Annotated in this window: 176 protein-coding genes (2 of these 176 only partly in view); 98 read left to right on the top strand and 78 right to left on the bottom strand. The window is 71.1% G+C overall.

Annotated features, from left to right (window positions below; all coding sequences use genetic code 11):
* Both WMF12_RS40935 and WMF12_RS40930 read right to left on the bottom strand, forming a co-directional pair.
* A protein-coding gene (locus WMF12_RS40935; RefSeq protein ID WP_437854015.1) for a DUF7481 family protein crosses the window boundary here: on the bottom strand, positions 1 to 581 show its 5' portion. It extends 241 nt beyond the left edge of the window; 581 of the gene's 822 nt are visible here — the first part of the coding sequence; it begins with the start codon at positions 579 to 581; its stop codon lies off the left edge, out of view.
* Positions 582 to 1,096: 515 nt separating this feature from the next.
* Positions 1,097 to 1,480, bottom strand: coding sequence for a hypothetical protein (locus tag WMF12_RS40930; protein ID WP_437854014.1), 384 nt, complete (start codon positions 1,478 to 1,480; stop codon positions 1,097 to 1,099).
* 825 nt (positions 1,481 to 2,305) lie between these two features.
* Here WMF12_RS40930 and WMF12_RS40925 point away from each other — a divergent pair.
* The 3 genes from WMF12_RS40925 (at position 2,306) to WMF12_RS40915 (ending at position 3,648) form a co-directional block, all read left to right on the top strand.
* Complete coding sequence (locus WMF12_RS40925) at positions 2,306 to 2,563, top strand: hypothetical protein (protein WP_437854013.1); 258 nt, start codon at positions 2,306 to 2,308, stop codon at positions 2,561 to 2,563.
* Between the two features lie 416 nt (positions 2,564 to 2,979).
* Positions 2,980 to 3,171: a hypothetical protein gene (locus WMF12_RS40920; RefSeq protein WP_437854011.1), complete on the top strand. Its 192-nt coding sequence runs from the start codon at positions 2,980 to 2,982 to the stop codon at positions 3,169 to 3,171.
* A 114-nt stretch (positions 3,172 to 3,285) separates the two neighbouring features.
* Complete coding sequence (locus WMF12_RS40915) at positions 3,286 to 3,648, top strand: hypothetical protein (protein WP_437854009.1); 363 nt, start codon at positions 3,286 to 3,288, stop codon at positions 3,646 to 3,648.
* Between the two features lie 118 nt (positions 3,649 to 3,766).
* On the opposite strand, the gene WMF12_RS40910 is transcribed toward WMF12_RS40915, so the two are convergent.
* The 5 genes from WMF12_RS40910 to WMF12_RS40890 form a co-directional block, all read right to left on the bottom strand.
* Entirely contained in the window at positions 3,767 to 4,102 is a 336-nt protein-coding gene (locus tag WMF12_RS40910) for a hypothetical protein (RefSeq protein WP_437854007.1), read from the bottom strand.
* A gap of 279 nt (positions 4,103 to 4,381) precedes the next feature.
* Positions 4,382 to 4,864, bottom strand: coding sequence for an RICIN domain-containing protein (locus WMF12_RS40905; RefSeq protein ID WP_437854005.1), 483 nt, complete (start codon positions 4,862 to 4,864; stop codon positions 4,382 to 4,384).
* A gap of 432 nt (positions 4,865 to 5,296) precedes the next feature.
* The gene (locus WMF12_RS40900; protein ID WP_437854003.1) at positions 5,297 to 6,460 is read right to left on the bottom strand and encodes a hypothetical protein; all 1,164 of its coding nucleotides are present in this window, start codon (positions 6,458 to 6,460) and stop codon (positions 5,297 to 5,299) included.
* Complete coding sequence (locus WMF12_RS40895; RefSeq protein WP_437854001.1) at positions 6,454 to 6,789, bottom strand: hypothetical protein; 336 nt, start codon at positions 6,787 to 6,789, stop codon at positions 6,454 to 6,456. Before WMF12_RS40895 ends, WMF12_RS40900 begins: the two co-directional genes overlap by 7 nt.
* Before the next feature lie 226 nt (positions 6,790 to 7,015).
* Positions 7,016 to 7,429 carry a hypothetical protein gene (locus tag WMF12_RS40890; RefSeq protein ID WP_437853999.1) on the bottom strand — a complete coding sequence of 138 codons (414 nt, stop codon included), beginning with the start codon at positions 7,427 to 7,429 and terminating at the stop codon, positions 7,016 to 7,018.
* 350 nt (positions 7,430 to 7,779) lie between these two features.
* On the opposite strand from WMF12_RS40890, the gene WMF12_RS40885 reads away from it, so the two are divergent.
* Positions 7,780 to 12,177: an RHS repeat-associated core domain-containing protein gene (locus WMF12_RS40885; protein ID WP_437853997.1), complete on the top strand. Its 4,398-nt coding sequence runs from the start codon at positions 7,780 to 7,782 to the stop codon at positions 12,175 to 12,177.
* Between the two features lie 115 nt (positions 12,178 to 12,292).
* Here WMF12_RS40885 and WMF12_RS40880 read toward each other — a convergent pair whose 3' ends face one another.
* A complete protein-coding gene (locus WMF12_RS40880) occupies positions 12,293 to 12,577 on the bottom strand; it encodes a hypothetical protein (protein WP_437853995.1) in 285 nt (94 codons plus the stop codon).
* Positions 12,578 to 12,868: 291 nt separating this feature from the next.
* Here WMF12_RS40880 and WMF12_RS40875 point away from each other — a divergent pair, with 291 nt between their 5' ends.
* The 4 genes from WMF12_RS40875 to WMF12_RS40860 all read left to right on the top strand — a co-directional run bounded on the left by WMF12_RS40875 (position 12,869) and on the right by WMF12_RS40860 (position 17,267).
* On the top strand, positions 12,869 to 13,126 hold the full coding sequence (locus WMF12_RS40875) for a hypothetical protein (RefSeq protein WP_437742167.1): 258 nt from the start codon (positions 12,869 to 12,871) through the stop codon (positions 13,124 to 13,126).
* 284 nt (positions 13,127 to 13,410) lie between these two features.
* Positions 13,411 to 13,812, top strand: a complete 402-nt coding sequence (locus WMF12_RS40870; RefSeq protein WP_437853993.1) for a hypothetical protein — start codon at positions 13,411 to 13,413, stop codon at positions 13,810 to 13,812.
* 151 nt (positions 13,813 to 13,963) lie between these two features.
* Positions 13,964 to 14,488: a DUF6334 family protein gene (locus WMF12_RS40865; protein WP_437853991.1), complete on the top strand. Its 525-nt coding sequence runs from the start codon at positions 13,964 to 13,966 to the stop codon at positions 14,486 to 14,488.
* 1,081 nt (positions 14,489 to 15,569) lie between these two features.
* A complete protein-coding gene (locus tag WMF12_RS40860) occupies positions 15,570 to 17,267 on the top strand; it encodes an FG-GAP-like repeat-containing protein (RefSeq protein WP_437853990.1) in 1,698 nt (565 codons plus the stop codon).
* A gap of 38 nt (positions 17,268 to 17,305) precedes the next feature.
* Here WMF12_RS40860 and WMF12_RS40855 read toward each other — a convergent pair whose 3' ends face one another.
* The 3 genes from WMF12_RS40855 to WMF12_RS40845 form a co-directional block, all read right to left on the bottom strand.
* Positions 17,306 to 18,469, bottom strand: coding sequence for a UDP-N-acetylmuramate dehydrogenase (locus WMF12_RS40855; RefSeq protein WP_437853988.1), 1,164 nt, complete (start codon positions 18,467 to 18,469; stop codon positions 17,306 to 17,308).
* Positions 18,466 to 22,566, bottom strand: a complete 4,101-nt coding sequence (locus WMF12_RS40850) for a hypothetical protein (RefSeq protein ID WP_437853986.1) — start codon at positions 22,564 to 22,566, stop codon at positions 18,466 to 18,468. The genes WMF12_RS40855 and WMF12_RS40850 overlap by 4 nt, the downstream gene beginning before the upstream one ends.
* 138 nt (positions 22,567 to 22,704) lie before the next feature.
* Positions 22,705 to 23,895: a PAS domain-containing protein gene (locus WMF12_RS40845; RefSeq protein ID WP_437853984.1), complete on the bottom strand. Its 1,191-nt coding sequence runs from the start codon at positions 23,893 to 23,895 to the stop codon at positions 22,705 to 22,707.
* A 326-nt stretch (positions 23,896 to 24,221) separates the two neighbouring features.
* Here WMF12_RS40845 and WMF12_RS40840 point away from each other — a divergent pair, with 326 nt between their 5' ends.
* The 6 genes from WMF12_RS40840 (at position 24,222) to WMF12_RS40815 (ending at position 28,306) form a co-directional block, all read left to right on the top strand.
* The gene (locus WMF12_RS40840; RefSeq protein ID WP_437853982.1) at positions 24,222 to 24,695 is read left to right on the top strand and encodes a macro domain-containing protein; all 474 of its coding nucleotides are present in this window, start codon (positions 24,222 to 24,224) and stop codon (positions 24,693 to 24,695) included.
* The gene (locus tag WMF12_RS40835) at positions 24,685 to 25,215 is read left to right on the top strand and encodes a GNAT family N-acetyltransferase (protein WP_437853980.1); all 531 of its coding nucleotides are present in this window, start codon (positions 24,685 to 24,687) and stop codon (positions 25,213 to 25,215) included. Before WMF12_RS40840 ends, WMF12_RS40835 begins: the two co-directional genes overlap by 11 nt.
* Before the next feature lie 495 nt (positions 25,216 to 25,710).
* Positions 25,711 to 26,145, top strand: a complete 435-nt coding sequence (locus WMF12_RS40830) for a MafI family immunity protein (RefSeq protein ID WP_437853978.1) — start codon at positions 25,711 to 25,713, stop codon at positions 26,143 to 26,145.
* 51 nt (positions 26,146 to 26,196) lie between these two features.
* Positions 26,197 to 26,688: an N-acetyltransferase family protein gene (locus WMF12_RS40825; RefSeq protein WP_437853976.1), complete on the top strand. Its 492-nt coding sequence runs from the start codon at positions 26,197 to 26,199 to the stop codon at positions 26,686 to 26,688.
* A gap of 119 nt (positions 26,689 to 26,807) precedes the next feature.
* Positions 26,808 to 27,602 carry a glutathione S-transferase family protein gene (locus WMF12_RS40820; RefSeq protein WP_437853974.1) on the top strand — a complete coding sequence of 265 codons (795 nt, stop codon included), beginning with the start codon at positions 26,808 to 26,810 and terminating at the stop codon, positions 27,600 to 27,602.
* A 146-nt stretch (positions 27,603 to 27,748) separates the two neighbouring features.
* Positions 27,749 to 28,306 carry a flavin reductase family protein gene (locus tag WMF12_RS40815; RefSeq protein WP_437853972.1) on the top strand — a complete coding sequence of 186 codons (558 nt, stop codon included), beginning with the start codon at positions 27,749 to 27,751 and terminating at the stop codon, positions 28,304 to 28,306.
* A 13-nt stretch (positions 28,307 to 28,319) separates the two neighbouring features.
* On the opposite strand, the gene WMF12_RS40810 is transcribed toward WMF12_RS40815, so the two are convergent.
* Positions 28,320 to 29,456: a DUF4419 domain-containing protein gene (locus tag WMF12_RS40810; RefSeq protein ID WP_437853970.1), complete on the bottom strand. Its 1,137-nt coding sequence runs from the start codon at positions 29,454 to 29,456 to the stop codon at positions 28,320 to 28,322.
* Positions 29,457 to 29,927: 471 nt separating this feature from the next.
* Here WMF12_RS40810 and parA point away from each other — a divergent pair, with 471 nt between their 5' ends.
* The 3 genes from parA (at position 29,928) to WMF12_RS40795 (ending at position 31,758) form a co-directional block, all read left to right on the top strand.
* Entirely contained in the window at positions 29,928 to 30,611 is a 684-nt protein-coding gene (gene parA / locus WMF12_RS40805) for a ParA family partition ATPase (RefSeq protein WP_437527358.1), read from the top strand.
* On the top strand, positions 30,562 to 31,230 hold the full coding sequence (locus tag WMF12_RS40800) for a hypothetical protein (RefSeq protein ID WP_437853968.1): 669 nt from the start codon (positions 30,562 to 30,564) through the stop codon (positions 31,228 to 31,230). Before parA ends, WMF12_RS40800 begins: the two co-directional genes overlap by 50 nt.
* 105 nt (positions 31,231 to 31,335) lie before the next feature.
* Positions 31,336 to 31,758, top strand: a complete 423-nt coding sequence (locus tag WMF12_RS40795) for a response regulator (RefSeq protein WP_437853966.1) — start codon at positions 31,336 to 31,338, stop codon at positions 31,756 to 31,758.
* Between the two features lie 217 nt (positions 31,759 to 31,975).
* On the opposite strand, the gene WMF12_RS40790 is transcribed toward WMF12_RS40795, so the two are convergent.
* Together WMF12_RS40790 and WMF12_RS40785 are read right to left on the bottom strand one after the other, a co-directional pair.
* Complete coding sequence (locus WMF12_RS40790; RefSeq protein ID WP_437853965.1) at positions 31,976 to 34,915, bottom strand: HEAT repeat domain-containing protein; 2,940 nt, start codon at positions 34,913 to 34,915, stop codon at positions 31,976 to 31,978.
* A 192-nt stretch (positions 34,916 to 35,107) separates the two neighbouring features.
* Entirely contained in the window at positions 35,108 to 36,238 is a 1,131-nt protein-coding gene (locus WMF12_RS40785) for an alkene reductase (protein ID WP_437853963.1), read from the bottom strand.
* A 142-nt stretch (positions 36,239 to 36,380) separates the two neighbouring features.
* Here WMF12_RS40785 and WMF12_RS40780 point away from each other — a divergent pair, with 142 nt between their 5' ends.
* The 5 genes from WMF12_RS40780 to WMF12_RS40760 all read left to right on the top strand — a co-directional run bounded on the left by WMF12_RS40780 (position 36,381) and on the right by WMF12_RS40760 (position 45,839).
* Positions 36,381 to 36,785, top strand: a complete 405-nt coding sequence (locus WMF12_RS40780) for a winged helix-turn-helix transcriptional regulator (RefSeq protein WP_437853961.1) — start codon at positions 36,381 to 36,383, stop codon at positions 36,783 to 36,785.
* Positions 36,786 to 37,160: 375 nt separating this feature from the next.
* On the top strand, positions 37,161 to 38,747 hold the full coding sequence (locus WMF12_RS40775) for an ATP-binding protein (RefSeq protein WP_437853959.1): 1,587 nt from the start codon (positions 37,161 to 37,163) through the stop codon (positions 38,745 to 38,747).
* Positions 38,744 to 39,184, top strand: coding sequence for a response regulator (locus WMF12_RS40770; RefSeq protein ID WP_437853957.1), 441 nt, complete (start codon positions 38,744 to 38,746; stop codon positions 39,182 to 39,184). The genes WMF12_RS40775 and WMF12_RS40770 overlap by 4 nt, the downstream gene beginning before the upstream one ends.
* Before the next feature lie 114 nt (positions 39,185 to 39,298).
* On the top strand, positions 39,299 to 43,633 hold the full coding sequence (locus WMF12_RS40765; protein WP_437853955.1) for a HAMP domain-containing protein: 4,335 nt from the start codon (positions 39,299 to 39,301) through the stop codon (positions 43,631 to 43,633).
* Positions 43,634 to 43,649: 16 nt separating this feature from the next.
* Positions 43,650 to 45,839 carry an ATP-binding protein gene (locus WMF12_RS40760; RefSeq protein WP_437853950.1) on the top strand — a complete coding sequence of 730 codons (2,190 nt, stop codon included), beginning with the start codon at positions 43,650 to 43,652 and terminating at the stop codon, positions 45,837 to 45,839.
* Positions 45,840 to 46,691: 852 nt separating this feature from the next.
* Here the strand turns inward: WMF12_RS40760 and WMF12_RS40755 are convergent.
* The 6 genes from WMF12_RS40755 to WMF12_RS40730 all read right to left on the bottom strand — a co-directional run bounded on the left by WMF12_RS40755 (position 46,692) and on the right by WMF12_RS40730 (position 51,094).
* Positions 46,692 to 47,933 carry a VWA domain-containing protein gene (locus WMF12_RS40755; RefSeq protein WP_437853948.1) on the bottom strand — a complete coding sequence of 414 codons (1,242 nt, stop codon included), beginning with the start codon at positions 47,931 to 47,933 and terminating at the stop codon, positions 46,692 to 46,694.
* 210 nt (positions 47,934 to 48,143) lie between these two features.
* On the bottom strand, positions 48,144 to 48,530 hold the full coding sequence (locus WMF12_RS40750) for an AgmX/PglI C-terminal domain-containing protein (RefSeq protein WP_437742140.1): 387 nt from the start codon (positions 48,528 to 48,530) through the stop codon (positions 48,144 to 48,146).
* Between the two features lie 50 nt (positions 48,531 to 48,580).
* The gene (locus tag WMF12_RS40745; RefSeq protein ID WP_437853946.1) at positions 48,581 to 49,222 is read right to left on the bottom strand and encodes an OmpA family protein; all 642 of its coding nucleotides are present in this window, start codon (positions 49,220 to 49,222) and stop codon (positions 48,581 to 48,583) included.
* A gap of 23 nt (positions 49,223 to 49,245) precedes the next feature.
* Positions 49,246 to 49,785 carry a UPF0158 family protein gene (locus tag WMF12_RS40740; protein ID WP_437853944.1) on the bottom strand — a complete coding sequence of 180 codons (540 nt, stop codon included), beginning with the start codon at positions 49,783 to 49,785 and terminating at the stop codon, positions 49,246 to 49,248.
* An 83-nt stretch (positions 49,786 to 49,868) separates the two neighbouring features.
* Positions 49,869 to 50,141 (bottom strand): hypothetical protein, encoded by a 273-nt coding sequence (locus WMF12_RS40735; protein ID WP_437853942.1) that lies wholly within the window; start codon positions 50,139 to 50,141, stop codon positions 49,869 to 49,871.
* Positions 50,142 to 50,773: 632 nt separating this feature from the next.
* Positions 50,774 to 51,094: a putative quinol monooxygenase gene (locus WMF12_RS40730; RefSeq protein ID WP_437742137.1), complete on the bottom strand. Its 321-nt coding sequence runs from the start codon at positions 51,092 to 51,094 to the stop codon at positions 50,774 to 50,776.
* 156 nt (positions 51,095 to 51,250) lie between these two features.
* Here WMF12_RS40730 and WMF12_RS40725 point away from each other — a divergent pair, with 156 nt between their 5' ends.
* Both WMF12_RS40725 and WMF12_RS40720 read left to right on the top strand, forming a co-directional pair.
* The gene (locus WMF12_RS40725) at positions 51,251 to 52,180 is read left to right on the top strand and encodes a LysR family transcriptional regulator (protein ID WP_437853940.1); all 930 of its coding nucleotides are present in this window, start codon (positions 51,251 to 51,253) and stop codon (positions 52,178 to 52,180) included.
* A 171-nt stretch (positions 52,181 to 52,351) separates the two neighbouring features.
* The gene (locus WMF12_RS40720; RefSeq protein ID WP_437853938.1) at positions 52,352 to 53,308 is read left to right on the top strand and encodes a hypothetical protein; all 957 of its coding nucleotides are present in this window, start codon (positions 52,352 to 52,354) and stop codon (positions 53,306 to 53,308) included.
* 74 nt (positions 53,309 to 53,382) lie between these two features.
* Here WMF12_RS40720 and WMF12_RS40715 read toward each other — a convergent pair whose 3' ends face one another.
* From WMF12_RS40715 to WMF12_RS40705, 3 genes are read right to left on the bottom strand one after another with little or no spacing between them, the layout of a single operon-like run.
* The gene (locus WMF12_RS40715; protein ID WP_437853936.1) at positions 53,383 to 55,872 is read right to left on the bottom strand and encodes a DUF5682 family protein; all 2,490 of its coding nucleotides are present in this window, start codon (positions 55,870 to 55,872) and stop codon (positions 53,383 to 53,385) included.
* 9 nt (positions 55,873 to 55,881) lie between these two features.
* The gene (locus WMF12_RS40710) at positions 55,882 to 56,967 is read right to left on the bottom strand and encodes an ATP-binding protein (protein ID WP_437546245.1); all 1,086 of its coding nucleotides are present in this window, start codon (positions 56,965 to 56,967) and stop codon (positions 55,882 to 55,884) included.
* A 15-nt stretch (positions 56,968 to 56,982) separates the two neighbouring features.
* Positions 56,983 to 57,396, bottom strand: coding sequence for a hypothetical protein (locus WMF12_RS40705; protein ID WP_437853934.1), 414 nt, complete (start codon positions 57,394 to 57,396; stop codon positions 56,983 to 56,985).
* A 512-nt stretch (positions 57,397 to 57,908) separates the two neighbouring features.
* Here WMF12_RS40705 and WMF12_RS40700 point away from each other — a divergent pair.
* Positions 57,909 to 58,103: a hypothetical protein gene (locus WMF12_RS40700; RefSeq protein WP_437853933.1), complete on the top strand. Its 195-nt coding sequence runs from the start codon at positions 57,909 to 57,911 to the stop codon at positions 58,101 to 58,103.
* An 85-nt stretch (positions 58,104 to 58,188) separates the two neighbouring features.
* Complete coding sequence (locus WMF12_RS40695) at positions 58,189 to 64,254, top strand: AAA family ATPase (protein ID WP_437853931.1); 6,066 nt, start codon at positions 58,189 to 58,191, stop codon at positions 64,252 to 64,254.
* 312 nt (positions 64,255 to 64,566) lie between these two features.
* Here WMF12_RS40695 and WMF12_RS40690 read toward each other — a convergent pair whose 3' ends face one another.
* The 3 genes from WMF12_RS40690 to WMF12_RS40680 all read right to left on the bottom strand — a co-directional run bounded on the left by WMF12_RS40690 (position 64,567) and on the right by WMF12_RS40680 (position 67,676).
* Positions 64,567 to 66,114, bottom strand: a complete 1,548-nt coding sequence (locus tag WMF12_RS40690) for an Eco57I restriction-modification methylase domain-containing protein (protein ID WP_437853928.1) — start codon at positions 66,112 to 66,114, stop codon at positions 64,567 to 64,569.
* A 102-nt stretch (positions 66,115 to 66,216) separates the two neighbouring features.
* A complete protein-coding gene (locus WMF12_RS40685) occupies positions 66,217 to 67,200 on the bottom strand; it encodes a hypothetical protein (protein ID WP_437853926.1) in 984 nt (327 codons plus the stop codon).
* A gap of 53 nt (positions 67,201 to 67,253) precedes the next feature.
* Complete coding sequence (locus WMF12_RS40680; RefSeq protein ID WP_437853925.1) at positions 67,254 to 67,676, bottom strand: MarR family winged helix-turn-helix transcriptional regulator; 423 nt, start codon at positions 67,674 to 67,676, stop codon at positions 67,254 to 67,256.
* Positions 67,677 to 68,009: 333 nt separating this feature from the next.
* Between WMF12_RS40680 and WMF12_RS40675 the strand changes: the two genes are divergently transcribed.
* Positions 68,010 to 69,149, top strand: coding sequence for a formylglycine-generating enzyme family protein (locus WMF12_RS40675; RefSeq protein ID WP_437853922.1), 1,140 nt, complete (start codon positions 68,010 to 68,012; stop codon positions 69,147 to 69,149).
* A 59-nt stretch (positions 69,150 to 69,208) separates the two neighbouring features.
* On the opposite strand, the gene WMF12_RS40670 is transcribed toward WMF12_RS40675, so the two are convergent.
* Entirely contained in the window at positions 69,209 to 71,521 is a 2,313-nt protein-coding gene (locus WMF12_RS40670; RefSeq protein WP_437853920.1) for a sulfatase-like hydrolase/transferase, read from the bottom strand.
* Positions 71,518 to 72,648: a tyrosine-type recombinase/integrase gene (locus WMF12_RS40665; protein ID WP_437873944.1), complete on the bottom strand. Its 1,131-nt coding sequence runs from the start codon at positions 72,646 to 72,648 to the stop codon at positions 71,518 to 71,520. Before WMF12_RS40665 ends, WMF12_RS40670 begins: the two co-directional genes overlap by 4 nt.
* 435 nt (positions 72,649 to 73,083) lie before the next feature.
* Between WMF12_RS40665 and WMF12_RS40660 the strand changes: the two genes are divergently transcribed.
* The gene (locus tag WMF12_RS40660) at positions 73,084 to 74,682 is read left to right on the top strand and encodes an MFS transporter (RefSeq protein WP_437853918.1); all 1,599 of its coding nucleotides are present in this window, start codon (positions 73,084 to 73,086) and stop codon (positions 74,680 to 74,682) included.
* A 75-nt stretch (positions 74,683 to 74,757) separates the two neighbouring features.
* Here WMF12_RS40660 and WMF12_RS40655 read toward each other — a convergent pair whose 3' ends face one another.
* The 4 genes from WMF12_RS40655 to WMF12_RS40640 form a co-directional block, all read right to left on the bottom strand.
* Positions 74,758 to 75,372, bottom strand: coding sequence for a hypothetical protein (locus WMF12_RS40655; RefSeq protein ID WP_437853916.1), 615 nt, complete (start codon positions 75,370 to 75,372; stop codon positions 74,758 to 74,760).
* Positions 75,372 to 78,545: a hypothetical protein gene (locus WMF12_RS40650; RefSeq protein WP_437853915.1), complete on the bottom strand. Its 3,174-nt coding sequence runs from the start codon at positions 78,543 to 78,545 to the stop codon at positions 75,372 to 75,374. The genes WMF12_RS40655 and WMF12_RS40650 overlap by 1 nt, the downstream gene beginning before the upstream one ends.
* Complete coding sequence (locus WMF12_RS40645; RefSeq protein ID WP_437853913.1) at positions 78,542 to 82,204, bottom strand: protein kinase domain-containing protein; 3,663 nt, start codon at positions 82,202 to 82,204, stop codon at positions 78,542 to 78,544. Before WMF12_RS40645 ends, WMF12_RS40650 begins: the two co-directional genes overlap by 4 nt.
* Positions 82,205 to 82,502: 298 nt before the next feature.
* Complete coding sequence (locus tag WMF12_RS40640) at positions 82,503 to 86,036, bottom strand: AAA-like domain-containing protein (protein WP_437853911.1); 3,534 nt, start codon at positions 86,034 to 86,036, stop codon at positions 82,503 to 82,505.
* Between the two features lie 598 nt (positions 86,037 to 86,634).
* Here WMF12_RS40640 and WMF12_RS40635 point away from each other — a divergent pair.
* From WMF12_RS40635 to WMF12_RS40610, 6 genes are all read left to right on the top strand, one after another.
* Positions 86,635 to 88,596, top strand: coding sequence for an alpha-amylase family glycosyl hydrolase (locus WMF12_RS40635; protein WP_437853909.1), 1,962 nt, complete (start codon positions 86,635 to 86,637; stop codon positions 88,594 to 88,596).
* Positions 88,597 to 88,635: 39 nt separating this feature from the next.
* On the top strand, positions 88,636 to 89,715 hold the full coding sequence (locus WMF12_RS40630; RefSeq protein ID WP_437853907.1) for an ABC transporter ATP-binding protein: 1,080 nt from the start codon (positions 88,636 to 88,638) through the stop codon (positions 89,713 to 89,715).
* A 7-nt stretch (positions 89,716 to 89,722) separates the two neighbouring features.
* A complete protein-coding gene (locus tag WMF12_RS40625; RefSeq protein ID WP_437853904.1) occupies positions 89,723 to 92,026 on the top strand; it encodes an extracellular solute-binding protein in 2,304 nt (767 codons plus the stop codon).
* Positions 92,023 to 92,883: a sugar ABC transporter permease gene (locus WMF12_RS40620; protein WP_437712264.1), complete on the top strand. Its 861-nt coding sequence runs from the start codon at positions 92,023 to 92,025 to the stop codon at positions 92,881 to 92,883. The genes WMF12_RS40625 and WMF12_RS40620 overlap by 4 nt, the downstream gene beginning before the upstream one ends.
* A gap of 238 nt (positions 92,884 to 93,121) precedes the next feature.
* Positions 93,122 to 96,019, top strand: a complete 2,898-nt coding sequence (locus WMF12_RS40615) for a response regulator (protein ID WP_437853902.1) — start codon at positions 93,122 to 93,124, stop codon at positions 96,017 to 96,019.
* A complete protein-coding gene (locus tag WMF12_RS40610; protein ID WP_437742109.1) occupies positions 96,013 to 96,936 on the top strand; it encodes a response regulator in 924 nt (307 codons plus the stop codon). Before WMF12_RS40615 ends, WMF12_RS40610 begins: the two co-directional genes overlap by 7 nt.
* A 28-nt stretch (positions 96,937 to 96,964) precedes the next feature.
* On the opposite strand, the gene WMF12_RS40605 is transcribed toward WMF12_RS40610, so the two are convergent.
* Entirely contained in the window at positions 96,965 to 97,705 is a 741-nt protein-coding gene (locus WMF12_RS40605) for a 3-oxoacyl-ACP reductase family protein (protein ID WP_437853900.1), read from the bottom strand.
* Positions 97,706 to 97,798: 93 nt separating this feature from the next.
* Between WMF12_RS40605 and WMF12_RS40600 the strand changes: the two genes are divergently transcribed.
* Positions 97,799 to 98,437 (top strand): TetR/AcrR family transcriptional regulator, encoded by a 639-nt coding sequence (locus WMF12_RS40600; RefSeq protein ID WP_437853898.1) that lies wholly within the window; start codon positions 97,799 to 97,801, stop codon positions 98,435 to 98,437.
* A gap of 518 nt (positions 98,438 to 98,955) precedes the next feature.
* The gene (locus WMF12_RS40595; protein WP_437853896.1) at positions 98,956 to 101,067 is read left to right on the top strand and encodes a substrate-binding domain-containing protein; all 2,112 of its coding nucleotides are present in this window, start codon (positions 98,956 to 98,958) and stop codon (positions 101,065 to 101,067) included.
* Between the two features lie 160 nt (positions 101,068 to 101,227).
* Here the strand turns inward: WMF12_RS40595 and WMF12_RS40590 are convergent, their stop codons facing one another.
* Positions 101,228 to 101,437: a hypothetical protein gene (locus WMF12_RS40590; RefSeq protein ID WP_437853894.1), complete on the bottom strand. Its 210-nt coding sequence runs from the start codon at positions 101,435 to 101,437 to the stop codon at positions 101,228 to 101,230.
* 289 nt (positions 101,438 to 101,726) lie between these two features.
* Between WMF12_RS40590 and WMF12_RS40585 the strand changes: the two genes are divergently transcribed.
* From WMF12_RS40585 to WMF12_RS40575, 3 genes are all read left to right on the top strand, one after another.
* Positions 101,727 to 102,410: a hypothetical protein gene (locus WMF12_RS40585; protein WP_437853892.1), complete on the top strand. Its 684-nt coding sequence runs from the start codon at positions 101,727 to 101,729 to the stop codon at positions 102,408 to 102,410.
* 35 nt (positions 102,411 to 102,445) lie between these two features.
* Positions 102,446 to 102,634 (top strand): hypothetical protein, encoded by a 189-nt coding sequence (locus tag WMF12_RS40580; protein ID WP_437742104.1) that lies wholly within the window; start codon positions 102,446 to 102,448, stop codon positions 102,632 to 102,634.
* Positions 102,635 to 103,027: 393 nt separating this feature from the next.
* A complete protein-coding gene (locus WMF12_RS40575; protein ID WP_437853891.1) occupies positions 103,028 to 103,507 on the top strand; it encodes a DUF4382 domain-containing protein in 480 nt (159 codons plus the stop codon).
* Positions 103,508 to 103,636: 129 nt separating this feature from the next.
* Here the strand turns inward: WMF12_RS40575 and WMF12_RS40570 are convergent, their stop codons facing one another.
* Complete coding sequence (locus tag WMF12_RS40570; protein ID WP_437853888.1) at positions 103,637 to 104,803, bottom strand: serine hydrolase domain-containing protein; 1,167 nt, start codon at positions 104,801 to 104,803, stop codon at positions 103,637 to 103,639.
* 190 nt (positions 104,804 to 104,993) lie between these two features.
* Between WMF12_RS40570 and WMF12_RS40565 the strand changes: the two genes are divergently transcribed.
* Positions 104,994 to 105,467: a MarR family winged helix-turn-helix transcriptional regulator gene (locus WMF12_RS40565; protein WP_437853886.1), complete on the top strand. Its 474-nt coding sequence runs from the start codon at positions 104,994 to 104,996 to the stop codon at positions 105,465 to 105,467.
* A 70-nt stretch (positions 105,468 to 105,537) separates the two neighbouring features.
* Here WMF12_RS40565 and WMF12_RS40560 read toward each other — a convergent pair whose 3' ends face one another.
* From WMF12_RS40560 to WMF12_RS40550, 3 genes are all read right to left on the bottom strand, one after another.
* Positions 105,538 to 107,067, bottom strand: coding sequence for a hypothetical protein (locus WMF12_RS40560; RefSeq protein ID WP_437853885.1), 1,530 nt, complete (start codon positions 107,065 to 107,067; stop codon positions 105,538 to 105,540).
* A 278-nt stretch (positions 107,068 to 107,345) separates the two neighbouring features.
* Positions 107,346 to 108,884 (bottom strand): hypothetical protein, encoded by a 1,539-nt coding sequence (locus tag WMF12_RS40555; RefSeq protein WP_437853883.1) that lies wholly within the window; start codon positions 108,882 to 108,884, stop codon positions 107,346 to 107,348.
* A 183-nt stretch (positions 108,885 to 109,067) separates the two neighbouring features.
* Entirely contained in the window at positions 109,068 to 109,838 is a 771-nt protein-coding gene (locus WMF12_RS40550; RefSeq protein WP_437853881.1) for an SDR family NAD(P)-dependent oxidoreductase, read from the bottom strand.
* 141 nt (positions 109,839 to 109,979) lie between these two features.
* Here WMF12_RS40550 and WMF12_RS40545 point away from each other — a divergent pair, with 141 nt between their 5' ends.
* Complete coding sequence (locus WMF12_RS40545; RefSeq protein ID WP_437853879.1) at positions 109,980 to 110,891, top strand: LysR family transcriptional regulator; 912 nt, start codon at positions 109,980 to 109,982, stop codon at positions 110,889 to 110,891.
* 48 nt (positions 110,892 to 110,939) lie between these two features.
* On the opposite strand, the gene WMF12_RS40540 is transcribed toward WMF12_RS40545, so the two are convergent.
* The 5 genes from WMF12_RS40540 to WMF12_RS40520 form a co-directional block, all read right to left on the bottom strand.
* Positions 110,940 to 111,560, bottom strand: a complete 621-nt coding sequence (locus WMF12_RS40540; RefSeq protein WP_437853877.1) for a DUF1349 domain-containing protein — start codon at positions 111,558 to 111,560, stop codon at positions 110,940 to 110,942.
* Positions 111,561 to 111,698: 138 nt separating this feature from the next.
* Positions 111,699 to 112,073, bottom strand: a complete 375-nt coding sequence (locus tag WMF12_RS40535) for a response regulator (protein WP_437742095.1) — start codon at positions 112,071 to 112,073, stop codon at positions 111,699 to 111,701.
* A 14-nt stretch (positions 112,074 to 112,087) separates the two neighbouring features.
* Positions 112,088 to 113,518, bottom strand: coding sequence for a sensor histidine kinase (locus WMF12_RS40530; protein WP_437853875.1), 1,431 nt, complete (start codon positions 113,516 to 113,518; stop codon positions 112,088 to 112,090).
* A 198-nt stretch (positions 113,519 to 113,716) separates the two neighbouring features.
* A complete protein-coding gene (locus WMF12_RS40525; RefSeq protein ID WP_437853872.1) occupies positions 113,717 to 115,012 on the bottom strand; it encodes a c-type cytochrome in 1,296 nt (431 codons plus the stop codon).
* A gap of 5 nt (positions 115,013 to 115,017) precedes the next feature.
* A complete protein-coding gene (locus WMF12_RS40520; protein WP_437853869.1) occupies positions 115,018 to 115,596 on the bottom strand; it encodes a hypothetical protein in 579 nt (192 codons plus the stop codon).
* A 362-nt stretch (positions 115,597 to 115,958) separates the two neighbouring features.
* Between WMF12_RS40520 and WMF12_RS40515 the strand changes: the two genes are divergently transcribed.
* The 6 genes from WMF12_RS40515 to WMF12_RS40490 all read left to right on the top strand — a co-directional run bounded on the left by WMF12_RS40515 (position 115,959) and on the right by WMF12_RS40490 (position 123,572).
* Entirely contained in the window at positions 115,959 to 116,993 is a 1,035-nt protein-coding gene (locus tag WMF12_RS40515) for a BMP family lipoprotein (protein WP_437853866.1), read from the top strand.
* Positions 116,994 to 117,012: 19 nt separating this feature from the next.
* On the top strand, positions 117,013 to 118,131 hold the full coding sequence (locus WMF12_RS40510) for an ABC transporter permease (RefSeq protein WP_437742091.1): 1,119 nt from the start codon (positions 117,013 to 117,015) through the stop codon (positions 118,129 to 118,131).
* A gap of 62 nt (positions 118,132 to 118,193) precedes the next feature.
* The gene (locus WMF12_RS40505; RefSeq protein WP_437853864.1) at positions 118,194 to 119,276 is read left to right on the top strand and encodes an ABC transporter permease; all 1,083 of its coding nucleotides are present in this window, start codon (positions 118,194 to 118,196) and stop codon (positions 119,274 to 119,276) included.
* Positions 119,273 to 120,829 carry an ABC transporter ATP-binding protein gene (locus tag WMF12_RS40500; protein ID WP_437853863.1) on the top strand — a complete coding sequence of 519 codons (1,557 nt, stop codon included), beginning with the start codon at positions 119,273 to 119,275 and terminating at the stop codon, positions 120,827 to 120,829. Before WMF12_RS40505 ends, WMF12_RS40500 begins: the two co-directional genes overlap by 4 nt.
* On the top strand, positions 120,826 to 122,838 hold the full coding sequence (locus WMF12_RS40495; RefSeq protein WP_437853861.1) for a DUF1585 domain-containing protein: 2,013 nt from the start codon (positions 120,826 to 120,828) through the stop codon (positions 122,836 to 122,838). Before WMF12_RS40500 ends, WMF12_RS40495 begins: the two co-directional genes overlap by 4 nt.
* Positions 122,838 to 123,572, top strand: coding sequence for a hypothetical protein (locus WMF12_RS40490; protein WP_437853859.1), 735 nt, complete (start codon positions 122,838 to 122,840; stop codon positions 123,570 to 123,572). The genes WMF12_RS40495 and WMF12_RS40490 overlap by 1 nt, the downstream gene beginning before the upstream one ends.
* A 66-nt stretch (positions 123,573 to 123,638) precedes the next feature.
* Here the strand turns inward: WMF12_RS40490 and WMF12_RS40485 are convergent, their stop codons facing one another.
* The 4 genes from WMF12_RS40485 to WMF12_RS40470 all read right to left on the bottom strand — a co-directional run bounded on the left by WMF12_RS40485 (position 123,639) and on the right by WMF12_RS40470 (position 126,087).
* Entirely contained in the window at positions 123,639 to 124,124 is a 486-nt protein-coding gene (locus WMF12_RS40485) for a hypothetical protein (RefSeq protein WP_437853857.1), read from the bottom strand.
* A gap of 11 nt (positions 124,125 to 124,135) precedes the next feature.
* A complete protein-coding gene (locus WMF12_RS40480) occupies positions 124,136 to 125,026 on the bottom strand; it encodes a hypothetical protein (RefSeq protein ID WP_437853855.1) in 891 nt (296 codons plus the stop codon).
* 67 nt (positions 125,027 to 125,093) lie between these two features.
* Positions 125,094 to 125,366 (bottom strand): hypothetical protein, encoded by a 273-nt coding sequence (locus tag WMF12_RS40475; RefSeq protein WP_437853853.1) that lies wholly within the window; start codon positions 125,364 to 125,366, stop codon positions 125,094 to 125,096.
* A 241-nt stretch (positions 125,367 to 125,607) separates the two neighbouring features.
* Positions 125,608 to 126,087: a tetratricopeptide repeat protein gene (locus WMF12_RS40470; RefSeq protein WP_437853851.1), complete on the bottom strand. Its 480-nt coding sequence runs from the start codon at positions 126,085 to 126,087 to the stop codon at positions 125,608 to 125,610.
* Between the two features lie 356 nt (positions 126,088 to 126,443).
* On the opposite strand from WMF12_RS40470, the gene WMF12_RS40465 reads away from it, so the two are divergent.
* The 11 genes from WMF12_RS40465 to WMF12_RS40415 all read left to right on the top strand — a co-directional run bounded on the left by WMF12_RS40465 (position 126,444) and on the right by WMF12_RS40415 (position 138,010).
* The gene (locus tag WMF12_RS40465) at positions 126,444 to 126,647 is read left to right on the top strand and encodes a hypothetical protein (protein ID WP_437853849.1); all 204 of its coding nucleotides are present in this window, start codon (positions 126,444 to 126,446) and stop codon (positions 126,645 to 126,647) included.
* Positions 126,648 to 126,867: 220 nt separating this feature from the next.
* Positions 126,868 to 127,140 (top strand): hypothetical protein, encoded by a 273-nt coding sequence (locus WMF12_RS40460; protein ID WP_437742082.1) that lies wholly within the window; start codon positions 126,868 to 126,870, stop codon positions 127,138 to 127,140.
* The gene (locus WMF12_RS40455) at positions 127,137 to 127,532 is read left to right on the top strand and encodes a type II toxin-antitoxin system VapC family toxin (protein WP_437742081.1); all 396 of its coding nucleotides are present in this window, start codon (positions 127,137 to 127,139) and stop codon (positions 127,530 to 127,532) included. The genes WMF12_RS40460 and WMF12_RS40455 overlap by 4 nt, the downstream gene beginning before the upstream one ends.
* 352 nt (positions 127,533 to 127,884) lie before the next feature.
* Entirely contained in the window at positions 127,885 to 129,276 is a 1,392-nt protein-coding gene (locus WMF12_RS40450; protein WP_437853847.1) for a DUF1501 domain-containing protein, read from the top strand.
* Positions 129,273 to 130,547, top strand: coding sequence for a c-type cytochrome (locus WMF12_RS40445; protein ID WP_437853845.1), 1,275 nt, complete (start codon positions 129,273 to 129,275; stop codon positions 130,545 to 130,547). Before WMF12_RS40450 ends, WMF12_RS40445 begins: the two co-directional genes overlap by 4 nt.
* 122 nt (positions 130,548 to 130,669) lie before the next feature.
* Entirely contained in the window at positions 130,670 to 132,358 is a 1,689-nt protein-coding gene (locus tag WMF12_RS40440) for a metallophosphoesterase (protein WP_437853843.1), read from the top strand.
* 6 nt (positions 132,359 to 132,364) lie between these two features.
* Positions 132,365 to 132,805: a hypothetical protein gene (locus WMF12_RS40435; protein WP_437853841.1), complete on the top strand. Its 441-nt coding sequence runs from the start codon at positions 132,365 to 132,367 to the stop codon at positions 132,803 to 132,805.
* A gap of 61 nt (positions 132,806 to 132,866) precedes the next feature.
* A complete protein-coding gene (locus WMF12_RS40430) occupies positions 132,867 to 133,622 on the top strand; it encodes a hypothetical protein (RefSeq protein ID WP_437853839.1) in 756 nt (251 codons plus the stop codon).
* A gap of 183 nt (positions 133,623 to 133,805) precedes the next feature.
* Positions 133,806 to 134,600, top strand: coding sequence for a BPTI/Kunitz domain-containing protein (locus WMF12_RS40425; RefSeq protein ID WP_437853837.1), 795 nt, complete (start codon positions 133,806 to 133,808; stop codon positions 134,598 to 134,600).
* 297 nt (positions 134,601 to 134,897) lie between these two features.
* On the top strand, positions 134,898 to 136,607 hold the full coding sequence (locus WMF12_RS40420) for a DUF1592 domain-containing protein (protein ID WP_437853835.1): 1,710 nt from the start codon (positions 134,898 to 134,900) through the stop codon (positions 136,605 to 136,607).
* Entirely contained in the window at positions 136,604 to 138,010 is a 1,407-nt protein-coding gene (locus WMF12_RS40415) for a DUF1552 domain-containing protein (RefSeq protein ID WP_437853833.1), read from the top strand. Before WMF12_RS40420 ends, WMF12_RS40415 begins: the two co-directional genes overlap by 4 nt.
* A 62-nt stretch (positions 138,011 to 138,072) precedes the next feature.
* On the opposite strand, the gene metH is transcribed toward WMF12_RS40415, so the two are convergent.
* A complete protein-coding gene (gene metH / locus WMF12_RS40410) occupies positions 138,073 to 141,912 on the bottom strand; it encodes a methionine synthase (RefSeq protein ID WP_437853831.1) in 3,840 nt (1,279 codons plus the stop codon).
* Between the two features lie 2 nt (positions 141,913 to 141,914).
* On the bottom strand, positions 141,915 to 142,868 hold the full coding sequence (locus WMF12_RS40405) for an ArsR/SmtB family transcription factor (RefSeq protein WP_437742072.1): 954 nt from the start codon (positions 142,866 to 142,868) through the stop codon (positions 141,915 to 141,917).
* Between the two features lie 565 nt (positions 142,869 to 143,433).
* On the opposite strand from WMF12_RS40405, the gene WMF12_RS40400 reads away from it, so the two are divergent.
* The 3 genes from WMF12_RS40400 (at position 143,434) to WMF12_RS40390 (ending at position 149,064) form a co-directional block, all read left to right on the top strand.
* On the top strand, positions 143,434 to 145,455 hold the full coding sequence (locus WMF12_RS40400; RefSeq protein ID WP_437853829.1) for an arylsulfatase: 2,022 nt from the start codon (positions 143,434 to 143,436) through the stop codon (positions 145,453 to 145,455).
* Between the two features lie 80 nt (positions 145,456 to 145,535).
* Positions 145,536 to 147,854 carry a multiheme c-type cytochrome gene (locus tag WMF12_RS40395; RefSeq protein ID WP_437853827.1) on the top strand — a complete coding sequence of 773 codons (2,319 nt, stop codon included), beginning with the start codon at positions 145,536 to 145,538 and terminating at the stop codon, positions 147,852 to 147,854.
* A 109-nt stretch (positions 147,855 to 147,963) separates the two neighbouring features.
* Positions 147,964 to 149,064, top strand: coding sequence for an aldo/keto reductase (locus WMF12_RS40390; protein ID WP_437853825.1), 1,101 nt, complete (start codon positions 147,964 to 147,966; stop codon positions 149,062 to 149,064).
* Positions 149,065 to 149,627: 563 nt separating this feature from the next.
* Here WMF12_RS40390 and WMF12_RS40385 read toward each other — a convergent pair.
* Positions 149,628 to 149,969: a hypothetical protein gene (locus WMF12_RS40385; protein ID WP_437853823.1), complete on the bottom strand. Its 342-nt coding sequence runs from the start codon at positions 149,967 to 149,969 to the stop codon at positions 149,628 to 149,630.
* Between the two features lie 324 nt (positions 149,970 to 150,293).
* Here WMF12_RS40385 and WMF12_RS40380 point away from each other — a divergent pair, with 324 nt between their 5' ends.
* Complete coding sequence (locus WMF12_RS40380) at positions 150,294 to 150,989, top strand: nitroreductase family protein (RefSeq protein ID WP_437853821.1); 696 nt, start codon at positions 150,294 to 150,296, stop codon at positions 150,987 to 150,989.
* Here WMF12_RS40380 and WMF12_RS40375 read toward each other — a convergent pair.
* Complete coding sequence (locus WMF12_RS40375; protein ID WP_437853819.1) at positions 150,986 to 152,638, bottom strand: protein kinase domain-containing protein; 1,653 nt, start codon at positions 152,636 to 152,638, stop codon at positions 150,986 to 150,988. The two genes, WMF12_RS40380 and WMF12_RS40375, sit on opposite strands and share 4 nt — an antisense overlap.
* A gap of 747 nt (positions 152,639 to 153,385) precedes the next feature.
* Here WMF12_RS40375 and WMF12_RS40370 point away from each other — a divergent pair.
* Positions 153,386 to 154,348, top strand: a complete 963-nt coding sequence (locus tag WMF12_RS40370; RefSeq protein WP_437853817.1) for a hypothetical protein — start codon at positions 153,386 to 153,388, stop codon at positions 154,346 to 154,348.
* 345 nt (positions 154,349 to 154,693) lie between these two features.
* A complete protein-coding gene (locus WMF12_RS40365; RefSeq protein ID WP_437853815.1) occupies positions 154,694 to 157,012 on the top strand; it encodes a helicase-related protein in 2,319 nt (772 codons plus the stop codon).
* 327 nt (positions 157,013 to 157,339) lie between these two features.
* On the opposite strand, the gene WMF12_RS40360 is transcribed toward WMF12_RS40365, so the two are convergent.
* Positions 157,340 to 158,404: a TIR domain-containing protein gene (locus WMF12_RS40360; RefSeq protein ID WP_437853814.1), complete on the bottom strand. Its 1,065-nt coding sequence runs from the start codon at positions 158,402 to 158,404 to the stop codon at positions 157,340 to 157,342.
* A gap of 264 nt (positions 158,405 to 158,668) precedes the next feature.
* On the opposite strand from WMF12_RS40360, the gene WMF12_RS40355 reads away from it, so the two are divergent.
* Positions 158,669 to 159,355, top strand: a complete 687-nt coding sequence (locus tag WMF12_RS40355; RefSeq protein ID WP_437853812.1) for a queuosine precursor transporter — start codon at positions 158,669 to 158,671, stop codon at positions 159,353 to 159,355.
* Between the two features lie 8 nt (positions 159,356 to 159,363).
* On the opposite strand, the gene WMF12_RS40350 is transcribed toward WMF12_RS40355, so the two are convergent.
* Positions 159,364 to 160,278 (bottom strand): hypothetical protein, encoded by a 915-nt coding sequence (locus tag WMF12_RS40350; protein WP_437853810.1) that lies wholly within the window; start codon positions 160,276 to 160,278, stop codon positions 159,364 to 159,366.
* A 271-nt stretch (positions 160,279 to 160,549) separates the two neighbouring features.
* Between WMF12_RS40350 and WMF12_RS40345 the strand changes: the two genes are divergently transcribed.
* Entirely contained in the window at positions 160,550 to 161,722 is a 1,173-nt protein-coding gene (locus WMF12_RS40345) for a hypothetical protein (protein ID WP_437853808.1), read from the top strand.
* Positions 161,719 to 162,822, top strand: a complete 1,104-nt coding sequence (locus WMF12_RS40340) for a metallophosphoesterase family protein (protein WP_437853806.1) — start codon at positions 161,719 to 161,721, stop codon at positions 162,820 to 162,822. The genes WMF12_RS40345 and WMF12_RS40340 overlap by 4 nt, the downstream gene beginning before the upstream one ends.
* 30 nt (positions 162,823 to 162,852) lie before the next feature.
* Here the strand turns inward: WMF12_RS40340 and WMF12_RS40335 are convergent, their stop codons facing one another.
* Positions 162,853 to 164,010, bottom strand: a complete 1,158-nt coding sequence (locus WMF12_RS40335) for a pyridoxamine 5'-phosphate oxidase family protein (RefSeq protein WP_437853802.1) — start codon at positions 164,008 to 164,010, stop codon at positions 162,853 to 162,855.
* 363 nt (positions 164,011 to 164,373) lie between these two features.
* On the opposite strand from WMF12_RS40335, the gene WMF12_RS40330 reads away from it, so the two are divergent.
* Entirely contained in the window at positions 164,374 to 165,207 is an 834-nt protein-coding gene (locus WMF12_RS40330; protein ID WP_437873943.1) for an AraC family transcriptional regulator, read from the top strand.
* Here WMF12_RS40330 and WMF12_RS40325 read toward each other — a convergent pair.
* Positions 165,178 to 166,230 carry a hypothetical protein gene (locus tag WMF12_RS40325; protein ID WP_437853799.1) on the bottom strand — a complete coding sequence of 351 codons (1,053 nt, stop codon included), beginning with the start codon at positions 166,228 to 166,230 and terminating at the stop codon, positions 165,178 to 165,180. The two genes, WMF12_RS40330 and WMF12_RS40325, sit on opposite strands and share 30 nt — an antisense overlap.
* A 293-nt stretch (positions 166,231 to 166,523) precedes the next feature.
* Here WMF12_RS40325 and WMF12_RS40320 point away from each other — a divergent pair, with 293 nt between their 5' ends.
* The 4 genes from WMF12_RS40320 to cysW all read left to right on the top strand — a co-directional run bounded on the left by WMF12_RS40320 (position 166,524) and on the right by cysW (position 170,365).
* The gene (locus tag WMF12_RS40320; protein ID WP_437853797.1) at positions 166,524 to 167,141 is read left to right on the top strand and encodes a helix-turn-helix domain-containing protein; all 618 of its coding nucleotides are present in this window, start codon (positions 166,524 to 166,526) and stop codon (positions 167,139 to 167,141) included.
* A 311-nt stretch (positions 167,142 to 167,452) separates the two neighbouring features.
* On the top strand, positions 167,453 to 168,511 hold the full coding sequence (locus WMF12_RS40315; protein ID WP_437853795.1) for a sulfate ABC transporter substrate-binding protein: 1,059 nt from the start codon (positions 167,453 to 167,455) through the stop codon (positions 168,509 to 168,511).
* A complete protein-coding gene (locus WMF12_RS40310) occupies positions 168,511 to 169,431 on the top strand; it encodes an ABC transporter permease subunit (protein ID WP_437853793.1) in 921 nt (306 codons plus the stop codon). The genes WMF12_RS40315 and WMF12_RS40310 overlap by 1 nt, the downstream gene beginning before the upstream one ends.
* A 31-nt stretch (positions 169,432 to 169,462) precedes the next feature.
* A complete protein-coding gene (gene cysW / locus WMF12_RS40305) occupies positions 169,463 to 170,365 on the top strand; it encodes a sulfate ABC transporter permease subunit CysW (protein WP_437853791.1) in 903 nt (300 codons plus the stop codon).
* Here cysW and WMF12_RS40300 read toward each other — a convergent pair.
* From WMF12_RS40300 to WMF12_RS40285, 4 genes are all read right to left on the bottom strand, one after another.
* Entirely contained in the window at positions 170,331 to 171,317 is a 987-nt protein-coding gene (locus WMF12_RS40300) for an HvfC/BufC N-terminal domain-containing protein (RefSeq protein ID WP_437853786.1), read from the bottom strand. The genes cysW and WMF12_RS40300 overlap by 35 nt on opposite strands.
* On the bottom strand, positions 171,314 to 172,174 hold the full coding sequence (locus WMF12_RS40295; RefSeq protein WP_437853784.1) for a DUF692 domain-containing protein: 861 nt from the start codon (positions 172,172 to 172,174) through the stop codon (positions 171,314 to 171,316). The genes WMF12_RS40300 and WMF12_RS40295 overlap by 4 nt, the downstream gene beginning before the upstream one ends.
* A gap of 7 nt (positions 172,175 to 172,181) precedes the next feature.
* Positions 172,182 to 173,168 (bottom strand): c-type cytochrome, encoded by a 987-nt coding sequence (locus WMF12_RS40290; RefSeq protein WP_437853782.1) that lies wholly within the window; start codon positions 173,166 to 173,168, stop codon positions 172,182 to 172,184.
* A gap of 196 nt (positions 173,169 to 173,364) precedes the next feature.
* Entirely contained in the window at positions 173,365 to 174,018 is a 654-nt protein-coding gene (locus WMF12_RS40285) for a TetR/AcrR family transcriptional regulator (protein WP_437853780.1), read from the bottom strand.
* 55 nt (positions 174,019 to 174,073) lie between these two features.
* On the opposite strand from WMF12_RS40285, the gene WMF12_RS40280 reads away from it, so the two are divergent.
* From WMF12_RS40280 to WMF12_RS40270, 3 genes are all read left to right on the top strand, one after another.
* Positions 174,074 to 174,538: a methyltransferase family protein gene (locus WMF12_RS40280; protein WP_437853778.1), complete on the top strand. Its 465-nt coding sequence runs from the start codon at positions 174,074 to 174,076 to the stop codon at positions 174,536 to 174,538.
* Between the two features lie 129 nt (positions 174,539 to 174,667).
* Positions 174,668 to 175,459, top strand: coding sequence for a hypothetical protein (locus tag WMF12_RS40275; RefSeq protein ID WP_437853776.1), 792 nt, complete (start codon positions 174,668 to 174,670; stop codon positions 175,457 to 175,459).
* A gap of 75 nt (positions 175,460 to 175,534) precedes the next feature.
* Complete coding sequence (locus WMF12_RS40270) at positions 175,535 to 176,524, top strand: DsbA family protein (protein WP_437853766.1); 990 nt, start codon at positions 175,535 to 175,537, stop codon at positions 176,522 to 176,524.
* 127 nt (positions 176,525 to 176,651) lie between these two features.
* Here WMF12_RS40270 and WMF12_RS40265 read toward each other — a convergent pair whose 3' ends face one another.
* From WMF12_RS40265 to WMF12_RS40245, 5 genes are all read right to left on the bottom strand, one after another.
* Positions 176,652 to 177,380: an Hsp20/alpha crystallin family protein gene (locus WMF12_RS40265; protein ID WP_437853764.1), complete on the bottom strand. Its 729-nt coding sequence runs from the start codon at positions 177,378 to 177,380 to the stop codon at positions 176,652 to 176,654.
* A gap of 237 nt (positions 177,381 to 177,617) precedes the next feature.
* Positions 177,618 to 177,926 (bottom strand): response regulator, encoded by a 309-nt coding sequence (locus WMF12_RS40260; protein ID WP_437742046.1) that lies wholly within the window; start codon positions 177,924 to 177,926, stop codon positions 177,618 to 177,620.
* A gap of 65 nt (positions 177,927 to 177,991) precedes the next feature.
* On the bottom strand, positions 177,992 to 183,430 hold the full coding sequence (locus WMF12_RS40255; RefSeq protein WP_437853762.1) for an AAA family ATPase: 5,439 nt from the start codon (positions 183,428 to 183,430) through the stop codon (positions 177,992 to 177,994).
* Positions 183,431 to 183,584: 154 nt separating this feature from the next.
* On the bottom strand, positions 183,585 to 184,679 hold the full coding sequence (locus WMF12_RS40250) for a type VI secretion system protein (protein ID WP_437853760.1): 1,095 nt from the start codon (positions 184,677 to 184,679) through the stop codon (positions 183,585 to 183,587).
* Positions 184,676 to 185,317 carry a DotU family type IV/VI secretion system protein gene (locus WMF12_RS40245; RefSeq protein ID WP_437742043.1) on the bottom strand — a complete coding sequence of 214 codons (642 nt, stop codon included), beginning with the start codon at positions 185,315 to 185,317 and terminating at the stop codon, positions 184,676 to 184,678. Before WMF12_RS40245 ends, WMF12_RS40250 begins: the two co-directional genes overlap by 4 nt.
* A gap of 238 nt (positions 185,318 to 185,555) precedes the next feature.
* Here WMF12_RS40245 and eno point away from each other — a divergent pair, with 238 nt between their 5' ends.
* Positions 185,556 to 186,851, top strand: a complete 1,296-nt coding sequence (eno, locus tag WMF12_RS40240) for a phosphopyruvate hydratase (RefSeq protein WP_437295560.1) — start codon at positions 185,556 to 185,558, stop codon at positions 186,849 to 186,851.
* Positions 186,852 to 187,043: 192 nt separating this feature from the next.
* Here the strand turns inward: eno and WMF12_RS40235 are convergent, their stop codons facing one another.
* Both WMF12_RS40235 and WMF12_RS40230 read right to left on the bottom strand, forming a co-directional pair.
* On the bottom strand, positions 187,044 to 187,421 hold the full coding sequence (locus tag WMF12_RS40235; RefSeq protein ID WP_437853758.1) for an RNA recognition motif domain-containing protein: 378 nt from the start codon (positions 187,419 to 187,421) through the stop codon (positions 187,044 to 187,046).
* 601 nt (positions 187,422 to 188,022) lie between these two features.
* Complete coding sequence (locus tag WMF12_RS40230) at positions 188,023 to 189,150, bottom strand: S8 family serine peptidase (RefSeq protein ID WP_437853756.1); 1,128 nt, start codon at positions 189,148 to 189,150, stop codon at positions 188,023 to 188,025.
* 131 nt (positions 189,151 to 189,281) lie between these two features.
* Between WMF12_RS40230 and WMF12_RS40225 the strand changes: the two genes are divergently transcribed.
* The 3 genes from WMF12_RS40225 to WMF12_RS40215 all read left to right on the top strand — a co-directional run bounded on the left by WMF12_RS40225 (position 189,282) and on the right by WMF12_RS40215 (position 190,174).
* Entirely contained in the window at positions 189,282 to 189,614 is a 333-nt protein-coding gene (locus WMF12_RS40225) for a hypothetical protein (protein WP_437853754.1), read from the top strand.
* A 72-nt stretch (positions 189,615 to 189,686) separates the two neighbouring features.
* Positions 189,687 to 189,920, top strand: a complete 234-nt coding sequence (locus WMF12_RS40220; RefSeq protein WP_437742039.1) for a hypothetical protein — start codon at positions 189,687 to 189,689, stop codon at positions 189,918 to 189,920.
* Positions 189,921 to 189,931: 11 nt separating this feature from the next.
* Positions 189,932 to 190,174: a hypothetical protein gene (locus WMF12_RS40215; RefSeq protein WP_437853752.1), complete on the top strand. Its 243-nt coding sequence runs from the start codon at positions 189,932 to 189,934 to the stop codon at positions 190,172 to 190,174.
* 90 nt (positions 190,175 to 190,264) lie between these two features.
* Here the strand turns inward: WMF12_RS40215 and WMF12_RS40210 are convergent, their stop codons facing one another.
* Complete coding sequence (locus WMF12_RS40210) at positions 190,265 to 191,161, bottom strand: fibro-slime domain-containing protein (protein WP_437853750.1); 897 nt, start codon at positions 191,159 to 191,161, stop codon at positions 190,265 to 190,267.
* Between the two features lie 522 nt (positions 191,162 to 191,683).
* On the opposite strand from WMF12_RS40210, the gene WMF12_RS40205 reads away from it, so the two are divergent.
* The 8 genes from WMF12_RS40205 to WMF12_RS40170 all read left to right on the top strand — a co-directional run bounded on the left by WMF12_RS40205 (position 191,684) and on the right by WMF12_RS40170 (position 207,248).
* Positions 191,684 to 193,231 carry a YncE family protein gene (locus WMF12_RS40205; RefSeq protein ID WP_437853748.1) on the top strand — a complete coding sequence of 516 codons (1,548 nt, stop codon included), beginning with the start codon at positions 191,684 to 191,686 and terminating at the stop codon, positions 193,229 to 193,231.
* Positions 193,228 to 194,643, top strand: a complete 1,416-nt coding sequence (locus WMF12_RS40200; protein WP_437853746.1) for a hypothetical protein — start codon at positions 193,228 to 193,230, stop codon at positions 194,641 to 194,643. Before WMF12_RS40205 ends, WMF12_RS40200 begins: the two co-directional genes overlap by 4 nt.
* A gap of 287 nt (positions 194,644 to 194,930) precedes the next feature.
* Complete coding sequence (locus WMF12_RS40195; RefSeq protein ID WP_437853744.1) at positions 194,931 to 195,899, top strand: hypothetical protein; 969 nt, start codon at positions 194,931 to 194,933, stop codon at positions 195,897 to 195,899.
* A gap of 359 nt (positions 195,900 to 196,258) precedes the next feature.
* Complete coding sequence (locus WMF12_RS40190; protein ID WP_437853742.1) at positions 196,259 to 202,045, top strand: sensor histidine kinase; 5,787 nt, start codon at positions 196,259 to 196,261, stop codon at positions 202,043 to 202,045.
* Positions 202,046 to 202,480: 435 nt separating this feature from the next.
* Positions 202,481 to 203,629: a hypothetical protein gene (locus WMF12_RS40185; protein WP_437853740.1), complete on the top strand. Its 1,149-nt coding sequence runs from the start codon at positions 202,481 to 202,483 to the stop codon at positions 203,627 to 203,629.
* Positions 203,630 to 203,686: 57 nt separating this feature from the next.
* The gene (locus WMF12_RS40180; protein WP_437853738.1) at positions 203,687 to 204,712 is read left to right on the top strand and encodes an expansin EXLX1 family cellulose-binding protein; all 1,026 of its coding nucleotides are present in this window, start codon (positions 203,687 to 203,689) and stop codon (positions 204,710 to 204,712) included.
* A 214-nt stretch (positions 204,713 to 204,926) separates the two neighbouring features.
* On the top strand, positions 204,927 to 206,030 hold the full coding sequence (locus WMF12_RS40175) for an alpha-hydroxy acid oxidase (RefSeq protein WP_437853736.1): 1,104 nt from the start codon (positions 204,927 to 204,929) through the stop codon (positions 206,028 to 206,030).
* Positions 206,031 to 206,330: 300 nt separating this feature from the next.
* On the top strand, positions 206,331 to 207,248 hold the full coding sequence (locus tag WMF12_RS40170; protein WP_437742028.1) for a metallophosphoesterase: 918 nt from the start codon (positions 206,331 to 206,333) through the stop codon (positions 207,246 to 207,248).
* Between the two features lie 117 nt (positions 207,249 to 207,365).
* On the opposite strand, the gene WMF12_RS40165 is transcribed toward WMF12_RS40170, so the two are convergent.
* Both WMF12_RS40165 and WMF12_RS40160 read right to left on the bottom strand, forming a co-directional pair.
* Positions 207,366 to 208,022, bottom strand: coding sequence for a hypothetical protein (locus WMF12_RS40165; RefSeq protein ID WP_437853734.1), 657 nt, complete (start codon positions 208,020 to 208,022; stop codon positions 207,366 to 207,368).
* Positions 208,019 to 208,360, bottom strand: coding sequence for a hypothetical protein (locus WMF12_RS40160; RefSeq protein ID WP_437853732.1), 342 nt, complete (start codon positions 208,358 to 208,360; stop codon positions 208,019 to 208,021). Before WMF12_RS40160 ends, WMF12_RS40165 begins: the two co-directional genes overlap by 4 nt.
* A 333-nt stretch (positions 208,361 to 208,693) precedes the next feature.
* Here WMF12_RS40160 and WMF12_RS40155 point away from each other — a divergent pair, with 333 nt between their 5' ends.
* Positions 208,694 to 209,455, top strand: a complete 762-nt coding sequence (locus tag WMF12_RS40155) for a hypothetical protein (protein WP_437853731.1) — start codon at positions 208,694 to 208,696, stop codon at positions 209,453 to 209,455.
* 59 nt (positions 209,456 to 209,514) lie between these two features.
* Here the strand turns inward: WMF12_RS40155 and WMF12_RS40150 are convergent, their stop codons facing one another.
* Positions 209,515 to 210,210: a Kazal-type serine protease inhibitor family protein gene (locus WMF12_RS40150; RefSeq protein ID WP_437853729.1), complete on the bottom strand. Its 696-nt coding sequence runs from the start codon at positions 210,208 to 210,210 to the stop codon at positions 209,515 to 209,517.
* Between the two features lie 786 nt (positions 210,211 to 210,996).
* On the opposite strand from WMF12_RS40150, the gene WMF12_RS40145 reads away from it, so the two are divergent.
* On the top strand, positions 210,997 to 212,223 hold the full coding sequence (locus WMF12_RS40145; RefSeq protein WP_437853727.1) for an ROK family protein: 1,227 nt from the start codon (positions 210,997 to 210,999) through the stop codon (positions 212,221 to 212,223).
* A gap of 11 nt (positions 212,224 to 212,234) precedes the next feature.
* Here WMF12_RS40145 and WMF12_RS40140 read toward each other — a convergent pair whose 3' ends face one another.
* Positions 212,235 to 212,588: a membrane spanning transport protein gene (locus WMF12_RS40140; protein ID WP_437853725.1), complete on the bottom strand. Its 354-nt coding sequence runs from the start codon at positions 212,586 to 212,588 to the stop codon at positions 212,235 to 212,237.
* Between the two features lie 89 nt (positions 212,589 to 212,677).
* Positions 212,678 to 213,457: a helix-turn-helix domain-containing protein gene (locus WMF12_RS40135; RefSeq protein ID WP_437853723.1), complete on the bottom strand. Its 780-nt coding sequence runs from the start codon at positions 213,455 to 213,457 to the stop codon at positions 212,678 to 212,680.
* A gap of 94 nt (positions 213,458 to 213,551) precedes the next feature.
* Here WMF12_RS40135 and WMF12_RS40130 point away from each other — a divergent pair, with 94 nt between their 5' ends.
* Entirely contained in the window at positions 213,552 to 213,755 is a 204-nt protein-coding gene (locus WMF12_RS40130; RefSeq protein WP_437742020.1) for a CopZ family metallochaperone, read from the top strand.
* Positions 213,756 to 213,802: 47 nt separating this feature from the next.
* Positions 213,803 to 215,182 carry a GH1 family beta-glucosidase gene (locus tag WMF12_RS40125; RefSeq protein WP_437742019.1) on the top strand — a complete coding sequence of 460 codons (1,380 nt, stop codon included), beginning with the start codon at positions 213,803 to 213,805 and terminating at the stop codon, positions 215,180 to 215,182.
* 366 nt (positions 215,183 to 215,548) lie between these two features.
* On the opposite strand, the gene WMF12_RS40120 is transcribed toward WMF12_RS40125, so the two are convergent.
* Positions 215,549 to 215,869, bottom strand: a complete 321-nt coding sequence (locus WMF12_RS40120; RefSeq protein WP_437853720.1) for a hypothetical protein — start codon at positions 215,867 to 215,869, stop codon at positions 215,549 to 215,551.
* Between the two features lie 161 nt (positions 215,870 to 216,030).
* Positions 216,031 to 218,193: a serine/threonine-protein kinase gene (locus tag WMF12_RS40115; protein ID WP_437853718.1), complete on the bottom strand. Its 2,163-nt coding sequence runs from the start codon at positions 218,191 to 218,193 to the stop codon at positions 216,031 to 216,033.
* 114 nt (positions 218,194 to 218,307) lie between these two features.
* Here WMF12_RS40115 and argS point away from each other — a divergent pair, with 114 nt between their 5' ends.
* A complete protein-coding gene (gene argS, locus WMF12_RS40110; RefSeq protein WP_437853716.1) occupies positions 218,308 to 220,041 on the top strand; it encodes an arginine--tRNA ligase in 1,734 nt (577 codons plus the stop codon).
* A 170-nt stretch (positions 220,042 to 220,211) separates the two neighbouring features.
* The gene (locus tag WMF12_RS40105) at positions 220,212 to 221,444 is read left to right on the top strand and encodes a choice-of-anchor L domain-containing protein (protein ID WP_437853714.1); all 1,233 of its coding nucleotides are present in this window, start codon (positions 220,212 to 220,214) and stop codon (positions 221,442 to 221,444) included.
* Between the two features lie 80 nt (positions 221,445 to 221,524).
* Here the strand turns inward: WMF12_RS40105 and WMF12_RS40100 are convergent, their stop codons facing one another.
* The gene (locus WMF12_RS40100) at positions 221,525 to 222,037 is read right to left on the bottom strand and encodes a hypothetical protein (RefSeq protein WP_437742015.1); all 513 of its coding nucleotides are present in this window, start codon (positions 222,035 to 222,037) and stop codon (positions 221,525 to 221,527) included.
* Between the two features lie 481 nt (positions 222,038 to 222,518).
* Positions 222,519 to 222,896 (bottom strand): hypothetical protein, encoded by a 378-nt coding sequence (locus tag WMF12_RS40095; protein ID WP_437853713.1) that lies wholly within the window; start codon positions 222,894 to 222,896, stop codon positions 222,519 to 222,521.
* 185 nt (positions 222,897 to 223,081) lie between these two features.
* Here WMF12_RS40095 and WMF12_RS40090 point away from each other — a divergent pair, with 185 nt between their 5' ends.
* The 3 genes from WMF12_RS40090 (at position 223,082) to WMF12_RS40080 (ending at position 227,055) form a co-directional block, all read left to right on the top strand.
* Entirely contained in the window at positions 223,082 to 224,893 is a 1,812-nt protein-coding gene (locus WMF12_RS40090; protein ID WP_437742013.1) for an ABC transporter ATP-binding protein, read from the top strand.
* Between the two features lie 109 nt (positions 224,894 to 225,002).
* On the top strand, positions 225,003 to 225,458 hold the full coding sequence (locus tag WMF12_RS40085) for a helix-turn-helix domain-containing protein (RefSeq protein ID WP_437742012.1): 456 nt from the start codon (positions 225,003 to 225,005) through the stop codon (positions 225,456 to 225,458).
* Between the two features lie 283 nt (positions 225,459 to 225,741).
* Complete coding sequence (locus WMF12_RS40080) at positions 225,742 to 227,055, top strand: serine/threonine protein kinase (protein WP_437853711.1); 1,314 nt, start codon at positions 225,742 to 225,744, stop codon at positions 227,053 to 227,055.
* A gap of 563 nt (positions 227,056 to 227,618) precedes the next feature.
* Here WMF12_RS40080 and orn read toward each other — a convergent pair.
* A complete protein-coding gene (gene orn / locus WMF12_RS40075) occupies positions 227,619 to 228,182 on the bottom strand; it encodes an oligoribonuclease (RefSeq protein WP_012240261.1) in 564 nt (187 codons plus the stop codon).
* Positions 228,183 to 228,302: 120 nt separating this feature from the next.
* On the opposite strand from orn, the gene WMF12_RS40070 reads away from it, so the two are divergent.
* Together WMF12_RS40070 and WMF12_RS40065 are read left to right on the top strand one after the other, a co-directional pair.
* Entirely contained in the window at positions 228,303 to 229,535 is a 1,233-nt protein-coding gene (locus WMF12_RS40070) for an acetyl-CoA C-acetyltransferase (protein ID WP_437742010.1), read from the top strand.
* Entirely contained in the window at positions 229,532 to 230,644 is a 1,113-nt protein-coding gene (locus WMF12_RS40065) for a cation diffusion facilitator family transporter (RefSeq protein WP_437853709.1), read from the top strand. The genes WMF12_RS40070 and WMF12_RS40065 overlap by 4 nt, the downstream gene beginning before the upstream one ends.
* A gap of 30 nt (positions 230,645 to 230,674) precedes the next feature.
* On the opposite strand, the gene WMF12_RS40060 is transcribed toward WMF12_RS40065, so the two are convergent.
* On the bottom strand, positions 230,675 to 230,686 hold the final stretch of the coding sequence (locus WMF12_RS40060) for a hypothetical protein (protein ID WP_437853707.1). The gene runs 1,524 nt beyond the window's last position; only the last 12 of its 1,536 coding nucleotides appear in the window; the start codon falls outside the window, past its right edge; the stop codon is at positions 230,675 to 230,677.

The raw sequence follows: 230,686 nt of genomic DNA, 5'->3' as shown, positions 1-230,686 counted from the left end.
GTAAGGGAAAACGCAACTGCCTGGGTGCAGCTTGAATCCGCGAAGACGTTGTCTTGGTAGATGGCCGCCCCATCCCCAAAGCCTGGAATACATCGTTCCTGGCCATCTGTAGCGATAAAGAAAGAGCAGGTTTCTCGTCTCTCGGAGTCAAACCAGCGAGATGGGTCATACACCTTAGCACCATCCGCCGTGGTTCGATACCGCGCCTTCAGCCGAGACCCGCTCACCGGGTCTGCTGAGGCGTCCGGTACGGGGTCCATAAAGCCGCCAAATCCGCCGTTGCCCCCGTTGCCGTGGGCGCCGGCGCTCGCGGCGGTCTGCTGCGCGTGGGCGCCGCCCTCTGCGCCCTGCCCGGAACCTCCTCCGGTCTGCTGCGCGGTGGCGCCGCCCTCTGCGCCCTGCCCGGAACCTCCCCCAGTCTGCTGCGCGGTGGCGCCGCCTTCCGCGCCCTGCCCGGAACCTCCCCCGGTCTGCTGCGCTGGGTGACCGGACGAACCCTTCTCGGAGGCCGCGCAGGCCGCCATCGCCAGATAGATTGCGCCACCGCCGAGCAGCGCCGAGACCACATCACGCATCCGCATCGAAAAACCTCCCGCCCCGGCGCTCGTCCGGGAGCGCTGCCCAGGCTACACGACCGGCGAACTCGTCGCGCGCCGCGGCACCGAGGTCCGCGGCGCGGCCGCCCGCGCGGGCAGGACGAGCGCAGCGAGCTCGCGGAGCTCGGGCGTTCTGGCGAGCCGGGCCGGGCCTCTTGACGCGCGAGGAGCACAGCGGCCGCGAAGCCGGCGCGAGCCATCCACGAGCCAGGTACGGGCGAGCTGTGGAGCGCCGTCCGGAACAGTCGGTAGTGGGGGAATTGCCGAGGGCGGCGGTGGTGCAGGCGACGGCGGCACGGCGTGCGACCCCGGCCCGGAGGTGTGGGAGGGGATCCCGGGCATCGGCTGTGCGGCCCCAGACGGCTGTGGCGGCCAGGTCGTCTGCCACGCAGCGTGCGGAATTCTCGATTTCATGCACTGTATCGACGGCGAAGTCGATACGATGCCGTTGTACTGCTGCCCTTGGCCAAAGAACTATCCGCCGCCACTTTGAGCACCCACTACCAGCAGCCCCGATAGGTCAGCGCGTCCGCGCGCATCCATCCGCTGCTGTGTCCAGGCACCGTGTGGACCCGAACCTTGCTCCAATAATGGCCGTTGCCCCACTCGCTTTCGAATCCGTCGGGTCCGGTGACGTCTTGGCCCAAATACTTGTCCGTGAGCTTGGTGGAGCTCTGGCTTTTCGCCACGTAAACACCTGCGCGATCCCAACGGACCTTGTACCGGGCATAGCACAGCGCACCCTTCGCCTCGCCTACCTCCTCGGCGGAGTCCTCCTGCAGAACCGCCGTCTCGTCGTCGACCTGGGCGACGCAGCCCAGCTGAGCGACGCCGGCGACGACGGCCAAGGCCGCCGCGAGTCCCCCTCTTAGAAACCGGTTCATGTGACGTTGTCTCCTGCGGCCGTCTCGAGATCCCCCGTGAGCGCAATCCCCCGAAGCGAACGAACGACCGCGGGCGCGGACGCTAGCACGGAGGGCGGTTCGCGAGGACGGGCGATCGGGCGGGCTCATCGCCAAGAGGCAAAGCGGCCGACCTCCGCCTGCGGGCGGTGCGGGCTCGCAAACCGCCTCCGCGCGGTCGACGACGCGTCGCTATTGCGGACACCCCAGGTGAAGCGGAGGATCGAGGAGATCGGCCGTGGAGGAATCTTGCGCGGGCCGGCGGAGCGTCAAGCGGGGCCCGGCCGGGCTGCAGGGTCGTGGGGGCGGCGCCAGGAGCGCCGGCGCCATGGAGCACTCGAGCGGGGGCCGTCGCCGAGGGGGAGGGCGGGGAAGTGGCGGGCTTACCTACATTCGCCGCGCATGCGGGATAGGACCGCGCCTTTCCCGCGCGATGCTCGATAACGCTTTCTTTATCACGCACCAAAGCTCGTTCTCCTCTGGAGCGGGCAGACGCCGTGCCAGCGGCGGGGAGCGCGCTGTTGCCGCGCGGCGCTCCGGCGGGAGCTCGGGGCTACGCCGCTTCGCCCCGCGAGCTCGTCCTGCGCCGCCCGTGCCTGCCAGCGGAACGGCGCGGGGACCTCGTCGACCGAGAGCCGGCCGATCGGCGCGCGGGGTATCAGGTCCGTGCGATCGGCACCTGCGGAGCGGCCTGGCGTGCGGTCGCGGCGGCGGGCGGGCGCGACGCCGCACCTTCAGGATGTCAATGCGGCGCTTCACCAGACTCACCAATGGCCATTCGAAGAAGCTCTATAATCACTCGATGCAATGGCACTCCACGTCATGCACTACAACTTCGTCCGAACGCAGCGTCAAACGGGCCCAGTACCGCTGAACCCGATGGACCACGTGTGGCGGTCGGTGAAGCCGGACGTCTGCGCGAACCACCAGGACACGATCGTCGATCTGACGGTGGCGAGGTTCCTCCGCTATCTGCGCCAGCTGACGCCGCGCGCGGCGCTCGTCAAGGCAGGGACCCGCTCCGCGCGGTTCTGGCTGCGCCGCGCTCTGTCAAATCGGCGGTGAGGACCGACTTGGCCTCCACCGGATGAACGCGGATCGTGGCCACTGGCGACAGGGATCCGGGCGAGGGTGCCGGGCCGTGTTCGATCCACGATCCCGGAATTGTTGCAAGAGGCGCAAAGCATGGAGCGATGGCGCCACCCGCTTTGCTTCTTGCTCGATCGCGCCACCGATCACGCGAAGGTTTGCGCGCCTCCGCCCCGTACCCGCGGCGTTTCCGGCCTCGTGCACCTGGCACCGGGGTTGCTCTGTAGCCACCTCGGGCGATGTCCCGGCGGGACCGGGGCGCCGCTCGGGCAACCTTCCACAGAGGAGTACGTGATCAGGCATCTGCTACAGAAGACGATGTCCGCGCTGGCCCTCGCGGCCACGGCAGTGCTCGTCGCGGGGAGCGCCGCCGCGAGCGAAAGCCGGAGGCCGTGCTGAACAAGGAGGCGGCGCGCGTCGTGCGCTTCGCGGACCTTGACGAGCAACTCGGCAAGCCCGAGCTGATCTTGGCCGGCTGGGGCCATGGTCACGGCCATGGCGGCGGCAGCGGCAACACCACCGTCAATGGTGGCATCCACAACAGCGGCAACGCCAACGGCGGCACCATCAACATCGGCCACTGATAGCTCGCTCGCGAGCGTCGGAGGGACGCCGTATGGCTTCCTCGACATGATTTCATTGTCGGACGACTGACGGTCCGGCGGAGCTCACTGCAGTCCTGAGCGCGCCTCGACTCCGTGATTTACCGCGACTGCATCCGAGGAGACAGCATGACATATCGATCGGTGATCGCAGCGCTTTTCGCCATTTCGGCTTCTCTGGGGTTCGCCGGCGTCGCGAGTGCGAAGGACCCGGTAGAGGGTGGCGGCAAGGAGAGGGACTGCGAAGGCCGGCGATGCCCGAGCGAGCCGAGCTACGGGCCGCCGCTGGTGCACGGCCCAAGCGCCGAACAGGCGCTGTCCTGCGGAGGGATCGCGGTCTGGGAGACCGCGTGCTACGCAACCTGTTACGCAGCGAGCGGCCCCCTCGGGCTCTTCATCTGCGGTCCCGGCTGCAAGCACCCGGCCGACCAGGCGCGCCACAACATCGGCGGCTGCTGACGACGAGCTACACCGCCCGGGTGCGGGCATGGCATCCGACGGCACTCGCGACACCCGGCGGTGTCTGGGCGGGGGCGGTCCGGGTCACACGCCCTCGTCGGCCGGCGGGAGCTCGGGTTTAGACAGCCTCGTCGACCGGCAGCAGCCGCGCGGTGAACATCCCTCTGTCGAACGACCATCCCAGGTGGTGCGGACGGCCCTCGTGCAGAAGGACGCCGCCGGCGTCGAGCGTGCCGGCGCGGAGCGCCACCCAGACCTCGCGCGAGAACGGAACCGAGCCCAGGCCGGGGGGCCCCGAACGTCCCTTGATCGCCGCGTCGGTGGCCGGGCGCGGGAAGGCCGGGAACTCCAGGCCTGTCCATCGCGCCTGCCCCGGCTCGGGGCCATCGACGACCGCCGAGGCGACGCTCAGGTCTCCGTTGGGCGCCCGATATGGTCCCCGACCTGGATGCACCCCCGACGCCGGTCCTTAGCGACGGCTTTTGTCCCGGTGCTATCGGGACCCCTATTTCTGGCGCTGCTGCCGCTTCTACGGGGCTTCGCGTTGTATTCTGGTCCGTTGTTATCGGGGCCCATCGTTACCTCGCTCCTCGGCAGTACGCTCGTCGAGGTAGCCGCGACGGCGCAGCCACCTCAGCGCGTGATCACGAACACGCCGCGCGACCTCGACTAGATCTCTTGAGGTGTCTACAGCCCGTGGTCCGTTCGATGATACTCGCTCTTCGTGGCGCTTTCACGGAACGTACCAGCGTGTGGCGGCGCCGCCCCAGCAGTCCCACATGCCGACCGGCGCTCGGTTCGCGGCGTTGGAGTTCACGACCTCCAGGCACTTGTTGTTCAGATCGCTTCGGAGTAAACGTCCGTCCCAGTACCAGCGTTGGTTGTCGCCCCCATGGCAGTCCCACACGCTGACCACCGCTCCGTTCGCGCGGTTCCAGTCCAGGATCTCCAAGCACTTGTTGTTCAGATCGCTTCGGAGTAAACGTCCGTCCCAGTACCAGCGTTGGTTGGCGGTCCCCGCACAGTCCCACATGCCGACCGGCGCTCCGTTCTCGCCACTCAACGTCAGGATCTCCAGGCACTTGTTGTTCAACTCGCTTCGGATCTCGAACCCCGGATTCGCTACGACGATTCCGGATGGAGCCAGCACCGCGGCGAAGGCGAGCGCCCCGATCGTGATGCCGATAGCGCTGTACGTGCGTGCATTCCTTTTCATATGGACTCCATCGTTAGGATGCCTGGGCACCCTCCCCTCAGCTCCTCCGGACTTCGGTATCCTGGTCCTGCGCGCCGATGGCCACCCGGACGTGACCCACCATGCGGTCATTCTCGGAGATCCGCGTGCAGCATTGACCGCCCGGCCGTCTTCGTCGCCACATAGCGGCATGCTCAAGAGAGCTCGCGCCGACGTCACACACTCCTTGACACAAACATAGGATCAGTTCCTTCGTTGTAAACGGTTGGAGGGGGACACGCGTGGCCTTCTCGGCGGCACCATACGGAGGCCTCGGTAGCCTTCTCCTTCCGCCGCTTTCTAGGGAAAAGCCGGATATGCCAGTTGGCACGGGTGCTCCTTCCGCTTCCGCGGACGCCGCCCCAGCACCCGCTCGGCCTCTTCTCTCCAGCGCGTCCCGGCGGGAGCTCGGGTTTAGACGGCCTCGTCGACCGGCAGCAGCCGCGCGGCAAAGAAGCGCCCGTTAAACCACCATGCCACGTCGTGGCGGCGACGAGGGCGCCGCCGGCGTCGAGCGTGCCGGCGCGGAGCGCCGCCCAGACCTCGCGCGAAAACATCACCGGCCCCAGGCCAGGAGGCCCCTGGCGGGCCCTCAGCGCCTCGTAGGTGGCCGGGCGCGGGGTGCTCGGCAGCTCCAAGGGCCGTCCACCGCGCCTGACCCGGCCCGGGGCCCTCGACGACGGACAGAGCGACGCTCAGGTCTCCATCGGGAGCGAACGTCCCCCACGCCGAGCCGCCGATCGGCCGGTAGTCAAGCCGCGCGGCCACAGCGAGCAGATCCCGCTCGAGCAGCGGTCGGGGCGGCGCGAGCTCGGGCCGCGTGGTTGGTTCGGCCGGCGCGCTGTCCGGCGGAGCAGGGGAGGGGCGGGGGGCGTCCTGGGGCAGCACCGTAACCACGCGAAAGCCGCCGCGGCCCGCGAAGCCATCGCCATGCACGCCCCGCCGCGGGTGGAGCCAGTCGCCGTCGAGCGCGACGTGGGCGAGGCCGAGCGCACCGGACGCGTCCTGCGCGCCAGAGACCTGCTCGCGGAGCGGGGCGGGGATCTCGCTCGGCGAGAGCCGGCCGAGCGGCGTGCGCGGCATCGGACGGGTGATCGCGTCGGGGCTGCGCGCGGTCGCAGGGCCGGTGCTCGGGCACCGCTCGGAGGCAGCGCTGCCCGGCGTGGATGTCGCGACGGCCGGGCCGACGTCCACAAGCGCCGCGTGGCAGCACTCGCCGACGTACCAGAGGGCGAGCTCGTAGCGGTAGCCGTCGAAGACCAGCGCGCCGGACGTGTCGAGCGTGGCGGAGCGCAGGACGTCCCAGGTGCTGCGCCGGAACATGAGCGGCCCCACGCCGGGCGGCATGGGCTCGACCTCAGGGAAGGGGCCGCCGGCGTGCGCGCGCGCTCGCTCAATAATGGCCCAGCGCATCCGGCCCGGTGTCGCGCCTTGGACGATGGCGAGGAACCACGTTCTGTCGTCCGCCGCGGCAAAACTGCCCAAGCCCTCGAACAGCCCCGAGAACGGCTGGAAGTCGAGCCGGGCGACAAGGTCGAGGACCGACCGCGCGAGGCGAGGCCGCGCCGGCGTCAGCACGTGGCCCTCTTGCGGAGCACGGCCGCGGCGGCGCCGCCGTGCGCGGCGAGGCGCGCGGCACTCGAGCGCGGGATGGTGACGGCCTGTCCCGTCGCGTGGGGTCGCGTCGCGTCCGGTGCCACGGGCTGCGGCGTGGGGAAGCCCTCCGCGATCGTGACGAGGCGCAGCGCCCACTCGATGACGGCGCCGGGATCGGCCGCGAGCTCGTCCCGCTCGCTCTCGGAGAGCTCGGGCGAGTAGGCAGCGAGGCAGGCGCGGAAGCGCTCGCGCACGTCGTTGAGGATCTCCGCGTGTTGATCCACCCAGGGAATCGAGGAACGGGACGTCATAAATACAAAATCTCCTTTAATCCGGCGCTTCGGGCCGGGCTCGTGGTCATGCAGTGGACGTGGGGTGTTGCCGGACCGGCCAGCGCCAGACCGGACAGGGCCGCGGCCCTTTCGAACGTCCCCCGGTCGGTGCTCGGCTCCGCTCAGGGCGAGCTCTCCACGCCGAAGCGCTCAGCCCGGAGCGCCTAGCGCGCGCGGCCTACTCCAGGGGCTCAGCAGGGGGCGGTCAGCCCCGCAGCTCGCGACGCGCCTTCTCCAGCTCCTCCAGGTGCCTGGGGTCCGGCTGCGGAAACCCGGGGGGCATGCGCGGGCTGCGCTCGCCGACGATGATCGCGGGGCCGGTCTTGTGGAGCGCCGCAGTCTCGCGCCCGTCGAGCCGCCGCAACTCGGGTTCTTTGCCTGGCGCGGTGAAGCGGAGGGCGAAGCCCGGGACCATGCTGACCTCGGACCCCTTGACCATCGGCAACCAGACGAGGTCCACGACGCGCGCCGCTTCCGGGTCGACGGTGCTCACGGCCGCCGGAGGGTCGGCGAACTGGACGGAGCCGACCAGGCGCAGCGCCCACTCGAGGACGGAGCCGTCATCGGCGACGTGAGTTTCGACGGCCTGGAGGGGCCGATCGGGCGCAAAGAGCCGCATCGCCGCGCGGTAGCGCGCGCGGCCTAGAACAGGGTCTTTCGTTGTTGGGACCAGGAGCACGAGAATTGATGGGATGCTGGATTGGATGAGGGCATGAATGGACTCCTCTGTCAGGTCGGCGGTTGTTGATGATCCCGACCCCCCCCGGCGGGCCGAGCGTTCCGCCGGGGGGAGCAGCTGGACGGAGGAGCCGAGGAGGGAGCGGGGCGCTCGCACCTGCATCGACACCACGCATCCACGCTTTGACTACATCCTACGCCTGACGCCCGAGAACTCCCCCTACCAGGCGTGTCTCCCACATCCCCAAGACGCGCCAAATCCGCCGCTCCGATCGGACGCAGCGCGCCCACGTGAGGAGCTTCAAGGTCGAGGTCTGCTACTTCGTGTGCGTCGGCGGGTCGGTGTTCTACTCGGAAGGCGCCGGCTCATCGCACCTCGCGTTCGAGGACATCGACGGTGATGGGCTTCAGGATCACGTGCTCAAGCGGGACGGCGATGCGACGGTGTACGCGCGGGTGAACGCGCTCGGCAAGACGAACCTCTTGCGGCGGGTGAGCCGGCCGCTCGGCGGGAGCATCGAGCTGGAGTACCAGCGCGAGGGCAACCTGGTCGTGCCGAGCGAAGGGGCGCTCGGGGAGATGGATAGGGCGCCTCAGGTCGACATGCCGTCGAGCCAGTGGGTGCTGAGCGAGGTGACGGTGCACGACGGCGTGGAGGGCGCGCCGGGGGTGTACGGGGTGCATGCGTACCGGACGAGCATCGCGACGCACGCGGATGGGGTCTACGACCGGGAGGAGCGGGTCGAGCTCGGGTACGGGCTCGTGACGACGACGGCGCTCGGCGAGGATGGCGTCACGGCGATGTCGAGCGAGGACGTCGAGCACCTGAACCACGACGTCTACCGCCGCGGCTTTGTCGCGCGCTCGACGCTGCGCGACGGCGACGGGCTGCTCACCACGGTGAACGAGGTCGACTACGCGCCACCGCCCGAGGGGCTGGAGCCCAGGGCGGGCTGGTTCTTCCCCAAGGAGACGGAGCGGCGGAGCGCGTTCTACGAGGGGACGACCGACGACCCGAGCGCGCCGCACAAGAGCACGCGCGAGACGCGGGTCTTCGACGAGCTCGGCAACCTGATCGAGCTGCACGCCGACGGCGAGGCCGATACGCCGGACGACAATGTGCATCAGAGGGTGGGCTACACGGAGCCTGGATCGGCCTACATCGTGAAGCCGGAGCTCGTCGAGACAACGGACGAGCAGGGTCGCGTGCTGCGCCGGCGAACGGCGACGTACTGGCCGGGGACGGGCGCGCTGCGGACCGTCACGAACGTCATCTCCGGCGGCAAGCGAGCGGATGGGACGACTTACGCGAACGCGGAGGCCACGTGGAGCTATGGGTTCGATGACTTCGGCAACCTCGAGACGTCGACCGACCCGAACAGCTACAAGTTGACCTACAGCTACGATGAGGTGACGCACAGCTACCGCACGTGCGCGAGCGATAGCTTCGGGTACCATTCGAACAGCGTGCCGAATCTGCTGTATGGCACGGCGGCGCAGGAGACCGATGTCAACGGGCACACGATGGTGCACCGGGTGGACGACTTCGGGCGGCTCACCGAGGTCTGGGGGCCGAGCGATCTGGCGCAGGACGGCGAGGACGCCGTTCCTGTCGGGTGCGAGCCGAGCAAGGTCTGGAGCGCGGAGGAGCTGGCGGGAGAAGGGGAGCCGACGATCGGGTTCGAGTACGCGCTCCAGCCCGATCAGACCGCCGCGCTGCCGGCGTGGGCGAAGACGAGCCACAAGGACGTGGAGCACCCGGGCGACCCGATCGTGACGGTGACGCTCGCGGATGGGCTGGGGCGCGTGCTGCAGACCAAGAAGGACCACGAGCGTGACACGGGCACGGGCACGGAAGTGGGAATGACGGTCAGCGGGGCGGTAGCGTTCGACGCGCTCGGCCGCGTGGTGGAGCAGGGGCAGCCGGGCTTCAGCGTGGAGGCGGATACGGCTTTCGTGAGCCTGGAGCTGCTGCGGCCGACGCTCACGCGTTACGACGCGGTCTCGCGTGTGCGGGAGGTCGCCATGCCGGACACGAGCGCGCCGGGCGGCTACGCGCGGACGGCGATCGAGCACGACCTGGTGGCGCTGGAAGGACAGCTGCTGTTCCAGGAGATGGTGATCGACGCCAACGCGAAGATGCGGAACACGTACCGGGACGTCGGGGGGCGGATCGCGGCAGTGGAGGAGTTCAACCGGATCAAGGGAGCGGAGACGCGGATCGTGACGCGTTACCAGCACAGTCCCCTCGGCGAGCTCGTGCGGGTGACGGACGCGCGGAACAATGCGACGACGGCGACGTACGACTCGGTGGGCCGGATGGTGACGCTGGTCAGCCCCGACGCGGGCCGCACGGAGTGGCGGTACGATCTGGTCGGGAACCTTCGAGCGAAGCAGACGGCGGAGCTCGCGGCGCGGGGGCAGCTGATCCGGTATGAGTACGACTTCAACCGGCTGCGGAAGATCGACTATCCGATGACGCAGGACGTGGTCTACACGTACGGCGAGCCGGACGACGCCGGGGACGAGGAAGGCAACCGAGCGGCGCGGCTGGTGGAGGAGACGAGCGCGGCGGGCAGGCGGAGCTTCCGTTACGATCGGTTCGGCAACACGGCGGAGCTGACCTCGGAGTTCCCGAGGCTGCGGGAGCCGCACCGTGGGCCGTACCAGGCGACGATGAAGTACGTGTTCGACGCGCTGGGAAGGATGCAGGAGATCCACTTCCCGGGTTCGGGCGAGGAGATCGTGCGCTACGGGTACGACCGAGGCGGCTCGGTGGTGTCGGTGATCGGGGAGAACCAGCGGGTCAATCCGCAGCACCCGAGCGAGCCGAGGACGACGGAGTACCTGAGGCACATCGGGTACGACGAGTTCGGGCAGCGGGTGCGCGTGGTGGCGGGCAACGGGATCGAGACGAAGTACCGGTACGACGAGTCGACGCGGCGGATGGCGGAGGTCAACGCGGACCACCAGAGCGCGCAGATGCGGTCGATGGGACGGCCGCCGAGGCCGTTCCAGCGGCTGCGCTACCGGTACGACCTCGTCGGCAACATCCGAGAGCTGAACAACGAGGTGCCGTTCGACGAGTCGCTGGGCGGGGCGGTGATGGTGGCGCGGACGCAGCAGCGGTTCGCGTACGACGACCTGAACCAGCTGACCGAGGCTTCGGGGATCTACCAGGAGCGGGGAAACGAGCAGCAGCGGTACACGCTGGGCATCGACTACGACGTCCTCGGGAACGCGACGGCGAAGCGGCAGGAGGTCGCCCAGTACGGGCGGGTCGGGCCGGACAACTGGCAGCTGCAGTATCCGATCCGGGAGAGGACGTACCGAAACGAGTACCGCTACACCGGGCCGAGGCCGCACGCGGCGAACCAGGTGGACGAGTACGTGCCGGCGGAGTCGCAGCCGCGGTTGAGAGAGCTGTTCTACGACGCGAACGGCAACCACAAGCAGTGGAAGTACCGGGGCAGCCTGCAGCGCACGCTGAGCTGGGACGAGGACAACCGGTTGGTGTCGGTGAGCGAGAACGGGCAGGAGATGTCGCGGGCGCTGTACGACGGCGCCGGGGAGCGGCGGGTGCACCTGCACCGGGTCGCCGGCGAGGAGGAGACGGCGTACGTCGACCAGCACCTCGTGGTGCGCAACGGGGTGATCGCGACGAAGCACCTGTTCGCGGGCGAGACGCGGATCGCGAGCAAGATCGACGCGGACTACTACCAGAGGCCGCCGGTCTTGTACTACCACCCGGACCACCTCGGGAGCACGCAGTACGTCACCGACCAGGACCAGGCGCTGAGCCAGCACGTGGAGTACCTGCCGAGCGGGGAGCTGTGGGCGGACCAGACGGACTCGCGGTACCAGAACCGGCAGCCGTACCTGTTCACCGGGAAGGAACTCGACCTGTCGACGGCGCTCTACCACTACGGGGCGCGGAGCTATGAGCCGCGGCTCGGGGTGTGGATGAGCCCGGATCCGATCCTCGACCAGTACATGTGGGGCGCGGTGAACGGCGGGGTGTACGAGCCGGCGAACCTCGGGCTATACAGCTACGCGCGGAACAATCCTGTCGTCTACGTCGACCCGGACGGTCGGTCGTGGTGGACCAAAGCGCTCAAGGTCGGCCGCAAGCTGCTGAAGGGTGCGGACGCAGCCGATGCCTTCGCGGACAACATTCAGGACGCCAAGACGATCATTGAGCCGAATGCGTCGTTGACCGATAAGCTCATCGCAGGAGCTTCGCTGGCGAGCGAGTTCCTGCCGGTCAGCGCCGGCGATCTTAAGGACGTCAAGCGCGCCATCGACGGAGCGGATGCCGTACGGGATGCCGCGAAGAAGGTCGAGAAGGCAGATGAACGACTGGATGCGGCAAGAGCCGCACGCGACGCGAGGGCTGCCGAGCTGGGTCCCCTCAGACCGCCGGAGCGACCTGCAGCGGTTGCGGGTGGATACCATAAGGAAACAGGTAAACCCGTCACCGGATGCTCTGGTGGAGGTAAGTGTGCCGAGGATCGCGTTGTCGAGGCCCTTGGTGGTGACCCGAGCAAAGTCAAGTTCACAGAGGCGGTTCGTCCGAGACGTCATGGTCCGCCGTTCAAAGAGGTAGACGTGTGTGAGAGACGCGAGGGAAAATACGGACGAGAACCGTTCCCCAAGGGAACGAAATTCGAGTCCGACAAGAGGAGGTAAGATGGATTGGGAAGTTCTTCGGCATGATTGGTCTTCCCTGCGCGCCGCGGGGGGGGCAAGTCACATCCCTCGGGCGCTTCAGGACCTTGAATCGGCATCGACAGACGAAAGCGCGTCACACGCATACTGGCAGATCGATAATTGTGTGGTTGTGCAGGGGCATGTGCACCAGGCCGCCATTGCTACAGCGTCGTGCCTTCTGGGAACGTTGCTTCGCTGCACTGATGTTGCTCGTCGTCATGTGCTTGAGCTGCTCGTCCAAATCGGCGGAGGCGAGCCTGCGCCACCTGAGTTTGAGCTCGGTGAGGCCGACGTGGTCGCTCGATGTCTGAAGGAGATTGCTCGCGGATTTCCGATTTATATCAATATCTTGGAGCGCACCACGGATGATGATGAGCAAGGGTTCTGTGTCGACCTTCTCGGGCTGTCATGCAGGGCGGACGATAGACTGCGAGAACGTGTCCGGTGGTACTATCGGAGGCTGCTTTTGCGGCCTGTTTGTAAGGGAACTCCAGAGCTGGTATCTAGCTGGTTAGAAGAGATTGGTGGTTCTGCTGATCGGCCGAAAATAGGATAGTATGTTCCTGGCTATTGCGAGTGTTTGTCGCGCTGACTCGGGTTTTTGTTCACGGTACGCCAGGAAACCCGTTATGAGGCAGGATCTGATGAAGGCAGCGACCAGGATCCTCCGATGAAGGCAACAATGAGCAATCCAAATGATAAGCCGAATGTGCATGGGACCCTCTCCGTTACGAATAGCAACGATGATGCGCTGCTTCTTACCTTGGAGCCATGGGCCGAGGAAGTCGTGCTCTCACCAGGTCAAAGTGTGCAGGTCGCCTTCTCAGGTCCGCAAGGCGGGCAAATGGAACTAGAGCTTAAGTCGGGAGCGGTCATCCTGTATGGATGGGAGGGTTCCGTCCTCACCATCAAAAGCGAGGAACCTTGAGCCGTGGGGAGGCCGCCGTTGCTCCGAAGGGGTGTGCGCTGAGGCCCTCGGGCAGCGACCGAACATCCAGTTTACGCCGACAGGTCGCCCTCGTGTTGATGCGGTCGATAATCTCTGTCCGAACTGCGAGGCGAAGCATGGACGCGACCCATTGTTCCCGAGGCTGCGGGAGCCGTATTGCGTGCCATACGAGGCGACGCTGAAATACGTGTTCGACGCGCTGGGACGGATGCAGGAGATCCACTTCCCGGGCGCGGACGCAGCAGCGGTTTGAGGTGAAAAATATGTCGGACGTGGCGGATTCGAGGCGCAGTCGTCAGCCAATCGAAAATGTGTCAGCCGTGCTCGCCATCCGATTGGACGAGCCGTCGGCGACATGGGTTATGGATCTTCTGTGCTTGGATCGATTGCTAAGATTTGTTCCGCTTGGTCTCGTCTATCTGAGCTGCTCGCACGATTCCATCGAGCGCGACGAGACGCGGTATGATGTCGTTGAGACAACGACAGAGCGCCGGGTGATGAGCGGCGAGGAGCTCCGTCGGTATCAATACATTGGAAATGGGGACGCCGCTCGTTCATGTTGGATCGTCGGCATCCATGGAAGTGGCATGGTGATCACTGTTGTGTGCGACGACTTCTCGCTCGAGTGGCTCGATCTCGCAGGGCATTACCCGCATCTGGCATGACGCCGTCTGCTGTGAAAGCATCTCCGCGGCCGCAACGGCGAGACCTTGTTTGCTCTGCGGTCGGTGGGTTCCTGTGAGCGAGACGGCGATGCGAATGTGTACGCGCGCGTGAAGGCGATCGGCACGGCGAGTCGAGTTCGGGTACGGGCTCGTGACGACGACGTTCGCGTATGCGCTCCAGCCGGACCAGATCGCCGCGCTGCCGGCGTGGGCGAAGACGAGCCCCAAGTACGCGGAGCACCCGGCGGCAAGAATTGTGGTCAGTAAACTGAGGCGAATAATGAGCGTGCTTGATACGATAAAGCCATTCGTCGACGAAGGTGGCTCGTTGGCCATGGTTGGGTTGTACGTCGACGAGGACCTCGGTGGACAATGTGTTGGTGCGCACCTCGCGTTCCCTGAGAAAGAGCTGTATGTTTATGCAGAAGGAGCGGATGATTCCATAGGCGCCTCCGAGGCTTTCCCCGCTGCTCTTTCGGATGGGGCGATTCGTATGGTATTGGCGCCTGTTGAGTGGACCTCGGCGATCGGTCACCCCATTCTATGGGCGTGGGCAATGACCAATACCCAAGGAAGAATCGATGGGTTACAGATCGAGTTTGGTACTGTTGACGGTCCTTTAATTACGTTGCAGATCGTGGTTCGCGCCTCGACGCTTGTGCTGCGCACGCTTTAAATCGATTTCGTGGGCTTTGGCGAAAGGAGAGCTGCGACGGAAGCTTCGAGGTGCAAGTCTGCTTCTTTGTCTGTATCGGAGGATCGGTGTACTACTCCGAGGGAAGCGGGGGTTGCATCTCGGTTTCGAGGACATCGACGGCGACCGGCTGGCCGACCATGTGCTGAAGCAAGCGTGCAGCGCACGCTGAACTGCGACGAGGACGACCGCCTGGTGTCGGTGAGCGAGAATCGCGCCCCGGCCGAGGCCATCGATCACCTCGAACCGGCCGAGCCTCGCGCCCGGACGCAGATCGGACGGCGCCTCGACGCTGGGCAGCGCCGGCGCGGCGAGCGCCCTCCGGTCCGGGCAGGTGATCACGCTCGCGGACGGCTCGGCCGCGAAGCCCGGGGTCGCGCCCCGGGGGTCGCGCCCCCGCCGATAGACGAGTGATCCAGATTGCTCGCGGCTGGCGCCTCCGGCTCCTCCGAGAGCGGCGCCCCGCAGCGGGCGCAGCGCGGGTTGAACGGGGAGCTGTCCGCGCTGCAGCGCCGGCAGGCAAACGACCGCGCGCTCCCCCGCGATCACGGGGCGCTCGTACCACGCCCTGGCGCCGGCCCCCCTCGGCGTGGCGACCTGAGGTCCCGATCCGAACCCCGCCTCCGCGTGGGCGCGTCCGCGCTGGAAGAGCAGGGATCCGTCGCGCTGGAGCTCCGGACCCTGGCGTGATGCCTCACTCGCCCTGTCTCTGTGGAGGAGACACCTGTCCTCCCGGGGCGACAGTTCGATCGAGACGACGGGCTCGCGAGGGGGCCGGAAAAAGCGCTCCTCCCGCTCATGCGCATAGGCGATCCGCGGGGGCGAGCGCCGTCCCGACCCGGCACGTGCGTTGCTGAAGCCTGAAGAGCGACGCGTTGCTGAAGAGGCCCGCTGAACGCCCTCCAACGACGGAGGGCGCGAGCGCGCGCCAGAGCAACCGATGCGTGTCCCCTTCGCGCGCCACCACGGCGGGCGAAGCGAAAAGGAGGGTAGCGATATGACGATTGAACCGATGACTCAAAAGCATGTTCGTCGACGGCGCTGGCTGTGTCCCTTGCTGGCGATGCCGCTCGTCGCCTGCGCGGCCGACCCCGGTGGGGCGGGCGACTTCGAGGAGACGGCCCAGGTCGCATCGCCGATCGTCGACCCGACGCCGGCGGGGCCCAGCGATCTGCTCGCGATGGTGAAGGTGTCGACCTCGCAGGGGAGCTGCTCGGGCATGGTCATCGCCGCGGACACGGTCCTCACCGCCGCGCATTGCTTCTGCGAGGACGGCTACGTCGGCGACAACGGCTGCTCCACGGACGCGACGGTGACCTTTCGCCCCGACCCGGCGACGCCGGGCGCGCGCCCGCGCGTGCTGAGCGGCGTGGCCGAGATCCAGCCGGACTACAACCCGTCCTGGACCGAGAGGCAGATCGAGCATGACATCGCGGTCATCAAGCTGAATGGCGTCGCGCCGGCGCACGTGAAGCCCTTCGTCGTGGCCAACGATTACCCCGCAGAGGGCTCGAGGGTCACGATCGCCGGCTTCGGGCGCACGGGCGCCGATTGCAGCACCCCCTTCGGCACCCTGAACTTCGACGCCGCCGTGGTCGGCGGGTACGAGGACGGCCACGACATCCTGCGCTTCAACGACCAGGTCTTTTGCGGCGGCGACTCGGGCGGGGCCGTCTTGAACGTCGAGGCGAGCCGGCTCTACGCCGTCCACTCGATGCACACGTGGACGGTGACCCATGACTGGGTCAGCAAGGGGGTCACGACGGGCTCCGAGTTCGACTGGATCAAATCGCACATGTGCCCGTCGTCACCCTCGAACCAGTGCAGCGGCCACGGCGACACGTGCTCCTGCTCGGCCAGCACCAACTTGCTGTGGCGGCACACCAATGGCCAGGTGGCCATCTGGTTCATGGACGGCGGCGACATCGTCGGCGAGGCCTACCCCGGCGGCCAGGACCCGAGCCTCTCCTGGAAGATCCAGGGCTCCGGAGACTTCGACGGCGACGGTCAGAGCGACGTGCTCTGGCGACACACCACGGGTCAGGTCGCCATCTGGTTCATGGATGACGGAGCCGTCGTCGGTCAGGCCTACCCCGGCGGCCAGGACCCGAGCCTCTTCTGGAAGGTGGCTGGCGTCGGCGATTTCGACGGCGACGGGCGCTCGGACGTCCTGTGGCGCGACGCCAACGGCCAGCTCGCCATCTGGTTCAAGGGCGACGCCGCTCAGGCCGCGTATCCCGGCTACAACAACCAGCCGGCGCCGGTCGACAACGCGTGGAAGGTGCAGGGCGTCGGCGACTTCGACGGCGATGCGCGCTCGGACATCCTGTGGCGAAACACGAACGGCCAGGTCGCCCTCTGGTTCATGTCGGGCGGGGTGCGGGTGGGCGAGGCCTACCCCGGCGGCCAGGACCCGAGCCTCTTCTGGAAGGTGCAGGCCATCGGCGACTTCGACGGCAACCTGCGCTCGGACATCCTGTGGCGGGACGCCAATGGTCAGCTCGCCATCTGGTTCGGCGGCGAGCAGGGCTTCGACTCACCCTCGTACAACAACGCGCACGGGCCCGGCGACCTCGCATGGCAGGTGCAGGGCGTCGGCGACTTCGATCACGATCGCCGCGACGACATCGTCTGGCGGCACACGAACGGCCAGGTCGGCATCTGGCTGATGCACGGCGCGCACTTCGTCGGCGACCTGTACCCGCGCCAGGTCGACAGCGGCTGGGCGATCAAGGGCATGCTCCACGACGCCGGGCGGTGAGCTGTCGAGGAGGGGTCCTCGGTCGCCCGGGGCCCCTCTTACAGGTGGGCGCCGCTGACGAGATCGTCGATCTCGCCGGGCGCAAACCCCACCAGATCCGGCTCGGCCGAGAGCGCCACGCCGAACCGGTCGAGCACCCCGCGCCGCACGCGCCGCGCCAGGCCGAGCAGCTCCTCCGCCGTGGCGCCGCCGCGGTTCACCAGCGCGAGCGTGTGGCGCGTCGAGATGCCCGCGGCGCCGTGGCGCGTCCCCTTCGCGAAGCCGGCGCGCTCGATCAGCCAGGCGGCGGACAGCTTCACCCGGCCGCCGTCCGCCGGATACCGCGGGATCGCCTCGCCGGGCGCGAGCACGCCCGCCGCCTCGATGCGCGCGATGACGGCCGCGGCGGCGCCGGGGGCGAGCGTCGGGTTCATGAAGAACGACCCCGCGCTCCGGCGGTTCTCGTCCGCCGGATCGAGCACCATCGACTTGCCGCGGCGCAGCGCGATCACCGCGCTGCGCACCTCGCCGAGCGGCGGCGCGGCGCCCCCCGCAGGCGCGGCGAGCGCCCGCTGGAGCTCGGGGTAGCGCGCCGTCGCGGCGCCCCCCGGGCGCAGCGCGAACGTTACGGCCGTGATGACGTACCGCCCGCGCCACGCGCGCTTGAACCGGCTGTCGCGGTAGCCGAAGCCGCAGTCCGCACCGGAGAGGACCACGGCCGCCCCCGTCGCGCGGTCGATCGCCCGGACCTCGACGATCGTCTCCGCGACCTCCTGGCCGTACGCGCCCACGTTCTGGATCGGCGTCGCGCCGACGTCGCCCGGGATGCCCGACAGGCACTCGACGCCCGCCCAGCCCTCGGCGACCGAGCGCGCCACGAGGTCGTCCCACGCCTCACCCGCCCCCGCGCGCACGAGGGCGCGCCCGGCCTCGCCGCCGCCGCCGCCGCCAGTCTCCGCGCCGCCGTCCTCCTCGCGCCCGCGCAGCAGCTCGATCCCGCGCACGCGCACGCGCAGCACCAGCGCGTCGACGCCGCGGTCGGCGACCAGCAGGTTCGATCCGCCGCCCAGCACGAAGAGCGGCACGCCGCGGGCCTCGGCGAAGCGGAACGCCTCGACCACCGCGGCCTCGCCGTCGACCTCGGCGAAATAGCGCGCCGGCCCGCCCACGCCGAGCGTCGTGAGCGGGGCCAGCGGGACCGACTCGCGGACGTCGAGGCTCACGGCTTCTTCTCCGGCGCCTGCGGCCGCGCCCCGCCGCGGACAGCGCCCGGCCCCTGTGCGGCGCCGGTTTGCCGCGCCGGCGTCGCCGGCCGCGCCACCCGGATGCCCGCCATGAAGCCGCTGTCGACCGCCTGCACCCGCTCGACGAACGCCTTGTACTCGTCGATCGACACCGTCCCCGTCGGCAAGCTCAGCGCGAAGTCCTCCTCGATCGCCGCGCCGTAGCTGCCCTTGCGCGACGCCGCGAGGCCCGCGTGCTCAACGCGCACGCCCTCGGGCGCGCGCGCGACCGCGTAGCCCTCGGGCAGCTCGATCCTGCGGCGCACGTGGTACTGGAGCGCGGTCTCGATCGCGAGCGCGCTCTTGCGGGCCCCCCGCGAGGCGTAGGAGGCGCCGAGCGTGCTCGTGTACGCGCGCGGGAACACGAGGTGCACCGGCTCGAGCCCCGGCAGCGTCCACGCCGCGGCGTCCTTGCCCGCAGGCTGCGCGAAGCCGTGGATCGTCACGGTGGCGCGGAGCGCGACCTCCCACGAGCCCTCCGTCGACGAGACGACCACGTCCTCGACGTCGGCCCACGGGAGCCAGCCGAGCACGACGCCCCGGAGCATCTCGCGCCGCGCCGTGCCCACCACGGTCTCGAACGCCTCCGAGAGCGCCTGCGCCGCCCGCCCGTGCAGCAAAATCGTGAACGTTCCCGTGGCGTTACCCTGCACGTCGACCGTCAGCCGGAGGTCGACCTCGTCGCCGGTCTCGCCGCTCGTTCCGGCCACGGTGACGAGCTCGCCGCTCGGCAGCATGGCGGCGCGGCCGCGCAGCTCGGGGCTGATGCGGCCGGGGGGCAGCGGCGGGCCCTCGACGTCGGCGTCGATCCACACGTCGCCGCCCGGAAGGCGGGCGATCACGAGCGGGTGGCGGAAGCGCCCCGCGTGCGGCGGGAAGTCCGCCGACGAGCTGAACGGCTCGGTCTCGGCGATCGCGAGATCGGCGCGCACGCCGAGCTCGCGCAGCGCGCGGTAGACGACCCACGATCGGCTGCCCTGGCCGAGCTCGATCATCGCGCGCGCCGTCGTGCGCTGCGGGCCGCCGCCGAGGAGCGCCGCCATGTCCGAGAGCTCGGCGCCGCCGGCGACCTTCACCGCCTTGCCCGCGGCCGCGACGACGCGCTCGAGCAGCGCGGGCGACGGCGTCCGGTCGGCGCCCGCGGCCTCCCGCGCCCAGCGGGTCATGGTGGGATCGCGGTCCTCGAGCGCGCGGATGTTCTCGTCGAGCGCCGCGGCCACGTGGCCCCAGGTCTGCGTCCCCAGGCTGACGCCGACGCCCATCTCCACGCGAGGCACGCCGTCCTCCATGCGCCGCGGCGGCTGGTCCTTGATGCGCCAGACGCTGACCGTGGAGGCGCCCTGGGCGCGCTGCTCCGCGGCGCCGAGCAGCGGGTGCGACCAGAGCGCGAGCGGGAGCGACGTCGGGCGGCTGACCTCGATCGTCGCCTCGCGGACGCTCGTGCGCTCGGGGAGCAGGTCCCACGTGTCGATGACGAGCTGGCCGCCGTCGCCCGGCAGCGCGTAGCCCTCGGTGACCTGCTCGACGTAGTCGCCCTGCTCGAGCTGGGAGAGGTCGCTCTGGTCCTGCGCGGCGTTCGACGCCGCGTCGGGCGCGAGGATGCGGCCGTCGCGCTTGTGGATGCGGCGGCGCAAGAGGCGCGGCATGGCGCGGCCCTCGATGAGCGGGCCGTAGGTGGCCGCGCCCTGGGCCACGTCCGTGGTGCCGGAGACGCGGCGGAGGTCGTACGTGACGTAGTGGACGAGCCCGTCGGGCGAGATCGTGAACCGCTCGACGTGGCGGAGCACCGCGGTCGCGGCGCCGGGGAGGAACGCCTTCTGCTGGTCCTCCAGCACGAGCTTGCGGCCCTCGGCCTCGAGCGCCGGCGCCGGATCCGGCGCGAGGCCGAGGGCGCGGGTGATGGGGCCGAGCCCGGCGGGGGTGTCGCGCGCCGTCGTGCGGTCGCGGGCGAGGCGGCCCCGCACGGCGCGGGCGTCGCCGCGGCCGGCGGCGAGGCCGAGCGCCTCGAGCATCGCCCGCTGCCCCGGCGGCATCGCGTCGTACACGGCGAGCGCGCCGCGCAGGTCGCCGCGGGCGACGCGCTCGCGGAGCTCGACCTCGCGCAGGGCGTCCGGCGCGCGGCGGAGCCGGCGCAGCCGCTTGATCTCGGCGAGGACCGCGTCGCGGTCGCTCGCGTCGAGGAGCGCGCCGAGGCAGGCGGCGCTCGAGCGATCGAGCCCGCCCTCGCAGGCGGCCTTCACCGCGTCGACGCCGACGCGGCCGTGGATGCGGTCGTCGACGACGGCGAGCAGCGTCGAGCCGGGCGCCGCGGCGGCGAGCTTCGCGTAGGCGGCCTCGGCGACGTCGGTGACGTTCGCGCGGCGGGCGACCACCGCGAGCTCCGCGAGGACCATGCGATCGGCGTCGGCGACGGCGGGCGCGCTCGGGCCGGCCAGCCCGGGGGGCGCGACCCGGACGCCGAGCTCGCGGAGCGCGTCCATGGTGCCCTCGCCCCGGCCGCCGCGGCGCTCGGCGAGCTCCGCCTTGTAGAGGCGCGCCTCCCAGGACGCGGGCCACGCGGCGAGCACGCGCTCGATGGCGGCGCGGGTGCGCTCGACGACCTCGGCCTCGGGAAGATCGCCCACGCGGCGGATGGCCCTCGCGTAGAGCAGGTCGAGGCGCGGCGAGCGCGGCGCGGCGGTGGCCGGAGGCGGCGCGGACGCCGGCGGGCGCGGCGCGGAGGCGGCCGGGGGCGGCGCGGATGCCGGCGAGCGCGCGTCGCTCTGGCGGAGGCGGCCGTCGCCGTCCGGATCGAGGAGGTGCTCGGCCGCGCGCGCGTCGCCGAGCGCGAGCAGGGCCGCGGCCGCGACCTCGACGTCCGCCGCGCCGGGGCGCTGGCCGGCGGCGCCGCGCGACGCCGGGGCCGGCGCCAGGCTGACGGCGGCGGGCCGGGACGCGGACGCGGTCGCGGCGGCGCCGGGGCGCGGCGCGCGGGCGCGGAGCGGCAGGCCGTTCTCGCCCCACGCGGTGAGCTCGATGGCGTCGCCGTCGCCCTTCTGCGCCACGCGCACGACGACGCGCAGCGTCCCCGGCTGGGCCTCGACCGTCGCGAAGCGCGTGACCTGCGCGCCGCCGGCCGCGTAGTCGCGGTGGAGGGCGGGAACGCCGCCCACCTCGAGCACGGCGGCGGACGACGAGGCGAGCGCGAGGCTCACCCGCTGGGCGATCGGGTTGTGGAGGTCGACGACCACGGCGCGCGTCCCCTGGAGGGCGCTCACCGCGTCGATGTCGATGGCGCACGCGTCGGCGCGGACGACGATGGGCGAGGCGCTCTGCGCGAACGGCGCGAGCCCGGGGTAGGCCCTGGCGAGCGGCGCGCCCGGCGCGGAGCTCACGGGGGACGGCCGGGCGAGGCCGTGGAGGGGCGCCGCGTCGAGCGGGCCGACGAGGGCGGCCTCACCCGCGCAGCCGCGGCGCGCGCTCCAGGTCGCCGCCGCGGCCTCGTCGCCGACGAACAGGGCGATGCGGTGGAGGGCGCTCGCGAGCGCGCCGCGCACGAACGGCATCTCCGGCGCGCCGCGGCCGTCGACGTCCGCGAACGCCCAGGCGCGCTGGAGCCGGCGGGCGACCTCGGGGAGCGCCTCGCGCGAGCGGAAGGCGATGGCCGCGGCGTCGGGATCGGGGCCGCCCGCGGTGCCGGCGCCGAAGACGAGCGCGTCGAGCGACGCGATCACGGTGGCGAGGGCGCCGTCGTCGCTCGGCGCGTCGACGGCGCGGTCGAGGGCGTCGAGGTACGGCGCGGCGGCGGCCGAGCTCGTGATCTCGGCCTCCAGCGCGGCCGAGAACGCGGCGGGGAGCGGCGCGTCGGCGGGGAGCGGCGATGCGGCGCCCCGAGGGGCGCACGCGGCGGGCGCGGCGGCGGCGAGCGCGAGGGTGAGCGCCAGGGCGGCGCGGCGAGCGACGAGGAGGGGGCGGCGAGCGACGTGGGGGCGCTCGGCGAGGCGAGGGCTCCCGGGGCGCTGGCCGCCGCTCCTGGGGCTGCGGGGGTGGGTGGTCACGATCGGCGTCTCCACGGCGCCGCGCGCGCGGTGCCTGTCCGCCGTTCCTTACGGGCCTGGGATTGCCGACGCAAAGGTGAACTTCCGCAGGCCACCGCGATCTACCCGACCTCCGAGGCCAGCCTCGTGTCCTGGACCTCAGCGCCCGCCGCTTCCCGGGAGCCTCGGCGCTGCGCCCCCGGGGGCGCGCGGCGGCGCGCCGTTCGGCGCCGCGCCGCCCGCTGCCACGCGCTGCATGCAGAGCTTCAGGCCCGCGCGGAGGTTTCCGACGGTCGCGATGCCCGACAGATCGAGCCCGAGGGAGACCATCGTCTGCGCCACGTTGGGCCGGATGCCCGTGATGACCCCCTCGGCGCCCAGGAGCCGGATGGCGCGGATGAGCTCGAAGAGATAACTCGCTGTCTTCGTGTCGACGACCTCGACGCCGGTGAGGTCCAGGATCGCGAAGCGGGCCCGCTTGTCCACGATGGCGGCCAGGAGGTCGTCCATCACGTCGGCGGCCCTCCTGCTGTCGACGACGCCCACCATCGGGAGGGTCAGCACGCTGTCCCAGACCTCGATGATGGGCGTCGACAGATCGCGGATCACCTGCTGCTGGCGCTCGATGAGGTCGAGCCGCGCCTTCAGCTCGTCTTCCCTCAGCTTCGCCTCCGTGGCGTCGAGCGTGAAGCTGACCGCGCCGTTGCGCTCCCCGCGCTCGTCGGTCAGCGGGACGAGCCACGTCTCCCAGGCGCACCCGAACGCCTCGACGCGGGTGCGGACGAGCTCGCCCCGGACCGCCCTTCGCATCGGCTCCATGTCCATCGGCGCGGGGGGTTCGTCGAACACGTTCAATCCGACGAACTGGCCCGATCGGAGGCCGAGGGACTGGAGCGTCTTGCCCTCGTGAAAGGTGCAGAATCCATCCCGATCCATCCGGGTCACGGCCGCATCCACGGTGCCGAGGATGGCCCGGAGGATCATGTCGCCCTCCTTGAACTTCTCGACGGCCTTGACCTCTTCCGTGACATCCTGCCCGAAGCAGAGCAGCCGAATCGGCTCGCCGCCGTCGTCGAGCACGGGCGCATACCGCCACTCGCACACGACGGCGCGCCCGTCCTTGCGGGTGTGGGTGTAGCGGTGCGGGGCGCTCTCCTGCCCGAGCGAACGCCCGAAGGTCCTGGCGTCCGGCTCGCTCACGATCGTGTCCGCGAGGCGGCGGCCCACCGCTTCGTCAGCAGTATATCCAAAGACGCGTTCTGCCTCGCCGTTCCACTCGGCGACCACGAGATCGTCGAGGTTCCCCGCGCACTCGATCACCGCGAAAGGCGCGCTGCGGACAGCCCTCATATAACTCGCGGCGAGGCCCGGGGATCCGGGAGCAGTCCCTGTGCTCATCATCTTTCGTCCAAGGTAAACTGGGCCGGCTGTCGGTGTCGAGGACGACCGACCGGAGGCCGGCAGCGAGGACGAGGGGTAAGCCGAGCTTGTGAGATGAACTTCGTCAGGCCGCCCTGCGGGGTCGAGCCCTTCGAGGCAAGGCCCCTTTCCATCGGATGAGGTCGGGGACGAGGAGCCGCTCCACGTCCATCCCTCCGTCCTCATCGCGAAACCAGCCTGGCGTGCTCATCCGTGAACGGTTACATTCAACAGGACGAGGAGGCGCTGCGTCTACAATGAACGCGATCGACTACCGCACGGGTGATGCGACCGATCCCGTCGGAGAGGGGGCGAGGATCATCTGCCACGTCTGCAACGACATCGGCGGCTGGGGGCGTGGGTTCGTGGTCGCGCTCTCGAAGAAGTGGCCCGAACCCGAGGCGCAGTACCGCGCCTGGCATGCCCGGGGTGAAGCAGCTGGATTCAGGCTTGGGGAAATACAGATTGTGAGCGTGAAAGGCGATCTCTCCGTCGCAAACATGATCGCCCAGCACGGCGTGCGTTCGCAGCATGGCGTTCCCCCGATCCGGTATGATGCGCTTGAGCGATGTCTCGCCATGCTTGCAGAGCACGCGCGGCATGTCAGCGCATCAATCCATATGCCAAGAATCGGTTGCGGCCTGGCGGGCGGGGAGTGGCCAGAGGTCGAGTCCATTGTCCAGAGAACGCTCTGTGCTGCCGGACTGTCCGTGCACGTTTATGACCTCTAACGCGGGGAACGACGCCAAGCAGATGAAGCTCATACGCGCAGAAGATAGCCATGTCATGGCGATCGAGAAATGGTTCCCCGATCGGCGAAGCTGCCAGAACTGGGGTGGTCCGCAGTTCAGGTTCCCGTTTACGGACAGTACCTTCCTGGAGGACACGCGGAGCGGTGTGCTGCCCTCCTATGTGATGCTCGGAGCTGATGACCAGCTCCTCGGTTTTGGCCAGTATTACCTGAGGGCCGGTCGCTGTCATCTCGGACGGCTCGTTATATCGCCCGAGCACCGGGGTGCGGGGCTGGGCCGGTGGCTCGTCGGTGGCCTGGTCGAGCTTGGCGTTCAGGAGCTGGGTGTCGGCGAATGCTCCTTGTTCGTCGTTGCGGACAATACGCCTGCAATGCGGCTGTACCGGAGGCTGGGCTTCGTGGAAAGCCAGTACCCGGAAGATGATCCAAGCGTCACCTCCTTGGTGTACATGGTGGTGGTCGCGACCAGACTGGCAGAGCTGCGCCTGTGTGCCCAGTAAGGCGCTGCGAACGTGACGCACTCGGAGAGCACATGGGAGTCGACCTCGCCTTTGTCCTGGGCCATTCACTGGGAGCCGCCGAGCTGCTCGCATTCCCCGAGCGTGCGTCGGCCTCCCTCGAGATGCAGCGCGCGGCCCGGCAGCTATGGCAGGTGATGCGCCCGCGGTGGCCGAACCTGGGCCGGGTAGAAGAGTTCACGATGCTCGTGCCCTGGGAGCGTCTCACGGAGGACGAGGTCCAGGCGGCGTGGGCGCGAGGGGGACACACCGTCGTTCGAGTGGGCCGGCTTCCATCTCTACTTCGGTAGACGAACTGTCGAGGCGAGCCACCTCGAGAGGCTCGCAGTCTTCGTCCTCGACCTCGATCAGCTCCGTGCCCCGCTGCAGGCGTGCGCGCGAGCGCTCGCATGTGAGCTGCGGTCGCCCAGCATCGTGTACGGTCCGGACTCGAGCTCGCCATTCGAGGCGGCTCTGGATGTCGTGGCGGGCAGCTCCTTGTCCGAGATCATCGCAGTTGCGGCACGCAACTGTGGCGCTCCGGCGCGCAGCATTCGTGAAATGGCCAGCGAGGATGAAAGTCTGAATCTCGACAGAAGCTGCTATTTTATCGAGGTCGTTGACCTTGTGGTGAAACAAGAGATCCAAGCGTTGTGCGCTGTCGCGCTCGAGTCCTTCAAGGACGTGCTCCCCCCAGAGCGCTTCCGCGACGCGCACCGCTGGGTTCACAAGTACGGGGAATGGGGGCTCGCCATGGAGCACGTCATCGACTGGATCGGCGACCTCGATCTCCCTGTCCACCAAGCGCAGTTTGACGCCATCGAGCGCGCGATGGCCGCAATGGGATGGGCTGAGAGCTCAAGGATGAAGTGGCTCCGTGGATATTTCGCGTCGCTCATAGCGCAGAATTCCCATGAGGGTGAGTCTGCATGAAGCTTCACAAGCGCCACGCGCGTGCATGGCGCCCTACAGGAGGAAATCCGATTGCCTGAGCTCCATTTCCGCCGTGCCAATCCCGAGGACGCGGCCCGCCTTCAGGACATCCGGCGCGCGGCCTTTGCGCCCGTGTTCGCGTCGTTCCGCTCGATCCTCGGCGACGATCTCTACGAGCTGGCGCAGCGGCGAGACGACGAAGCGCAGGAGGGGCTGCTGACGTCGCTGATGGCGGCCGACTCGGGCTGGGAGCTGTACGTGGCGCAATCCGGCGACGAGGTCGTCGGCTTCGTGGCGCTCCGGCTCGCTCCGGAGACGCTTGTCGGCGAGATCGGCCTCAATGCCGTCGACCCCGCGCAGGCCGGCAAGGGAATCGGCACAGCGATGTACGAGTTCGCGGCGGCGCGCCTGAAGCAGGCCGGGATGAAGGTCGCCGCCGTCGGAACCGGTGGCGATCCGAGCCACGCTCCGGCGCGACGCGCGTACCGGAAGGCGGGGTTCGACATCGAAATCCCCAGCGTGTGGATGTACCGCAAGCTCTGATCTCGCCAGCACGACGACACGCGCGCGGCTCGCGTCGCCCTCCGACAGCGAGGCGCAGCCGAGCAGATCGCCGCCTGGTCAGGCCCTGCTCGGGCGCGGCGGTGGTACGCTTCGGCTCGATGAGCGCCCCCGCGAGCCCCGCACGCCTCCGCCTCCATCACGCTGCCTCGTCGTACTACTCCATGATCGCGCGCCTCGCGCTGGTCGAGCGCGGCGTCCCGTTCGAATCGGTGCGCGTCGACATCCACCGCAGGGCGCAGCAGCTCGCGCCGGACTACGCGCGCCTCAACCCGAACCTGACCGTGCCGACGCTGCAGGTCGACGGCCGGGTGCTCTCGCAGAGCCGCGACATCCTCCTGTTCGCGTTCGGCACGACCGAGGCCGCGCTCGACGACGCGACGCGGGGCTGGCTCGACCGCCACTACGCCTTCCCCATCGAGGAGCTCACGTTCGGGTGGCTGCTCTCGTGGAACCCGCTCGCGCGACCGGCCGTGCGAAGGACGCTCGTGGCGACGGAGAAGCGCCTCCGCCAGCTCGCGACCGAGCACGCGGACCTCGCGGACGTCTACGCGCGGCGCGCCGAGGTGTTCGCCGGGCGCGTCAAGACGTTTGACCCGGGGGGCGTGGTGGCGATGTTCGGCGAGCGCAAGCGCGCGGCGTTCGAGCTCCTGGACGCGCTCGATGATGCCCTCGCGGATGGGCGCGAGTCGCTCGTCCCCGGCGGTCATGGGCCCGCGGATGTGGTGTGGACCGTGTTCCTCGCGCGGATGGGCTTCGTGCGCTTCGACGCCGAGATCGCCAGGCGAGCACGCCTCGCTCGGTATGCGAAGGCCGTCAAGGCGCGGCCGAGCTTTCGCGAGGCGGACGTCTGGGACCGGTTGAGCCCGCTGAAGCTGATCAAGCAGGTGCTCTGACGCCGCTCGTGCGCTGGTATCCGACGTTGCTGCCCGCGATGTGCATGGCACAATGCGTTTTGGCGCCGAGCAGGCCGCTGCCGACCCGCCATGCGGGCAGTCTGGGTCCAGCCTGCTCGTAGTGCATCCGTGCCTCGGGTGATCGCATGAAGACCTACAAGAAGGCAGATTTTCCGGTCGCGAACGTCCGGCGCTTCCTGGAGCCGGGTCCGGTGGTCTTGGTGAGCTCTGCGCACAAGGGCCAGCGGAACATCATGACGATGGGCTGGCACATGGTGATGATGGAGGAGCCGTCCCTCGTGGGGTGTTTCATCTGGGACCAGAACGATAGCCATGAGATGGTGCGGCGCAGCAAGGAGTGCGTGATCAACGTGCCCACGGCCGATCTCGTGCGCGCCGTCATCGGGATAGGGAACAGCCACGGGTCCGAGGTCGACAAGTTCGAGCAGTTCGGGCTCACCGCCGTTGCGGCGACGAACGTCGGCGCGCCGCTCATCGCCGAGTGTCATGCGAGCTTCGAGTGCAAGCTGGTCGACACGAGCGCCGTCAAGCGCTTCAGCCTGTTCGTATTCGAGGTGGTGAAGGCGCACGTCGCGACGTCGCCGCGCTATCCGACGACCGTCCACTACCGCGGCGACGGGGTGTTCATGGTGTCTGGTCGCAACGTGAGCTACCGGAGGCTCTTCAAGCCGGAGAACCTGTAGTTGGGGCGCTCGATCAGCCGTCGTCGTGGACGATCGCCCAGCCGAACTCGGGTGCGAGCGCGCCGGTCGCGGCTTCCTGCGTGACGCCGAAGAGCCCTGCGACGAAGCGCAACGGGTGATCCGTACCGTCGCGCACATCGACGAACCTGACGGGGGCGCTGGAGATCGAGCTCGGGATCTGCAGAAGGTCCGGTCCCTCGCGCTCGAATTTCCAGTCTGTGCGCTTCTCCGCGGCGCGCAGCGCCTGCTCCCATCGGCCGAGATACGGGTTTGGCTCGAGGCGATCGCCGTCCCCGTCGAATGTCTTGAGGTACGGAAAGAGGACGAGGATCCAGCCGGTCAGCTCGCTCGGCCCGGAGCCGCTCTGGTAGCGGAAGAACGAGCGCCAGAAGCCTGGATCGACGTGCCCCTCGGCGGCGCGGACGACCTCGTCGAGCACCGGGAGGAGCGCGCCGGTCCAGGCCTCTAGGCCGAACTCGGACAGCATCGCGGCGCGCCGGCGAACGCTCTTCCAGTCGTCGACGCTGCCCAGCAGCGTGATCGAAGGGATGCCGCAACCAGCCATCATCTCGTACTCGAAGTAAGGCTGGAACGCGTCCATGAGGACGACCTCCGAGGCGGCGCGCTCCACGGCGCCGGTCGTCGAGAAGTCGGCCACGATCAGGTCGCGCAGGCGGCCGATATGCGCCGCGATCTGGTCCGAGAACGCGGTGAACGCCTCGGGCCATGGATTGGGCTGGCCCAGGAAGAAGTCGGGCCGAACGATGACGAGCTTCTTCTTCCCCTGATGACGGACGATCCGCCCGCGCAGCGCCTCGGCGTTCAGCGCGACATGGTGGGCGAACCCCTGCGCGAGGCAGAGCCACACGGCATCCGGCGACAGAACCAGCGGGTGGTGAAGGTAAAATGCATCGTGCGCCGCCTGCGCGAGCGCGTGGGCATCGGTCGCGGAGACCAGCGGCGCGTCGCTCGACGAGAACGCCTCGACGCGCGCCACGGGAGGTCGCGGCTTGCCCCAGGGCATTCGCCGCTGCTCCGGCGCGGCGCGCTCACCCCCGCCGAGCAGGCTCGGGATGGCCTTGGCGCGATCGAGCACCTGCATGAGTTGCTGCGGCCGATCGACATCGGACACGGCGAAGGTGATTGACATCGATGCATTCTACCCTGCGCATCGATGACACCTCAACGTCGCTTCCCGAGGCGCCCGCTGCTACGATCCGCAGCTCACGCGCCCCGAGGCCGACCGTCGAACGCGTTATCGCCGCCGCCGTCGATTCAAGCGCCTGCGCGATCCAGCAATGGCTCCGGCCCGCTCGCCCGCCAGCGCCGCGCGCCTCCGCGCCGACGAAGCGCGGCGGGCGCACCGGAGGCGCCGCTCGCACGTCGAGCGCGCCTCTTCCGTGAGCTTCCTCATCATGGCGGCTATGCGACGCGCGGGTGAGGACGCTCCTGCCGGATAGAGAGCTGAACAACCTCCTGCGATGTGCCGGCCAACCCGTCGACAGCACCGAGAAATCAACGTCCGCGTCGGGAATTCCCCTCAGGACGGCTCGGTAGAAGCCCTGTCCGCGCTTGCAAGAAAGTGGACCGCCCGGCGAAGGTTCTGCTAGGGGGGTCTATCATGATCATCGCGCTCACCGGACAGAAAGGTGGGATCGGCAAGAGCACCACGGCCGTGAGCCTCGCCGTGGCCGCGCTGGCGAACGGCCGGCGTGTGCTGCTCGTCGACGCCGATCCCCAGGGGACCGTCCGCACGTGGGGCGACGTGGCCGCCGAGGCGGGGCACGATACGCCGACCGTCATGGCCATGGGCGCCTCGATGCACAAGCCGGGACAGCTGCCGGAAGTCGCCGCCGCGTACGACCTCACCGTCATCGACTGCCCTCCGCGCCACGGCGAGATCGCGCGATCGGCGCTGATGGTCGCCGACATCGCCATCTACCCCTGCGGCCCCACGGCCGCGGACGCCTGGGCCCTCACCGCCGCGATCGAGGTGTTCCGCGAGGCCGCCGCGCTGCGGAGCGCGCTCAAGGGCTGCATCCTCATCACGCGCAAGCAAGGCCGCACGGCGCTCGGCAAATCGGCGCGCGCGGTGCTCGAGACGTCGGGCTTGCCGGTGCTCTCCACGGAGCTCGGCTATCGCATCGCCTACCAGGAGTCCCTCGCCTGCGGGCAAGGGGTGACGGGCTACGCACCGCGGGACGCCGCGGCCAGAGAGATCACCCACCTTCTCGAAGAACTGGAGAAGCTTCACCATGGCCAAAAAGCAAGTCGCGGTCTCGCTACGAAAGCCGCCGTCGCCTGAAAAGGCCGACGCGTTCGTCGCGGGGGGCGAAGGCGGCAAAGCGGCGGTCGACGTCGTGAGGTCGAGGCCCGCCGCCGATCAGCGCGCGCACGACGGCGAGAAGCCCGTCGAGGCGCGGCAGGAGCGAGAACGAGCGCAGGAGGCGCCGCAGGACCGAGCACCGGAGGCGCGGCCAGGCGCAGAGCCGCCCGCGGCGACGGCGCCGCAGGCAGCGAGCGCCGCTGCCGGGCCCCAGGCGCTCGCCACCACCTCGGAGCCGCACGCCGGCCCGCCGGTGCTCCTCGGCAACGACGGCCGCTCCCGGCGCGCGGTCACCGTCTACCTGCCCGATCCGCTCGCGGATCGGCTGCTGCTCCATTGCATCGAAAACGATCGCGACATGAGCAACCTGGTCGGCGAGGCGGTCGAGGTCCACCTCGACAAGCGCCTCGGGCCGGCGTCCGTCTCCGCGGCCCCGGCTGAGGCCGCCGCCCCCCGCGAGGCGCCGGCCCCGAGCGCGAGCTACCGCACCGAACCGTTCCGTCCGGCGGACACCGGCCCGAAAGGGCGGGTCGGTCGCGTGGTCCAGGTCGGACGGGTGCTGATGACGCTCTGGCGTCAGCGGCCGCGGGCGAGCTGACCGACCAGCCCGCCTCGACTCCGCCCCTATCGCACCTGACTGGCGCGGCCGCCTCGCCGGGAGTTGACGTTCACGTCCATCTCGCCAATGAGAACCTAGGAGACAATGGACGTCGAAGAAAAACTCTTGAACATCCTCCTCGTCGAAGACGACGACGTCGACGTGATGAATGTCCGCCGGGCGTTCAAGCGGAACAACATCTCGAATCCCCTCTGGGTCGCCGGGAACGGCGTCGAGGCCCTCGAGATGCTGCGCAGCGGCGTCGTCCCGGCCGAGCGACGGCTCATCCTGCTCGACCTGAACATGCCCAAGATGAACGGGATCGAGTTCCTGCGCGAGCTGCGGGCCGATCCAGTGCTCGGGGCCACGTCGGTCGTCGTGTTGACCACATCGAACGACGACCGCGACAAGGTGGGAGCCTACAACCTCAACGTGGCTGGTTATCTCCTCAAGCCGGTCACGTTCCTCAGCTTCGTCGAGCTCATGGCGGCGCTCAACAAGTACTGGAGACTTGTGGAGCTACCGTAGCGAAACACATCGGCTTTCCGGTCCTTGTCGTGGCGAGGGGCGCCCCGCGCGGCGCGCGCACTCACGCTCTCCGAGAGACAGCGCGCGTCGGGCCTTCAGGCGCGGTGTCGTGGCGGAGGCCGATCGCGCCCTGACCGGGATGGCGCCCCTCCCGGATCTGCTCGATACGTCGGAAGATGCGGTTCCCCAGGCTCAGGATCGGCGTCGCGACACCGCGCTACTTGCTGCGCTTGACGACGCCGAGCGCCTTCTGCGCCGCCTTGACGGCCGCCTGCGCCTCCTTGCCGGGGGCGCTCGAGAGCGCCGAGATGAGCGCCGTCGCGACCTCGCGCCGGCTGTGCGCGTGCACGTCCGCGAGCTTGAGGTAGAGCGGCGCCTTGTCGGCGAGATCGGCGTCGCCGCGCCGCGCCTCGATCCGCTCGACGAGGCAGGCCGCCACCGCGGTGTCGTCCATCTTCTTCAGCGCGTCGAGCGCCGCCGCGCGCTTCGCGAGCTCCGGCCGCGCCTCGATGAGGTCCACGAGCGGCGTGAGCGCCACGGGGCCGAACGCGCGGATCGCGTCGGCCACGATGCCGGGCTTGTATCCGTCGGCGTAGGCCGAGAGCAGCTCGCTCAGCCCGCGGACGTCGCCGAGGAAGCCGAGCGCGTACGCGGCGATCTTCGCCTCCCGCTCGTCCACGCCCCGGCTCGCCAGCATCCGCACGAAGGTCTCGACCATCTCGACGTCGCCGAGCTGCGCGAGCGCGTAGGCGGCCTCCTCGCGCACCTCGCGGGAGGCGTCGGCGTAGAACGCGCGCCGGAACGCCGGCAGCGCGGCGAGATCGCCGAGCTCGGAGAGCGCCTTCAGCGCCTCGAGCCGCTCCTCCTTGGTCGGCGCGGCGCCCAGCGTCTTCGCGAGCTCGTGCACGCGCCCGAGCCGCGCGGCGCGCCGCGCGCGCACCGCGTCGTTCCCCGGCCCGCCCGACGGCGCGGCGTCGATCACGTCCAGCGCGTCGCGGGCGAGCGCCCGCAGGCCGGCGTCCTTCGCGTGCTCCGCGACCTTGCCGAGCATCGCCGTGGCCTCGGCGCGGGCCGGGCCGCCGTGCAGCACGACCGCCTGCAGCACCCGCACCGCCGTCAGCTTCGCCACGCGGCCCGCCTTCACCGTGAGCGCCTTCTCCGCGGCGGCGATCGCCTCGGCCCCGAGCGGCGCGAACGTCCTCGCGATGGTCGGCGTCGCGGTGCCGTCCGCCCAGATCGGGAAGATGCTCGCCACGAGCTCGCTCGCCGGCAGCGACGCGTAGTAGCGCGCGTGGTGGACCGCGGCGACGTAGCGGTTCATCGCGCCCGCCGCGCGCCGCCGCGCCACCTCGTCCGGGGAGAGCGTCTCGTCGGGCCGCGCCACCGCGACGCTCTCGTAGGTCGGCACGCGCTCGGTCGAGGCGCGGTCGATCTGCGTCGCGCCGGCCAGGCGGACGAGCGCCATCTCGAGCACCTGGTAGAGCTTGATGAAGTCGTCGAGCCGATCGGCCGGCTCGGGCCGCTGCGGCAGCGCCTGGAGCAGCGCGGCCTGCTTCTCGAGGCGGAGGTCGCGCAGCCGCGCGGCCAGCGGGTCCGTCGCGCGCGCGCTGAGCCCGGTCAGGCCCGTGACGAGCGCCTCGGCGAGCTCCTCGCGGACCTCGCCGAGCGCGATGGCCGCGGGCGAGGCGCCCGCCTCGCGGGCGGCGGCGTTCCACGCGGAGCCCTCGAGCGGCCCGCCCCGCGCCGCGCTCCCCTGCTCGAAGACAGGGCGCAGCTCCAGGCCGAGCGGCCCCTCGACGACGGCGGCGAGCGGCCACAGCGTGGGCAGCGCGGCGTCGATGCCGACGTCCCCGAGCAGCGCGCGGAGCCGCGCGTCGCGGAGCGAGCCGGCGAGCCGCTCCTCGAGCGCCGGGTCGTCGGGCAGGTGGAGCGCCTCCCCCTTGTCGTCGACCGCCGCGAGCCGCGCGCCGCGCGCGAAGAGCGTGTCGGTGAGCACCGCCACGGGCACGAGGTCGGGCGCGAAGACGTCCTTGCGGTGCTCCTGGAGCGCCGCGAGCGCCGCGCCGACGTCGGGCAGCGCCCGCGCGAGCACGGACTCGAGGGCGCCGGCGTCGAGCGGGCGCTTGTCGCCGAGATCGCTGAAGTCGACGCGGAGCGGCGGGTAGCCCGGGTAGGTCGTCGCCCGCGCCCCGGCGAGCACCTCGCCGGCGAAGCTCCGCTTCGGGTCGGTCCGCTTCGCCAGGAACACCGGGAGGATCTGCTTCTCGCTGAAGTGGCGGCCCGACTCGAGGTCGATGAAGCGGCTCTCCCGGATGACGAAATCGTCGCTCGTCGTCCGCGTCGAGAAGGCGTACTCGATGAGCGTGAGGCCCTCCGCGGGCTTCCTGTCGGACGCCTTCCACGTCTTGCCGACGAGCTCCTCGACGTGGCGGTCGTCGAGCGGCTCGCCCGCGAGGTGCTTCTCCAGCTTGCGGGCGGTGAGCAGGAGGTCGGCCATCACGTTCGCGTAGGCGACCGCCGGCAGCGCGCCGCGGGGAGCGCCCCGGGCCTGCCGGCCCCCCGCGGCCTGCCTGCGGAGCAGCGCGGCGAGGTCGAGCGTGCGCGCCGAGAGGCGCCGGAGGCGGTTCTCCCGGAGCGCCTCGGCGAGCTTCTCCATCTGCTCGATGCGGTCGCCCCCGATCGTCGCGACGCCGGACACGCCGAGCTCGCGCACGAGCGTGCCGACCTGCTCGACCCCGGACTTCATCATGGCCTGCGCGTTCGCGCTGCCCTTCTTCACGCTCTTGCGCGCGGTGTCCCCGCCCGGCGCGCCGGGCGGCGGCGCCTCGCTCACGGCGAACGACTCGGGCGCGCGCGCCCACGCGACGAGCAGCGCCGCCGCGTGCTTGCAGAACGCGGTGTTGAAGGTCCGCGCCGGGCAGGAGCAGCGCCCCTTGAACGCGGGCGCCGGCGCGTCGCTGTAGACGAGCGACACCTTGTAAGGCGAGGCCCCCGAGCCCTTGGCGTCGCAGAACAGCTTGTTCTCGTGGCGCGCGAGGTTCAGGAGCTGCCCGCCGTCGTAGAGCAGCGTGCCCTTCTTGAGCTCTCCCGCGTCCTGGATGAACACCCGGAGCTCGCCGGCCCCGATGCGCTTCACGTCGCCCGGGGCCGCGCTCACGGCGCCTCCGCGGGCGAGCGCGCCGGGCGCGGCGCCGTGGGGATCTCGTCGTTCGGGAGCAGCGGATGGGCGGCCGGCATCGGGCTGGAAGCCTATCACGGGCGGCGGCGCGGGAGCTCCTCGCCACCTCCGCCCGCCTCCGCCCGATCGAGCCATCGGATCGTGAGATCAGGCCCTCGGGCCCTCAAGCCGTCAGGCCAGCTGTGCGCCGGCGCTGGCGCGCTCCACCGCGGCCTCGCCGAGGCGCGGGTAGTCGATGTAGCCGCGCGGGCCCTCGGAGTAGAAGGTCGCGACGTCGGGCGCGTTGAGCGGCGCGCGGCGCGACAGGCGCTCCGGAAGATCGGGGTTGGCCAGGAAGGGCGCGCCGAAGGAGACGAGATCCGCCGCGCCGGTCCGCAGCGCTGCCTCCGCGGTCTCCAGCGTGTAGCCGCCGTTCACGACGAGGGCGCCGCGGAACCGCTCGCGGAGGAGGGGCGTCACCCGCGCCGTGGCGTCGAGCGCCTGCCCCGAGAGCGGCTCCACGACGTGCAGATAGACGACCTTGCGCGCCGAGAGCTCGGCGGCGACGTGGCCGAAGAGCGCCCTCGGATCGGAGTCGCTCATGTCGTTGAAGCCGGCCAGCGGCGAGACCCGCACGCCGACCCGGTCGGCGCCGAACACCCCCGTCACGGCCTCGGTGATCTCGAGCAGGAGCCGCGCCCGGTTCTCGACCGAGCCGCCGTACCGATCCGTCCTCTGGTTCACGCCGTCCCGGAGGAACTGGTCGATGAGGTAGCCGTTCGCCGCGTGGATCTCGACTCCATCGAAGCCGGCGGCCTTGGCCCGGCGCGCGCCGTCCTCGAACCGCGCGACCACGCCGGCGATCTCGCCCGTCTCCAGGGCGCGCGGGGTGGTGTACGGCTGCGGGCCCTCGGGCGTGTACGCGTGGCCGTTGCGGATGGCGACGGCCGAGGACGAGACGGGCGCCTGCCGGTTCGGCTGGAACGAGGGGTGCGACGCCCGCCCGACGTGCCAGAGCTGAAGGAAGCCGCGCCCTCCCGCCCGGTGGATCGCGTCCGTCACGAGCCGCCACCCGGCGACCTGCGCGTCCGTGTGGATGCCAGGTGTGCGGAGATATCCCACGCCCTCCGGGGTGACCTGCGTCGCCTCGGTGATGATGAAGCCCGCAGAGGAGCGCTGCTCGTAGTACCGCGCGTTGAGCTCGGTCGGCACGTTGCCCTCGCCGGCGCGGCAGCGCGTCAGCGGCGCCATCACGAGCCGGTTCGGCAGCGAGAGGGGGCCGAGCGCGAAGGGGCTGAAGAGCAGGTCTTTGGCGGTGGTCACGATCGATGCTCCTTGCAAAGAAGATGTAGCTTCCGAAAGGGAAGTGGCATCCGTCCGGCGAGCATCATGAATCTGCACTGCACGATGTCAAGTCACTTCCCTTTTGGAAGTGGATAGGTCATTCTGGTGTCTGGGACGACACATGAAGCACGCGTGCCAGCACCTCTGCGAGAAGTTTCAGGTCGCGATGGACGTGCTCGCGAAGCCCTGGAACGGGCTCATCATTGCGACGCTCGAGGAGGGGGCGCTGCGCTTCGGCGAGATCGGCGAGCGGCTCGACGCGATCAGCGATCGGATGCTCTCCAGCCGGCTGAAGGAGCTCGAGGCGCTGGGCCTCGTGGTGCGGCGCGTCCTGCCGGGGCCCCCCGTGCGCGTGGAGTACGAGCTGACCGACGCCGGGCGGGGATTCGGCGAGGTGGCGCAGGCGATCTCGCGGTGGGGAGAGCGGCTCGCGGTGAGCGCGGCGCGCGGCGGGGGGGCGAAGCGCGCCGCACGGGCGGCACGGGCAGTACCGGCGGCGAAGCGCGCGCGGGCGTCATCCACGTAGCCTCCACGCAGGTCGCGTGACGGATGTCACGAAGGAGTCCGCCCGCTCCTGAGCAGCGCTCAGGCAATACCTGACGCCGAGCGCTCGTGTGGCGAGGTAGCGAGATGAGCGCTCGTGTCGATCTCGAGGTTGCGCTTGCCGCTCAGGTGGAATGGTGATGTAATTCGAGCGCTTCGCATGTCGGTGGCTGATAAAACGGGGTGCAGATTCGAGGGATACGAGCTCAGCCGTTAGGCAGGCGAGTGAGGCGTACGAAAGTACGCGGCAACGAGCCGAACGACGCGGATGAGCTCGCCAAATACTACGAAGACGCACCCGCTATGACGCGAAGCGTCAACGCGTGGGCGTCCCCTGGGGGTCGCGGTGGATCGCCGTATGGTACTGCAGCACCAGCGCCGACCGGGGGGGATGAGGCTCGCGCACCAGTTCTGGTTGTCCCTCGTCCTCCCCATCGCGATGGCCATCCTGCTGTATGGCATCTTCGCGTCGGCGCACCGCAAGCAGGTCCTGCGGGAGGAGGCCACGGCGGAGCTCCGCAACTACGCCACCCTGCTTCAGGCGTTCGTCGAGAGCGCGCTGCAGCGCAAGGACGTCGCGCTCGTCCGGCGGAGGGCAGAGGACTTCGCGAGCGCCGAGCGCATCCTTGGCATCGCCGCGTTCACCAGGGAAGGTGAGGCGATCTTCATCACGAAGGGAGTCGAGCGCGAAGCGGAGCGCCTCGAGCAGCTCGCGCGCCGGGCGTTCCGTGAAGGCGGCGACATCGAGGAGGCCGCCAGCCTGGCCGAGCAATCCGTGCTGCTCCGCACGGTGTCCATCCGGCCGAGCAGCGCCAATCAGCCCCTGGTCGCCGTCCTGGTGCGCGATCGTCACTACGTCGAGGTGCTGGAGAGGACGTTGAATCACGGCCTCGCGGTGACCGGCGTCGTGCTGCTGCTGGTCAGCGCGATCGTCGCCGGGCTCGTCGGGCGCTTCACGGTCGCGCTCCCCGCGCGGGCCATCCTCGCCGGGGCCGAGCGCGTCGCGAGCGGCGATCTGGACGCGGCCGTGCCCGAGCGTGGCGCGGAGGAGCTCTCTCGTCTGGCGAGCACCTTCAACACGATGACCAGCTCTCTCCGCGAGGCGCGGGAGCGCGCCGTGCGGGAGGAGGCGGCGCGGGTGAACGGGGAGCGCAAGCTGCAGCAGGCGCAGGCGCTCGCCGCCGCGGGGCAGGTGGCGACCTCGCTCGGCCATGAGATCGGATCGCCGCTGAACGTGATCCATGGCCGCGCGCGCCGCGCCGCCGACCTGCCCGGCTGCCCGGAGCACCTGCGCGCCGAGCTGGAGACCATCGCGCGACAATCCGAGCGGATCACGCGCGTCGTCTCTCGCCTCGTCTCCCTCGCTCGGCCGCCGAGACCGCAGCAGGCGGACAGCGATCTCAGGCGCGTCATCGACGACGTGGTCGCTTTCCTGGGCCCGGAGTGCAGGAAGCGTGGCATCGAGGCGAGCGTCGTGGGCCCGCGCGAGGGCGGCGCGAGGGCGCGCGTCGCCCTAGACTCCGATCGTCTGTTTCAGGTCGTGTTCAATCTGTGCTTGAACGCCGTCGAGGCCCAGTGCGGCGGCGGCGAGCTCGTGGTGCGCGTCCTTCCCGAGTGCGATAGCCCAGCGGGCTCTGGCGCCGTGTGCTTCGAGGTCGAGGACGCGGGGCCGGGGATCCCTGCCGAGGATCTGCACCGGATCTTCGAGCCGTTCTTCACGACGAAGGCGGCCGGCGGCGGGAGCGGGCTCGGGCTCGCGATCGTCCGTGGGATCGTCGAGGAGGCCGGCGGCTCGGTGGAGGCCGCCGCCTCGTCGACAGGCGGGGCGCGCTTCCGTGTCACCCTGCCCGCGATCGTGTCCGGTTCACCGGCGAGCGTGGAAGCGAGCTCAGAGGCGAGCTCGGAGTCGAGTAGAGGGGGTAGAGAGGAAGGGCAGAAAGCATGAGTCTGAGCTCACCGAGCGTGTTGGTTGTCGAAGACGACGATGATCTCGGCCGGTTCGTCGTTGACATCGCCAAGGACCACGGCTACCAAGCGACGCACGTGTCCGATGCGATGTCGGGCCTCGGTCTGCTGCCGTCGGGGGACTTCGACCTGCTGATCACCGACATCCGCATGCCGGGGATGGACGGCATCGAGCTGATCGCGCGGGCCAAGGAGCACGATCCGTCGCTGGCGATCATCGCGATCACCGCGTTCGGCTCCGTCGAGACCGGGATGCGCGCCCTCCGCGTCGGCGCCTCCGACTACCTCTCCAAACCTTTCCGCTCCGATGAGCTAAGCTCTCGCATGCGACGCGCGCTCGAGCGCCGCGCTCGCGATATCGAGCATGCTCGTCTCCAGCGGCAAGTCGCAGAGGTCTTGCGCCGCGGCAAGCCATGAAACGGCGGTACTCCAGGGTCTCATGAAGCCGAGCTCCCCCGGCGTCGACGAGGCCTGAACACCTGAAACGGGAACTAGCACTCCAGGCGCGCTATCGTCGTCAGGAAGGTGGTCATGCAATCGAACAACATCGCGGCGACCTCGAAGGACAAGCACGGGAGCGGAGCGAGCAAGAAGAAGCCGCCGCCCCGCAAGCGCGGCGCCAACGGGAGCCACCTGGATGTGCGGGAGATGCAGCTCCAGGCGGTGCTGGAGGTGCTCAAGGCGGTGAAGGCCGGCAACTTCTCCGCCCGCGTCGGCATCGGCGAGGTGCCTGGGACGATCGGTCAGATCGCCGATGAGGTGAACGACGTCGTCCAGCAGCTGCAGACCGTCGGCTCGGAGATCACGCGCGTGGCGCGCGAGGTAGGCACCGAGGGCAAGCTGGGCGCGCAGGCGGAGGTGCAGGGCGTCAGCGGGACGTGGAAGGACCTCACGGACAACGTGAATGTCCTCGCGGGGAACCTGACGAACCAGGTGCGCAACATCGCGGTCGTGACGACGGCGGTGGCGAACGGCGACCTGTCGAAGCAGATCACGGTCGAGGCGAAGGGGGAGATCCTCGAGCTGAAGAACACCATCAACAAGATGGTGGAGCAGCTGCGCGCGTTCGCGTCGGAGGTGACGCGCGTGGCGCGCGAGGTAGGCACGGAGGGCAAGCTGGGCGCGCAGGCGGAGGTGCGCGGCGTCAGCGGGACGTGGAAGGACCTCACGGACAACGTGAATGTCCTCGCGGGGAACCTGACGAACCAGGTGCGCAACATCGCGGTCGTGACGACGGCGGTGGCGAACGGCGACCTGTCGAAGCAGATCACGGTCGAGGCGAAGGGGGAGATCCTCGAGCTGAAGAACACCATCAACAAGATGGTGGAGCAGCTGCGCGCGTTCGCGTCGGAGGTGACGCGCGTCGCGCGCGAGGTAGGCACGGAGGGCAAGCTGGGCGCGCAGGCGGAGGTGCGCGGCGTCAGCGGGACGTGGAAGGACCTCACGGACAACGTGAATGTCCTCGCGGGGAACCTGACGAACCAGGTGCGCAACATCGCGGTCGTGACGACGGCGGTGGCGAACGGCGACCTGTCGAAGCAGATCACGGTCGAGGCGAAGGGGGAGATCCTCGAGCTGAAGAACACCATCAACAAGATGGTGGAGCAGCTCCGGACGTTCGCCGCGGAGGTGACGCGCGTCGCGCGCGAGGTAGGCACGGACGGCAAGCTCGGCGGCCAGGCGCAGGTGCCGGGCGTCGCCGGCACGTGGAAGGACCTCACCGACAATGTGAACCAGCTCGCGGGCAACCTGACGAACCAGGTGCGCAACATCGCCCTGGTCACGACGGCCGTCGCCAAGGGCGATCTCTCTCAGAAGATCACCGCCGAGGCGAAGGGGGAGATCCTCGAGCTGAAGGACACCATCAACAAGATGGTGGAGCAGCTGCGCGCGTTCGCGTCGGAGGTGACGCGCGTGGCGCGCGAGGTAGGCACGGAGGGCAAGCTGGGCGCGCAGGCGGAGGTGCGCGGCGTCAGCGGGACGTGGAAGGACCTCACGGACAACGTGAATGTCCTCGCGGGGAACCTGACGAACCAGGTGCGCAACATCGCCCTCGTCACGAAGGCGGTCGCGAGCGGCGACCTGTCCCAGAAGATCGCGGTCGAGGCGAAGGGGGAGATCCTCGAGCTGAAGGACACCATCAACAAGATGGTCGATCAGCTGCGCGCGTTCGCCGCGGAGGTGACGCGCGTCGCGCGCGAGGTAGGCACGGACGGCAAGCTCGGCGGCCAGGCGCAGGTGCCGGGCGTCGCCGGCACGTGGAAGGACCTCACCGACAACGTGAACCAGCTCGCGGGCAACCTGACGAACCAGGTGCGCAACATCGCCCTCGTCACGAAGGCGGTCGCGAGCGGCGACCTGTCCCAGAAGATCACGGTCGAGGCGAAGGGGGAGATCCTCGAGCTGAAGGACACCATCAACAAGATGGTCGATCAGCTGCGCGCGTTCGCCGCGGAGGTGACGCGCGTGGCGCGCGAGGTAGGCACCGAGGGCAAGCTCGGCGGCCAGGCGCAGGTGCCCGGGGTCTCCGGCACATGGAAGGACCTGACGGAGAACGTCAACGTCATGGCCTCGAACCTCACCTCGCAGGTGCGCGGCATCGCCAAGGTCGTGACCGCGGTCGCGAACGGCGATCTCCGCCAGAAGCTCGCCCTGGAGGCCAAGGGCGAGATCGCGTCGCTGGCGGACACCATCAACGACATGACCTACACGCTCCGCGTGTTCGCCGAGCAGGTGACCACGGTCGCGCGCGAGGTCGGCATCGAGGGCAAGCTCGGCGGCCAGGCCAAGGTGCCCGGCGCGGCCGGCACGTGGAGGGACCTCACCGACAACGTGAACCAGCTCGCGGGCAACCTCACCACGCAGGTGCGCGCCATCGCCGAGGTCGCCACCGCCGTGACGAAGGGCGATCTCACGCGGGCCATCTCGGTCGAGGCGCAGGGCGAGGTCCTCCAGCTGAAGGACAACATCAACCAGATGATCTCGAACCTGCGGGACACGACGCGCGCCAACCAGGAGCAGGACTGGCTGAAGACGAACCTGGCGCGCTTCTCCGGGATGATGGCCGGGCAGCGGACGATCGAGGCGCTCTCTCGCCTCATCATGTCCGAGGTGACGCCGCTCGTGTCGGCGCAGCACGGGGCCTTCTACGTGCTCGAGTCCGAGGAGAAGTACCCGGCGCTCAAGCTCACGTCGAGCTACGCGTTCCAGAAGCGCAAGGGCATCTCCAACCGGTTCGCGCTGGGCGAGGGGCTCGTCGGGCAGTGCGGCCTGGAGAAGAAGAGCATCGTCGTCACGGATCTCCCGGACGACTACATCCGGGTGAGCTCGGGCCTCGGCGACGCGCCGCCGCGCAACATCTGCGTCCTGCCGGTGCTCTTCGAGGGCGGCCTCAAGGCGGTCATCGAGCTGGCGAGCTTCCAGAACTTCACGCCCATCCACCTCACGTTCCTCGAGCAGCTCACGCAGTCGATCGGCGTCGTGTTCAACATGATCGGCGCCAGCATGAGGACGGAGGAGCTGCTCCAGGAGCTCCAGAGGTCCAACACCGAGCTCGGCTCGCGGTCGCAGGAGCTGGAGGAGAAGGCGTCGGAGCTCGAGATCAAGAACCGCGAGATCGCGCGCGCCAGCGCCTCCCTGGAGGAGAAGGCGAGGGAGCTGTCGCGCACCTCGAAGTACAAGTCCGAGTTCCTCGCGAACATGTCGCACGAGCTGCGCACGCCGCTGAACAGCCTGCTCATCCTCGCCAGGATCCTCGCGGACAACGAGGAGCACACGCTCACGCCGAAGCAGGTCGAGTACGCGAAGACGATCGCCGCGGCGGGGCAGGACCTCCTGCAGCTCATCAACGAGATCCTCGACCTGTCGAAGATCGAGGCCGGCAAGATCGACGTGAAGACCCAGCGGGTGCTGCTCTCCGAGCTGGCCGAGTACGTCGAGCGGAGCTTCCGGCAGATCGCCGAGCAGAAGGAGCTCGAGTTCTGGGTGCGGGTCGCGACCGGCGTCCCCGCGGGGATCATGACGGATCTGCAGCGGCTCCAGCAGATCCTGAAGAACCTGCTGTCCAACGCGTTCAAGTTCACGTCGTCCGGGCGGATCTCGCTCGAGATCGAGGTGGCCAGCAAGGGGCTCACGTTCAAGCGGGAGACGCTCATCAAGGCGAAGACCGTCCTGGCGTTCGCCGTCACCGACACGGGTATCGGCATCCCGACAGAGAAGCAGACGCTCATCTTCGACGCGTTCCAGCAGGCGGACGCGTCGACCAGCCGCACCTACGGCGGCACAGGGCTCGGCCTGACGATCAGCCGGGAGCTGGCCAGCCTGCTCGGCGGAGAGATCTCGCTGAACAGCACGCCCGGGCTCGGCAGCAAGTTCACCCTGTACCTGCCGGCGGAGCGGACGGAGTCGAAGGCGACGAGGCCGGCGCGCGCCGAGCTGCCCGAGCCGGTCGCGCCGCTCCTCACGAACGGCGCCTCCTCGGTCGCGCTCGCCGGGCGCAGCGTGCTTGTCATCGACGATGACGCGCGCAACGTCTTCGCCATCACGAGCCTGCTCGAGCGGCGCGGGGCGCACGTGGTCCTGGCCGAGAACGCAAGGCACGGTATCGAGATCTTGCGCGAGGCCGATTCGTCCATCGATGTCGTCCTCATGGACATCATGATGCCCGAGCTCGACGGCTACGAGGCGACGCGGGAGATCCGGAGCGATCCTCGCTTCAACGAGCTGCCGATCATCGCGGTGACGGCCAAGGCGATGCCGGAAGATCGACAGAAGTGCCTGGACGCCGGCCTGAACGATTTCGTGGCCAAGCCGGTGGACGAGGGGCGGCTGATGTCGACCATCCTGCACTGGGTTCGGCCGGATTGAGCCACGGAGCCGTACGGTGTCCACCCCGCCCGCGACGACCAGCATTCTCCTAGTCGACGATCAGCCAGAGAACCTGACGGCGCTCAGGGCGATCCTTGTCGACGAGAGCTACCGCCTCGTGACTGCCGCGAGCGGGAAGGACGCGCTCCTCAGGATCCTGTCCGAGGATTTCGCGGTCATCCTGCTCGACGTGCGGCTGCCCGACATCGACGGCTTCGAGGTCGCCTCGCTCGTGAAGCAGCGGGAGCGGTCGCGCCACACGCCGATCATCTTCCTGACGGCGGCGACGGACGATCTCGCGGCCATTTACAGGGCGTACGCCGTGGGCGGCGTCGACTACCTCCTGAAGCCGCTCGAGCCGGAGGTCGTCCAGGCGAAGGTCGCCGTGTTCGTCGAGCTCCACCGGCGCGGCGAGCAGATCAAGGAGCAGGCGGAGCTCCTGCGCCAGGCCGAGCAGCGGCGGCGCGACGCCGAGGTCGAGGACCTCCGGCGCGCCGCGCAGGCGAGGTACCAGAACCTGGCCGACGCCATTCCCCAGTGCGTCTTCACGGCGAAGCTCGACGGCGGCATCGATTACGTGAGCTCGCGCTGGCTGGAGTACACGGGGCTCGCGTTCGAGGCGCTCCGCGGCTGGGGCTGGCAGGCCGCGGTGCACCCGAACGATCTGAACCAGTTCGTCAGCAAGTGGCGGCGCTGCCTGGAGTCGGGTGAGCCTTTTCAGGGCGAATGTCGCCTCAGGTCGATTCACGGCGCCTACCGCTGGCACCTGTGCCGGGCGGTCCCGGAGCGGGACGTCTGGAAGCGGGTGGTCGCCTGGCTCGGCAGCTTCACGGACATCGACGACGGCAAGCGCCACGAGCAGGAGCGCCTGCACCTCCTGACGCGCGAGCGGGCGGCCCGCGCAGAGGCCGAGGCCGCGGTGCGCCGCTCGGAGATCCTCGCGGAGGCGTCGAGCTCGTTCTCGGCGTCGCTCGACGAGGACAGCGTCGCGGCGGCCCTCGTGCGCATCTCCGCGCAGCGCGTCTGCACCTGGTGTGTGCTCGATCTGCGGGAGGAGGGCGGCGCGCGCCGGCTCGCGGCCGCGCACAGGGCCCGCGACGCGGCGCGGTTCATGGCGCGGTTCGGCCCGCGGGAGCTCGCCTTGACCGCGGACGGCGTCGGCGCGGTGCTCACGACCGGCCGCCCCGACCTGCGCGTCGAGTGCGCTCCGCGCGACGTCGCCCTGGCGCTCGACATCGATGATCCCGCCGTGATCCAGGAGATCGGCGCCAGCAGCTACCTGTGCGTGCCGCTCGCCACGCGCGGCGAGGTGCTCGGCGCGCTCAGCATGGTGTGGGTCGAGCCGGGCGAGCGCTTCGAGCCGCCGGATTTCGCGGTCGCCCTCGACGTCGCGCAGCGCGCGGCGCTCTGCCTCGAGAACGCCCGGCTGCTGCGGATGACGCGCGAAGCCGTGCAGATCCGCGAGGATTTCGTGGCGGTCGCCTCGCACGAGCTGAGGACGCCGCTCAGCGCGCTGGTGCTCCAGGTCCAGGGCCTCACCCGCGCCCTCCACCGCGCGGACGGCGGGCTGCCGGCGGAGCAGGTGCTGGCGAAGCTCTCCCAGGCCGGCGGGCAGATCGACCGGCTCACGCGGCTCATCGACACGCTGCTCGACGTGGCGCGCATCAACAGCGGCCACCTCGAGCTCAGCCTCGATGACGTGGATCTGTGCGACGTGGCGCGCGACGTGGCGGGCCGCCTCGAGGCCGAGCTGGAGCGGGCCGGCTGTACGCTCGACCTGGACATGCCGGTGACCGCGGTCGGCCGGTGGGACCGCCTGCGCATCGATCAGGTGATCACCAACCTGCTCATGAACGCCATCAAATACGGGCGGGGCAAGCCGATCCAGGTGCGCATCTCGGTGGATGGGCGGTCCGCGGTGCTCCAGGTGGCAGATCAGGGCATCGGGATCGCTCAGGAGTGCATCGCCCGGATCTTCGGGCGCTTCGAGCGGGCGGCGCCCACCAGCTCGTATGGCGGGCTGGGCGTCGGCCTGTACATCGTGGACCAGATCCTGAGGGCCCACGGCGGCAGCATCCAGGTGGAGAGCGCCCCGGGCATGGGGGCGAGGTTCCAGGTGGCGTTGCCGCTCCCGCCCCGAGCGGCTGGTCCGTCCGGGCCCCTGGGCGAGCGCCCTGGATCGTCGTTGACCGGTCCCGCCGGCTGAGAGGCGCTCTCCTGAGCTCACCTGGCGCCCGTGGGGCAGGGATGCGGTCGCGCTGCGCCACCGTTGCAACCGGTGGTTTCAACCGTGAAAGACGCCTCACGGTCCCCCTGGGAAAAGCGGCGATGCCGGCATCCGGCCATCGTTGGCCTGCATCGTGCAACAAGCTCGTGACAGAGCGCCCGGTGCGACACCCGGGGGCAGTCCCTCGCCGATCACCACGGAGACACGGAGGCACGGAGCGAACCCAGACCCGTGCCTTCGTGCCTCCGTGGTGCCTGCGTGCATCCGCCGTGAGAGGCGGAAGGCGAGTGGATCTCCCGGGTGGACAAGTTCACGTCCGGACGGGCGCTCAGGGCTCGTGATCTCCGCACTGCGACGCTGCGTAAAAGATCAAAACGGTTTATAGGTGATGAGCCCTCGCTGAGCGACGTGATCAGTCCGCCACACATATCGGTAGTTCAAGTGAAACTTTCTATCAGCCTAGTTGGCCCCTCGATCAGCGCCGTGAACAGCGCGGGTCCCCTCCTGGTCAAGACACCCTCTCTCGAAGAGGTGGTTCGGGCGGCCGGGGCCCGTCGGCGGGTCTCTGCGAGCGCTGCCCGGGGCGCCACGTCCCGGAAGCGCGCCGCCGCCCGTCGGACGGACGAGCGCTCGGCGAAGGCGACCCGCCGCGCGCGGTGACAGGGCCGGCGCGGGGCGTCGCGGACGCTCCCGCTGGCACGGCCGTGTCGAGAGAGCACGCCGCCCCCGCGTTGCGGCGCGAGGGGCCACGGAGGCACAGACGACGCAGAGGAAGGAAAAGAACCTCTGTGTCCTCTGTGCCTTCGTGGTCTTTGTGCCCTCGCCGGGCGCTCAGCGCGCCTCGGCGTCGAGCAGCGGGCCGAGGTCCTGACCTCGCATGAGCCGCTCTACCACCTTGACGAGGAGCTTCGGGGTGCAGCCGAAGCACGGGGTCCCGAGGGCGGCGAGCTTCTGCGCCATGTCGTGGTCGTAGGAGGGTTTGCCGCTGTCGGACAGCGCGAGCAGGCAGATCGACTTCACCTTGCTGTCGGCGAGCTGGCGCATGCGGGCGAGGAGCTCCTCGGCGTTGCCGCCCTCGAACAGGTCGGTGATCAGGATGAACAGCGTCTTCTCGGGGCGCTCGATGAAGTTCGCCTGGGCGTAGGCCACGGCGCGGTTGATGTCGGTGCCGCCGCCGAGCTGCGCCGTGAACAGCACGTCGACCGGATCGACGAGCATCGGAGTCACGTCGACGACCTCGGTGTCGAAGAAGAGGAGCCGAGTGCGGAGGACGTCGAGGGACGCGAAGATCGCGGCCATGATGGAGCTGTAGACGACGCTCTCGCCCATGGAGCCCGACTGGTCGACGAGGATCGCGACGTCCCACTCGTGCCTCCGCGTCTGGTTCGCCCAGAAATAGAGCTTGTCCGGGACGAGGCGGCGCCGCTCCGCGTCCCATCCTCTGAGGTTCTTGCGGATGGTGCGCTTCCAGTCGAGGTTCCTGAGGACGCGGAGCGGGCTCGTCGTGTTCCGCCGCAGGGCGCCGAGGACGGCGGTGCGGATCTCGGACTCCAGCGCGCGCCGCACCTCCTCGACGACCTCGCGCACGATCTGCCGGGCGGTCTCCCGGGCGGCGTCGGGGATGAGGCCCTTCGCGCTCATGAGGGTGGCGACGAGCTCGACGTTCTTCTCGAGGAAGGGCAGCGTCTCGGGCTCGAAGAGGAGCTGCGTCAGCCCTCGTTTCTCGATGGCGTCTTTCTGGACGAGCGCGACGATGTCGTGGCTGAAGAACTCGCGCACCGCGGAGAGCCACTCGGGGACGTACGGCCGCGAGCCGCCGAGGTTGCCGGCGCGCTCGTCGTAGATGAACGAGAGGGCCTTGTCGAGGTCGCCGAGCCGCCGCGGGTCGACGTGAAGAGCGGACGCCCCGCCGCCGAGCCCCCCGAGGGAGAGCCGAGGATCGACGCGCTCTGCCTCCGGCCCGAGCGCGAGCCGCCAGCGCAGGAGGGCGTCGCGGTCGCCGTCGGTGAGGTCATCCGTCGCGCCGGCGAGGGGGGGAGGCGGAGGGGCTTTCTTGGGGGTGCGGGCGCTCATCGCTGTGGGGTGTCGGAGGGATCGCGAGCTCTCAAGAGAGCCTGTTTGGCGGGAGCCCGATGAGCCGCCCCGCGGCGCGAGCAGCGATCGGCCGCGAGCGCCGTGCGCGCGTGCCGCACAGCGGCAGGATAGGGGGCGTGGCCGCCGGGCACAAGGAGGACGGCGTGGCGGAGCGCGGCGGCGCTGCCGCGCTCCGCCGGCGCGGCGGAGCTACGCCTTCGGAGCCCCGACGGTGAACTCCCAGACGAACTTCCCCTTGCCTTGCTTCTCATCGGGCGGGGTGAGGACGAGCCCGTCGATCGACTTCACGACGCAGCTCGCCACATCGTCCGACGCGGTGGTGCCGGCGGGGTCGACGGCGACGTTCGTGATGCGGCCGCTGTCCTCGAGCACCGTGAAAGCGACGGTGACCTTGCCCTGCGCGCCGGGGTTCCGCGCGAGCTCTGCGTCATAACACGCGCTGATCTCGTCGCGCCTCGTCTCGAGCAGCGCGGCCGTATCGTCTCGGTACATCTCGGCGTTCCGCACGGCGAAGGAGCAGCCCGCGGACGCGCTCGCCAGAACCATCATGGTAAGACCCGACAACCACTGCTTCATGCTCGCCTCCTTGCGGGGAGCGCCGCTCACGGGCGGCTTCGGACCAGCGTTCATTTCCCGGCGTCCGCGGTCTTCTGCGCGGTGTCCTGCTCGACGATGTTGAACTCGACGCGACGGTTCTTCTCGCGCCCCTCCGGCGTGTCGTTGTCCGCGATGGGCTTCGATTTGCCGAAGCCCTTGGCGGTGAGCATGCCGGCGGCGATCCCGTGGTCGACGAGGTACTTCATCACGGCTTTGGCGCGGCGGTCCGAGAGCTTCAGGTTGTGATCGGCCGACCCCTCGGCGCTCGCGTGGCCCTCGATGGCGATCTTCTTGATGTGCGTGTGCTTCTTGATCGTGCTGACGACCTCGTCCAGCAAGCTGTGGGACTCCGTCCGGATCGTCGCCTGGTCGTATTCGAACTGGATCTTCTCGTTGATGATGATCTTGTCGTCCGTCACGACCACGCGCTCCGGCGGGGGCGGCGGAGGCGGCGGAGGCGGCGGGGGCGGCGCGGGCGGCCGGCCCACGACGGCGAGCGCCTTCCCTCCTTCGAACGTGGTGACGCCGCCGCAGGCGATCGGGCCCAGGGCCATCGCCGTGAGCACGGCGCCGGCGACCCAGGGCCCGAGGCCCGTGGCTCGCCGCGCGACGAGCCAGCGGCGGGGGCTCGGGCGGCTCGTCACATCTCGTTTATCGTCGATATCGTTCATGATCGCGTCTCCATGGCCCGCTGTCACGGGCCCAGGCCACCGGGGCGCTCTGCGTCGCCCCTCGATGAAACCGCGGGAATCGGCAGGCCGGAGCGCGTCGCGCGCAGGAACTCGGCGAGCGACGTGAGCGCGTGGAGATCGCCGGGCGCGAGGGCGCTCGCCGCCGCGTGGAGCCGCTGGCGAGCCGAGCCGGCGGCGTGAGATCTCCTCGGCTCAGCGCTTTCGCTGGGCCACGCATGCTCGAACGAAGCCGGTATCAGACCGCGGGTGTGAAACCACGCGAGGATGGTGGCACGGATCTGCGCGAGCCGGAAGACGCGCCAGCGTCGGAGCTGCTCTGGCCTGCCAGAGAGCACGGCCTTGAACCGCCGAAACGATCCCCGCCCCTGGAGGCACTGCAGGAGCAGCAGCTGGAAATCGAGGTCGTCGACCGTCGGGATGAACGCCTGCAACCATCGGTACTGCTCCGGCGCGCCGATGGCATCGACGCGCACGCAGCCGGGATCCTCCTCGATGCGCGCGCGCGTGTCCGGGTCGGCGAGCCCGTCGACCAGCCGGATCACCGCGCCTGTCTCGAGGTGAAGGAAATAGCGGATGTGCTGAGCGTTCCCCTGCGGAGCCTGGTTGGCCGCTCCGGGAGGACCTGTTACCGCGACTCGGCGGGCGCCTTCTCCGGGCAGCAGAACAGGTGATCTGGCACCAGCATGGCGCAGCCGTCTTTCCAGGGGTCGTCAGGGGCGTAGTCCGTCCGGTTCTCCGCTGGATAGAAGTACGCTTTGGGCTTCGATGGATCCGCGCAGGCGCTGTCACGCTCCGGCGCTGCCTCGCGGCCCTTCGGCGCGCCGGTGACCCTGGAGCAGGCCGCTAGCGCGGCGCCCGCCGCGAGGAGCGCGAGGAGCGCCGAGACGGGCTTATGCACCCACGGCGACGAGCGACCGGGCTGTCGCCGCGGACATGGCTGTTGTCGAGAGCTGCCCATCGCCGCGCCCTCCGGGTGCATGGACATCAGCGGGTGCATCCGGCCTGCGGGGGGTTCGATTTCAAGAGCTCGCAGGACGTCAGAGAGCAGCCGAGGCCAGCACAGGCCGCTTCGAAGCCAGGGTAGCAGCAGCCGGCGGCGAAGACCTCGCGGCCGGCGCAGTCGACGAAGTCCTGAGCAGGTCGGGCCGGAGCAGCGCATCGTGCCGGCTTGGTGGGCGGCGGGAGGTCCGCTCTGGGCGAGTGACCGGAAGCAGGGCTCTGGTCGGGATCGGACGTCGGCGCGCTGCCGGTCTCGGGCTCGGGCCCTCGGGCCGGCCCCTGCTCGGGGGCTGGCTCGGGGCCGGGCCCCCGCTCCGCGAGCGAGCCAGGCCCTCGGCCAGGCGGAGCGTCCGGAGTCGCGGCCGAGGTCGCCGGGCTCGGCGTGCTCGTGCAGTGAACGAGGAGCAGAAGAAGCGAGAGCGACCGTCCGAGAGCGAGCGCCTGGGCCGATGCGATCTTCCGCGTCATCAACCGAGCATCGCACGATGGCCTGCGCGAAACCAGGGGAGCCCGCGTCGTACGCGCGCTCGTTCAGCCGCCAGGGCGGCCCCCCGCGCCGGCGACGTCGGTCAAGGCATAGTGCCTCATCTCCTGGATGCACGCGTAGAAGGGCTTCACCTTGGCGAAGAATGACGGAAACGACGCCTCCTTGCGAAACCCCTGGAGGTGGCCTTCCAGCGAGTCCCAGCGGATGCGGACGACGAAGCTCGCCGGCTCCTCGGTGCATCGGGAGATCTCATAGTCGAGGCAATGCACGGAGCCGCGCAGCTCCGTGGCCGCAGCGCGATAAGCGGACAGGAACGCCTGCTCTTGCTCTGCGGGGATCGTGTAGCGAATGTACTCGATGATCATGGCAGCTTCCTGGGTTGGGGCCTGGGGGCTCTCTCTGTGCGGCGGCACGAGCCCTCCGGAGACCAGAGATACGCGCCGGCGGATCGATCGTCGAATCGATAGCAGGCGCGCCAACACATAGGTGATGTCTATGGGTCGGCGTGGTATCCATCGACGATGCGTCTGCAGTCGGTGGACACCCACCTTGTCGTGGCCTTGCACGCTCTGCTTCAGGAGAGGAGCGTCACGCGCGCTGCGCGCCGGGTGGGCGTGACGCAGCCCTCGATGAGCCACGCGCTTTCACGGCTGCGCGCCCATTTCGGGGATCCATTGCTCGTCCAGGTGGGCAGGCAGATGACGTTGAGCGAGCGCGCGCGGGATCTTTTGCCGAGAGCAGCCGAGGCCGTCGAGCGGCTCGAGCAGGTCTTCGGCCAGGCCGAGCGGTTCGACCCGAGGCGCTCGACCCGCACGTTCCGGCTCGTCGCGACCGACAACCTGGAGCTGCTCGTGCTCCCGCCGTTGACCAGGATCCTCGCCGCCGAGGCGCCGCACGTCAACCTGCGGTGCCGCAACATCCCGCCGGATTTCGCCGAGCTCCTGCGCCGCGGCGAGCTCGACGCCAAGCTGGGGCGCGGCGGGCCGGTGCCCGACGGATGCCGGTCCACGCTGCTCGCGGCCGAGCAGCTCGTCTGTCTGATGCGGCGGGGCCACCCGGCCTCCCGAAAGGCGCTCACGGCGGCGCGCTACGCTGCCTGCGAGCACCTGATGATCTCGCCGCACGGAGAGGACCACAACGTCATCGATCAGGAGCTGGCGGCGCGGGGGCTGCGTCGTCGGGTGACCCTCACCGTGTCGCATTTCCTCGTCGCTCCGTTCATCCTCTCCGGCTCTGACCTGCTGCTCACCGTGTCCGCGCGGGTCGCCGTGGCGCTGGCCCGGAAGCTCGATCTCGTGGTGCGGCCGTGTCCGCTCGAGGCGAGGGGCTACACCTTGACGCTCGTCTGGCCGGAACGCTCCGAGGGCGACGAGGGCCACAGCTGGCTTCGCGCCGCCATCGAGCGCGCCGTCGCGTGTGAGCCGGTCGCGGGGCTGGGGGAAGGCGGCTGAGGACCTGCTCCTGAGGCGTAGCGGGAGCTCCTTCGCCAGGCGCTGGTCCAGGCCGATCGTGATGGGGCTGGCCTGCCACGCGGCGTGGGCCCGCGGCGACACCGGCCTTCGGCGCAGCGTGGGTTTTCAGGGTGGCGCTCCGCGGCATGCGTCGTGCTGTTTCGGGCCGGCATGCCGCGCTCCCAACTCGCCACGTCGATCGCTTTGCTTGCGCTGATCTCCGGCTGCGCCGCCCGCCCGCAGTCGGCTCTTCCCGTTTCCCTCGACGTCCCGCACCCGCCTGCCCCGCGTTCGTCCGAGTCCAAGGGCGCTGAGGGCGCCGCGCTCGGCGGGGAGCTCCTCGTCTGGGGCCGCACGGGCGATGGGCCGCCTCGGACATGGCACCTCACCGAGGAAGGCGCGGTGATCCGCGAGGAGCCCGGGATCGTCGTGGCGACCGGTCGAGGGGAGTGGCGCTGGGAGGTGCGCGAGGTGAAGGTGGAGACCTCGGCCTGCGAGTTCGGGCCCGAGGAGACGCGCGAGCCGGGCGAGGGCACCGCGAACCGCGCGGAGCTCGTGCTGCGCGGGACGGGCGCGCGCCAGCAGGTGATCGCGCCGTCGGACGCGGATGGGAGCAACGTGATCCAGCACGAGGCGGAGGCGATCGGGAGCGTCGGGCCGTACCTGTTCATCGAGGAGCGGACGTACAGCTACGCGTGCGGCGCACACGGCTTCGTGGGCGTGGGGTTCACGGTGTGGGACGCCGACAAGGGGGCGATCGTCAACCTGCTCGCCGAGGTGTCCGGCGTGCCGGCGCTGCAGGGCGAGGCCGAGGCGCTCCTCGACGAGGACGAGGACGACCCCGAGGCCGCCCGGCAAGAGGAGAATGCGCCGGAGCTCGTGCAGATCGCGCCGGCCTACGACGCGCGGGGGGCGCTCCGGGTGGCCGCGAAGCTCGCGCGCGCCGCGTGTTATGCCTGCGGCGACGGCGCGTGGAGCTCCTACACGCGCTCGGCGGTGGTGCCCGCCAAGAAGGCGCCGGCGCGCCTCGCAGCGTGGGCGTCCCCGCCGCCCGGCATGCAGAGCTTCCTGGCGCAGCACCCGGACCTCAACGTCGGCGGTTGGTCGCGGGCCGGCCGGCAAGAGTGAGGCGAGCGAGCCCCGCTGGCCGGCCGGCCGCGTGACGAGGGCGGCGCGCGGCGCGCCGCGGTCACGGCCCCGCGTCAGAGCAGGTCGTCGAGGTCGTCCATGGCCTGCGACAGGTCCTCGCTCATCTCCTTCAGCTTCTCGCGGTCTTTCTCGAGCAGCACCGCCTGCGCCGCGCGGGCCTTGTCCCCGAGCTTCCGCGAGGCGAGCACGTTCTCGAGCAGGTACCGCCGCTCGGTCGCGCCGAGCGCCGCGAACGCGCGCCGCAGGACCGGGAGCGTGTCCTTGAAGCGCTCGGGAAGGATGCCCCCGAGGAACGCGTCGAGCGCCTCGACCACGGGCCGGCTCTTCACGAGCACGAGCGCGTTCACCTCGAGGAAGCCGGCCAGGAACGACGCCGCCGCCTCGGGCGGGGCCGCGCTCCCGAGCCGCAGGCCGACGATCCTCGCCACCGCGTCATCGTGGTTCGGGGATCCGCCTTCGCGGTCCCCTCGGTCATCGATGACCTGCGCCAGGTAGAGCAGCCCGCACGCGAGGCCTGACGCCGTGGGGTTCACCGCGTCGCTGTCCACGAGCGCCCGCGCCGCCTCGAACCACGCGGCGCGGTCGACGATCGGCTGCGACAGCGCCACGTCGTGCAGCGTGCGCAGCGCCTCCTTGGCCGGGGCGACCGCCTCGTCGCTGCCCGTGCAGCCGCCGTGGACGCGCAGGACCGCGCGCGCGAACGTCTTCTCCAGCATCGTCGCGATCACCCCGTCGCCGAGCGACGACAGCGAGCGCGACGACCCGAACGACGCGAGCCCCGCGAAGGCGCGGCACGCCCGGGCGAGCGACGGCAGATCGCTGTCGCCCGCGGCGAACCGGTCGCACGCGTCGAGCGCCGAGGCCGCCGCGCGGGCGCTCGACGCGAGCACGGCGTTCAGCAGCACGTCGGCGGCCTCGCCGGTCGTGTGGCACGCCGCGAGATCCTCCTCGAGCAGCCGCGTCGCCACCTGCTCCAGCGTGTCGCCGAGGACGATCTTCTCGACGAGCGCCACGTCGGTCGCCGGCGTCCACTGCGCCTCCCACGTCTCGCTCAGCTGCCGGAGCAGCTCGTCCGGCGGCACCTCGCTCGCCGCCTGCCCGCGCCGCTGCCCGCGAGCGCCCGCGCCGCCCCGCCCGGCCGCCCGGGTGCCGGCGTACGCCGCGTAAGGGATCTTCGCGATGCGGAGCCGGTGCAGGAGCACGCTCGTCCCGATCTCGACCTCGTTCGTGAGCGACAGCCGGAACGACTCGGGCGCGTCGGTGGCGGGGAGCCTGCGCTCGCGCACCTCGCGCCAGAACTCCTCCTGGAGCGAGTTCTTCCCGATGCCGCCTCCGACGCGGCCCACGTTGCGCCCGATGACGGCCGGCCAGAGAAAGCCGTCGACGTGCGTGGCGTCGCCGCGGCACATCGTGGCGATCGTCGCCTCGCGCACCTCGTCGAGGCCGGGCTCCGCCTTGCCGCGGAGCTCGGCGAGCGAGACCGCGAGGCGGAAGGCCTCGATGGTGTCGGCGAGCGAGGCCATGAAGCCGCGGAGGCGGAGGTGCTCGGTGAAGTCGATCAGCACTTCGAGGGTGGCGCGCCGGAAGTCGCCGCCCGCGTCGTGCGCGCGCTGGTAATACTGCGGCGCCCGGTTGCCCGCGCCGTACCCGAGCTGCTCGGAGAGCCGCGGAAAGCTGAACGGGATGAGCGTCACGGCGCACGGGATCGGCGCTGGCAGCCGCGCCTCCAGCGCCGGATCGACGTCGCGCGCCGCGAACGCCGCCGCGTGCGCCGCGCCGAGCACGGCCGCGACCTCGTTCGGGGCGAGGTCCGGCCCCATGCGCTCGAGGATGCTCCGCGCCATGTAGGCGTCGCGCGCCCGATGGATCAGCCGGTCCCCGTCGCTGCGCACGAGGTCCGCGTACGCGAGCAGGGCCTCGCGGAACGGCCCGGGATCGTAGCGGGGCGCCTCGAACGAGGCCTCCCAGAACTCCTCGAACGAGCGGAAGCCCCGGGCGCGCGCGCACGCCGCATAGATGCTCTCCTGCTCCCCCTCCGCGCTGGCGGGCTCGCCGTCGCCGCCGTCCCCTGCGCCGCCGTCGCCCGCGGGCTCGCCGGGCTCGCCGTGTCCGCCGTGTTCACCGTGCTCGCCGCGGTCCTCGTCGATCTCGCGCTCGTGGCCGCCCGGATCGTCGGCGTCGTCGTGGCCGACCAGGGCGCCGTCGAAGGGGGCGAGCGTCGTGCCGACGGGGATGTCGATGAGCTCGACGCGCACGCCGTGCTCGAAGGCCCATTTCACCGCGACGTACTCGGGCGAGTAGGCGGCGAACGGCCACAGCGACGACGCGGGCTCCCCGTCGGTGCGGTAGCCGAGGATCGCCACGGGCGGGACGGTCTTCGGGTCGACGAGCGCCTCGAGGAGCGGGGTGGCGTCGCTCGGGCCCTCGACGAAGATCGCCTTCGGGCGCACCTCGTCGAGGTAGGCGCGCAGCGTCGCGCTGGAGCGCGGCGAGTGGTGGCGCACCGGGAAGAGGTGCACGGCGGCGAGCCGGTCGAGGTCCATCGGGTCCCTTCAGATCGCGAGGCGCTTCTTGGCGGAGGCGTAGAACTCCTTCCAGAGCCCTGCGCGGCCCTTGGCCACGGTCTCGCAGTACTCGCGGACGGCCTTGAGGTCGTCGCCGCCCTCCTTGCTCACGGCGCCGAGCAGCGAGCGGGAGAGGTCGTCGGCGGTCACCTTCCCGGTGCCGAAGTGCTGCGCGAGGATGCCGCTGTTGAAGAGCACGCTGATTGCCTCCGCGGTCGACAGGACGGAGCCCGGGGTCTTCACCTTGGTCTTGCCGTCCTTGGTGACGCCGGCGCGGAGCTCCTGGAAGAGCGTGACGAGCAGCTTGGCGAGCTCGGCGGGCGGCTCGACGCCGACCTGGTAGTCGCCGCGCAGCTCGGCCTCGCGCTTCTGCACGATGCTGATCTCCTGCTCGAGGTCGTCGACGACGGGGACGGTGATGAAGTTGAAGCGGCGCTTGAGCGCGGCGCTCATCTCGTTGACGCCGCGGTCGCGGGTGTTGGCGGTGGCGATGAGGTTGAAGCCGCGCTGCGCGGGGACGACCTGGTCGAGCTCGGGGACGGCGATCTGCTTCTCGGACAGGATGGAGATGAGCGCGTCCTGGATCTCCGACGAGGTGCGGGTGATCTCCTCGAAGCGCGCGAAGCGCCCGTCGCGCATGGCGCGGAGGATGGGCGAGGGCACGAGCGCCTTCTGCGAGGGCCCTTCGGCGAGGAGCAGGGCGTAGTTCCAGCCGTATTTGACGTGCTCCTCGCTGGTGCCCGCGGTGCCCTGGACGACGAGGGCGCTCGTGCCGCTGATGGCGGCGGAGAGGTGCTCGGAGAGCCAGCTCTTGGCGGTGCCCGGCTCGCCGACGAGCATGAGGGCGCGGTCGGAGGCGAGGGTCGCGAGCGCGACCTGCACGAGGGCGCGATCGCCGATGTACTTGGGGGTGATCGCGACGCCGCCGACGGGTTTGTCGCTGCCGAGGATGTAGGTCTCGACGGCCCTCGGCGAGAGGCGCCACCCGGGCGGCCTGGGCGCCGTGTCGTTGGCGGCGAGGGCCGCGAGCTCGTGTTCGTACTTGGTCTCGGCGGGCTGGCGGAGGTCGCTCATGGGTGGCGCAGGAGGTTACCGCAGAACGGGGCGGGGCGTCGCCGGGGGGACGTCAGGGGTCGATCGGCTGCGCGGTCGGCGCGGGCGCGGGCGGCGGCGCGCCCGGCGGCGGGGCGGCGGGCTCTGCCTCGCCGCTCGCGGCACCTGTGGCTCCCCTGGGGGGGTCGCTGCCGCGCGCGACATCAGCGCCGGGATGTGCGCGTCGACCTTCCGGCGGCCCCAGATCTCGACGCCTGCCTTGTAGACGACGATCAGCGCATCGCCGGTCCAGGGGTCGAGATCGTCCTCCGGGGTTTGCGCCACGATGGATCGGAAGTGGTGGAACGCGACCTCGGCGTCCTCGGTCAGGAAGGGTTGCCTGACGCTGGTTCCGGGCTTCTTCGCCTGAGTCTCCGGCTTCTGGTTGGGTTGTCTTCGAGTCGAGGGCATTCTGGCAACATCGCACGTGGTATTGGCGAGGCGCCAGCGCGCGCTGGGTCGGTTTCTTGCCCGAGGCGCGGCAGGCGCCTCGGGCGGCGGGAGATCGGCGGGAGGGCCGGAGATGAAGACACGATGTTTCTGCGTCGGCTGGCTGTCGACTGTCGAGGCCGATCGGGGAGGGAATGGGGTCTCCGCCGCCGGGTGAGGAGGCAACGGGCAGCACGATGGAGACTCTCGGCGGTGGGCGGAGCGGCGGTCGCAAAGACGCCTGGAACCTGCGGCGCGGGGCGGGGAGGCAACGGCGGGGAAGCCGGGGGCTCTCAGGGGCTGGGTGAGGAGGCGACCGCCGGGAGGTCGCGTGCCCTCGGGGGCTGGGTGGAGAGGCGACGGCTGGGAGGGCGGGGACTCTGGTCTCGACTTGGGCACTTACGCATCATCAAGGTCCCCACTTCGTGTTCCGAATGGGTGGATTGAGGGGGCCGCTGCCCGCGTTTTCGACCTTGTCGTTGATCCTCCGGGCGATGAAGTGGGCACCGTCCACGAAGACGACGATCGAGCGCTTCTGCGCGCTGCTGCACGAGAGATCGGTCGAGCGGCGGACGGCGACGGCGTTCGCGAGCCAGCGTGTGGCGCAGGTCCTGCCACGATGTCCTCGACAGGGTGGCGCCGGCGTGGGGCGTAGCGCGCGCTGGGGGTTCGCGGAGGAGGACGGATGATGTTCCGGCGCCTCGTCCGCTCAAAGCGATGGCGATGCGCGCCGGTCGTGGCAGCATGCTTCGCATTACCCGTCGTGGGGGTCCTGTGGGCACCAATCCCGTCTGGTCCGATCACGGGGCGTCGTCCCGTTACGCCATCATCGAGGTCCTCTGCGAGGGCTCTGACACCCTTCTTTACCGGGGTGTGCGCGAAGACGACGGCCTTCCCGTGGTGCTCAAGGTCCTCCGGCGCGATCACGCGAGCCCTCGCGCCCTCGAGCGGCTGCATCACGAGTACGAGATCGCCCGGGCGCTCGAGACCACGGCCATCATCAAGCCCTATGCGCTCGAGACGCTCGGCGATCAGCCGGCGCTGGTCCTGGAGGATTTCGGCGGCGTGTCGCTCGATCGGCTCCAGGACGGGCCGATGCCGCTCGAGCGCTTCTTTCCCGTCGCCGTCCGCTTGGTCGAGGCGCTCGCCGGGCTGCATCGACACGGCGTCGTCCACAAGGACATCAAGCCTCAGAACGTGCTCCTCAACCCCGCCACCGGCGAGGTGAAGATCACCGATCTCGGGATTGCGTCCCGGATACCCCGCGAGCTCCAGCACCTCGAGCACGTCGGACTCATCGAGGGGACGCTGGCGTACATGGCGCCCGAGCAGACGGGCCGGATGAACCGCTGGATCGACGAGCGGACCGATCTGTACTCCCTCGGTGTCACCTTCCACGAGATGCTGACGGGCACCTTGCCGTTCCGGGCGAGCGATCCTGTCGAGTGGGTCCATTGTCACATCGCCCAGAAGCCGCCGCCGGCGCACGCGCTCGTCCCGTCGATTCCCCCGGCCCTGTCCGCGATCGTGCTCAAGCTGCTCGCCAAGGCCGCCGAGGAACGTTACCAGAGCGCGCTCGGCCTGCGGCACGACCTCGACCAGTGCTCCGCGCAGCTCGGGGCGACCGGCGCCATTCAGCTCTTTCCGCTCGGCCAGCGCGACCTCTCCGACCGATTCCGGGTCCCGCAGCGGCTGTACGGGCGCGAGCGCGAGGTCGGGGCGCTGCTCGCCGTGTTCGAGCGGGTTGTGGCGCAGGGCCGGCCAGAGCTGGTGCTCGTGTCGGGCTACGCGGGCATCGGCAAGTCGTCGCTCGTCGCCGAGCTGCACCGGCCGATCGTGAGGGAGCGGGGGTTCTTCCTCTCCGGCAAGTTCGATCAAACCGCGAGGGACGTCCCCTACAGCGCTTTCCATCAGGCGTTCCGGACGCTGGTGCAGGAGATCCTCGGCGCGAGCGAGGAGCAGGTCGAGCGCTGGAGACAGCGTTTCCGGGAGGCCCTCGGCCCGAACGGCAGGCTGCTCGCCGACGTGCTCCCCGAGATCGGGCTGCTCCTCGGCCCCCAGCCGCCCGTGCCCGAGCTTCCGCCCACCGAGGCCCAGAGCCGGCTGCTCGCGACGCTCCAGCGCTTCGTGGCGGCGTGCGCCCGGAAGGAGCACCCCGTGGCGCTCTTCCTCGACGATCTGCAGTGGGCCGACGCGGGAAGCCTCCTCTTGCTCGAGCAGCTCGCCACCTACGCCGGGTCCGAGCATCTCTTGCTGATCGGCGCGTACCGCGACAACGAGGTTGGCCCCGCGCACCCGCTGCGGCTCACGCTGGCCGAGGCGCGCAAGCGCGGCGCCGCCGTCTCCGAGCTCGTCCTCGAGCCGCTCTCGGCCGCCCACGTCGGGGCGCTCGTCGCCGAGACGGTCCACGCGCCGCACACGCCCGCGGAGCAGGTCGAGCCGCTCTCGCAGCTGGTCTACGAGAAGACCGGCGGAAACCCGTTCTTCGTGCTGCAGTTCCTGATCGCGCTGCACCAGGAGGGGCTCATCGCCTTCGACGCGGAGGAGGCCAGGTGGCGGTGGGACATCGCCGCGATCCGCGACAAGGGGTTCACCGACAACGTCGGCGAGCTGATGGCGGGCAAGCTCAAGCGGCTCTCGGTCCCGGCGCGGGACGCGCTCAAGCTCGCTGCGTGCCTCGGCAGCAGCCTGGACCTCGACACCCTCGCGGTGGTCGCGGGCCGTCCGGCGGCGGAGCTCCGCGACGCGCTCGAGGAGGCCGTGCGGGAGGGGCTGCTCCTCCGCCAGAGCGGCGCCTATCGATTCCTCCATGACCGGGTACAGCAAGCCGCTTACTCGCTCATCCCGGCGGGACAGCTCGCCGAGATGCACCTCGGGATCGGGCGGCTGCTCCTCAGGGCGCAGCGCGCGGACGAGCGCGACGAGGCGCTCTTCGACGTCGTCGGCCACCTCAACCGCGGCGCCGCGCTCCTGCGTTCCCGGGCGGAGCGGGACGAGGTCGCGGCGCTGAACCTGCGCGCCGGCAGGAAGGCCAAGGCCGCCGCGGCCTTCCAGACCGCCGCCGCGCTCTTCGCCGCGGGCCTCGCCCTGCTCGCGTCGGACAGCTGGGAGGCGCGGCACGAGCTGACCTACGCCCTGACCTTCGAGCGCGCGCACGTCGCGTACATCACCGGCGGCTTCGACGAGGCCGAGCGGCTCCTGGAAGAGCTCATGGAGCGCGCGAGGACCCGGCGCGAGACGGCCGCCGTCGTCGAGCTCGCCGTCGCCTTCTACCTGACCCGCGGGCAAGGCAAGCGCGCGGTGGAGATCGGGCTCGCGTGGCTCCGCGCCTGCGACATCGATCTGCCGCTGCATCCCTCAGGCGCACAGATTGACGAGGAGACCGAGAGGGTCTGGCAGGCCCTGGGCGATCGGGCCATCGAGGACCTGATCCATCTGCCCCCCATGACGGACCCGGAGATCAAGCTCACGATGGGCGTGCTGCAGGCTATGGACGCTCCTGCGTTCTTCGTGGACGCGGACCTGCTCTATCTCATCGTCCTGCGCATGGTCCAGCTCAGCCTGCGCCACGGCAACGCCGAGCCCTCCGCGCTCGCGTACGCCGCCTTCGCGAGGCTGATCGGCCCGAGGTTCGGGCGCTACAAGGAGGGGTATCTGTTCGGCAAGCTCGGCTGCGACCTGGCGGACAGGAGCGGGCTCCTCACCACGAAATCGGCGGTGTTCAGCTACCTCGGACAGACCGTCGTCTTCTGGACACGCCACTACAGAGAGGCGTCTTGGTACACGCGCGCCGGCTTCAGCGCCGGCGTCGAGTCCGGGGATCTGAACAGAGCATGCTTCAACTGCATGTGGGACGCGCTGTTCCCGCTGCTCTCTGGCGAGCCGCTGGAGGACGTGCTTCACGAGGTCGAAGAGCGCCTCGGCTTCATGCGCAGCGCCGGTTACGCGTTCGCGCACGGTGTCCTCCTCGGCGGCCACGCCATGATCCAGACGCTGCGCGGGAGGCCGGTCCGCTTCTCGATGCTGGATGGATCCGAGCTGGATCCGCCGGCCTTCGAGGCGCAGCTGGAGGAGGGGGATCTGCAGCGCGTTCACGCTTTCTATTACGGCTTGAAGGCCCAGGCGCTCTGCGTGCTCGGCTCTCCCCGAGACGCGTTCGCGGCGGCGACCCGCGCGATCACCGAGCACTCCTTTAAGAGCGAGCCGCACGCCCTCAGCGCCGAGAACCTCTATTATCTCGCGCTCGCGCTCGCGGCCCTCTGCGACGAGGCGCACGAGGCGGGGCCCTCCCCGCAGCGGGAGCTCCCCGAGCGGCTGCTCGAGTGCGAGCGGCAGCTCGGCGAGTGGGCCAGGAACGGCCCCGACAACTTCCTCCACAAGCACGCCCTGGTCCGCGCCGAGATCGCCCGGCTCCGCGGGCAGGACCTGGAGGCCATCGGGCTCTACGAGCAAGCCATCGCGGCGGCGCGCGAGGGCGGCTTCGTCCAGCACGAGGCCATTGCCTGCGAGCTCGCCGCGGCGTTCTACCGCGCGCGCGGCCTCTCCACGTCCGAAGGCGCCCACCTGCAGAAGGCACGCGCCGGCTACTTCACGTGGGGCGCCCACGCCAAGGTGGAGCAGCTCGACCAGCGCTATTCCCACCTCGCCCCGCGCAAGCCGATGGCCCCCACCGTCACCTTCGCCGTACGGGCCGAGCAGTTCGACGTCCTGCCGGTGGTCAAGGCCTCGCAGAGCATCTCCGGCGAGCTCAAGCTCCCGCGGCTGCTCGAGATGCTGCTTCGCGTCGTGGTCGAGCACGCGGGCGCCGAGGAGGGATGCGTCGTGCTGGTCCGGGAAGATCGCCTGTGGGCCGCGGCGATCGAGACGCCAGGGGGCGCGGTGCGGCTGCTCGATGCGGGCGAGGCGCAGTCGGCCGCGCTGCCGCAGTCCGTCCTCAACTACGTTCGCCGGAGCCACGAGCGCGTGCTGCTCGACGACGCCGCCGCCCGGCACCCCTTCCTGGAGGACGAGTATTTCCGGCGCAAGCGCCCGAAATCGGTGCTGTGCCTGCCGATCATGCGCGAGGCCCGGCTCATCGGCCTGCTCTACCTGGAGAACAACCTCGTCACCGGCGCCTTCACCCCCGGCCGGCTCAGCGTCATCGAGCTGCTCGCCTCGCAGTCGGCCATCTCGCTGGAGAACGCCCTGCTCTACGCCGAGCTGGAGCAGGAGAACGCCGAGCGGCGGCGAGCGGAACAGGCGCTCAAGGCCAACCAGGAGATGCTCCAGACCGTCGTCGACAACTCGGCGGCGGCCATCTACGTCAAGGATCGCGACGGCCGACATCTGCTCGCCAACCGGCACGTGGGCAACCTCCTGGGCGTGCCGAGCGAGAAGATCCTCGGAAGGACTGTCGCCGCTTTCTTCCCTGCTCCGATGGCCGAGGCCATCCAAGACCACGACCGGAAGGTGCTCGAGGCGGGCGCGCCGATGGAGTGGGAGGAGACGGTGCCGCTGGAGGACGGGCCGCACACGTTCCTGTCGGTCAAATTCCCGCTCGGCGAGGGGCCCGCGCCCCGCGCGCTCGGCGGCATCTCCACCGACATCACCGAGCGCAAGCGGACCGAGCAGGCCGTGCGCTTCCTGGCCGAGGCGAGCTGCAAGCTGGTGACGCTGGGTTACGGCGCGACGTTCGAGAGCGTGGCGCAACTCCCGGTGCCGGAGCTCTCGGACCAGTGCGTCATCGAGGTGCTCTGCGAGGGCAGGACGCCGGGCTGGACGGTCGCGGCAGAGGTGCCCAGCGAGCAGCTCGACGCGCTGAAGGACGCGCTGCGCGTTCTGGCGGAGGCGTCGCCGGCCGGCTCCGAGGGCGAAGAGGGCCGCGTCACGCCGCTGCTCCAGCAGGTGGGTTCGCTCGACCCGCGGGTCAGGCCTCTCTGGGAGCGGCTCGGCGTTCATGCGTTCCTGCGGGTTCCGCTGGCCGCGCGCGACCGGTACCTCGGCGTCATGACCCTGCTGGCGACCGCGCCCGAGCGCCGTTATGGCCCCGCCGAGCTGCGGCTGGCCGAGGAGCTGGGGTGCCGCGCGGCGCTCGTGCTCGACAACGCCCGACTGTATACCGAGGCCCAGGAGGCGATCCAGCGGCGGGACGAGTTCCTCCTCGTCGCGTCTCACGAGCTCAAAACCCCGCTGACGTCGCTGCAGATGCAGGTGCAGGCGGTCGAGCGCCTGCTGCGCCGCCGCTCGCTCGCGGAGCTCCCCGCGGAGCGGATCGAGGCGATGCTCCAGATCCTCGGCCGCCAGACGTCGCGGCTCGGGCGCCTGGTCGACGAGCTGCTCGACGTCACGCGGCTGAACGCCGGGCGGCTGACGCTCGCGCGCGCGCAGGTCGATCTGGCGGCGCTGGCGGGCGAGGTCGTCGAGCGGATGCGGCCGCAGCTCGCGGCGTCCCACTGCCGGACGCAGCTCGATCTGGAAGGGCCCGTGGTCGGGCACTGGGATCCGGATCGCCTGGAGCAGGTCGTCCTCAACCTCCTGTCGAACGCGATGAAGTACGGCGCAGGCAGGCCTATCTTCGTCGGCGCGCGGCGGCAGGCCGATCGCGCGCTGCTCGTGGTCCGGGATGAGGGGATCGGGATCGCGGAGGCCGATCAGGGCAGGATCTTCGAGCGCTTCGAGCGCGCGGTGTCGGTGCGCAACTTCGGCGGCCTCGGGCTCGGGCTCTACATCGCACGCTCGATCGTGGTGTCGCACGGCGGCTCCATCCGGGTGGAGAGCAAGCCGGGCGCGGGCACCACGTTCGTCGTGGAGCTCCCGGTGAACCCGCCGGAGGCGGAGGAGCGCGGCGCCGCGCCGGCTTAGTACTACAGCCGTACTTGCTGTAGACGGGCGGACGGGCACGGATTTCTCGATCGGACCAAGCAAGTCGCCAAGGCGCAAAAAGGCGGCGGCCGCTTACAACAGAGTGTTCGAGGCGCAGGCCCCTGTGCGACCACGGTCCGGGAGCAGGCGACGCGTCCCACGGATGCCCTCAACGCCTCGCCCAGCCGTGCGATGCGGCAGGGCGCCCCGCGGATGCCCGCAAGTCGTTCTGCCCTTGCTCGGCCCGAGCGCCCACAGATCCTGCGGAGGAGCCCCTGTTCTCTTTGGGTTCACGGGCCCGCGTGACCGCCTCTATGAGGATAGGTCGAGTACATCCTCGACAAGGTGATCAAGTTCATCCTGTGGAAGGCAGGGATCAAGTACCCGCCGCCCGAGCCGTTCGATCTGCTCGACCGTCGGGTACCTGAGGTTCCTCAAGTCGGTCGCGTTCACCTGGGTGTGCCCGTTGAACTGTCGAACGTGCGTATCCACGAGCGTCGAATTCAAGAAGGCCGCCAGGCCGCGCGCCATCACGGCCGGCAGCCCCTTGCCGCTTCGGTGGAGCACGTTGAGGTGGTTCTCGAACCCGATCCGGGCTCCCGGAGCGCTCTCGGGCGTGAAGAGAGCGGCGACGACCCGCCGCCGCTCCTCCTTCGGCGAGAAGCGCTTGACGAGCACGTAGTTCCCGCTGGGCATCCAGAGATCGGCGGTCCCCGGGGCGTCCACGAGGGCGTTCGGCTTCTTGCCGCGTTTGGGCCAGCGAACGACGCCCGACGCGAGGTGCGTCGGGTAGATCAGCGGACCGGTGCTCTTGTCGGGCTCCTGCCGCAAGAACTCGCGCGCTCGGAAGTCGACGACCTTTCCCGTCGAGACGCCCACATTCAAGTCCGTCAAGCGGGATGGCATGCGCGCGAATGTGGCAGCGACTTTCTCCCCGGCTTCGTCCGGCACCACGTGGACGAACAGCTCGGGATCTCCGGGCCGGACGACGTGTTCGAACGGCACGGAGCGGACGGACAGCAGCTCGCCCTCGGGACCGCGCGACGATGAGATGGTGACAGGATCGCACCGGCCGCCCCTGACGGCGTGAAGAATGACGTTCTCTTGAAGGACCTCGTCCTCCGCGAACGCAGCTTCGCGCGATTCGAAGACGTGCACCCTTCGCAGCGACATCTCTCGGAAGAACAGCTCCCGGAACGGTCGAAAGTAAGGACCATTGCAGAAGCTCCGGGGGGTGATCGCGACGAGCTCCCCGCCCGGCTCCAGAAGAAGGAGCGCGAGACCAAGAAACGCCGTGTACAGGTTGCTGGTCTCGAGGCCCACGCGCCGCAGCGCCGCCCTGGCCTCGGTGCCCGAGTTGAGCTTCCTGTAGGGTGGATTCAGGATCGCGTGCGTGAACGAGCGTGGCATGCTCGGGCGAGGCCGGCCGCCGTCGAGCCGCTCGACGGCTGACCGGATGAAATCGGCCTCGATGATGCGGGCAGTGAAGTCGATCCCGGCGCCAGCGCACTCGTCGCGACACGCGCGCGCCGTCCGACGCAGGTACGCTGCGAGCCGCGGGTCGATCTCGAAGCCAGTCGCGCGGATCGCGCTCGGGCGTATCCGGCGGGCACATGCGCTGGCCGTGAACGCGGCGAGGAGGCTGCCCACACCGGCGCCGGCGTCCAGCACGCGGATTTCCTCGCAGGACCGCTCGAACAGCGACGCCATGAACGACGCCACCGGCGGCGGCGTGAGGAACTGACCCAGCTCGGACCGCGTGCGGGGATCGAGCGCCCGCGCGGCCTCGATGCGGTGGAGGTCGACGCGGTCGAGGAGCGGCGGCAGGGCGACTGCCTCGAGTCTCGCTGCCCGGCTCATCGATGACGTGGTTACCGCAGCTGGGGCATCGAGCCAACCGTGCCTGGGCGGTGAACGCGCCGTGGGCGCCTCGCCAGCGAGGCGGCGCCCACGGCGCGCCGCTCAGGCGGCCTCTTGCCGCGCCGCCATCGCGGCGAGCGGCGGTATCCCGAAGCGCTCGCGCACCTCGCCGAGCGGCAGGTGGACGACGTCCCAGAAGTCCCAGCGATCGCTCAGATCGACCTTGCAGGCCGCGCCGCGCGCCACCGCGCGCAGCACCTTGCGCGCCTCGAAGAGCCCGACCTGCGGCGCGGCGACGGGCGTGATCTGGATCCCGAGGTGGAACTGCAGCATCACGAAGAGCAGGAAGGCGAACCCGTCGCGCCGGATGAACCCCGCCTGGAAGGAGCCGGCCTGGATCTCGCCCGCGGGCTCGGTGTCGTACTCCGCGAGCACATGGCCGAGATCGTGGAACACCATGCGCTCCGGGATCGCGTCCCGGCTCTCGCCGGGAAACAGGAAGCCGCGCGCGGTGCAGTGCTCCCAGAACACCCGGCCGAACGTGCCCTCGGGCAGGAGCCCGAGCTGCTTGTAGCGGAAGGCCCGCGAGCGATCCTCGGCGCCCGCGCGGAAGAAGGGCCCGAGGAGCCTGCGCACGCCGGCCAGGCCCTCTTTCCTCAGGACCTCGCCGGCGAACGCGCCGACGAGCCGGCGCCGCACGGCGGCCTTGGCGAGCCCCCTGTGACCGCGCGCCACGAGGCGGAGCACGCCCACGCCCTGCTCGCGCACGCCGAGCGCCCGGGCGAGCGCCTCGACCGCGTCCACCTCGGCCGCCGTCACCTCGCCGTCCGCCATCGCGGTCACGAGCGCGAGCTGCACCAGCCGCTTGCGCCGGTGCGGATCCGGGATCGCGCGGGCCACCCCCTCGGGCGCGACGCGCGGCAGCCCGCCGACGTCGGCGCGGGCCCCGTGCAGCGCCGCGAGCTCCTCCAGGACGGCGCGCTGCTCCGGGTCGAAGCGCGCGAGCGCGCCGTCGGCCAGGGCCACATCGCGGAGCGCGCCGAGCGCCGCCGGGAGCTCATCACAGCTGAAAACCACGATATCCATATCGACCTCCTCTTCACACAAGGGGTTTCACGCCAGACGTTCCATCGAAGGGCTCAGCCGCGCTGGTACGCGTCGACCGCCGACAGGATCGCCGCCGAGATCTTCCTGGGCAGCGACTCGGCCGTTTCCATGATCACCCGCACCCGCTCCACGCTCGCCCGATCGACGAACCGACGGCCGAGGGGCGTGAGCGCGAGCGTCTTCGCGCGGCGGTCCTCGGGATCCTCCTGCCGCGCGAGGAGCCCCCGCTGCACGAGGCCCTCCGCGAGCCGGCTCCCAGCCGAGGCCGAGAGCCCGAGCGACGTGGCGAGGACGGTGACGCGCATCGGGCCGCCGTGATCGACGAGGTGCAGCGCGGCTAGCTGCGCCACGCTGAAGTCCTCCTCGTGCAGCGTGCGCGCGAGCCCCGCGATGATGCGCGAGAACATCATCCGCGTGAACCGCTCGATGGGCGACCCCAGAACATTTTGCGTCATCACAATATTTGTTATAGCGCATTAATTGTGTGATTGCAAGTATTGGTCGCGCGATCGCCCAGTTTGATCCGTCCGCCCCGGAGCGCCGGCAGGTCCGCCGTGTCAGGTCACTTCCGCGCGCCGGCCGCCGTGGTTGCTCGTCGCCAACAATCGCCATGAGCCGGCGGACGCTCGGCCGGCGCCGGTGACGATAAGCCGGTACCGGTGACGATAACCTGCTTTTCCTGAGCGTGGCTTGACGCCGCTTCTTCTCCCAGAAGACCCTACCATTCTCGCGCGGGCTCCACCGGAAGGGCCGCCATCAAGGCGCGGGGAACGGAGCGGAGGCAGGCGATGGCGAAGCGCAAGAGCCATGGTCGAGGCACGTGGATCTGGATCATCGCGGCGGTCGTCCTCGCCGGTGGTTGCGTGGAATTCCGCGGGGCCGATCCCGAACAGGACGCCCCCGGCGAGGGCGGAGGCGGAGGCGGCGGCCAGCCTGGCGGGGGCGAGGCGGGCGGCGGCGGCGCAGGCGGGGATGCGACGGGCGGCGGCGGGGCAGGCGGCGCGGGCGCCGGGGCGCCGGCTGCGCCTCGGAGCTGCGGCTCACGGGAGCTGGGGACGGAGCTGCTGTGCGGACCCGAGGAGATCAGCTGCTGTGACAGCAAGCTGGTTCCGGGAGGCACGTTCAACCGGAACTTCGACGGTGTGCGCGCAGGCGACGATGCCTATCCCGCGACGGTGAGCGGCTTTCTCCTGGATACGTTCGAGGTGACGGTGGGGCGGTTTCGCGCGTTCGTTGACGCCGGAGGAGGCACGCGGGCGAGCGCACCCGAGGCCGGCGCAGGGGAGCACTCGAAGATCCCGGGGAGCGGCTGGTCTGCTGCCTGGAAAGGCTGGCTCGAGGAGGACACGGCGGCGCTCAAGGCTGCCCTGCACTGCGACCCGCCGCGCTCGACCTGGACCGATGACGCCGGGCCGAACGAGAACCTGCCCATGAACTGCATCACGTGGCCCGAGGCCTTCGCGTTCTGCGTGTGGGACGGAGGGCGCCTCCCGACGGACGCGGAGCTGATCTACGCCGCAGCCGGCGGGGACGAGCATCGGGAATACCCGTGGGGCCAGGGGATCGACCTGAGCCGCGCGAGCTACGGTTGCCTCGGGGATGCGGACTCCGCGTCGGGGTGCTCGCTGAGCGACTTCTCCCCTGTCGGGTCGAAGCCGATGGGAGCAGGGCGATGGGGCCACCAGGATCTCGCCGGAGGCGTGAGCGAGTTCGTTCGGGATTCCTCGGACCCGCTCCAGGTCCCGTGCGTCGACTGTGCTCGTCTGGAGCCGTCGTCGATGGGCAACTACGTGGTCGTCCGCGGCGGGAGCGCCCTCGACGACGAGGCGTCTCTGCGCGCGACGAGCAGCGGCGTTTACCGTATCCCGGGTCGCTATGACTCCGGGATGGGGGTCCGGTGCGCGAGGAACCCGCCCTCCGCGGAGTGAGCGAGCTGCACCCGCGACGTCACGAGACGTTCCGCGAGCCGGTGACATCCGGACGGCGGTTACTTCCGCGCGCCGGTCACGTGGACCTCGCGGAGGCGCGCCCGCGCCGCCGCGTAGTACGGCTCGATCTCCTTCGCCGCCGGCGTGCCCCAGAGGTTCTTCCGCTCTTCCGGGTCGCTCGCCAGGTCGTAGAGCTCGAACCGGGCGCCGCCCGAGATCGTCAGCTTCATGTCGCCGCGGAGGAACGACCGCCGCGCGTCGTTGTACGGCCCTGCCGGCATGTCGATCAGCACATCGCGCGCCTGGGCCTGCTCGCCCGGGGCGAGGAACACGTCGGGCAAGAGCGACGCGCCCGACAGGAAGTCGCTCGCGGCCGCGCCCTCGGCAGGCCCGGGCACCCGCATCAGATCGAGCAGCGTCGGCGCGATATCGATCAGGCTGCGCCGCGCCGAGACCCGGGACGGCGCCGCGCCCGGCACGTGGACGACCAGCGGCACCCGCACGAGCTCCTCCCAGAGCTCGAAGCCGTGGCGGAACATCTTGTGCTCGCCGAACGCCTCGCCGTGATCGCTCGTCACGACGATCGCGGTGCGCCCGCCGAAGGGCGCCGCCGCGATCGCGTCGAGCAGCCGGCCGATGTGCCGGTCCGTGAAGGCCACCTCGCCGTCGTAGAGATCCCGCTGCGAGGCCGCGCCGAAGCCCGCCGCGTCGTCGTGCCGGAGGTAGTCGGCGTGCGGGTCGAGGTAGTGGACCCACAGGAAGAAGCGCCCGCCCGTGTTGTCGGTCGACCCGAGCAGCCGCAGCGCGGCGTCGGTCAGCGCGGCGCTCGTCGCCTTGTTGTCGACGTCCCAGGGCGCGCCCTCCGGCGGCGCCGCGGACATGTCCACCACGTCGAAGCCGCGGTCGAGCCCGCCGAAGCTGCCGAAGTAGCGGTGCCCGTGCACGCTCATCGTGCGCACCCCGGCGCGCTTCAGGCGCTCGGCGACGAACGTGTCCTCCTCGCTGAACTTGTTGAAATGCCCCCAGTTCCTGTGGGTCTCGCTCCCGTACTTGCCGATGAGCATCGGGCCGACGCTCTTGCCCGTGTAGGACGCGAGCGAGTACGCGCGCTCGAACACCGTGGAGCGGGCCGCGAGGCCGTCGAGGTTCGGCGACACGGGCCGGGGGTTGCCCGCGTAGCCGAGGTCCCAGCGGAGCGTGTCGACGGTGACGAGGACGACGTTCAGGTCCGCCGGCAGGCGCGCGGCGGGCGACCCGCGCGAGTCGGCGCGCGGGGCCGCCTTCGGGGCGGGGGCGAGCGCGGCGAGCGCCGCGGCCGTCAGATCGCCGCCGGAGCAGTCGTCGTCGACGCCGTTGTCGAGGATCTCCTCGGCCAGCGGGTGGACGCGCGCGTCGCGGTCGTCGCAGTCCCCGCCGCCGAAGAGGGCGGCCGCGCGGTCGCCGTCGCGATCGGCGAGGCGGCGCAGGACCGCGAGGCTCTTGCCTCCGACGGGCGCGCCGCGCTCGATCGCCTGCGCCACCGCGGGCTCCGCGTTGAGCGCCGAGGCGGCGCGCGCGGTGAGCGCGAGCGGCAGGAGCGCGGCGAGGAGCGCGACGGGCGCGCGCGCCGTCCGGACCGCGACCGGCGCGAGGGAGGCGGCGAGCGCGACGACCAGGAGGAGCGCCGGGGCGCGCAGGTCGAGCTCGGGGCGCTTGAAGATGCCGTAGATGCCGAGGAAGCCGCCCTCGCCCGAGACGCCGCCCGTGGCGACCCCGAACGCGAACAGGGCCGCGGCGATCGCGAGCGCGACGCCGCCCGTGACCGCCGGATCGACGCAGGCGGGGCGGCCGTCGCTGGCCTTGGCGAGCGCGCGCCTGAGCGGCGGCGTGAGGGCGAGGACGGCGAGGCCCGCGATGAGGCCGAGGCCGAGCGCGCCCGCGGCGACGGCGGTGCCGACCAGGAGGGGCGCGGCCTCGAGGCCGAGCAGGGCGCGGGCGAGGTGGGCGCACAGGGTCATCCAGAGGAAGGCCGCGAGCACCGCGAGCGGCACGAACGCCGCGATGTCGGCGGGCCGGCCGATCGCCCGCACCCGCAGCGCGCCCACGAGCGTGGCCGGCGACGGCGGGCTCGACGGGTCGACCACGATCGCGGAGGCGCCCGCGAGCAGGCCGACGACGAGCGCGACGGGCGCGAACACCCCGATGTCGGCGAGGTAGGTGGCGAGCTGGAAGGCGGCGTCGTCGCCGGCGCCCGCCGTGGCCCACCCGGCGTCGAGCGACGCGGCCACGACGCCGAAGACGCTGGCGCCGAGCGCGCTCCTGGCGAGCCGCCCCGCCCACGCGCGGGCCAGCGTCGGGACCGCGGGGCCCGGCGAGCTCGAGGCTCGCTTCACGCGGGGCTCCGCTTCCGCGCCATGGGGTGAGCGGCGTCGTAGACCTTGAGCAGGTGGTCGATCGAGACGTGCGTGTACCGCTGCGTGGTGGCGAGCGAGGCGTGCCCGAGCAGCTTCTGGATGGCCCGGAGGTCGGCGCCGCCGTCGAGCAGGTGGGTCGCGCAGGTGTGCCGGAGCGCGTGCGGGTGCAGGTCGGCCCGGCCGGCGCCGAGCGCGCCGTAGCGCTGCACCAGCGCCTGGACGCGGCGCACGCCGATGCGCGCGCCGCGGCGGGACAGGAAGAGGGCGCGGGGGTCGCGGGCGCCGGTCGTCGGGTCGGCGAGCTCGTCGCGCCGCTCGAGGTAGCGCTCGATGGCGGCGAGGGCGTGGGAGCCGAGCGGGACGATCCGCTCCTTGTCGCCCTTGCCGACGACGCGCACCGCGGCCCTGTCGGCCGGGCGCCGGTCGACGTGGGTGAGGTCGAGCCCGCAGAGCTCGGAGACGCGCAGGCCCGCGCCGTAGAGGGTCTCCAGCATGGCGCGGTCGCGGAGCCCCTCGGCCGTCTCGGTGCCGGGGATCTCCATGACCTCGGCGGCGGCGTCGACGTCCAGGAAGGTGGGCAGCGGGCGCCGGACCTTGGGCAGGGCGAGCTGGGCCGCCGCGTTCTTGTCGACCTCGCCGCGCCGCTCCAGGTAGCGGAGCAGGGCGCGGGCGGCGCCCACCTTGCGCGCGATCGAGGCGGGCGCGTGGGTGCGCGCGAGCGAGCCCAGCCAGCTGCGCAGGAGGAGCACGTCGAGGCCATCCACGGCCGGGGCCTCGTCCGGAGAGGGAGCCTCGCCGGTGGCCGGGGCCTTGCCGGGGGCCGGGGCCTTGCCGGTGGCCGAGGCCTTGCCGGGGGCCGAGGCCTTGCCGGGGGCCGAGGCCTTGCCGGGGGCCGAGGCCTTGCTGCGCGCTCGCGCAGGGCGGTGATCGGCGTTCGCGGCCGCCTTCTCGCGGGCGAAGCGCGCGAGCTGCTCGAGGTCGCGCCGGTACGCAGCCACGGTGTGGCGCGAGGCCCGCCGCTCGGCCGTAAGGTAGGTCAGGAAACGCGCGATCGCCTGCTCCAGCGTGGTCCCGCCGGATCGATCGCCGCTCCGCCGCGCGTGCATCACGGGGTTTGCCCTACCACCAGGACGGCGCCGCAGGCAAAGACTCGCCGGCGGCCGAGCTGCAGCGCCGCTCGGCCGGCGCCGCTGCGCGGCGCGGCAGGGGAGGCGGGCGCTGGCCGGACGGGACCGCGGTCGCCAGGTGCCGCGGCAGGTGGCGGTCGCAGGGCGCGTCACGCCATGCCCTGACAAGAAACGCCCCTCACGGATCACGAGCGAACCACCCGCCCGGTGGGCGACAGGGAGCGAGCTCCGCTCGCTCCCGGCTCTGCTGTTCAGGATGATCCATGATCCGCGCTGTCGAAGTGTGAATCGGACTGCAGAGCGCGGCGGTGAAGACCGGCTGTTTCGACGCGCGTGAGACCGGCGCCCGCTCGCTCGCTGCGAAGGAGCTGCTCAATCGTAGTTGCCCCTGACGGACCGCGGCGGGACACGCTTGTGATCCAGGTGTGTACGCTGCTCTCGGTGTGGTACGAGGGCTTGCCCGGGGCCCGGGCGCACGAGGAGCATGAAATGACCAACGCCGCCGTGAGCGAGCCGGCCGTCGAGGCGCCGCCGAAGCTTTCCTTTGCTCAGACCCTGAAAAGCCTGCCGCGCTCCTTCTGGATGGGCTGCACCATGGAAATGTGGGAACGGCTGGCTTACTACGGCGTGCGCGTCGTCATGCCCATCTACATCGCCCAGGCCGACGAGCCTGGAGGGCTCCACTTCAGCCAGCAGGACAAGGGCACCATTTACATGGTCTGGGCCCTCATCCAGTCGCTGCTCCCGATGGTCACCGGCGGTTACGCCGACCGGTACGGCTACAAGCGCACGATCTTCATCACGGTGTGGCTGAAGATCATCGGTTATCTGCTGATGGCGACGCAGCGGAGCTTCACCGGCTTTCTGCTCGGCGTGGTCATCCTCGCGACGGGCACGGCCCTCTTCAAGCCCGGGATCCAGGGCACCCTGGCCCAGTCGATGGACAAGTCGAACTCGTCGGTCGGGTGGGGCCTCTTCTACTGGCTCGTGAACGTGGGCGCGGCGATCGGCCCGCCGCTCGCCGGCTACCTCCACGGCAAGAGCTGGTCGTGGGTCTTCTATGGCTGCGCCGCCATCATCTCCCTGAACTTCCTGATGCTGTTCACGTACAAGGAGGTCGACTCCGGCGCTGACAAGACCTCCGGGGCGTGGAAGGTCTTCAAGGACACGATCAAGAACATCTGGGACGCGCGGCTCATCACCGTGATCCTGCTGCTCTCGGGGTTCTGGCTGATGATGTACCAGCTCTGGGACCTGATGCCGAACTTCTACACGGACTGGATCAGCAGCACCTCCTTCGTGCAGAACAACCCCTGGCTCCCGGCGTCGTGGCTCGATATCAAGGATCCTCGCGGGGTCCAGCTCAAGCAGGAGAACGTGCTCAACGTGAATTCGGTGAGCATCGTCCTGCTCCTCGTGCCCTTCTCGTACCTGGTGGCGAGGATGAAGGTGCTCTCGGCGATGACGCTGGGCATCCTCGTCGCCATTTTCGGCATCCTCGTCTCAGGGACCACGACGTCGCTCTACGTCCTCTTCCTGGGCATCCTGCTCTTCTCCATCGGCGAGATGCTGACCGGCCCGAAGAAGAGCGAGTATTTCTCGCTCATCGCGCCGAAGGGAAAGAAGGCGCTCTACCTCGGCTACATCAACATCCCGGCGGCGATCGGCCCCGCGATCGGCGCGCAGATGGCGGGGATCCTTTATGGGACCCGGGGCGAGAAGGCCACGCTGGCCCTGCGCTACCTCGCCGAGAAGACCGATCTCGCCAAGGGGAAGGCCTGGGACGGCGATGTGGCGTCGCTCTCGGAGCTCCTCGGGGTGTCGCGCCAGCAGGCCTTCAGGACGCTGCAGGAGACGCTGCACATCGACGCCGCCGAGGCCACGCGCCTGCTCTGGGACACCTACCGGCCTTACGAGATCTGGTATTCGTTCGCGGCGATCGGGGTCGCTTCGCTCGTGGGGATGCTGATCTTCTCCCGGCGCTCGAGGCGGTGGAAGGACCTCGACGTGTAGGGCGCGTGGCCGCGCCGGCGCGAGCGACATCGCTTCGGATCACCCACGCCGCCGCCGAATTCGGAGCGCTTCGGCCTACTCGCACGCCTCGCCGAGGACGTACCCGTGCTTGCAGATGCAGCGGCACTCGACCTCGAACTCGGGCTCGTTGCACGCCGGCCGGACCTGCCGCACCTGCCTCGCCGTCCGGCCCTCCCTGTCCTTCACCTGCACCTCGATCTCGTAGTCGTGATCGAAGATGTCGCTGCCCGACCAGTTGTTCGGGCAGACTCCCACGTTCGCGAAGGTCGAGATGTCGGCGTCGACGCTCGCTCCCCAGCCGTCGCCGGTCGGCCTGAGGTTGACCGTCCTCGACTCGGACATCACACGCCCGGACACGGGATCGCGGAGCGAGCCGGACAGCTGGACGCCGCAGGCGCTCAGGTTCGTCGCGCGGACGCCCAGGAAGAGCACCCGCCCGCCCTGCGGCGGCATGATGATGTCGATCCCGTCGCCGTCGCTCACCGGGCGCGCCGCGTCGCTCGAGTCGAGCGCGATGACCTCCATGCGGATGTCGGCGCCCTCCTCGCCCAGGTACCCGAGCTTGCAGGCGTGCTCGACCGGCGGGGGATCCCCGCCGTCGTCGGCGCACGCCGGCGCGGCGAGCAGCAGCGCAGCGAGCCCACGGCTCGCCGCAGCGGGCCAGGCCATCAGCGGTCCCGTCCCTCCGGCGCCGGAGGATCACCCCCGTCGTCCTCGGGCTCCTCCCGCGGGATGGGCGCGCGCGGGCGCCTCGTGGCGCCGAAGGAGCTGGAGCTCGTCGGCGCCATGGTGATCGGCGCCATCGCCCGCGAGTCGGGCGCCGGCCGCTGGGACAGCGCGTCGCCGCGCCACCTGCCGTCGACGTCCGCCTCGGCGCGCCCCGGCGCCTCGCTGGGCGCCGAGCTCCATTCATGAAGACCAGCCTGCGGGAAGGGCGTGCGCTCGGCCAGGTACGCCGCGAGCAGCCGATCGCGCTCGAGCTCTTCCGTGCTCGGCGGCGGGGGAGGATCGAGCGTCGGCAGCTCGTCGGTCCACGTCAGGTCCGCGTCGTCCAGGCTCGCGCCGGACCCGGCGCTGGAGAACGCGCGCGGCGCGTTCCGCTCCGTCGGGACAGGCTCCGGGGCGTAGCTTGGGGCACCGCCCGGCGCATGGCTGGAGGCACGGGCCGGCGCCGGGCTGGGAATGCGGGGCGGCGCGTGGCTGGAGGCACGGGCCGGCGTCGGGCTGGGGATGCGGGGCGGCGCGTGGCCAGGGGCGCGGTCCGACGCGTGGCTGGAAGGACGGGGCGGCGGATAGCCAGGAGCACGGTCCGACGCGTGGCTGGAAGGACGGGGCGGCGCGTAGCCAGGGGCACGGTCCGACGCGTGGCTGGAAGGACGGGGCGATGGATAGCGAGGGGCAGGGGCACGGTCCGACGTGTGGCTCGAAGGACGGGGCGATGGATAGCGAGGGGCAGGGGCACGGTCCGACGTGTGGCTCGAAGGACGGGGCGGCGGATAGCCCGGGGCGCGGTCCGACGCGTGGCTCGAAGGACGGGGCGATGGATGGCGAGGGGCAGGGGCGCGGTCCGACGCGTGGCTGGAAGGACGGGGCGGGGTGTACGTGGGCGCGTGATCGAGCGCGCTGGCGGGCGGAGGCTCGGACGCGAAGGAAGGGCTCCGCGAGGTCGGCGGCGGCCCCGGCGGCGGCGGGTCGATGGTCGGGAGCTCGTCGTCCCAGTCCCAATCCTCCGGATCAACTCGGGAATCCGACCGGCGCGCCGACGCGCCGAGCCGGAGATCACCCGACCTCCGCGACGCCGGGAACCCCGCCGGAGGGCCGATCGTCGGCAGCTGGCCCACGCCCGGGTCCCGCGCCGGCGCGTCGTCCCGGCGCTCGAACTGCCGCGACGGGCGCGTCGGCTCGGGCGCCGGCACGGAGTACCTCGTCGACGCGACCTGCCCGAAGGGCCGCGAGTCCCGCGGCAACCGCGGCGGAGGAGGGACGGCCATCGCCGCGCGCGCCGCCGCCGTCGAGGGAGGCGGCTGCGTCGAGATGAGGTTCTCGTCGCGACCCCGCTCGGCCGGCGCCGGGCGATCCGCCGGCGCGGGCTGCCGGGGTTGCACGCTGGTCGGCGACGGCCCGGCCTGCGCGGAGCCCGCGAGCGGCCTGCCGAGCCACGCGGCCTCCTTGCGCGCCTGGGCGGAGCGCGCGCCTTCCTCCGAGCGGACCGCGCGCGGCGCGAGCGTGTCGCCCGGCTCCGTCGGCGGGACCTCGTCGCCGAAGAGCACCGGCGCGGCGGCCGTCACGCGCGACTCCACCCCCGCGGCGCCCCTCCCGGAACGGAAGCCGAACGCGGCGCGGATCGCCCGCTCGTGGTGAGGCTCGACCTCGACGGGCCGGACGATGAAGCACGGCTCCGCGCCCGGCGCCCGCTGCGAGAGGTCGACGTCGAACGGCGCGCCGAGGAGGTGGCCCTGCTCGTCGAACAGGACGCGCACCGGCGGCTGCGCGAAGTGCGCGGGCGACAGCGGCGTCGAGAGGACGACCCCGAGCTCGCCGGTGCTCAGCTGCACGAACGTCCCCGTCGGGATGATGCCGAGCGCGCCGACGAGCAGCTTGCCGATCGCCCGGTCGGTCGCGCTCTCGGCGCCCGAGATCATGCGCTGGAGCACGGCGTCGAGCGACGAGGCGCCGCCCGACGCGGTCTCGATCGTCGGGAACGGCGCCGTCCGGAGCTCCGTGAACTGGCGGGCGGCCGCCAGGATCCGCGCGAGCACCGTGGGGCTGCGCCGGCCGCCGTAGAGCGGGCCCTGCCGGCCGCCTTGCCGGAGCGCGAGCGCCTCGTAGGCGATCACCGTGCGCGTGATCGAGGGCGCGTGCAGCTTGCCGAGCGCCGTCAACATGACGGCCGCGCTCGCGGGCAGCCGCTCCTTCTCGTCGTCGCTCAGGCCGCGCTCGAGGAGAGAGCGCGCGACTGGCTCCTCGCCGTCGGCCGAGTCGGCGAGCACCCCCGTGAGCCGCAGCCGGCTCACGTCGTAGAGCAGCGCTGCGGTGACGAGGCTCCCGAGCATCCTCCTGTCGGTCGTGAGCTGCCGGGCGATGCCCAGCGCGACGATCGCCGTGGACACGCTGATGCCCCCCTCGTCCGGGTCGGCGATCTTGCCCGCGGCGACCGAGAGCAGGAGGCGCGCGTCCTCCTCGGCCGCGGCGACGAGCTTCTGCGCGACGCGCTTCACCCGCTGCGGCAAGATCGCCGGGGACGAGCGCAGGGCCGCGTAGAACGATCGCATCACGAGGATCGCCGCCGCGTAGGTGCGGCTGATCCGGCCGATGCGGGTGCCGTCGCCGTCGATGGCCCCGCCAGGGAACGGGTTCGTGAGCTTGCGGACCCGGACGCCCCGCAGGCTCGACTGGAGGAGCCGCGCGGCGATGCTGCGGTCGCGCTGGGCGTCGGCGAGGAGGCGGGCGAAGGCGGCGAGCTCGGCGCGACGGACCGCCTTCTCGAGCACGAGCTCGGAGACGTCGCAGGCCTCGAAGAAGCTGCCGAGCTCCAGGGCGACCTCGTACGTCTCGCGCGAGGCGCGGAGCATCTGGCCGTTGATGAAGAGGGTGTTGCCCGCGAACACGATCGTCGCGGCCTCGCTCCCCGACAGCTCGCAGAACTGGACGATGCTGTCGATCGCGGACGGAACGAGCGACAGCACCGCCTGGTTCGAGTCGCTGTGCAGGAGGCACGCCTTCGCGAGCCGGTAGATCATCTGCACCAGGCCGAGCGCCGCGCGGCGCCGCCCGTCGGCCTTCACGCCCGAGATCGCCGTGTCGCCGGTGCTCTCGTGGAGGTTGGCTTTCTCCTCGCTCACGGCTTCCTCCCGCCGCGGGGCGACGGAGACGGCGCCGGCTTCGTCGAGGGCACCGCGCTGCCGGGCGCAGGCTCGATGGCCGTGCGGGACGGCGCGCCGAAGGGCAACGAGGCGGGGCCCTGCCGCACGCTGTACGGCGCGGCGCTGGCGCTCGAGGGCGGGGCGGGGGACCTCGGCGGCGCGGCCGGGCGCGGCATCGACGGCGGCATCGGCGGCGGCGCGGCCGTCGGGGTGGACGACGACGTGGAGGAAGGCGGCGGCCCACGCCGGCTGAACGGCACGGAGGTGGGAGGCGCCGAGGCGGCGCTCGTCGAGGCGGGCACCGGCGATACGAGCGGCGGCCTGTAGGCGGATCGGCCGCCGTCGCCGCCGTTCGGGGTCATGGATCCGGGGCGCGGGGTGCTCCACGGCTCGAGCTGGTCGGGCAGGCTGAGCGGCCCGCCCGGGCTCACGCGCCGGACCGAGACGGGCGAGTACGAGCGCTTTGCGCGCGAGGGCGGCGCGCTCGCGTCCGGGTGCGCCTGCGCCGGCGGGCGCTCGCTCGGGCGGGTCGGCGCGACGAGGCGCGCGGCGATCGCGACCGCGGCGCGCGCGGCGGCGTCGCGCACCGGCGGGGTGTTCCACCAGCGCGGCTTGGTCGCCTCCTTGACCGCGCGGAGCGCCTCGTAGCTCCGCGCCTGGCAGAGGAAGTGCGCGGCCAGCTCGCGGGTCTGCTCGATCGCCTCGGACGGGATGAGCTGGCGCTTCTCGAGCAGCTCGATCGCGAGCTTCTCGGCGCGCGCGGGGTTCAGGTGCGCGACGGTCTCGAGCCACTGCCGCCGCTCTGCCCCCGAGAGGTCGTGGAACGACGGCGCGACGATCCGCCGCACGAGCGTCGGGCCCGCGGCGAGCACGCCGAGCTTGCCGATGAGGCGCAGGGCCTCGCAGCGCACCGGCGGCGCGGGGTCGTCGAGGAGCTTCTGGAGCTCCTCCCGGACGCGCTCGGCGGCGGAGCTCGCGGAGCCGCCCTCGCCCGCGGCGGCGTCGGGGAGCTCGGCGAGCGCGTTGATGCGCACCTCGACGTGCGGGCTCGCGAAGCCGGCCTCCAGCGCGGCGAGGGCGCCGGGCGTCTTGAGCTGCGCGAGCAGCTGGAGGAGCGTCAGGGCGAGGGGGGCCGGGGCGCGAGAGAGCAGGTCCCCGAGCTCGGCCTCCCGGCCCGGCGCCCACCGCCGCATGTAGGCGAACAGGACCTCGCGCAGGCGCTCGGACTGCACCGCGCCGTGGCACTGGCATGCGGCGCTGAAGAGCGAGCCGTCCTCGAGCACGTCGAGCGCGTGGGCCAGCCCCTCGACGATCGCCGGGTCGAGCGGCGCCACGCTCCGGCTCGCGCCGGCTTGCGCCGCGCTCCGGCTTGCGCCGGCCTGCAACGTGTTCCGGCTTGCGCCGGCCTGCGCCGCGCTGCGCCCTGGATCGGCCTTCGCCGTGCTCCGGCCTGCGTCGACCTGTGTCGCGCTCCGGCTTGCGCCGGCCTGCGCCGCGCTCCGGCCCACGCCGGCCTGCGCCGCCACGCCTGCGGCCGCCGCGCCGCCGAGGGCAGCGCCTGCGGCCGCCACGCCGTGGCCCACCGCGCCGGTGGCCGACGCTCCCGTGGCCGCCGCGCCGGTGGCCGCCGGCTCCTCCGGGTGAGCCGTCGCGAGATCGCTGAGGATCGCCCGGAGCGCCTCGACCGGGAACATCGCCTGCGCGAGCGCCCGGTCGACGGCGCGCGGCGAGAGCTGCGGCAGCGCGGCGCTCGATCGACTTGCCGCACCTGCCGCACCTGCCGCGCCGCGCTGCATGCCGTCGAGCCGCGCGAAGAACGCGCGCCGGAGCATCGTCTGCACCTCGAACGCGAGCTCGTAGCTGTGCAGGACGATCTGGTCGGCGGTCCACGCGGTGAGCGCCCCCGTCATGCGGTCCTCGTCGCCGTGCCGGACGGCGTCCACGTAGCCGTCGACGAACGCGTCCATGTAGCGCTCGTTCCACTGCTCCGACGGCAGCGCGATCTGGGCGCCGAGGGTGCTCCGGGTCAGCGGGTCGATGGCGAGCGCCGAGGCGGCCGCGCCCGTCTCCGCGAGCGCGGCCTCGACGTTCCGCTGCAGCGCCCTGCCCGCGAGCGAGCTCTCGTCCCACAGGCTCTCGATCTGCGCGAGGGCGCGCGCCCCCACCGCGACCTCCCGGCACTGCTCCTCGAAATCCTCCAGGTCCGTGTCGCCCTCGGCGAACTGGTCGATCGCCATGTACGCGATGTGCTCGAAGCGCCGGTCCCAGAGCGCGGTCACGGCGTCGTCGTCCTCGCCCATGCCGAAGCTCTGGTCGCGGAGCAGGATGGCGGCGAAATCGCGGAGCTCGGCCTCGGTGATGCCGGCCTTGATCTGGATCTTCCGGACGCCGTCGGCGAAGAGCTGGTAGGGGATGCGATCGAACGGGGGCCTGTCGGGCTGCCAGATCGGCTGGCCGCCCGAGGTGAACGCGCTCGGGGTGACCTCCCAGCGGACGCCGAGGGGGTTCTGCGAGAGCGTCCGCGTGATCTCGTCGAACGCGAAGTGGATGCCCTTGTTCACGTGGGGGTGGTTCCACCCGTACTGGCGGATGTTGCTGAGCACGAGCGCGAGCTGCCTCCAGACGCCGACGAGCCGCTGGCAGGTCTGCTCGACGATCGACGGCGGATCCTGGTCCTCGTCGATGGTGTCGTTGCCGCGGACGAGCACGCGCGGCGCCTTCTTCTCGCGCGAGGGCGTCAGCTGGCCGGCGGCGTGCGCGGCCGTCAGCCGGCGGAGCTCGCCGCGCATCGCGGCGGCGCTCTGGAAGCGGCCCCCGCGCTCGAAGGCGAGCGCCTTGTCGACGAACGCCACGATCTCGACCGGCAGGTCGGGGACCTCGGTCGCGATCGACGGCGCTGTCTGCGTCGCGGCGAGGAAATACGACTCGGACTCGCTCCGGCCGCGGTTGAGCCGCTTGCCCGACAGGAGGGTGAACAGGCTCGCGCCGACCGACCAGAGGTCGGACCGGCCGTCGATGCCGGACACGCCCATCGCCTGCTCGGGCGACATGAAGGCCGGCGTGCCGAACGTGAGCCCCGCGCGCGTGGCCTGCCGCTCGGGGTCGCGCATCCGGGCGATGCCGAAGTCGAGGACCTTCACGTGGCCGGCGCTCGTGACGAAGATGTTGGCCGGCTTGATGTCGCGGTGGACGATGCCGATCGAGTGGCACTTCTCGAGCAGATCGAGCACGACGTCGAAGACGGGCAGCACCTGGGCGAGGGGGAGGGTGCCGCCGGCGCTGCTCGCGAGCCGCTGGAGCGTGGTGCCGGAGAGCAGCTCCATGACGAGGAACGGCTCGCCGCGGTCGCTGAGGTCGTCCTCGACCACGGCGACGCGCGCCGGGTGATCGACCCGGTTCGCGATCTTGCCCTCGCGCAGGAAGCGGTCCCGCAGCTCGGCGTTGCGCGCGAACTCGATGTGGAGGACCTTGACCGCCGCCCGCGTCCCCCTGCGGTGGGTCGCCGCGAACACCGCGCCCATGCCGCCGACGCCGAGCAGATCGTCGAGCCGCCACTTGGCGTTCAGGGCTGTCCCGATCCGCGAAGCGGCGGTGTCCACGAGGTTCGGCTCCTCGGCGTGCGGGTCGAGCGGGGCCATAGACCGGGCAGCGATCAGGGGCCGCGCAGTGCGCGGCAGAGGGCGAGCAAGCCTGGCCGAGCATACATGGTTCCCGCTGAAGCGCGAACCATGACAAGAAGGTCCGCCCCCACGGAATAAAGGTGGGAGAGGCATCCTGTGGGGCTGCTGCCAGGCGCCTCGCAGCGCGCAGCGCGTGGTTCACGTGGGTTCACGTGGCTTCGCGTGAGTTCAGCTTTCGCGTGCAACCGATAGAGAAGATCACGGCCCGCCGCGGAGCGCGCCGACACGCCCGGACACTCACCGACGATTCCCCGCTTCAGCGTACGTCCAGCCGCGGCGCTGCGCCGGCGTCCTGCTCGGGGGCGCCTGGCCACTCGGGGCACGTGGCGCGGTAGTCGATGCCGGGCATGAGCTGCGCCCATTCCTCGCGCGTGAAGTTGCGCCCGGCGTAGGCGCACGCGCGCGCCATCAGGGACTCGGCCGCGATCGAGAAGACGCGCGCCGCGCCGTCGTTCGCGGCGGTCACGACGCGGGTGGCGTCGGGGCTGAACACGGCGTCCGTCAGCGTGACGCCCTCGGCGCGGAGGGTGATCGCCTCGCCCTGCCCGTCGACGGGGAGCACCCGCGCGATGCCGTCGCTCGACACCGCGACGAGGCGTGCGCTGTCGCTGCTGAACGCGACGGTCCGGACCGCCGCGCCGAGGCCGCTCAGGAGGAGGGGCTGGCCCTGGCCGTCGACGCGGAGCAGCCGCACGCCGCCGTCGAGCGCGGCGATCGCGACGTGGCTCCCGTTCGGGCTCACCGCGATGGCGGCGATCGCCCGGTCCTCGTACCCCGACGGGAGGACGCGCGGGACGCCGCGGCCGTCCGCGGGCCAGACCTTCACGTTGGGCCCCGACGTCGCCACGATGTGCTGGCCATCCGGGCTGAACGCCGCCCGGAGCAGCCCCGCGCGCTCGTCGCGCAGCACGACGGGCTCGCCCGGGACGCCGTCCTCGAACACGCGCAGGATGCCGTTCCACGAGGTGGTGACGATCCGGGTGCCCTCCGGGCTGAAGGCGACGCCCACCACCCGGTCGTCGTGGACCCCGAGCACGATCGGCTGGCCCCGCCCATCGGCGCGCCAGATCCGCGCCGTCTTGTCGGCCGAGCCGGTGACGAGGCGGCTCCCATCGGGGCTGAGGTCGACGCTGAGCAGGTGCTCCGCGTGCCCGCGGAGGACGACGGGCTCACCCGAGCCGTCGGCCCGGAAGACGCGCGCGGTCTTGTCGGTCCCGGCGGTGGCGATCCTGCTGCCGTCGTGGCTGACGGCGATGCCGGTCAGCGGCCCCTCATGGCCGCGCAGGAGCAGCGGCTCGCCCGGCCCGCCGAGCCGCCACACCCGCGCGGTCCCGTCCTCCGACGCGGTGACGACGCTCGCGCCGTCGCGGCTGAAGGCGGCGCTGTTCACGACCCCCTCGTGGCCCTCGAGGACCATCGGCGCGCCCTTGCCGTCCGCGCGGAAGACGCGCGCGGTCCCGTCCGCGGAGGCCGTGACCACCGCGCCGCCGTCGGCGCTGAAGGCGGCGCTGCGCACCGCGCCCTCGTGCCCGCGGAGGACGACGGGCTCACGCCGGTCCGCGCCGAGGATGCGCGCCGTCCCGTCGCCCGTCGCGAGGACGATGCGGTCGTCCACCGGGCTCGTGTCCGCGCTCTCGACGCCCGGCCCGTGCCCCTTCAGCGCCGCGGGGGCGCCCTGCCCGTCGGCGCGGACGACGTAGACCGTCCCGCTGATGGCCGTGGCGAGGATCCGGGCCCCGTCGTGGCTGAACACCGCGCGCCGGATGAGCCGCTCGCCCAGGGGCACGACGAGCGGCGACTCGTCCTCCATGCCGGGGCGCCACACGTAGATCGCGCCGCCCGTCGTCCCCGCGACGACGCGGCTGCCATCCGGGCTGAACGCCACGCTGGTCGGCGCGGCGTCCCTCGTCCCGAGCGCGCGAACCTCGTGGCCGTCGGGGCGCCACAGGCGCACCGCGCCGTCGGTCGACGCGGTCGCCAGGAGGCTCCCGTCGTGGTTGAAGGCGACGGCGACGACGCCGGCGGAGGTGGGGGCGCGCAGCACGAGCGGCTCGTCGCGCCCGCCGAGGCGGAAGATCCTCGCGGCCCCGTCGGCCGAGGCGGTGGCGACGAGGCGGCCGTCGGGGCTGAAGGCCGCGTGGTGGACCGCGCCGCCGTTCCCGACGAGCACCTCCTGGTCGACGGCGGGGCCCCAGACCGCGTCGCCGAGCGCCTGCACCACGGCGGGGCCCGCGGGGCGGCCGCTCGCCCTGGCGGCGAGGGCCGCCTCCACGGCGAGCAGGCGCGCGCGGGGCAGCAGGCCCTCGGCGCGCTCCTTCGCCGACTGGGCCGCGAGCCGCCGGGCGCCGTTCTCGCGCGACTCCTGCTGCGCGCGGAGGAGCGCCCGCTCCTCCTTCCCCATCTGCCAGAGGAGCACGAGGGTCAGGCCGCCGAGCAGCGTGACGGCGACCGCGAGCACGGTGATGAGCCGCCGCGTCGACCGCTTCTGGCCCTCCGCCCGCGCGCAGGCGGAGAGGAACGCCCTCTCCTCCGCCGAGAGGTCCCCCCGCCCATCGCACCACGACGTGAGCTCCGCGAGCGCCACGCCGCCCACGACGTAGTCGTCCCTCCGCCCGTGCGACAGCCAGCGCGCGAGCGGCTCCCTGGTGGCTCGGTCCGCCTCCCGCGACAGCACCCACGCCCGGTCGAAGACCTGGCGGACGACGCGATTGCGCACGTCGAGGTACGGCGCGCCCGAGGCCTCCGTCCGCTCCACGGAGAGCCCCGAGAGCAGCAGCGTCCGCTGGACCGGGTCCCCGGCGTCGACGCCCACCCGGTGGCCGTCGAGCAGCTGCTTGTACAGCCGGAGGAGCGCCGGCGTCCGCCCGCAGCGGGGCCACTGCGCCTCCAGGCACCGCTCCGCGTGGCGCAGGTTCGGGTCCTCGGTCCGGCCCTGGTCCAGGAACCGCCGCGCCACGGCCTCGTCGACGTCGAGATCGCGCCGCTCTCCGGCGAGATCGGCGCAGAGCCGCTGCGTCATGTAGGGGTGCCCCGAGGTCCACGCGAAGACCGCGTCGAGCAGCGCGTCGGGGTCTGCCACGAGCCCCTCCAGGCCCGCGCGGAAGCCGCGCGCCTCGGCGCGGGTGAAGTCGCCGAGCCGGATCGGGCGGCCGATGTTGAACGGCGCGCGCGCCGGATCCGCGACGAGCTCCGAGGGCGCCGCCGCCCCGAGCAGGCAGAACGTCAGCCGGGCGTTGGCGGGGCGCTCCGCGCGCCGGTTCACGACGGCCCGGAGGACGGCGAAGAAATCGTCCCGCGAGAACGGGAGGGCCAGCGTGGCGTCGACCTCGTCGATGAACAGGACGATCGCGGAGGAGATCTCCACGAGCACGACGTCCTCGAGCCAGCGTAACCAGCAGTGCACCGGCCCGAGGTGCCAGTGGGCATCCCAGAACTCGTCCGGCGGCTCCAGCCCGAGCTGCTCGGCGAACTCCGACGCGATCCCGAGGTACCAGCTCACCGGCGAGGTGGTGTCGGTGCCGAGCGCCCCGAGATCGACGCTCGCGCACTCCACCTGCTCGGCGCGGAGCCGCGTCGAGACCTGGAGTCGCAGGCTGGATTTCCCGATGTGCCGGGTCGACAGCACATAGCAGAGCTCTCCGCGCAGGAGCGCCTCGAAGAGCTCTCTGTCGGCGGGGCGCTCGATATAGATCACGCCGTCGCCCACGGTCCCGCCCGCCTGGAACCGGCGCCTGTGATCTCCGGCACTGGCCTTCGCCTGATCGAGGTCGGGAGGCGCCGAGAAGGTCACGAATCTGACGGTGCCATGCGACGCCAGGACCGTCAACGGAACGACAGCCCGTGTCGCTGGCGTCCGTGGTGAAAACAACAAGGTTCGCGGCGACGCGGTGAATGTCACGCGAATGTCGCCTCGACCGGATGGGCTGGCGCTCACACGATCGGGATTCGCCGGCGACGCGCGCCCCGGCCTCGGCTGTGCGCCTGCGCGCCTGTGTCGCGCGCGGCGCGATTGCGTGTGCGTCGATCGTGTCGCGCCGCGAAAACCCGCTTTTTACGTCCAGAAATCGTGGACCGGGCCACCGCTGCCGGTGTAGCGTTCGCGCCGTGCGAGGGGCGTTGAGGGCGGGGCAGAATCGCGTCGTGGCCGCGCCGGCCGCCGTGCCGCTGCTCGTCTGCGCATTGCGCTCCGCGGCTCGGAAGGCTCCTGCGGACACTACGGCTTTGCCTGACACTCCAGAAGCTCCTGCCGGAGCGCGCGGGCGGCCTGGCCCGGACGCGGTCGCGCCGCTGCCCATCGGGCTCATCCGTCGAGATGGGCTCTCGTCCGGCGCGTGTGTCGGCTCGCGTGGATGCGTGATGGCTCGACACGCCGAGCTAAGGTGATCGCGATGGACCGGCGGCGATCGAGACTCTCCCTCTGGCGAACGGCGCGCGCGGCCGCCCTCGCGCGGGCGGCCGGGGCCGCCTCGCTCGCGCTCCTCGCGGCGGCGTGCGCCGAGCTCGACGAGGAGCCCGCGCGGTCGGCCTCGCTCGGGGCCCACGCGAGCGACTGGCGGGAGGAGATCATCTATCAGGTGCTGATAGACCGCTTCGCCGACGGCGACGCGGGGAACAACCATCGGGTGTCCTCGGCGCCAAGCAGGTGGCACGGCGGCGACTGGAAGGGGCTCGAGGAGGGTCTGCCCTACCTCGAGGCGCTCGGCGTCACCGCGCTCTGGATCTCGCCGATCGTCAAGAACGTCGACACCGACGCCGGCGTCGACGGATACCACGGTTACTGGACGCAGGATTTCACCGAGCTGAATCCCCATTTCGGCGACCTCGCGTCGCTGCGCCAGCTCGTCGCGTCGGCCCACGGCCGCGGTATGAAGGTCATCCTCGATATCGTGACGAACCACGTCGGCCAGCTGTTCTATTATGATATCAACGAGAATGGGCAGCCCGACGAGGACATCCAGGGCAGCGGCGAGGACGGGCGCCTCCAGGTCGAGGCAGTGAACGAGTACGATCCGGAGTTCGACCCCCGCGGCGTCCAGGCGCGGACGTCGCTCGGCAAGTCGAGGCCGGCGCCGATCGTCTTCCGTCACGACCCCGCGACCAACCACCTCCCGCCGCAGCCCGTGCTCTTCCAAAACCCCGAGGTCTACAACCGCAAGGGGCGCATCCTCGATTTCGAGGATGTCGACCAGCTCGTGCACGGCGATCTCCCGGGCGGCCTCAAGGACATCGACACCTCCCGCTGCGACGTGAAGCGGGCGATGGTCGACGTGTTCGTGCGCTGGGTCGAGCTCACCGACGTCGACGGGTTCCGCATCGACACGCTGAAGCACGTCGAGCACGAGTTCTGGCGCTATTTCACGCAGAACGTCCGGCTGCAGCTGGCGACGATGGGCAAGGCCGATTTCTTCATGTTCGGCGAGGCCTTCGACGGCAAGGACGACCTCGTCGGCAGCTTCACGAAGCACGAGGTCCCGGCCCACCCGCACGACGAAGCGCTCGGCGGCGATCTCGAGCGCGAGAACGGCGACGAGGCGGAGGGGGGCTGTCCGGGCGCCGCGCCGATCACGGGGGACTCCGTCGACTCCGTGCTTTATTTCCCCCAGCATTATCGGGTCTTCCGCGACGTCTTCCGGGACGCTCGGGCCACGCGGCGGATCGAGGCGCTCTGGGACGCGCGGGCGCTCAACTACGGCGCTGAGCCGAACGCGAACGGCATTGGCGTTCCGCCGCTGAAGGCGCTGGTCAACTTCATCGACAACCACGACGTCCCGCGCTTCCTCCATGTCGGCCCGGGCGCCTCGCCCTTCAAGGCCGATCCCGAGGCGGCGCTCAAGAATGCGCTCCTGTTCCTCTTCACGGAGGAAGGCATCCCTTGCCTGTACTACGGCACGGAGCAGGGCTTCAGCGGCGGCGACGATCCGGCGAACCGCGAAGATCTCCGGGAGAGCGGCTATGACACGGAGCACCCGCTCTTCCGGTGGGTCCAGCGGCTCACGGCGCTGCGCAGGGGCTACCCGGCGCTCACCGTCGGCGAGCAGCGGGTGCGCTGGTCGACGGAGCGGACGGGCGAAGGGGACGAGGACGCGGGGATCTTCGCGTTCGAGCGGGGGGAGCCGGACGGCGACTATGCGCTCGTGGTGCTCAACACGCACCCCCGGAAGCAGAGCGCCACGAGCTTCGACGGGGCGGCGATGACCACGGGGCTGACGCGGGGGACCGTGCTCGTCGACGTGCTCTCGCCCGAAAAAAAGACATATAGGGCGGGCGCGAACGGCGCTGTCACCGTCAAGCTGCCTCCGGTGAGCGGGGCGCTGCTCATCCCGGAAGACCAGATCATCCATGGTCTCTGATCCTGCCTGGCACTCCTCCCTTCCAAGAGAGTCTCCAACATGGCGTCTGTCAAAGTGCGCGGACTCAACAAGCGATTCGGCCAGACCCACGTGCTGCGCGGCGTCTCGGTCGACGTGCCCGACGGCTCGTTCGCCGTCCTCGTGGGACCGAGCGGCTGTGGCAAGTCGACGCTGCTCAGGCTGCTCGCCGGGCTCGAGGAGGCAGACGACGGCACGATCGCGCTCGGCGACCGCGACGTCACGCGGCTCGAGCCGCGCGATCGCGACATCGCGATGGTGTTCCAGTCGTACGCCCTCTACCCGCACCTCACGGTGCGCGAGAACCTCGCCTTCGGCCTGAAGCTCCGGAAGACGCCGCCGGCCGAGATCGAGGCGCGCGTGAAGGAGGCGTCGGAGATGCTCGGGCTCGGCCCGCTCCTCGACCGGCACCCCCGGGCGCTCTCCGGCGGCCAGCGGCAGCGCGTGGCCATGGGCAGGGCCATCGTGCGGCGGGCGCAGCTCTTCCTGTTCGACGAGCCGCTCTCGAACCTCGACGCCGCCCTGCGCGCGCAGGTGCGGGTCGACATCCGCAAGCTGCACGATCGGCTCGGCGCGACCAGCGTCTACGTCACCCACGATCAGGTCGAGGCCATGACGCTCGCCGACGAGATCTTCGTGCTCAACAAGGGCGTCGTCGAGCAGTCGGGGCCGCCCCTCGAGGTCTTCGCCCGGCCTCGCACCCAATTCGTGGCGAGCTTCCTCGGCAGCCCGGCCATGAACTTCGTCGAGGCGCGCCTGGAGAGCCGGGGCGGCCGGTGGGTCGCGGCCCAGGGCGACCTCGCCATCCACATCGACGCGGCCGACTTCCCGGGCGCGCTCTCGTCCGGGCGGCAGGTGACGGTCGGCGTGCGCCCGCACGAGGTGGACCTCGCCCCGGGCGACGGCGGCGCCCCGTTCGAGGTGGCGATCGTCGAGGCCCTCGGGGCCGAGTCGTACGCGCACGGCACCGTCGCGGGGGCGCCGTTCGTGGCGCGCCTCGACCCGGCGGCGCGCGTCGCGAAGGGGGACACCGTGCACGTCGCGCTCCGCCAGGTGCACCTGTTCGACGCGGACTCCGGGCTGAGCCTGCGAGAAGCGTGAGGCGACCGTGCCGAGCCGTCGCTGCCGTCTCGCGCTCACGCTCGCTGCGTTCGCTGCGCCCGCGCTGATCCTCCTCTTGCCCGCGCTCGCGGCCGCGGCGCCGATCCGGCTGTGGCACGCCTACCGCGACGACGAGGCCAGGGCGCTCGACGCCATCGTCGCCGCCTTCGAGGGCGAGGAGGTCGAGATCCTCGCCGTCCCGTTCGACGCCTACGCCTCGAAGCTCCAGGCCGCGATCCCGATGGGGGAGGGGCCCGACCTGTTCATCGACGCCCACGAGCGGCTCGGCGACTTCCGCGCGCGCGACCTCGTCGCGCCCGTGGGCGACGCGCTCGAGCCGGGCGGCGAGGCCGTGTTCCAGGGGCCGGCGCTCGCCGCGGTCCGGCAGCGGGGCGAGATCCTCGGCCTGCCGATCAGCCAGAAGTGCGTGGCGCTCTACATGAACACCGCGCTCGTGAAGGAGGCCCCGGCGGCGCTCGAGGACATCGCGGCGCTGGCCGGCTCGCTCCCCGAGGGCGTGTACCCGCTCGCGTACGAGGCGTCGAACGCCTACGCGCACATGCCGATCCTCGCGGCGTTCGGCGGCGCGATGCTGGGCGAGGACGACCAGTTCGGCTTCGTCGGCCCGGGGCCCGAGCGCTCGCTCGAGCTCGTCCGTTCGCTGATCGAGCGGCGGGTCGTCCCGGAGGACGCGAACGGCGCGCTGGTGACCGACCTGTTCAACGCGGGCCGCGCCGCGTTCGTGATCAGCGGGCCGTGGTTCGCGGGCGGCCTCGGCGAAGAGGCGCGGCGGCGCGCCCGCGTCGTCCCGCTCCCGAAGGTGCGCGAGACCGGCCTCCCGATGCGGCCGTTCCTGACCGTCGAGGCGGTGATGCTCTCGCCCCAGGGCGCGCGGCGCGCCGGGGCGCGGGCGCTCGCGCGCCACCTCGCGGGCGCCGCGGCCGCGGCCACGCGGCTCGAGCTCGCGCGCACGCCGCCGGTGCGGAGCGACGTGGCGGTCCCGGCCGGCGACGCCTTCATCGCGGCGTTCACCGAGCAGGCCAAGGCGGCCATCCCGATGCCGACCTCGCCGGCGATGCGCTCGACCTGGGAGCCGTCCACGCGCGCGATCCGCAAGGTGCTCCGGGGCGACGCGCCCCCCGACGTCGCGCTCTCCGAGGCCAAGCGCCGCTTCGACGACGTCCGCCGGCCGCTCCCGCCCCCCGCCTCGCCGGCGCCGCTCCTCGTCGCGCTCGGCGCGCTCGCGCTGGCGCTCGCTCTCCGGTGGGTCCGCGCCGCGAGGGGCGCGGCGCCCGGCACCGCGCACTGGCGCTCGTTCCGGCGGTCGCTCGGACGCTCGATCGGGCGATCGATTCCTGCCTACAAGTACGTCGCGCACGCGGTCGTCGCGATCGGCGTGCTGGTGGTGATCCCGCTCGTCATCGGCGCGGCGACGTCGCTCTTCGCCGGCAGGGGCGAGGACCTCCGGTACGTCGGCCTCGCCAACTTCATCAGCATCCTCACGGCCCGCGGCGGGCCGCTCTTCGCGAGCGGCTCGTTCTACCTCGTGCTCGCGGTGACCGTGCTCTGGACCGCGGTGAACCTCTGCCTCCACGTCCTCCTCGGCGTCTCGCTGGCGCTGCTCCTGCACCGCCCGACCCTGCGCCTCCGGGCGCTCTACCGGGTGCTCCTCATCGTGCCCTGGGCCGTGCCGAGCTACGTGACCGCGCTGTCCTGGAAGGGCATGTTCCACCGGCAGTTCGGGGCCGTCACCGGCCTCATCGAGGCGGTGAACTCCGCGCTCGGGACGAGCATCGAGCCCATCTCCTGGTTCTCGAGCTTCACGACGGCGTTCACGGCCAACGTGGCGACCAACGTCTGGCTCGGGTTCCCGTTCATGATGGTGGTCACGCTGGGCGCGCTCACCGCCGTGCCGGAGGACGTGCTCGAGGCCGCCGAGGTCGACGGCGCCACGCGGTGGCAGCGTCTGCGGAAAATTACGCTGCCTCTGATCAAGCCGGTGCTCGCGCCCGCGGTGACGCTGGGCGCGATCTGGACGTTCAACATGTTCAACGTCGTGTTCCTCGTGTCCGGCGGCGACCCGGACGGCACCACGGACATCCTCGTCTCCGAGGCGTACCGGTGGGCGTTCACCCGCGAGGCCCAGTACGGCTACGCGGCGGCGTACTCGGTGCTCATCTTCCTGCTCTTGACGCTCGCGACGCGGGCCTTTCGCTTCCGGCGGCGGCGGACGCCCGTCTCCGCCATTCCGCAGGGCGGGGCCGAGGCTGGATCGGCGCCCGTGCCGGCGGCGGCGACGGAGGTCGCGTGACGCGGAGGCCCTCTCCGGTCGAGTCGATCGCGGTGCACGCCGCGCTGGTCGCGGCGGTCGCGTTCGCGCTGTACCCGGTGCTCTGGGTCGCCTCGATCGCCTTCTCCGGGGCGCGCCCGCCGGTGCCGGAGGTGCTGCCCATCCCGAACCAGCCGACGCTCGAGCACATCGTGGCGGTGGTCACGACGTCGAAGAAGGTCGGCGGCGAGCCGATCTGGCTCTTCCCCCGCCAGCTCGCCAACTCGATCGTCGTCGCGCTCGCGACGGCGGCCGCCGGCGTCTCCGTCGCGGTCCCGGCGGCGTACGCGCTCGCGCGCTTCCGGTTCCTCGGCAAGGACCGCGGCCTGCGCGCGCTGCTCGCGACGCAGATGTTCCCCACGGTGGCGAGCGCGATCCCGCTGTACCTCCTGCTCGACGCGCTCGGCCTGCTCAACTCGCGGACCGGGCTCGTGCTCTGCTACGCGTCGACGGCGGTGCCGTTCTCGATCTTCCAGCTCCGGGCGGCGTTCGAGGCGATCCCGGTCGACCTGGAGGAGGCGGCGATGGTCGACGGGGCGACGCGCTTCCAGGCTTTCCTCCGGGTCGTGCTCCCGGCGGCGCGGCCGGCGATCGCCGTGACGGCGCTGTTCGCGATCATGACGGCGTACAACGAGTTCATCCTCGCGGCGACGCTGCTCGGCAAGGAGGAGATGTTCACGCTGCCGGTGGTGCTGCAGCGGTACATCGGCGAGTACGACGCGCAGTGGGAGCGGTTCGCGGCGGGGGCGCTCCTCGTGTCGCTGCCGGTCATGGCGGCGTTCTATGTGGTGCAGCGCCACCTGATCGCGGGGCTGACGACGGGCGGCGTGAAGGGGTGAGCGCGCCGCGGTGAGCGTGGCTGCGGGCGCCCCGGCGCGCGACGGCCGGGGCGCCGGCGGCGCGGGCCGCCAGCGCCGCGTCCGCCGGCGGCGCGACCCGCGCTTCCCGGCCTCGTGCTGCTCGGGGCCGAGGCGCGTCCCTCCTACTTGCCCGCTGTGCCCCGGCGCCGCCCGTCCATGGGACCCGGCCCTCGCGGCCGTGGACGCCCGATCGCGACCCCGCTATCTCCATGAGGCCATGCCCAAGGCCGAGGATCCCCCGCCCGCCGCCGCGCCGGGGACCGCTCACGCGGACCCCCGCGCATCGGTGGGCGGCGAGCCCCGCCCGTCGCTTGGGGGCGAGCCCCGCCCGTCGGTGGGCGGCGAGCCCCGCCCGTCGGTCGGCGGCGACGCCGACGGCCGCGGCACGTTCCTGCCGCTCCCCTCCGCGCTGCAGCGGCGCCTCAGCCGGCCCTCGTGGGAGAAGTTCGTGCTCCCGCTGCTCGGCCCCGTGCTCGCGCTGCTCGTCATCGGCGCGGTCACCACGCTGGAGGCCGCGCTCGACTGGACCATCCCGAACCCGCCCGCGATCCTCTCGATGATCATCGTCTTCGCGGCGTTCAGCGGCGGCCTCTGGGGCGGCATCGTCACGGCGCTCATCTCGTGCGTCTTCTTCGCGCTCTACTTCTCGAAGGATGGCGTCCTGTTATCGTACGAGGAAGACAACCTCCTCCGGGTCATCGTCTACGCCGTCACCACCCCCGCCATGGCGGTGATGGCGAGCATCGCCAAGCGCCGCGCGGACGCCATGGGCGAGGCCTCGCTCGAGAACGAGCGCGAGCACTCCGCGAGCCTGCGCGCCCTGCTCATGCAGCGCCAGGCGGTCGAGGAGGAGCTCCAGCAGGCCAAGGAGGCCGCCGAGGCGGCGAGCCGCGCGAAGAGCGAGTTCCTCGCCAGCGTGAGCCACGAGATCCGCACCCCGATGAACGGCATCATCGGCATGACGTCGCTCGCGCTCCAGACCGAGCTCACCCAGGAGCAGCGCGAGTACCTCGAGATGGTCAAGATCTCGGCCGACGCGCTGCTCTCCATCATCAACGACGTCCTCGACTTCTCGAAGATCGAGGCCGGCAAGCTCGAGATCGAGCCCGTCGTCTTCGACCCGAGCGAGATCATCGGCGACGCCGTGAAGACGCTCGCGCTCCGCGCCCACGAGAAGCGGCTCGAGCTCGCCTACGACGTCGGCCCCGACGTGCCCGAGGCCCTGGTCGGCGATCCGCTGCGCCTGCGCCAGGTCCTCGTCAACCTCGTGAGCAACGCGGTGAAGTTCACCGACGCCGGCGAGGTCGTCGTCCGTGCCGAGGTCGACGCGCGCGCGCCCCTCACCGTCGAGGAGGAGGCCAGCGCGGACAGCCAGGGCACGCCGAGCCTCTACGCGGGCGAGGCGCTCGGCGACGCCGTGGTGCTCCGCGTGAGCGTGATCGACACGGGCATCGGGATCGCCCCGGAGAAGCAGCGGGTCGTCTTCGACGCGTTCGCCCAGGCGGACGGCTCGACCACCCGCAAGTACGGAGGCACGGGGCTCGGCCTCACGATCTGCGCCCGCCTTGTCGAGATGATGGGCGGCAAGATCTGGATCGAGAGCGAGGTGGGCAAGGGCAGCACGTTCCACTTCACCCTCCAGCTCCGGGCGCTCGAGGGCGCCGCCCGGTCGCGCCGCCTGGAGATCCCGAAGGACCTCCTCGGCACGAAGGTCCTCATCGCCGACGACAACGCGACCGCGCGGCGCATCCTCGCGGACACCATCGAGGGCTGGGGGATGAAGGCGGTCCCCGTCGACTCGGGGGCGGCGGCGATCGCGGCGCTCTCGGAGGACTCGGGCGTGTGGGCGCTGCCCTGGGGCAAGCCGGGGGGCAACGCGGTCGGGCCGAGCAGCTCGTTCGGCCTCGCCATCGTCGACGCCCGCATGCCGAAGGTCGACGGCTTCGCCGTGGTCGAGCATTGCCGGAAGCGCGAGATCTTGAAGGGGCGCGTCCTCATGCTGCTCAGCTCGACGTCCGCGCAGGCGGACGTCGCGCGCTGCCGCGATCTCGGCGTCTTCGCCATGGTCACGAAGCCCGTGAAGACGTCCCACCTCCAGGAGGCCGTGTTCCACGCCTTCGGCGTCCCGACGCGGACCTCGCTCCGGTCGGCCGACCCGCGCCGCGCCGCGCCCGGGACGCGCGCGCGCGGCCTGCGCGTGCTCGTCGCCGAGGACAACGCGATCAACCAGAAGCTGATGCGCCGCTGGCTGGAGCGGCAGGGCCACCACGTGCACATCGTCGAGAACGGCCGCCTCGCCGTCGAGAAGATCGCGGGCGGGCAGTACGACGTGGCCCTGCTCGACGTGGAGATGCCCGAGATGGACGGCCTCCAGGTCGCGCGGGCCGTCCGCGCCCGCGAGCGGCGCGAGGGCGGGCACATGCCGCTCATCGTCGTGACCGCGTACGCGATGAAGGGCGACCGCGAGCGCTGCCTCCGGGCCGGCTTCGACGGCTACCTGTCGAAGCCGGTGCAGGTCGACGAGCTCTACGACATGATCGACCGGCTGGCCGCCGGGCCCTCCGCCCTCGAGATCGAGGACCCGGCGCGCATGTCGCTCGGCGCGCCGAGCTCGTACGCGTCGGCGCCCTCGTCGACGTCCGACAGCGGGCCGCCGAGCACCCGATCGGAGGAGCGGCTGCAGCCCTCGCCCTCCTCGATCACGGCCCGGCCGATGTTCGATCGCACCAAGGCGCTGGAGCGGACGGGCGGCGACGCCGACCTCCTGCGCGAGCTCGCCGAGGTCTTCCTGGAGGAGTGCCCGCGCTGGATGGGCGACATCGACGACGCGGTGGCCGCCGGCGACGCCCGCAAGCTCCAGCGGGCCGCGCACAGCCTGAAGGGCGGGGTCGACAGCTTCGGCGCGCGGGGCGCGTTCGAGGCCTCCTTCGCGCTGGAGAGGATGGCGCGCGCGAACGAGCTCGGCGGCATGGCCGAGGCGCAGTTCGCGCTGCGGGCGCAGATCGAGCGCCTGCTCCCCGAGCTCGCCGCGTTCGTGCGCGAGGGCGCGCCGGCGGACCCGGCGCCGCCGGTGCAGGGCGAGCGGCGCTCTGATAGCGAGGTGACGCGATGGTGAGGGTGCTCGTGGTGGACGACTCCCCGATGGATCGGCGCCTCTCCGGGAGCTTGCTCAAGAAGCGCGCCGGGATGGAGCCCGTGTACGCCGAGAACGGCGTCGAGGCGCTCGAGACGATCGCCAGGTCGATGCCCGAGATCGTGCTGACCGATCTCCAGATGCCGGAGATGGACGGCCTGGAGCTGGTCGAGGCGATCCGCCGCGAGCACCCGTACCTCCCGGTGATCCTGATGACGGCGCACGGCAGCGAGGAGATCGCGGTGCAGGCGCTGCGGCGCGGCGCCGCGAGCTACGTCGCGAAGCGGAACCTCGCGGCGGAGCTCGTGAACACGGTCGAGAACGTCCTCGCGGTGGCGCGGCTCGATCGGCGGGAGCAGCTGCTCCTCTCGTGCCTGACGGCGACCGAGTCCCATTTCGAGCTCGACAACGACGTGGCGAAGGTCCCCGCGCTGGTGGGCCACGTCGAGCAGAGCCTGGGACGGATGCGGCTGTGCGACGAGACGGGCCGGATCCAGGTCGCGGTGGCGCTGCGCGAGGCGCTCGTGAACGCCATCGTGCACGGCAACCTCGAGGTCAGCTCGACGCTGCTCGACGAGCAGCCGAGCGCCTTCTCCGCGCTCGTCGAGCGCCGCCGGGCGGAGAGCCCGTACCGGGATCGGCGCGTGATCGTCGTGGCGCGCGAGACGCGCACCGAGGCGACGTACGTGGTGCGCGACGAGGGGCCCGGCTTCGACCCGCGCAACCTGCCGGATCCGACCGACCTCGCCAACCTGGACAAGCCGAGCGGCCGCGGCCTGATGCTGATCCGCACGTTCATGGACGAGGTGCGGCACAACGAGAAGGGCAACGAGATCCGCATGGTGATGAAGTGCCGCTCGCCGGGGACCGGCGGCGAGCCGGGCGAGGACGGCGGCTGACGCGGTCTCCGGTCGCGGCTCGGGAAGATCAGGCGGTGAAGCCGCCGTCGATCTTGAGGTTGGCGCCCGTGACGAAGGCGCCCTCGGGGCCGGCCAGGTAGGCCACCATGCCGGCGACCTCGTCGCCTTGTCCGTAGCGCTGCACGGCGATCTGGCCTTTGAACCCGGAGGCGAGCGGGCCGTCGGCCGGGTTCATGTCGGTGTCCACCGGGCCCGGCTGGACGTTGTTGACCGTGATGCCGCGCGGACCGAGATCCCGGGCCCAGCCGCGGGTCAGGCCGGCGACCGCTCCCTTGGTCGCGGCATAGACGGCCATCCCGGGGATGAGCGCTCCGTCGCTGCTGATGCTCCCGATGTTGATGATGCGCCCGCCCTCGCCCATGTGGCGGACGGCCTCGTGCGTGGCGGCGAAGAGGCCCCTGACGTTCACCGCCATGAGACGATCGAACTCCTCCAGCGAGGACTGATCGAGGGGGGCGATGGCGGCGACGCCGGCGTTGTTCACCAGCACGTCGAGCCGGCCGAAGGTCTTCACCGTCTGGGCAACGGCGCTCCGCACCGCCTCTGCGTCGGCGCTGTCCGCCCGGACGGCGATCGCCCTGCCGCCTGCCGCCTCGATGCCGTGCACCACCTCGGCTGCCCTCGCGGGCGACGCGGCATAGGTGATGGCCACGGTGGCGCCCTCGTGCGCCAGCCGCCTCGCGATCGCCGCCCCGATACCCCGCGAACCCCCGGTGACCAGCGCAACCTTGCCCTTCAACGTACCCATCGAGACGTCCTCCTTTTTTTTGGAACGATCGTTCCTTATAAAGAAGCTACGTAGGCTGTTGCTGTCCGTCAAGCGATTTATGGAACGATCGTTATGAAAAATTCGGCGGGGCGGGTCCAGCGAGGGCGAGGGAGGCCGCGCGCCTTCGATCAGGAGGTGGCGCTGGAGCGGGCCATGCTCCTGTTCTGGGACCGGGGCTATGAGGCGACGTCGCTCGACGAGCTGAGCGCGGCGATGGGCATCAGCCCGTCGAGCCTCTACGCGACCTTCGGGGGCAAGGAGCAGCTCTTTCGGACGGCGGTGGATCGGTATCTCGCCAGGGGGGGCGAGCGCATGGGCTGCATCTTTGCCGAGGTGCCGACGGCCCGCGGCGCGGTGCGGCGGCTGCTCGAGACGGCGGCCGACGAGTTCACCCGGCCCGATCGGCCGTCCGGCTGCATGATCGCGCTGGCCGGGACCCAGTGCTCCCCCGGCGCGCGGCCCGTACAGGACCTGATGCGAGGGTGCCGCGAGGCCTGGCATGCCTCGCTCCAGGCGCGGATCCAGCGGAGCACCGAGGACGGCGAGCTCGCGTCTGACACGGACGCCGCCGCGCTGGCCACGTTCTACGTGACCGTCTTGCTGGGGATGTCGGTCCAGGCGCGGGACGGCGCGTCACGGGAGAGCCTCCGCGCGGCCGTGGAGGCCGCGATGCGGGCATGGCCTGGGCCCGACGCCCCGCGCCGTCCGTAGGGCTCCCGCGTCGTCCCGTGGAGAGCTCGTGGGTCGACGCGGTGTTGAGTCGCCGAGGACGATTGCCAGGACGGTTGTGTGGCCGGCTGGCGCGCTCAACCGATGTTGGTGCGGGTTGTCGAGGACGAGCAGGCCGCGTGGCACGAGCATGGCGACCGGCGCATGGGTGTCGATGGGAAGATTGGTAAGCGTTGGCGTTCAGCACGAATGGACCGAAGTGGTTTGCGAGCGAGCAATTCGACATCGCCCCGTCGCAGAGAGATACGTCCGGACCGTGGTATATAGGTGGGCACGCGAGCGCAGCCGTGGGACGGGGGAGCAGGGAGACCGGGGCGATGGTTCAGGGTAGCCGGGGCAGTGAAGTCGAGTTGCCGGAGCAGCGGGGCGGCCGATCTGACGGCTCGGCCCAGGAAGATGGCGCGGACGGGCAGCCGGCCACAGGAGGAGATGCCGGCCGCTCGACGCGTGACGTGAATCGCCTTGCGGGGCCGCCCCGCCGCGGTACAGGCGTTCATGGGATGTCACGTGTGATGACCGTGGGCGTCATCACCCCCTATCTGGACGGCTCGTTCTGGAACCCGGTCCTGACGGGTATCCACGAGGCGGCGCGGCAGCACGGCTGTCGCATGCTGGTGATGCGCGGCACGGCCGGCTCGCTCCAGGCCCCTTCGCTCGCCAGAGAACAGGTGGATGGGTGGATCGTCGTGATCGGCGTGGACGGCATCGAGCAGCTCGCCGCCGAGCGGGTCCCGCTCGTCGTCGTCGGCACCCATGTCCACAAGGGCGACTGCCCGTCCGTGATCCCGGACAACCACAGCGGGATCCGGGGCGCGGTGCGCCATCTGATCGGACACGGGCACCGGCGCATCGCGTTCGTCGGCTGCTTCCACGAGTCCGATGTGCGCGAGCGCTTCGACGCCTACCGAGAGACGCTCGCCGAGGCGGGGATACCGCTCGACCCGGAGCTGGTCGTCCGGACCGACGACAACTGGTATACAGGCGGCGAGAACGCCGCCCCGCGGCTCATCGCGCTGCGGAATGCGTGCACGGCGGCGGTCTTCGGGACGGACAAGAACGCGATCGGGATGATGCCGTCGCTGAAGGCGGCGGGCGTCCGCATCCCCGAGGAGCTGGCGATCGTCGGCTTCGACGATGTGCCGGAGGCGCAAACCGCCGACCCACCGCTGACCACCGTGCGCCAGCAGTTCGAGATGCTGGGGAGCGCCGCGTGTGAGCTCGTCGTCTCGATGCTCGCCGGCGAGACGGCCCCGCCAGAGCTCGTGCTCACGCCGAACACGTTGATCCAGCGGATCTCGTGCGGATGCGACGTGGTCCAGAGCTTCCTCGACGAGGACGCGGCGCCGGGGGAGCACGGCGGCGGCGACCTGGATCGACGGATGGTCGAGCTGCTCCTCGCGCCCCGGCCCCTGGCGCCCGATACGTCGCCTGCCGCGGTATGGCCGGGGGTCGCCCTGGTGCTCGAAGCGTATGAGGCGGCGATCGAGGGCGCCGCGCCCCCTCCGGCGAAGGCGCTGGAGCGCGCCTACAAACAGGCCGTCGACATCTCCTCCGATATGGGCACCTTGATGGCGATCGTGCGCCTGCTCCGCCGGTCCCACGAGCGGCGCCGCGAGCGGCTGGGCGGGGACGCGGCGTCGGCGCGGCGGGTCGAGGCGTTCCTGGACGGCGCGCACCTGTCGATCGCTCGGGCTCGGCTCAGCGTCGAGGCCGAGTTCGTGGCGCAGCTCGGGATGCTCGTGCGGTCCAATCACGACGTGGGCCTCGCGCTGGTCAGCGGCTCCCAGGAGGAATCCATGTCGCTCTCATGGCTCGCGAAGACCAGCGCGATCTGGGCCTGCCTTGCGCTCCGGGAGGACGCGAAGACGCTCGTCGTCGCCGGCGCCTACAGCCGTGACGGCAGCGCGACGCCCCCGATCGGCAGCCGCCATCGGCTGGAGGCGTTTCCGCCGGAGCATCTGCTGCCGCCCGCGGCCGCGAGCGGCGCGCTCATGATGATGCTGCTGCCGATCCGCACCGAGCGGCGCGACTGGGGGTTCGTGGCGCTCATGGGGCCGACCCTCCGCGAGCTGGCCGGCGACGAGGGCACCGTCGGGGTCTGGGCGTCGCTGCTCGCCGCGGCCCTCGAGCGCGGCGAGCTCGTCCAGTCGCTCTCGACGAAGAACGCGGAGCTGCAGATGGCCTATGCGAGCGAGCGGACGCTCTCGGAGACGGTGCGTGAGCTCGGCTGCCCGCTCATCCCGCTCCTACCCGGCGTGCTGCTCGTGCCGCTGATTGGCGCGATCGACCGGGACCGCGCCCTCCAGGTGCTCACGGCCGTGGTCGAGGGGGTGGGCCGGCATGAGGCGCGCTTCGTGCTGCTCGATATCACCGGCGTGCCGGCGGTGGACGCCCAGGTCGCCCACGCGCTGGGCCAGACCAGCCGCGCGGTCGCCCTGCTCGGCGCGCGCCTCTTCCTGGTCGGCGTGCGCCCCGAGCTTGCCAGGAGCCTCGTGGACGTGGAGCTAGGCAGTCTGGCCACGTACTCGTCGCTGGCGGGAGCCCTTCACGAGCTGACGACAGGAGGCCTCCGCCCTGGCGGCGTGAGGCGCGGCGCAACGCGCATCGCCTGATGGCCGTCCGCGACGGTGTCGCGCCTGACGAACCGCTGAAGCTGACACCGGGGGGGGTTGTTTCGACTGTCGTGCCTGGCGGCACATCGGTGTGCCGGCGCCTGTCCTCCGCGAGCAGTGCGCAAAAGGCCTGCGTGGGGCCCGGAGCCTTGCGCCACCGTCAGCGATCGTCGCAGCTGCTATCCCAGGTTGTGCAGCTGTGTATTTCACGGGTCTTGGAGCCGCCGTCGAGGCAGTCGGCGTTCATTTCGCACACGTAGCGATCGGTTTGCTTGCTGGCCGCCTGTCCCGCACAGACCATCTCCGACGGATCGACCGTGGTGCCGTTGACCTTGGCGGCGCAGAAGGCTTTGAAGGAGTCGGTCGACACGACGCCTGTTGTTGTGAATCTTTCAATGTTCCCGTGTCTGACGATTCGCATGGGTCCGACACGCGACCACGAATCGGCTCATTTCCGTTCTTCATCCGTGGTCCCAGGCAATCCTCGTGCCCAGCATCGACGATGCCTGTGTTCAAGGCGTGTGCCAGATGCAAGTTGTCGAAATGTTTAGTCAATCGTGCCTGTATGAACGACTGTAATTCATCGTCGAACCGTTCGAAAATCGCTTGAGGCCATCGGGCGATTGATGCACGATGGGCACTCCAAGGAGACGACCGCTATGAGACGAACTCTATGTGTGCTCGTGACGGCAGCAGCGGCGATGCTCTTGAGTGGGGCCGCTCTGGCCCAGTCTCCCCAAGCAGCGGCGCCCGCCAAGGCGGCCGACGCGAAGAAGCCAGAGGGAAAGGCTGGCAACGTGGCGAAAGCTGAAGCGCGAGGGCTGGCCAGCAAGAGCGAGCATGGCGCCGGCGACGCCGATCTGGCACCTGGCAAGAGCGAGCATGCCGCCGGCAAGGCCGATCTGGCACCTGGCAAGAGCGAGCATGCCGCCGGCAAGGCCGATCTGGCACCTGGCAAGAGCGAGCATGCCGCTGGCAAGGCCGATCTGGCGCCCGGCCAAGCGGACAAGGCAGCCGGCAACGCGGAGGTGGAGGGCAGCGCTGCGGCCACGGAAAAAGAAAAGGCGCGAGAGATCCGCAAGAAGAGCCAGCGTGAGGCGGCGCGCACGAAAGTTGTCGCCGCACTCGAGAACCAGCCGATGACGGAAGCGATGAAGCAGGAGCTCCGCCGTCATGCCCGGCGGATTGCGCGCCTCGAGCGCGTCAACCAGCTCGCCAGGGATGAAAAGGATCAAGCTTCGTCCGAACGCGTGTCCAAGCTGATCGATAAGGAGAACGCGCGTCACGAGACGTGGATGGCGAATTTTAACGCGAAGGCCGTCGCGAAGGCAGGTGCAAAATGAGGCACGCTCTGAGCGCCGTTGGGATAGCGGCATCGATGCTGCTGACGGTTGGCTGCAAGCAGGACTCGACGACCGAGCAGCAGGATCCGGCGCCCAGCGCGCAGCCGACGATTGCAGACACGGATCTCGCCGTTCCGGCGGACTTCGAGGAAGAGGCCGCGAGCTCGATCACGGTCGCGAATTACAAGACGGAGCTCGACGCGATCGAATCCGAAATCAACTGATCCATCTGCGGCGAGCGGTTGGCTCGGGTGAAGTTGGTGCTCGCGCGTCACGAAAGACGCTTTGAGCGGTGCTGCACCGAAGTTCCAGCAGTGAGCGTCGCTGCGATGCGCTTTTTATGTGAGCCGTCGGAAGAGCGCTCGAGCACTGTACGAAACAGGTGACGGAGGCCCAGGCAATGGGCTTCTCTGCCAAGGGGGCGCGATGCATGGGCGCCGCCTTCAGCCTGAACGAAGGAGATTGATATGCACGCTTTCTCATCGCACCTGGTCCGCTTCGGCTTTTTCGCGCTCGTCATCGCTGGCTGTGGCGGCGGTGATGCCACCGTGGAGGTGGGGGTCACGGCCCAACCGCTTCAGGCGTCCGCTCCGTCTGAGGGAGGCACGGAAGAGGCCGTGCAGAGACACCTCGTGGTCATGCTCACCGAGGTGAGCGTCCATGTCGCGGAGGACGCGGAGCAGGATGAAGCCGGCCAGGCGTCGCCCGGCGATGACGACGGGTCGAGCCACGAAGAGAGCGCGAGCGAGAGGGGCTGGAGCACGATCTTCAGCGGCGAGGTCAAGCTGGATCTCCTGGACGCGAGCTCGACCGAAAAGCTCCTCGGCTCGAGCGAGGTCCCCGCGGGCAAGGTCACGCAAGTTCGGCTCGTGCTCACCGACGCCGAGCTTGTGGAGGGATCCACCACAAGCGCGGTCTCCTGTCCCTCGTGCTCGGAGTCGGGGCTCAAGATCGTGACGGAAGGCGCGGTCGAGGTGAGCCCCGGTGGCACACTGCACCTCACGCTCGACTTCGACCAGGCCAGATCCCTGACGCAGGAGCAGAGCGGCTATCGCCTCGATCCCGTCATCAAAATTGCCAAGGCAGAGGAGCTCTGAGCACCAGGAGATCAAGAGGATGACGAGGCGCTCCCGGGGCGTGGTCAACCGGAGCACGTTCAACAGAGCACCACGCGGCCCCTGCTCTCACGAACCCAGTCACGCGCCCCGGCGACGCGGGATCAGCGCTCATAGACACGAGTACACGGCCTCGATCAGCGCCCGCCACCGCGGGTCGCCGCCCTTGCCGCTCGCGATCGTCTGGTTCGGCGTGTAGCCGAACCCGAGCCCTGCGTCGGGGTCGGCGAAGCCGAGCGCGCCGCCGGCGCCGGGGTGGCCGAAGGTCCGCGGGCCGCGCCCGAAGGGGCGCAGGGCGCTCGGCAGCATGAACCCGAGCGAGAACCGGCTCTCCGCGAGGAGGACGGCGTCGAGCCCGGCCGCTCGCTCCGCCAGCGCGGCCTCGACCGCCTCCGGCGACAGCACGCGCGCGGTGCCGGCGAGGGCCCCGCCGTTCGCGAGCGCTCCGTACATCCGCGCGAGCGCGCGCGCGTTCGCGTGGCCGTTCAGCGCGGGGATCTCCGCGCGCCGGGCGCGAGCGGTGTTGACGAGGCCCGGCGACAGGAGGTCGCGCGGCCTGGTGAAGGCCATCGAGGTGAGCGACGCCGGGTCGCGGAAGCTCGCGCCGAACGCGCCGCCCAGGCCGCTCGGGCTCGCGATGGTCGGGGGCACCTCGGCGATCCGCCCGTCGTGCTCGGCGCCGGTGCCGATGTGGAAATCCAGGCCGAGCGGCCCCGCGACGGCCTCCCGGAGGAACGCGCCGACCCGCTGGCCGCTCGCGCGCCGGATCACCTCGCCCACGAGGAAGCCGAACGTCACGGCGTGGTAGCCGTGCCGGGCGCCCGGCTCCCAGAACGGCTCCTCCGCGGCGAGGGCGGCGGTCATGGCCTGCCAGTCGTAGAGCGCGCCCTCCTCCGGCTCGGCGCGGAGCGCCGGCAGGCCGGCGCTGTGGTCGAGCAGCTGGGCCACGAGGACGCGCCCCTTGCCGGCCGCGCCGAACTCCGGCCAGGCGGCGGCGACCGGCGCGTCCACGTCGAGCGCGCGCCGCTCCGCGAGCGCGTGGGCGCACAGCGCCACAGCGCCCTTCGTCGCCGAGAAGACGTTCACGATCGTGTCAAAGCGCCACGGCGCCGTCCTCGCCGCGTCCCGGAAGCCAGCCCAGAGGTCGACGACCACGCGGCCGCGCACGGCGGCGCACACGGCGGCCCCGAGCTCGGGAAACCGCTCGAAATTCGAGGCGAACGCCGCGCGCACGGGCGCGAACGCCGGGTCGCAGGAGCCATGGATCGCGAGGTGCATCGCTCGTCCCTTCGTCCCTTCCTCGGGGCAGTACGGGCCCGGGCGCGCGCGGGCGAGCCGCCCGGCCCTTCGAGCCCGACCCCGATGATACGCAACCCATGTTGCGCAACCTTGGTTGATGAATAGGGCCGCCGCCCGCGGCCGTCAACGTCATTTGCGCAACCTCGGTTGCGGGTTACACGCTCCGGCCGTGAAGCCTGCGCGCCCGGACGAGGACCTCGTGCTGCTCTTCGCCGCCATCGCGGCCGCGAACAGCGACGAGGTGATGCGCCGCGTGGAGCGGGCCGGCCACGGGGATCTCCGGCCGAGCCATGGATACGTGTTCCAGCACCTCGTCCCGGGGCCGGTGAAGGTGAGGGAGCTCGCGGAGCGGCTCGGCATCACGGCGCAGGGCGCCTCGAAGGCGGTGGCGGAGCTGGAGGAGCTCGGCTACGTGCGCCGGCGCGTCGCCGAGGACGACCAGCGCAACCGGCTCGTGGAGCTCACCGACCGCGGGTGGGCGGCGGTCGAGGCGGGGCGCGCCGCGCGCGCCGCGGTGAACAGGCGGCTCCGCGCGCTGCTCGGCGAGGAGCAGGCCGGCGCGCTGCTCGCGTCGCTCCAGCGCATCGCGGAGCGCACGGGAGGGCTCGAGCTCCTGTCCTCGCGCCGGCTCCGCCAGCCGTAGCCCGCCCGGGTCCGAGCCGGCGGCTGCGCGGCCGGGTCGAGGACAGACGCGTCGAGGTGCAGCGCGCGTCTCAGCCGCCTGGCGCGGCGGGCGCGAGGAGCGAGGTGTCGACGCGCACCACGCGGGCCGTGAAGGGCCCCTCGCGTGACGCCTGCGTGCGCATGGCCACGGTGAGCTCCGTGCCGAACGCGGAGACATCGACGAGCGGGTGCTGCTCGTGCAGATCGTTGAAGTAGCTCCCTCCTGCGATCGCGGGGAGCGGCAGCGTGACCGCGACCTCGGGCGCGCCTCCGGCGGCAGGCACGCGCACGAGGCGTAGCTCGCCGCGGCTTTCGTCCGCCACGGTGTGGCCGACGCACACCCGGTCCAGACCGGTGTCCTGCAACTCGTACGTGAGCGTCTCGTCGATGTGGCTGATCAGGAGCGCGATCCACGCGTCGCCATCGCTCGTGCGCGCGGCCGCGAAGGCCGACCATGCGAGCCCGGAGGCCACCATGTGGCATTCGGCCGGGCAGCTCGTAGAGCCCGGAGGCGGGATCTCGACGCCGTCCTGGCAGCGGGATGTGGGCGTCTCGGTGCCGGGGATTGCGACCTCGTCGAAGCCGCCGTCCTCGCTGGCGCTCGCCAGCCGCAGCCCGTCGGTGTGCTGCACGACCGCCGCGAAGCGCGGAAACGTCGCTTGTCCGGCGGGCTGCGGCGGCCGAACGGGCTCGTAATCGAGCAGGGAGCTCGCGGAGTCCGGGGCGCCAAGGCTCCGCTCCGTGGTGCCGTCGAGCACCGTGAGCTGCCGGACCCCTGGGAGCGCTTCGACGAGCCCGAACGCCAGCGGCGCGTCGTCGGGCGCGAGGGCGAAGCGGGCGTAATCGCTGCCGCTCGGCCGGCTCGCCGGCGCGACGTCCCAGGCGCCGCTGGACGTGCGCGTCGCATGCGCGAGGCTGTTGTCGCGCACGTCCGTGTTGATCCAGATGTGGGGCTCGCCCCGGGAGTCCACCGCGACATCGAGGACCGGCACGTAGTTGTCGTCGCGATCGAACACCCTCTGCCTCTCCGCCGCGCTGCCGACCAGCGGCAAGAACACGATACCGCCAGGATAGCCGTCACCGCTGCCTGTCGTCTCATTCACCGCGGCATACGCCCTTCCGTCCGGCGAGAGCGCCACGCTCAGGGTATTGGACTGCACGTCGAAGTCTCGTTGCGTCGCTCCATCGTCGTCGAGCTCGAACAGCCGCGTCGGGTCGTCGCTGCTCGTCACGAGGTATGTCGCGCCCGCCGCCGGCACGGCCCGCACCCCGCCCGCTGCAAACGTGGCATCGGTGCACGTCACCTCCACGTCGAGCGTGATCGCGCAAGGCGCGTCCGCGGGACAGGCGTCGTTGTGGTCGCCTCGCCGCGATTCACACGTCGCCGGGGCGTCGCCAGCGCCGCCCTGACCGCCCACGCCGCCTTGATCCCCGGCGCCGCCTTGATCCTCGGCGCCGCCAGCCCCTCCTGTGTCAGCTGGCACGGTGGTATCGCCCTGGCACCCAAGCGTCACCGACAGGCCGGCGAGCATGCCGGTCCCAAGCATTCGAAGGATGTGTATTTGCAGTTCCTGGCGCATGAGCGCTCGCCTCCCTGTGATGCGATGCCGCTCAGCATCAAACGTGCCGGTCGATCTTTTGCGCGAAAGCCGACGTCACGCTCGATGGCTTGTGTCGTTCTGTGTCAAAATGCGCATTCGGCCCGAGGCACAGCCGTGGTTACCTGTCGAGCTGCCAGAGATCCATCGTGACCTGACCGGCGTCGTCCCACTGCCATTCCTCCCGGTCGATCGCACGATCATCGACAGCGATGCTCCCGAGTGATTTGCTGCCCTGCTCGGCGAGGAAACCGGCCGTCTCAGTCGCCTGGCGCCGCAGGCCCGAGGAGCGAGGTGTCGACGCGCAGCACGCGGGCCGTGAAGGGCCCCAGGCGTGACGCCTGCGTGCGCATGGCCACGGTGAGCTCCGTGCCGAACGCGGAGACATCGACGAGCGGGTGGCGCTGGTACACATCGCTGAAATGGCTCTCGCCTGCGATCGCGGGGAGCGGCAGCGTCACAGCGACCTCGGGCGCCCCTCCGGCGGCAGGCACGCGCACGAGGCGCAGCTCGCCGCGGCTTTCGTCCGCCGCGATGTTGCCGACGCACGTCGGCAGATCGGCGTTCTGCACCTCGTAGGCGATCGTCCAGTCGATGTGGCTGATCAGGAACGCGATCCACACGTCGCCGTCGCTCGTGCGCGCGGCCGAGAAGGCCGACCATTCGAGCCCGGAGGTCACCTCGTGGCAGTCGGCCGGGCAACCCGCCGACGCGGGGTCGCCGAAGCCGCGCTGGCAGCTGTACGCCGGCGTCGCTGTGCCGGGGATCGCGACCTCATCGAAGCCGTCGCCCTCGCCGGCGCTCGCCAGCCGCAGCCCGTCGGGGTGCTGCACGACCGCCGCGAAGCGCGGAATCGGCGCTTGCGCGGCGGGCTGCGGTGGCGGGACGGGCTCGTATCCGAGCGAGAAGGTCGCGGAGACTGGTGCGCCAAGGCGCCGCTCCGTCGTGCCGTCGAGCACCGCGAGCTGCCACTCGCTCGAGGTGTTCGCTTCGAGCGTCCCGAACGAAAGCGGCGCGTCGTCGGGGGCGAGGGCGAAGCGGGTCCAACCGCTGCCGCTCGGCCGGCTCGTCGGCGCGACGTCCCAGGCGCCGCCGGATGTGCGCGTCGCGTGCGCGAAGCTCTCCGGCGCGTCCGTGATGATCCAGATGTGTGGCTCGCCCCGGGAGTCCATCGCGACATCGATAACCGGCACGTATTTGTCGTCGCGATCGAACACCATCTGTTTCTCGGCCGCGCTGCCGGCGAGCGGCAGGAACACGACACCGCCGGGATAGCCGTCAGCGCTGCCCTCCGTCTCATCCACCGCGGCGTACGCCCTTCCATCCGGCGAGAGCGCCACGCTCACGCTATTGCTCTGCACGGCGAAGTCGCGTTGCGTCGCCCCGTCGTCGTCGAGCTCGAACAGCCGCGTCGGGGCGTTGCTGCTCGTCACGAGGTAGGTCGCGCCCGCCGCCGGAACGGCCCGCACCCCGCCCGCTGCGAAGTCGTGCCCGGTGCACGTCACCTCCACGTCGAGCGTGATCGCGCAAGGCGCGTCCGCGGAACAGGCGTCGCCGTGGTCGCCCCGCTGCGAATCGCACGTCTCCGGGCCGCCGCCCGTGCCGCCCTGACCGCCCGCACCGCCCTGACCGCCTGCGCCGCCTTGACCGCCCGCGCCGTCTTCACCCCCGGCGCCGCCGGCCCCTCCTGTGCCAGCTGGCACGCTGGTATCTCCCTGGCACCCGAGCGTCACCGACAGGCCGGCGAGCATGCCGATCCCGAGGATTCGAAGGATATGGTTAGGCAATTCCCTGCTCATGAGCGCTCGCCTCCTTGCGATGCGCTGCCACTCAGCACCAAATGTGCCAGTCGAGCTCCTTCGCAAAAGCCCGGTTACGCTCGATAACCTGTGCCGTTCTGTGTCGGAATGCTCGTGGGGTTCGCTGCTCCCGTTGCAGGCGCGGGCCCGACGACCACGCGCCTGCCGCGAGCTCGGAGCGCCTCAGAGATTCATGCCGCCTGACGCCTCGATGCGCTGGCCGTTGATCCACTGGCCCTCGGGCGAGAGCAGCACGGCGACCGCGCCGCCGATGTCGTCGGGGAGGCCGACCCGGCCGAGGGCGGTCTGGGCGGCGATCATCTTGTTCAGCTCGGCGTTGTCGCGCACGACGCCGCCCCCGAAGTCGGTCTCGATCGCGCCCGGCGCGAGCACGTTCACCGCGATCTTCCGCGGCCCGAGCTCCTTCGCCAGGTAGCGGGTGAGCACCTCCACGCCGCCCTTCATCGAGGCGTAGGCGGCGTACCCGGGGAAGCTGAACCGCGTGAGCCCCGACGAGACGTTGAGGATCCGCCCGCCGTCCGCGATGAGCGGGAGGAGCTTCTGCGTGAGGAAGAACGTCCCCTTGAAGTGGACGTTCATGAGCGCGTCGAACTGCTCTTCGGTCGTCTCGGCGAAGCTCGCGTGGCCGCCCATGCCGGCGTTGTTCACCAGGTAATCGAAGCGATCGCGCCCGAAGCGACCGGCGAGCTCCGCCTTCACCGCGGCGGCGAACGCGTCGAATCCCCGGGTGCTCCCCAGATCGAGCGCGATGGCCGCCGCCGTCCTCCCCTTGGCCTCGATCTGCTTCACCACATCTGCCGCCTCCGCCGCGGCGCCGCGGTAGGTGATGATGACGTCCACGCCGCGATCCGCGAGGTGGAGCGCCATGCTCTTTCCCAGCCCGCGGCTTCCGCCGGTGACGAGGGCGACGGGGCTACGCTTGGATGTGCTCATGGTCGGGTCCTTTCGATGGCGACGCGGCTGCCCGCCGCTGTCCGTGGCGGCTGCTCGCCGCTGTCTGCGACTGTGAATAGCGATCCGATCCCGGTTGCGGAAGGCCCGAGGCTCCGACACACTGTTTCGCCAGTCGAAACAATGACCGTCGACGTCGGATCGCTGAAGATCTTCGTGAAGGTGGCGGAGCTCGGCAGCTTCACGCGCGCCGGCGAGCACCTCGGCATGCCCAAGGCGCGCGTCTCGCTGCGGCTGAAGGCCCTGGAGGCCGAGCTCGGCACCCGGCTCCTCCAGCGGTCGACGCGCGTCGTGCGCCTCACGCCCGACGGAGAGGAGCTCCTTCCGCGGGCGCGGCGCCTCGCGCTCGAGGCCGACGAGCTCGGAGCGATGTTCCAGGCCGCGCGGGGCCTGCGCGGGCGGGTGCGGATCGATCTGCCGGTGAACTTCGCGCGCGACGTCATCATCCCGCGCCTGCCCGAGCTGCTCGCGCGCCACCCCGAGCTCGAGGTGCTCCTCAGCACGACCGATCGGCGCGTCGAGCCGCTCCGCGAGGGCTTCGACTGCGTCCTGCGCGTCGGCGCCCCGGGGGGCGACGGGCTCGTCGGCCGCAGGCTCGGCCTCCTGCGCATGATGAACTGCGCGAGCCCGTCCTATCTGCGCCAGTACGGTACGCCTCGCCGGATCGAGGATCTCGATCGGCACCTCCTCGTGCATTACTCGACGACGCTCGGCGCCGAGGCGCCGTCGTTCGAGTACCCCCACGACGGCGGCTACCGCGAGTGGCCGATGCGCAGCGTGGTGACGGTCAACAGCGCTGACGCCTATTTCGCCGCGTGCCTGGCGGGCCTCGGCATCATCCAGGCGCCGCGGGCCGGAAAGCTCCCCAGCATCACCGCGGGCGAGCTCGTCGAAGTGTTACCCTCCCTCACCGGCGCGCCGATGCCCGTCTCGCTCCTCCACACGCACGGCAGGAGCGTGCCGCGCCGCGTGCGCGCGGTGATGAGCTGGATCACCGAGGTCCTCGCTCCGCACCTCGAGGCGCTCGACCGCTGATCCACGCGCTCCCGGCCGGCGAGCCCTCCCGCTCGACCCCTCGAGGGCTCACGCCGCGCGCCCCGGCGCGATCCGCAGCAGATCGAACTCCGCCACGAAGCCCTCGCCGAGCGGGCTGCAAGCATAAAGGCCGCACTCCACCTCGCGCGCCCCGTCGTCCTCGTGCAGGTGGGCCATGCGGATCTGGGTCCACGCCGCGCCGTCGTCCGAGCTGTCGACGAGGTAATCCGGCCCCTCCCGCCGGACGCGCAGCCAGATCTCGCGGCGATCCGAGGGAAATGGCTGGGTCGACCAGTCGCTGTAGCCCGCGTTCGTCACCACCGCGCCGAGCCGGCTCGGGCCGTCCGGCTCGAACTCGACCGACGCCTTCAGCCAGCACGACTCCGCGATCCGCACCATGAGCCCTGCCTGGTCGTACTGGTGCGCCGGCCGGAACCGCACATGGCAGGTCATCACGAAGTCGCCGCCGGCGCGGGTGAAGAGGAAAGGCCCGTTGTCGTTGCGAAAGCCGTAGTGCGTCCGCTGCCAGTAGTCCGTCTTCGCGGCGGGCTCGACGACGAGCACGCGCCGCTCGGGCTCCACCGCCCAGCGCGCCGGCGGGTTGCGCCACGTGAGCCGCGGGTCGATTCCAGGGTTGGTAAAGCCCTCTTCCAGAAGCTGTCCTGTCATGACGCAGACCTCCGAGCGCCGCGCGGCGTGCGGTCCGCCCGCGCGCGGGCGAGGGTCGGGAGGCTACCACGGAGCGCGCCGCGTTCGGGTGCGCCCGTCTGCGATCCAGCCGCGCCCCGCTGCGATCGGCCGCGCCGCTCACGCCGAGGGCGCGCGCGGGCCGAGCACCGCGTCGTGGAGCTGGTCGAGATCGAACGGCTTGGCGAGGAACCGCGCGAGCCCGAGCTCCGCGGCCAGCTCCGAGACGTCCACCGCGGCGCTCACGAGCACCACGCGCACCGCCGGATCGACCCGCGCGAGGATCGCCTTCGCGCAGACGCTGGGAGAGAGCCCGGGCATGAAGTAGTCGCACAGCACCGCCCGCAGCACGTCGCGCTCGCGCTCGAGCAGCGGGAGCGCCTCGGCGCAGTCGGCGACCTGGAGGCAATGGAGCCCCCACCCGTCCAGGCTGAGGGCGACGAGCTCCCGGAAATCGGGGTCATCGTCGATGACCAGCACGCGGTTTCGCAGCATGTTCCCTCTGCTAGCTAGCGCCTCAGTTCCAGAGAAAAGACCATGAGGTCACCGGCCCTCCGCTCGATCCAGAACCTCGCGCCGTGGAGCCGGGCGATCCCCTGGACGAGGTGGAGGCCGATGCCCGTGCTGCGCGGCTCGTCACGCCGCCCCTCGAACGCGACGACGGCGAAGGGCTCCAGCAGCTTCTCGAGGTCCTCCGGGAGATCCTTCCCGCCCCGGACCTCGATCGTGATGAGCACGCGCGCGGCGGAGCCGGCGTCGATCGTGACGAGCACCGGATCGCGCTCCAGCGCGACGGACACGGCCTGGACGAGCAGGCTCCAGAGCGCCTGCTCGACGAGCTCTGGATCGCCCAGGAGGTGCGCGTCTCCCCGGGGCACCAGGCGAATGCTGTGATCTTTGGCCACGAGCTCGAACTCTCCGATCACGCCGCGGGCGAGCTCCTCGACGTCGATCGCTTCGGGCTTGAAGGGGAGCTCGCCTCCGGAGATGCGCGCCGACCACAGGAGATCCTGGACCAGGCGGCCGAGGCGCGTCGCCTGGCGCTCGATGATCGTGAGGGCGCGCTCGCGGATGGCCGTGTCGTTCCGGTGGGTGAGCGCGACCTGCGAGAACCCCTTCATGGTGGTGAGCGGCGTCTTCAGCTCGTGCGCGGCGACGGCGAGGAACCGGTCGCGATCCTTGTCGCGCTCGGCGATGGCCTTGAAGCTCGTGTTCAGCGTGTGGGCGAGCACGGCGAGCTCGTCGTCCCCCCGGTCCCCGAGCGGCTCGTAGACGCCGCGCTCGCGGAAGCGTCGGACGGCGGTCACCATCCGGTGGATGCGCGGCGCGATCGCGCGGCGCACCGCGAGGCCGAAGAGCGACGCCGCCGTGACGCCCCCGAGGCCGACGGCCATGAAGACGAGGAGGATGCGCCGCCGGACGCGGTCGAACGCGTCGTAAGCGACCTCCAGGTAGCGCAGGTTGATCCTGTGCAGCTTGATGAGGGCGTCGCTGAGGTGCTCCACGTCGGCGTGCCGCAAGTGCGGCGCGGCGGGCGTCGGACCCACGAGCCCGGTCGTGCGCTCGAGGTGCATCACGACAGCGGCGATGGTGTCCGCCGCCTCGCGCTCTTCCTCCAGGAGCACGAGCTCCCCGGTCCGAGCGAGCGCAGCGCGGAGGTGGATGGCGTCCGGCAGGGTCGAGGTCGCCGTCAACCAATCGCGCTGGTACCGATCGATGAAGGAGCGGAGCCGCATCATGGGCTCCCGGACTTCTATCGAGACGTCCGACGGCGGGCGAGCGAGCAGGGCATAGAGAGCGTTCGATGACTCGATGCCGCTGCTGATGACGACGAACGGCTGGAAGACGTAGTGACGCAGGTAGGCTGTCTCGGTGGCCAGCCGCCTGAGCGCGACGATGGACATCGTGATGCCCAGGGCGGCCAGGATCAGCTGACTCAAGACGAGCAAGGAAAGACGCCTTCCTATGGACATCCTCCCCGGCGGCCCGTTGCCCCCGCCGCTCGGAGGCGAGCCCGCGTGCTGAGCACGTTGAGACCACCGAGGCATCGGCCACCTCCTCGGTGTCACCGTGGAAGCAAGGGGGGCACCACGACAAGGCCGGAGCGACCCTGGCGATCGCCCCCTCCCGCTCGTTCGCTACTGCGGCCGGCCCTGCGCGATCCAGCTCTCGACGAGCTGGATCTCCTCCGGCCCGACCGCGGGCAGCCCGAGCGGCATCCCGCGCACCGCCGGAGCCGCGCGGCCCGCCTCCTCCGCCTGCCGCGCCAGCAGCGCGGCGACGAGGCGAGGGGCGCCGTCGGGCCCGCGCGAGAACACGCTCCGCCGCTCGCCCTGATCGTCGACGTAGCCCGCGGCGATCCCCTCGTACGTGGCGAGGTTCAGCCCGCGCGGCTTGAACCCGAAGCCGCCCGTGTTCCCGGGCCCGCCGTCGCCGAGCGCGTAATCCGGCTCGGAGTGGCAGTGCCTGCACGTGACGCGGAACACCCGGCGATCCACCTCGGCGTACGTCACCCGCCGCGACAGCAGCGGCAGCCGCTCGGGCGCGCTCGCCGGCGCCCGCGGCGACAGCTCCGCCGTCACGACGAAGGCCGCGATGTCCCGCGCCTCGGCGGGCGACATCGGCACCTGGGGCATCGGCGTGCCCGGCTTGATCGCCGCGGGGTCGAGCACCCACGCGACGAGATCGGCGGGCTCCATCCGGTCGCGCGCGTGCCTCAGATCCGGCGCCAGGGCGATCGCGGCGCGCGTCTCCTTCTCCATCCCCTTCACGGGCGCGACCGCCGTCACCCCGGCCGCCCCGGAGAAGGCGTGGCACGTCCCGCACCCCTTGGCCTCGTAGAGCTCGCGCCCCCGGGCCGCGCTCGCGCCTTCCAGCGGCGCACTCGGACGTTCGCGCCCCTCGCGGCGATCGCGGCGATCGCGCGTGAGGTAGGCTGCGATATCGCTCGCCTGCTCGGGCCCGATCGCGAGCCGCGGCATCGTCGCGTGCAGGCGCGGGCGCACGTCGTGCGGCGACAGCAAGAAGGCGCGGATCCAGTCGCGGCGCAGCCTGTCACCGGCGGCGGCGAGCGACGGCACGTCGCGCAGCTGCACGAGGTTCTCGTTCCACCGCTTCATCGCCGCGGCCGGCGCCTGGAACCGCCCCGCCGCGATGTCCTGGTGGCACTGGACGCAGTGGGCGTCACGCGCCGCGGGCGCCTGCCCGGTCCCGTCGTGGCAGCGGTTGCACTGGAGCTCCGCGACGAGCCGCTCCCCGCGCGCCGGATCGCCGGCCGGCGCCGCGGCCACGGCGGCCGGAGCGGCCGTCCCGGCGCCCTGGTCGCTCGCGCGCGGCGCCGTGGCAGGCGCAGACCCTCGCGCGTCCTCGGAGGTACACCCCGCGGCGCCCGAGGCGAGCGCCGCGAGCAGGGCGAGCAGCGGACGGGCGCGCATCGGCGTCAGCTCTGCGGACCGACCGCGCCGGTCGTCCGGCAGAGCGCCTTGTTCTGCGCCATCGTCTCGCACCGGGTGGCCGCGGCGTCGTGCCCCGCGTTGTCCCCCGAGAGCGCGCGCAGCCGCGCCAGCGTCGCGTACGCCTCGGGGCTCGTCAGGAGGTCCTTCTCCGCCAGATCGCCGAGCAGCTTGAGCGCCTCGCCGCGGTGCTCTGGCGCCCTGGCGAGCGCCTCGCCCAGGTCGGTCTGGAGCGCCGGATCGTTCTTCCGCTGCTCGTTCAGCCGGCGCAGCGCGCGGATCGACCAGTCGATGTTCCCCTTGCGCTCCTCGGCCGACGCCCCGCCCCACGTCTCGAGCAGCTCGCGCGGCAGCTGCGGTCCGACCTGGAGCGCCCCGTCCGCGCGCGCGGTGGCCACCGCGAGCACGCGGAAGGCCCGGTTGATCAGCGGGTCCTTGTCATAGGAGATCCGCCGGATCTCGGGGAACATCCGGATCACGCTCCCCGCCGCCGCGGTGAACCGGCCGTCGTGAAGCGTTTGCTCGGCCTGGGCGATGCCCATCACGCGGTGGTCGATCGCGGGCATGATCTCGACTCCACCGCAGGCCGACGCGTCCGCCGAAGGGACGAGGGCGGACGCGATGAGAGCACAAAAAAGCGTGAATCGAACGGCGGGACCATTCATGGAAGGACCTCCTCGGGAAGGCTGCGCCGGCGCGCCCCGTCGCTCATCGGGCGCTGCCGATCGACTGTGACAACGCTCGAGGAAAAAATGTTGCTCCCCCGATCGCGATCTCGAGGGGAGGCGCGCGGCGCTCCCGCGCAGCCGGCCGTGCTCCCGCGCAGCAGATGAGAGCGCTCGTGTGAGCAAAGGTGTGCCACTGCGATACGGTGGTTGCCTTGGTGCGCGGCCCGGTGTCCAATGCGGGCCTTCCAAGGAGATCCGCCATGTTGAAGAAGCGGCGCGTCGCGATCGCGGTCCTGCTGGCCCTCGCCAGCGCGCTCGCGGGGTGTAACAGCAGCAGCAAGAAGGCCGACTGCGCGAGCCCCGAGGTGTTCTGCGTGGGCCTCGTCACCGACATGGGCAAGATCGACGACAAGTCGTTCAACCAGTCGGCCTGGGAGGCGATCCAGCGGGCGCAGAAGGAGCTCGGCGCCACGACGCAGTACATCGAGACGACGGATCCGAAGGACTACCCCAAGAACATCGCGACGTTCGCCGAGGAGCGCTACGACGTGGTCGTCACGTCGGGCTTCGGGCTCACGGAGGCGACGCGCGCCGCGGCGGATCAGTTCAGCGGCGTCAAGTTCATCGGCATCGACCAGTTCCAGATCGCGAACAAGCCGAACGTCGTGGGCCTGGTCTTCCCCGAGGACCACGGCGGCTTCCTCGTCGGCGCGCTGGCCGCGATGATGACCAAGACGGGGAAGATCGGCGCCGTGCTCGCCACCGACGCCGTCCCGCCCGTGTGGCGCTTCGGTGAGGGCTTCCGCGCGGGGGCGCGCCACGTCAAGCCCGACATCGAGCTCAGCGTCGTCTACCACAACGACGTCGGCTTCGATAAGACGTTTACCGATCCCGAGTGGGGGAAGACGACCGCCGTCTCGATGATCGACAAGGGGGTCGATATCGTCTTCGGCGGCGGCGGCAAGACGGGCAACGGCGCGCTGCTCGGCGCGGCCACGAAGGGCGTTTACGCCATCGGGGTCGACACCGACCAGTACTTCACGGTGCCCGAGGCCCAGAAGGTCCTCCTCTCCAGCGCCGTCAAGCTCATCTCCGACGGCACCTTCGACCTCATCAAGTCGGCCAAGGAGGGGAAGCTGCCGTCGGGGAACTTCCAGGGCAAGTCGGGGTATGCGCCGTATCACGATCTCGACGCCAAGGTCCCCGCCGAGGTGAAGGCGAAGATGGAGGAGCTCCGGAAAGGGCTCCTCGACGGGACGCTCAAGACGGCGGTGCCGCCGGCCAAGGGGCCGTGATCGCCCTGGGCTCCCGAGGATGCGAGAGAAGCTGATCCGGCGTTTCGAGGGGCTGATCCGGCGCCTCCGGCCGCTGCTCCTGCCGGCCCTCTCGGTGTTCACCGCGATGGTCCTGGGCGGCGTCCTCATCGCCGTGGCCGGGGGCAACCCGCTCGAGGCCTACGCCGGCATGCTCGAGGGCGCGCTCGGGTCGCCGCGGGCGGTGAGCGAGACGCTCGTGTGGGCGACGCCGTACATCCTGGCCGGCCTGTCGGTCTCGCTGGCGCTCAAGGGCGGCCTCTTCAACATCGGCGCGGAGGGGCAGCTCGCGCTCGGGGCGCTCTCCGCGGCCTGGGCGGGCCACTGGCTGCCGCAGCTCGTGGGCGGCGGCCTGCCCGCGGCGCTGCACGTCCCCTTGACGCTGCTCCTCGGCGCGCTCGCGGGCGGGCTGTGGGCCGCGGTGCCCGGCTGGATCAAGGCGCGCGCCGGGGGACACGAGGTGATCAGCACGATCATGCTCAACTACGTCGCCCTCAACGCGGTCAGCTTCCTCTTGAACGGCCCGATGAAGGATCCCGGCGCGTCCAACGTGCTCTCCCGCACGCCGCTCATCGACGAGAGCGCGCGCCTCCCCGCGCTCGTGGAGGGCTTCCGGCTGCACTGGGGCTTCCCGCTCGCCCTGCTCGCGGCGGCGCTCGTCGGGTGGGCGCTCCGGCGGACGACGTTCGGTTTCGAGGTCCGCACGGCCGGGCAGAGCCCCGACGCCGCGCGCTACGCCGGCGTGCGGGTGAGCCGCACCGTGATCGCGACCATGGCGCTCTCGGGCGCCTTCGCCGGGCTGGCAGGGGCCATCGAGGTGAGCGCGCTGCACCACCGGCACGAGCTCGGGTTCTCGCAGGGATACGGCTTCGACGCGATCGCCATCGCCCTGCTCGGCAAGGCGCACCCCGGCGGGACGGTGCTCGCGGCCCTGCTGTTCAGCGTGATGCGCAGCGGCGCGACCCGGATGCAGTACCTGACGCAGGTGCCGATCGACGTGATCTCCGTCATCCAGGCGCTGATCCTGCTCTTCGTCGCGGCGGACGCCCTGGTCCGGCGCATCTACCGCGTGCGGGGCGAGCACGAGCGGCTCGTGCTCACGCGCGGGTGGGGCGGTTAGCGCGCCGGCTCGGGCGAGGAGCCGGGGACCGGAGCGGGGAACGGGAGCAGGGAAGGACGAAGATGGGCTATCGACGCTACGCATTCATCGCGGTGGTCGTGGGCGTGCTGGTCCTCGTCGTGACGCTGGTCGGCGCGTCGCAGGTGCCGCCGCTGACGATCGTGGCCAGCATGGCGGCGACGACGCTCGCCGTCGCCACCCCGCTCACCCTGGGCGCCCTCTCGGGCGTCTTCTGCGAGCGCTCCGGGGTCGTCAACCTCGGCATCGAGGGCATGATGCTCGCGGCGGCGTTCTCGGGCTGGTTCGGGTCGATCTACGCGAGCTCGATCCTGGGCCTCCCGCCGCTGCCGAGCCTGCTGCTCGGCGTCGTGATCGCGGTCGCCACCGGCGCCGCGCTGGGGCTCCTGCTGGCCGCGCTTGCGGTGACCTTCTCGGTGGACCAGATCCTCGCGGGGACGGTGATCAACTTGCTCGCCGTGGGGCTCACCGGCTTCTTCAACCGCCAGCTCTTCTTCGGGTCGGGCAGCGTGTTCGGCGGGCAGGTGCCTCACGCGCCGGGCGTCCTTCCGCGCCTCAGCGTCCCGCTGCTCGCGGACATCCCGGTCGTGGGCCCCGTGTTCGAGCAGCAGCCGATCGCCGTCGCCGCCGTCGCGCTGGTCGGCCTGACGCACCTCGTGCTCTTCCGCACGCGGTGGGGCCTGCGCGCGCGGGCCGTGGGCGAGCACCCCCGCGCGGCCGCGACGGTCGGGATCGACGTGGCCCGCGTGCGCTACGTGAACGTCGTGATCGGCGGGGCGATCGCCGGGCTCGGCGGAGCGTATTTCACGCTGGAGTCGGTGCCGTCCTTCGAGCCGCTGATGACGAACGGGCGCGGCTTCATCTCCCTCGCGGCGATGATCTTCGGCGACTGGACGCCGTTCGGCTCGTGGGCCGCGGCGCTCGTCTTCGGCGCGGCGCAGGCGTTCCAGATCAACCTGCAGCTCTTCCGCGACCAGATCCCGCCGTCGTGGTCGTTCCTGCAGCAATCGTCGGTCGTCGGGCTGGTGCCGTATCTCCTGACGCTGCTGCTGCTGACCGGCGTCATCGGCAAGACCACGCCGCCGGCCGCCGACGGCCTGCCGTACGAGCGGGAGGGGCGGCGGTGACGGCCGTCCTCGAGGCCCGGGGGATCACCAGGCGGTTCTCCGGCGTCCTGGCGAACGACAAGGTCGATCTCGACCTCCGAAAGGGCGAGATCCACGCCCTGCTCGGGGAGAACGGCGCCGGCAAATCGACCCTGATGAACATCCTTTACGGGCTCTTGCGCCCGGACGAGGGGTCGCTCGTCCGGAGCGGGCGCCCGGTCGCGCTGCGCTCGCCGAGCGACGCGATCGCGCTCGGGATCGGCATGGTGCACCAGCACTTCATGCTGATCCCGGTGTTCACGGTCGCCGAGAACGTCGTGCTCGGCGCGGAGCCCGTGCGCGGCGCCCTGCTCGACCGCCGGCGCGCGAGCGCCGAGGTCCGCGAGCTCTCGGCGCGCCACGGGCTGGACGTCGATCCCGACGCCCGGGTGGAGGACCTCCCGGTCGGCGTGCAGCAGCGGGTGGAGATCCTCAAGGCTCTTTACCGGAAGGCAGAGATCCTGATCCTCGACGAGCCCACGGCCGTGCTCACGCCCCAGGAGGCGGACGAGCTGTTCCGCGTGCTGCGGGGGCTGACGGCGCGGGGGGTCTCGGTCCTGTTCATCACGCACAAGCTCAGGGAGGTGCTCGCGGTCGCGGACCGGGTGACGGTCATGCGCGCCGGGCGCGTGGTGGGCGCCGCGATCCCGGCGGAGACGGACGAGCGCGGCCTGGCGGCGATGATGGTGGGCCGCGAGGTGGTGCTCCAGGTGAGCAAGGCCCCGGCGAGCCCCAAGGACGTCGTGCTCGACGTGCAGCGCCTCGGCGTCGCGGGCCGCCGCGGATCCGGCGCCGACGTGGTGCGCGAGGTGAGCTTCTCGGTGCGCGCGGGCGAGATCCTGGGGATCGCCGGCGTGCAGGGCAACGGCCAGACCGAGCTCTGCGAGGCCATCACCGGCCTCTCGCCGCCCCGCGCCGGGCGCGTGCTCCTCCGGGGCCGCGACGTCACCGGCGCGCTGCCCCGCGCCCTGATCGAGCGCGGCGTCTCGCACGTGCCCGAGGACCGCCAGCGCCACGGGCTCGTGCTCTCGTACGCGATCGCGGACAACCTCGTGCTGTGCACTTACTACAAGGCTCCGTTCGCCGTGCGCGGCGTGCTCCGCGACGACGCCCGCGAGGAGAACGCGAGGCGGTTGATAAAGACCTTTGACATCCGCGCGCCCGGCCCGGAGACGCCCGTCTCCGCGCTGTCGGGCGGCAACCAGCAGAAGGTGATCCTCGCCCGGGAGATGAGCCGCCCCGTGGAGCTGCTCGTGGCCAGCCAGCCGACCCGGGGCGTGGACGTCGGGTCGATCGAGCACATCCACCGCGAGATCGTGGCGGCGCGCGACGCGGGGGCGGCGGTGCTGCTCGTGTCGGCGGAGCTCGACGAGATCCTGGCGCTGTCGGACACGATCGCGGTCATGTACCGGGGCGAGATCGTGGCGACGCGGGACGCGGGCGCGGTATCGCGGACGGAGCTCGGGATGCTGATGGCCGGGGTGCTCCCCGGCGAGGAGGCCCCGCCGCCCGCCGCGGAGGAGGTCGACGCATGAGGGGGCGCGCGCTGCGCGCGCTGGCCGTGGCGGCGCCGCTCGCGGCGGCGGCCGCGGCCTCGTTCGCGCCGCCGTCCGCCGCCGCCCCGACGCTGGAGCAGTACCGGTATTTCCGGGCGCTCTCCCTCGACCTGAAGGGGCGGCTCCCGACGCGCGAGGAGCTCGCCGAGCTCGAGTCGCCGGGCTTCGATCTGGACGCCTGGATAGAGCGCCACCTCGACGGCCCGGGGTATGCCGAGCGGCTCACGCGCATCTACATGGATGTCCTGAGGCTCGAGCTCGGCCCGGCGGGGCTGTTCACGCCGCCTGCGACAACCCTCCGCCGGGTGGAGGTGCTCGGCCCGGAGGGCAAGCCGCTCTATGTCTATTACCGCGTCAACCAGCGCCGCCTGAACCCGGTGATCGACGGCGAGTTCTGCTTCTCCGACGCCGAGAGCGGGCTCGGGGTGGCGGCCTACGCGCCCATCAAGGGGACGCCCGCCCGCATCTCCCAGCGGCTGCTCGACGAGCGGACGACGCTCGTGCGCCCCTACTGGCTTTACCGGGATTACCTCTCCGTCGTCCCGACGCAGCGTTATGGCGACGGGTGGAAGGACCCGGACAGCGCCTATGTCCCGCTGCCGCAGCTCCTGGTCGAGCCGGACGGCAAGACGCCGACCGTCGAGGTCCGGGTCTGCAAGGAAGAGGCGCAGACCGCCGACGTCGGCCACATCTACGCGAGCGACATCCCCCCGCCGCCGAAGGGGGCTCCGCCGCCGCCGGGCCGCGCGCGCCCGCCGGTGCGCGAGGATCGTTATGCGAAGGCGCACCGGGGCGAGCCGATCTCGTGCCGGAGCGCGCTCGCGCCCGTGATGAGCGTCGATTGCGGCTGCGGCATCGGCCTCGAGCATTGCTTGCCCGCCGACAGCGCGGGCAGGGATCCGCGCGCCTTCGTGCTGCCGGCGAATACCCCGCTCGGCATCGAGGATCCCATCGGCTCCGCGCCGCACACGATCACCGGCTGGAACAAGTTCTGGTGGTCGCAGGAGGCGATTCATCTCATGAATCACGTCTTCGCGGCGGATCGTGATTTCCGGGAGATCCTCACCGGTCGTTATACGTTCATCAACGGCCCGCTCGCGCAGTTTTACCGGTCGAGCGCGCCCGCGGCGTGCTGCTCGCTGCACCCGTCGTACGGGATGCGCGAGGACGAGGCGCCCCTGTTCTTGCCGGGCGCGGTGCCGCCGGTCGTCGCGCCGCACGACGTCTCGGCCTGGACGTTCATCCCCGATCGCGGGCCGCGCGCGGCGGGGATCCTCACGACGCCGGTGTTCCTCACGAAGTATTCCTCGCGGCGCGCGCGGGCGGCGGCGCTCTACAGCGCGTTCCTGTGCAAGAGCTTCACGGCCGAGCACGCGGAGCTCCCGCCGTCGGAGGAGCCCGACCTCATGGTCCGGCCGGGCTGCGCGAGCTGTCATGCGACGCTGGAGCCGCTCGCGGCGTATTTCACGCGGGTCGAGGAGACGACGTGGACCTATCTGCCCGCAGAGAGGTTCCCGATCGAGAACCCGGTGTGCAAGCTGAACGCGGAGGGGAAGACGGGGCAATCGTGCCAGCGCTTCTACGACCCCGTGTTCTCGAGCCGGGAGCGCGGCGTGCTGCGGGGCGCCTATGCCTCGGCGGATCACGCCGAGCGCGGCCCGGCCGGCGCCGCGGCCGATCTCACGCGTTCGCCGGAGTTTGCGTCGTGCGCGGTCGAGCGCGTCACCGAGTCGTTCCTGGGGCGGCCGCTGCGCGAGGAGGACGAGGCGCTGCTCGGCGCGCTGCGCGAGCGGTTCGTGTCGCGCGGCTACCGGATGCGGCCGCTGGTCGAGGCGATCGTCCGCTCGCCGGCGTATGCGCGCGCGAGCAACGTGCGGCCCGCGCTGGAGCGGGGCGGGGCGGCGAAGGGCGAGGCGGAGCGGGGCGGGGCGGCGAAGGGCGGGGCGGGGGAGCGGGGCGGCGCGACGCGCGGCGAGGGAGCGCGGTGATGCAGGGCCGGGGGAGGGCGCCCGGGCGGACGGGGGCCTTCGCCCTCGCTGGCGTGGCCGCGCTGGCCGCGCTGGCCGGCGCGTGCGGCCCGCCGGAGGCGATCGCGCCGCGGCCTGCCGCGCCGCTCCGGGAGACGGGGCGCGTCGCGCAGAGCCGGGCGCCGAAGGAGGATCTGCGGCTCATCCCGGCCGAGGCATACCTGAGGACGTACCTCCGGCTCTTCGGCGGCCTCGCGCCCGCCGAGGTCGAGCGCCGCGCGCGGGGGGACGACAAGGCGGCGCTGTTCGACACCTGGGGAGACTACCTCGCGGCGCTCGGGCTCCCCGACTACGGCCTGGATCTCCCGCGCGCCACGCAGACCAACGCGCTCATGCTGGCGGCGTTCGAGCGGCTCGGGATCGCGCTCTGCGACCGCGCCCTGGAGCACGATCTCAAGGCGAAGGAGCGCGTCCCGATCGAGCGGCGGCTGATCTTCGCGTTCGATCTGCCCGCGCAGGATCCGGACGAGGCGGCGTTCGCCCCGCGCTTCGACGTGCTGCACCGGACGTTCCTGAGCTACCCGGCGCGCCTCGCGCCGCCGGATCGGCAGGGGAAGTTCTTCGCGCTGTACGAGGGGACGGTCGCGCGGCACCGCGCCAAGGGCGCGGCGAAGTCGCGGTTCTCGCCGGAGGAGGCGGGGTGGGCGGCCGTCTGTTACGGGCTCGTGCGGCACCCGGAGTTCCATCTGTATTAGGGGTACTATCAGCGGGCTCACGGCGCGGCCGGCGCCGCGCGTGGCTCCGGCCGCGCCGGCCGTCACCTACTCGTCGCACTCCTTGACGTGAAACAAAGCGGAGACGAGCAGCGCGGGATGGCCGTCGAGAGCCCGCTGCAGCTCGCAATCGCCCGTCGAGAAGTCCACCTCGTGCGGGTCGCTGCCGACCGTCGCCACGACGTGGCAAAATCCATCGTAGAAATCCTCTCCTATGTCCATCGTGACATTCGGTAGAGGCTCGCCGCCGTCATCCTCCCGCTCGACGTCTAATGAAATTCCGCTGATCGGCGGGTCGTCGTCGCGCGCGCGGTCCAGGGCCATCTCCGGCAAGGAGTCTTTCAGGTAGCACCCCGTCGACCACCTCTCCCCTGTTTTCACGAACCTCCGTCCATCATCGCCGGTATCGTAACTCAGGGTTTCACCGTCGAGGGCGACGACCGCCTTCCCTGCGATGTCCGGATGGTTGACGCACGCCATCGCTGGCAGCGACAGCACGGCCAGGAGCGTGAGCCGTGCGCTCGACATGGACATCGTCATCCGCCTCACGGGGTGTCCCACCAGATCTCGGAATAGGAACATACGATGTGCGGCTCGCGTCGCTCCAGGGTGCCAAGCACGGCAGCGACGCTGGGGGAGCAGGCGCCTGGCTCTTCCTCCACGAGCGTGGCGCGCATCGCGCTGAGCGGGAGGGGCGAGGTGACGTCCGCGCAGGCCGTCTCCCCGAGGCCGACGGGGAGCCCCGCGTCCATGCGGTCGCTGCATGCGCTGTCCCCATACAAGCCGACGTCGGCGACGCACCTGCCCCCCGCTGGGGGACCACACTCGCACGGAGCGCAGGCGCGGTTGTCGATCAGCTGTTCGAAGAACTCGTGTCGTGTCAGGCCACGCCTGCAGGTCCCCTCGCTGCTGGCCTGCATGCAGGGGATGAACCCCGGCGGCTCCTGCGCCGTGTTGCCGGCGCACACCCGGACGAACCTTGCAGGAACGGGCGGCGGCTCGGGCGTCGCCGAGGGGGTGCACGGCGAGAGTGTCGGCGGCTCGTAGACGACGGACGCGAAATCGTCCGGCGGGACAGGCGACGGGAGCGCAGCGCATGTCCCATCCCATCCCGCTCCGGCGTCGAGCACGATCGAGGTGCTTCCGCCTGGGCAGGTCATCGCGTTCGCCATGACCGTGGAGGGCAGCTCGCACGCCGCCGGACCGCATTCGCACGCATCACACGTGTCCGGCAGCCCTTCAGGCGCTTCAGCCATCCAGCCTTCCCACTTCGGCGGCTGGCCGTCGATACAGGGAGGCGCATCGTCCTCCGGCCCCACCCACATCCACAGCACTGGACCCGAATCGGCCGGCGGCGCAAGCAGCGGTACATACCACTCGTCTTCGCACGCGAGCAGCGCCGTCGCGGAGACGAACAGAAACATCGGACGTCGCATCAGGAAGGCCTCCGTGCCAGCCTCGCCATGCTCGCGCGCCGACGGCCCACAGCGACATCGCCGACGCTCACCATCGAACGCGAACCTCTGCGCCGTGCGCCGCCACTCGAAGCTGCGTGTCGTTTGGCAACCAGACGTACACGAGGGTGGCCGCGCCTGCTGCTGCCCCAGCGATCAACGCGCTGGTACCCAGGAGACGCATCAGCTTCCAGCTGGCGGCAGGATCAATGACTTGATTGTAGTCAGGCTGAAATGCGGGATCGAGCTTGCTCATCTCCTGAGCGTGATACCAAGCCGCCTTCGCCTCCTGCTCGTACCCCTGCGCGCTTTGCAGGGACACGGCGCCTGCCACCAAGAACCCGACCGAGGCCACCGCGCCCGTCGTGACGATCCGGAGGTCCGGCCCCGGCCGACCTGCGCCCTGCGGGGGCCCTTTGGGCGCCGCAGGCCCGGGCGCTCCAGGCCCGGAAGCCCCCTTCGGCGGCTGAGCGCGGTCCTTCGGCGGCTGCGCGCGGTCAGCCGGCGCTTGCGCCGGCTTGTCGAACGTGAGCGGCACCTCCTTCGACTCGCCCGCCTGCACCTTACACACCCGCGCGCGCGACCTGCCCCTCCTGCCCGACGGCCATCACCTCGTGCTGGCCAGGCCTCACGTAGACGCGGCTGCCGTCCTTCACCCCCCGGCCGTTCACGAACATGCCCACGACGCCGGGCGGCGGCATGAGGACCACCTCACCCACGCGCCGCCGGGCCCGGGCGAGGTCGGCGTGCCGGTGATCAACCAGGCGCCGCTCCACCTCCGTGCGCGGGGCCGGCATGTGCTCGACGCACTGCGAGAGCTCCACCACGGCCTCCTCCCAGCGGCCCATCCGCAGGTCGAGCTGCCCCATGTTGCACATCGCGACGTTCGACCGCTCGATATCGTACACCTCGCCCCACAGCTCCCGGGCTCGCGCGACGTCGAGCCGAGCCAGCGCCGCCCCCGCCTCGCGAATGAGCTCCTTGACGGCTCGCGAGCGCTTCAGAGGCGCCTCCGCACGCGCGGAAGCAGTCGCGAGCAGCACGAGGAGCAACACTGCCCACGACGGAAGCCAGGATGCTGATCGAGGACCTCGCACGCTCCACCTCGGGCGCGCCAACGCACGTGACCGCGCGCCAGCGTCACGCTCGCTCTCTACCATCCTCCGTGTGTGCCTGGCCAGCGTTCCCGGCGCGCGAGCGATGCCGAGAGGCATCTGGCGTTGCATTGCATTTCGGCGACGAAATTTCTCATCTCACCCGCATCGATGGCCGTCTCATCCTTCCGGAATTGCACCCGCGCGGAGGATGGCCCTTGGACGGGACGGTGCGAAGGCGGTCGCAGCGCGCTAAGCTGGGTTGACGAACACCTCCACCGGCGGGCGCTCCGCTGTCCGCGGATGTGCTGGTGTGCAAGGCGGCGCTGTTCGACAGCTGGGGCGACTACCTCGCGGCGCTCGGGCTCCCCGATCACGGCCTGGATCTTCCGCGCGCCACGCAGACCAACGCGCTCATGCTGGCGGCGTTCGAGCGGCTAGGGATCCGCCAGCAGCTTCGGGAACGCGTCCAGCATCGCCGGGGCGTACTCAGCGGCGCCGGAAAGTAGCCCAGCAGCGCCGAGGAGCGTGCCCAGCAACTCCGGGGAGCGTGCCCAGCGGGGAGCGCGGCCAGCAGCTCCGGGGAGCGCACCCTCCCGGGCTCGCGTTGGATTTGCACCCTCAGCAGGCACGCGGGAGGCTGTCCTGTCCGCACGCTCGGGGCGCCGCTGGAGGTTGACGCCGAGGATGGCGCCGGATGGAGCGTCGACGTATGCTCCACGAAGGGCCATGCACGCACACAAGCTCATTGTCCACGTTCCCAAGTCGCGACACGTCGAGATCGACCTTCCAGAGGATGTGCCGGAGGGAGAAGCCGAGGTCATCGTGCTGATTCACGAACAGCGAGACGCGCACTCCATGGAGGGGGGACGCCATGAAAGGCTCTTGGCCGCTTGCCGTGCCGTCGACGCGTGGCGCGAAGAGAACCCGGAGCGACTCTTGTCGAAGGAGCAGGTTGATGCCGCGCTGAGCGCGGAGCGCGACAGCTGGGGAGAACCGTGAGTCGAATCTATCTGGACTCTTGCGTTCTCATCTATCGGGTCGAGGGGGCGGAGTCCTACAGGGGTGCATCGGATCGCGCGCTGCTTTCGCTCGGATCGAGCGATGCGTACATATCGCCTCTTGTTCGACTGGAATGCCTCGTGAAACCCGTTCGGTTGAATGATAGCGGCCTGCGAGCGATGTATGAGGGCATGCTCTCCGCCTTCGGACTGTTGCCGCTCTCCCCGGAAGTCTTCGACCTCGCGACCACGCTTCGAGCGCTACACGGGCTGAAGACCCCCGATGCTCTTCATGCAGCGTGCGCCGTCCACCACGGCTGCGATCAGATCTGGACGAACGACGATCGTTTCCGGCAGCTGAGCAGCAGGATCGCTGTCAGGATCATCGGCTGACCCCCGCCGCCGCGCGCACCTCGTCGTCCGGCTCCTGCGTGGCGAGAAGGCCCGCGATGAACCCGTGTGATAGACCTCCTCCGGGCCGAGGCGACGCGCCTCGTGGTACGAGAGGACAAGGAGCGCCTCCCTTGAGCTCGGCTTCGTTCCGAGCTGGTATTGAGCGCACCTCGGCCTCGTCACATCAAGGCGGCATCAGAGCGCACCTCGGCCTCGCCACCTCAAGGCGGCATCGACCAGATCCCCGATGAGCTCGTTCGTGCAGCGCCGGTGCTCGCGATGGCGGCCGCGTTCGACGGCAAGGTCGTGCGGGCGCGCGCGGCCGCGGAGGGTATCCTGAGAAGCACGCCCGATGCCTCGCCCCGCCCCCCGCCCCCGCCGCCTCGCCGTCCCGCGCCGCGCGCTGCTCGAGGCCGCCGCGGGCGCGGCGCTCGCCGGCGTCCTCGGCCTGCCGGCGCGCGCGCTCGCCGCGCAGGGCAAGGCCGCGGAGGACGAGTTCTTCCTCTTCATCCACGCGTCCGGCGGCTGGGACGTGACGCTCTGGGCCGATCCTCGCAACGAGGCCAGGGGCCTCGTGAGCCCCGCGACGACCGACAACACGGACACCGCGGGGCTCCGCCTCTGGGTCGACGCGCCCGCGGCCGGCGGCGCGAAGAGCTTCACGCCGGTCACGCCCAAGGGCTCGAGCCTCGCGTTCGGCCCGGGCATCGGCGCCCTCGCGGACATGCATGACCGGCTGTGCATCATCAACGGCCTGGCGATGAACACCGTGAGCCACCCCGACGGCACGGCGTTCTCGACCACGGGACGGCACCTCAGCGGCGGCCGCACCGTGGCCTCCAGCGTCGACGCGATCTGCGGGAGCGAGCTCGGCGCGAGCCAGACCTTCCCCGTCGTCTCGGTCCAGTTTCCCTCGGCGTTCGTCGGCGACCGCCTCGATCGGCGCGCCGTCCCGCTCATGGTCGGGGAGATCGGCACCCTCAGCCGCTCGCTCTCCCGCGCGCGCCACTACGACACCGACGAGGACCGCGCCGCGGTGACCGCGCTCCTCTCCGAGGAGGCCAGGTCCCTCGCCGCGCGATCCAGCCACACCGACGCCCTGCGCGGCTTCGCCATCCAGGCGGAAGGGCTGGGCAAGATGCTGAGCTCAGGCCTCCAGGAGGTGTTCTCCAGGGGCAAGCTCATCCAGGCGCACCCGGAGTTCAACCACGCGGCCCGCTTCGCCAGGCAAGCGGCCGTCAACGCCGCGTTCGCGATCGAGGCCATGCGGCGGAACGTGGTCCGCTGCGTGAGCTTCTCGAGCAGCGGGTTCGACACGCACACGAGCACCTACCGCCAGCACGCGGCCACCCAGCAGGAGCTCTTCGACCTGATCGCCGCCCTCCTCGGCTCGCTCGACAAGACGCCGCACCCGACCCGGGCCGGCAAGAAGCTCTCGGATCACACCCACATCCTCGTGACGAGCGACTTCTGCCGCACGCCTCAGCTCAACACGGCGATGGGCCGCGACCACTACCCCAACAACTCCGCCATGGTGATCTCCCCGCGCTTCCGCGGGAGCTTCGCGTTCGGCAAGACCGACCCGGAGCAGCTCCTGCCAGCCCCGGCGAAGACGTTCCAGGGCGGGCCGCGGCCGGTCGCCCCGCCGGATCTGCTCGCCACCTTCCTGTTCGCCTTCGGCATCTCCCCGCGCGAGCACCTGCGCGACGGCGAGGTGGTGCCGGAGCTGCTCCGGTCGCCGTGACGCTCCTCCGCCGAGCGGCGTCCGCCGCCGCGCTGGCGCTCTCGTCCTCCGCGCTGGCGCTCTCGTCCTCCGCGCTGGCGCTCTCGTCGTCCACGTTAGCGCTCTCGTCCTCCGCGCTGGCGCTCTCGTCCTCCGCGCTGGCGCTCTCGCTCGCCGGATGCGCGTCGCAGGCCGCGGCGCCCCTCCCGCCGCTCGTCGTGCGCGAGGTCGCGTGGCCGTCCCCGGGGGAGCTCGGCGCGGTGCGCGCGGTCGCCGACGACGGGCGCCGCGTCGTGGTGTTCCACGACGGCGCCGCGGCCGTCTTCGTGAACGGCGCGCTCGCGAGGGTGGAGCGCGCGCCCCACCGCTGGGTGAGCGCCGCGGCCCTGCCCGCGCCCGACGGCCACGGCACGTGGATCGTCGGCGTCGACGCCGAGGGCCGGCTGCTGCGGCTCCCGGGCCAGGGGGCCTTCGAGGCCGTCTCCGACCGCTACGGCCTCGAGCGCGCCGCGGTGCGGTCCGCGATCGGCCTCGGCGAGGGCGGCGCCACCTTCGCGCTGGACAGCGAGATCGCGGTGGCGGACGGCGAGACCGTCACGCGCTACGCGACGGGCCCGCTCGCGACGTTCGCGGCGGGGGCCGGGCGCGTGGCCTTCGCGGCCGGGGGCGATGGGCTCGGCGCCCTCGACGTCGCCACGAGGGCGCTGCGATCGTACCCGCTCCCGGCGGACGGCGCCGCGCCGCTGCTCGCCCTGACCGGCGCGGGCGCGCTGCTCGCGGCGACGCCCGCGGCGCTCTACGCGGAGGACGGCGCCGGCGTCCTGCGCCTCCGGTTCCGGGCGCGCGCCGCGCTCCACGGGCTCGCCGTCTCCGGCGACCGCGCGTGGTTCGCTGACGGCGACGAGCTCGGCGTGCTCGAGCAGGCCGGCGCGCGCGAGACCCGCGGCGCGCGCCTCCCGCAGGGCGGCAGGCTCGTCGGCTCGCCGAGCGGCGACGTGTGGCTGCTCGCGTCGGGCGCCCTCCGGCGCTTCGCCGCAGAGGACGGCGACGGGACCGCCTGGGGCGAGATCGCGCCCGTGTTCGCCCGCGCGTGCGCGCGCTGCCACCTCCCGCGCGGCGAGGGCGGCGTCGACCTCTCCACGCCCGCGGCATGGGCTTCGCTCCGCGAGGCCATCGCGCGCCGGGTCGTGGACGAGCGGAATATGCCGCCCCCGGGATACGCGCTCTCCGAGGCCGACCGCGCGCGGATCCGCGCCTTCGTCGGGCGCGCAGGGCCGCCCGCGCGGCCGTGATGTGGGCTCGCCGCCGTGGCCGCGACGCGCGCTCGCCCGCGCGGCCGTGAGGCGCGCTCGCCGCCGCCGCGCGCCCGTCTTGCGCTACCCTGGGGCACCATCGCGAAGAGGAGAGCTGCCTGATGATGTCGTTCAGCCCGGATCCGCGCGTCGCAGAGCAGCAGATGCACGCCATCATCTACTACCTCACGGGGTTCGGGTACATCGACGGCGAGCTCGATCCGACCGAGAAGTCCTTCATCCGCGGCTACATCCACGACCTCGTCCGGCAGCGCGCGCGCGACGCCCTCAGCGGCGAGGCCCAGGAGAACCAGGACGTCGTCGGCCGGTGGACCAGCCACTTCCACGAGGTCTTCTCCGAGATCGACCACCAGATCCAGAGCCATTTCACCGAGAGCGTCGCCGAGGGAGAGGACCCGAAGGACTTCGTCCTCTCCAAGATCAAGCTCCGCTGCTTCGAGCTCCTCGACGGCTTCGACGACGACAACCGGAAGGCGCTGCTCGCGACCGTCGACGAGCTCATGCTCGCCGACGGCGTCGTCCACCCGAACGAGCAGCGGTTCCGCGACGAGCTCTCGTCGCTCCTGTCGGCGTCCCCGATCGAGATCGACGACGTGGACATCGAGACGATCGAGCAGGGCGCGGTGGTGATCGATCCGGCCACGCGCAAGCAGGCGCGCGAGGTCGATCACCCGTTCTTCAAGGCGTTCGAGTGGGACTACGCGAGCGATCCGGCCACGTTCGCGGAGCAGGCCAAGGTCGACATGGACCTGATGCGCAGGTTCGAGGCGAAGCTCGAGGAGCAGCGCGCGCGCGGCGCGGGCCGGCTCGACGGCGCGGCGGATTTCGCGGGCTTCGCCGGGCAGGCGCCCTTCCTCGACGGCCACGTCTACGTCGCCTCGCCCGACCCCGCCGAGGACGTCGAGCTCCTGGTCATCGGCGATCTGCACGGCTGCTACTCGTGCCTCAAGGGGGCGCTGATGCAGGCCGATTTCTTCGCCAAGGTGCAGGCCCACCGCGACGACCCCGCGCACAACCCGCGGATGATGCTGGTGTTCCTTGGCGACTACATCGATCGCGGCAGGTTCAGCTACAACGGCGTCCTGCGCACGGTGATGCAGCTCTTCCTCGCCGCGCCCGACAGCGTCTTCGTGCTGCGCGGCAACCACGAGTACTACGTCGAGCTGAACGGCCGCGTCCTCGCGCCGGTGCGGCCCTCCGAGGCGATGAGCTCGCTCGCGGCCATCGCGCCGAACGAGGTGTTCGCCGCCTACATGCGCCTCTTCGAGGCGCTCCCCAACATGCTGGTCTTCGACAGGATCCTCTTCGTCCACGCGGGGATCCCCCGCGACGAGACCATCGCCGCCCGGTGGACGTCGGTGTCCTCGCTCAACGACCCGGAGATCCGGTTCCAGATGCTCTGGAGCGACCCCAGCGAGGTCGACGCGATCCCCGCGGAGCTCCAGAAGTCCACGGCGCGCTTCCCCTTCGGCAAGCGGCAGTTCAAGAGCTTCATGCAGAAGCTCGGCTGTACCACGCTGATCCGCGGCCACGAGCGCGTCCCGGAGGGCTTCCGCGTCGTGCACGACGACCCCGACGGGGTGCTGCTGACCCTGTTCTCCGCGGGCGGGAAGACCAACGACGACCTGCCGAAGGCCAGCAACTACCGCGAGGTCACGCCGATGGCCCTCACCATCCGGTACAAGGGCGGAGTCAGCCAGCTGACCCCGTTCGTGATCGAGTACGAGCGGTACAACGATCCCAAGTACAACGCGTTCTTCCGCGAGCAGCTGCCGCCGCTCCATCCGTAGGACACGATGGCCTGCCGGCGGGACCTCCTCGCTGCCGCCCGCGCGGTCGCGCCGGCACCGCCGCGGCCGCTGGACCCGGGCGCGGAGGACGCCGCGCGAGCGCCCTCGACAGGGGGCGGCGAACGCGAGCCGGCGCGCCCGCGCGGCGGACAGCCGGCGAGGCCGAGCACGCTCGCCGCGGAGATGGCCTTGCTGCGCGAGGCGCAGGACGCCGTGCGGGACGGCGATCCGTCGGCCGCGCTCGATCGCCTCGACGACCTCGGCGCCCGGTTCCCGGAGGGCCAGCTCCGCGAGGAGCGCATGGCCGCGCGCGTGCTCGCCCTCTGCGCCGCAGGGCAGGCGCGGGAGGCGCGCGCCGAGGCCGAGCGGCTCCTCGGCGAAGCGCCGGGCTCGGTGCACGCGGGCCGCGTCCGCGCCTCGTGCGCATTCCGAGAAAATCTCGACTGACAGAGACGGATGTTCCTCGCGCTGGCCATGTACCGATGGACCGCAAGAGACAGGAGGAACCATGAATCGTTCGACTCGCGTCGCGCTCGCGTTGCTCTTCACGGCTGCCTCGCAGGGGAACACCGGCTGTCAGCCGCAGGATCTGCCCATCGGCGGCGATGAGGCCAGCTCCGGCGGCGAGGGATCCGACGCGGCCTCCCTGCTCGTCGCGCACTGGGAGGGATACGTCGAGAACTTCGAGTTCCGCTCGGGATCGGACGCGGTGCAGCTCGACATCGACACGGTGGAGGGTTCGGCGATCCACGGGACGGTGCGCTTCGGGGCGGGGCCATCGATGCCCCCGCCCACGGATCCGGACGTGGGTTATCCCCCGAACCCCGGGATAGAGGTTGGTTACGCGCTCGGCCTGCCCTACGAGGGCTTCGATTTCACGCTACTGGGCGCGCAGCTCAGCGAGGGCCGGCTGCGCTTCTCGATCGCCCCTACAGAGCTCTGGAAGGGCTGGTGCGAGCTCCAGACGCCGCGCCTTGTGGTCACCCCGGGCGGCCGAGAGCGCACCTACTTCTGCGAGTCCGACCAGGGCTACTCGCAAGGCAGCGACGGCTGCTTCCTGGCCGATCAGCCCGTCGACTGTGCCTATATCGATCTGTGCATAAAGGAGGTTTGCCATTGTGGCGAGTCCGGGTGCACAGTGGACGCTGAGATCGCGGAGGAACGGGTCGACTTCGATCTTGAATTCGATCAACGGGAGGCGAACGGCAGCATCGCGATCGGGAGCGCCATTTTTTACAACGTCCGGCTGACGCGCAACCCCTGACGGCGATCAGCTCAGGACCGGTCCCCTCGACGACGCGGTCATGGTGTGCCGCGCCGTCTGGCACACCGAGGCCCGGCGCCCGCGCGATCCGGGGCGAGATCGGCGGGCGCACCGACCGGACGCCCAGGGCATGCGCGTTGCAACTCGCCCGGCATGCCTCGGCGCTTATCCCTGGGTCTTGGCTTGCTTAGCTCCCTTCTGCTCGCCGCAGGCTGCTCCGGGAAGGTGGACCCCGCAGGCTCGGGCGGCGGGGACCCGGGCGGAGGCGGTTCGTCTGCGGAGACCGGCGGCGGTGGCGGCGGCGGGGAATTGCCCGTCCGGTGCCTGCTGCCGGCGGATCCTGGCCGGTGTGACGCGGCGTTCCCGAAATACTGGTACGACCCGGCCGCCGGCGCGTGCAGGGAGTTCACCTACGGCGGCTGCGAGGGCAACGAGAACCGCTTCGATTCCCTCGGCGCGTGCGAGGAGGCCTGTCGGGGCGAGCTGCCCGACATAGGCGTCTGCAATGCGCCGAGCGATTGCATCCTTGTGTCGCGGGGCTGCTGCGGCGCCTGTGACACGGCCGTTGCCGAGAACTTCAGGGCCATCCACCGCGCCGGGACGAAGCTCAACGAGATCATCCAGGGGTGCGGGGGCGTCGCGTGCGGCGCGTGCCCGGAGGTCACCGAGGCGGAGCGCACGACCCAGTACTTCACCGCCACGTGCGAGGCGGGGCGCTGCGTCGTCCTCGACGTGCGCGAGTCGCCGCTGACGGAGTGCACGGTCGACTCGGACTGCGCCCTGCGCGACGGCCTCGGCTGCTGCGAGGGGTGCGACGGGGCAGGCATCGTCGCCCTCAACCAGAGCGCGGAGCTCGATGCCCTGGTCTGTCCCGCCGGCATGGGCGCGTGCCCTCCGTGCGCGCCCGTGTTCCCGGACGGGATGACGGCGGTCTGCTCGTCGGGCAGGTGTCAGCCGCAGATGCCCGCGACGCCTTGAACGACCAGGAACGACCAGCGCTCCCGGCGTGCGTGGTCAGGCGCTGTCTCCTGAATCGTGGATAAGGCACTTTCCTGTACCCACCTGGGCGCCTTTCGAGGCTCGGCGCGTCAATGGCCGCGCTGCGCCGATTCCGGTGAACAGCTCTGGCGCATTGGACGGGAAGGACGGCACCGACGGAAACCGACCGCTCCACCGCCACCTCGCATTGACGCTGAGCGCCTGGCCCCGATAGCCTGTTCCATGGAGCGCTCGTAGATTCTTCTTTCTTCGACCTCATTCACGAAGGAGCTGCCCGTGAATCGAAGCACCCCGAGGATGCTGCTCGCGGCCATCGCGCTCTCCAGCGCGGCCGCGTGCTCGGGAACGTCTGGAGACGGCGGATCGGACCCGGGCGACGGTCCCGGCCCCGGCCCTGGCCCCGGCCCAGGTCCCGGCCCCAGCGCGCAGTGCGAGCCCGGCGTCACCGCGCCAGGCCCCACCCCGCGACTGACGCGGCTGACGCACGCGCAGTACGACAACACCGTCCGGGACCTCTTCGGCAAGGACATGAAGGCCTCGGCGGCGTTCCTCGCGGACCCGGCGTTCGAGGGGTTCAACAACAACGCCAAAGGGCTCCTCGTCTCCGACCGCCTCGCCCGCGATTACCGCCGCGCCGCGGAGACCATCGCGGCCGACGCCGTCGTCGACCAGGCCGTGCTCGGCAAGATCGTGCCGTGCGCGCCGGAGGGCGACGGCGCGGCCTGCGCCCGGCAGCTCATCCGGGAGCTCGGCAAGCGCGTCTACAGGAGGCCGCTCTCGGCGGAGCAGGAGGAGGCGTACGCCGCGGCGTACGCCCGCGGCAACGGCCTCTTCGACGCGGGCACGCCGTTCGAGCAGGGCGTGCGCCACGTCATCGAGGCGATGCTCCAGTCGCCGCACTTCCTCTACCGCGTCGAGCTCAGCGAGGCGCTCGACGGCGGGGGGATCATCCCGCTCGACGCCTACGAGGTCGCGACGCGGCTCTCGTACCTGCTCTGGAACAGCCTGCCCGACGACGCGCTCCTCGAAGCGGCGGAGGGCGGCGCGCTGGGCACGCCCGAGGGCATCGAGGCCGAGGCGCGGCGCATGCTCGCCGACCCCAGGGCCACGAGCGCCCTGGACGACTTCCACGCCCAGTGGCTCCACATGAGCCGTTACGCGGATCTCTCGAAGGATCCGGCGCTCTACGAGGACTTCGACGCCAGCGTGTCCTCGGCCATGGCGGCCGAGACGAGGCAGTTCATCCGGCACGTCGTCCTCGAGATGGAGGGCGACTTCAGGACGCTGATGACGGCGCCCGTCGGCTTCGTGAACGACAGGCTCGCCCCGATCTACGGCGTGGAGGGGTCGTTCACGAGCGAGCTCGTGGAGACGCCGCTCGACCCGGCGGAGCGGGCGGGGCTCCTCACGCAGGCCGGCTTCCTGAGCTCGCACGCGTTCTTCAGCAAGAGCTCGCCGATCCACCGCGGCGTGTTCATCCAGCGCCAGATCCTGTGCACCGACCTCCCGGACCCGCCGGCGGACATCAACACGACGCTGCCGCCCCTCCAGGGCGAGATCAAGACGACGCGCGACCAGGTGGAGGCGCACACGTCGCCGGACGCGTGCAACAAGTGCCATGGCGTGATCAACCCGCCGGGCTTCGCGCTGGAGCACTTCGACGCGGTCGGGCGCTACCGCGCCGACGAGGACGGCGAGACCATCGACGCGACAGGCACGATCGCCGTCGGGGACGGTGAGATCAGCTTCGACGGCGCCGTGGATTTCGCGACGCAGCTCGCGGAGAGCCCCGTCGCGCAGCGGTGTTATCTGACGAACTGGTACCGTTACGGCAATGCCCGCCAGCTCTCGCGGGAGGACGCGTGCACGATCGCCGATCTCGACGCGAAGCTCGGCGCGTCCGGGTACAACATCAAGGAGCTGCTGGTCGCGCTCACGCAGACGAAGACGTTCAGGTACCGGGCCGTGGAAGAGGTGGACCAATGAATCGCAGAACGTTCTTGCGGGGCGCGTGCGGGGTGATGCTCGGCCTCCCGCTCCTCGAGTCGCTGCGCCCGCGCGACGCCAAGGCCGATGCGAGCGCGCCGCGCCGGTTCATCGCCTTCTTCATGTGCAATGGCGTGAACATGGCCAAGTTCTTCCCGAGCACGCAGTACGGCGCGCTGACGGCCGCCTCGTTCGGGTCGGATCGCGCGATAGCGCCGCTCGCCGCGTACCGGGACAAGCTCCTGATCCCGCGGGGCATCCACATGGTGCCGCGCGGCTACGGGTTCGACCCGAGCGCGGGCGATGATCACGCGAAGGGGATGGGCTGCAAGCTCACGGCGCAGCCGCTCGTCCAGGGCAGCCAGTACGCGGCGGGGATCTCGCTCGACCAGTTCATCGCGAACAAGATCAACCCGCCGGGCACGCCCGCGCTCACGCTGATGGTCGGGGCGAAGACGCCGAACGTGCGCGGGCACATCTCGTACACCGGAAGCGATAAGCCCGTCAGCGGCGAGAACAACCCGTGGCTCGCGTACCGGGACCTGGTCGGCGGGACGGACCTCGAAGAGGAGGCGATCGTGCGGCTCACGAAGCGCCGCGAGAGCGTGCTCGACCTGGTCTCGGTCGAGTACGAGGCCCTGCTCAAGAAGAAGCTCAGCAAGGCCGATCGCGACAAGCTCGAGATGCACTTCCAGACGGTGCGCGACCTCGAGGTGGGCATGGGCGGCTCGGGGATCATCCCGCGCGAGCTCTCGCCGGAGCGAGCGGCGGAGATCGAGGGGATCGACCCGGACACGGTGGGGTTCGACGCGGAGTTCAAGAAGGTCGGGCGGATGCAGATGGACATCCTCGCGCTGGCGATCGCGACCGGCGCGACGCGGTCGGCGACGCTGCAATGGGGCTCGGGCGCGGCAGGGCCCATCTTCAAGTGGGATGGGATGGCCCACGAGTACAACCACCACAAGCTCTCGCACGGGAACACGAGGGACGACGACACCGGGAGCGCCGTCGACGGCTACGAGGAGATGCTCTTCAACATCGATCGCTGGTTCATGGGCGAGTATGTCTATCTGCTCGACCGGCTCGCGGGCTACGAGGAGGGCGGGGCGACGGTGCTCGACAACAGCGCCGTCGTGTTCATGAACGAGCTCTCCGACGGCCTGCGCCACGATTTCCGCGACCTGCCGTACATCATCGCGGGGAGCTGCGGCGGCTACTTCAAGACGGGGCAGTACATCAAGGTGACGCGGCAGTCCACGACGGTGCAGGACAAGGACGCGCCCCACAACAAGCTGCTCACGACGCTCGCAAACGCGGTCGGCTGCACCGAGGAGGGCGGGGGGCCGATCACGAACTTCGGCTCCTTCGGCCAGCCCGGCGAGCTCGACGAGCTCAAGGCCTGATCCGGCGCGCCGCCGGTACGGCGGCGCTGCCGTGAGCGCCGAACGAGGGAAGAACTCAGGCGCTAGTTTGAAGCGTCGTAGTTGAGGTTCGGGCCGAGCCAGCGCTCGACCTCCGCGACGGTCATGCCCTTGCGCGCGTGGTAGTCGATCACCTGGTCGCGATCGATCTTACCCAGGCTGAAATACCGGGCCTCCGGGTGCGCGAAGTACAGGCCGCTCACGCTCGAACCGGGCCACATCGCGAACGACTCGGTGATCTGGATGCCGGTGCTCTTCTCGACGTCGAGCAGCCGCCAGAGCGTGCCTTTCTCTGTGTGATCCGGGCACGCAGGGTAGCCCGCCGCGGGCCGGATGCCGCGGTACTTCTCCTCGATGAGCTCGGCCTTGGTCAGGTCCTCCTGCCGGCCATAGCCCCACTCGTCGCGCACCCGCTTGTGCAGGCACTCGGCGAACGCCTCGGCCAGGCGATCGGCGATCGCCTCGGCCATGATGGCGTTGTAGTCGTCGTGCCCCGCCCTGAACCGCTCGCACAGCTCCTTCAGGCCGATCCCGGCGGTCACCGCGAAGCCGGCGATGTGGTCCCGGAGGCCGGTCTCCCTGGGTGCGATGAAATCCACGAGCGACCGGTTCGGCTCGCCGCTGTCCTTCGCCGTCTGCTGGCGCAGGAAGTGAAACCGCTCGAGCACCTTCGTGCGCGTCCCGTCCGTGTACACCTCCACGTCGTCGCCCACGGCGTTCGCGGCGAAGAAGCCATACACGCCGCGCGCCGTCAGCAGCTTCTTCTCGATGATCGTGTCGAGCAGCGCGTTCGCCTCGGAGAAGAGCTGGCGCGCTTGCTCGCCGTACTTCTCGTGCTCCAGGATCCGCGGATAGACGCCCTTCAGCTCCCATGTGTGGAAGAACGGCGTCCAGTCGACGTACTCGCGCAAGGCGGCGAGCGGGAAGTCCTCGAGCACGCGCGCGCCGGTGAACTCGGGCACCGGCAGATCCTCGGCGCGCCATTCGATCCGCGTCCGGTTCGCGCGCGCGGCCTCGAGGGAGACGAGCTTGTGCCTCGGCGCCGCGTGGAGCCGGCGGAGCTTCTCGTACTCGGCGCGGTGCTGGGCGACGAACGCCGCCTTGCCCTCCTCGCTCAGGAGGCTCGTCGTGACGGGCACGGCGCGGCTCGCGTCGACCACATGCACGACCGGCTCGCTGTAATGCGGAGCCACCTTCACGGCCGTGTGCGCCTTGCTGGTCGTCGCCCCGCCGATCAGGAGCGGCAGCTTGAAGTTCTGCCGCTCCATCTCGCGGGCCACGTGAATCATCTCGTCGAGCGACGGCGTGATCAGCCCGCTCAGGCCGATCAGATCCGCCTTCTCCTGCCTGGCGCGCTCGAGGATCTTCTCGCACGGGACCATGACGCCCATGTCGATCACCTCGTAATTGTTGCAGGCGAGCACGACGCCCACGATGTTCTTGCCGATGTCGTGGACATCGCCCTTCACCGTGGCGAGGACGATCTTCCCCTGCGTCTTCACCTCCTGTCCAGCGGCGGCCATCGCCGCCTTCTCCTCCTCCATGAACGGCGTGAGGTACGCGACGGCCTTCTTCATCACGCGCGCTGATTTCACCACCTGCGGCAGGAACATCTTGCCCGCGCCGAAGAGATCTCCGACGACGCTCATTCCATCCATCAGCGGGCCCTCGATCACGGAGAGCGGGCGGCCGAGCTTGGCGCGCGCGTCCTCGGTGTCGATATCGATGTACGTGTCGATGCCCTTGACCAGCGCGTGCGACAGCCGCTCCTCGACGGTGCCTTTGCGCCACTCCTCTTCTTTCTTCTCGGCCGCGGCGGCGCCGGCGCTCCTGGCCTTCAGCGCTTCGCCGAAGTCGACAAGCCGCTCCGTGGCGTCCGGACGCCGGTTGAGCAGGACGTCCTCGACGAGCTCGCGGAGCTCCGGCTCGATCTCCTCGTACACCTCGAGCATGCCCGCGTTGACGATGCCCATGTCCATGCCGGCCCGGATGGCATGGTAGAGGAACGCCGAGTGCATGGCCTCGCGCACCCGGTTGTTGCCGCGAAAGCTGAAGGAGATGTTCGACACGCCGCCGCTGACCTTGGCGTGCGGCAGGTTCGCCTTGATCCAGCGGGTGGCCTCGATGAAGTCGACGGCGTAATTGTTGTGCTCCTCCATGCCGGTGGCGACCGTGAGGATGTTCGGATCGAAGATGATGTCCTCGGGAGGAAACCCCACCTCGTCGACGAGGATGCCGTACGCGCGCTTGCAGATCCGGATCTTGTCCTCGTAGGTGGCGGCCTGCCCTTGCTCGTCGAAGGCCATGACCACGACGGCGGCGCCGTACTTGAGGACGGTCTTCGCGCTCTCGCGGAACTTCGCCTCGCCCTCCTTGAGCGAGATGGAGTTCACGATGCCCTTGCCCTGCATGCACCTGAGGCCCGCCTCGATGACCTCCCATTTCGACGAGTCCACCATGAACGGGACCTTCGCCACCTCGGGCTCGCTGGCCAGGAGCAGCAGGAAGCGCGTCATCGCGGAGACGCCGTCGATCATGCCCTCGTCCATGCAGATATCGATGACGTTGGCGCCGTTCTCGACCTGCTGGCGCGCGACGCCCACCGCTTCCTCGAACTTCCCTTCCTTGATGAGCTTCGCGAACTTCGGCGATCCGGCGACGTTGGTGCGCTCGCCCAGGATCATGTAGACGCCGGGCTGCTGCGTGAACGGCTGCGAGCCGGACAGGCGCAGGGGGATCGGCGCGCCGGACGAGGCCGCGCCGCCGGGCGGGGCCTCGGCGGGGGGCCTCGGGTCGAGGGCGCGCGGGGGCTTGCCCGCGAGCGCCTTGGCGATGGCCGCGATGTGCTCGGGCGTGTTGCCGCAGCAGCCGCCGGCGATGTTGAGGAGGCCTGCGTCCGCGAAGCCGCCGATGTGGCGCGCCATGTCCGGCGGCTCCAGATCGAAGCCGGTGGGGGAGAGCGGGTTGGGCAGACCGGCGTTCGGGTAGCAGGAGATCGCGGCGCTGGACTTCTCCGAGAGGTCGGACAGGAACGGATACATCAGGTCCGGGCCGAGCGAGCAGTTCAGCCCGATGGCGAGCGGGTTGACGTGCTTCACCGCGTTCCAGAACGCCTCGACCGTCTGCGCGGAGATCATCGTCTCTCCGCCGCGCCCGACCGCCGCCGAGATCATCACCGGCAGGGTCTTGCCGTCCTTGTCGAACACCTCTCGAATGGCGACGAGCGCGGCCTTCGCGTTGAGCGAGTCGAAGATGGTCTCGACCAGCAGCACGTCGGAGCCGCCGGCGATCAAGGCGCGGATCTGGTGGACGTACGCCTGTTTCACCTGATCGAACGTCACGACGCGGAAGCCGGGGTCGTCGGCGTCCGGGGAGTTGGACAGGGAGACGGTGAGCGGGCCGATGGCGCCCGCGACGAACCGCTGCCGCCCGTCGGCGTTCGCCACGCGATCGGCCCATTCGCGGCACTGCCGCGCGGACTGCTCGTTGATCTCCCAGGCGAGGTCGTTGAGGAACGGGTCGTCGATGATCCCTTGATAGAAGGCTGGATCCTTCCGCCCGCCGTGCTCGCGCGGGTCGTCCACGAAGAACTCGCTCTGGGTGATGCTGGTCGCGCCGAAGGTGTTCGTCTCGATGATGTCGGCGCCGGCCTCGAGGAACCGCCGGTGGATATCGCAGATCATCTCCGGCTGCGTGAGCGAGAACAGATCGCCGTTGTTCAGCAGGTCTTTCTTCGAATCCGCGAATCGCTCGCCCCGGATGTCCGCTTCCTTCATCCCGTAGGTGCGGATGGTCGTCCCCATCGCCCCGTCGATGATGACGATGCGGCTCTGGAGGAGCTTCTGGAGTGGATGAAGGGGAGGCGTGGTGTTGTTGGACGGCATGATCAGCCTCGCTTGGCGCTCTTGGAGGGACCGGGGGTCGGCTTGTCGGCGATGGCGAGCACGACCTGAAAATGGGGTTTCTTTGTCTCGCGGCAGGCGACTTCGGACGCGGCGACATCGAGCTTCACGCGGGTGAGCATGGCGCGGATGTCGGAGGGCGAGAAGCCGGGGTGGCGCTCGCCGTAGGGGACGGTGATCTCCCGCTGCTGGTGCGCGTCGAGCGACAGGATGACCACCCGACCGCCCGGGCGGAGCACGCGGGCGCACTCTTCCAGCGCCCGCGGCGGGTCCTCGGCGTAGGTCAGCGTGTGAAACACGAGGACCGAGTCGAAGGAGGCGTCTCCGAACGGCAGCGCCTGGACATCGGCGACCTGGACGCGGACGTGGGGCTGGGTCGAGAACCGCTCTCTCGCGGCCTCGATCATCCGGCTGCTCGAGTCGATACAGGTGAGCGAGCGGCAGTAAGGCGCGAGCGCGCTGGCCGCCGCGCCGTCGCCCGATCCGACGTCGAGGACGTCGCCGAGGCGGAGCAAGGCGGCGATGCCGACCGCGAGCGACTGCCATGTGCGGCCCGGGGAGTAGTGCCTCTCCATCTCGCCGGCGAAGGATTCGGGGAGGCCGCCGCGCCGCTCGGCGTCGAGCTCCAGGAGGCGCCGCTGGTCGCCTTCCAGGGTCGGGTCGGGCGATTTCGTTGCCTCATCGAGGAGGGCCTTCGCCGTCCCGGGCAGGGTATCGACCGCGAGCGCATAGAACGACTGCGGCCCCTGGCGCCGATCCCGCACGAACCCAGCCTCGCGGAGCCGCCCGAGGTGCGTCGAGACGCGCGACTGCGCGATGCCCGTCACGCGAACCAGATCCGTCACCCGCAGCTCGCGCTCGCGGAGGAGCACGCAGAGCCGTATCCGGCTCTCGTCCCCGAGGAGGTTCAGCGTCTCGATGTATTCGGAAAGACTCATGTATTCATGTATCTCGATGCGCGAATGTCATAGAGGCCCCGGCTGCCGGAGTCAAGCGCGGCGGTGCCCGAGGATCCACGAACGCTGGCCGCCGAGCTGGGCCCGGAACACGGGCAGGGCCTCGGACCGCCGCTGTTCAGGACGATCCGCTGGCCGCGAAAATTGTCTTGTATAACGTCATGTGGTCCGTTATAGCGGACGCATGTCTCCTTTCCTTGTGGCCACGCGGACGTTCGGCGCGCGCTCGGGGACCGCAGGCGCGTGCCGTCGAGCAGGTGCTCATTGCTGTTGCTGTAGTTAGCCGCATGCGCCGCGGCGCGAGCTGCGGCGAGGAGAACAGCGAGGCAGCGCACCGGCGTCCCGGTGACGCGCCACGCTGCCGTTCGTCGTGACGGCCGGGTCACGCGGCTCGTCACTGTCCGAGTTCGCCCTTCTCGCGGCGCGTCCGGCTGGCGTTTGGCCAGGGCGCGAGCCGAGGCGTCCCTTCGGGATCACGGCGGAACCTCGGATCCGACGACGTTCGACTCCGGCATGCGGCGCTTCCAGCACTCCCAAGGAGACAGGTATGAAGCGGTTCTTCGAACGTCACCGATGGATTGGTTCGGCGCTCGCGACCGGGCCCTGGTTGCTCGCCACGCTCCTCGGTCCGATCGGTTGCGGGAGCGACGACGACTCCGGCAGCGGTGGCAGCGCCGGTCAGACCGGCAGCTCGAGCGTCGGGTCGGGCGGTTCCACGGGCAGCACCGGCAACGCCACGAGCGGTGCCGGCGGCGGTGGCAGCTCGGGTGAAGCTGGCGCGACGGGCGAAGGCGGCGGCGGTGCTGCGGGCACGGGCGGCGGCGGCGCCGGCGGTACGGGCGGCAGCGGCGCCGGCGGTACGGGCGGCAGCGGCGTCGGCGGTACGGGCGGCGGAGATGGCGGTGCCGGCGGCACGGGCGGCGGGGGTGGCGGTGCCGGCGGCACGGGCGGCGGAGATGGCGGTGCCGGCGGCACGGGCGGCGGCGGCACGATCGTCGAGTTGCCCAACATCGTCACGATCGTGGCCGACGATCTCGGCTTCTCGGACCTCGGCGCGTTCGGCGGCGAGATCACCACACCGAACCTCGATACGCTCGCCGCAGAAGGCCGCATCCTCACCGGGCACCGCTCCGGATCGCTGTGCGCGCCGACCCGCGCGATGCTGGTCTCGGGCACCGACAGCCACGCCGTCGGGCTGGGCCGCATGGGCGGTGGTACTGGACCGCAAGCAGGGCAGCCCGGCTACGAGGGCTACCTGACCGACAATGCGCTGTCCGTCGCCGAGATCCTGAGAGACGCCGGCTACCATACGTACATCGCCGGCAAGTGGCACCTCGGCGACACGGAGGATCAGAGCCCTCCGGCGCGCGGCTTCGAGAAATCGTACGTCCTGCTCCCCGGCGTCGCGACGTTCTTCAACGAGTTCGCCGACCCGCCGACGACCGCGCAGGCTCGGCTCTATCGCGAGGACGGCGTGTACACGCAGCCGCCGCGCGACTTCTATGCGACCGAGTTCTACACGGACAAGCTCATTCAGTACATCGAGGGCAACCGCGCCGACGGCAAGCCGTTCTTCGCGTTCGCGACGTACACCACGCCGCACTGGCCGCTCCAGGCGCCGCCAGAGTACATCGACAGGTACCGCGGCCGCTACGACGCGGGCTACGACGCCATCCGCGAGCGGCGCCTCGAGCGGCTCAAGAGCCGCGGCGTCGTCCCCCAGTCGTTCACGCCGAATCCCCGCTTGCCGAGCGGCGGCAGCAACCCGAAGACCTGGGAAGAGCTGACGCCGGAGGAGCGGATCTACGAGGCGCGGCGCATGGAGATCTACGCCGCCATGGTCGAGAACCTCGACGCCAACATCGGCAGGTTGATCCAGTACCTCAAGCGGGTCGGCGAGTACGAGAACACCTTCATCTTCTTCCAGTCCGACAACGGCGCGGAAGGTGGCAATCGCGAGGGCTTCGCCGCCACCGACCCGAGCCGCTCCGGCGCGGTGGAGAACTCGCTCGAGAACCTGGGTCGACCGGGCTCGTACATCGGCGTCGGACCCCGCTGGGCCGAGGTGAGCGCCACGCCGTTCCGGCTGTGGAAGAGCTACACGACCGAAGGCGGCATCGCCGTTCCGGCCATCGCACGGCTGCCGGGACAGCACCAGAGCAGGCCGCAGTTCGACGGGACCACGCACGTGATCGATTTTCTGCCGACCGTGCTCGAGCTGGCCGGTGTGCCCAACCCGGGGAGCACCTACAAGGGCAGGGAAGTCGAGCCGATCAGCGGGCGCTCGATCCTGCCGGTGCTCGAAGATCGGGCGACCGGCCTGCGCGCGCCCGGGGAGACGTTGATCTGGGAGCACGGCAATCACCGCTACGTGATCCGCGACAACTGGAAGCTCTTGTGGCTCAGCGCGCCCTATGGCCCGACGCCGCGCGCCTGGAGCCTGTTTGATCTGGCCACCGACCGCGGCGAGATCAACGACGTTTCCGCGGCTCATCCGGACGTGGCGGCCGAGCTCGCCGCCGCGTGGGCGCAGTACGCCACCGCCCGCGGCGTCATCCTCACCGAGTAAACGCGCACCCTGCCGCACGCGAGGCCCGGGCGTCTCTGCGCGACCCGCGTCTCGCGGCGGCGCTCACCTCCGCTCCGCACATGGCCGATTCCCGACTCGTTCGCTCGTGGCCCATCGCTGTCCTGACCCTGGCGCTCATCGGGCTGGTGGTCTGGCGCGCGTCCACGAGCGCGTCCTCGCTCACGCCGGCCGACGCCTCCACGGCGAGCGCTTCGGGGGCGAAACCCGGGGCGGCGCGCGGCGGCGCCGCGGAGGCCTCGCCGGCTGCCGCGACGCCGGTCGGCCTGGCGGAGCGCTCGCCGGAGCGCACGGCGGCCGGCTTCGTCGGCAGCGACCGCTGCGCGCCGTGCCACGTCGAGGAGCACGCCGCGTGGCAGGGCTCGCAGCACGCGCGGGCCATGCAGCACGCGACCGCCGCCACCGTGCTCGGGAACTTCGACGGGGCGCGCCTGCGTTACGCCGGGCAGGTCCACCGCTTCGATCGCCAGGGCGGGAAATACTGGGTCACCACGGACGGCCCCGACGGCCAGCTGCACCGCTACGAGGTGCTGTACACCTTCGGCGTCGAACCGCTCCAGCAGTACCTCGTCGCCGGCCCGGGAGGACGCCTGCAGGCGCTGCCGTTTGCGTGGGACGCGCGCCCTCAAACACGCGGTGGGCAGCGCTGGTACCACCTGCACGAGCGCGAGAGCGTGCGCGCCGGCGACGTGCTGCACTGGACCGCCGCCAGCCAGAACTGGAACCACATGTGCGCCGAGTGCCACTCGACGCACGTCACGAAAGGGTATGACGCGGCCGCGGATCACTTCACCACCACCTGGTCCGAGATCAGCGTCGGTTGCGAAGGTTGCCACGGCGGCGGCGCGCGCCACCTCGACTGGACCAACGCGAGGACGCCGGACCCCTCGAAGGGCCTCGACGTGCGCTTCGACGAGCGCAAGGACGCCACGTGGACGCGGCTGCCCAGCGGCACCGCGCGGCGTGGCAAGCGCGCCTCGAGCGGCACCGAGAGCGCCACGTGCGCGTTCTGCCACAGTCGCCGCGAGACGCTCTCGCAGCCGTTCCGGCACGGCGCTCCGCTGCTCGACAGCGTGGCGCTCGAGCTGCTGACCGCGCCCTTCTACACGCCCGACGGCGTGATGAGCGACGAGGTCTTCACCTACGGCTCGTTCCAGCAGAGCAAGATGGCGAATGCCGGCGTGACGTGCAGCGACTGCCACGAGCCGCACTCCGGCCGTCTGCGCGCCGAGGGCAGCGGCGTGTGCGCGTCCTGCCACGAACCGGCGCGCTTCGATGTCCCCGCGCATCACCACCACGCCGCGAACGCCGCCGCCGCGAACGCCGCCGCCGCCGCGAACGCCAGCGTCACGCCCGCCGCTCCGCGCTGCGTCGATTGCCACATGCCGGCGCGCACGTACATGGGTGTCGACGTCCGTCACGATCATGGCTTCCGGGTGCCTCGGCCGGATCTCTCGGTCCGCCTCGGGATCCCGAACCCATGCACCGACTGCCACGCGCAGAAGCCCGCGAGCTGGGCCGCCGACGCCGTGCGAGCCTGGCTCGGCCGCCCCGCGCAGGGCTACCAGACCTATACCGAGGTCTTCGCTCTCGCGCGCACCGCGCCCGGCGACCCGGCCGTCGCCGCTGAGCTCCAGCGGCTCGCGACCGACGGCGCCCTCCCCGCCATCGCGCGCGCCACCGCGCTCGCCTCGCTGCGCGCCGCACCGACGGCCGCTTCGCTCGCTGTTCTCCGCGCGGCGCTCGCCGATCCCGACCCGTTGCTACGGCGCGCTGCGCTCAGCGCGCTGGAGGGCTACGACCCTCGCCACGCCGCGGCCATCGCCGCGCCGCTCCTCACCGATCCCGTACGCGGCGTGCGCGTCGAAGCCGCGCGTGTGCTCGCGGGCGTCGATCGTCGCGCCTTGCCCGAGCGCGCCGCGCAGGAGCTGGACGGAGCGTTGCGCGAGTACATCGCCACGCAGACCCTCCACGCCGATCGGGCCGAGGCCCAGAACAACCTGGGCCTGATCTTCACCCGCACGGGCAAGCCGCGCGACGCCGAACACGCCTACCTCGCCGCGCTTCGCATCGAGCCCGGCTACGTCCCCACCTACGTGAACCTCGCCGACCTCTATCGCGAGCTCGGCCGCGACGCGGACGGCGTCGCGCTGCTCCGGCGCGGGATCACCCGCCTTCCCGAGCAGGCCGAGCTGCTCCACTCGCTGGGCCTCGCCCTGGTCCGGCAAGGTCACCAGGATCAGGCGCTCGAGCCGCTGAAACGCGCCGCCGAGCTCGCGCCAGAGCAGGCTCGCTTTCATACCGTCTACCAGGCCGCGCTGACCGCCATGCGGTCCTCCCCCCGGGCTGCTCACGCCCAGCCGCGTCTCGAACGGCCATGAGCTCCTCCACCCCCCCAGCGGTCACTACGGTGGGCGTGGGCTCATGCCTGTGTTCGCATGGCATGTCCCCTGCAATCGGGCTTCGTCCTGAAAAGGAGCGTTGCCTGTCATGACGAAGCGACCTTCTCGGCGGACCTTCCTCCACGCCGCGGGCGCCAGCCTCGCGCTCGGCGCGTGTGCGGGGAGCGCGCAGCTGCGGCAAAACGCTACATCCCCGGGCGCGGGCGCTCCGGAGCCTCCCGAGGGGCCTTCCTCCGGAGCGCCAGAGGAAGAGGACGTCGCGCTGCCGGCGGGCGGCGTGATGCCGACGAGGACCCTCGGGCGGACCGGCGTGAAGGTCAGCCTCCTCGGCCTCGGCGGCTACCACATGGCGGTCCCCACGGACGAGCAGGAGAGCATCCGGCTCGTTCGCTTCGCGATCGATCACGGGGTCACCTTCCTCGACAACTGCTGGGACTACCACGACGGCAAGAGCGAGGAGCGCATGGGCAAGGCGCTCCAGGACGGATACCGCAGCAAGGTCTTCCTGATGACCAAGCTCGACGGCCGCACCCGGGCGACCGCCGAGGCGCAGCTCGAGCAATCGCTCCGGCGGCTGCGCACCGACGTCATCGATCTCGTGCAGATGCACGAGATCATCCGGATGAGCGATCCCGAGCAGATCTACGGGCCCGGCGGCGCGATGGAGGCGCTCGTGGCCGCGAAGAAGGCCGGCAAGATCCGGTTCATCGGCTTCACGGGGCACAAGGACCCGGACATCCACCTCGCCATGCTGAAGATGGCCGAGCGGCAGGGCGTCCCGCTCGACACCGTGCAGATGCCTCTCAACGTCCTGGACCCCCATTACCGGAGCTTCGAGAAGGCGGTGCTCCCGGTGCTGACGCAGCAGGGCATCGGGGTGCTGGGGATGAAGCCGTTCGCCGGCGGGGAGATCGCGAAGGCGGGCGTGGTCTCGCCGATGACCTGCCTGCACTATCCCATGAGCTTGCCGACGTCGGTGGTCATCACCGGCTGCGACAGCCTGGGTGTCCTCAAGCAGGCGCTCAAGGCGGCTTACACGTTCCAGCCGCTCGGCAGCGAGCGCGTCTCGGCGATCCTCTCGCGCACCGCCGAGCTCGGGGCCAGAGGGGAACACGAGCATTTCAAGACCACGGAGCGCTTCGACGGCACGACGAAGAACCCCCACTGGCTGACGACCGCCAACCTCTGAGCGGGAGCCCTGCGGAGGCTCCCAACACAAGGGGGGCAAGCCTCGCAACGGGCGTCGCCGCGCAGGCGCCCTGCTCCTCCGCCGGCGCCCCGCGCGCGCCAGCCGCCGCACGTGCCCGAACGTGTGGATTTTCTAGCCTTACAAGAGAGAGCGCCGCCGACGGCATCGATCGATTGTTGAACTACCGTCGCTTTCCCAGGAGAGTGAATGAATCAGGGTTGCATGTCCGACATGGCCGGCCGCCTCGCCGCCCAGGCGCGGGCCCATGTCCGCATGGCCGGCCGCCTCGCCGCCCAGGCGCGCGCCCATGTCCGATATGCCGGGGTGTCTGGTCGAGCACGCGCCGGCCATGTCGTCCGGGCGTTAACACTGCTGCGGGAAGTCGGAGGGGGAAGCGAACGGCCATGACGCCAAGGGCGCCAAGAAACCAGGGAACTGGAGTTTCGAGGGGCTGGAAGCGCCGCCCCCAACCATCACCGGACGTGTCGAGCCCGAGGTAACTCGCTCGTCGTGCAGCCCGGAGCGCACCGGTTCGGAGGACCCGGCGCGCTCCCCGCGGGGCTTCAGTGGTGGAGGAGCCACCGGGCGAGCGGCGCCCAGACCTGGTCGATGGCGTCCGCGGCGTAGAGCGGGTCGCCGTGCCCGAAGTCCTCGTCCTCGCGCGCGGGCGTGAGGCGCCTGACGACATGAGCGGTGACGTTCGTGGAGGCGATGAGCGTGGTGGTGTAAAGGCCGTAATCGCCGAAGCGGCCGGCGGCCCCGAGGTAGAAGAGCGGCTCCTGGATGTCCTCCAGGTGATCGGTCAGCGGGACGGGGGCGTCGCCGCACCGCCGCGGTCTGGGCGGATACGCCCGCCAGGGCGGGTGATGTCGACACGGCGGGCGCCTCTCGGCGGGTGCGGCCAAACCGCGGGTCCGCGGCCCGGCCGCGCGCCAGTTGCTTCGGCTCACCCTGGTGCCATTCGAGCGTGAGGACCCGCCGGCGGTGCACGATGTACAGTGGTGCGCCATGTCAATGAATCACGAACCTGTTCGACGACTTGCCCAGGATGGTGGATGGCATGTCCTGCCCACTGCGATGTGAGATAAGATGCCCCTTGCCTTCCGGAACCCATTGGCTTTCACTATCCGTCCGAGTCGGTTCCGCTCTGCCGCGCGGCGATTCGATCCTGGCCAAGTCGTCGATTAGGATTGTGATTTCAATGAGCAGATCTGGAGAGGCAGGCGATCATGGACGTCTATGAGGCAGTCAGGAGCCGACGGGCGGTGCGCGGATTCACCGACCAGCCCGTCTCGAGGGAGGTGCTGGAGCGCGTGTTATCCGCAGCGGCTTGGTCGCCATCCGGATCGAACCTCCAGCCGTGGAACATCTACGTGGTGACCGGCGCGCCGCTGGCTGAGCTCAAGAGGCTCGCCGTCGAGCGCGTGGCTGCGGGCGACCCCTGGGACGAGCGGGAGTACGAAATGTACCCGCCGGGACTGAAGTCCCCGTACAGAGAGCGCCGATCCGCCTTCGGCAGGGAGCGCTACGCCTCGCTCGGCATTGCTCGCGAGGACTGGGAGGCGCGGCAGAGGGCCGCGATCGCCAACTGGGACTGTTTCGGCGCGCCCGCCGCCCTGTTCTGCTACATCGACCGTGACGTGGGCCCGGCCCAATGGGCCGACACCGGGATGTATCTGCAGACCGTCATGCTGCTGCTGCGCGCCGAAGCGCTGCACAGTTGCCCGCAGATGGCGTGGTCGCAGGTTCGCAAGACCGTCGCGCAGGTCCTGTCACCCCCGGACGGGCTTATCCTCTTCTGCGGCATGTCGATCGGCTACGAGGACCCCACGGTCGGTTACACCCGTACGGGCCGGGCGCCGCTCGACGAGACCGTCAAGTTCATCGACGGTTCTAGTTCGCGCTCTTCAGGGACGGGACACTAGAAGCCGAAGGTCGGATCCTTCTCGGAAGCGCCCTTGCTGGAGGGCGCCCCCTGAGAGGGCCGCCTGGCCGGGGGAGGCGCCTGCGGGCGCGCAGGCCTTGCCGTGGCCTTTGCGGCGCCGGGTGGGGGGGCGGCCGATGGGGGGGGCGCCGAGGCGGAGGCCGCGCTGGTCGGGGCCGACGATGCCGGCGTGGCGGGGACAGCGCTCGCGTCCGGCGGAGGCGGGGAAGGCACCTCCTCCACCCGTGTCGGCGGTGCGGCGGACTTTGGAGCGTGGGGCGATGACGTCGCCGCAGGGGCCGCGGTGACCTCGGGAGCAGGCGAGCGAAGCAGGACGACGGCGGCGATCCCCAGGCCGACCACGAGCACGCTGGCAGCCACGGCGAGCACCGCCCGCGACGGGGCGCGACGATCCACGGGCGGGGGCAGCGCGCCTCCCACGGCCTCGAGCGTGCCGCTGGCGGTCAGCGTGCCGCCAGCGGCCAGCGTGTCGCCCGCGCCCACCACGCCACCCGGGACCCGCGTGCGGTCCTCGACGACCGTCCCGCCCGCCGCCAGCGTGCCGCCGGCGGTCACCGCGTCGTCCAGGGCCACGGTGCCACCCCCGACGCCCGGCGCGACGCCGTGAGCCGGCGGGATGCCGAGAGCCTGCGCGATGCCGTGAGCCGGCGCGATGCCGTGAGCCGGCGCGATGCCGCGAGCCGGCGCGGCGCCGTGAGCCGGCGCGACGCCATGCGCCGGCGCGACGCCGTGAGCCAGCGCCTCGGTCGAGTCCAGCGAGTCGCGCGAGTCCGGGACCGCCGTGCGCTGCACCGCCGCGGCGAACGCGCGGGCGAGCTCGCTCGCGCTCTGGAATCGCTCCGCGGGCTCGCGCTTGAGCGCGCGCTCCAGGAAACGATCCAGCTCGGGCCAGAGATTCGGCGCGAGCTGCGAGGCGACCGGGATGTCGCCCGTGCAGATCTCCACGAGCACGTCGCCGAGCTCTTCGCCGGGGAAGGGCAGCTGGCCCGTGAGGCACTGGAAGATGATCACGCCGAGCGACCAGAGATCGCTGCGGAAGTCGATCGTCTTGCTCCGGCGCACCTGCTCGGGGCTCATGTAGTGCGGCGAGCCGATGAGCGTGCCGGTCTTCGTCGCGTCGGCGGCCAGCCCGGTGCCGATCGCCTTGGCGACCCCGAAGTCGAGGATCTTGACGACCTCCTCGCCCTGCCGCGCGAGGAAGATGTTCGCCGGCTTGAGGTCGCGGTGGATGAGCCCCACCTCGTGCGCGCGGCGGAGCGCCTTGGACACCTGGCTCACGATGCCGAGCAGCTCCTCCGGCTCGAGGCGCCCGTGGCGCGCGAGGTACGCCGCGAGGTCCTCTCCCTCGAGCAGCTCCATCGCGAGGTAGGGCGTGTCGCCCTCGAGGCCGTAGTCGTAGACGTGGACCACGTTGGGGGTCCGGAGCTGGGCCGAGGCCTTCGCTTCCCGCTCGAACCGCGCGCGCGCGACGGGGGAGTCGGCGTGCTGCGGCATCATGAACTTGAGCGCGACCTCGACGTCCAGCTGGAGGTGCCGGGCCACCCAGAGAAAGCCCATGGCGCCGCCCGCCAGCGGCCGCTCGAGGCGATACTTCCCACCGACGACGCTCCCCGCTTCAAGCGACAGCATGCGATCGAGCCTTCCGCGTCCCAGCGTCCTTCCGTTCGGGCCTCCGCGGTCTAGCAGAGGCCGGGGCCCATGTCGCGCTCCTTACAGCGGCCGGCATCTCGCCTCATCATGCCACGGGCGCGGCGACGCGACGAAGGCCGAGCGCGAGCGGGCTGCTGTCGCATCTTCTCCTCCCCCGCATCGGCAGGCTTTTCGCCCGACCCCATGGGCGCTCCGCGACCTCGAGGCGAGGGGTCGATGTCGCTGAAGAGGGAGGAGCTGCTCTCGCCCAGGTGACCCAGGCTTCGCTCCGTGCATGCAATGATGGTGAAATTTTCCGACTATTCAGGCGTTCGGCACCCGCCGATCGCCGACGCCGATGCAGTCCAGAGATAAGGGCGAGCTGCCGCGCTCGTCCGTGACACGGGCCAGCGCGCTGCGTGCGCAGGAGCTCGATCCCCAGCGTTGAGGCCCACGCCTTCGGCCGCCGCGTCCTTCGCGCTCTCCCCCGGTACGCGCACGCGTACCCCGAACCTCCGCCCGACGAACTACCACTCTCCTATCCATCGATTCGCGCCCCCCAGCGCCGTGGCGGTACAGCGCTGAATACGCGATTTCTGAATGACATCGACGCGGCGCATGTAACAACCCGATTCTCCTCCTCCCCATACGCGATGACGCTCTCCCTCGCTTCGCAAAAACAGCATGCCCCGCGCGAAAATTGGCTTGCTGGCACGTTCGGGAAATCCCATTCTCGTCACCGCACCGATGCGCATCAGATACGACGCGTTCGGCAAGAACGTCCTGCGCGAGACCCTCGCTCTCACCGGCGGCGCCGACACTCAGGTCGAGGTCATCTCAACTTCCCAGACCATGGACATCTGGTACGTGCCCGATCCCGCCCGCGCCGCGTTGCGCGCAGAGCTCGGCCTGCTCGGCGAGCTCGCGGCGGAGCCCTGCCAGTTCGAGCTCTTCCACGACACCCCCGGTCCGGCCGAGCTGCGCGGCTGCGTCCGCAAGCAGCTCCACTGGCACCACGAGCTCGAGCGCCGCGCTGGCGGCGCCGTGCCCTTCCCGCGGCTGTGCGTCCTCAGCAGCGGCCGGCCCGCCACCGTGCTCGACGCGTTCGGCTTCGACCCGGTGCCCGGGCGCCCCGGCCTCTACCGGGCCGCGCCGGGATGGCAGATCGACCTCGTTGCCATCGCCGAGCTGCCGCGCGTCCGAGACACCCTGCTCCTGCGCCTGCTCGGCGCACGCGCCGTGCTCCGCGATGCCATCCGTGAGCTCATCGCCCTGCCCGACGACGCCTGGGAGAGGAGCATTGCCCTGCCTTGGCTGGTACGATTGCGCTTCGAGGTCCCGGCCGAGCCCTCGGCGCGCACGACGGAAGACGCGGAAGAGGAGGAGATCGTGACAGAAGTTCAGCAGTGGTTCGAGCAGCTCAAGCAGTCGCTCCGCGACGAGGCGCGGAAGGAGGCCCTCCAAGAGGGGCGCAAGGAGGGCATCAAGGAGGGCCTCAAGGAGGGCATCAAGGAGGGCATCAAGGAGGGACAGCTCCGGGTGCTGGCGATGCAGTTCGAGAAGAAGGTGGGCCGACCGCTGACCGAGATGGAGCACTCCGTGTTGGCTGAGCGGTTCGAGCGCCTCGGCGCCGATCGCCTCGACGATGCCAAGCTGGCACTCCCGCCCGAAGCGCTCGCCGCCTGGCTCGCGGACCCGACGGCGCGCTAACACAGATCCATCGTTCGCCGACGGTGCCTACGCTTCCGTCGTTGGTGCGTCCGGCTCGCAGCGCGCGGCGTGCAGTTGCCCGCTCCCGCCGCACGACGGCGCTGGGCGGGGTTGACGCAGGCCTGCCTGCTCGCTTCCGGGCACGGAAGCTATCCGCGACTTCTTCGTTGACGGCGGCGGTGGTGACGGGGGCATCGATCTGGAGCTCCGGGGAAAGGAGGGGGCTCCGCAGGGCCCTCGGCGAGCCAAGGACGAGCCCGCCCAGCGGCAAGGACCCGAGGCGCACGCCCTCGGCGCGTCGCGCGGGGGCGTAGCTGCGGCGTCCGGTACTAAGCTGCGTGCGCCATGGTCGACGCTTCCCCCATCACCGCCGTCCTGGGCCCGACCAACACCGGCAAGACCCACCGCGCCATCGAGCGCATGCTCTCGCACGACTCGGGCATGATCGGCCTGCCGCTGCGCCTGCTCGCGCGCGAGGTCTACGACCGGGTGAGCACCCGGGTCGGCGAGGCCCGCGTCGCGCTCGTGACCGGCGAGGAGAAGCGCGTCCCCAGGCGGCCGGACTACTGGGTGTGCACCGTCGAGGCGATGCCGGTCGATCTGGAGGTCGACTTCCTGGCCATCGACGAGATCCAGCTCGCCGCGCACGACCAGCGCGGCCACGTGTTCACCGAGCGCCTGCTCCTCTCGCGCGGCCGGCGCGAGACCTGGTTCCTCGGCGCCGACACGATGCGGCCGCTCATGGCCGAGCTCGTGCCGACCGCCAGCATCGTCCAGCACCCGCGCCTCTCGCGGCTCGCGAGCGCCGGCGCCGGCAAGCTCTCGCGGCTGCCGCCGCGCAGCGCCGTCGTCGCGTTCTCGACCCCGCAGGTCTACGAGATCGCCGAGCGGCTGCGCGCGCAGCGGGGCGGCGCCGCCGTGGTGCTCGGCGCGCTCTCGCCGCGCACCCGCAACGCGCAGGTCGCCCTCTTCCAGTCGGGCGAGGTCGACTACCTCGTCGCCACCGACGCGATCGGCATGGGCCTCAACCTCGACGTGCGCCACGTCGCGTTCGCGGCGCTCCGCAAGTTCGACGGGCGCGCCGTGCGCGACCTCGACCCCGCCGAGCTCGCGCAGATCGCCGGCCGCGCGGGCAGGCACCTCGCGGACGGGACCTTCGGCACCGTCGCGCCGCTCTCGCTCCCCGACGGCGTGGCCGCCGCGATCGAGGCGCACCGGTTCCCCCCGGTGCGGCGGCTGCTCTGGCGGAGCAGCGAGCTCGACATGAGCTCGATCGACGCGCTCCTCGCGTCGCTCAGGGCGCGGCCGCGCGCCCGCTCGCTGAGGCTCGTCGACGACGCGGAGGACACGGCCGCGCTGGCGAGGCTCGCCGGGGACCCGGAGGTGCGAGCGCGCGCGCGGGGTGAAGAGGCGGTGGGGCTCCTCTGGGAGGTCTGCCGCATCCCCGACTTCCGCAAGCTCCTGTTCGAGTCGCACGTCGCGCTCCTCGCCGAGATCTACGGGCAGCTGTCGGGCCCGAGCGCGGCGCTCGACGCCGGCTGGATGGCCGCCCGGGTGGCCGAGATCGACGAGGTGGGCGGCGACATCGACACGCTGATCACGCGGATCGCGTCGATCAGGACGTGGACGTACATCTCGAACCACGCGCGCTGGGTCCGCGACGCGGCAGCGTGGCAGGAGCGCACGCGGGCGATCGAGGATCGCCTGAGCGACGCGCTCCACGAGCGGCTGGTGCAGCGCTTCGTCGAGCGGGGCGGCGGCGCGGCGCGCCGCTCGCGGTCGTCGTCGGGCGCGCGGTCGTCGCCGGGCGCGCCCACGACGCAGCGGCGCGCGGAGGCCGAGCCGCCGGCGGTGCCGGAGGGGCACCCGTTCGCGCCGATCGCGGCGCTCCGGGCCCGGCTCGCGCCGGGGCCCGCGGCGCCCGCGCCCGAGGACGATCGGGCGCGCTGGGTCGAGGCGCTCGTCGGGGCGCCGCACGAGCGGTTCTCGGTCGACGTGGGCGGGCGGATCTTCGACGGCGAGCGGCTGCTCGGGCAGCTCGCGCGCGGCCCGACGCTGCTCCTGCCCGACGTGCGGCTCGCCGCGCTCGAGGACCTCGGCGCGGGGGCGCGCTCGCGTGTGCTCCGGCGGCTCGTGGCCTTCGCGCGCGATCTCGTCGAGGCGCTGCTCGCGCCGCTGCGCTCGCCCGAGGTGCGCGCGCTCCCGGGCGCGGCGCGGGGGATCGTCTACCAGCTGGAGCAGGGGCTCGGGACGGCGGCGGCGCGCGACGCGGAGGAGCAGGTCGCGGAGCTCGCGCCGGAGGGCCGGGCGCTGCTTGCGGCGCGCGGCATCGAGGTGGGCGAGCGCGTGCTCTACGTGCAGCCGCTGCTCCGGCGCGGCGCGCTCGAGCGCCGCCTCGCGCTGTGCGCCGCCTGGTTCGACCGCGGCCGGGTGCCCGCGTGCCCGGCGCCCGGCGCGGTGTCGATGGCGGTCGCGCGGGGCGTGGATCCTAAGGCCTACGCGGCGATCGGCTACCCGGTGTTCGGGACGCGGGCGCTCCGCGCGGACGTGGCGGAGCGGGTGCTCCGGGCGCTCGCGAGCGGCGAGCCGGCAGAGCGGCTCTCGGGCTGGATGGGGTGCTCCGCGCGGGAGGCGCCGAGGGTGGCGGCGTCGCTGCTGGGGTAGGGGAGAGGAGAGGAGGCCGGCGATCGCCCGACGTCGAGGTCAAGCGCAGAGCGCAGCGGATCCTCGGCGACGTGCCGCCCAGCGCGCCGAGGACGCCAAGAAAAGCACAAAGATCCTGGCGTCTTGTGGCGGCTTGGCGGTTCCATCATTCCGGCGACGTGGGGGAGCTCCCCCACCACCAGAGGGTCGCCTGCCTCTCGTCGGCCGCACGAGGCACCCGGAAGTCGAGCCGGGCCGTGCGCTCACCGAACGGGAACGATCCGGCGACAGCCTCGCGAAACGACGCGCGCGTTGCGACAAGCATTCATCCTTGAGTCCCTCGTCCCCTCACAAGCTGATTTCACAGGTAAGCTCGGGGGTATCTCTCGACTCGCCGTTCGTAATAGCCCAGTTGACATCGCTCGACATAGCGCGTCGCACGATCTCCTCCATGACCCCTACAATCCACAAACGAAGCAGCACCGAAGGGGGCCCGAGATCTCCGATGGTCAGCACCACCTTCCAGGTAAATCCGGTGTCAACACGCCAAGATCCGGACGTAAAGAGGCACGACAAGATGCTGGTCGTATGGCGCAGGACGGGCACGACGTTCACCGTCGGCACCGCGTAAACTGGGCGCACGAACTGGTGCAGGTCGCCGCTGACCGCCAGTCCACCGAAGTCACGCCAGCGCTTGGGATCCCGCAGGACCAGCGACGTGGCGAGATCCATGTAGGTCGTGAGCGTCTCGAGATCGTATCTCGCGAGCAAATCGAGCGACTCATGGCGGAGGTCGTCGCGGCAGTGTTCGGGCATCTGCGCCACGACCAGGTCGCGTGCGCTCCTGCCGCACTCGTCGATGAGCGTCCGATCCATGCTGCGCAGGACAACACCGCTTACTCGAACTTGTCCTGCGGCGCTCGCGCGGCGCGGCTGTCCCGGGGTGACGCTCGGCCGCGTGAGGCGCGTCGCAACGACGGCTTGCTCGATGCGCGCTGCAACGTCGGCCCAGGCGATCTCGGGGTCAGGGGAGCTTGCCAGCGGCTCGCCGCCCGCGGGGAGGGGCGTCAGGAACGCGAACGCCGCAGCGCTCCAGTCGCACGGGCGCAAGATGATCGGAATCACCCGCGCGCCGTCGCTGGTCAGCAACCGCCGACGCGCCTGCTCGACGTCGGCGCCGCACTCGTCGTCCGCCAGGAAATCGGCGCTTACCAGCAGCAAGATGATACGGGCCTGCGCGAGCCGGGTGGCGGCCGCAGCGCTCCGTTCCTCGTCGGCCCCGATCAGTCCTCTGTGCCAGGGACGGATGAGCCCCTGTCGGACGAGCGGGCCTAGATGGCTATCGAGGCGACTCCTCAGCGCCTCGTCCGCGTGCGCATAGGAGATGAAGATGTCGATCGCCAGATCGGCCACGCTCGCGAGCATACCAGGATCGGCGACGAACGCGCAGGAATTCGTCGCGTCCGCAAGGTCGATCCTGCTGGCCCCCGCGCCTGCCGACCGTGGCCGCGCGAGCACGGAAACGGGTGCGCCACGCAGCGAGCCTAGCCGGGGTCGTCGTTGATTCTTTGTCCTCGCCGCCGGCGGCCATCTAGGCTCGCGGAGCCGTGCGATCGACCCACCCGGGCTCAAGACCGCGGCGGTCCCCGAAACTGCCTTGAAAATGAGGCGATCCTCATGTCCGAATCGTCGCCCAGGAGCGCGAGCCAAGATCTGACGAGCGCCATCAGGCCGGCGGCCATCGTCGTCATCTCGTTCTATATCGCGGCGCAGCTCATCAGTCAGATCGCAAGCCTCAAGATCGGCGTCGTCTTCTCGTTGGCCGTGGATATGGGGACCTTTATCTATCCCCTCACCTTCACCTTGCGGGACATGGTCCACAAGACCATCGGCAAGCGCGGCGCCCAGACGTTGATCCTTTGCGCCGGCGGGGCCAATCTCCTCATGGCCCTCTACCTTCTTTGGGCCGCACAAGTGCCATCTGACCCGTCCTGGGGGCTCGGCGATCAGTTCTCGGCGATCCTGAGCCCGGTGTGGCGAATCGTGTTCGCGAGCATCGTCGCGGAGGTCGTGAGCGAGCTGCTGGACACCGAAGTCTTCCATCGGGTCCGCGAGGCCTATCTGAGAAAGTCGGGCCCCAGGCGCCAGTGGCTCGCGGTCCTCGCGAGCAACGCCGTCAGCGTTCCGGTCGACAACCTGCTGTTTTGCTTCGGTGCCTTTGCCTTTGTCCTGCCGTTCGACGTGATCCGGCAGATCTTCGCCATCAATCTGGCGACCAAGCTCGCCATGACCCTGATAAGCTTGCCTGGTATCTATCTCGTGCCCGACAAGAAGAGCGAGGAGGCTCCGGGGCCGCAAGCATAACCCGCTGCTCAGGGCTTGCAGAAATCTTTGGCCGTCTGGACGGCGGCGACGGTGAGCTTCACCGCCTTCGCGCCGCCGGAGACGACGTACTCGGACGCCCCGTAGATGTCCGCGCCCGGCGCCCAGTTGTACGAATAGCCCAGCCTGGTCCAGGGAAAGCCCGTGGGCGTCTGACCCTTCTCCGGCACTTGCCACGACGACATCGCATGGTTCGTGAACCACCTGTAGTAATCGGCCGGCGCCAGTGAAGGCTGCTTTTCAGGCAGCTTCGTCCCGTCGCAGGAGTCGGTGTCGACGCGGGCGTCCGTGCACGGGCGGAAGATGCTCGCGGCCGGCACCCCCGAGAACGTGACGAACTGCCGCTCCATCGTGTCCGCGGGGAGCGGCGGCTGCGGGGCTGACAGGCCGAGGACCTGGTGGATCTGGAGCACCACATCGCCTGTCCACGTCTTGCACTTGTTCTGGAGCTCGCCGTTGCTCGTGACCCACACGTCCCACTTCACGTTCACGGGCTGCTGCGCCACGTAGGCGCCGCACTTGTTCGGTCCGCCCTCGCCCCGGCAGCCGGCCCAGGTGGTCACGGTGTAGGTGCCGTTCGCGTCGGGCTTGAGCGGAACGAGCTTGCGCGCGGCGGCGGGCGTGACGACGGCGGACTTGAAGATCGCCTCTCTGTAGAGCGCATCGAGATCCACCACCGCGGGGGCCGCCGGGCCGGGCGCGGCTGTCGCCGGCGCGGTCGCGGCTGTCGCCGGCGCGGTCGCGGCCGGAGCGGGGCTCGTCGCAGGGGCCGCGGGCTCCGGGCTGGGTGATGGGGCGGTGGCCGCTGCGGGGGGCCGAGCCCCCGACACCGTGACGCACGCTCCGAGCGGGAGCAGGAACAGGCTTGTCATGGCCGCCGTCGCGGCGCGTGAGGATCGGATCATCTTCGCGGCTTCTCCTTGGTTGCCGAACAACACTATCCGACCTGCGGCGCCGGCTACAGCGTCACGGGCCCCGTGTGCTGGAGGAGCTGCCCGGTCGGCCACGTCGACTCCGGCGCGACGTGAACGAAGGTCATCTCGACGTGATCGACGAGCCCTCGGCCGCCGCGAGCTCTTCAGGACCGATGGCCGAGGGCGGCGGGGGTCGGATGCTCTCGACGCGTGCAAAGCCGGCACGGCCGTGCCACGGTAGGCGCCCGCCACGCAGAGCTCGATGCTGAGGCCCCCGCGCACCACAGGCCACGTCCTCACCCTGGCGCTCCTCCTCGTGGTCGCGCCGGCCCAGGTCGAGGCGGGTGATGGCGCGCCAATCCCCCCGGCCATGGCCGCGCCCATGGCCGCGCCAGGCGAGGCGCCGGCGACCGCGGCGCCGCCGACGAAGGATGTCTCCGCCGGGCGCCGCGCCGTCGCCGCGGCCGGCGCGGTGTTCCCCGGGGTCATCACACACGGCACCGGGCACCTGATCCTGGGTGAGCCGCGCACGGGCTGGACCCTCCTGGCGCTCGAGGGCGCGGGCGCCGGCCTCGCCGTGGGCGGGCTCGCGGGCGCGGCGGCCTCAGGGGCCTCGCGGCGCGTCATCGCGCCGATCGTGCTCACCACCGTGACGGGTGTGGGCCTGTTCGGGATCTCCCTTCTTGCGGACCTCTATGGCGTGCTCGCCCCGGAGGGCGGCACCGGCAGCCCTCCTTCGTCGTTGCCCTGGGTCGAGACGCAGCTCGGATTCGCCTATGTCCACGACCCCACGTTCGCGTACCGCACGTTTCTCGTGCCGGGCGTGGATCTGCGCCTGAGCTCCCTCCGCCTCTCGGGCTCGGGCTGGTTTGCCTTGAACGACGACAATGCGCGCCTCCGCGTCGAGGCCGCGCATCGCTTCATCGGCCCCGGCACGCCGGACGGCCCGCGCGCGGCGGACGGCTCGTTCCTCGAGATCGAGGGCGCGCTCACCCATCACCGCTACACCTCCGACGACTTCTCGATCACCACCGGCGAGGTCAGCCTCGAGGGCCGGCTCGATCTCGCCCACCTCGGGCGCACGCTGCGGGGCTCGTTCGCGGAGATGGGCTGGGGTATCGCGATCGAGGGCTACCGCCACGGCCGCCGCCCGCTCGAGGGGAACGAGCTCTTGATCCCCCACTTCGCCTTCGGCGCGTACCTCGGGCACGCGGGGTATCCGCGCGGCGAGGCCAAGGTGGTTTACGACCACCGGCACGACGGGGTTGTCGGCGGCGCGAAGCTCCCCGGCCTCGGCAGCGGCGTCCCGGGCCATTTCGGCCTGGAGGGCCGGCTCCATGCCTCGCCCCGGTGGGGCCTGCTCGCCGACCTGAAGGCGGGCTCCGCGTACGTCGGGCGCCTCGCGCTGCTCTTCCGCCCTGGAGACTCGCCATGATCCTGAGAGACGCTCTCCTCGCGCTCATCGCCCTCACCGCGCCGCTCGCCCTCTCCTGCCTGGACGTGGCCGAGGGCCGCGCGCGCCGCGACCTGGAGGTGGGAAAGGCCTCGCGGGGAAAGGCGCGCGTCGCCGTGGACGAGGGGCTCGCGGCGATCCGCCGCCTCGACGCGGGCGAGCTCGCGCTCTGGGCGAGCGCGCCCGCGCTCTCGATCCGCCTCACCGACGAGGCGGGCGGACCGTGGAAGATCACGATCGAGAACATGCTCGCCGACGCCGAGCTCTCGGCGCGCGTCGGGGACGAGCGCGTGCCCGTGGAGCTCGTCGAGGCGCCGTTTCCGACCCAGCGCACCTTCCGCCTCTCCCTGCCGCCCGGCGCCGAGGCGACCCTCTCGCTGCGCCCGCCGGACGAGGCGCGGCGCGAGCCGTGGCGGTTCGCGGTCTTCGCCGACGTCCAGGAGGACATCGACCGCGTTCAGGACATCTACGCGAGGATGAACGAGGCGGAGGGCGTCCGCTTCGCCCTCATCAGCGGTGATCTCACGTCGCGGGGCTCGCCCGAGCAGCTCGAGCGATTCCAGCGCGAGATGAAGACGCTCCGTTTTCCCTGCTATGCGACGCTCGGCAACCACGAGCTCGGCACGCGGGACGACCTCTACCACGAGTGGTTTGGCCGCGGGAATTACCGCTTCGCGTTCCGAGGTGTGCAGTTCACGATGCTCGACTCGGCGAGCGCGACGATCGATCCGCTCGCCTACGGGTGGCTCGACGGCTGGCTCACCGAGGGGCAGGATCTCCTGCACGTGGTCACGATGCACCTCGCGCCCCTCGACCCGGTGGGCTCCCGCAACGGCGCATTCGCGAGCCGCGCCGAGGCGAACAAGCTCCTCACGATGCTCGCGGACGGGCGCGTGGATCTCACGTTCTACGGCCACATCCACTCGTTCTATGCGTTCGAGAACGCGGGGATCCCTGCGTACATCTCGGGCGGCGGCGGCGCGATCCCCGAGCGGCTCGACGGCATCGGGCGCCATTTCGTCACGGTCGACGTCGAGCCCCCCGCCAAGATTGCGCAGGTCGCCGTGGTCCGCGTGGATTGAACCGAGTCGCTTCGCTGTCCGAGCCGATCGTCATCGCAGGCGACCTTCGCGCTGGTTGTCCGGGTCGTCCGCCCTCGTCGCGCCGCGGTCGTAGCCCTCGTCCGTCAGCCCCTTGCGGTAACCGAGATCGATGAGCCAGCGCAGGAGCCTCGGGAAAGCGCCGGCGCCGCTGCCGAGGAGGCGAATCATCGTCGCCTTCGCGCCGCCGCCCTTGTTGAGCGCAAGGTGCTGAGTCGCCAGCGCCATCAGATCGGGGACGGCGCCCGCGTCGACGTCGGCGGAGCGTTGCCAGATCTTCGACCGCTGCAGGGCCTCGTTCGCCAGGAGCTCCGCGCGCTCCACGCGGATGACGAGCGCGGCCTGCGGTGGCTTTCCCGCGAGCGCCATGGTCGACAAGAGCGCCGGCTCGTCGGTGACGCACGCCGTGCCGCTGACGTGCAGAACGTCGTCGCGCCCTGGAACCACGGCCGCGAGGGAGACCTGGTCGCACGTCACGACGTTGTGGAACGTATCGGTCCGCCGGTTTCCCCGGCGATCGGGGATGACGAGCGTCTCGTGGTCGAGGATCCGCAAGAAGCCCGGGAAATCTCCTCGCGGGCTCGTATCGCCCGAGCCCGCAGCGTCCCACGACGAGAGGACGGCAAAGGGGCTCGATGCGAGGAAGCGAGCAACGCTCGGATCGCCGAGGGGTCCGCCTTCCCTTTCGTGGCGCGCGCCATCACGCGGCAATGGCGGCTCGACAGCGGCCGCGGCGCGAGCGCGCGGCCCCTCCCAGAGGCGGGATCGGAGGATGCTCCTCGCGCAGTGCACGAAGGCCTCTTCGACGGTGACGACGATCCGGCCGCCGCGTCGCTCGGCCACGGAGCCGTTGAGCCGAAGGGTCTCGCCGATCCCCGGCACGAGGAAGACGAACGAGGCGCCGCTGCCGGACTTCGGCGTCGGGTGTCTCGCCGGTAGCTCGAGCCGAACGCGCTTCGGCGATTCCACGTGCGCAAAGCCGCGGGCGCCTCCGACGAAGGTGCTGCGCCAGCCTCCCTGTTCGTCACGAAAACCGAAGCCGGCGACCGGAGCATTGGCGAGGACGCGCCGACATCCCTCGTCCAGGGCGCCGATCTGCTTCATGCGCACGGCCGGGATCGGGGCGCCGACGATCGCCTCGATCTGCTGCGCGGTCATCACCTTCCGCATCGAAGAGCCTCTGCTTTCCTGCCCGCCGAAGAGCGGTTTCCCGGGCTCCGGCACGGCCGCCGGAGTCCGGCACGGCCGCCAGAGCGCGCAGAGGAACCATCGCAGCCGGCGAACTTGACCGCATTCCGAAATGAGGACATTTTATTTTGCAATCCGGCCATGGGTTCGAAGCGAAGGAAGCGCCCCGCGTCGCCCGTGTCATCAACGGCATCGCCGGCGTCGGCCTCGCCCTCGCCCTCCGCCGGTCCCACCACGAAAGGCTCGTCAGCCCCGCCCGCGTCGTCGTCGATCGATTCCCCCGGGTGGACCTTTCATGGGGACGTCCAGATCGCGAACGAGCCACGCGCGTCGGCGGCCGAGGCGATGGAGTCGCTCTCGCGTCGCTTCGCGCGCGAGGATCGTGGCCAGTGGCGAAGCACGCTCGCGCGGCCCGCCAACGCCGTCGGCCTGAGCATGGTCACCGGCGGGCTGGAGAGCGAGTTCCACAGCCACCGCGAGTCACAGCTGTTCTTCCTCGAGCGCGGCGAGGTCACGTGCGAGGCGTCGAACGCCCTGTGGATCGTCCCACCGCGCTCGGCGCTGTGGATCCCCGCCGGAGTGCTCCACAAGATACGAGGGCGCGCGCCGCTCGAGGGCTACGGCGTCTTCATGGAGCCGGACGTGGCTCCGAGCCTGCCGGCCGAGTGCTGCGCCGTCTCGGTCACGCCGCTCTTTCGCGAGCTGCTCGTCCGTCTCGCGGCGCGCCCCGCGCTGTACGACCTCGACGGGCCGGATGCGCGGCTCGTGGCCGTCCTGTTCGACGAGCTGGCGGCGGCGACGATCGAGAAACATCGCCTGCCGATGCCGGCCGACCAGCGCCTCCGAAAGCTGGTCGATGCGATGGCGACCCACCCCGCCGACGGCGCGACGATGGGCACGTGGGCCCGCCGGATCGGCGTCGGCGAACGGACCCTCAACCGGCTGCTCGTCCGGGAGACCGGCCTCAGCTTCGGTCGCTGGCGCCAGCAGCTCCACATCGTCCTGGCCCTCCAGCGGCTCTCGCGCGGAGCGAGCGTGCAGAGCGTCGCGAGCGATCTCGGCTACGAGAGCGCGAGCAGCTTCGTCACCATGTTCCGCAAGGCGCTCGGCGCGTCGCCGGCGCGGTACATGGCCCGTCGTCTCGGCCGGCTAACGCTGGACCAAGGAGCTCAGCCATGACTCGATGTCTCGCGTCGGCGGGTAGCTGTCTTGCTCTCGCTCGCGATCGCCGTCGATCGACAACCTGAACATCGGGCACTCTTCATCCGGCGGAAAGACCTTCTTCTGCACGACGGCCCCGGTCCGCCTATCGAGCACGGTGGCCTCGGTCTCCTTGAACCGGATCGTCAGGTCGGCGAGCGGCTCGCCCGCGCGGTCCTTGTACCCGGTGCACGTCTTTCGGCCCTTGATCTCCGGGAGCCGGCGCGTGATGGCCACCAGATCCACGTCTTGCAGCAGGACCGCCTGGCCGAAGAGCTTCATGGAAGCCGTCTCGAGGAGGAGCACGCTGCTCAGATCGCTCTCCTGCTTCGGCTCGCCTTCGAAGACGACCGGCCCATTCTTGACGCGATCGAGCACCGACAGGACGGACATGGCGGCGTCGACCTGGCGCAGCTCGATGGAAGCTGCCTGTCCGGAGGGGAGCTCGATCTCGAGCTTCGCCTTGGGCCCTAGCAGGGTATCGCGGTACCTGGCGACTGGAACTCTTCCGAGCTGGCCCTCGACATTGTCGAGCTTGATGATGTCATAGATAGTGCTCTCGATGCGCCCGCTCTTCTCCCCGACCTTCCACCTGGTGCCTTCCGGGAAGCCGTGGAAGGTGATCTGGTAAGTGCCCTCGAAGATGGCGACGTCGCCGTGGAGCGCTTCGTCGGACTTGACGACGAATTTGCGCTCGTTCGACCACTCCAGCTCGAGCGGGCCGCGGAACGGTTCGGGGACCCGCGCGCCCCGCGGGGCGAGCACGGCGATGCTCACGAGCATGGCGATCGCGATGGCGACCCCGAGGAGGATCGCCGCCAACGTGCGTCTCGGCGCCGCAGCGGGGCGAGGCGCGGCGACGGGCGGCCCTGGGCGCTGCAGCTCTGGGCGCTGCAGCTCGTTGTGTGTTCCGCAGTAACGGCACACGATCGTGCGGCTGCCCGGCGGGACCTCCAGCGGCGCGATGCATCGCTGGCAGTGGTAAACGTTGACGGGGCTCATCGGCTGCAAGCTCCCCCAGGAACGCGAGGGCACGTGGACACTCCGCGCGCGGGTTCCACGCTGGAGCTGACAAGTGAACACAAGTGAACAAGTGAAAAGGACGAGGACGAGCTCGTGGACGATCCCTACCTCATCGCCTCTTCCTCGCCCAGGCTTCCCGCTGTTCTGCCTTGACAAATGAACAGTATCGCGCAAAAGTTCGACCTGGCGTGTGTCCACCTTGACAGGTGAGCAGTACTGCGCAAAAGTTCGACCGGGTACGCCTGCGCCCGCACGGAAAAGAGGAGATGACGATGCCCATGATCGGACGACAGTGCACGCGCGACGGCAGGACGGTCTGCCTTCGGATGAGTCAGACCGGGCTACCGGTGAATCAAGAGGAGCGCGGGCTCACGCTCGTGTACGGGTGGGCGAGCGAAGAGCGCCGCGCGCAAGGGATCCCCGCGTCGATCCAGGGAGTCGAGTTCCGCACCGACGCGGGCAAGGTCCTCGCGTTCGACTTCTGCCCGTTTTGCGGCGAGAAGCTCGCGGGGAGCACGAGCAGCGTCCGAGCGCCCGTGGCGCGGCGCACCGCTCCGGAAGGCGCCCGCACCGAGTCGCAGCCGGTGGCGGTCGAGCGCACACAGCGGGACGGGCGCGCGGTCGAGGCCGTGCCGCCCACCCGTCCGAGCGCGCCGGCGCGCGCGCAAGCGGCGGCGGGCTCGACGACGCTGAAGGTGCTTCGCGAGAAGCTCGGGCTCTCGCAGGCCGAGCTCGGCGAGAAGCTCGGCCTCGCGCGCAGCTCGGTCGCCAACTACGAAAACGGACGGTCACCTCTGTCGCAGCGGCTCCGCAAGTGGGTCGCAAAGCACGAAGCGAAGCTCAACGACGGGGGAAACGGCGCATCCGGCCGCGGGAGCGCGGCCGCCTAGAGCGACGGTCGCCCGCTTCGGATACGGGCCCACCTCGGCGTTTTCGGTGCTCAGCGCACAGGAGTGCGCTTGCGCGCCGAAAACGCCGATCTGGGCCCGTCTCCTGTGCGGGTGACCGCCGCTCTGCTCTGCATGTATGACCGCCGCTCTGCTCTGCACGTAGCAGAGGTGGGCGGAAACCGCTGTAGATCGACGAGGATGAGCGGCCGGAGGCCGTCGCCCGCGCCGCCGGGACGCGCGGGCGCACTCGTCGCGACAAGCGCCTTGTTCGGCGGTAGAGTGGCCGCCGTTCCCCCCGGAGGCGACGATCGATGAAGACAGCCCTGCTCCGTTCCGCGCTCGCGCTGGGCACCCTGCTCCTGGCCGCCGCCGGGTGCGAGGAGAAGACGACGGCGACCGCGCCCGACGCGAGCGCGGAAGGCCGGGTCGCGAAGCTCTCGGTCGCATCCTATGACCCCACCCGCGAGCTCTACCAGGAGCTCAATCCGGCGTTCGAGCGGTGGTACAAGCAGACGACCGGCAGGGACGTCGACGTGGAGACCGATCACGGCCCGTCGGGCAAGCAGGCGCGCGACATCGCGGCCGGCAAGGAGACGGACGTCGCCGCCCTGTCGGTCGACTTCGATATCGACACCATCGCCAAGGCGGGCCTGCTCCCCGCGACATGGCGGGAGCGCCTGCCGAACGGCTCGGTGCCGTACACGTCCGCCGTCATCTTCCTGGTCCGCAAGGGCAACCCCAAGCAGGTGAAGGGCTGGGAGGACCTCGCGCGACCCGAGGTCGTGGCGCTGTGCCCGGATCCGAAGACCGGCGGCGGGGCTCGGTGGATTTACCTGTCGACCTGGGCGCACGCCGCGCGCAAGGCGAAGGCCGAGGGCCGGACGGACGCGGAGGCCGCGGCGCGCGAGTTCACGGCGAAGGTCTATGACGACGCCATCCTCGACCCGGCCATGCGCGGCTCGTCGACCCGCTTCATCGTGCAGCGCACGGGCGACGTCCTCTTCGGCTGGGAGAACGAGATCCTCCAGATCGCGGCCGATCCGGCCACGGCCGACCAGTTCGAGGTCGTCGTCCCCTCGGACTCGATCACGATCGAGGTCCCCCTCGCGGTCGTCGACAAGGTCGCCGAGCGGCACGGCGTCAAGGACGTCGCCGAGGCGTACGTCCAGTTCCACTTCTCCGACGAGGGCCAGGAGCTCATCGCGAAGCGCTACAACCGCCCGTACAGCGAGGCGATCGCGACGAAGCACGCGGAGCGGCTCAGGCCGCTCTCGCTGTTCCGGTTCAAGGACCATTTCAGCGACTGGCCGACCGTGATGAACGTCCACTTCAGCCAGGGGGCCGAGCTCGACAAGATGCGGAAGAAGTGATGTCGCGCCGCGCGCGCGTGCTCCCTGGGCTCTCGCTCTCGCTGGGCGTCACGGTGCTCTACCTGAGCCTCGTGGTCCTCTTGCCGCTCTCCGCGCTGTTCCTGAAGACGGCGGAGCTCGGGTGGGAGCGGTTCTTCGGGGTGATCACGAGCGGCTGGGTCGCCTCGGCCGTGCGGTTCACGCTGGGCGCCTCGCTCGTCGCCGCGCTCCTCAACGTCGTCGTCGGCCTGCTCATCGCGTGGGTGCTCGGCCGGTACACGTTCCCGCTCGCGCGCGTGATCGACGCGGTGATCGACCTGCCCTTCGCGCTGCCCACGGCCGTGGCTGGCATCGCGCTCTCGACGCTGTACGCCGAGAGCGGTCTGCTCGGCGGGTGGCTCTCCGGGCTGGGTTTCCGGTATCCGTGGCCCGCGTGGCGGGGGTTCGCGCACGGCGGGTGGCGCGAGTTGCCGATCGAGTGGACGGTGTACGACAGGATCTCCCTGGCGCCGCTCGGGGTGGTGATCGCGATGGCCTTCGTCGGGCTGCCGTTCGTCGTGCGCACGGTGCAGCCGGTGATCGAGGACCTGAGCCGGGACGTCGAGGAGGCGGCGGCGACGCTCGGCGCCGGCCGGTTCCAGATCTTCCGCGCCGTCGTCTTGCCCGAGCTCGCGCCGGCGCTCCTCACGGGGTTCGCGCTGGCGCTCGCGCGCGGCCTCGGCGAGTACGGGTCGGTGATCTTCATCTCGGGCAATCGGCCGGACACCGAGATCGCGTCCCAGGTGATCATCAAGATGATCGAGGTGAACGAGACTGGCACCTACGCCGACGCGACGGCGGTCGCGGTCCTGCTCCTCGCGGCGTCCTTCGCGCTCCTCCTCGCGATCAACCTGCTCCAGCGCGCCGCCGCGCGCGCCCACGCAGGCAGGGCGGCGGGCTGACCGCCCGCGGCCGGCGGACCCGAGGCACGAGATGCTCGCCGCGCGCTCCCGGGCAGGCAAGGCGGTCTCCGCCGAGGGCGGCGGCGCGCGCTGGCTGCTGATCGGCCTGTGCGTGGCGCTCGTCGGCGTGTTCCTCGTCCTCCCGCTGGGGGTGGTGTTCTGGCACGCCTTCAGCGAGGGGCTGAGGGCCTACGGACAGGCGGTCTTCGACCGCGCGACGTTCCACGCGGTGAAGCTCACGCTCTTCACCACGGCCATCGCGGTGCCGCTCAACACGCTCTTCGGCGTCGCGGCGGCGTGGGCCGTCGCCAAGTTCGAGTTCCGGGGCAAGAGCCTGCTCGTCACGCTGATCGATCTGCCGTTCTCGACCTCACCGGTGGTCGCCGGCCTGTGCTTCGTCCTGCTCTTCGGGGCGAACGGGTTCTTCGGCGCGTTCGTGAACAGGACCTATGCGGTGAGCCTCGGGTTCACGAGCCTCGAGGTCTCCACCCGGGTCATCTTCGCCCTTCCTGGCATCGTGCTCGCCACGGTGTTCATCACGTTCCCGTTCGTCGCGCGAGAGCTCATCCCGCTGATGCAGGCCCAGGGGACCGAGGAGGAGCAGGTCGCCCGCGTCCTCGGCGCGAACGGATGGCAGATCTTCTGGCGCGTCACGCTGCCCAACATCCGCTGGGGCCTCCTGTATGGCGTCATCCTGTGCACCGCCAGGGCGATGGGCGAGTTCGGCGCCGTGTACGTGGTCTCGTCGGGCTCGTCCGATCAGGTGACGCTGCCGCTCCACGTGGAGCGCGTCTACTACGCCAACATGGTCCGCGTCGTGCCCGCGTTCGCCGTCGCCAGCCTCCTCGCCGGCGTGTCGGTGATCACGCTGGGCGTGAAGGCGGCGGTGGAGTGGCGGTTCAAGGGCGAGCTGAAGAAGACGGACCGCGGCTAGCGGTCCCGACGCCGGCGAGGCCCGTCCACCAGCCGCTCGAGAGGGCGAGCGCGATCCAGCCCTGCAGATTTGCCCGCAGCTGCGCTGCTTCCACCGCCGTACAGCCCTGCTCGACGGCGGCAAGGGCCTGCCCGAACGGCAGCTCCCGGCAGCGCTCGAGCAGGCGGGCGAACAGCGGATCCACCGAGGTCGTGGTCGTGCCGGCGGCGCTCCGGGCGAAGACCCACGCGCGGGTGGACGCGTGGCGACGCCTCGCGTCCAGGGGGCCCTCGTCCAGATCGCCGCCCGCGAGCCGCGAGAAGCGCGCGAGGTCCCAGTCCTCGTGGGTCAGCGTGAAGGAGACCGCGAAGCGCAGCCGCGCCTCGGCCAGCGTGGCGAGCTCCTCCGGCGTCGGCCGCCACAGGCCCTCGAACGGCGACTCGCAGGCGAGCCGCTCCGCCTCGTCCATGCGCAGCGCCTGGCGGACCATCGCGAGCGGCGCCCTGGAGAGCTCGATCCGCCGGCGCCACGCGTCCTCGTGCCCGCGCGCCGGGCGCTCCGGTTGGCGACCGCGGCGCGCGCCGTCAGGGCCGCGCAGCGCGCCGCGGAGCCGCTCGGCGAACCCGCACGAGCTCTTGTCGATATCGATGTGACGGGGCGGGCACGCCTCGAGGTGCAGCGCGGCCAGGTGATTGAAGTGCCAGCAGCCGATCGCCCGCGACACGCGGGGGAAGCTCGTCTGCAGGCCGGTGAACAGGCGCATCCAGTACTGACGGTGATAGATCGCGAGCCGCTCCGCCGGCGCGAGGCCCCCGGGGCCGCCCTTCACCTGCGCCACGAGCCCCGCGGGATACCGCTCCTGCCGCTCCCGGAACCGGCCCGCGCTCGAGTCGAGCGGCGCTCGGAGGACGGCGGTGAAGTCGCGCTGGAGCTCCCGCAGCCAGCCCGGAGGATCTCCACCTTTCGGGCTCATGGCGATCGCACCTGCCGCGCTTTGTCGAGCTCCGCGAGCGCGATGTGCAAGGGTGGGATCTCCGCGTCCCACTCGAGGAGCGTCGGGAAAGGGCCGCCCCGGCGCCACGCCTCCTCGTAGAGAGACCATACCTCGTCGCACACCGGACGATCGTGGGTGTCGTGCCGCAGGCCCGAGGGCAACACCTGGTGGCCGGCCAGGTGGACCTGCAAGACCCGGTGCCAGGGCACGCCGTCGAGGTACTCGCGCGGATTGAACCCGTGGTTCTCGCTGGAGACAAAGACGTTGTTGATGTCCAGCATGCACCAGCAGCCGGACTCCTCGATCACGCGGCGATAGAACTCCCACTCAGGCATCGTGTCGCGCTCCCACCCGACGTAGGAAGACAGGTTCTCGATGCCGAACGGGACGCCGAGCGCCTCCTGGACCTCGAACGCCCGGCCGGCGGCGTACGGGATCAGCTCCGGATCGTACGGCGCCGGCAGGAGGTCGTGGTGCGTCACGCCCTCGAACGCCGTCCAGCAGAGGTGATCCGTGAAATAGGGGATCCGGAGCTCCTGGATCAGATCCTTGAGCCGGGACAGGTGATCCCGGTCGAGGGGGGCTTCGCCGAGCAGGTTCAGCGAGACGCCGTGGGCGACGATCGGAGTGCGCTCGGCGATGCGCCGGAGCCGCTCCCGGGGCAGCGGCGACGCGCCGAGGTAGTTCTCCGCGATGATCTCGAAGAAGCCCAGCGGGGGCCGGAGCCGCTCGATCGCGTCGTAGTGCGGCGGGCGCAGCCCGAGGCCGAGCGCGCCTCGCGGGAGCGCACGCGCCATGGGCGCCTGGCTGCCGGCCGGGCCTCGCGGCGCGCTCATCGGCGGCTTAGTTGCTCGGCTCGATGGGGTCGGCTGGCGCCATCGGGTCGAAGCTTTTGCCCTCGGGCGTCAGGGTACGCAGGTAGGCGATCAGCCGATCGATCTCAGCGAGCGAGAGCAGGTGGTAGGAGCCGGGCATGTTCGAGTAGGCGTAGCCTTCGGGGTGGACGCCGTCGATCCCGAACGCGATGATGGACTGCAGGTAGAGATCCGAGCGGCGCTCCCAGAACTCGGCGACGTAGGTGGCCATGTCCTCGGTGGGCCGCACCTTCACGCCGAACGAGCCCGCCGAGCCGGAGTGGCAGTGGTCGCACGTCGCCGCCTTGAACGCCGCGGGGCCGTCTCGATCCTGATCCTCGGCGGTCTCCACGCAGCTCCAGCCCGAGCATCCGTTCATGGCGCGGCAGGTATGCTCGTAAAGCTCGTTCCAGGACTGGTAGACCATGCCGCGGCAGCTGTTCGAGTGGCTGCAGGATGAATTGATCTGGACCACGCCGGGGCGCGCGGGGCCCGTCAGCGACGCGGACTTGGCGCACGCCGCGGCGAACTCGGCGAGCGAGATCTGGCCGTCGCCGTCCTCGTCCATGAGGTCGATCGCGTCCACCAGGTCGGGCTCCGGGCCAGCGTTCCATACGAGCGTCTTGACCGGCGCGTCGGACTTGTCGCAGTTCGAGTCGACGTTATCGAGATTGCGCTCCTCGGCGTCGGGGTGGACGGTGTTGTTGAAGTCGTCGCAGTCGCCCTCGCGCGGGGTGAAGCCGTCCCTGTCGTGGTCGCTGTCCTCGTCATCCACGGGCTCGCCGCCGCCGCCCGCGCCAGAGCCGGTCACGGCGGGCTCCTCGCCGCCGGAGCCGCCGGTCCCGGCGGGAGACTCGCCGCCGCCGCCGCCGGACCCAGCCGGCGTCACAGCTTCGTCGTCGCCGCAGCCTGGAGCAAAGGCGGTGAAGCTGGCGAGCGCCAGCGCAAGCAAGGTGGATCTCGGCGATTGGGTCATGGCGGTCGTCGTGCCTCCGAAGGAACGCGCAGGGCCCCCTTGCTGGCTGCCCGGCGCACGACCTGTGGCACGGCTGCCGTGCGCGGAATATGCGGCAAGTTGTCGCGGGCCCGTCGTCCACCGGACGGATCGTCGCTGCACAGGCTGGCGTCCCGCGTGGCTCCCGCGTCCGCGCCGCGAGGAAGGGGCATCGCGTCTATGGCCGGTCCGCGGGGCTCGCCGCCCGCGTTGATGTTGCGCCGACGGTGAGATAGCCCATGAGCGCGTCGGTGATCGCCCGCCGGAGCGCGCCGTCGTCGACGCCCGCGGGCGGATCGAGGGCCGCTGCGTGGACGAGCTCCTCGAACATGCGCAGGACAACGTAGGTGGCGAGATCGAGATCCGGCTGGACGATCTCCGAACCGTGGCGCGACAGCAGCCGCCGGGTGCAATCGACGACCGCCCGGCTGGCCGCGCTCAGCGTGCGCTGTTGCTCCAGCGTCGGGAGGTCGGCGTGGAGGAGCCGTTGCAGCCGCGGCTCCGACCGGTGGAGCTCGAGGCTCCTCTCGACGAGCGCCTCCGTCGCTCCGCGCAGCGAGACGCCGTCGGCCGCCGCGTCCACCTGCTCGACGAGCCGCAGCATGTGGCGCACGTGGCGCTCGTGCAGCGCGGTGACGAGGGCGTCCTTGTTCGGGAAGTACTGGTACACCGACCCGACGCTCACCCCTGCGACCTTGGCGACCTGGTTCGTGTTCGCCCCGTCGTAGCCGTGCGCGTCGAAAACGCGAGCCGCGGCCTCGACGATGGTCTCCACGAGGAAGCGCGAGCGCTCCTGGCGAGGCTCTTTGCGCGGCTTTTCTGGGCGCTTCATCGTCTCTCCCGAACGCGAGTCTCCGCGTTTTGCCCTGTCGCTAGACTGGTGGGGCATGATCACCTCGAACGCACCCTCGCGCAATCTGCTCCCGCCGGTCCTGCTCCTCCTCGTGGTGGCGGTCATGTGGCTGACTCACGCCGTGCTGCCGTTCCCGCCGGTGCTCCCGGCGTCGACTCGCTGGCTCGGCGCCTTGCCGCTGGCGATCGGCGTCGTCATGGCGGTCGCGGCTCGGGCGCAGTTCGCGCGGGCCGCGACGGAGATCAACACCTTTGCCGAGCCCACGCGGCTCGTGACCGGCGGGCTGTTCCGGTGGTCCAGGAATCCGATGTACCTCGGGATGGGCCTCGCGGCCGCGGGCATGGCGGCGTTGAGCGGCGCGGCGACGTCGTTCCTGCTCGCGGCGGTCTTCGTCACGATCGTCGACCGCTGGTACATCGCGTTCGAGGAGCGGCGGCTGCGCGCCCGGTTCGGCGCTGCCTACGAGACCTACGCCCGGTCGACGCGGCGCTGGGTCTGACGGCGCGCGCCGCCGAGCAGCCATCCATCGCCGATCGCAGGAATGCGGCGCAGGATTCGAGCGCAGCGGCCGAATAGAAGGAAGCAAAAGAGGTTGCGAGCGCAGAAAGAACGAGGCGAGTATCGCCGGATGACAGGCATGCTTCGCGATGGGCTGCGGATCGTCTGCGCAACGGCCGTGGCGCTCACGGTGGCACCGGCGAGCGCCATGCAGCCTGCGTCCGGGGCCTCACCTGCGCCCGCTGCGCCGCCGAGCGGTCCGGCCGCGGCGCCGCCTGCGCCGGCTCCGGGCGGCGCCGCGGCAGCGCCCCTTCAGCCGCCGACGGCGCCAGGCGACGAAGGCGCGCCACCAGCCGGGGTTGCGCCGACCGGAGCTCCCCAGGCGCCCGCGCGGTGGACGACGAGCCCGGGTCCCTGGCAGCCCGGGAGCGCTCCTGGTCGCGAGCGATCCGAGCCGAAGCGCACCTGGTACGGCTGGCAGCACCTCCTCGTGCTCAGCGGGACCGTTGTGCTCGGGCCCCTCGCTGCCATCACGGAGAACGAGGTGTTCGGCTGGATGGCCGCCGGCTCCGTCACGCTCGGCGGCCCGGTCACCCACTGGGCCAACGGCCACCTCGGCATGGGCTTCGTCAGCCTCGGCCTCAACGCCGGCTGCACGATCGGCGGCGGCCTGATCGGCGCGGCCATCGGCAGCGCCTCGGACGCCGGCGACTGGAGCGCGCTCGGGGGCCTGTACATCGGCGGCGGCCTCGGGCTGATCACGGCCAACATCCTCGACGTCGCGCTCCTCGAGTACGAGGAGCAGCCCACGGCGGCCGAGACCTACGAGTACATCCGCCTCCGCCCGCCGCGGCTCCGGCTGGCGCCGCACGTCGCCCTCGCGCCGGGCGGCACCACCTTCGGCCTCCGCGGCGCCTTCTGAGGGGGCGGCGCCGGGCGCGCGCCTCGGGCGGCGCTTCGGCCTGGCCCGGCTGCGGCGGGGGTGTAGCATCCGCGCGTGTTCATTCCGAGATCAGGTGCACGACGGCTCGCGCTCGCCGCGCTCCTCGCGCTCGCCGCGCTCCCGGGTTGCGGCGGCGCGGAGCGGCAGGAACCCCAGTTCGCCGATTCCCCCGAGGTCCCGCTCCCCGGGCCCCCGGGCAGCTCCTCCGACGCGCCCGGCGGCGCGCCGGAGCAGCTGCCCGGCGTGGATACGACCGAGCTCGTCCGCCGCGAGCGCGATACCTGGTGGCAGCTCGTCTCGCAGCTCTACGCGCCGTGCCCCGATCAGGCGGTGTCGCTCGCGCAGTGCGTCCGCGAGTCGCGCGCCTGCGCGGCCTGCGCGCCCGCCGCGCAGCTCCTCGCCGACAAGATCCGCGGCGGCGCGAGCGGCGCGGAGGCCCAGGCCGCGTACGGCGTGAGGTTCGGTCCGAACGTGAAGCAGATCGACCTCGCCGACTCGCCCTCTCGCGGGCCGGAGCGCGCGTCGATCCAGATCGTCGTGTGGTCGGACTTCGAGTGCCCTTCCTGCGGGCGGGCGGTCCCGCACCTCGACGAGGTGGTCGAGCGCCACGCGCCGTACGTCAGGCTGATCCACAAGGTGTATCCGCTGCGATCGCACCCGCACGCCGACGCCGCGGCGCGCGCGGCCATCGCGGCGCACCGCCAGGGCCGCTACTGGCCGATGGAGCGCCTCCTGTTCGAGAACCAGCAGCGGCTCGAGGAGAAAGACCTGCTCGGCTACGCGCAGAAGGTCGGCCTCGACATGGCCCGGTTCCGCGCCGACATGGCGGGCGAGCCCGCCGCCCGGGTGGTCGCGCGCGACAAGGCCGAGGCCGACCGCGCCGGGCTCTCGGGGACGCCGTTCATCGTCATCAACGGGCGGGAGTTCGATCTGGCGCTGTTCAGCCTGCAGGGCGAGCTCGACCGGTGGATCGAGACCGAGCTCGCGATCCTCGGAGGGCGCGAGGCGGCGCCCGGGGGCGGCGCGCCGCGCGACGCAAAGTAGGGCCGCCGCGCGGCGTGGCCGGCGCGCGCGCCTGCGGGTCGCGCTCGGTCGACGATTGACCCCCTCCGCCGGGCGACACCGGGGCGACGGCGCGCCGCCGCCCCGGTGGGCCCCAGATCGAGATCGGCTAGCTGGGCCGGCTCTTCTCGGACATCTGGCCGCCGCCAGCGCTCGTCCCCTGCGAGGGCCCGCCGCTCTTGATCTCGACCGAGCGGCCGCGCTGCTGCTGCTGCGGCAGCTTCAGACAGACCTCGAGGACGCCGTTCTCGAACCTCGCGTCCACGTCGTCGGCCTGCACGCCCTCGGGCAGCGGGATGGCGCGCGTGAACGACCCGTAGCTGCGCTCGGTGTAGCTCACCCCCTCGCGCTGCTCCTGCAGCTCCTGCCGGCGCTCGCCCTCGATGATCAGGGTGTCGTCGCGGAGCTCCACCCGGATGTCGTCCTTGGTGACGCCGGGGAGATCGGCCTTGACCACGAGCTGACCGTTGCGCTCGCCCAGCTCGATGCGCGGCGACCAGAGGCCGCCCGCGAGGGACGAGAGACCCCGGCCGCCACCAGGCTCACCCATCGTGCGGCCCTGCCTGAACGGCGAGAGCAACCCTCCGAAGCCGAAGTCGTCGAACATGCGATCCATGTCCTCCATCATCCGGCTCATCATCGCGAACGGGTTGAAGACGCCGCCTGCCGCGCCGTACCGCCCCATCTGGCCGCCGCCCTGCTGACGCTGCAGCCCGGTGGACTGACCGCCGGCCCCCTGGGAAGGGGTCTGACCTGTCGCCTGGCTGCCGGGCTTGCCTTGCTGCGACTTGCTCACGGACACGTCCTGGCCTGTCGGCTGACGCTGCTGTTCCGCCATAAGAACCTCCTTTCTTGCGAACGTTGCCAACGTCGGACTTGCAAGTGTGGTGCCGTGTCGCGAGCGTGAACCAACGTAGATGACGTGGCCTGTCGACGCCGCGCCCGCTGGCCGTGTCCGCCATGGCGCGCCGCGCAGGCCGGCGCGGAGCGCCACACGGGCGCGCCGTCCTCGGCAGCGCGCGCCGGGGCCGAGCTCGCGCAGGCGCCGCTGCGCCCGGGAGCCCGGTGGAATCGCTCACCGCCACCCCGCCAGGATCTCCTCGAAGCGCTCCAGACTGCACGGCTTCTGCAGCACCGGACGGCTGAGATCGGACTCGCGCAACCCAGCTTTGCCATATCCGGTCAGGAAGACGAACGGGATGCCTCGCTCGCTCAGGATGTCGGCCACCGGATAGACCTTCTCGCCGGCGATGTTGACGTCCAGGCTCGCCCCGTCGATCTCGGCGGCGCGGGCCAGGCGCGTCGCGTCCTTCATGTTCAGCGCCGGGCCGATCACCACACAGCCGAGGTCGGTCAGGGCGTCTTCGAGGGACGAGGCGATCATGGGCTCGTCCTCGACGATGAGGACACGCAGCCCCTCCAGCCCACGTTCGCCTCCTGGGACCGGGTTCATCCTACGCCCACGCGCTCGAGGGGCAGGTCCATCACGCAACGTACGCCGCCAGGCAGGTAGTCGAGGCGCACCTCCGTGGCGAGCTGGCGCCCGAGATCGCGCTCGATCAGGCGTGAGCCGAAGCCCTTGCGGCGCGGCGGCCGGACAGGCGGTCCGTCCGTCTCCTGCCATTCCAGGTGGAGCAGGCGCTCGTGCGCCTGGGTGATCACGTCCCATGTGACCGCGACGTGGCCGGACGGCTGCGATAACGCTCCGTACTTGGCCGCGTTGCTCGCCAGCTCGTGAAAGACCATGCCGAGCGTCACCGCCGCCTCCGGGCGGAGGCGGACGTCCTGGCCGACCAGGCGGACGCGCTCGGCGTCGCCGTTGGCGTGCGGCGCCAGCTCGGAGCGGACGACGTCGTGGAGGTCGGCGCCCTGCCACGCGGTCTGGTTCAGGAGGTTGTGGGTCTGGGACAGGGCGAGCAACCGGGCGAGGAAGGCGCTCGTGAAGGCCTTGGGCGAGTCCGCCATGCGGAGCGTCTGCACGGCGATCGCCTGGACGATCGCCAGCGTGTTCTTCACCCGATGGTTCAGCTCGTTCATCAGGAGCTTCTGGCGCTCCTCCGCCTGCTTGCGCTCGGTCACGTCGAGGAAGAACGCCACCCCCTGGCTCTCCGACCCCTCGAACCGCGCGCCGCCGATCACCACCGGGACGCGGCCGCCGTCCTTTCGGAAATACTCCTTCTCCAGCGGCCCGAACTCACCCGTCATGCGGACCTGTTCGAGCGTCCGCTGGGTCGTCTCCTTGAACTCCGGCGGCGTGAGATCTGCCCAGCGGATGTTCCCCGAGGTCAGATCTTCACGGCTGTAGCCGAGCATGCACAGGAGCGCGTCGTTCGCGTCGATGACCCTGCCGTCGAGGTCCCAGACGGCGATCCCGATGATGTTGGAGTCCACCAGGCGCCGGATGCGCGCCTCTCTCTCCCGCAGCGCCAGCTCTGCCCGCCTGCGCTCGCCGTTCTCTTGCTGGAGCTGGGTGTAGAGGCGCGCGTTCTCCAGCGAGATGGCGGACTGGGAGGCCAGGAGCTCCAGCACCTCGATCCGATCCGCGGTGAAGGCGCGCGGGGTCAGGTTGTTCTCCAGGTAGAGCACGCCGACCAGCGTGCCCTGCTTCACCAGGGGGAGGCAGAGCACGGAGCGGGGGCGCCGCCCGCGCACGTAGGCGTCTTCCGAGTACAGGTTAGGCACGGCGGCGTCGTCCAGGATCACGCTCTCTCGCGTGCGGATGACGTACTGGAGGATGGCGGTGGGGAGATCGTTCGAGGTGACGGGCGTCTGGCGAAGGGTGACCTCGACCCGGCCGCGCCGGGTGACGACCTCGGCCTCGACGTCGTGCGCGGCGTGCGAGGCGCTCGACGCGCGGATCAGCAGCCCCCGCTCGGCGCCCGCGTGCTCGACCGCGATCGTCAGCAGGGCCTCGATCACCCGGTCGAGGTTCAGCTCGCCAGACACCGCCTGCGAGGCCCTGAGCATGGTCATGAAGTCGAGCCCCGGGCGAGCGCCGTGACCCACGGAGGCGCCGCGGACGTCGGCGCCTCCGTCCCGCGCGAGGTCGGTCCGCCTGCGCAGCGCCTCCGGCCCGAGCGCGTGCGGAAAGTCCCTCTCGAGGCGCAGCATCGGCCGCACGGCGCCCCAGCGCGCATAGAGCCTGTGCGCCTCGGTCATGTAGGCGCGCGCGACGAACGCCCTGCCCAGGTCGAGGTAGTGTCGAGCGCAGAGCTCGTTGGCCAGCGCCTCGTCGTGCAGGAAATGGCCCTCCCGCGCGGCCGCGATCCCCTGGTCGTAGAGGGCGCCCGCGCCCTCTCGCCGCTCGCTCCGGGCGACCTCGGCCTTCAGGATCAAGCTGCGGTGGCGGTGGCTCTCCGGGCCGAGCGCCGCCCACGACTCCACCTTGCGCGCGCAGTCCCCGAGCCTCGCGAGGTACGCCGCCCTGAGCGCGGGGGCGGCGGCGCACGCGGCCCGTGAGAACGAAAGCCCGCCGTAGAAATGATAACAAGGGCTCGCGTGCCACGCGGCGAGCATGCCGAGGCTGGCCGGATCGGTCGAGCCCCAGATCTCGGCCACCTCCTCGTACGCGCCCTGGAACACGCCGGCGTGGACCTTGAAGACGTTCACGAAGTAGAGCGACGCCCGGTTGTCGATGCTGCGGGCGGCCTCGGTGACCGCGTCGATGTCGACCCACGCCCCGCGCTTCCAGTCGCCCTCGTCCGGCGTGCTCAGGTATTCGCAGAGCTGCCCGACGGCCCCGACGATCCACGTGATCGCGTTGAACTTGTCGAGCTTGCAGAGCGGCAGATACAGCGTCGCCTCCTCGATGACGTCGTGGAGGTGCTCCCCCCGGAGGAGGCCGTTCATGCTCGCGTTGCACGCATTGTAGAAGGCCCAGATGTACTGCCCCGTCTCCATGCCGGCGTGGACGCCCTTGCGCAGGGACGCCTTCGATCTCTCGTAGGTATCCATCCAGTGCTGGACCCACGCTCCCCACATGTTGCACAGCATGGACTCGGACTTCGCGTCCGGGTGGCGCTCGTTCAGGCGGACCGCCGCCCGGCCGAACTCGTACCCCTTCTCGATGTCGAGCCCGGCGCACAGGAGCGTCCCGAAGTTCACGTAGGCGTAGATCGAGTTCCTCGAGATGCCATGGGTCAGCGAGTTCTGGAGCGCCTTCATCACCGTGATGCCGAAGTTGTTCGTGCCGAGCTGGTAGGTCGGCGAGAACATCTCCTGGAGCACGTCCTGCAGGGCGGCGATCTCGGGATCGTCGAGCGCGGGCAGATCGACGAGCGACGCGATCGGGCGGTCGCCGATCATCGCGATCGTCCGCTCCATCTCGGCCATGAGCGCGTCGTCGTCCGGATAAGGCGGCAGGTGGATGTCGTACGCCCCGAGCGCGGCGAGCCCCTCTTCCATGGCGGCGGGCAGGTCGTTCTTCAGGATCTCCACGTTCATCTTCAGGCGGCGCACCTCCGTCTTGTGGAGGCGCCCCACCGCTCTTTCGAAGGTCCCCGAGAGGGTGGAGAGCGCGTCGTCGTGGCGTCCGCAGAGCGACTCCAGGAGCCCCTTCTTCGTGTGGTAGGTGAAGGTCAGCTCGTACCTGGAGGTCCACGCGTCTCCGGGCAGCATGGATATGCCATGTTCCAGGTACCCGAGGGCCGCGGTGAAGGCCGACGACTCCTGGGCGCGCCCGGCCGCCTGGAGGTTGAGCCTGGCCGATTCCATGCGCTCTTCCGGCGCGCGGATCAGACCGCCGGCGCTGTTCAGGTGATTGACGACGTCGAACAGATCGCGCCCCTCGTCGGAGCGCGGCTTGCCGAGCAGGAGCTTCCCGATCCGGTAGTGAAACGCCGGCCTGTCTCCCTCCGGGATCAGCGAGTACGCGGCCTCCTGGATCTTGTCGTGCGCGAATCGAACCTGCTCGTCCGCGCTCACGATCAGGCCCTCGGCGAGGGCGTGGTCGAGGCTCGCGTACGTCTCGTCGGGGGGCCGCTCGCTGACGGTGTTCAGGACATCCATCTCGAACGTGTTGCCGATCGCCGAAGCCAGCCGGAGCACCCGCTGCGTCGCCTGCGGCAGGCGCCGGATGGTCTCCGCCATGAGGCTCAGGACGTTATCGGTGCACTCCAGCCGCTCGATCTGGCGCAGGTCCCAGCGCCAGCCCGCCGGTGGATCGAAGACCAGCGCCTTCGTGTCGTAGAGGTGCCGCATGAACTGCTTCACGAAGAACGGGTTGCCCCCGGTCTTCTTCAGGATCGCGCCCGCGAGCGCCTCTCCGCAGCCTGTCTGCAGGCTGTCGTTGATGAGCTCGGTCAGGTGCGCGAGGCCGAGGGGCGCGAGGACGATGTCGCGCGCCTCGAGGCCGCCCTTCGTGAGCTGCTCCAGGGCGACGAGGAAGGGGTGGGTCGGGCTCACCTCGTTGTCGCGGTAAGCGCCGCAGAAGAAGAGCGACTCCACGTCCTCTCTCGCGAGGACGCTCGTGAGCAGGCTCAGGCTGGCCGAGTCCACCCACTGTAGATCGTCGAGGAAGATGGCCAGCGGGTGGGCGTGCCGGGCGAAGACGGACACGAAGTTGTGGAAGTAGAGGATGAAGCGGTTCTGGGCCTCGACCGGGCCGAGCGCGGGGACGGGCGGCTGCTCGCCGATGAGGTGCTTGAGCGACGGGAGGACGTCGCAGATCACCTGTCCATTGGTCCCGAGGGCGCCCAGGATGGCGTCCCGCCACCGCGTGATCCGCTCCTCGCTCTCGGAGAGGAGCTGCCTGACGAGCGTGTCGAACGCGTGGACGATGGCGCTGTAGGGCGTGTCGCGGTTGTACTGATCGTACTTCCCGCTGATGTAATAGCCCTTCTCGCGCACCAGCGGCTTCAAGATCTCCTGGACCAGCGACGACTTGCCGATGCCCGAATAGCCCGAGACGAGGACGATCGTGCGCTTGCCCCGCAGCACGTCGTCGAACGCGTCGACGAGCTTCCGGATGTCTCCTTCGCGGCCGTAGAGCTTCTGGGGGAGCCGGAAGAGGTCTCTCCTGTCGTGGCGGCCAGGGCTGAACGCTCCTATCTGGCCGCCGCGCTGCCATCGCGCTCGGATCTCCTCCAGATCGGCCCTCAGCCCCTCGGCGCACTGGTAGCGGTCCTCGGCGTTCTTGCTGAGGAGCTTCATCGTGACGGCGGAGAGCGCGTCGGGCACCTCCGGGTCGAGCTCCGAGGGGGCGACGGGCGTCACGGCGATGTGGGCGTGCATCAGCTCGAGGGGGTCGAGCGCCTCGAACGGCCTTCGCCCCGCGAGCATCTCGTAGAGGACGACGCCGAACGAGTACATGTCGGTGCGGTAATCCACGCTCCGGTTCATGCGGCCGGTCTGCTCCGGCGATGTATAGGGGAGCACCTTCGAGAGGACGCGGCGGCAATAGAGCTCCTCCTTCTCGCGCGTCACGATGGACTCCACGCCGAAGCCCGTGAGCTTCACCTGACCGTCCTCTCCGAGCAGGATGTTCGGGGGCCTCACATCGCCATGGATGAGGCCATGGCGATGGATGTCGGCCAGGGCCTCGGCCACGGGGATCAAGACGTCCAGCGACGCGCGGACGCCCAGCTTGCAGGCCGTCCTCGCGGACAGCGCGGCGCCCGGGAAATACTCGGTGACGAGCGCCAGCCCGTCCTCGTGCTCCTCGACGGCGTACACCTTGACGACCCTCGCCGAGTCGACCTGCCGTATCGCGCGGTAGGCGTGCCTGAAGCGCATGATATCGCCGGCGCGGGCGTAATCGGTGTGCAGCATCCTGATCGCCACGTCGATGCCGTCGGCGTCCCGATGGGCTCGATACGTGGTGGAGCCCGGGCCCTCGCCGGTCTTCGCGGTGACGTGATACCCCTTGAGCTGGGCTGTGCCTGGACGCACCGAGCGCGCGCGCCCAGGCTCGACGGAGCGAGCCTCCTGGGCAGCAGGTCGATTCCATGCCTCCGACGAGCCCTGCATCTCGGGGGCGTTTGAGCCCACGAGTTGCCATGTCAACTGGACGGCCGGGGCCGGCGGGGCCGCCCTCGGCGCCCGCTCACATCGCGTAGCGCAGGATGATCTCGGTGAGCCCCGCCGCGAGCAGCAGCAAGAGCCCGCCCACGAAGCAGAGCAGCGTGAACCGGTCGTCCCGCCACCGCTGCCGGAGAGGCACGATGTCCCGCTCCGGCAGCACGACGGCCCTCAGGGTCGCGTGGATCGGCAGCCCCCCCGGCCGCATCGCGACCGCCACGTTCGGCGGCTGCGCCAGCCCCATGTTCATGAACCGCGTCACCCCCGCGCGGAGCCGGTCCCCCATGCCGGGCATCGCGCTGCCGATCGCCACCGCGCGGAGCCACGGCGCCCGCTCGAACGCGTTCGCCATCGCGATCACCCCGAACAGCTGCTGCAGCCGCGGCATCAGCGCCCGCACCTCGGCCAGGTGCTGGAACGCCCGCGTCCGCGCCTCGGGCGCGTCCTCCGAGCTCACCCGCGCAAGGCAATACGACTCCAGCCGCGCGTTCAGCCCCTCGAGCTCCTGGAGGATCCGCGGCCCGGCGTGGTCCGGGCTCGTCTCGAGCGGGAGCGTGAAGCCCCACGGCTCCTCGCGCCCGCGCTCGGCGGTCCACTGGAACACCTCGGCGAAGCCCCAGAGCGTGTCGTAGCGCGACAGCACCACGTACGTCGGCACGTCGGCGCGCAGCGCCCGGCCGACCTCGACGAGGTACGCGCGGATGCGGTTCGCGTACGCGTCGAGCCCCTGCTCGTCGAGCTCGACGAACTCCGCGATGCTCAGGACGAGCAGGATGCCGTCGATCGGCTCGCGCTCCCGCGAGCGGCGCAGCTCGTCGCAGAGCCGCGAGAGCTCGGCCGGCTCCCGCCGCGGGCCGAGCACCGACGCCTCCGGCTCGATGAAGAGCGCCTCCTTCGCCAGCCAGTAAGAGCACCGCGCCCCGGGCACGCCGATCGGGAGCTGCCCGCCGCTCACGGGCCACGTCAGGTTCATCGAGCGGATCACCGTGGAGCGGCCCGATCCGGGCTCGCCGAGCACCAGGTAGCAGGGGACCGCGTAGATCCCCTGGTCGTTGCCCAGGTTCGCCTGCTCGACCAGCGTGTGGACGCTCGCCAGCTCGTAAACGAAGGAGCCGCTCATCGGACCCTTTGGGCGATCGTCCACGCGAGCGCGAGCGCGCCGGCGATCGCGACGAGCGACGCCAGCGCTCGCCCGACGAGGACGGACCGCCAGAACGACTGGGTGGGGAGGTGCTGCACCGCGACGCCCTCGACCTGCACCGGCTTGAGCACCCCGCCCTTCCAGTCCCGATCCGGATCCACGCCGAGCTTGAGCGACAGCTCGCGGCGGATCCGCAGCAGCTCGTCGGTGTTCTGCCCCGGCAGCCCGTAGCGCCCGCGGAAGCCGAGCCCGAGCACGCACGCGTACGTCGCCATGACCGGGAGCGGGCCCTTCCGGACGCGCTCCAGCCGCTCGAAGAACTCGACGCCCGCGTTGTTGGTCGTCCACCGCGACGCCTGGAGCGGGCGCTGCGCCCAGACCGGCCGCAGGTCCGGCAGCGACATCGCGAACTCGTCCGCGCACGCGGCGATCGCGAACATCCCGTCGTCGACCGACGCGATCGGCATCCCCTGCGCGAGCCTGGACCCCTTCAGCTCCTCGAGCAGCAGGTTCGCCTGCCGCAGCACGTGATCGGCCGGCGGCCGCCGCGGGGACTGGCGGAGCATGCAGAGCCAGAGGAGCATCTCCTCACCGAAGACGCCGATGGACGTTTCCACGCGGGCGCGAGCTTACGCCAGGCGCGCACCGACCGTCGACCCGGGCGCGCGTTCACCTTGCGCGCCGCGCGTAGGTCGACGGCTCGACGGTCGGTCCGCGTCGGATCCCGCGCCGCGCGCCGCGGGTGCACCGGAGCGTCGACATCCGGGGGGGGCCGTGCCTATGCTCCGGCCGCTTCTCGAGCCCCCTTCGAGAGCAGCCGGGGTCGCGCGAAGGCGATCCCCTTGAGGAGAGGTCATGTCGGAGATCCAGAGCGTCATCGCGCGCGAAGTCATCGATTCGCGCGGCAACCCCACCGTCGAAGCCGAGGTCACCACGCTGAGCGGCACGGGCCGCGCGGCCGTGCCGAGCGGCGCGTCGACCGGCGAGCACGAGGCCGTCGAACTCAGGGACGGCGACAAGAAGCGCTTCCTCGGCAAGGGCGTGCTCACCGCGGTGAAGAACATCGAGACCGTCCTCGGTCCGGCCGTCCTCGGGATGGATGCGCTCGACCAGGCCGAGCTCGACAAGGTGCTCATCCAGGCCGACGGCTCCCCCAACAAGTCGAAGCTCGGCGCCAACGCCATCCTCGCCGTCTCGATGGCCGCCGCCCGCGCCGCCGCGGACACGGTCGACCTGCCGCTCTGGCGCTACCTCGGCGGCGCCGCGGCGCGCGTCCTTCCGACGCCGCTCATGAACATCCTGAACGGCGGCGTGCACGCCGACAACGGCCTCGAGATCCAGGAGTTCATGATCGTCCCCTACGGCGCCGAGTCGTTCGCCGAGGCGCTGCGCACGGGCACCGAGATCTTCCACACCCTGAGGGGCCTGCTCAAGAAGGACGGCATGGTCACGGCCGTCGGCGACGAGGGCGGCTTCGCCCCGCGCCTCCCGTCGAACCGGGCGGCGCTCGAGTACGTCGTGCGCGCCATCGAGGCCGCCGGCCACCGCCCGGGCGAGGACGTCGGCGTCGCGCTCGACTCGGCGCTCAGCGAGTTCTACGACGCGAAGACCGAGCGGTACACCTTCGACAAGCAGCAGAAGACCCGCGAGGAGATCGTCGCCATCTACGACGAGCTCGCCAAGGCGTTCCCGATCGTGTCCATCGAGGACGGCGTCGCCGAGAACGACGAGAAGGGCTGGCGCCTGCTCACGGAGCGGCTCGGCAAGAAGGTCCAGCTCGTCGGCGACGATCTCTTCGTGACGAACCCCGCGCGCCTCGCGAAGGGCATCGAGGACGGCCTCGCCAACGCCATCCTCATCAAGCTGAACCAGATCGGCACGGTCACCGAGACGCTCGAGTGCATCCGCCAGGCGGCCGAGGGCGGCTACCGGTCGATCATCTCGCACCGCTCGGGCGAGACCGAGGACACGTTCATCGCCGACCTCGCGGTCGCGACGAACGCGGGCCAGATCAAGACCGGCTCCGCGTCCCGCTCGGATCGCGTCGCGAAGTACAACCAGCTGCTCCGGATCTCCTACGCGCTCGGCGACGGCCAGGTCTTCGCCGGCCGCGCGCCGTTCCGCCGCCCCGGGGCGAAGCGCTCCAGCTAGCTCTGTTCTACCCGGCCAGGAGTCCGGCCATCGCTGGCCGGGCTCCTGCGCGGGTCGCCGCGCCTTCGCGCTGGCGTTTCTTGCTTTATTTCCTGGGGGATCCCCCTGCGCTCCGCGCCCCGGCGTCCGTGGTCGAGGCGGCGAGAGGCCCCGCGCGGCGCTGACCGCGCCGTCGGGGTCGACCTTGCAGCGCTACCAGCGGTCGCGCCCGCCGCCGCCGCGGCCACCGCCGCGCCCGCCGCCGCCACCTCCGCGGCCGCCGCCGCCGCCGCCGCCACCCCCGCGGAAGCCGCCACCGCCGCCGCCGCCGCCGGGGCCACCGGTGCGCTCGCGCGCCTCGTTGACCGTCAGGGTACGGCCGTCGAGGTCCTTGCCGTGCAGCGCGTTGATGGCCGCCTGCGCCTGGGCATCGCTCACCTCGACGAACCCGAACCCGCGCGACTGCCCGGTCATCCTGTCTGTCATCAACTGAATCGAGAGTACCTCGACGCCGGCCCCTTCGAACGCGGTGCGCAGGCTGTCTTCCGTCGAATGGAACGCCAGGTTCCCCACATAAAGCCGCTTGCTCATGTCTGCCGCCAATCCCGTTGCACGATCCCCGCTTCCCTCGCGGACGGCCCGGATCGTGCCGCGGGCCGCACGCGAAAACGCTCCCCGACGACCGGCCGTCACCCCACGTTCGGACGAGGCAACCACGTTGCAGCAGGCGGCCGGATCAGAGGTCGAGGACGAACGAGCCTTGAGGCGCTCCGGAAGCTACCGGCCGGCGGCGGGGTACGCAAGGTATTCCCCCAGGCTGGCCGCGCCTGCCTGTTCCTGACCGCCGCCGCGCGCGGCGAGCCGGACCGTCGGACGGCGGCGGCGACGGCGCGCACCCCCGTTGGATACGGCGTGCGCCTCGTGCCGCGATGCCCCGTGCGATGTGGACGAACGGGCTCCGGGCCTCCTCGCGCCGTTCGTGCTCGAAGTCCCGGCGAGCCGGCCGTCAGACCGGCGCGGTACCCTGCCTGTCCGGAGCTCGACCTGGAGGTCCGTCGCGCTCGCCCACGGCGAGCCCGCCGCCGTGCAGCTCGCGGCGATCGGCCGCTTCCAGGACGGCTCCGAGCGCGACGTCACGGCGCAGGTCAGCTCGAGCGCCAGCGACCTCTTCGCCGCGTGGACGCCGGCGAGCTCACGCGGCGGCGCGCGCGGCGGCCACCGCGGCGCGGGGCTGCACGACGCCGAAGCCCTGCCGCTCCGGCGCGATGCCGGGCAGCCCGCGCGCCGTCTTCATCAGGATGCGCCGGCATTGCTGCGGGGAGAGGCGCGGGTTCGCCTCGAGCATCTGCGCCACGACGCTGCTCACGATCGGCGCGGCGAAGCTCGTCCCGTCCACGTGTTTGTAATGGCCGGAGATCACCTTCTGGTCGCGCAGCTTGGCCGCCGCGAGCTGGCGGACGAGGTACGGCTCGCGGCCGGCGATGGCGTCGAGGTCCGGATCGACGCACGCGTGCTCGACGAGCAGCCCGGGCAGCTCCTCGTCCCGGGCGCGGTCGAGCAGCGAGAGGAGCTGCGCCTGCGCCGCGGTCGGCGTCCCGGGCAGGATGGGCGCCGCCAGCCAGATCGCCGGCGCGATGATCTCCGGCTTCTGCAGCCCGTCGAGGGTGAGGCCGTGCGAAGAGTGGTAGTTCCACGTCTGCTCTCCTGCGCCGCCGTCGTCGAGCCCCCCGACGGCGATGACGCTCGGCGCGCTGGCCGGCGGCAGGACGCGGTGCCCCGGGTCGTGCCCTGCGTTGCCCGCGGCGGCCACGACCACGATGCCGTGCCGGGTCGCGTCGTCGGCGGCGCGCGACAGGCTCCCGGTCAGGTACGACTCCTCGTAATCGCCTCCGCAGGAGATGTTGAGCACACGGATTCCGTGCTGCTCGCGGTGCGCGATCACCCATTCGATGCCCCGCCGGATGTCGTCGTGGACGATGCGGTGGGCGAAGCCGACCTTGACCAGCACGAGGTTCGCCTCCCAGGCGAGGCCGCGGAAGCGCCCGTCGGAGAGCGCGCCGTTCCCGGCGGCGACCACCGAGGTCATCATGCCGTGCCACGACGAGGCGTCCCCGTGCTCGAGCGCCGAGGGGCCCGCCTCGGGCGCGAAGAGGTCGTGGTAGGCGAGGACGCGGTTCCTGGGCGTTGTGAGGTCCGGGTGGGCGTAAAAGCCGGAGTCGAGGAAGGCGATGGTGACGCCGCGGCCGGCGTAGCCGGGGTCCGCGTGCAGCCGGTCCGCGATGGGCAGGATACGCCTGGGGTCGAGGTCGCTTGGAGGCATCGGCGCGACACTATTTCACCGTTCCGCCGCCCCTGCCCTCGGGAACTCCGCGCGAGCCCGTCCGCTCGTCCGGCGGACGTGCGCAGCGCGCCGTCTGGACGGGCGCGCGGCGCTCCGGCAGGCTCGCGCGCATGAGGTCGTTCATCGCGACGATGGTGTATGAGCTCCACCCGGACACGCCCCCGGAAGCGAGGAAGCTCCTCCGCGCGCACCTCGTCGGCAGGCGCTGGCAGGACAGGCACGATGGCGCGGCGATGCCGTCGACCGCGGTCTGGATCCGCCGCTCCGCGGAGGACCACGAGACGACCGACGACCTGCACGCCGCGTGCGCGCGCGACCTCGGCGACGCGGTGGCCGCCGTGGCGCGGGCGGGGCGGCCGATCCAGGTGCTGCGCGCGTGGATCCAGGTGAGCGGCGCGGGGACCTACGGGCTCGTCACGGTGCCGAGGCCGGTGGACGGCTGAGCGCGCGCGGCGGAAAGCCGCGCCCTGTCGTGGCGCTTCGGATAGGCTTGGATGGCTCGAAGGGAGGCTTGGATGGCTCGAAGGCTGGGGATTGGCGCGGCGCTGCTCTCGCTGGTCGCGCTCGCGGGTGGCTGCGGGGGGCTCTCGACGGAGGAGGCGCAGCAGCGCTGTGCCCAGCTGCGCGACGCGGTGCCGTCCTGCTCCACCGACGAGAGCCACGAGGCGTGCGTGAGCTGCTACGAGGAGTGCGGCGACGCCTGCGAGCCGTCGGGGGCGTGCCCGCAGACGTTCACCTGCGCAGAATGAGAGGGAGCTGCATGAGCAAGGACAGGAAGAGCTCGCTGTTCGTCGCCGCCCTCGTCGCGGTCGCGGGCGCCGTGTCCGGCTGCGGCGGCTACGACGCGGAGAAGGCGAGGGAGGTGTGCGCCGAGCACGTCGGCGAGGTCACCTCGCCCGAGCGGGCCGCCTCGTACGCCGACTGCATGGACTGTTTCCAGGAGTGCGGTTCGCGCTGCGCCGTGCTCGAGAGCGCTCCGCCGCAGTTCGCCTGCTCTGACTGATCGCCGCGCGCGCGAGCGTCGCAGGGGGAGGGGGCACCCCGACGAGGCGCTACGGGAGGGCCAGGCGGGCGGCCTCGCTCGTCGCCGGCGTCAGTTGACCTGGATGCCGCAGTTGAGGAACTCGATCGAGGTGTCGATCCGGAAGTGGGAGTCGGTCACGTGGCGCTCGGCAAAGAAGAAGTCGAGCTGATACGTCTTCCCGATCTCGAGCCCGAGGTCGTCGAGGTCGACGATCTCGGTCTGCTCGGCGTGGATGCCCCCGAGGTCGACCACCTTCTTCCCGTTGATGTACGTGAAGACGTCGTCGTCGCCGGCGAATGTGAACTGCTCGCCGCCCTTGTACTCGAAGCCCATGTGCATCTCGAAGGTGAAATGGTAGTTGTGCACCCGCCCCTCGTTGCCGAACAGCGCTTCGTCGACCGGGAAGAACTCCCGGTTGTTGTACGTCCACACGCCGTCGCCTTCGGGGTCCTCGAACTGTAGCGTGATGTTCATCGGCATGTTCACGCCCTCGGTGTCGCGGAACCACACGTCGAAGTTCTCCTTGCCGGTCGTGGTCGTGGTGCCCTCGGCCCCGCCGGCATAGACGGGCTTCAGGTCCTCTCCGAGGGTGTCCGTGACGATCATGTGATCGTCGCAGTTGATGCACTTGCCCTCGTCCTGCGGCTCCATGTCGGGGTGCGCCTCCTGGAAGTCGCGCACCCGGCCGGTGAACTTGCCGTCGCACGACTTGCCGGTTTCCTGGTTCTCCCCGGGGTTCCCGCCGACACCGCTGCTGCTGACGGTGGGATCGACCGAGCCGAAGCTGTCATCGTAGCCGCCCGTCCCGCTGGGCCCCCCGGTGGTCCCGCCGGGCCCGCCCGCGCCCTGCCCCTGCGATGACGCGTCGCCTCCGCTGCTGCTGTTCCCCTGATTGTCCACTGCGCTGCACGCACCCAGCACGCCCATAAGCGCAAGCGCCGCCACGCACCCAGCCGTCTTTTTCATCGCCAACCTCGTGTTAAGATGCCGTCCCAAGACCCCGCCGGTAAATTAGCATGATGGTGTCCTCCCGGCGTGCTGACGTGGTGCGTTATCTTGTGGAATTGCACCCGGCAAATGTGCCTATTCTTTTGGTGGTGCTGGGATTTTCTTCTGATGGTGTTCGCTCGGCGAGTCATGGCCGCAAGCGCGCCGGGCGCAGGGAGCACGTCAATTCGGTGATATCGACGCTTCGGCCACCCGGCGGCCGCCGGCCGACTCCCGAGCTGACGCCCAACGGCCGACTGCCGAGCTGACGGCCACAACCATGTTCCCCTCTGCTGCACCGGCGGCCCTCGCCCCGCCGCGCGAGGCATCTTTCGTGGCGGTGCGATCTCCTGCCACGTCGTTTCGTCCACGGCGCGCGCCGCTCGTGGCTTGGGCCACGTCGCCGGGGCCGCTGCGCCGGCACGAAAGGCTCGACTTCCGGGCACGCTCGGGTTACGCGAGGTCCGCTCGTCACGGACACGGAAGAGACGCAGGTGCGCAGTGGACCACGAGACGCGGAGCGATACCGAGCCCGGCTCCAGCGCCGCTGAGGCGCGGGAGGCTCGCCACGCCGCCGAGGCGAGCCCGGTGCCCGTCCCGTGGACGGAGCCGCCGCCCCGGCGATCGACCGGCGCCGGCGAGGCGACCTGTCCTGTCTGCCTCGAGCGCATCGCCGCCGGGATCGCCCTCTGCCCCGAGTGCGGGGAGCCGGCCGACGCGCCCAGGCGGACGGCGACGGCGCCTTCGATCCCCGATGCCCCCAAGGACGCGAGCTGGCTCTCCCTCCACTGGCGCCCGCTCGTCACGATCGGCGCGATCCTGGGGCTCATCAGCACCGGCGGCGCGCTCCGTTACCTGGCGCCCCACCGGTTCGCGCCGTCCCGGGCCGCGTCGCCGGTCGCTCCCCCGGCCCCGGTGTGCGGGGCGCCGTGCTGGAGCGGCGAGTCATGCCAGCTCGGCCGCTGCGTCTGGCAGCGCCCGAACGACGTCGGCCACTTGGCCGACACGCACGCGCCCTCGATCACCGGCCCCTTCTCGCTCCCCAAGGACGCGCTCGACGCGCTCCCGCTCGACCGTGACCGCTTCGTGGTCGCGCTGTCCGCCGGCCTGGAGGTGCGCAGCTCCCGGACCGGCCAGGCGCTGAGCCTCGTCTCCGAGGCGCCCCACGTCCGGCGCCTGCACCGCGTGGGCGACGTCGTCTACGCGACCGCGCCCTCGCGCATCTATGTGATCGACGCCGCCACGACGCGGCTGCTCAAGACGATCGAGCTCGGCGAGGCCGTGGGCGACATCCAGGTAGGCGCCTCGGGCCGGCGCGCGCTCGCCTCGCTGCCGGCGGCGCACGCGGTGGCGATCCTCGCGACCGAGTACCACGCCGAGATCGAGCGCATCCAGTTCGGCGACGACGCCGTGGGCCCGGTGGCCGTGGACGACAGCGGCACCCGCGCGATCACGACGACGGGCCAGCTCCCGCTGCCCGGCAAGGGCGAGCCGTCGGGCGGCGTCGCCTATCCGTTCGACCCGAGCCGGCTCGGCTCGGAGCAGGATCGCGTGCGCACCTCGATGGTGGGCAACCCGGCCAGCGCGCTCATGATCCCCGACGGCTCGGCGGGCTTCGTGGCCCTCCGGGCCGAGAACACCCTGGTGCCGCTCACCTGGCTCCCGTCGGGCGCGGTCCGGCAGGAGGCGCGCATCACGACGTGCCGGGAGCCGGAGCAGATCGCGCTCATCCGGAGCGACCGGCGCGCGATCGTGCGGTGCAACGAGGGGCGGGCGATCCAGGTCTTCGATCTGTCGAAGCGCGAGCTGCTCCGCGCCGTCACGTTCCCCGGCCGCGCGCTCGACATGGCCGTCGCTCCGGACGGGGCGCAGGCGGTCGTCGCGCTGAGCGGCGACGGGGCGGGCTCGGTGGCCCTGGTCGATCTGAAGAGCTACGCGGCGAAGGTCCACCCGCTCGGCGGCGAGCCGACGCGGGTGCGGCTCGCCCCGGACGGCGGCTCGGCGCTCGCGCTCGGCGATCGCGCCAAGGTCGCATGGGTGCTGCAATGAGCGAGCGTCGCGTCCCGTGCCCGAGCTGCGGCGCGCGGATCGTCGAGGGGGCGCGCAAGTGCCGCGCCTGCAAGGGGTGGCTCGGCGAGCGCCACCGCGGCTCCGTGGGGTCGCTCTCCGGCCGCGAGCCGCGCCTGGCGCGGGCCGCGGTGACCGTGGCGAGCGGCGTCGCGGCCGTGATCATCGCCACCCTGACCAGCCTGAAGTCGCCCGTCGGCGAGGCGCCGCCGCTGACCGCGCTCGCGCCGGAGGGCGCCGCCCCGCGCGCCGCGCCGGACGACGCGCCGGACCCCGCGGCGTTCGGCCCCGACGCCGCCGAGCCCGCGCCGCCCCCGGCGGAGCCGAAGGGCCGCTGGCGCGCCCGCGAGTTCCGGATCGGGGACGTGCACCCGCTCGACGTGGTCTTCAACCCGAGCGGCGCGTCGATCTACGTCAGCGCCGACGACGCCTCGCTGCGCGAGTACAAGCTCCAGAGCGGCGAGCTCATCCACAAGGCGTCGATGCCGGCGCAGGGCGACCACATCCGGCTCCTGTTCGACCGCTACGTCGCGGTGCTGCGGCACGAGGACGCCGCGCGGATCCCGGTGATGGACACGACCGCGTGGGATCGCGATCCGGTCCTGCTCGACGTCGGCCGGACGCCGGGCGACATCGTGGCGCTGCCGGACGGCAGGACGGTGGTCGCGGCGACGACGGACACGAAGCGCGTGACGAAGTTCGAGCTGCCGACGGGGGTGCGGCTCGCGAACATCACGCTCCCGCACGCCACGGGGCAGCTGTTCCTCGTGCAGGCCGAGGGGCGCCCCTACATCGCGGCGCTCGGCGCGCTGACGCACGCGGGCCGGCCGGGGGGCGCGTGGATCGACCTGTTCGACCCGAGCGAGTCGCCGTTCGGCGCGACCCGGCGGAGCATCGCGGTCGGGCGCGAGCCGCGCGAGGGCGACATCACGCGGGATGGCGGCGCCGTGTTCTTCCCGGATCGGCTGTCCAACACGGCGATCCTGCTGAGCGTCGCCGGGGTGACCGAGACGAGGAAGACGCCCGTCGGCGTCGGGCCGACCGCGGGCTTCTTGCTCGATGAGGACCGGTACGGCATCACGCTCAACGCCGAGGCGCGGACCGCGAGCGTCATCGACCTATCGACGATGGAAGTGAAGAGCACGCTCCCGCTCCGCGGGGTGCCGCTGACGGGCGTGACGTCGCCCGACCGGAAGACGCTCTTCGTGGCGCTCGGTGGGACCCAGTGGCCGCCTGTCGGCAGCGGCGTCGCGGTCATCGCGGGCGACCCGCCGAGGGTCGTCGCGTCGCTGCCCACGGGCAGGGGCGCGTGCGCCGTGGCGGTCTCGAAGGACGGCGCGCGGGCGGTGGTCGCGTCGTACTGGGACCGCTCGATCACGGTGCTCGAGCGGTAAGGCCCGGCCGCGGCGGCGGATCGGCGCTCCGCGCATCGCTCGCCCGCGGCTCGTCTCGATGGCCGGCAGGTTTCTCCGAGGTTCCGCGGCGCGCAGGTAACGACATCTCCGGCGAACAGAGGTGTCGAGCACGCGCCATCATTTCGTCCCTGTCATCTTTGCGAAACCTCTCTGCGCAGAGAGTGGGAGCAGGCTCAGCAGAGCCGACGGCAGTTCCGAAGGCTGTCTCGTTGCGCTGGCGACGAGGCCACAGCGGTTGTCCTCCAGCCCAACCCCCTGCTCTGCCCATGACCAACAAGCATCCATGTCGTCCGTTGTTCCGTGTGCTCTTCGGCGCGAGCCTCCTTTGTCTGCCTGCGTTTCAGGCGTCGGCTCAGCCCGCGACGGAGCCTGCCGCCGCGGAGCCGCCGGCGGACAAGCCCAAGCCGCCTCCGTATTCGTTGCCGTTTCAGCTCCGTCCGGTGGTCGCCGTGTCCGTCGTGCGCTCCGACACCGCGATCGCCTTCTACAGCGCTCCTTCCGCGAGCTCCTCCGGCTCGACCGTCGCGTCCACGCTGCTCTTCAGCTACAAGGTGACCGACGATCTGGCCCCGCTCGTGCGGCTCGGCGTCGTCTCGAACTCCCCGCCTGCGGGCGACTCGGGCTTCGGGTTCCTGAACCCTGTCGTCGGCGCCACCTACGCGCTGAAGCTCACGCCGGAGCTGCGACTCGCCCTGTTCCTTGGCCTCACGGTGCCCGTGGGCTCCGGCGGCGGCAACACGCCGAGCCCGGAGATGGGCCCCGCGAGGACGGCGGGGATCTACGCCCGCTCGGCGATGGATAACGCGATGTTCGCCGTCAACGACTTCACGGTCTTCCCGGGCGTCGGGTTCGCCTATGTAGCGCACGGCTTCACCGCGCAGATCGAGGCCACGGTGCTCCAGCTCATGCGCGTCCGCGGGGAGGACGTGCAGCCGGACTCGTCGAAGACGAACTTCACCGCCGGCGTGCACCTCGGCTACTTCGTCGTCCCGATGCTGTCGATCGGCGCCGAGCTCCGGCACCAGCGCTGGCTCTCGACGCCGGTCTCCGTGCAGAAGGACGCCTCCCGCGCGACGCGCGAGACGACGACGGTGGCCGTGGGGCCGCGCGGCCACTTCAAGCTGGGAGAGAAGATGTGGTTGCGCCCCGGGGTCGCGTTCGCGATGGGGCTCGATGATCCGATGACGGCGTCAGAGCACAAGATCCTGCAGATCGACGTGCCATTCGCCTTCTAGATTCCCGATCCTGATCCGACCATCGGTCCAGGCTGGCTCGCCCGTCCGGCGCAACCGGCGGCCCGAGCAGCCGAGCGATCGCTTCGTGAATCCCCTCCTGGGGTCGCCGTCCGTCCAGGGGCGGGCGCAGCGGGGTCCTCGTGGTATCGATAGTGTATCGATACAGGAGGGGGTCTGACGATGTCACGATCGCGGGAGCATGGGGCGGGCGGCGCGGTGTCCGGTGGGAGGCGTGTGTGCGCGCCGGTTGGGTGGCTGAGCCCCCTCGGGGCGGCACACGGGCTCGGCCGCTCCGGGGTCGCCGACGGCGATGTCCCCCCCGGCCGACCGGCGCCAGCGCTTTGCGGCATGTCGTCCTCGTGAGTCTGCCCAAGGAGATGCGCGCTCCCTCCCCGTACACGATCACCGGGACCCTCCACGAGGGCGGAAGAACCCGCCTGCTTCGCGCGGTCCGGAGCGCCGATGGCCGCCCGGTGATCTTGAAGGTCATCGACCCGAGGAGCGGCTGCTCGCAGGACATCGAGCGCCTCCGGCGCGAGTACACGATGGGCAAGGGTCTCCGCCACGAGGCCTTCGTCGAACCGCTCGCCCTCGAGACGTTCGAGGGGCTGCCGGCGCTCGTCATGGAGGATTTCGGCGGCGAGTCGCTCGATCACCTCATCCTCATCGATGCGCCCATGAGCGCCGGGCGGTTCCTCGATCTCGCGGTACGTCTCGTCACCTGCGTGGCGGAGCTCCACCAGCGGGACATCCTCCACAAGGATCTCAAGCCCCAGAACATCCTCGTCAACGCGACCACGGGCGAGGTGAAGCTCGCCGACTTCGGCCTTGCCTCCCGCCTCCCCCGCGAGCAGCCCCCGGTCGGGACTCCCCGGCTCATCGAAGGCTCCTTGCCGTACCTGTCTCCGGAGCAGACGGGGCGAATGAATCGGGCGATCGACAGCCGCGCAGATCTCTATGCGATCGGCGTCACCTTCTACCAGATGCTCACGGGGCGCCTGCCCTTCGTGGCGCGGGATCCGCTCGAGTGGGTGCACTGCCACGTCGCCCTCGCCCCGCCGCCGCCCTCCGCGATCGTCCCCGGGATGCCCGAGGTCCTCTCGGCGATCGTCCTGAAGCTCCTCGCCAAGATGGCGGAGGATCGCTACCAGACCGCCCGCGGCCTCAGGCACGACCTCGAGCGGTGCCTCTCGCAGCACCGGGCGTGTGGCAGGATCGAGCCGTTCTCCCTGGGCGAGCGCGACATCTCCGGCCGCGTCCAGCTCCCGCAGAAGCTCTATGGCCGCGAGCGCGAGGTGAGCGCCTTGCGGCGCACGTTCGAGCGCGTCGTGGACACGGGGGTCCCCGAGCTCGTCCTGGTCTCTGGCTATTCCGGCAGCGGAAAGTCGGCCCTCGTTCACGATCTCTACAAACCGATCGTCCGGGAACGAGCCCTGTTTCTTTCGGGGAAGTTCGAACGATCCAACCGCGGCATCCCTCACTTCACGCTCGTCCAGGCCTTCCGGGATGTCGTGTGCGAGATCCTCGCGGAGCCCGAGGACCGGATCGCGGCCCTCCGGCAGCGGCTGCTCGACGCGCTCGGGCCCAACGGACAGCTCATCGTGGACGTCATCCCGCAGGTCGAGCTCGTCATCGGCCGGCAACCGCAGGTCCCTGAGCTCCCGCTGGCCGAGGCGCAGCACCGGTTCCGCGTCGTGTTCCGGAGGTTCATCGGGGCGTTTGCCCGGCTGGAGCTCCCGCTCGTGCTCTTCCTCGACGATCTCCAGTGGACCAACCCCGCGAGCCTCGGGCTCCTTCATGATCTGATGACCCACCCGGAGACGCGCCACCTCCTCGTCGTCGGCGCGTACCGCGACAACGAGGTGACGCCCTCGCACCCGCTCATGGCGGCGCTCGACAAGGTGCGAAAGGACGGCGCGCGCGTCTCCGACATCGTGCTCGGCCCGCTCTCCCGGGAGCACCTCGGCGCGCTCGTCGGCGACGCGCTCCGCTGCCGCAGCGAGGACGCCGCGCAGCTCTCGGCCCTCGTCCACGAGAAGACGGCCGGCAACCCCTTCTTCGCGATCCTGTTCCTCACCGCGCTGCACGAGGAGCGGCTCATCGAGCTCGACGAGCGCGCCGAGAGCTTCCGGTGGGACGTCGCGAAGATCCGCGAAAAGGGCTTCACGGACAACGTGATCGACCTGATGGTCGGCAAGCTCGTGCGGCTCCCTCCGGGCACCCAGGAGGCGCTGAAGCACCTCGCCTGTCTCGGGAGCGCCGCCGGCGTCGACCGCCTCGCGATGGTCCGCGGCAGCTCGGTGGAGGAGACGCACGCGGACCTCTGGGATGCCGTCCGCGTGGGGCTGGTCCTGCGCAGGGACGCCTCGTACAGGTTCGTCCATGACCGGGTCCAGGAGGCCGCCTATTCGCTCATCCCCGAAGGCGAGCGGCCGGCGATGCACCTCGGGATCGGCCGGCTGCTCGCGTCGCGCGCGGCGCCGGAGGCGCTCGAGGAGAAGATCTTCGAGATCGTCAATCAGCTCGACCGAGGCGCTCCGCTGATCACATCACGGGCGGAGCGCGAGCGGGTGGCTGAGCTCAACCTCATCGCGGGCAAGCGCGCCAGGGGGTCGAACGCCTGCGTCCTGGCGCTGAGGTATCTGGCCGCCGGCAGGGCGCTGCTCCCGGAGGATCGCTGGGAGCGACGGTACGAGCTCACCTTCGAGCTCGAGCTCCATCGGGCCGAGTGCGAGTACCTCACCGGCGATCTCTCGGCGGCCGAGGAGCGGCTCTCGGCGCTCTCGCGCCGCGCCGCGAGCCTCGTCGATCTGGCCGCCGTCACGTGCGTGCGCCTCGGCCTCTACACGACCATGGACCGCAGCGATCGCGGCGTCGACGTGGGCCTCGACTACCTCCGCCGCGTCGGCGTCACGTGGTCGCCGCACCCCACGGACGAGGAGGTACGGAAGGAATACGAGCGAGTCTGGGAGCTGCTCGGGAGCCGTTCGGTCGAGGACCTCATCGACTCACCCCGGATGACGGACCCGGAGTGCCGCGCGACCCTCGAGGTCCTGACCCACGCGCAGTCGCCGGCGCTGTTCACCGACGCGAACCTGAATTGCCTCGTCGTGACGCGCATGACGACCCTCAGCCTCGAGCGCGGCAACTGCGATGCATCGTGCCTCGCCTACACCTGGTTCGGCATGCTCCTCGGGCCGCGCTTCGGCGATTACCGCATGGCCTACCGGTTCGCCAGGCTCGGCCTCGAGCTCCTGGAGCGCCGCGGGGCCCTGCGCCTCAAATCCCGCGTCTACCTGGGCTTCGGGCACCGGGTCAACCCGTGGGTGAGGCACATGCGCGCCGGCGTCGAGCTCCTGCGACGGGGCTTCGAGGCGGGGCAGGAGACCGGGGACATCACGTATGCGTCGTACAACAAGAACTGCCTGATCACGATCCTCCTCGCCGCGGGAGAGCCCCTCGGCGAGGTGCAGCGCGAGGCCGAGCGTGCGCTCGACTTCGTGCGGCGGGCGCGGTTCGGCCTCGAGGTCGACATCGTCACCGCGCAGCTCAGGCTCATCCGGGCCCTCCGGGGCCTCTTGCCCGATCTCTCCTCGTTCAGCGACGCCGACTTCGACGAGCGCCGGTTCGAGCAGCGCCTGGAGGGTGATCCGCGCCTCGCGATCGCGACCTGCTGGTACTGGATACGCAAGCTGCAAGCGCGCTTCCTCGCGGGCGATCTCGATGGCTCGCTCGAGGTCGCGGAGAAGGCGCGGCCGCTCCTCTGGACGTCGGGCTCGTTCTTCGAGGTGGCCGAGTACCATTTCTATGGATCGCTCGTGCGGGCGGCGCGCTGCCGCGCGGCGGACGCCGCCGAGCGGCGCCGGCACCTCGAGGCGCTCGCCGCCCACCAGCGGCAGATCGACACCTGGGCGGAGAGCTGCCCCGAGAACTTCGGCGACCGCGCGGCGCTGATCGGCGCCGAGATCGCGCGTCTCCGCGGCGCATGGGACGACGCTGCCCAGCTCTACGAGCAGGCGATTCGCTCGGCGCGCGCGAGCGGCTTCGTGCACAACGAGGCGCTGGCCTACGAGATCGCGTCGGGGTTCTACCGGGAGCGAGGGTTCGAGCTGATCGCCGACACCTACCTCCGCGAGGCCCGCGCCTGCTATGTCCGCTGGGGGGCGGACGGCAAGGTCCGGCACATCGATCAGCGGAATCCGCGTCTCTGGGACGCGAGGCCGCTCGCCCCGACCGCCTCCTTCGCGGCGCGGTTCGAGCAGCTCGACCAGCTCTCGGTGGTCAAGGCGTCGCAGACCATCTCGAGCGAGATCGTCCTCGACAAGCTCCTGCGGACGCTGCTCACGGTCGTCCTCGAGCAGGGCGGCGCGCAGCGAGCTTGTCTCGTCCTGCACCAGGACGAGCGCCTCTCCATCGGAGCCGAGGCCATCCTGGAGGAGAGCGGGGAGGTGAGGACCCTCCTCCCGCGCTCTGGGGAGGGCGCTTCACAGCGCGTCCCCATGACGCTCGTCCGCTACGTGCAACGGACGAAGGAGCGCGTCATCCTGAGCCCTACCGAGGCTCTCGCCGGCAAGTTCTCCGGCGACGCGTACTTCGCGCGGCGCAAGCCCAGGTCGGTCCTCTGCATGCCCATCCTGAGGCAGGCGGAGGTGGCGGGCCTGCTCTATCTGGAGAACGACCTCCTCGCCGGCGCGTTCCCGCCGGAGCGGCTCACCGCCCTGTCGCTGCTCGCCGCGCAGGCCGCGATCTCCCTGGAGAACGCGCGGCTCCTCTCCAAGGAGCATGCCGCGAGGACCGGGGCCGAGGCGGCGGAGCGGCGCGCGGCCTTCCTGGCCGAGGCCGGGGAGATCCTCTCCGGGTCGCTCGATTACGAGGAGACGCTGGCGCGCGTCGCGCGGCTCGCGGTGCAATCGCTCTGCGACTGGTGCATCACCGATGTCGTCGAAGGCGAGCAGATCCGGCGAAGCATCTGGGCGCACAGGGATTCCGCCAAGGAGTCGCTGCTCGAGCAGCTGCGGCGCCGGTATTCTCCTGCCCTGGATTCGCCCCATCCGGCGGCCAGGGCGCTGCGGCGTGGTGAGCCGTTGCTGGTCTCCGGGTGCTCCGAGGAAGAGCTCCGGCAATACTGCGAGGACGACGAGCATGCGAGGCTCATCCGCGAACTCGGGGTGCAGAGCCTCATCGCGGTGCCGCTCATGGCGCGGGGGCGGCCGATCGGGGCGCTGAGCGTCGTCTCGTCCGCGCCGGGGCGCTGCTACGGGGAGGCCGACCTGGAGATCGTCCAGCACGTGGCGCACAGGGCCGCGCTCGCGATCGACAATGCGCGGCTGTACCGCGCTACCCAGGAGGCCATCCGCATGCGGGACGAGTTCCTCACCGTGGCGACGCACGAGCTCAATACGCCGATGACGTCGCTCACGCTCTCGCTCGAGGCCATGGAAAGGAGCCTTCGCTCGGGTCGGCTCTGCGATCCGCCGGCGATGGGCAGGCAGGTCGAGCGCGCGCTGCGGCAGGCGATGCGCCTCGCCCGCCTGAACCGCGAGCTCCTCGAGGTCTCGAGGATCGACACGGATCGGGCCTCGCTCGACCTCGCGGAGGTCGACCTCGGCGGGGTCGTGCGCGACGTGATCGCGCGGTTCGAGCTGGATCTGGCGCGCGCCGGGTGCTCGGTCTCGCTGAGGATCAGCGGCCGCAACGTGGGCTCCTGGGATCGCTCCCGCGTCGACCAGATCGTCACGAACCTCGTCGCCAACGCGATCAAGTTCGGCCCGGGCAAGCCCATCGAGATCGTCCTCGGCGAGGAGGCCGGGACGACGCGGCTCTCGGTGAAGGATCACGGGATCGGCGTCGACCCGGCGCGCCAGGAGCGGATCTTCGATCGCTTCGAGCGCGCCGTGTCCGACCGGCACTACGGCGGGCTGGGGCTCGGCCTGTACATCAGCCGCCAGATCGCGCAGGCGCACGGCGGCTCGATCCGTGTCGAGAGCGCGCCCGGCGCCGGCGCCACGTTCACCGTCGAGCTCCCCGGCGCCGGACCGCCGGTGTCGCCGCGCGCGCTAGTCTTCTCGAACGATTCGATAGGATCGCGCGCCTCCCCAGGAGGCAGCGCAGGCAGTGATGGTTTTGGATCGTTCAATTCGTCATAGCGCTCCTCTTCTTCGCGCGACCGACTCGCCAGCGGTGGTGAGAGCACCAGCCTTCGCTCTTCGGATGGACTCCCCCTTCGTTCCACGGGCCGTCACGGCATCCGGCGATGTTTCCCGGGTTGACGCTACACGCCGTTCGCCCGATAGCTTTCGCATGCGTTCGGGGAACATCCAGGCCCTGCTCGGAGTCGGGCCGCGGTGGTGAGCTATCCCCCCCTGGGCGCGCGCGTGCTCGTGTTGGCGGCGCTCGCCGCCTGCCGTGACGGCTCGGGTACGCCGGGCGCCGGGCCGGCGCCCGACGCGGGTGTTGCGGCGCAGGGGCCCTCCGTTGCGCCCACCGCGAGCGCGGCCAGTGCCGCGAGCGCGGCCAGTGCCGCGAGCGCATTGTCGCTGGACGCGGGGGTGGCGGACGCAGCAGCGGCAGATGCGGCAGCGGTGGGTGCGGCAGCTCCGGACGCCGCCGCGCCAGACGCGGCAGCTCCAGACGCCGCCGCGCTGGGCGCAGGCTGTACGCTGCGCCGAGGGCCGCTCTCGCTCTCGCTCCGTGGGCCGGCGCTGCTCTGGTCTCCCGACGAGGCGGAGCGCGCCGACTTCCGGGTGATCTTCAACCGCGACGGCGTGGCGCAGCACGTCGCGCCGTCGTTCGGTGGGCTCACCGCGCCAGGCTCTCCGCCCGCGGAGGCCGCGCCCGACGCCGGGGATGGCAGCGGCGATCCAGCGCGCGCCTCGTGGCCGGCGTGCGCGGTGGCCTCCCGGTTCGTGTACTGCATGGATCACGGCGGCACGATCCGGAGGACCCCGCTCGGCGGCGGCGAGGGGCCGCCCATCGGCGCCGGGCGCCGCGGCACGGGGATCTCCGCCGTCGCGCTGCCCGGAGGGCACACGCTGCTCGCCTTTCTCTCGGATCGGAAGACGAGCGAGGGCGCCGTGACGCAGGCCTTCGCTGTGCTCGACGACGGGGCCGCCGTGCCGCTCTCCGAGGAGGGCAGCGGCGCCACCTTCGTCGCGCTGTCGCCCTGGAAGGGAGGCGCGCTCGCGATGTACATCGACGCGCGGTCGGCGCTGACGCCGGTGCACGCCCGCACGCTGGGGCTCACGGCGGAAGGCAAGCTCGAGCTCGGCCCTGACGCGGTCGTCTTCGTCGGCGACGCGGGGGAATCGCGGATGGGCGGCGCGCTCGCCATCGGCGCCGCAGGGCCTGCGTACGCGCTCCTGCCGGCGGCGAAGGACATCTCGGCGTTCGGCATGGCGGCGATCCGCGTCGACGAGGCGCCGCGCGACGACATGCCCGCGGTCTGGTCGCTCTACCCGAACGGGCTCAGCCCCGCGCCGATCGCGGCCACGCAGGGCGTCTCGCCGATCCACGTGGCCCGGGTCCGGCCGGTCTCGCGCGAGCCCGGGGCGCGTCACGCGCTCGAGCTCGGGCAGCTCGACGGCGAAGGGCGGTTTCACGCGCGCTGCGTCGCGGTGGAGGGCAAGTCGTTCAAGCACGTGGCCATCGAGGCGGATCGCGGCGGCTCGCTGTGGATCGCGTACACGACGGCGGCCGGCACCTTCATCGAGCAGCGCGCCGCGGGGCCGTGATAAGCCAGTCGCGTGGATTCGCGAATCCATTCCTATCGTAAATCTTAAGGAGTCGAGATGAAGCTAGGTTATCTGCCCAGGGGCATTTCATGGCCGCTCGTGTCGCTGATCGCGCTCGGCGTCGCTGGCTGCAGCGACGGCGGCGGCGGTGACGCCGGCAGCGCGGAGAGCGCCTCGTCCGCCGCCGGCGGGCCGGGGGGCGCGGGCGCGGTCGGCGCCAGCGCCGGCACAGGCGCAGGGGGCGGGGACGGCGTCACGACGGGCGCGGGCGCTGGTCCGGGCAGCTCCACGACGGCCGGCTCCACCTCCTCGACGAGCGGCGGCGAGCCCAGCGCCACGAGCACCGGCGCGACCACCTCGACGGGAACGGGCAGCGAGCCGGTGAGCTGCGACTATCCCGCGGAGTACGCGAACGGATCCATCACCTTCTACACGCTCGACATGGGCTCGACCGAGGTGAACTGCAGCTACCCGATCGTCGGGCGCAACCCGGACGTCGTCGGGCACGTCCCGTTCGGCGGAGGCCAGTACTTCGCCGCCATGAACACCACCGACTACGACGCGGCGGCGATGTGCGGCGCGTGCGTCGAGGTCTCCCGGGACGACGGGCGCAAGGTGCAGGCCATGGTCGTGGACCAGTGCCCGATCGCCACGAACCCGAAGTGCACGGCGGGCCACATCGATCTCAGCAAGAGCGCTTTTCTCAAGATCGGCGAAGAGCGCGAGGGGTATCTGGGGACCACCCACGGCGGCGCGGCGGGGAAGATCTCCTGGCGGTACATCCCCTGTCCGACGACGAGCGCCGTCTCCTTCCGCCTCAAGGACGCGAGCAACAAGTACTGGAACGAGATCCTCGTCGAGGGGCATGCGCACCCGATCGAGAAGCTGGAGGTGGAGATCAACGGCACGTGGCAGACGGCCACGCGGCAGTCGTACAACTATTTCGTCGTCGGCGACGGGAACATGGGGAATGCGCCCTATCACGTCCGCGCCACCGACATCAACGGTTCCACCGTGGAAGCGATGCTGGACCTCAAGGCCGGAAACCAGCCCGCGAGCGGGCAGTTCGCCGCCTGCAACTGAGACCGAGGCCTACGCACCCCTGCTCGAGGGCGGCCGCCCGGAGGCCCGGTGGTGGACGCGCCCCTCGCCCGGCGCGGCCGAGGTCCTACGGGCGCCGCGGCCGCGCCGGGCTGCGGGGAAGCGCGCTCGCCAGCCCGGCTGGTCCCGGGGCCAGCTGATAGGATGGCCGCCCCCTGCGGTCGCGACGCGCCGCCGGGATCTCCAGGAGAACACCGTGCAAGACCCTCGCCCCGCTCCGTCGCTGCTCACCGTCGACGACTTCGAGCGCGCAGCGCGCGCCCGGCTGTCGAAGATGGCCTATGACTACTACCGATCCGGCGCCGACGAGGGCCGCACGCTCCGCGAGAACCGGCGCGCATTCCGCCGCCTCGAGATCCATTACCGCGTCCTCGTCGACGTGGCCGAGCGGGACATGAGCACGACGGTGCTCGGCACGAGGGTGCCGTTCCCCATCCTCGTGGCGCCGACGGCCTATCAGCGCCTCGCGCACCCCGACGGTGAGATCGCCTCCTCGCGGGCGGCCTCCGAGCTCGGCACCATCTTCACGCTCTCCACCCTCTCGACGACGAGCCTCGAGGCGGTCGCGGGCGCGTCTCCAGGGCCGAAGTGGTTCCAGCTCTACGTCCACAAGGATCGCGGCCTCACGCGCGCCCTCGTCGAGCGGGCCGAGTCCTCCGGCTACCGGGCGCTGATGCTGACCGTCGACACACCGGTCCTCGGCCGCCGGATAGCGGACGTGCGCAACGGCTTCGCGCTGCCCGAGGGGCTCGTGATGGCGAACCTCGTCGACGTCGCGGCGGCCGCGCCGGCCGAGGAGCGGGGCTCTCTGCTCGCGTCCTACGTCGCCTCCCGACATGACGCCTCGCTGACGTGGCGCGACGTCGGGTGGCTCGCCTCGCTCACGAAGCTCCCACTCCTGCTCAAGGGCATCGTCAGGCCGGACGACGCGGTCCGCGCGCTCGACGCGGGCGCCGCCGGCGTCGTCGTCTCCAACCACGGCGCGCGGCAGCTCGACGGCGCCCCCGCGACGATCGAGGCCCTCCCGGCGATCGCCGACGCGGTCGCCGGGAGGTGCCTGGTGCTGATGGACGGCGGTATCCGGTGGGGTACCGACGTGCTGAAGGCGATCGCGCTCGGCGCCCGCGCGGTGCTGGTCGGACGCCCAGTCCTGTGGGGGCTCGCCGCGCTCGGCGGCGAGGGCGTCGCGCGCGTGCTCGCGGGGTTGCGCGATGAGCTCTCGATCGCCATGGCGCTCGCCGGCTGTCCTACCCTGGCATCCATCGATCGCGACCTGATCCGACGAGCTCAGGCGCGATGATGGATGCCTGAGTCGCACGAGCGCGGAGTTTTCCAAGATCGGCGCTGTCTCGCGTGCAGCCTGGCGGACGGCGACGATCGCGACGCGCACGTCGCTCACGTCGACGCATTGCTGCGCTCCGCTGAATCGAGGTGTCAAGGCGTCTTCGACGAAAGAAAAGGTGGCGGCCATTCAGCCTCACCCGTACACTCGGCCATCGTGAGCAGCGCAGTACCTGCGAGGGAGCGGTGGCGGAGGCTCTTCACGCGAGGCGCTGGCGCCTCCGGGGGGGAGCCCGCGCCTGAGGGAGCGGACCCGGCCATGGGGATTCGGCTCCGGCGTTTTGCGGGGCCGGCGGCCTACCTCGATCAGATGTCGTCGCTCCGGATTGCCCACCTGACCGATCAGCATGTCGGTCGCGTGACGTCGGTGCGGGTGCAGCGCGCGGCCGTCGCGCTGACGAACCTGCAGCGGCCCGACCTCGTCGTGCTCACGGGCGATTTCGTGTGTCACAGCCAGCTCTACCTCGATCAGCTGGAAGAGGTGGTGCGCGGCTTCGAGGCGCCGGTGATCGCCGTGCTGGGGAATCACGATCACTGGTCGGGCGCCGACGCGGTGAAGCGCGCGCTCGAGCGGGGCGGCGCCGCGGTGCTCTGCAACGCGAGCACGGTGATCACGCTGGGCCATGAGCGGCTCCAGGTGGTGGGGCTCGACGACGCGTATACGGGCCACGCGTCGCTCGAGAAGGCGGTGAAGGGGATGCGGCGCGACCTGCCGACGCTGGGCCTCTCGCACATCGCCGAGGAGGCGGACGGGCTCTGGCGCCATGGCATCCCGCTTGTGCTGTCGGGCCACACGCACGCGGGCCAGGTGACGGTCGCGCGCCTGAACGAGCTCTCGATCGGCAAGATCGCGGGGCACCGGTACATTCACGGGCTCTACGGCACGCGCAAGCGGGGGGAGCCTGGCCAGGGGGCGGTCTACGTCGGGGCGGGGATCGGCGCGGCGGTGATGCCGTTGCGCCTCGGCGAGCGGGGCCAGCGGGAGGTCGCGATCTTCGAGCTCGGCAGCGAGCCGGGGTCGTTCGACGAGCACCACGCGGAGCAGGAGCCGCACCTGGGGCGCAAGCCGTCTCCGGAGCTCATGGCGAGCCGCGCGGCGAAGGTGGCGAGGAACCGCGAGCGGCGGGCGCGGGGGCACCGGCACGGCGAGGGGAGCGTCGGCGGCGGAGAGCCGTAGCGCTGCAGCGCCCAAGGCCGTCTCTGCTTGCGCAGGTCAGAGATCCGTCTTCGCGCCTTTGCGTCTTTGCGTTGAAATCTCTCCCTGGATCCCTGGCCGGACTCCTGGTGAGTAGAATTAGTAGCGAAAGCCCAGGGCTCCCGAGGGCCCCCAGAGGATCGCCGAGGCGAGATCGACGTTCATCCGAGCCTCGAGGTAGATCGCGTGCTGATCGAGGGTGACGAGGTCGTAGCTCAGGTGCCCGCTGAACCCGAACGCCGTGGAGGTCATGGACGACGTTGACGTCGCGCGGGTCACCGCGAGCAGGAGCAGGCCCGCGCCTCCGCCGAGCCGGAAATCGCCGAGGTGGGTCTCCACCGCGAAGCTCGGGCGGAACATGCGCGCGGGGAGGCCGAACTCGGTGACGCCGACGAAGCCCTCGAACCCTCCCCAGAGCGCGACGTGCTCGAGCGTGCCCCCGGCGGCGGCGCCGAAGCTCGCTCCATAGATGGCGAGGGAATAGAAGCTTTGCCACGAGCCCCCGGCGTGGAGCTTGACGCCGAAGCCGCGCTTCCACCCCTCCGGGCCCTCGGGTACGGGCGCCCCAGGCGGCGCGGTCGACGGCGCCTGTGCGGTCGCGGGCGTCGCGGGCGGCGGCGAGGGGAGGGGCGCCAGAGCGGGCGGCCCCGGAGGAGGCTGCGGCTCCTGCGCGCTGGCGAGGGCGGGGGCGAGGAGCCCGGAGAGCACGGCCGCGCCGCCCCATCGCCGCCTCGACGAGCGGATACGCCGCCTCATCGACACACCACCGGGCGCGCGACGCCTGCGCTCCCCCCCTCGGCGAGCTTCATGCGCGCGGCCGCCTGCTCGCAGACGTTGCTCGCGACGAGGTCGCCGCACTCCCTGTCCTGGATGCACCGGCTCTCGTCGGCCGTGAGCCACAGCTCCTCGTTCCCGTTACAGCCGACGTTCTGCTGGCAGAGCGCGGGAGTCGCGGCGAACGACGGACAGCACTCCTCGAGATGCGCAGCCGCATTTTCGCACAGGAACTCCTGCTCGCTGATGCCCATCCCGAGGGCGAGCGGCGCGAGCAGGAGGACGCACAGGATTCGACGGGCAGAGATCCAGGATCTCACGTTCAACCTCGCTGCAAAGCGTGAATGCGGCGCGACGGAGCCCGGCGCCCCGGGCGCCATGGCATCCTACCGCGACCGCAGGCCCATGTCCCCATGTCCTCGGCCCCGCCCCCCCCGCACGCTCGAGGAACCCCGCGGGTCGGTCGATTCGCATTGACGCCCGTCATGTGAACGTTCACATTGTCGGCCGCACGTCCTCCTTTGGCTTCGTCCGGTAGTGCACCGGGCCGCTCACGAACCTGACATGGTCACGCGAACGAGCCGTGATATCAAGGCAACGACGTTTCGCGTCCCCAGCCTCTACTGCCGGCGCCCTCGCCGGACTGGTGTAAAATGAGAATCTCTTTGATCGTGGTCCCTGCGATGATGGTCCTTCTCGCCTGCGGCTCCGATTCCGACCCGCCTGCGGACGATCAGGCCAGCTCCAGCACGACGAGCGCTGCGGGTTCGGGCGGGGGAGCCTCGACGGCCGCCAGCACGAGCGCCTCCAGCAGCGCGAGCTCCAGCGGCAGCGGCGGGGCCGGTGGCAGCGGCGGCAGCGGCGGGGTCGGCGGCAGCGGCGGCGAAGGAGAAAACCTGCTCGCCGCGGCCGACAGCATCGACGGCTTCCGCTGGGAGATGCCGTGCGACCAGGACCCGGGCAACAGCGACGAGTGTGCGTGTTCGGCGCTGGTCGACGAGAAGAAGACGTTCGGCGGCTCGCCCGACACGGTCTATCTGGTGACCGTCCGGCTCCGCGGCGTCGTCGAGCCGGAGACCTACAAGGGCGGCACGCCCGACGGCATGCACTTCCGCGTGGGCGGTACACCCGACAACGCGACGTACAACCGCTACAGCATCTCTGTCTCCGACCCGGCCGAGGTCTACTGGCTCAACGATAGCCCCACCGTGGGGCACGACACGTTCATCATCGACCACACGAAGACCATTCCGATCCGGGGCGGATCCACGGTGTCCTTCAAGGGTGAGGATCCGAATCACACCAGCATCGCCAACTTCAAGCATCTGGTCGTGGAAGGCGTCCCCCCGGCGCCCGAGCCGTACGTCGGTCAATTCATCCAGCTCGACGTGCAATCCGTCGAGAAGCAGCCGTGAACGCGCGCCGCCCGCGCTCCTCGCGCTCGAGCAGCCGCGGAGCGGGGCGGCGATCTCGCTCACTCGATCGGCGCGTCCGCGCACGCGCCCCGCGCGTCGACGGAGGTGCCGCTCGCTGCCGCCGTGCAAGCGTTGGCGTACGTCTGGCCGTCACAGCCGCACACGGGAGCGAGCTCCTTCGTGCAAACATCGGGCTTCTCCGCGCAGGTGCCGGACGCGTCCGCGCGCCCGCAGATCGCGGACGGCGCGTACTTGCAGTAGAGCCCCTCGCCGCACACGCGCGGCCCGCCGAGGGTGAAGCCGCCACAGCTCTCGCCGATCCCCACGATCGTGGGGCCGCACTCCCCCGCGCTCCTCACCGAGACGCCGGCCGTGGCCGCGACGCAGCCGTTGCTGTAGGTGCGGCCATCGCAGCCGCACACCGGATCGTAGTTCTGCGGGCACGCGTCGGGCATGAGCTCGCACGTGCCGCTCCGGTCGTACGCGCCGCAGTTCGCCTCGGGGGCGAAGTCGCAATATAGGCCCGCCGCGCAGCGTATGCCGGCGATGCCCCCGCACATGCCGCCGGGCCGCGCGAGGGTGAAGCGGCTCTCGTGCTCGAAATACGCCGGTGCTGCCGCCACGTCGCTCACCGCGAGCGCGCCCTCGGCGGCCCCGGTCTCCTCCGCATCCGCGACCTCGGCATCATCGTATGTCGCCGTGCAGGCGGCGAGCGTCACAGCGAACACTGCACCCAGAACATGTGTCATCTTCATGATCGTGAAAACTCCTCGTGAGGAAGCGCCCCGGCGCTCCGGGCGTCTCCTCGGCCATGCGCATCGCGCGCGAGCTGGGCAAAGCGTCGCTGTGCGATGTCGCCGTGTCCTCCAACCCGTCGAGCCCTGGCTCGACCTGGGGCGACAGTGCGTCGGCATGTCAGGACTCCAGCGCCTTGACGATCGCTCCCCTTCACGCCCCGCGGCGTCTGCGCTCATCGATCCGGTGTTTGCTCGCTTCCCGCGTTTGCCGTTTGTCGTTCATTGAGCGTCGATTGCCGATGAGCGCCTGCCGTCTGTCATCCACCGCTTCTCGTTCGTTGCCGTCTGCAATCGGTGTTCCCTTGGAGAAGAGATGAGCCCGCCCGCCGCGGAGCTTCGCGGCGTCGCGGGAGCGGGGAGCGGGGCGATCGCCAGGTCCGGGCGGGTCGGACGCCGAGAGGGCCGCGCGCTCCCTGTTTCCCCCTCACATGCGGCGATGCGGCGTTCCGCCACACGGGGGTGCGGGCTGTAGGAGCCCATCCCCCGAAGCGGGGCAGTTTGCTACGTGGAGGGCGGGAGGGGCGCTGCGCCGGTGGCCGTCCGGGCAGCGACGATTGTGATGCTGACATAAGCAGCTGACGCGCCGCGGGGTGGGGGGGCGTCGAGGCAGCGACGCGCGGAGAAGCGCGGGAGAGCGCGGGAGAGCGCGGGAGACCAAACTCGCCGCGCGCGCTTTCGTGACAGCTCGGCTGCGACGCCCCTTGCTTTTGCTGCACGAGGACGGCTAAGTCTGGTTTTGCTCGAATGGTCCGTGCCAACGACAAGACGGCGAACAACCGTACCCCTCGGGAGCTGAACCGCTCCCTCGTCCTCGACCTCGTGCAAGAGCACGGTCCGATCTCCCGCACGAACCTCGCGCGGTTGAGCGGGCTGACCAAGCCGACGGTCTCGGCCATCATCGAGGAGCTCCTCGACAGCGGCAGCGTCCGCGATGTCGGGACCGAATCGCGCGGCGGGCGCCCAGCGCGGCTCCTCGAGTTCAACGACGACAGCGCGGCCTTCCTCGGCATCGAGATCGGTGTCGAGAAGACGGCCGTGGCCGTGGCCGACGCCCGCGGGCGGCTGCGGGCGCGGCTGGAGCAGCCCACCGTCCTGCGCGATCCGCACCGGACGGTCCGCGATATCGTCGAGCTCTTGCCGAAGGTGCTGCAGCTGAGTGGGGTGCCGCGGAAGCGGCTGCGCGGCGCCTGCGCGGTCTTGCCTGGGCTCATCGAGCGGCCGAGCGGCGTCTGCGTGCTTGCGCCCAACCTGGGCTGGGAGCGGTTCCCTGTGCGCGCGGAGCTCAGCCGCGCGCTTCGCATGCAGGTGCCTGTGTACAACCTGCCTCAGGCAGCGGCGGTGGCGGAAGGGGAGCTCGGCGCGGCGCGGGGGCACGCGTCGTATGTGTGGATCTACGTCGGGCTCGGCGTCGGCGCGGGCCTCGTCGCCGATGGACGCCTGTTCTTCGGGATGCAGGGGTACAGCGGGGAGATCGGCCACTGCCGCGTTGCGGACGACGGCCCTCCTTGCGGCTGCGGGCGCCGCGGATGTCTGGAGACGTTCGCCTCGGTCATGGCGCTCCGGCGCGCCGCCGAGGCGGCGTCGGCGCGCTCACCGCAGCTCGCCGCGCTCGCTCGCCCGCACGCGGTCAGCGCCGTCGCGAGCGCGGCGCTCGCCGGCGACGAGAGCGCCCGCGCGATCTTCCACGAGGCGGGCACGCAGCTCGCGCGCGGCATCGCGGTCCTGCTGAACCTGCTCAACCCCCAGCTCATCGTGCTGGGCGGCGAGCTGCTGGCGGCGCCCGACATCCTCCTTGCCGGCGTGCGCGAGGAGCTGCCGCGCCACGCCGTCCGCGGCGCGGACGTGCCGGTCGTCGCCTCTCCGCTGGGCGACGAGGCTGGCGTGCTCGGCGCCCTCCTGCTCGCGCGCGAGGGCGCGGTTCGCTCGCTCCGCCTCGTGCCCGACGGCGTGCTCCAGGACAGCGCGCCGTAGGTGATCGGGTTCTAGGCGAGCGAGGCGCGCTCTCCGCGCGCCGGGTCGCCCTTCGGGGCGGGCGACCCGGACCGCCCCTCGGCGAGGAGCGGCGCGAACGCGTGGCGATCATGCCAGGTGAGGGCGCCGAGCAGGCCGAGGAGGACGACGGCGTTGATGCCGGCGCGGGGGTCCAGCAGAAGGTGGAACAGGGCGATGTTCACCACGACCGGCCATAACAGCGCGAGCGCGAGGGGACGGCGGCGGTCGAGGAGGAGCAGGACCGCGGCGGCGATCTCGACGACCTTGACGGCGTGGATGTAGCCGCTGTCGACAAGCAGCTGGATGAACGGGTGGAGCGGCTCGGGGACCGGCACGATGCGCACGAATCCGTTGATGCCGCCGAGCAGGACGATGAGGCCGAGGGCGACGCGGGCTGCGCCGACAGCGCGGGGGGCATGGATCCTCCTTGGGTTCAGGGGATCACCATGGCCCCGGCCGTGGCCTCGGCTTGTACGAAGCGGCTGCGAGCGACCGAGCCCGGCGTGCGGCCCAGCGTGGCGACGATCGCGCGGGCCAGGTGGGCCTGGTCGTGGAAGCCGCCGGCGAGCGCCGCCTGCGCCAGCGGGGCGCCCTCCATGAGCGCCCGGATGGCCGTCCGCACGCGCAGGAAGGTCACGTAATCGCGCAGCGGGTGGCCGAAGGCGCCGTGAAACAGGTGGGAGAGCCGCGAGCGAGAGAGGCCCTCCGCGGCGGCGAGCGGGCCCAGCGCGGGGCGGCCCGGCGCCTGCTCCGCCAGGCGGCGCATGGCGCGGAGCACGCGGCGATCGACCGGCGGGCCGCCCGGCGCGAACGCACCGGCGCACGCCCTCATGAGCTCGTGCGTCGCCGCGTGATCGAGCCGGCCGCGGAGCGCGTCGCGCGCCGCCGAGCGCGCCCGCTCGGCCTGCGCGCCTTCGAGGACGAGCACCCGCCCGCGGGCGGCCGCCTGCGCGCCGGCGCCGAGCCCCTCGGGCGCAAGAAAGGTCGTCACCGTCGCGCCGGGAGAGCCGATGGAATGGGCGACCCCGGCGCCGGTGAGCACGGGCGCGCGCACCTCGAACGGCCGCCCGACCTCGGCCTCGATCTCGAGAGGACCCTCGACCGGCACCACCAGCTTGACCAGGTGGAGCGCATGGCGGCGCGTCCCCCCGGCGCCCTCGATGATGTGCACGCCGCCGTGGCCGACAAGCGCCGTGTGCTCGAGAGCCGTCACGCTCGAGAGCACATCACGCGGGCGTGGACGCCGCAACCGGCGCAACCGGCGTGCCCTCGTTGACGCTGCTGCCTCGAGCGGGCATAGGGGGGAGATGCGCAGAATCGCTATCGAAGGGATGACCTGCGGCCACTGCGTCCAGGCGGTCTCGAAGGCGCTCGCGAAGGTCCCTGGCGTGACGCGGGTGAGCGAGGTGAGCCTCGAGCGCGGAGAGGCGGTCGTCGAGGGGAGCGCGGCGGCGGAGGCCCTCCTCGCGGCCGTGCGCGAGGCCGGCTACGAGGCGCGCGACGCTGGCTGACGCCGCGGTGCCGGAGCTCGGCCGCCTTTGGTATGGTGGCGGCCACCATGACGCGACAGCAGAGCGAAGAGCGCTTTCCGGAAGGGTTCCTGTGGGGCGCCGCCGCGGCGTCGTACCAGATCGAGGGCGCCGCGCACGAGGACGGCAAGGGGCCGTCCGTGTGGGACATGTTCTGCAAGAAGCCGGACGCTGTGTGGAACGGCCAGACGGGCGACGTCGCGTGCGACCACTACCACCGGTACCAGGAGGACGTCGCCCTCATGCGCGACATCGGCCTCCGCGCCTATCGACTCAGCACCTCGTGGCCGCGTGTCCTCCCGGAGGGCACGGGCGCCGTCAATGAGCGCGGGCTCGCGTTCTACGATCGCCTCGTGGACGCGCTGCTCGAGGCGGGCGTCGAGCCCCACATCACGCTGTTCCACTGGGACTTTCCTCTCGCGCTCTACCACAAGGGCGGGTGGCTGAACCGCGACAGCGCCGACTGGTTCGCCGAGTACACGAGCGTCGTGGTCAGGAAGCTCGGCGATCGGGTGAAGGACTGGATGACGCTCAACGAGCCTCAGGTGTTCGCCGGCGCCGGCCACTACGAGGGGCGCCACGCCCCCGGCGACCGGCTGCGCTTCGCCGAGGTGCTCCGGGTCTGCCACCACGTCTTGCTCGCGCACGGCAAGTCGGTGCAGGCCATCCGCGCGGCGAGCCCCGGGAGGTGCAACGTCTATTATGCGCCCGTCGCGCAGGTGAAATACCCCGCGACCTCGTCGCCGGAGGATCTGGAGGCGGCGCGCGCGGCCACGTGGTCGGTGAACGCGCGGACCACGTGGACCAACACGTGGTGGATGGATCCCGTGTTCTTCGGCAGGTACCCCGAGGACGGGCTCCGCCTGTTCGCGAACGAGCTGCCCGAGGTCCGGAGCGGCGACATGGAGATCATCGCGCAGCCGGTCGATTTCTGCGGCGTGAACGTCTACTGGGGAGTCCCGGTGCGCGCCGGGGCGAACGGCGCAGCCGAGGTGGTGCCCCACCCGGTGGGACACCCGATCACCGCGTTCGAGTGGTCGGTCACCCCCGAGTGCCTCTACTGGGGGCCCAGGTTCTTCTACGAGCGGTACAAGCGGCCCATCGTGATCACCGAGAACGGGCTGTCGACCCGGGACTGGATCTCGCTCGACGGGAAGGTGCACGACCCCCAGCGCATCGATTTCATGGCGCGCCACCTGATCGAGCTCCGCCGGGCGATCGCCGATGGCGCGGCCGTGAACGGCTACTTCCACTGGTCGATCATGGACAACTTCGAGTGGGCCCACGGCTACAAACACCGCTTCGGCCTCGTCTTCGTCGACTACCCGACGGGCAGGCGCGTCCTCAAGGACTCGGCGCACTGGTATCGTGAGGTCATCGCCTCGAACGGCGCGACCCTCGGGGGGTGAGCGGGGCCGCGTCACGCGCAGCGACCCGATAATCTGCGGCGTTAACCAGGCTCGTTCGGTCACGCTCAGGGCACGAATCCTGCCCCCCACCACCGATCACCAACGTGAACGTGAACGTTTACGTGGTCGTGGTCGTGGTCGTTCACGGCCTGTCGTTGACGACCACGACCACGACCACGTAAACGTTCGGATGTAGGAGAACGCGGCGCGAAGCTTGGTTAACGCCGAGGGGATGGGCGTGATCGCCGCCGACTGCAGAGCGAAGGCGGTGTGAGGAACGGCCATTCGCCCGTGATCGCCGGGCGAATGGCCGTGTCGCCGGCGCGCGCTGCGCGGCCCGCTCCTCGATAAAGCGCCTCGGGCGGCTCAGGAGGCGATCGGCTCGTCGCCGTCTTCGTCCTCGTCGTCTTCTTCGTCGTCTTCGAGCGACTCGTCGCCTCCGCCCGCCAGGTCGTACCCGTGCGGATCGAACTCATCGAACATCGCCTGCAGGCGCTCGCTCAGGGAATCCCACGTGTCCGGCGGCTCGCTCGCCTGGCGGTCGCGCTCGGCGAGGGCGAGCGCGGCGGCGACCACCGCCGTCAGCGGGCGCGCGTCCTGGAGCACCGCGACCTTCGAGGCGTCGCCGCTGCACGCGTAAGCCAGCAGATACGCCCTGTAGATCTCCTCATTCGTCTTGTCGCTCATTCCTGATCCTTCGTCCTTGTCGTCCGCGCGCCGCCCGTCGCCCCGTCGCCGTGCTCTGGCCTCCTGGGCGCCGTGGAACCCGGGGGCGCGAGCCTAGCCCATCTCGGCGGCCCTCGGGGCCGCGTCGCGCCGGGAGCCCGCGCCACGCGGGCGCGGTCGGCTCAGTAGCGCAGCCGGTCCCGCAGGGCGCGCACCGCGCGCTCGAGCCCCTCGTGGTGGTGGAAGCAGCACTGCCCGATGCGCGGCTGGCACTGCGACGAGCGGAGCATCTCCAGGAACACGAGCGCGCGCGCGTCCCCCTCGAGCGCCGCGCGCTCGAAGAGCGCCTCCTTGCGCCGGCAGGGGGCCTCGCGCAGCGCCACGGCGATGCGCAGCGGGACGCTCGCGCGCTTCAGCACCTCGGGGCGGCGGAGCAGCGCCGCCGCGCGCTTTCCGCCCTGCGTGCCCCCGTAGCCGCTCGAGATCTCGTAGGCGATGTCGAGGCCCTCCGGGCCCAGGCGGCTCTCCAGCGCGTCGAAGATCGCGTCCGCGCGGCCGTCGGTCCGGTACGAGCTCTTCACGGCGACGGCGGCCGCGGCCGTCATCACGTCGCGTTGCTCGAAGGCGGCGCGATCCTTCTCGAGCAGCGTGAGCAGCGCGCTCTCCGCGTCGCCCCACCGCTTCGCCCGGACCGCCGCCACGAGGCGCTCGCGCTCGGCCGGGAGGCCCGCGCCCTCGAGCGGCTCCGGGCCGGCGAGCGCCGCGCCCGCGTCCGGCGCGCCCGCGTCCGGCTCCGCCGCACCCGCGTCCAGCGCCGCCGCGACGTCGGCCGACCCGGGGGCCGAGGCGCTCGCGACGGGCGCCGCGGAGGGGGCTTGCAGAGGGGGGCCGAGGGCATCCTGCGCCTGGGCGGCCGGCGCCCCGGCGGGGGCCGTCTGCGCCGCTGCGGGCGCCGCCTGGAGCTCCGGGCCGGCGGCCGCCGGGGCGCCCGCGCGCAGCCAGCCTGCGCCCGCGGGCAGCCGGCCGAGGAGCAGCGCGCCCGCCGCGCCCATCGCGGCCACGGCGGCCACCCCGAGCATCCAGCCCCACGCGCGCCGTCGCGCTCGCGGCCGGCCCCCTGCCGCCCCGCGCGCTGCCTTCCCGGGCGCCTCGCCGTCAGCCCCGGCGGCCCCGAGCTGCAGGCCGAACGCGTCGGCCTCGGCGCTGCCGGTCGCCGCCCCGCCAGCCGCGCCGCCCCTGGCCGCAGCGCCGCCGGCCGCGCCCGCGCGGTCTTGCCCTGCCGGCAGCTCGGGCGGCATGGCGTGCGGGATCGCGCGCAGCGGCTCGCTGAGCCGCCACGTCCCGCTCGAGAGCGGCTCCTTCCAGGGGAGGAGGCCGAGCGCCTCGGACCTCGGCACGGCCGCGTCGAGCGCCGCGAGCAGCGCGCGGGCGTTCGCGGGGCGCTCCGCCGGGTCCTTGCGCAGGATGCGCATCACGAGCGCCTCGAGCTCGCGCGGCGCCGCCGTGCCCGGGGCGCGCAGCCGGAGCGGCGGCGGGGCCGTGTGGAGCTGCTCGCGGAAGATCTCGACGGGCAGGATCGCGTCGAACGGGTGCTTCCCGGCGAGCATCTCGTAGAGGATGAGCCCGAGCGCGTAGAGATCGGAGCGCTCGTCGACGTGATCCATGCCCTGCGCCGCCTCGGGCGCCATGTACGCGAGCGTGCCGAAGACCATGCCGCTCAGCGTGATCCGGCCGGCGTCGGGCCGCGCCTCGCTGCTGTGCGCGTCCGTCGTGGAGAGGCGCTCGATCGGCACCTTCGCCAGGCCGAAATCGATGAGCTTCACGGCGTCGGTGCCGTCCTCGACCATGACGTTGCGCGGCTTCAGATCGCGGTGGATGACGCCGCGCTCGTGGGCCGCGGCGAGCGCCGCCGCGATCTGCCGCGCGATCTCCGCGGCGCGCGGGGCGGGCAAGGGGCCCCTCTTGATGATGCGATCGAGCGTCGTGCCGCGGACGTGCTCCAGCACGAGGAACCGGGAGCCGTCGGGGAGGGTGCCGAAGTCTGTCGCCGAGGCGATGTTCGGGTGCTGGATGTGCGCGCCCGCGATCGCCTCGCGCTCGAAGCGCGCCGTGAGCTCCGGGGAGCCCTTCGCCGCGGGCAGGAGGAGCTTCACGGCCAGCCACTTGCGCAGGAGCAGGTGCTCGGCCTTGTACACCGCGCCCATCCCGCCCGTCGCGACGAGCTCCACGATCCGGTACCGGTCCGAGAGGACCGTCCCGACCAGCTGGGCCGCAGCGCTCTCCGCGAGCGCGTTGCTCGCGACGGGCGGCAGATCGCCGGGGGCAGGGGGCGGGGAAGCGCTCACGTGAGGCGTGAACTGTCCGGCCTACCCCGATTTTTGTCAAAGGTGCGCTGATGTGGCGGTGCCGCTCCGGCTTGCCTATTGAATTGGCCGGGCGCTCGGGCCAAAGGATACGCCATGGCCGATCCCGTCCACGCCCTCGCCCGCGCATTCAAGGCGGCGATCACCGCCGCGTTCGGCGAAGAGCACGCCGCGGTTGATCCTTCCCTGCGCCGCTCCACCCACGCCGACTACCAGGCGAACGCCGCCATGGCGCTCGGCAAGCGCCTCGGCAGGCCGCCGCGCGAGGTCGCGGCGGCGATCGTGGCGGCGCTAGAGCTCGACGGGATCTGCCGGAAGGTCGAGATCGCGGGCCCCGGGTTCGTGAACCTGACGCTCGAGGACGCGTACCTCACGCGCGAGCTCGCCGAGACGGCGGGCGGCGGGCGGCTCGGGATCGCGCCCGCGGCCGAGCCCGAGACGGTGATCGTCGACTACTCGGGCCCCAACGCCGCGAAGGAGATGCACGTCGGCCACCTCCGCAGCACGATCATCGGCGACGCCCTCGCGCGCGTGCTCGAGGCGCTCGGCCACCGCGTGATCCGCCAGAACCACCTCGGCGACTGGGGCACGCCGTTCGGCATGCTGATCGAGCACATGCTCGACCTCGGCGAGGCCGCGGCCTCGCAGGAGCTCTCGGTCGGCGATCTCAACGAGTTCTACCGGCAGGCGCGCGCCAAGTTCGACGGCGATGCGGCGTTCGCCGAGCGCTCGCGCCGGCGGGTCGTGCGGCTCCAGGGCGGCGACGAGCAGACCCTCGCGCTCTGGCGGCAGCTCGTGCGCGAGTCGACGCGCTACTTCGACTCGGTCTACCGCCGCCTCGGCGTGACCTTGACCGACGCGGATTTTGCCGGCGAGAGCTTCTACAACCCGATGCTGCCCGACGTCGTCGAGGAGCTCGGTCGCAAGGGGCTGGCGCGCGAGAGCGAGGGCGCCCTCTGCGTCTTCCCGGCCGGCTTCACCGGCAAGGGCGGCGAGCCGCTGCCGCTCATCGTGCGCAAGCAGGACGGCGGCTACGGCTACGCCACGACGGATCTCGCGGCGATCCGCCACCGCCTCACGACGGTCGGCGCGCGCCGGATCGTCTATGTCGTCGGCGCGCCGCAGAGCCAGCACTTCGCGATGGTCTTCGCGACCGCGCGCGAGGCGGGCTGGCTCACCCCGCCGGCCCGGGCCGAGCACGTGGCGTTCGGCTCGGTGCTCGGGGCCGACAAGAAGATGTTCAAGACGAGGCGCAGCGAGACCGTGAAGCTCTCGGACCTGCTCGACGAGGCCCTGGAGCGCGCGGCGAAGGTGGTGCGGGAGAAGAACCCGGAGCTCGACGCCGAGGCCGGAGGCGCCGTGGCGCGGGCGGTCGGCGTGGGCGCGGTGAAGTACGCCGATCTCTCGAGCGACCGGATCAAGGACTACGTGTTCGACTGGGATCGCATGCTGGCGTTCGAGGGGAACACGGCGCCCTACCTGATGTACGCGCACGCCCGCGTCCGCTCGATCTTCCGGAAGGCCGGCGTCGAGTCGCCGCGCGAGGCCGGGATCGTGCTGAGCGAGCCGGCGGAGCGGGCGCTCGTGCTGGAGCTGCTCCGGTTCGGCGCCGTGCTGGAGGACGTGGCGGCCACGCTCGAGCCGCACCGCCTGTGCGGTTACCTGTTCGAGCTCGCCGGGTCGTTCACGAGCTTCTACGAGCGCTGCCCGGTGCTCCGGGCCGAGAGCGACGACGTGCGCCGCTCGCGCCTCGCGCTCTGCGATCTGACGGCGGAGGTGCTGGCGAAGGGCCTCGGCCTGCTCGGGATCGAGGCGCCGGAGCGGATGTAGCGCGTCCGGCAGCGGCGCCCCACCCCGCCTGCGTTCGGCGATCGCGCATCCGCCTGAGGATGCGCCTCTGCCTGAGCTGCGCGTGCCTGCCCGCGCATTCGAACCGAGGTTGCGCTCGCCCGCTCGAGGTTGCGCGCGACGTCGGTCCGTTCTCTCTGGCAAAGTGCAGCATGATCGAACAACGGTTGGCTCTCCCCTGCGCCGGCATGGCCGTGATGGCGGTGCTCGCCGTCGCATTCGGGTGCTCCGCGGTGGGCGGCGCGTCCGCGCCGGGGGGTGGGGGAGACGGGCGCGAGGAGCCCTCGGGGACCATCGGCGAGGACGGCCCCGGCGGGCTCGATGAGCCGGGCGAGCCAGGGCTGGGCTCCGGTGACGCAATCCCCATCACCGATCCCAACGTGGACGGCGACGGGGACGGGTTCACGCCCGCGGAGGGCGACTGCAACGATGTTGATGGAAATGTGAATCCAGGCGCGATCGAGGTCGAGGTCACCGAGCCTGACGCGAACGGCCAGATCCCCGCGCCGGCGGACGAGGATTGCGACGGGGTGATCGACGACGTGCCGCCACCGTGCGACGAGGGCCTCTCGCTGGAGGACTTCGATCCGGCGAACGGGGCCAAGGCGATCGACCTTTGCGCCGTGGCGTCCCGCGAGGACAGGCGGTGGGGTGTGCTCTCCGCGAGGTATGTCCGCGGGGACGGCTCGCCTGCGGAGCGGTCGCCCGCGGTTGGCCTCTTCGATGGGTTCGGCCCCAACGTGCACGTGCAGGGCGGCGCGCGCCTGCTCGCGCTCTCGACGGGGAGCGCACGCCTTCCCGGCCACCCCGACGCCTGCTGGTCCGGGAGCTGCTCGAGCTACGGTCCCGGCACCGCGCCGCCCGGGTTCCCTCAGGACAACCCTTCCTGTCCTCCGTCCAGCTTCATCAACGACGACGTCGGCCTCGAGGTCGTCCTCCGCGCGCCGACGAACGCGACCGGCTACGAGTTCCTCTTCAAGTTCTATACGTTCGAATACCCGGAGTGGGTCTGCGAGGACTTCAACGATCAATTCGTCGCGCTGGCGACGCCCGCGCCTCCCGGGTCGTACAACGGCAATCTCTCGTTCGACGGGGAGGGAAGGCCGGTCAGCGTCAATATCGCGTTCTTCGATGTCTGCGACGGATGTCCGCTCGGCTCGGGTGAGCTCGTGGGGACGGGGTTCAGCCCGCGCCGCGACGGCGGCACCCGGTGGCTCAAGACCCGCGCGCCGGTGCATGGCGGCGAGGAGATCTCGCTCCGGTTCATCCTGTTCGACACCGGCGACGATCGCTTCGACTCGACCGCGCTCATCGATGGCTTCCGCTGGATCGCGACCGGCGGCACGGTCAGCCTGGAGACGGTGCCCGCGGTCCAGTTCCTCTGAGGCGAGGGGCGCTCCTCCCCGCGCCGACGCCTCGTCGGCGTGCGGTCGCGAGGCCTGGTCGCCTCGCTGGGCGCTTCGGGCTACCGGCACGTCCGGCAGTCCCCCCCGCAATCCACGGCGAGCTCGCTTCCATTCAGGACCCCGTCGTCGCACGAGGGCGCCTGGCAGACACGCTCCCTGCACACGCCGGACCCGCAGTTCTCGCCGGTGAGGCACGCCTCGCCCGCGGGGCAGAGCGGGCACGAGCGCGTGCCGCAGTCGACGCCGGTCTCGAAGCCGTTCGCCACGCCGTCGACGCAGGTCGGAGCCTGGCAAACTCCCAGGCGACACACGCCCTCCTTGCAGTCGATGCCCGTCTCGCACGAGGCGCCGAAGCCGCAAGGCTTGCACGAGCCGCCGCAGTCGCGGTCGGTCTCTCCTTCGTCTCCATCGGTGACGTCATTGTTGCAGTGCGGGGGGATGCAGGCGTCCGCCGTGCAGGTCCAGCCCTTGAGGCACTCCTCGCAATTCCAGATCTGGATGACACCACCACTCCCCTCGCAGGAAAGGAAAAAAGGCGCCGTCAGCCCCAATGCAATGACGCGTCGAAGCATGGTGCTCGCTCTTCTCGTAGTTGATGGTCTGGTGACGATGACAGTACATCATGCACGGGCATCGAGGGCACCGATCTGGCTTTTTGCGCGCGGATTTATAGCATTCCGGACTGGTGGTCCGGATTGTCAAATAATCGACATGAAGAGGTCCTCGGCGTGCGAGCGCCCTGATCCGACGCGCGGAGATCGGACACGCAGAGATGGGACGTGCAGAGTAGGGCGGGTGAGGAGAGGGGAGGGGGGGGCTCATCCACCACGCGCCGCGCGAGAGGGGCCGCAGCGGCCGTTCTCTACGGATCGGCAGGAGCGCGCCGTTCGATGGCTCTCGCGCCCGACAGGACCGCACCGAGCGCGCCGGCTGGACGGCGATGGGAAGAAGGGGCTGTGAAGGCGCCTGGGCTCCTTGACGGGGCGGCGCGTTCGGTGCGCGCGCCGCGTGGCGGGGCGGCGCGCTCCGAGCGCGAGGCGGCGCGCGTCGCGCTCAGGTGCGGGCGGCGGCGCGGCGCGCCGTGATGAAGGATCGCACGCAGAGGGCGACGTAGCCCGCCGAGAGGACGGCCATCACGGACTGGGCGATGACGGCCGGGGGGCGCGCCACGTCGCCGCCGGAGAGCAGCGTCGGCAGCTGGGTCAGGCCGCGGGCGGAGCCGAGGAAGCCGAGGACGCCGACCATGGCCGACGCGTGCATGGCGTGCATGCGGTACCTCTCCTGTCGCGCGAGCAGGCCGAGCCCGATCGCGACGACCCCGAAGCCGGCCGGGATGAGCGCCGTCGGCGCGCTCGTTGCCGCGAATCCGCCGACGCCGAGCGCTGTGAGCAGCGCTCCGTAGCCCATGGTCAACGTGGACATGCTCGACATGAAGAGCCTCCTTTTCTTTCGGAGGCCCGGGATACCGCGCCGGGCGCGCGTCCGCCACAGCATCCGCCCGCCCGCCCGACCGCGACCGCGGCCGCCCGTGGTCGTCGCGCTCGCGTCCCTCAGCCCTCGCGCCCTCGCGGGTCTTCGCGGGCGGAGCGCCGCGGCGTGGTTAGAATCCGCCGTCCATGCTCGGCCTCTCCCGCCTGCGGGACAGCTTTGCCTACACACCACGGACGCTCCAGCTCGTCTGGCGCTCGTCGAAGGCGGCGAGCGTCGCCCTCGGCGCGCTCACGCTCGCCGCGGCGGCGCTGCCGCTCGGGGTGGCCTACGTGGGAAAGGCGATCACGGACGCGGTGGTCGCCCGCGACGAGCGCGCGGCGCTCGTGTGGGTCTCGGTCGAGCTCGGCCTCGTGGCCGCGCTCGCGCTCGCGCAGCGCGGGCTCTCGCTGACGCGGCAGCTGCTCGGCGCGCGGCTCTCGATCGACATCCACGGGATGATCCTCGAGAAGGCGCTCTCGCTCTCGCTGGTCCATTTCGAAGACCCCGAGTTCTACGACCAGCTCACCCGCGCGCGCCGCGAGGCGTCGTCTCGCCCCGCCGCCGTCGTGACCGAGAGCTTCTCCCTCGTGCAGAACCTGATCACGCTCGCGGGGTACGCCGCGCTGCTCCTCGGGTTCAGCGCCCTCGCGGTGCTCGCGCTCGTGCTCGCGGCCGTCCCCGCGACGGTCGCCGAGGCGCGCTTCTCCGGCGCGGCGTTCCGCCTCCGGAACTGGCGCTCTCCCGAGGCCCGCCGGCTCAACTACCTGGAGTACGTGCTCGCCAACGACGGCCACGCCAAGGAGGTGAAGCTCTTCGGGCTCGGGCCGACGTTCCTCGAGCGGTACAAGGCGCTCGCGGCGTCGTTCTACCGGGAGGACAGCGCCCTCGCGGTCCGCCGCGCCGGGTGGTCCTATGGCCTGTCGCTCCTCGGCACCGCCGCGTTCTACGGCTGCTATGGCGCCATGGCGGCCGGCGCCGCGGCGGGGCGCCTCTCGCTCGGCGAGATGGTCCTTTACGTCGCCGCCTTCCGGCAAGGCCAGCAGGCGTTCCAGGCCGTCCTCGCCGGCGTCGGCGGCATGTACGAGCACAACCTCTACATGTCGAATCTCTTTCAATATTTGTCCATCCCGACCGGCGAGCCGCCCGCGCCGCCGGCCGGCCGCGCAGACGCGCCTGCGCCCCTGCCGGCCGACGGCGCGCGCGACCGGGGCGTGCGGTTCGAGGGGGTCGGCTACCGGTATCCTGGCCAGTCGCGCTGGGCGCTCCGGGGGATCGATCTCCACATCCCGAGCGGTCAGAGCCTGGCGCTCGTCGGGCACAACGGCGCCGGAAAGACCACGTTCATCAAGCTGCTCGCGCGCTTGTACGAGCCCACCGAGGGGCGAATCCTGCTCGACGGCAAGGATCTCCGCGCCTGGGAGCCCGACGCGCTCCGCCGGAGGATCGGTGTCGTCTTTCAGGACTTCAACCAATACCAGCTCACGCTGCGCGAGAACGTCGGGCTGGGCAGCGTCGAGCACCTCGCGGACGAGCCGCGCGTCGCGCGCGCGGTCGCCGAGGGCGGCGCCGACGAGGTCGTGACGGTCGTGCCCGGGGGCCTCGACGCGCAGCTCGGGCGCTGGTTCAAGGGCGGCGTCGAGCTGAGCGGCGGGCAGTGGCAGAAGGTGGCGCTCGCGCGCGCCTTCATGCGCGAGCAGGCCGACATCCTCGTGCTCGACGAGCCGACCGCGGCGCTCGACGCCGAGGCCGAGCACGCGGTCTTCCAGCGGTTCCGGTCCTTGTCCAAGGGGCGGACGACCATCGTCATCTCTCACCGCTTCCCGACCGTGCGCATGGCCGACCGCATCGTCGTGCTCGACGGCGGGCGCATCGTCGAGGAGGGCACCCACGACGAGCTCGTCGCCCGTGGCCAGCGCTATGCCCGCATGTTCGCGCTGCAGGCCGAAGGGTACCTGTAGCGCCGCCGGCGCGGCGCGTTCGGTGCGCCGGCGAGCGGGCGCGCTCCTCACGCGGGGCGGCCTGCCTTCTCGGGGGCTCGGGCGAGCTCTGCCTGCTAGGCTCGCGCTCATGCGCGACACGCTCCCCAAGGAGGTCGGCCAGGCGGTCCACATCCTCCGGTTGCTCCGCGGGCTCAGCATGCAGGAGTTCGCGGAGCGGGCGCAGCTCTCGGCCACGTACCTGCGGCAGGTCGAGCGCGGCGAGCGGGATCTCGGGCTCGGCGCGCTCGGCCTGATCGCCCAGGGGCTCCAGTGCGAGCCGCGCCTCCTGCTCCCCGGCGACGGGCGCAGCCCTGTCGCGTCCATCGTGGCAGAGCGCTTTGACCAGGCCGAGGAGGCGCTCCAGAGCGCGATCCTCTTTCTGCTCATGGAGCCTGACGACTCACCGAGAAAGCAAGCAATGCTCGCCCTCGCCAGCGAAGATCCGGAGCGCGCACGCCCGGCAGCTCCGCCCAAGTCGCCCCGCCCGGAGCGCGCTTTTTCAGGGCGTATTACTCCGCCGTCGAGCCGTCGTTCCGGAAAGTGATAGACCCGCCTCGCGCGCTCCGTGGCGCCGGTCCGCGCTGGCGACGGCTTCCGCGCGCCTGAGACCTCTGTTACTGTCTCCGCCAACCGATGTTCCCCGCGCCGTGTCCGGGGGTGTCATGGACTCGAACCTCGTGCCGGAGGTCCGACGCAGTGAGCAGAATCTTTTGGGCTGATCCAACACCGCAGCCAACATCGAAGAACGCGCGCCGCGCCGTCCTCTCCTTCCTGCGCGCGAGGCCTGAATCCTCCGTGCCCGTCGCGCGGATCGAGGCGGAGGGGCCATGGTGATCCTCGGGCAGGAGTTCGCGGGGTACACCATCGTCGCGAGCCTCGACTCTCCCGCTCCGGCGGAGGCGTATCGCGCGCTCGACGCCGATGGCCGCGAGGTGACGCTCTATGTCCAGGAGGGCATGGGCATCGACGCCGATGCGTTCCGCGGCGCGCTGGAGAGGCTCCTCTCGCTGTCTGCGCGGGTGCACGGCATCGTGCCTGTGATCGCGGGCGGGATGGAGGGAGATGCGGGGTGGATCGCTGCCCGGCAGAGCGACGATCCCTCGGTGGAAGATCTGCTGCCCCGGCTTCGCTCCGTCGCGTACGAGCTCGTCGTCGACGTCGCGCGGACGCTGGGCGCCGCGCACGCGCTGGGGCTCTCGCACGGGGATCTCGGCCCGCACACGGTGGTGATCACCGGTCAGGGCGCCGCTGTCCTGAGGGCGTTCGGGCTGCACCTGCCGTTCGGGGCGCCCGAGGACGCCATGGCGGATGCGGCGCGGTACCGGGCGCCGGAGCTCTTCAACGATCCGCATGCTCGCGCGATCGATGAACGAACCGACGTCTACGGGCTCGGGATGCTGCTGTATTGCCTCCTCGGGGGGCCGCGCCCGTTCGACGGCCGCGACGATCTGGATGTGTGCGCGCTCGACGAGGTGCCGCCGCCGCTCGAGGGGGTGTCGGCCCAGGTGAACGAGGCGCTGACCCGGGCGCTCGCGAAGGATCCTGACGCGCGGTTCCAGACGGTCCACGAACTCATGGCCGCCGTGCGGCCGCTGCTCGTGGGCGCGGCGCCGCTCGCGGGGGGCGCTCCGCCGCCGAGGGGGCCGCGCCCGCAAGCTGCGGCCGCCCCGTCGCTGCAGGAGTCGGCGCCGGATACGGAGCGGAGCGTGCCCGCTCCGGCGTCCCGCAACACGCTGCCCACCGGGACCCTCCCTCCGGAGGCCATGCGGCACCCCGTCGTCGAGATCGCCGCGCCGCGCTCGCGCAGCAACGTCCTGCTGGCCGGCGGAGCGCTGCTGCTCGTCGCGCTGACGAGCGCCGCCGTCGCGGTGCCGTTGAGCTCGTACATCGCCCGACATGGGATACCGTCCCCACCCGCCGGGCCGCCGGCTCACGTGAGTGACTCACATCACAATGAGCCGACAGCTTCCCCGGTGCAGTGCGATCCCGGCGCCTCCGAGGCGGCGGGTTCTGCCGTGGAGGCGCCGGCGACGAAGTCCGGGGTGACGCGCCGTGCTGAGCCCGCCCCGCTGGTCGCGACTCCCGCCGTGGAAGCCAAGGGTAGCCCCGGGCAACCGTGGTACGGCGACCAGCTATTCTAAGGCAATCGCGCAGGTCCGGTAGCAAACGACACCCCGGCGGATTGGGGCCGCCGGGGTGTCTACGCCGCAGACCTCGTGCCGGAGGCCTGGACGCATGGCTAGCCTACTCAAAGCATTGCCTCGATCGATCGAATTTTCTCGTTTTGAGGACAATTTTTCTTCGATTGCCAGCGGAGCCGCCTTTCCGGCCGGATTTGCGAGGGCGGGCGGGTGAACCGACCGAGGTTGAGGGCGGGGCGGGGCGGGGCGGAGGGCGGGGCGGGGCGAGGTGCCAGGCGGGTGAACCGACCGAGGTTGAGGGCGGGGCGGGGCGAGTTGCCGGGCGGGTGAACCGACCGAGGTTGAGGGCGGGGCGGGGCGAGTTGCCGGGCGGGTGAACCGACCGAGGTTGAGGGCGGGTGAACCGACCGAGGTTGAGGGCGGGGCGCCGACCGACGGGTGAACCGACCGAGGTTGAGGGCGGGGCGCCGACCGAGGTTGGGGATGCCGGCGAGCGAGGATGCTGAACCGCAAGCCCGAGGACGCGGTCGGCCCTCAGGCTCCCCTCGGCTCACCGCGATCGCTCAGCGGAGCTCGTTCCCCGGGAGCGGCTGGAACACGTTTGCCCGGTACCACCTGAGCTCCTCGATCGACTCGCGGATGTCGTCGAGCGCGCGGTGGATCTCGCGCTTCTTGGGCGCGGCGCGCAGCGGATACCAGCGGCGCACGAGCTCCTTGAGCGTCGAGACATCCACGATGCGGTAGTGCAGGAAGGAGAGGAGCTCCGGCATGTAGCGCTGCAGGAAGGCGCGGTCCTTCCACACGGAGTTGCCGCACAGCACGGCCGTCCCCTTGTCACAGTGCGCCTCGAGGAACGCGCGCGTCTCGGACTCCGCGTCGCCGACCGAGAGCGTGGACGCGCGGATGCGCTCGAGGAGCCCCGAGCGCTCGTGGAGATCGCGGACGAAGTCGCTCATTCCCGCGAGGACGCTCTCCGGCTGGTGGATGACGAGGCACGGCCCCTCGGCGACCACGGTCAGGTCGGGCTCCGTGACGATGGTCGCGATTTCCACGATCGCACACGAGCTCTCGTCGAGCCCCGTCATCTCGAGATCGACCCACACCATGCGCTGCGACCGGTCCGTCATCGGCGGCGAGCATAGCCGATCCGCGCCGGCTCAGGTCCACCGAGACCCGACGCGACCAGGCTGCCCCGGGAACGGGCGGTGTGCTAAGCACGGGCCGGACATCGGGCTCGGAGGCCTGTCATGCGAGACGTCTTCATCGTGGATGCCGTTCGCACGCCGCGCGGGCGCGGCAAGGCGGGCAAGGGAGCGCTCTCGGGCGTGCACCCTCAAGAGCTCCTCGCGCAAACGCTCAATCGCCTCGCCGAGAAGACCGGGATCCGCAAGCAGGACGTCGAGGATGTGGTCGTCGGGTGCGTGACCCAGGCGGGCGAGCAGGGCGCGTGCATCGCGCGCACCGCCATCCTCGCGGCCGGCTGGCCGGACGCCGTGACCGGCGTGACCGTCAACCGCTTCTGTGGCTCGGGCGCGCAGGCGGTGAACTTCGCGGCGATGGGGGTCATGTCCGGCCAGCAGGAGGTCGCCGTCGGCGGCGGCGTCGAGAGCATGTCGCGCGTGCCGATGGGCTCGGACGGCGCGCCCCTCGACGGGAACAACCTCGCCCTCCGCAAGAAGCTCGCGATGGTCCCGCAGGGCATCTCGGCGGACCTCATCGCCACGATCGAGGGCTTCTCGCGCGAGGACGTCGACCGCTTCGCGCTGGAGAGCCAGCGCAAGGCCGAGCGGGCCGCGGGCGAGGGGCGCTTCGCGAAGAGCCTCTTCACGGTCGTCGATCTCGACGGCAAGCCGCTGCTCGACAGGGACGAGCACCCGCGGGCCGGGGCGACGATGGAGGCCCTCGCGAAGCTCGAGCCGGCGTTCGGAAGCCTCGGGTCGACGCCGATGGGCCCCGCCGGCGAGACCGTGGATGCGCTGGCGCTGGCGCGCTATCCGCAGGTGGCGTCGATCCGGCACGTCCACACGGCGGGCAACTCGAGCGGCATCGTGGACGGGGCGGCCGTCGTGCTGCTCGCGTCCGGCGACTACGTGAAGGCGCACGGGCTCGCCCCGCGGGCGAGGATCCGCGCCACGGCGACGGCCGGCGCCGAGCCGGTGATCATGCTGACGGCCCCTGCGCCCGCGTCGGAGCGAGCCCTCAAGAAGGCGGGCATGCAGGCGCGCGACGTCGATCTCTGGGAGATCAACGAGGCGTTCGCGGCGGTGCCGCTGCAGACGGCGCGCAAGCTCGACATCGACCTCGACCGCGTCAACGTGAACGGCGGCGCGATCGCGCTCGGGCACCCGCTCGGCGCGACCGGGGCCTGCCTGATCGGGACGGCGCTCGACGAGCTCGAGCGCGCCGGCAAGGCGACCGCGCTGATCACGCTGTGCATCGGCGGAGGGATGGGCGTGGCGACCATCCTCGAGCGGGTGTGAGCCGCTCCGGCGCGGCGATGGGGGTGCGCGACGATCACGGGAGCGCCTCGGACGAGCACCAGACCGGGCGCGGCGCTCGGCGCGGCGAGGGGCACGATCACGGGCATCACCATGCCCCGGGTCACGACCACGACCACGATCACGACCACGGCGACCCGCAGCACCACGACCACAGCCACGATCTCCGGCACGCGCCGCTCCGCCGGCTGATCGCGGCGTTCGCCCTCACGGCGTCGTTCCTGGTCGTCGAGGCGGCGGTCGGGTGGTGGTCGAAGAGCCTCGCCCTGCTGGCCGACGCGGGCCACATGCTCGCGGACGCCGCGGCGCTCGGCATCGCCATCATCGCCCAGCGCATCGCGGCGCAGGCGCGGACGCGCGAGCGGACGTACGGCTTCCGGCGCGCGGAGGTGCTCGCGGCCTTCGCCAACGGCGTCGCGCTGGCGCTGACGGCGATCTGGATCTTCATCGAGGCGGCCCACCGCTGGCGCGCGCCCCAGGCGGTGCACGCCGAGGCGCTGGCGATCACCGCGGCGCTGGGGCTGCTCGTGAACGTGGTCGCGGCGCTGCTGCTCTCGACCGGCGAGCACGGGCACAACATCAACACGCGGGCCGCGCTGGCGCACGTGCTGTCGGACGCGCTCGGCTCGGTCGGCGCCATCGCTGCGGGCGTGCTCATCCTCGCCTTCGGCTGGACGCGGGCCGATCCGGTGATCAGCGCGGCCATCGGCGCCCTCGTGCTCTGGGGCGGCTGGCGGCTCGTGCGGGACACGTCCCGCGTGCTCATGGAGGGCAGCCCGATCGAGATCGATCTCGCCCACGTCGAGGACACCATCCGGAGCGTGCCCGGCGTCGTCGACTTCCACGATCTGCACGTCTGGTCGATCTCCGACGGCTTCAACGTGCTCACCGTGCACGTCGTCCTCGCCAAGGGGCACCACGGCACGAACGTGGCCGCCGCGGTGGCCCGGCGGCTGCGCGAGAAGCACGCGCTCACCCACTGCACGATCCAGCCGGAGCCGCTCCAGGAAGAGCTCCTGGTGACGCTCAGGCGGCCGGGCGGCGGGGCGCCGGGCGGGGACGGGCCCGCGGGCGACCGGAGCGGCGCGTAGGGCCCTACCGGGACAGGCCCTTCGCCCGCGTCAGACCCCGCA

This window comes from Sorangium sp. So ce363 (assembly GCF_051520435.1).
GTDB classification, from domain to species: Bacteria; Myxococcota_A; Polyangia; order Polyangiales; family Polyangiaceae; genus Sorangium; species Sorangium cellulosum_B.
Note: the sequence above shows the minus strand (reverse complement) of the source record. Positions and strands in the feature narration are given on the sequence as shown.

Excerpts from the sequence above, each read along its gene's own strand:
- WMF12_RS40690 (WP_437853928.1), bottom strand. The coding sequence starts at position 66,114 with ATGAGCCGGGCAGCGAGACTCGAGGCAGTCGCCCTGCCGCCGCTCCTC.
- WMF12_RS40675 (WP_437853922.1), top strand. The coding sequence starts at position 68,010 with ATGGCGAAGCGCAAGAGCCATGGTCGAGGCACGTGGATCTGGATCATC.
- WMF12_RS40265 (WP_437853764.1), bottom strand. The coding sequence starts at position 177,380 with ATGGCGGAACAGCAGCGTCAGCCGACAGGCCAGGACGTGTCCGTGAGC.
- WMF12_RS40080 (WP_437853711.1), top strand. The coding sequence starts at position 225,742 with ATGGTGATCCTCGGGCAGGAGTTCGCGGGGTACACCATCGTCGCGAGC.
- WMF12_RS40840 (WP_437853982.1), top strand. The coding sequence starts at position 24,222 with ATGAACGCGATCGACTACCGCACGGGTGATGCGACCGATCCCGTCGGA.
- WMF12_RS40345 (WP_437853808.1), top strand. The coding sequence starts at position 160,550 with ATGCTGAGGCCCCCGCGCACCACAGGCCACGTCCTCACCCTGGCGCTC.
- WMF12_RS40550 (WP_437853881.1), bottom strand. The coding sequence starts at position 109,838 with ATGAGCACATCCAAGCGTAGCCCCGTCGCCCTCGTCACCGGCGGAAGC.
- WMF12_RS40430 (WP_437853839.1), top strand. The coding sequence starts at position 132,867 with ATGAATCGTTCGACTCGCGTCGCGCTCGCGTTGCTCTTCACGGCTGCC.
- WMF12_RS40535 (WP_437742095.1), bottom strand. The coding sequence starts at position 112,073 with ATGCTGCGAAACCGCGTGCTGGTCATCGACGATGACCCCGATTTCCGG.
- WMF12_RS40230 (WP_437853756.1), bottom strand. The coding sequence starts at position 189,150 with ATGCCTCCAAGCGACCTCGACCCCAGGCGTATCCTGCCCATCGCGGAC.
- WMF12_RS40895 (WP_437854001.1), bottom strand. The coding sequence starts at position 6,789 with ATGACGTCCCGTTCCTCGATTCCCTGGGTGGATCAACACGCGGAGATC.
- WMF12_RS40165 (WP_437853734.1), bottom strand. The coding sequence starts at position 208,022 with ATGAGGCGGCGTATCCGCTCGTCGAGGCGGCGATGGGGCGGCGCGGCC.
- WMF12_RS40390 (WP_437853825.1), top strand. The coding sequence starts at position 147,964 with ATGACGAAGCGACCTTCTCGGCGGACCTTCCTCCACGCCGCGGGCGCC.
- WMF12_RS40320 (WP_437853797.1), top strand. The coding sequence starts at position 166,524 with ATGCCCATGATCGGACGACAGTGCACGCGCGACGGCAGGACGGTCTGC.
- WMF12_RS40415 (WP_437853833.1), top strand. The coding sequence starts at position 136,604 with ATGAATCGCAGAACGTTCTTGCGGGGCGCGTGCGGGGTGATGCTCGGC.
- WMF12_RS40605 (WP_437853900.1), bottom strand. The coding sequence starts at position 97,705 with ATGGGTACGTTGAAGGGCAAGGTTGCGCTGGTCACCGGGGGTTCGCGG.
- WMF12_RS40250 (WP_437853760.1), bottom strand. The coding sequence starts at position 184,679 with ATGAGCGGCTCCTTCGTTTACGAGCTGGCGAGCGTCCACACGCTGGTC.
- WMF12_RS40260 (WP_437742046.1), bottom strand. The coding sequence starts at position 177,926 with ATGATCGCCTCGTCCCTCGAAGACGCCCTGACCGACCTCGGCTGTGTG.
- WMF12_RS40745 (WP_437853946.1), bottom strand. The coding sequence starts at position 49,222 with ATGAACGATATCGACGATAAACGAGATGTGACGAGCCGCCCGAGCCCC.
- metH (WP_437853831.1), bottom strand. The coding sequence starts at position 141,912 with ATGCCGTCCAACAACACCACGCCTCCCCTTCATCCACTCCAGAAGCTC.
- WMF12_RS40645 (WP_437853913.1), bottom strand. The coding sequence starts at position 82,204 with ATGGCCCCGCTCGACCCGCACGCCGAGGAGCCGAACCTCGTGGACACC.
- WMF12_RS40775 (WP_437853959.1), top strand. The coding sequence starts at position 37,161 with ATGGTACTGCAGCACCAGCGCCGACCGGGGGGGATGAGGCTCGCGCAC.
- WMF12_RS40375 (WP_437853819.1), bottom strand. The coding sequence starts at position 152,638 with ATGCTGTCGCTTGAAGCGGGGAGCGTCGTCGGTGGGAAGTATCGCCTC.
- WMF12_RS40330 (WP_437873943.1), top strand. The coding sequence starts at position 164,374 with ATGGAGTCGCTCTCGCGTCGCTTCGCGCGCGAGGATCGTGGCCAGTGG.
- WMF12_RS40750 (WP_437742140.1), bottom strand. The coding sequence starts at position 48,530 with ATGAAGCAGTGGTTGTCGGGTCTTACCATGATGGTTCTGGCGAGCGCG.
- WMF12_RS40285 (WP_437853780.1), bottom strand. The coding sequence starts at position 174,018 with ATGAAGCGCCCAGAAAAGCCGCGCAAAGAGCCTCGCCAGGAGCGCTCG.
- WMF12_RS40095 (WP_437853713.1), bottom strand. The coding sequence starts at position 222,896 with ATGTCGAGCATGTCCACGTTGACCATGGGCTACGGAGCGCTGCTCACA.
- WMF12_RS40485 (WP_437853857.1), bottom strand. The coding sequence starts at position 124,124 with ATGTCCATGTCGAGCGCACGGCTCACGCTCCTGGCCGTGCTGTCGCTG.
- WMF12_RS40555 (WP_437853883.1), bottom strand. The coding sequence starts at position 108,884 with ATGAGCAGGGAATTGCCTAACCATATCCTTCGAATCCTCGGGATCGGC.
- WMF12_RS40215 (WP_437853752.1), top strand. The coding sequence starts at position 189,932 with ATGAGCAAGGACAGGAAGAGCTCGCTGTTCGTCGCCGCCCTCGTCGCG.
- WMF12_RS40355 (WP_437853812.1), top strand. The coding sequence starts at position 158,669 with ATGTCCGAATCGTCGCCCAGGAGCGCGAGCCAAGATCTGACGAGCGCC.
- WMF12_RS40705 (WP_437853934.1), bottom strand. The coding sequence starts at position 57,396 with ATGCCCTCGACTCGAAGACAACCCAACCAGAAGCCGGAGACTCAGGCG.
- WMF12_RS40090 (WP_437742013.1), top strand. The coding sequence starts at position 223,082 with ATGCTCGGCCTCTCCCGCCTGCGGGACAGCTTTGCCTACACACCACGG.
- WMF12_RS40450 (WP_437853847.1), top strand. The coding sequence starts at position 127,885 with ATGCCTCGCCCCGCCCCCCGCCCCCGCCGCCTCGCCGTCCCGCGCCGC.
- WMF12_RS40725 (WP_437853940.1), top strand. The coding sequence starts at position 51,251 with ATGCGTCTGCAGTCGGTGGACACCCACCTTGTCGTGGCCTTGCACGCT.
- WMF12_RS40295 (WP_437853784.1), bottom strand. The coding sequence starts at position 172,174 with ATGAGCGCGCCGCGAGGCCCGGCCGGCAGCCAGGCGCCCATGGCGCGT.
- WMF12_RS40905 (WP_437854005.1), bottom strand. The coding sequence starts at position 4,864 with ATGAAAAGGAATGCACGCACGTACAGCGCTATCGGCATCACGATCGGG.
- WMF12_RS40150 (WP_437853729.1), bottom strand. The coding sequence starts at position 210,210 with ATGAAGATGACACATGTTCTGGGTGCAGTGTTCGCTGTGACGCTCGCC.
- WMF12_RS40770 (WP_437853957.1), top strand. The coding sequence starts at position 38,744 with ATGAGTCTGAGCTCACCGAGCGTGTTGGTTGTCGAAGACGACGATGAT.
- WMF12_RS40720 (WP_437853938.1), top strand. The coding sequence starts at position 52,352 with ATGCCGCGCTCCCAACTCGCCACGTCGATCGCTTTGCTTGCGCTGATC.
- WMF12_RS40085 (WP_437742012.1), top strand. The coding sequence starts at position 225,003 with ATGCGCGACACGCTCCCCAAGGAGGTCGGCCAGGCGGTCCACATCCTC.
- WMF12_RS40130 (WP_437742020.1), top strand. The coding sequence starts at position 213,552 with ATGCGCAGAATCGCTATCGAAGGGATGACCTGCGGCCACTGCGTCCAG.
- WMF12_RS40380 (WP_437853821.1), top strand. The coding sequence starts at position 150,294 with ATGGACGTCTATGAGGCAGTCAGGAGCCGACGGGCGGTGCGCGGATTC.
- WMF12_RS40170 (WP_437742028.1), top strand. The coding sequence starts at position 206,331 with ATGGGGATTCGGCTCCGGCGTTTTGCGGGGCCGGCGGCCTACCTCGAT.
- WMF12_RS40225 (WP_437853754.1), top strand. The coding sequence starts at position 189,282 with ATGAGGTCGTTCATCGCGACGATGGTGTATGAGCTCCACCCGGACACG.
- WMF12_RS40595 (WP_437853896.1), top strand. The coding sequence starts at position 98,956 with ATGTCACGTGTGATGACCGTGGGCGTCATCACCCCCTATCTGGACGGC.
- WMF12_RS40655 (WP_437853916.1), bottom strand. The coding sequence starts at position 75,372 with ATGGCCTGGCCCGCTGCGGCGAGCCGTGGGCTCGCTGCGCTGCTGCTC.
- WMF12_RS40405 (WP_437742072.1), bottom strand. The coding sequence starts at position 142,868 with ATGAGTCTTTCCGAATACATCGAGACGCTGAACCTCCTCGGGGACGAG.
- WMF12_RS40845 (WP_437853984.1), bottom strand. The coding sequence starts at position 23,895 with ATGAGGGCTGTCCGCAGCGCGCCTTTCGCGGTGATCGAGTGCGCGGGG.
- WMF12_RS40335 (WP_437853802.1), bottom strand. The coding sequence starts at position 164,010 with ATGCGGAAGGTGATGACCGCGCAGCAGATCGAGGCGATCGTCGGCGCC.
- WMF12_RS40440 (WP_437853843.1), top strand. The coding sequence starts at position 130,670 with ATGATGTCGTTCAGCCCGGATCCGCGCGTCGCAGAGCAGCAGATGCAC.
- WMF12_RS40810 (WP_437853970.1), bottom strand. The coding sequence starts at position 29,456 with ATGTCAATCACCTTCGCCGTGTCCGATGTCGATCGGCCGCAGCAACTC.
- WMF12_RS40275 (WP_437853776.1), top strand. The coding sequence starts at position 174,668 with ATGACAGGCATGCTTCGCGATGGGCTGCGGATCGTCTGCGCAACGGCC.
- cysW (WP_437853791.1), top strand. The coding sequence starts at position 169,463 with ATGCTCGCCGCGCGCTCCCGGGCAGGCAAGGCGGTCTCCGCCGAGGGC.
- WMF12_RS40310 (WP_437853793.1), top strand. The coding sequence starts at position 168,511 with ATGTCGCGCCGCGCGCGCGTGCTCCCTGGGCTCTCGCTCTCGCTGGGC.
- WMF12_RS40515 (WP_437853866.1), top strand. The coding sequence starts at position 115,959 with ATGTTGAAGAAGCGGCGCGTCGCGATCGCGGTCCTGCTGGCCCTCGCC.
- WMF12_RS40395 (WP_437853827.1), top strand. The coding sequence starts at position 145,536 with ATGGCCGATTCCCGACTCGTTCGCTCGTGGCCCATCGCTGTCCTGACC.
- WMF12_RS40505 (WP_437853864.1), top strand. The coding sequence starts at position 118,194 with ATGGGCTATCGACGCTACGCATTCATCGCGGTGGTCGTGGGCGTGCTG.
- WMF12_RS40710 (WP_437546245.1), bottom strand. The coding sequence starts at position 56,967 with ATGAGCGACCTCCGCCAGCCCGCCGAGACCAAGTACGAACACGAGCTC.
- WMF12_RS40610 (WP_437742109.1), top strand. The coding sequence starts at position 96,013 with ATGGTGAGGGTGCTCGTGGTGGACGACTCCCCGATGGATCGGCGCCTC.
- WMF12_RS40280 (WP_437853778.1), top strand. The coding sequence starts at position 174,074 with ATGATCACCTCGAACGCACCCTCGCGCAATCTGCTCCCGCCGGTCCTG.
- WMF12_RS40315 (WP_437853795.1), top strand. The coding sequence starts at position 167,453 with ATGAAGACAGCCCTGCTCCGTTCCGCGCTCGCGCTGGGCACCCTGCTC.
- WMF12_RS40630 (WP_437853907.1), top strand. The coding sequence starts at position 88,636 with ATGGCGTCTGTCAAAGTGCGCGGACTCAACAAGCGATTCGGCCAGACC.
- WMF12_RS40400 (WP_437853829.1), top strand. The coding sequence starts at position 143,434 with ATGAAGCGGTTCTTCGAACGTCACCGATGGATTGGTTCGGCGCTCGCG.
- WMF12_RS40340 (WP_437853806.1), top strand. The coding sequence starts at position 161,719 with ATGATCCTGAGAGACGCTCTCCTCGCGCTCATCGCCCTCACCGCGCCG.
- WMF12_RS40835 (WP_437853980.1), top strand. The coding sequence starts at position 24,685 with ATGACCTCTAACGCGGGGAACGACGCCAAGCAGATGAAGCTCATACGC.
- WMF12_RS40635 (WP_437853909.1), top strand. The coding sequence starts at position 86,635 with ATGGACCGGCGGCGATCGAGACTCTCCCTCTGGCGAACGGCGCGCGCG.
- WMF12_RS40525 (WP_437853872.1), bottom strand. The coding sequence starts at position 115,012 with ATGCGCGCCCGTCCGCTGCTCGCCCTGCTCGCGGCGCTCGCCTCGGGC.
- WMF12_RS40325 (WP_437853799.1), bottom strand. The coding sequence starts at position 166,230 with ATGAGCCCCGTCAACGTTTACCACTGCCAGCGATGCATCGCGCCGCTG.
- WMF12_RS40560 (WP_437853885.1), bottom strand. The coding sequence starts at position 107,067 with ATGCGCCAGGAACTGCAAATACACATCCTTCGAATGCTTGGGACCGGC.
- WMF12_RS40370 (WP_437853817.1), top strand. The coding sequence starts at position 153,386 with ATGCGCATCAGATACGACGCGTTCGGCAAGAACGTCCTGCGCGAGACC.
- WMF12_RS40930 (WP_437854014.1), bottom strand. The coding sequence starts at position 1,480 with ATGAACCGGTTTCTAAGAGGGGGACTCGCGGCGGCCTTGGCCGTCGTC.
- WMF12_RS40815 (WP_437853972.1), top strand. The coding sequence starts at position 27,749 with ATGAAGACCTACAAGAAGGCAGATTTTCCGGTCGCGAACGTCCGGCGC.
- WMF12_RS40685 (WP_437853926.1), bottom strand. The coding sequence starts at position 67,200 with ATGGATATCGTGGTTTTCAGCTGTGATGAGCTCCCGGCGGCGCTCGGC.
- WMF12_RS40435 (WP_437853841.1), top strand. The coding sequence starts at position 132,365 with ATGGCCTGCCGGCGGGACCTCCTCGCTGCCGCCCGCGCGGTCGCGCCG.
- WMF12_RS40290 (WP_437853782.1), bottom strand. The coding sequence starts at position 173,168 with ATGACCCAATCGCCGAGATCCACCTTGCTTGCGCTGGCGCTCGCCAGC.
- WMF12_RS40730 (WP_437742137.1), bottom strand. The coding sequence starts at position 51,094 with ATGATCATCGAGTACATTCGCTACACGATCCCCGCAGAGCAAGAGCAG.
- WMF12_RS40680 (WP_437853925.1), bottom strand. The coding sequence starts at position 67,676 with ATGACGCAAAATGTTCTGGGGTCGCCCATCGAGCGGTTCACGCGGATG.
- WMF12_RS40700 (WP_437853933.1), top strand. The coding sequence starts at position 57,909 with ATGAAGTGGGCACCGTCCACGAAGACGACGATCGAGCGCTTCTGCGCG.
- WMF12_RS40890 (WP_437853999.1), bottom strand. The coding sequence starts at position 7,429 with ATGCGGCTCTTTGCGCCCGATCGGCCCCTCCAGGCCGTCGAAACTCAC.
- WMF12_RS40490 (WP_437853859.1), top strand. The coding sequence starts at position 122,838 with ATGCAGGGCCGGGGGAGGGCGCCCGGGCGGACGGGGGCCTTCGCCCTC.
- WMF12_RS40460 (WP_437742082.1), top strand. The coding sequence starts at position 126,868 with ATGCACGCACACAAGCTCATTGTCCACGTTCCCAAGTCGCGACACGTC.
- WMF12_RS40100 (WP_437742015.1), bottom strand. The coding sequence starts at position 222,037 with ATGCTTCGACGCGTCATTGCATTGGGGCTGACGGCGCCTTTTTTCCTT.
- WMF12_RS40070 (WP_437742010.1), top strand. The coding sequence starts at position 228,303 with ATGCGAGACGTCTTCATCGTGGATGCCGTTCGCACGCCGCGCGGGCGC.
- WMF12_RS40210 (WP_437853750.1), bottom strand. The coding sequence starts at position 191,161 with ATGAAAAAGACGGCTGGGTGCGTGGCGGCGCTTGCGCTTATGGGCGTG.
- WMF12_RS40155 (WP_437853731.1), top strand. The coding sequence starts at position 208,694 with ATGAGAATCTCTTTGATCGTGGTCCCTGCGATGATGGTCCTTCTCGCC.
- WMF12_RS40145 (WP_437853727.1), top strand. The coding sequence starts at position 210,997 with ATGGTCCGTGCCAACGACAAGACGGCGAACAACCGTACCCCTCGGGAG.
- WMF12_RS40235 (WP_437853758.1), bottom strand. The coding sequence starts at position 187,421 with ATGAGCAAGCGGCTTTATGTGGGGAACCTGGCGTTCCATTCGACGGAA.
- WMF12_RS40300 (WP_437853786.1), bottom strand. The coding sequence starts at position 171,317 with ATGAGCCCGAAAGGTGGAGATCCTCCGGGCTGGCTGCGGGAGCTCCAG.
- WMF12_RS40545 (WP_437853879.1), top strand. The coding sequence starts at position 109,980 with ATGACCGTCGACGTCGGATCGCTGAAGATCTTCGTGAAGGTGGCGGAG.
- WMF12_RS40925 (WP_437854013.1), top strand. The coding sequence starts at position 2,306 with ATGGCACTCCACGTCATGCACTACAACTTCGTCCGAACGCAGCGTCAA.
- WMF12_RS40365 (WP_437853815.1), top strand. The coding sequence starts at position 154,694 with ATGGTCGACGCTTCCCCCATCACCGCCGTCCTGGGCCCGACCAACACC.
- eno (WP_437295560.1), top strand. The coding sequence starts at position 185,556 with ATGTCGGAGATCCAGAGCGTCATCGCGCGCGAAGTCATCGATTCGCGC.
- WMF12_RS40125 (WP_437742019.1), top strand. The coding sequence starts at position 213,803 with ATGACGCGACAGCAGAGCGAAGAGCGCTTTCCGGAAGGGTTCCTGTGG.
- WMF12_RS40580 (WP_437742104.1), top strand. The coding sequence starts at position 102,446 with ATGCTGCTGACGGTTGGCTGCAAGCAGGACTCGACGACCGAGCAGCAG.
- WMF12_RS40665 (WP_437873944.1), bottom strand. The coding sequence starts at position 72,648 with ATGCACGCGCGGCGGAGCGGCGATCGATCCGGCGGGACCACGCTGGAG.
- WMF12_RS40195 (WP_437853744.1), top strand. The coding sequence starts at position 194,931 with ATGACCAACAAGCATCCATGTCGTCCGTTGTTCCGTGTGCTCTTCGGC.
- WMF12_RS40600 (WP_437853898.1), top strand. The coding sequence starts at position 97,799 with ATGAAAAATTCGGCGGGGCGGGTCCAGCGAGGGCGAGGGAGGCCGCGC.
- orn (WP_012240261.1), bottom strand. The coding sequence starts at position 228,182 with ATGACGGACCGGTCGCAGCGCATGGTGTGGGTCGATCTCGAGATGACG.
- WMF12_RS40615 (WP_437853902.1), top strand. The coding sequence starts at position 93,122 with ATGCCCAAGGCCGAGGATCCCCCGCCCGCCGCCGCGCCGGGGACCGCT.
- parA (WP_437527358.1), top strand. The coding sequence starts at position 29,928 with ATGATCATCGCGCTCACCGGACAGAAAGGTGGGATCGGCAAGAGCACC.
- WMF12_RS40540 (WP_437853877.1), bottom strand. The coding sequence starts at position 111,560 with ATGACAGGACAGCTTCTGGAAGAGGGCTTTACCAACCCTGGAATCGAC.
- WMF12_RS40585 (WP_437853892.1), top strand. The coding sequence starts at position 101,727 with ATGAGACGAACTCTATGTGTGCTCGTGACGGCAGCAGCGGCGATGCTC.
- WMF12_RS40795 (WP_437853966.1), top strand. The coding sequence starts at position 31,336 with ATGGACGTCGAAGAAAAACTCTTGAACATCCTCCTCGTCGAAGACGAC.
- WMF12_RS40350 (WP_437853810.1), bottom strand. The coding sequence starts at position 160,278 with ATGATCCGATCCTCACGCGCCGCGACGGCGGCCATGACAAGCCTGTTC.
- WMF12_RS40200 (WP_437853746.1), top strand. The coding sequence starts at position 193,228 with ATGAGCGAGCGTCGCGTCCCGTGCCCGAGCTGCGGCGCGCGGATCGTC.
- WMF12_RS40870 (WP_437853993.1), top strand. The coding sequence starts at position 13,411 with ATGTCGGACGTGGCGGATTCGAGGCGCAGTCGTCAGCCAATCGAAAAT.
- WMF12_RS40800 (WP_437853968.1), top strand. The coding sequence starts at position 30,562 with ATGGCCAAAAAGCAAGTCGCGGTCTCGCTACGAAAGCCGCCGTCGCCT.
- WMF12_RS40220 (WP_437742039.1), top strand. The coding sequence starts at position 189,687 with ATGGCTCGAAGGCTGGGGATTGGCGCGGCGCTGCTCTCGCTGGTCGCG.
- argS (WP_437853716.1), top strand. The coding sequence starts at position 218,308 with ATGGCCGATCCCGTCCACGCCCTCGCCCGCGCATTCAAGGCGGCGATC.
- WMF12_RS40180 (WP_437853738.1), top strand. The coding sequence starts at position 203,687 with ATGAAGCTAGGTTATCTGCCCAGGGGCATTTCATGGCCGCTCGTGTCG.
- WMF12_RS40755 (WP_437853948.1), bottom strand. The coding sequence starts at position 47,933 with ATGAGCGCCCGCACCCCCAAGAAAGCCCCTCCGCCTCCCCCCCTCGCC.
- WMF12_RS40780 (WP_437853961.1), top strand. The coding sequence starts at position 36,381 with ATGAAGCACGCGTGCCAGCACCTCTGCGAGAAGTTTCAGGTCGCGATG.
- WMF12_RS40105 (WP_437853714.1), top strand. The coding sequence starts at position 220,212 with ATGATCGAACAACGGTTGGCTCTCCCCTGCGCCGGCATGGCCGTGATG.
- WMF12_RS40510 (WP_437742091.1), top strand. The coding sequence starts at position 117,013 with ATGCGAGAGAAGCTGATCCGGCGTTTCGAGGGGCTGATCCGGCGCCTC.
- WMF12_RS40820 (WP_437853974.1), top strand. The coding sequence starts at position 26,808 with ATGAGCGCCCCCGCGAGCCCCGCACGCCTCCGCCTCCATCACGCTGCC.
- WMF12_RS40570 (WP_437853888.1), bottom strand. The coding sequence starts at position 104,803 with ATGCACCTCGCGATCCATGGCTCCTGCGACCCGGCGTTCGCGCCCGTG.
- WMF12_RS40520 (WP_437853869.1), bottom strand. The coding sequence starts at position 115,596 with ATGCCCGCGATCGACCACCGCGTGATGGGCATCGCCCAGGCCGAGCAA.
- WMF12_RS40480 (WP_437853855.1), bottom strand. The coding sequence starts at position 125,026 with ATGCGACGTCCGATGTTTCTGTTCGTCTCCGCGACGGCGCTGCTCGCG.
- WMF12_RS40860 (WP_437853990.1), top strand. The coding sequence starts at position 15,570 with ATGCCGCTCGTCGCCTGCGCGGCCGACCCCGGTGGGGCGGGCGACTTC.
- WMF12_RS40120 (WP_437853720.1), bottom strand. The coding sequence starts at position 215,869 with ATGAGCGACAAGACGAATGAGGAGATCTACAGGGCGTATCTGCTGGCT.
- WMF12_RS40715 (WP_437853936.1), bottom strand. The coding sequence starts at position 55,872 with ATGGACCTCGACCGGCTCGCCGCCGTGCACCTCTTCCCGGTGCGCCAC.
- WMF12_RS40765 (WP_437853955.1), top strand. The coding sequence starts at position 39,299 with ATGCAATCGAACAACATCGCGGCGACCTCGAAGGACAAGCACGGGAGC.
- WMF12_RS40495 (WP_437853861.1), top strand. The coding sequence starts at position 120,826 with ATGAGGGGGCGCGCGCTGCGCGCGCTGGCCGTGGCGGCGCCGCTCGCG.
- WMF12_RS40875 (WP_437742167.1), top strand. The coding sequence starts at position 12,869 with ATGAAGGCAACAATGAGCAATCCAAATGATAAGCCGAATGTGCATGGG.